The organism is Xanthomonas prunicola, from assembly GCF_002846205.1.
Classification (GTDB): domain Bacteria; phylum Pseudomonadota; class Gammaproteobacteria; order Xanthomonadales; family Xanthomonadaceae; genus Xanthomonas; species Xanthomonas prunicola.
On sequence record NZ_PHKV01000003.1, the window covers coordinates 1 to 229,810 of the forward strand.

The 229,810-nt window shown below is 64.2% G+C and carries 195 protein-coding genes, 3 tRNA genes, 4 other RNA genes and 3 pseudogenes (1 of these 205 cut by a window edge); 100 read left to right on the top strand and 105 right to left on the bottom strand.

Going from position 1 to position 229,810, the window contains the following annotated elements:
• Window positions 1-250 precede the first annotated feature (250 nt).
• The 3 genes from XpruCFBP8353_RS09980 to XpruCFBP8353_RS09995 form a co-directional block, all read right to left on the bottom strand.
• Entirely contained in the window at window positions 251-3,202 is a 2,952-nt protein-coding gene (locus XpruCFBP8353_RS09980; protein ID WP_101363115.1) for a peptidoglycan-binding protein, read from the bottom strand.
• Between the two features lie 740 nt (window positions 3,203-3,942).
• The gene (locus tag XpruCFBP8353_RS09990) at window positions 3,943-4,398 is read right to left on the bottom strand and encodes a hypothetical protein (RefSeq protein WP_033485467.1); all 456 of its coding nucleotides are present in this window, start codon (window positions 4,396-4,398) and stop codon (window positions 3,943-3,945) included.
• Between the two features lie 44 nt (window positions 4,399-4,442).
• Window positions 4,443-6,146: a type IV secretory system conjugative DNA transfer family protein gene (locus XpruCFBP8353_RS09995; RefSeq protein ID WP_101363116.1), complete on the bottom strand. Its 1,704-nt coding sequence runs from the start codon at window positions 6,144-6,146 to the stop codon at window positions 4,443-4,445.
• 149 nt (window positions 6,147-6,295) lie between these two features.
• Between XpruCFBP8353_RS09995 and XpruCFBP8353_RS10000 the strand changes: the two genes are divergently transcribed.
• Window positions 6,296-6,970 (top strand): DUF6988 family protein, encoded by a 675-nt coding sequence (locus tag XpruCFBP8353_RS10000; protein ID WP_133125644.1) that lies wholly within the window; start codon window positions 6,296-6,298, stop codon window positions 6,968-6,970.
• Between the two features lie 69 nt (window positions 6,971-7,039).
• On the opposite strand, the gene XpruCFBP8353_RS10005 is transcribed toward XpruCFBP8353_RS10000, so the two are convergent.
• Both XpruCFBP8353_RS10005 and XpruCFBP8353_RS10010 read right to left on the bottom strand, forming a co-directional pair.
• A tRNA-Ser gene (locus XpruCFBP8353_RS10005) sits at window positions 7,040-7,129 on the bottom strand.
• A 372-nt stretch (window positions 7,130-7,501) separates the two neighbouring features.
• On the bottom strand, window positions 7,502-8,518 hold the full coding sequence (locus tag XpruCFBP8353_RS10010; RefSeq protein ID WP_101363118.1) for a LysR family transcriptional regulator: 1,017 nt from the start codon (window positions 8,516-8,518) through the stop codon (window positions 7,502-7,504).
• A 100-nt stretch (window positions 8,519-8,618) separates the two neighbouring features.
• Here XpruCFBP8353_RS10010 and XpruCFBP8353_RS10015 point away from each other — a divergent pair, with 100 nt between their 5' ends.
• Window positions 8,619-9,203 carry an FMN-dependent NADH-azoreductase gene (locus tag XpruCFBP8353_RS10015; protein WP_101363119.1) on the top strand — a complete coding sequence of 195 codons (585 nt, stop codon included), beginning with the start codon at window positions 8,619-8,621 and terminating at the stop codon, window positions 9,201-9,203.
• Between the two features lie 327 nt (window positions 9,204-9,530).
• On the opposite strand, the gene serS is transcribed toward XpruCFBP8353_RS10015, so the two are convergent.
• Window positions 9,531-10,811 (bottom strand): serine--tRNA ligase, encoded by a 1,281-nt coding sequence (gene serS / locus XpruCFBP8353_RS10020; protein WP_101363120.1) that lies wholly within the window; start codon window positions 10,809-10,811, stop codon window positions 9,531-9,533.
• Window positions 10,812-10,922: 111 nt separating this feature from the next.
• On the opposite strand from serS, the gene XpruCFBP8353_RS10025 reads away from it, so the two are divergent.
• Window positions 10,923-11,585, top strand: a complete 663-nt coding sequence (locus XpruCFBP8353_RS10025; protein ID WP_162301012.1) for an energy transducer TonB — start codon at window positions 10,923-10,925, stop codon at window positions 11,583-11,585.
• A gap of 359 nt (window positions 11,586-11,944) precedes the next feature.
• A complete protein-coding gene (locus XpruCFBP8353_RS10030; RefSeq protein WP_101363640.1) occupies window positions 11,945-12,412 on the top strand; it encodes an energy transducer TonB in 468 nt (155 codons plus the stop codon).
• A gap of 328 nt (window positions 12,413-12,740) precedes the next feature.
• On the opposite strand, the gene aroA is transcribed toward XpruCFBP8353_RS10030, so the two are convergent.
• The 3 genes from aroA to serC form a co-directional block, all read right to left on the bottom strand.
• On the bottom strand, window positions 12,741-14,057 hold the full coding sequence (gene aroA, locus XpruCFBP8353_RS10035) for a 3-phosphoshikimate 1-carboxyvinyltransferase (protein WP_101363122.1): 1,317 nt from the start codon (window positions 14,055-14,057) through the stop codon (window positions 12,741-12,743).
• A gap of 121 nt (window positions 14,058-14,178) precedes the next feature.
• Window positions 14,179-15,387 carry a prephenate dehydratase gene (pheA, locus tag XpruCFBP8353_RS10040; RefSeq protein WP_101363123.1) on the bottom strand — a complete coding sequence of 403 codons (1,209 nt, stop codon included), beginning with the start codon at window positions 15,385-15,387 and terminating at the stop codon, window positions 14,179-14,181.
• An 82-nt stretch (window positions 15,388-15,469) separates the two neighbouring features.
• Window positions 15,470-16,555 (bottom strand): 3-phosphoserine/phosphohydroxythreonine transaminase, encoded by a 1,086-nt coding sequence (gene serC / locus XpruCFBP8353_RS10045; RefSeq protein ID WP_101363124.1) that lies wholly within the window; start codon window positions 16,553-16,555, stop codon window positions 15,470-15,472.
• 175 nt (window positions 16,556-16,730) lie between these two features.
• Between serC and msrP the strand changes: the two genes are divergently transcribed.
• The gene (gene msrP / locus XpruCFBP8353_RS10050) at window positions 16,731-17,699 is read left to right on the top strand and encodes a protein-methionine-sulfoxide reductase catalytic subunit MsrP (RefSeq protein ID WP_101363125.1); all 969 of its coding nucleotides are present in this window, start codon (window positions 16,731-16,733) and stop codon (window positions 17,697-17,699) included.
• A 276-nt stretch (window positions 17,700-17,975) separates the two neighbouring features.
• The gene (msrQ, locus tag XpruCFBP8353_RS10055) at window positions 17,976-18,632 is read left to right on the top strand and encodes a protein-methionine-sulfoxide reductase heme-binding subunit MsrQ (protein ID WP_101363126.1); all 657 of its coding nucleotides are present in this window, start codon (window positions 17,976-17,978) and stop codon (window positions 18,630-18,632) included.
• Here the strand turns inward: msrQ and XpruCFBP8353_RS10060 are convergent.
• A complete protein-coding gene (locus XpruCFBP8353_RS10060; RefSeq protein WP_101363127.1) occupies window positions 18,574-19,383 on the bottom strand; it encodes an FHA domain-containing protein in 810 nt (269 codons plus the stop codon). The genes msrQ and XpruCFBP8353_RS10060 overlap by 59 nt on opposite strands.
• Window positions 19,384-19,630: 247 nt before the next feature.
• On the opposite strand from XpruCFBP8353_RS10060, the gene XpruCFBP8353_RS10065 reads away from it, so the two are divergent.
• The 3 genes from XpruCFBP8353_RS10065 (at window position 19,631) to XpruCFBP8353_RS10075 (ending at window position 22,198) form a co-directional block, all read left to right on the top strand.
• Window positions 19,631-19,906, top strand: a complete 276-nt coding sequence (locus tag XpruCFBP8353_RS10065; protein ID WP_101363128.1) for a polyhydroxyalkanoic acid system family protein — start codon at window positions 19,631-19,633, stop codon at window positions 19,904-19,906.
• A 162-nt stretch (window positions 19,907-20,068) separates the two neighbouring features.
• Window positions 20,069-20,632 carry a phasin family protein gene (locus XpruCFBP8353_RS10070; RefSeq protein WP_101363129.1) on the top strand — a complete coding sequence of 188 codons (564 nt, stop codon included), beginning with the start codon at window positions 20,069-20,071 and terminating at the stop codon, window positions 20,630-20,632.
• Window positions 20,633-21,199: 567 nt separating this feature from the next.
• Entirely contained in the window at window positions 21,200-22,198 is a 999-nt protein-coding gene (locus tag XpruCFBP8353_RS10075; protein ID WP_101363130.1) for a restriction endonuclease, read from the top strand.
• A gap of 149 nt (window positions 22,199-22,347) precedes the next feature.
• On the opposite strand, the gene hutC is transcribed toward XpruCFBP8353_RS10075, so the two are convergent.
• Window positions 22,348-23,085 carry a histidine utilization repressor gene (gene hutC / locus XpruCFBP8353_RS10080; RefSeq protein ID WP_101363131.1) on the bottom strand — a complete coding sequence of 246 codons (738 nt, stop codon included), beginning with the start codon at window positions 23,083-23,085 and terminating at the stop codon, window positions 22,348-22,350.
• 326 nt (window positions 23,086-23,411) lie between these two features.
• A complete protein-coding gene (locus XpruCFBP8353_RS10090; RefSeq protein WP_101363132.1) occupies window positions 23,412-24,782 on the bottom strand; it encodes a formimidoylglutamate deiminase in 1,371 nt (456 codons plus the stop codon).
• A 60-nt stretch (window positions 24,783-24,842) separates the two neighbouring features.
• Between XpruCFBP8353_RS10090 and hutI the strand changes: the two genes are divergently transcribed.
• The 4 genes from hutI to hutU all read left to right on the top strand — a co-directional run bounded on the left by hutI (window position 24,843) and on the right by hutU (window position 30,327).
• Window positions 24,843-26,045, top strand: a complete 1,203-nt coding sequence (gene hutI / locus XpruCFBP8353_RS10095; protein ID WP_101363133.1) for an imidazolonepropionase — start codon at window positions 24,843-24,845, stop codon at window positions 26,043-26,045.
• Between the two features lie 17 nt (window positions 26,046-26,062).
• A complete protein-coding gene (hutH, locus tag XpruCFBP8353_RS10100) occupies window positions 26,063-27,604 on the top strand; it encodes a histidine ammonia-lyase (RefSeq protein ID WP_101363134.1) in 1,542 nt (513 codons plus the stop codon).
• 181 nt (window positions 27,605-27,785) lie between these two features.
• Complete coding sequence (hutG, locus tag XpruCFBP8353_RS10105; protein WP_101363135.1) at window positions 27,786-28,643, top strand: N-formylglutamate deformylase; 858 nt, start codon at window positions 27,786-27,788, stop codon at window positions 28,641-28,643.
• Between the two features lie 16 nt (window positions 28,644-28,659).
• Entirely contained in the window at window positions 28,660-30,327 is a 1,668-nt protein-coding gene (gene hutU, locus XpruCFBP8353_RS10110; protein ID WP_101363136.1) for a urocanate hydratase, read from the top strand.
• A gap of 106 nt (window positions 30,328-30,433) precedes the next feature.
• On the opposite strand, the gene XpruCFBP8353_RS10115 is transcribed toward hutU, so the two are convergent.
• Entirely contained in the window at window positions 30,434-31,765 is a 1,332-nt protein-coding gene (locus XpruCFBP8353_RS10115) for a hypothetical protein (protein WP_249027452.1), read from the bottom strand.
• On the opposite strand from XpruCFBP8353_RS10115, the gene XpruCFBP8353_RS10120 reads away from it, so the two are divergent.
• Window positions 31,764-32,492: a hypothetical protein gene (locus XpruCFBP8353_RS10120; protein WP_101363137.1), complete on the top strand. Its 729-nt coding sequence runs from the start codon at window positions 31,764-31,766 to the stop codon at window positions 32,490-32,492. The genes XpruCFBP8353_RS10115 and XpruCFBP8353_RS10120 overlap by 2 nt on opposite strands.
• Window positions 32,493-32,799: 307 nt before the next feature.
• Here XpruCFBP8353_RS10120 and XpruCFBP8353_RS10125 read toward each other — a convergent pair whose 3' ends face one another.
• The 3 genes from XpruCFBP8353_RS10125 to mtnA form a co-directional block, all read right to left on the bottom strand.
• The gene (locus tag XpruCFBP8353_RS10125) at window positions 32,800-35,268 is read right to left on the bottom strand and encodes a membrane-bound PQQ-dependent dehydrogenase, glucose/quinate/shikimate family (protein ID WP_101363138.1); all 2,469 of its coding nucleotides are present in this window, start codon (window positions 35,266-35,268) and stop codon (window positions 32,800-32,802) included.
• Window positions 35,269-35,491: 223 nt separating this feature from the next.
• Window positions 35,492-38,191, bottom strand: a complete 2,700-nt coding sequence (gene gyrA / locus XpruCFBP8353_RS10130) for a DNA gyrase subunit A (protein WP_101363139.1) — start codon at window positions 38,189-38,191, stop codon at window positions 35,492-35,494.
• A gap of 209 nt (window positions 38,192-38,400) precedes the next feature.
• Window positions 38,401-39,465 (bottom strand): S-methyl-5-thioribose-1-phosphate isomerase, encoded by a 1,065-nt coding sequence (gene mtnA / locus XpruCFBP8353_RS10135; protein WP_101363642.1) that lies wholly within the window; start codon window positions 39,463-39,465, stop codon window positions 38,401-38,403.
• 121 nt (window positions 39,466-39,586) lie between these two features.
• Between mtnA and XpruCFBP8353_RS10140 the strand changes: the two genes are divergently transcribed.
• Window positions 39,587-39,661: non-coding RNA, sX9 sRNA (locus XpruCFBP8353_RS10140), on the top strand.
• 4 nt (window positions 39,662-39,665) lie between these two features.
• Here XpruCFBP8353_RS10140 and XpruCFBP8353_RS10145 read toward each other — a convergent pair.
• The 3 genes from XpruCFBP8353_RS10145 to ligA all read right to left on the bottom strand — a co-directional run bounded on the left by XpruCFBP8353_RS10145 (window position 39,666) and on the right by ligA (window position 43,922).
• Complete coding sequence (locus XpruCFBP8353_RS10145; RefSeq protein WP_101363140.1) at window positions 39,666-40,352, bottom strand: DUF3011 domain-containing protein; 687 nt, start codon at window positions 40,350-40,352, stop codon at window positions 39,666-39,668.
• A gap of 109 nt (window positions 40,353-40,461) precedes the next feature.
• Window positions 40,462-41,424 (bottom strand): EF-P lysine aminoacylase EpmA, encoded by a 963-nt coding sequence (gene epmA / locus XpruCFBP8353_RS10150; RefSeq protein WP_101363141.1) that lies wholly within the window; start codon window positions 41,422-41,424, stop codon window positions 40,462-40,464.
• Entirely contained in the window at window positions 41,421-43,922 is a 2,502-nt protein-coding gene (gene ligA / locus XpruCFBP8353_RS10155) for an NAD-dependent DNA ligase LigA (protein WP_101363142.1), read from the bottom strand. Before ligA ends, epmA begins: the two co-directional genes overlap by 4 nt.
• A gap of 355 nt (window positions 43,923-44,277) precedes the next feature.
• Between ligA and XpruCFBP8353_RS10160 the strand changes: the two genes are divergently transcribed.
• Window positions 44,278-45,402 (top strand): pyridoxal phosphate-dependent aminotransferase, encoded by a 1,125-nt coding sequence (locus XpruCFBP8353_RS10160; protein WP_101363143.1) that lies wholly within the window; start codon window positions 44,278-44,280, stop codon window positions 45,400-45,402.
• A gap of 309 nt (window positions 45,403-45,711) precedes the next feature.
• Here XpruCFBP8353_RS10160 and XpruCFBP8353_RS10165 read toward each other — a convergent pair whose 3' ends face one another.
• The 7 genes from XpruCFBP8353_RS10165 to XpruCFBP8353_RS10195 all read right to left on the bottom strand — a co-directional run bounded on the left by XpruCFBP8353_RS10165 (window position 45,712) and on the right by XpruCFBP8353_RS10195 (window position 52,678).
• Window positions 45,712-46,095, bottom strand: coding sequence for a hypothetical protein (locus XpruCFBP8353_RS10165; RefSeq protein ID WP_101363144.1), 384 nt, complete (start codon window positions 46,093-46,095; stop codon window positions 45,712-45,714).
• 6 nt (window positions 46,096-46,101) lie between these two features.
• Window positions 46,102-46,833: a cell division protein ZipA gene (gene zipA / locus XpruCFBP8353_RS10170; RefSeq protein WP_101363145.1), complete on the bottom strand. Its 732-nt coding sequence runs from the start codon at window positions 46,831-46,833 to the stop codon at window positions 46,102-46,104.
• 56 nt (window positions 46,834-46,889) lie between these two features.
• Entirely contained in the window at window positions 46,890-50,393 is a 3,504-nt protein-coding gene (gene smc, locus XpruCFBP8353_RS10175) for a chromosome segregation protein SMC (RefSeq protein ID WP_101363146.1), read from the bottom strand.
• Between the two features lie 209 nt (window positions 50,394-50,602).
• On the bottom strand, window positions 50,603-51,052 hold the full coding sequence (gene rplI / locus XpruCFBP8353_RS10180) for a 50S ribosomal protein L9 (RefSeq protein WP_101363147.1): 450 nt from the start codon (window positions 51,050-51,052) through the stop codon (window positions 50,603-50,605).
• Between the two features lie 234 nt (window positions 51,053-51,286).
• Complete coding sequence (gene rpsR / locus XpruCFBP8353_RS10185) at window positions 51,287-51,517, bottom strand: 30S ribosomal protein S18 (protein WP_005991243.1); 231 nt, start codon at window positions 51,515-51,517, stop codon at window positions 51,287-51,289.
• Between the two features lie 11 nt (window positions 51,518-51,528).
• A complete protein-coding gene (rpsF, locus tag XpruCFBP8353_RS10190; protein WP_039411444.1) occupies window positions 51,529-51,960 on the bottom strand; it encodes a 30S ribosomal protein S6 in 432 nt (143 codons plus the stop codon).
• A gap of 379 nt (window positions 51,961-52,339) precedes the next feature.
• Window positions 52,340-52,678 (bottom strand): HesB/IscA family protein, encoded by a 339-nt coding sequence (locus tag XpruCFBP8353_RS10195; protein ID WP_101363148.1) that lies wholly within the window; start codon window positions 52,676-52,678, stop codon window positions 52,340-52,342.
• Window positions 52,679-52,894: 216 nt separating this feature from the next.
• On the opposite strand from XpruCFBP8353_RS10195, the gene asnS reads away from it, so the two are divergent.
• The 14 genes from asnS to XpruCFBP8353_RS10265 all read left to right on the top strand — a co-directional run bounded on the left by asnS (window position 52,895) and on the right by XpruCFBP8353_RS10265 (window position 66,623).
• Window positions 52,895-54,289 carry an asparagine--tRNA ligase gene (asnS, locus tag XpruCFBP8353_RS10200; protein WP_101363149.1) on the top strand — a complete coding sequence of 465 codons (1,395 nt, stop codon included), beginning with the start codon at window positions 52,895-52,897 and terminating at the stop codon, window positions 54,287-54,289.
• Window positions 54,290-54,547 (top strand): hypothetical protein, encoded by a 258-nt coding sequence (locus XpruCFBP8353_RS10205; RefSeq protein WP_101363150.1) that lies wholly within the window; start codon window positions 54,290-54,292, stop codon window positions 54,545-54,547.
• On the top strand, window positions 54,544-54,849 hold the full coding sequence (locus XpruCFBP8353_RS10210; RefSeq protein ID WP_101363151.1) for a hypothetical protein: 306 nt from the start codon (window positions 54,544-54,546) through the stop codon (window positions 54,847-54,849). The genes XpruCFBP8353_RS10205 and XpruCFBP8353_RS10210 overlap by 4 nt, the downstream gene beginning before the upstream one ends.
• The gene (locus tag XpruCFBP8353_RS10215) at window positions 54,846-55,172 is read left to right on the top strand and encodes a hypothetical protein (protein ID WP_101363152.1); all 327 of its coding nucleotides are present in this window, start codon (window positions 54,846-54,848) and stop codon (window positions 55,170-55,172) included. The genes XpruCFBP8353_RS10210 and XpruCFBP8353_RS10215 overlap by 4 nt, the downstream gene beginning before the upstream one ends.
• Before the next feature lies 1 nt (window position 55,173).
• The gene (locus XpruCFBP8353_RS10220; RefSeq protein ID WP_101363153.1) at window positions 55,174-55,812 is read left to right on the top strand and encodes an FMN-binding negative transcriptional regulator; all 639 of its coding nucleotides are present in this window, start codon (window positions 55,174-55,176) and stop codon (window positions 55,810-55,812) included.
• Window positions 55,813-55,901: 89 nt separating this feature from the next.
• Window positions 55,902-56,564: a carbonate dehydratase gene (gene can, locus XpruCFBP8353_RS10225; RefSeq protein WP_101363154.1), complete on the top strand. Its 663-nt coding sequence runs from the start codon at window positions 55,902-55,904 to the stop codon at window positions 56,562-56,564.
• Window positions 56,565-56,651: 87 nt separating this feature from the next.
• Complete coding sequence (locus XpruCFBP8353_RS10230) at window positions 56,652-57,182, top strand: 3-hydroxyanthranilate 3,4-dioxygenase (RefSeq protein WP_101363643.1); 531 nt, start codon at window positions 56,652-56,654, stop codon at window positions 57,180-57,182.
• 440 nt (window positions 57,183-57,622) lie between these two features.
• Complete coding sequence (locus tag XpruCFBP8353_RS10235) at window positions 57,623-59,752, top strand: FUSC family protein (RefSeq protein WP_101363644.1); 2,130 nt, start codon at window positions 57,623-57,625, stop codon at window positions 59,750-59,752.
• Between the two features lie 33 nt (window positions 59,753-59,785).
• A complete protein-coding gene (kynU, locus tag XpruCFBP8353_RS10240) occupies window positions 59,786-61,057 on the top strand; it encodes a kynureninase (protein ID WP_101363155.1) in 1,272 nt (423 codons plus the stop codon).
• A 171-nt stretch (window positions 61,058-61,228) separates the two neighbouring features.
• On the top strand, window positions 61,229-62,596 hold the full coding sequence (locus XpruCFBP8353_RS10245) for an FAD-dependent oxidoreductase (RefSeq protein ID WP_101363156.1): 1,368 nt from the start codon (window positions 61,229-61,231) through the stop codon (window positions 62,594-62,596).
• A gap of 304 nt (window positions 62,597-62,900) precedes the next feature.
• Window positions 62,901-64,346 carry an exodeoxyribonuclease I gene (gene sbcB / locus XpruCFBP8353_RS10250; RefSeq protein WP_101363157.1) on the top strand — a complete coding sequence of 482 codons (1,446 nt, stop codon included), beginning with the start codon at window positions 62,901-62,903 and terminating at the stop codon, window positions 64,344-64,346.
• On the top strand, window positions 64,343-65,029 hold the full coding sequence (locus XpruCFBP8353_RS10255) for a DUF2461 domain-containing protein (protein ID WP_101363158.1): 687 nt from the start codon (window positions 64,343-64,345) through the stop codon (window positions 65,027-65,029). Before sbcB ends, XpruCFBP8353_RS10255 begins: the two co-directional genes overlap by 4 nt.
• On the top strand, window positions 65,002-66,021 hold the full coding sequence (locus tag XpruCFBP8353_RS10260; protein WP_101363159.1) for an aldo/keto reductase: 1,020 nt from the start codon (window positions 65,002-65,004) through the stop codon (window positions 66,019-66,021). Before XpruCFBP8353_RS10255 ends, XpruCFBP8353_RS10260 begins: the two co-directional genes overlap by 28 nt.
• 41 nt (window positions 66,022-66,062) lie before the next feature.
• Window positions 66,063-66,623 (top strand): DUF2939 domain-containing protein, encoded by a 561-nt coding sequence (locus tag XpruCFBP8353_RS10265; protein ID WP_101363160.1) that lies wholly within the window; start codon window positions 66,063-66,065, stop codon window positions 66,621-66,623.
• 20 nt (window positions 66,624-66,643) lie between these two features.
• On the opposite strand, the gene XpruCFBP8353_RS10270 is transcribed toward XpruCFBP8353_RS10265, so the two are convergent.
• The 7 genes and pseudogenes from XpruCFBP8353_RS10270 to XpruCFBP8353_RS10300 all read right to left on the bottom strand — a co-directional run bounded on the left by XpruCFBP8353_RS10270 (window position 66,644) and on the right by XpruCFBP8353_RS10300 (window position 72,647).
• Window positions 66,644-67,600 carry a 5'-nucleotidase gene (locus XpruCFBP8353_RS10270; RefSeq protein WP_101363161.1) on the bottom strand — a complete coding sequence of 319 codons (957 nt, stop codon included), beginning with the start codon at window positions 67,598-67,600 and terminating at the stop codon, window positions 66,644-66,646.
• Window positions 67,601-67,771: 171 nt separating this feature from the next.
• The gene (locus XpruCFBP8353_RS10275; protein ID WP_101363162.1) at window positions 67,772-68,548 is read right to left on the bottom strand and encodes an NAD kinase; all 777 of its coding nucleotides are present in this window, start codon (window positions 68,546-68,548) and stop codon (window positions 67,772-67,774) included.
• A 208-nt stretch (window positions 68,549-68,756) separates the two neighbouring features.
• A complete protein-coding gene (gene rlmKL / locus XpruCFBP8353_RS10280) occupies window positions 68,757-70,892 on the bottom strand; it encodes a bifunctional 23S rRNA (guanine(2069)-N(7))-methyltransferase RlmK/23S rRNA (guanine(2445)-N(2))-methyltransferase RlmL (protein WP_101363163.1) in 2,136 nt (711 codons plus the stop codon).
• Window positions 70,889-71,073: pseudogene (locus XpruCFBP8353_RS10285) on the bottom strand (hypothetical protein). The gene rlmKL and the pseudogene XpruCFBP8353_RS10285 overlap by 4 nt, the downstream one beginning before the upstream one ends.
• Before the next feature lie 11 nt (window positions 71,074-71,084).
• A complete protein-coding gene (locus XpruCFBP8353_RS10290; RefSeq protein WP_101363164.1) occupies window positions 71,085-71,591 on the bottom strand; it encodes a GNAT family N-acetyltransferase in 507 nt (168 codons plus the stop codon).
• A 40-nt stretch (window positions 71,592-71,631) separates the two neighbouring features.
• Window positions 71,632-72,159: a YqiA/YcfP family alpha/beta fold hydrolase gene (locus tag XpruCFBP8353_RS10295; protein ID WP_101363165.1), complete on the bottom strand. Its 528-nt coding sequence runs from the start codon at window positions 72,157-72,159 to the stop codon at window positions 71,632-71,634.
• A complete protein-coding gene (locus XpruCFBP8353_RS10300) occupies window positions 72,156-72,647 on the bottom strand; it encodes an MOSC domain-containing protein (RefSeq protein ID WP_101363166.1) in 492 nt (163 codons plus the stop codon). The genes XpruCFBP8353_RS10295 and XpruCFBP8353_RS10300 overlap by 4 nt, the downstream gene beginning before the upstream one ends.
• A gap of 23 nt (window positions 72,648-72,670) precedes the next feature.
• Between XpruCFBP8353_RS10300 and XpruCFBP8353_RS10305 the strand changes: the two genes are divergently transcribed.
• On the top strand, window positions 72,671-73,246 hold the full coding sequence (locus XpruCFBP8353_RS10305) for an N-acetylmuramoyl-L-alanine amidase (protein WP_101363167.1): 576 nt from the start codon (window positions 72,671-72,673) through the stop codon (window positions 73,244-73,246).
• Window positions 73,247-73,325: 79 nt separating this feature from the next.
• Here XpruCFBP8353_RS10305 and XpruCFBP8353_RS10310 read toward each other — a convergent pair whose 3' ends face one another.
• The 4 genes from XpruCFBP8353_RS10310 to XpruCFBP8353_RS10325 all read right to left on the bottom strand — a co-directional run bounded on the left by XpruCFBP8353_RS10310 (window position 73,326) and on the right by XpruCFBP8353_RS10325 (window position 76,887).
• Window positions 73,326-74,279, bottom strand: a complete 954-nt coding sequence (locus XpruCFBP8353_RS10310; protein ID WP_101363168.1) for a DUF1684 domain-containing protein — start codon at window positions 74,277-74,279, stop codon at window positions 73,326-73,328.
• Between the two features lie 88 nt (window positions 74,280-74,367).
• Window positions 74,368-75,240: a sulfurtransferase gene (locus XpruCFBP8353_RS10315; protein ID WP_101363169.1), complete on the bottom strand. Its 873-nt coding sequence runs from the start codon at window positions 75,238-75,240 to the stop codon at window positions 74,368-74,370.
• Complete coding sequence (locus tag XpruCFBP8353_RS10320; RefSeq protein WP_162301013.1) at window positions 75,237-76,076, bottom strand: CoA pyrophosphatase; 840 nt, start codon at window positions 76,074-76,076, stop codon at window positions 75,237-75,239. Before XpruCFBP8353_RS10320 ends, XpruCFBP8353_RS10315 begins: the two co-directional genes overlap by 4 nt.
• A 112-nt stretch (window positions 76,077-76,188) precedes the next feature.
• Window positions 76,189-76,887, bottom strand: coding sequence for an FKBP-type peptidyl-prolyl cis-trans isomerase N-terminal domain-containing protein (locus XpruCFBP8353_RS10325; protein WP_101363170.1), 699 nt, complete (start codon window positions 76,885-76,887; stop codon window positions 76,189-76,191).
• A 163-nt stretch (window positions 76,888-77,050) separates the two neighbouring features.
• On the opposite strand from XpruCFBP8353_RS10325, the gene XpruCFBP8353_RS10330 reads away from it, so the two are divergent.
• From XpruCFBP8353_RS10330 to nth, 3 genes are read left to right on the top strand one after another with little or no spacing between them, the layout of a single operon-like run.
• Window positions 77,051-77,833, top strand: a complete 783-nt coding sequence (locus XpruCFBP8353_RS10330; RefSeq protein WP_101363171.1) for an enoyl-CoA hydratase-related protein — start codon at window positions 77,051-77,053, stop codon at window positions 77,831-77,833.
• An 8-nt stretch (window positions 77,834-77,841) separates the two neighbouring features.
• Window positions 77,842-78,222 carry a hypothetical protein gene (locus XpruCFBP8353_RS10335; protein WP_101363172.1) on the top strand — a complete coding sequence of 127 codons (381 nt, stop codon included), beginning with the start codon at window positions 77,842-77,844 and terminating at the stop codon, window positions 78,220-78,222.
• Window positions 78,219-78,917 (top strand): endonuclease III, encoded by a 699-nt coding sequence (nth, locus tag XpruCFBP8353_RS10340; protein WP_101363173.1) that lies wholly within the window; start codon window positions 78,219-78,221, stop codon window positions 78,915-78,917. The genes XpruCFBP8353_RS10335 and nth overlap by 4 nt, the downstream gene beginning before the upstream one ends.
• Window positions 78,918-79,131: 214 nt before the next feature.
• Here nth and XpruCFBP8353_RS10345 read toward each other — a convergent pair whose 3' ends face one another.
• The 3 genes from XpruCFBP8353_RS10345 to XpruCFBP8353_RS10355 all read right to left on the bottom strand — a co-directional run bounded on the left by XpruCFBP8353_RS10345 (window position 79,132) and on the right by XpruCFBP8353_RS10355 (window position 81,827).
• A complete protein-coding gene (locus XpruCFBP8353_RS10345; protein WP_101363174.1) occupies window positions 79,132-80,700 on the bottom strand; it encodes a SulP family inorganic anion transporter in 1,569 nt (522 codons plus the stop codon).
• Window positions 80,701-80,711: 11 nt separating this feature from the next.
• Entirely contained in the window at window positions 80,712-81,392 is a 681-nt protein-coding gene (locus tag XpruCFBP8353_RS10350; RefSeq protein ID WP_101363175.1) for a carbonic anhydrase, read from the bottom strand.
• 114 nt (window positions 81,393-81,506) lie between these two features.
• Entirely contained in the window at window positions 81,507-81,827 is a 321-nt protein-coding gene (locus XpruCFBP8353_RS10355) for a hypothetical protein (RefSeq protein WP_101363646.1), read from the bottom strand.
• Between the two features lie 337 nt (window positions 81,828-82,164).
• Here XpruCFBP8353_RS10355 and XpruCFBP8353_RS10360 point away from each other — a divergent pair, with 337 nt between their 5' ends.
• The 9 genes from XpruCFBP8353_RS10360 (at window position 82,165) to rnt (ending at window position 91,154) form a co-directional block, all read left to right on the top strand.
• Window positions 82,165-83,415 (top strand): OprO/OprP family phosphate-selective porin, encoded by a 1,251-nt coding sequence (locus tag XpruCFBP8353_RS10360; protein ID WP_101363176.1) that lies wholly within the window; start codon window positions 82,165-82,167, stop codon window positions 83,413-83,415.
• Window positions 83,416-83,603: 188 nt separating this feature from the next.
• A complete protein-coding gene (pstS, locus tag XpruCFBP8353_RS10365) occupies window positions 83,604-84,623 on the top strand; it encodes a phosphate ABC transporter substrate-binding protein PstS (RefSeq protein WP_162301014.1) in 1,020 nt (339 codons plus the stop codon).
• A gap of 338 nt (window positions 84,624-84,961) precedes the next feature.
• A complete protein-coding gene (gene pstS / locus XpruCFBP8353_RS10370) occupies window positions 84,962-86,053 on the top strand; it encodes a phosphate ABC transporter substrate-binding protein PstS (protein WP_101363178.1) in 1,092 nt (363 codons plus the stop codon).
• Between the two features lie 112 nt (window positions 86,054-86,165).
• Complete coding sequence (pstC, locus tag XpruCFBP8353_RS10375) at window positions 86,166-87,140, top strand: phosphate ABC transporter permease subunit PstC (protein WP_101363179.1); 975 nt, start codon at window positions 86,166-86,168, stop codon at window positions 87,138-87,140.
• The gene (gene pstA / locus XpruCFBP8353_RS10380) at window positions 87,140-88,009 is read left to right on the top strand and encodes a phosphate ABC transporter permease PstA (protein WP_101363180.1); all 870 of its coding nucleotides are present in this window, start codon (window positions 87,140-87,142) and stop codon (window positions 88,007-88,009) included. Before pstC ends, pstA begins: the two co-directional genes overlap by 1 nt.
• A 22-nt stretch (window positions 88,010-88,031) precedes the next feature.
• Window positions 88,032-88,862, top strand: coding sequence for a phosphate ABC transporter ATP-binding protein PstB (pstB, locus tag XpruCFBP8353_RS10385; protein ID WP_101363181.1), 831 nt, complete (start codon window positions 88,032-88,034; stop codon window positions 88,860-88,862).
• Window positions 88,863-88,988: 126 nt separating this feature from the next.
• On the top strand, window positions 88,989-89,699 hold the full coding sequence (gene phoU / locus XpruCFBP8353_RS10390; protein WP_101363182.1) for a phosphate signaling complex protein PhoU: 711 nt from the start codon (window positions 88,989-88,991) through the stop codon (window positions 89,697-89,699).
• A gap of 129 nt (window positions 89,700-89,828) precedes the next feature.
• Window positions 89,829-90,233 carry an RcnB family protein gene (locus tag XpruCFBP8353_RS10395; protein WP_101363183.1) on the top strand — a complete coding sequence of 135 codons (405 nt, stop codon included), beginning with the start codon at window positions 89,829-89,831 and terminating at the stop codon, window positions 90,231-90,233.
• Window positions 90,234-90,512: 279 nt separating this feature from the next.
• Entirely contained in the window at window positions 90,513-91,154 is a 642-nt protein-coding gene (gene rnt, locus XpruCFBP8353_RS10400; RefSeq protein WP_101363184.1) for a ribonuclease T, read from the top strand.
• A gap of 218 nt (window positions 91,155-91,372) precedes the next feature.
• Here rnt and XpruCFBP8353_RS10405 read toward each other — a convergent pair whose 3' ends face one another.
• The 4 genes from XpruCFBP8353_RS10405 to rnr all read right to left on the bottom strand — a co-directional run bounded on the left by XpruCFBP8353_RS10405 (window position 91,373) and on the right by rnr (window position 99,009).
• The gene (locus XpruCFBP8353_RS10405; protein WP_101363185.1) at window positions 91,373-94,408 is read right to left on the bottom strand and encodes a ligand-binding sensor domain-containing diguanylate cyclase; all 3,036 of its coding nucleotides are present in this window, start codon (window positions 94,406-94,408) and stop codon (window positions 91,373-91,375) included.
• A gap of 260 nt (window positions 94,409-94,668) precedes the next feature.
• The gene (gene rlmB, locus XpruCFBP8353_RS10410) at window positions 94,669-95,418 is read right to left on the bottom strand and encodes a 23S rRNA (guanosine(2251)-2'-O)-methyltransferase RlmB (protein ID WP_101363186.1); all 750 of its coding nucleotides are present in this window, start codon (window positions 95,416-95,418) and stop codon (window positions 94,669-94,671) included.
• 316 nt (window positions 95,419-95,734) lie between these two features.
• A complete protein-coding gene (locus XpruCFBP8353_RS10415) occupies window positions 95,735-96,208 on the bottom strand; it encodes a GFA family protein (RefSeq protein ID WP_101363187.1) in 474 nt (157 codons plus the stop codon).
• A 275-nt stretch (window positions 96,209-96,483) separates the two neighbouring features.
• Entirely contained in the window at window positions 96,484-99,009 is a 2,526-nt protein-coding gene (gene rnr / locus XpruCFBP8353_RS10420; protein ID WP_101363188.1) for a ribonuclease R, read from the bottom strand.
• A 121-nt stretch (window positions 99,010-99,130) separates the two neighbouring features.
• On the opposite strand from rnr, the gene XpruCFBP8353_RS10425 reads away from it, so the two are divergent.
• Window positions 99,131-99,217, top strand: a tRNA-Leu gene (locus XpruCFBP8353_RS10425).
• 363 nt (window positions 99,218-99,580) lie between these two features.
• On the opposite strand, the gene XpruCFBP8353_RS10430 is transcribed toward XpruCFBP8353_RS10425, so the two are convergent.
• Together XpruCFBP8353_RS10430 and XpruCFBP8353_RS10440 are read right to left on the bottom strand one after the other, a co-directional pair.
• Window positions 99,581-101,104, bottom strand: coding sequence for a platelet-activating factor acetylhydrolase IB subunit (locus XpruCFBP8353_RS10430; protein ID WP_207759621.1), 1,524 nt, complete (start codon window positions 101,102-101,104; stop codon window positions 99,581-99,583).
• Between the two features lie 147 nt (window positions 101,105-101,251).
• Entirely contained in the window at window positions 101,252-102,433 is a 1,182-nt protein-coding gene (locus XpruCFBP8353_RS10440; protein ID WP_162301016.1) for an acyl-CoA dehydrogenase family protein, read from the bottom strand.
• A gap of 88 nt (window positions 102,434-102,521) precedes the next feature.
• Between XpruCFBP8353_RS10440 and XpruCFBP8353_RS10445 the strand changes: the two genes are divergently transcribed.
• From XpruCFBP8353_RS10445 to metH, 4 genes are read left to right on the top strand one after another with little or no spacing between them, the layout of a single operon-like run.
• The gene (locus tag XpruCFBP8353_RS10445; RefSeq protein ID WP_162301017.1) at window positions 102,522-103,517 is read left to right on the top strand and encodes an ArsR/SmtB family transcription factor; all 996 of its coding nucleotides are present in this window, start codon (window positions 102,522-102,524) and stop codon (window positions 103,515-103,517) included.
• Entirely contained in the window at window positions 103,514-104,644 is a 1,131-nt protein-coding gene (locus tag XpruCFBP8353_RS10450) for a homocysteine S-methyltransferase family protein (protein ID WP_101363191.1), read from the top strand. Before XpruCFBP8353_RS10445 ends, XpruCFBP8353_RS10450 begins: the two co-directional genes overlap by 4 nt.
• Entirely contained in the window at window positions 104,641-104,814 is a 174-nt protein-coding gene (locus tag XpruCFBP8353_RS23825) for a hypothetical protein (protein ID WP_162301018.1), read from the top strand. The genes XpruCFBP8353_RS10450 and XpruCFBP8353_RS23825 overlap by 4 nt, the downstream gene beginning before the upstream one ends.
• A complete protein-coding gene (gene metH, locus XpruCFBP8353_RS10455; RefSeq protein WP_101363192.1) occupies window positions 104,811-107,564 on the top strand; it encodes a methionine synthase in 2,754 nt (917 codons plus the stop codon). Before XpruCFBP8353_RS23825 ends, metH begins: the two co-directional genes overlap by 4 nt.
• A gap of 404 nt (window positions 107,565-107,968) precedes the next feature.
• Here the strand turns inward: metH and XpruCFBP8353_RS10460 are convergent, their stop codons facing one another.
• From XpruCFBP8353_RS10460 to XpruCFBP8353_RS10505, 10 genes are all read right to left on the bottom strand, one after another.
• Window positions 107,969-109,174, bottom strand: a complete 1,206-nt coding sequence (locus XpruCFBP8353_RS10460) for an AGE family epimerase/isomerase (protein WP_101363193.1) — start codon at window positions 109,172-109,174, stop codon at window positions 107,969-107,971.
• Complete coding sequence (locus XpruCFBP8353_RS10465; RefSeq protein ID WP_162301019.1) at window positions 109,171-110,157, bottom strand: carbohydrate kinase family protein; 987 nt, start codon at window positions 110,155-110,157, stop codon at window positions 109,171-109,173. Before XpruCFBP8353_RS10465 ends, XpruCFBP8353_RS10460 begins: the two co-directional genes overlap by 4 nt.
• Entirely contained in the window at window positions 110,154-111,464 is a 1,311-nt protein-coding gene (gene fucP, locus XpruCFBP8353_RS10470; RefSeq protein WP_101363195.1) for an L-fucose:H+ symporter permease, read from the bottom strand. Before fucP ends, XpruCFBP8353_RS10465 begins: the two co-directional genes overlap by 4 nt.
• Window positions 111,465-111,477: 13 nt before the next feature.
• On the bottom strand, window positions 111,478-112,653 hold the full coding sequence (locus XpruCFBP8353_RS10475) for a LacI family DNA-binding transcriptional regulator (protein ID WP_101363196.1): 1,176 nt from the start codon (window positions 112,651-112,653) through the stop codon (window positions 111,478-111,480).
• A gap of 137 nt (window positions 112,654-112,790) precedes the next feature.
• Entirely contained in the window at window positions 112,791-113,636 is an 846-nt protein-coding gene (locus XpruCFBP8353_RS10480; protein ID WP_101363197.1) for a transporter, read from the bottom strand.
• A 324-nt stretch (window positions 113,637-113,960) separates the two neighbouring features.
• Window positions 113,961-114,695 (bottom strand): DUF2058 domain-containing protein, encoded by a 735-nt coding sequence (locus tag XpruCFBP8353_RS10485; protein WP_341475812.1) that lies wholly within the window; start codon window positions 114,693-114,695, stop codon window positions 113,961-113,963.
• Between the two features lie 18 nt (window positions 114,696-114,713).
• On the bottom strand, window positions 114,714-114,950 hold the full coding sequence (locus XpruCFBP8353_RS10490) for a SlyX family protein (RefSeq protein ID WP_024939344.1): 237 nt from the start codon (window positions 114,948-114,950) through the stop codon (window positions 114,714-114,716).
• Complete coding sequence (locus XpruCFBP8353_RS10495; protein WP_101363199.1) at window positions 114,943-116,292, bottom strand: UDP-glucose dehydrogenase family protein; 1,350 nt, start codon at window positions 116,290-116,292, stop codon at window positions 114,943-114,945. The genes XpruCFBP8353_RS10490 and XpruCFBP8353_RS10495 overlap by 8 nt, the downstream gene beginning before the upstream one ends.
• A gap of 24 nt (window positions 116,293-116,316) precedes the next feature.
• A complete protein-coding gene (locus XpruCFBP8353_RS10500; RefSeq protein WP_101363200.1) occupies window positions 116,317-117,288 on the bottom strand; it encodes an FKBP-type peptidyl-prolyl cis-trans isomerase in 972 nt (323 codons plus the stop codon).
• Between the two features lie 90 nt (window positions 117,289-117,378).
• A complete protein-coding gene (locus XpruCFBP8353_RS10505; RefSeq protein WP_101363201.1) occupies window positions 117,379-117,936 on the bottom strand; it encodes a glutathione peroxidase in 558 nt (185 codons plus the stop codon).
• 134 nt (window positions 117,937-118,070) lie between these two features.
• On the opposite strand from XpruCFBP8353_RS10505, the gene XpruCFBP8353_RS10510 reads away from it, so the two are divergent.
• The 8 genes from XpruCFBP8353_RS10510 (at window position 118,071) to XpruCFBP8353_RS10550 (ending at window position 122,739) form a co-directional block, all read left to right on the top strand.
• Entirely contained in the window at window positions 118,071-118,319 is a 249-nt protein-coding gene (locus XpruCFBP8353_RS10510) for a hypothetical protein (RefSeq protein ID WP_015472303.1), read from the top strand.
• A 2-nt stretch (window positions 118,320-118,321) separates the two neighbouring features.
• Window positions 118,322-118,684, top strand: coding sequence for a GntR family transcriptional regulator (locus XpruCFBP8353_RS10515; RefSeq protein WP_003483692.1), 363 nt, complete (start codon window positions 118,322-118,324; stop codon window positions 118,682-118,684).
• Window positions 118,681-119,556 carry an ABC transporter ATP-binding protein gene (locus tag XpruCFBP8353_RS10520; RefSeq protein ID WP_101363202.1) on the top strand — a complete coding sequence of 292 codons (876 nt, stop codon included), beginning with the start codon at window positions 118,681-118,683 and terminating at the stop codon, window positions 119,554-119,556. Before XpruCFBP8353_RS10515 ends, XpruCFBP8353_RS10520 begins: the two co-directional genes overlap by 4 nt.
• Window positions 119,553-120,539, top strand: a complete 987-nt coding sequence (locus XpruCFBP8353_RS10525) for an ABC transporter permease (RefSeq protein ID WP_101363203.1) — start codon at window positions 119,553-119,555, stop codon at window positions 120,537-120,539. Before XpruCFBP8353_RS10520 ends, XpruCFBP8353_RS10525 begins: the two co-directional genes overlap by 4 nt.
• Window positions 120,540-120,549: 10 nt before the next feature.
• Entirely contained in the window at window positions 120,550-121,368 is an 819-nt protein-coding gene (locus XpruCFBP8353_RS10530) for a DUF4097 family beta strand repeat-containing protein (protein WP_101363204.1), read from the top strand.
• A 31-nt stretch (window positions 121,369-121,399) separates the two neighbouring features.
• Entirely contained in the window at window positions 121,400-121,930 is a 531-nt protein-coding gene (locus XpruCFBP8353_RS10535; RefSeq protein ID WP_101363648.1) for a DUF2884 family protein, read from the top strand.
• A gap of 61 nt (window positions 121,931-121,991) precedes the next feature.
• Window positions 121,992-122,068: non-coding RNA, sX9 sRNA (locus tag XpruCFBP8353_RS10540), on the top strand.
• A 248-nt stretch (window positions 122,069-122,316) separates the two neighbouring features.
• Window positions 122,317-122,739 (top strand): hypothetical protein, encoded by a 423-nt coding sequence (locus tag XpruCFBP8353_RS10550; protein WP_162301020.1) that lies wholly within the window; start codon window positions 122,317-122,319, stop codon window positions 122,737-122,739.
• Window positions 122,740-122,872: 133 nt separating this feature from the next.
• On the opposite strand, the gene XpruCFBP8353_RS10555 is transcribed toward XpruCFBP8353_RS10550, so the two are convergent.
• A complete protein-coding gene (locus XpruCFBP8353_RS10555; RefSeq protein WP_101363207.1) occupies window positions 122,873-124,276 on the bottom strand; it encodes a class II fumarate hydratase in 1,404 nt (467 codons plus the stop codon).
• Between the two features lie 283 nt (window positions 124,277-124,559).
• Here XpruCFBP8353_RS10555 and XpruCFBP8353_RS10560 point away from each other — a divergent pair, with 283 nt between their 5' ends.
• Window positions 124,560-125,882, top strand: a complete 1,323-nt coding sequence (locus tag XpruCFBP8353_RS10560; protein WP_101363208.1) for a hemolysin family protein — start codon at window positions 124,560-124,562, stop codon at window positions 125,880-125,882.
• Between the two features lie 10 nt (window positions 125,883-125,892).
• On the opposite strand, the gene XpruCFBP8353_RS10565 is transcribed toward XpruCFBP8353_RS10560, so the two are convergent.
• Complete coding sequence (locus XpruCFBP8353_RS10565; protein WP_101363209.1) at window positions 125,893-126,843, bottom strand: CAP domain-containing protein; 951 nt, start codon at window positions 126,841-126,843, stop codon at window positions 125,893-125,895.
• A gap of 200 nt (window positions 126,844-127,043) precedes the next feature.
• On the opposite strand from XpruCFBP8353_RS10565, the gene purB reads away from it, so the two are divergent.
• From purB to XpruCFBP8353_RS10580, 3 genes are all read left to right on the top strand, one after another.
• Entirely contained in the window at window positions 127,044-128,411 is a 1,368-nt protein-coding gene (gene purB, locus XpruCFBP8353_RS10570; protein ID WP_101363210.1) for an adenylosuccinate lyase, read from the top strand.
• Between the two features lie 249 nt (window positions 128,412-128,660).
• The gene (locus XpruCFBP8353_RS10575; protein WP_101363211.1) at window positions 128,661-129,158 is read left to right on the top strand and encodes a DUF3060 domain-containing protein; all 498 of its coding nucleotides are present in this window, start codon (window positions 128,661-128,663) and stop codon (window positions 129,156-129,158) included.
• Between the two features lie 188 nt (window positions 129,159-129,346).
• Window positions 129,347-129,417: non-coding RNA, sX9 sRNA (locus XpruCFBP8353_RS10580), on the top strand.
• A 16-nt stretch (window positions 129,418-129,433) separates the two neighbouring features.
• Here the strand turns inward: XpruCFBP8353_RS10580 and XpruCFBP8353_RS10585 are convergent.
• Complete coding sequence (locus XpruCFBP8353_RS10585; RefSeq protein ID WP_243391109.1) at window positions 129,434-129,697, bottom strand: PDZ domain-containing protein; 264 nt, start codon at window positions 129,695-129,697, stop codon at window positions 129,434-129,436.
• Window positions 129,698-130,038: 341 nt separating this feature from the next.
• Here XpruCFBP8353_RS10585 and XpruCFBP8353_RS10590 point away from each other — a divergent pair, with 341 nt between their 5' ends.
• The 14 genes from XpruCFBP8353_RS10590 (at window position 130,039) to XpruCFBP8353_RS10655 (ending at window position 147,820) form a co-directional block, all read left to right on the top strand.
• Window positions 130,039-131,496 (top strand): ribosomal protein uL16 3-hydroxylase, encoded by a 1,458-nt coding sequence (locus XpruCFBP8353_RS10590; RefSeq protein ID WP_101363213.1) that lies wholly within the window; start codon window positions 130,039-130,041, stop codon window positions 131,494-131,496.
• Entirely contained in the window at window positions 131,493-132,425 is a 933-nt protein-coding gene (locus XpruCFBP8353_RS10595; protein ID WP_101363214.1) for a GNAT family N-acetyltransferase, read from the top strand. Before XpruCFBP8353_RS10590 ends, XpruCFBP8353_RS10595 begins: the two co-directional genes overlap by 4 nt.
• Before the next feature lie 180 nt (window positions 132,426-132,605).
• Entirely contained in the window at window positions 132,606-135,434 is a 2,829-nt protein-coding gene (locus XpruCFBP8353_RS10600; RefSeq protein WP_101363215.1) for a 2-oxoglutarate dehydrogenase E1 component, read from the top strand.
• Window positions 135,435-135,476: 42 nt separating this feature from the next.
• On the top strand, window positions 135,477-136,676 hold the full coding sequence (gene sucB / locus XpruCFBP8353_RS10605; protein WP_101363216.1) for a dihydrolipoyllysine-residue succinyltransferase: 1,200 nt from the start codon (window positions 135,477-135,479) through the stop codon (window positions 136,674-136,676).
• A 242-nt stretch (window positions 136,677-136,918) separates the two neighbouring features.
• Entirely contained in the window at window positions 136,919-138,355 is a 1,437-nt protein-coding gene (gene lpdA, locus XpruCFBP8353_RS10610) for a dihydrolipoyl dehydrogenase (RefSeq protein ID WP_101363217.1), read from the top strand.
• 79 nt (window positions 138,356-138,434) lie between these two features.
• On the top strand, window positions 138,435-138,608 hold the full coding sequence (locus XpruCFBP8353_RS23935; protein ID WP_165786165.1) for a hypothetical protein: 174 nt from the start codon (window positions 138,435-138,437) through the stop codon (window positions 138,606-138,608).
• A 55-nt stretch (window positions 138,609-138,663) separates the two neighbouring features.
• Window positions 138,664-139,257, top strand: coding sequence for an LOG family protein (locus XpruCFBP8353_RS10615; protein ID WP_101363218.1), 594 nt, complete (start codon window positions 138,664-138,666; stop codon window positions 139,255-139,257).
• Between the two features lie 257 nt (window positions 139,258-139,514).
• Entirely contained in the window at window positions 139,515-140,117 is a 603-nt protein-coding gene (locus XpruCFBP8353_RS10620) for an IMPACT family protein (RefSeq protein ID WP_162301040.1), read from the top strand.
• Window positions 140,114-141,883 (top strand): ABC transporter transmembrane domain-containing protein, encoded by a 1,770-nt coding sequence (locus XpruCFBP8353_RS10625; RefSeq protein WP_101363219.1) that lies wholly within the window; start codon window positions 140,114-140,116, stop codon window positions 141,881-141,883. Before XpruCFBP8353_RS10620 ends, XpruCFBP8353_RS10625 begins: the two co-directional genes overlap by 4 nt.
• A 238-nt stretch (window positions 141,884-142,121) precedes the next feature.
• Window positions 142,122-143,021: a hydrogen peroxide-inducible genes activator gene (locus XpruCFBP8353_RS10635; protein ID WP_101363220.1), complete on the top strand. Its 900-nt coding sequence runs from the start codon at window positions 142,122-142,124 to the stop codon at window positions 143,019-143,021.
• Between the two features lie 89 nt (window positions 143,022-143,110).
• Window positions 143,111-144,799 (top strand): ATP-binding cassette domain-containing protein, encoded by a 1,689-nt coding sequence (locus XpruCFBP8353_RS10640; RefSeq protein WP_101363221.1) that lies wholly within the window; start codon window positions 143,111-143,113, stop codon window positions 144,797-144,799.
• On the top strand, window positions 144,783-145,868 hold the full coding sequence (locus tag XpruCFBP8353_RS10645) for an HlyD family secretion protein (protein WP_101363222.1): 1,086 nt from the start codon (window positions 144,783-144,785) through the stop codon (window positions 145,866-145,868). Before XpruCFBP8353_RS10640 ends, XpruCFBP8353_RS10645 begins: the two co-directional genes overlap by 17 nt.
• Window positions 145,865-147,268 carry a TolC family protein gene (locus XpruCFBP8353_RS10650; RefSeq protein WP_101363223.1) on the top strand — a complete coding sequence of 468 codons (1,404 nt, stop codon included), beginning with the start codon at window positions 145,865-145,867 and terminating at the stop codon, window positions 147,266-147,268. The genes XpruCFBP8353_RS10645 and XpruCFBP8353_RS10650 overlap by 4 nt, the downstream gene beginning before the upstream one ends.
• A 357-nt stretch (window positions 147,269-147,625) precedes the next feature.
• Window positions 147,626-147,820 carry a hypothetical protein gene (locus XpruCFBP8353_RS10655; RefSeq protein WP_101363224.1) on the top strand — a complete coding sequence of 65 codons (195 nt, stop codon included), beginning with the start codon at window positions 147,626-147,628 and terminating at the stop codon, window positions 147,818-147,820.
• Between the two features lie 285 nt (window positions 147,821-148,105).
• Here the strand turns inward: XpruCFBP8353_RS10655 and XpruCFBP8353_RS10660 are convergent, their stop codons facing one another.
• The 6 genes from XpruCFBP8353_RS10660 to hrcA form a co-directional block, all read right to left on the bottom strand.
• Window positions 148,106-149,227 (bottom strand): prephenate dehydrogenase, encoded by a 1,122-nt coding sequence (locus tag XpruCFBP8353_RS10660; protein ID WP_101363225.1) that lies wholly within the window; start codon window positions 149,225-149,227, stop codon window positions 148,106-148,108.
• Window positions 149,224-150,132: a pyridoxal kinase gene (gene pdxY / locus XpruCFBP8353_RS10665; RefSeq protein WP_101363226.1), complete on the bottom strand. Its 909-nt coding sequence runs from the start codon at window positions 150,130-150,132 to the stop codon at window positions 149,224-149,226. The genes XpruCFBP8353_RS10660 and pdxY overlap by 4 nt, the downstream gene beginning before the upstream one ends.
• A gap of 456 nt (window positions 150,133-150,588) precedes the next feature.
• Window positions 150,589-151,719, bottom strand: a complete 1,131-nt coding sequence (dnaJ, locus tag XpruCFBP8353_RS10670; RefSeq protein WP_101363227.1) for a molecular chaperone DnaJ — start codon at window positions 151,717-151,719, stop codon at window positions 150,589-150,591.
• A gap of 159 nt (window positions 151,720-151,878) precedes the next feature.
• Window positions 151,879-153,804, bottom strand: coding sequence for a molecular chaperone DnaK (gene dnaK, locus XpruCFBP8353_RS10675; protein WP_101363228.1), 1,926 nt, complete (start codon window positions 153,802-153,804; stop codon window positions 151,879-151,881).
• A gap of 141 nt (window positions 153,805-153,945) precedes the next feature.
• Window positions 153,946-154,464 (bottom strand): nucleotide exchange factor GrpE, encoded by a 519-nt coding sequence (gene grpE / locus XpruCFBP8353_RS10680; protein ID WP_010366360.1) that lies wholly within the window; start codon window positions 154,462-154,464, stop codon window positions 153,946-153,948.
• A 99-nt stretch (window positions 154,465-154,563) separates the two neighbouring features.
• Window positions 154,564-155,595, bottom strand: coding sequence for a heat-inducible transcriptional repressor HrcA (gene hrcA, locus XpruCFBP8353_RS10685; protein ID WP_162301021.1), 1,032 nt, complete (start codon window positions 155,593-155,595; stop codon window positions 154,564-154,566).
• A 137-nt stretch (window positions 155,596-155,732) separates the two neighbouring features.
• On the opposite strand from hrcA, the gene recN reads away from it, so the two are divergent.
• Window positions 155,733-157,397, top strand: a complete 1,665-nt coding sequence (gene recN, locus XpruCFBP8353_RS10690) for a DNA repair protein RecN (protein WP_101363230.1) — start codon at window positions 155,733-155,735, stop codon at window positions 157,395-157,397.
• A 343-nt stretch (window positions 157,398-157,740) separates the two neighbouring features.
• Here recN and fur read toward each other — a convergent pair whose 3' ends face one another.
• Window positions 157,741-158,151 (bottom strand): ferric iron uptake transcriptional regulator, encoded by a 411-nt coding sequence (gene fur / locus XpruCFBP8353_RS10695; RefSeq protein ID WP_005988392.1) that lies wholly within the window; start codon window positions 158,149-158,151, stop codon window positions 157,741-157,743.
• Window positions 158,152-158,255: 104 nt separating this feature from the next.
• On the opposite strand from fur, the gene XpruCFBP8353_RS10700 reads away from it, so the two are divergent.
• A complete protein-coding gene (locus XpruCFBP8353_RS10700) occupies window positions 158,256-158,651 on the top strand; it encodes an outer membrane protein assembly factor BamE (protein WP_011258737.1) in 396 nt (131 codons plus the stop codon).
• A 283-nt stretch (window positions 158,652-158,934) separates the two neighbouring features.
• On the opposite strand, the gene XpruCFBP8353_RS10705 is transcribed toward XpruCFBP8353_RS10700, so the two are convergent.
• Both XpruCFBP8353_RS10705 and XpruCFBP8353_RS10710 read right to left on the bottom strand, forming a co-directional pair.
• Window positions 158,935-159,210 (bottom strand): RnfH family protein, encoded by a 276-nt coding sequence (locus tag XpruCFBP8353_RS10705; protein WP_101363231.1) that lies wholly within the window; start codon window positions 159,208-159,210, stop codon window positions 158,935-158,937.
• 13 nt (window positions 159,211-159,223) lie between these two features.
• On the bottom strand, window positions 159,224-159,655 hold the full coding sequence (locus XpruCFBP8353_RS10710) for a type II toxin-antitoxin system RatA family toxin (protein WP_101363232.1): 432 nt from the start codon (window positions 159,653-159,655) through the stop codon (window positions 159,224-159,226).
• A 60-nt stretch (window positions 159,656-159,715) separates the two neighbouring features.
• Here XpruCFBP8353_RS10710 and smpB point away from each other — a divergent pair, with 60 nt between their 5' ends.
• Window positions 159,716-160,219, top strand: a complete 504-nt coding sequence (smpB, locus tag XpruCFBP8353_RS10715) for an SsrA-binding protein SmpB (RefSeq protein WP_010366344.1) — start codon at window positions 159,716-159,718, stop codon at window positions 160,217-160,219.
• 135 nt (window positions 160,220-160,354) lie between these two features.
• Here smpB and XpruCFBP8353_RS10720 read toward each other — a convergent pair whose 3' ends face one another.
• Window positions 160,355-162,802, bottom strand: a complete 2,448-nt coding sequence (locus tag XpruCFBP8353_RS10720; protein WP_101363233.1) for a S8 family serine peptidase — start codon at window positions 162,800-162,802, stop codon at window positions 160,355-160,357.
• Window positions 162,803-162,937: 135 nt separating this feature from the next.
• On the opposite strand from XpruCFBP8353_RS10720, the gene ssrA reads away from it, so the two are divergent.
• Window positions 162,938-163,334, top strand: a transfer-messenger RNA (tmRNA) gene (gene ssrA / locus XpruCFBP8353_RS10725).
• 107 nt (window positions 163,335-163,441) lie between these two features.
• Window positions 163,442-164,229, top strand: a pseudogene (locus XpruCFBP8353_RS10730) (integrase); the annotation flags it as partial.
• 813 nt (window positions 164,230-165,042) lie between these two features.
• Here XpruCFBP8353_RS10730 and XpruCFBP8353_RS10735 read toward each other — a convergent pair.
• From XpruCFBP8353_RS10735 to XpruCFBP8353_RS10740, 3 genes and pseudogenes are all read right to left on the bottom strand, one after another.
• Window positions 165,043-165,947: pseudogene (locus XpruCFBP8353_RS10735) on the bottom strand (integrase); the annotation flags it as partial.
• Window positions 165,948-166,148: 201 nt separating this feature from the next.
• Window positions 166,149-166,313, bottom strand: a complete 165-nt coding sequence (locus XpruCFBP8353_RS23705; protein WP_157935121.1) for a hypothetical protein — start codon at window positions 166,311-166,313, stop codon at window positions 166,149-166,151.
• 77 nt (window positions 166,314-166,390) lie between these two features.
• On the bottom strand, window positions 166,391-166,639 hold the full coding sequence (locus XpruCFBP8353_RS10740; RefSeq protein ID WP_101363234.1) for a hypothetical protein: 249 nt from the start codon (window positions 166,637-166,639) through the stop codon (window positions 166,391-166,393).
• 153 nt (window positions 166,640-166,792) lie between these two features.
• On the opposite strand from XpruCFBP8353_RS10740, the gene XpruCFBP8353_RS10745 reads away from it, so the two are divergent.
• Window positions 166,793-168,493 (top strand): sensor domain-containing diguanylate cyclase, encoded by a 1,701-nt coding sequence (locus tag XpruCFBP8353_RS10745; protein ID WP_108723533.1) that lies wholly within the window; start codon window positions 166,793-166,795, stop codon window positions 168,491-168,493.
• A gap of 194 nt (window positions 168,494-168,687) precedes the next feature.
• Here XpruCFBP8353_RS10745 and XpruCFBP8353_RS10750 read toward each other — a convergent pair whose 3' ends face one another.
• Window positions 168,688-168,993, bottom strand: a complete 306-nt coding sequence (locus XpruCFBP8353_RS10750; RefSeq protein WP_101363235.1) for a hypothetical protein — start codon at window positions 168,991-168,993, stop codon at window positions 168,688-168,690.
• A gap of 94 nt (window positions 168,994-169,087) precedes the next feature.
• On the opposite strand from XpruCFBP8353_RS10750, the gene XpruCFBP8353_RS10755 reads away from it, so the two are divergent.
• Window positions 169,088-170,062, top strand: a complete 975-nt coding sequence (locus tag XpruCFBP8353_RS10755; protein WP_101363236.1) for a GGDEF domain-containing protein — start codon at window positions 169,088-169,090, stop codon at window positions 170,060-170,062.
• A 262-nt stretch (window positions 170,063-170,324) separates the two neighbouring features.
• On the opposite strand, the gene XpruCFBP8353_RS10760 is transcribed toward XpruCFBP8353_RS10755, so the two are convergent.
• The 6 genes from XpruCFBP8353_RS10760 to XpruCFBP8353_RS10785 all read right to left on the bottom strand — a co-directional run bounded on the left by XpruCFBP8353_RS10760 (window position 170,325) and on the right by XpruCFBP8353_RS10785 (window position 178,056).
• Window positions 170,325-171,749 carry an efflux transporter outer membrane subunit gene (locus XpruCFBP8353_RS10760; protein ID WP_101363237.1) on the bottom strand — a complete coding sequence of 475 codons (1,425 nt, stop codon included), beginning with the start codon at window positions 171,747-171,749 and terminating at the stop codon, window positions 170,325-170,327.
• Window positions 171,743-172,474, bottom strand: a complete 732-nt coding sequence (locus tag XpruCFBP8353_RS10765; protein WP_101363238.1) for an SDR family oxidoreductase — start codon at window positions 172,472-172,474, stop codon at window positions 171,743-171,745. Before XpruCFBP8353_RS10765 ends, XpruCFBP8353_RS10760 begins: the two co-directional genes overlap by 7 nt.
• Window positions 172,475-172,516: 42 nt before the next feature.
• The gene (locus tag XpruCFBP8353_RS10770) at window positions 172,517-175,693 is read right to left on the bottom strand and encodes an efflux RND transporter permease subunit (RefSeq protein WP_101363239.1); all 3,177 of its coding nucleotides are present in this window, start codon (window positions 175,691-175,693) and stop codon (window positions 172,517-172,519) included.
• A 178-nt stretch (window positions 175,694-175,871) separates the two neighbouring features.
• Entirely contained in the window at window positions 175,872-177,062 is a 1,191-nt protein-coding gene (locus XpruCFBP8353_RS10775) for an efflux RND transporter periplasmic adaptor subunit (protein ID WP_101363240.1), read from the bottom strand.
• Window positions 177,059-177,832, bottom strand: a complete 774-nt coding sequence (locus XpruCFBP8353_RS10780; RefSeq protein ID WP_162301022.1) for an SDR family NAD(P)-dependent oxidoreductase — start codon at window positions 177,830-177,832, stop codon at window positions 177,059-177,061. The genes XpruCFBP8353_RS10775 and XpruCFBP8353_RS10780 overlap by 4 nt, the downstream gene beginning before the upstream one ends.
• Entirely contained in the window at window positions 177,829-178,056 is a 228-nt protein-coding gene (locus tag XpruCFBP8353_RS10785; RefSeq protein ID WP_101363242.1) for a hypothetical protein, read from the bottom strand. Before XpruCFBP8353_RS10785 ends, XpruCFBP8353_RS10780 begins: the two co-directional genes overlap by 4 nt.
• A gap of 128 nt (window positions 178,057-178,184) precedes the next feature.
• On the opposite strand from XpruCFBP8353_RS10785, the gene XpruCFBP8353_RS10790 reads away from it, so the two are divergent.
• Window positions 178,185-179,219, top strand: coding sequence for a LysR family transcriptional regulator (locus XpruCFBP8353_RS10790; protein WP_101363243.1), 1,035 nt, complete (start codon window positions 178,185-178,187; stop codon window positions 179,217-179,219).
• An 813-nt stretch (window positions 179,220-180,032) separates the two neighbouring features.
• Here XpruCFBP8353_RS10790 and XpruCFBP8353_RS10800 read toward each other — a convergent pair.
• The 9 genes from XpruCFBP8353_RS10800 to XpruCFBP8353_RS10840 all read right to left on the bottom strand — a co-directional run bounded on the left by XpruCFBP8353_RS10800 (window position 180,033) and on the right by XpruCFBP8353_RS10840 (window position 192,545).
• On the bottom strand, window positions 180,033-180,758 hold the full coding sequence (locus XpruCFBP8353_RS10800; protein ID WP_101363245.1) for an OmpA family protein: 726 nt from the start codon (window positions 180,756-180,758) through the stop codon (window positions 180,033-180,035).
• 277 nt (window positions 180,759-181,035) lie between these two features.
• Window positions 181,036-182,454, bottom strand: a complete 1,419-nt coding sequence (locus XpruCFBP8353_RS10805) for a cryptochrome/photolyase family protein (RefSeq protein WP_101363246.1) — start codon at window positions 182,452-182,454, stop codon at window positions 181,036-181,038.
• Between the two features lie 102 nt (window positions 182,455-182,556).
• A complete protein-coding gene (locus tag XpruCFBP8353_RS10810; RefSeq protein WP_101363247.1) occupies window positions 182,557-183,987 on the bottom strand; it encodes a replicative DNA helicase in 1,431 nt (476 codons plus the stop codon).
• 221 nt (window positions 183,988-184,208) lie between these two features.
• Window positions 184,209-184,763, bottom strand: coding sequence for an NADPH-dependent FMN reductase (locus tag XpruCFBP8353_RS10815; protein WP_101363248.1), 555 nt, complete (start codon window positions 184,761-184,763; stop codon window positions 184,209-184,211).
• A gap of 170 nt (window positions 184,764-184,933) precedes the next feature.
• Window positions 184,934-186,874: an asparagine synthase (glutamine-hydrolyzing) gene (gene asnB / locus XpruCFBP8353_RS10820; RefSeq protein WP_101363249.1), complete on the bottom strand. Its 1,941-nt coding sequence runs from the start codon at window positions 186,872-186,874 to the stop codon at window positions 184,934-184,936.
• Window positions 186,875-187,043: 169 nt separating this feature from the next.
• Window positions 187,044-187,682 (bottom strand): glutathione S-transferase family protein, encoded by a 639-nt coding sequence (locus tag XpruCFBP8353_RS10825; RefSeq protein WP_101363250.1) that lies wholly within the window; start codon window positions 187,680-187,682, stop codon window positions 187,044-187,046.
• Between the two features lie 125 nt (window positions 187,683-187,807).
• Window positions 187,808-190,351 carry a DUF3857 domain-containing transglutaminase family protein gene (locus tag XpruCFBP8353_RS10830; protein ID WP_101363651.1) on the bottom strand — a complete coding sequence of 848 codons (2,544 nt, stop codon included), beginning with the start codon at window positions 190,349-190,351 and terminating at the stop codon, window positions 187,808-187,810.
• 80 nt (window positions 190,352-190,431) lie between these two features.
• Window positions 190,432-191,607 (bottom strand): acyl-CoA dehydrogenase family protein, encoded by a 1,176-nt coding sequence (locus tag XpruCFBP8353_RS10835; RefSeq protein ID WP_162301023.1) that lies wholly within the window; start codon window positions 191,605-191,607, stop codon window positions 190,432-190,434.
• Window positions 191,608-191,753: 146 nt separating this feature from the next.
• Complete coding sequence (locus XpruCFBP8353_RS10840; protein ID WP_101363252.1) at window positions 191,754-192,545, bottom strand: glycine zipper 2TM domain-containing protein; 792 nt, start codon at window positions 192,543-192,545, stop codon at window positions 191,754-191,756.
• 145 nt (window positions 192,546-192,690) lie between these two features.
• Here XpruCFBP8353_RS10840 and XpruCFBP8353_RS10845 point away from each other — a divergent pair, with 145 nt between their 5' ends.
• A complete protein-coding gene (locus tag XpruCFBP8353_RS10845) occupies window positions 192,691-192,906 on the top strand; it encodes a DUF6116 family protein (RefSeq protein ID WP_101363253.1) in 216 nt (71 codons plus the stop codon).
• Complete coding sequence (locus tag XpruCFBP8353_RS10850; RefSeq protein ID WP_101363254.1) at window positions 192,906-193,673, top strand: TatD family hydrolase; 768 nt, start codon at window positions 192,906-192,908, stop codon at window positions 193,671-193,673. Before XpruCFBP8353_RS10845 ends, XpruCFBP8353_RS10850 begins: the two co-directional genes overlap by 1 nt.
• A 61-nt stretch (window positions 193,674-193,734) precedes the next feature.
• On the opposite strand, the gene XpruCFBP8353_RS10855 is transcribed toward XpruCFBP8353_RS10850, so the two are convergent.
• A complete protein-coding gene (locus tag XpruCFBP8353_RS10855) occupies window positions 193,735-194,565 on the bottom strand; it encodes a tRNA threonylcarbamoyladenosine dehydratase (RefSeq protein ID WP_101363255.1) in 831 nt (276 codons plus the stop codon).
• A 74-nt stretch (window positions 194,566-194,639) separates the two neighbouring features.
• Here XpruCFBP8353_RS10855 and XpruCFBP8353_RS10860 point away from each other — a divergent pair, with 74 nt between their 5' ends.
• Window positions 194,640-195,068, top strand: coding sequence for a hypothetical protein (locus tag XpruCFBP8353_RS10860; RefSeq protein ID WP_101363256.1), 429 nt, complete (start codon window positions 194,640-194,642; stop codon window positions 195,066-195,068).
• Window positions 195,069-195,199: 131 nt separating this feature from the next.
• The gene (locus XpruCFBP8353_RS10865; RefSeq protein WP_101363257.1) at window positions 195,200-195,679 is read left to right on the top strand and encodes a glycine zipper 2TM domain-containing protein; all 480 of its coding nucleotides are present in this window, start codon (window positions 195,200-195,202) and stop codon (window positions 195,677-195,679) included.
• Between the two features lie 242 nt (window positions 195,680-195,921).
• Here the strand turns inward: XpruCFBP8353_RS10865 and XpruCFBP8353_RS10870 are convergent, their stop codons facing one another.
• Window positions 195,922-196,137: a cold-shock protein gene (locus XpruCFBP8353_RS10870; protein WP_003483561.1), complete on the bottom strand. Its 216-nt coding sequence runs from the start codon at window positions 196,135-196,137 to the stop codon at window positions 195,922-195,924.
• Window positions 196,138-196,362: 225 nt separating this feature from the next.
• Here XpruCFBP8353_RS10870 and XpruCFBP8353_RS10875 point away from each other — a divergent pair, with 225 nt between their 5' ends.
• Together XpruCFBP8353_RS10875 and XpruCFBP8353_RS10880 are read left to right on the top strand one after the other, a co-directional pair.
• Window positions 196,363-196,848, top strand: coding sequence for a DUF456 domain-containing protein (locus XpruCFBP8353_RS10875; RefSeq protein WP_101363258.1), 486 nt, complete (start codon window positions 196,363-196,365; stop codon window positions 196,846-196,848).
• Window positions 196,849-197,106: 258 nt separating this feature from the next.
• Window positions 197,107-198,240 (top strand): phospholipase A, encoded by a 1,134-nt coding sequence (locus XpruCFBP8353_RS10880; RefSeq protein ID WP_101363259.1) that lies wholly within the window; start codon window positions 197,107-197,109, stop codon window positions 198,238-198,240.
• A gap of 286 nt (window positions 198,241-198,526) precedes the next feature.
• On the opposite strand, the gene XpruCFBP8353_RS10885 is transcribed toward XpruCFBP8353_RS10880, so the two are convergent.
• A complete protein-coding gene (locus XpruCFBP8353_RS10885; protein ID WP_101363260.1) occupies window positions 198,527-199,162 on the bottom strand; it encodes a glutathione S-transferase family protein in 636 nt (211 codons plus the stop codon).
• 135 nt (window positions 199,163-199,297) lie between these two features.
• Window positions 199,298-200,815 carry a fumarate hydratase gene (locus XpruCFBP8353_RS10890; RefSeq protein ID WP_101363261.1) on the bottom strand — a complete coding sequence of 506 codons (1,518 nt, stop codon included), beginning with the start codon at window positions 200,813-200,815 and terminating at the stop codon, window positions 199,298-199,300.
• A 282-nt stretch (window positions 200,816-201,097) separates the two neighbouring features.
• On the opposite strand from XpruCFBP8353_RS10890, the gene XpruCFBP8353_RS10895 reads away from it, so the two are divergent.
• Both XpruCFBP8353_RS10895 and XpruCFBP8353_RS10900 read left to right on the top strand, forming a co-directional pair.
• Window positions 201,098-202,978, top strand: coding sequence for an ABC transporter ATP-binding protein (locus tag XpruCFBP8353_RS10895; protein ID WP_101363262.1), 1,881 nt, complete (start codon window positions 201,098-201,100; stop codon window positions 202,976-202,978).
• Window positions 202,979-203,196: 218 nt separating this feature from the next.
• Complete coding sequence (locus XpruCFBP8353_RS10900) at window positions 203,197-203,976, top strand: ferredoxin--NADP reductase (protein ID WP_046963441.1); 780 nt, start codon at window positions 203,197-203,199, stop codon at window positions 203,974-203,976.
• A 178-nt stretch (window positions 203,977-204,154) separates the two neighbouring features.
• On the opposite strand, the gene XpruCFBP8353_RS10905 is transcribed toward XpruCFBP8353_RS10900, so the two are convergent.
• Entirely contained in the window at window positions 204,155-204,640 is a 486-nt protein-coding gene (locus tag XpruCFBP8353_RS10905) for a glutathione peroxidase (protein ID WP_101363263.1), read from the bottom strand.
• A gap of 237 nt (window positions 204,641-204,877) precedes the next feature.
• Between XpruCFBP8353_RS10905 and XpruCFBP8353_RS10915 the strand changes: the two genes are divergently transcribed.
• The gene (locus XpruCFBP8353_RS10915) at window positions 204,878-207,052 is read left to right on the top strand and encodes a M3 family metallopeptidase (protein WP_207759624.1); all 2,175 of its coding nucleotides are present in this window, start codon (window positions 204,878-204,880) and stop codon (window positions 207,050-207,052) included.
• A 442-nt stretch (window positions 207,053-207,494) separates the two neighbouring features.
• Here XpruCFBP8353_RS10915 and XpruCFBP8353_RS10920 read toward each other — a convergent pair whose 3' ends face one another.
• Both XpruCFBP8353_RS10920 and XpruCFBP8353_RS10925 read right to left on the bottom strand, forming a co-directional pair.
• A complete protein-coding gene (locus XpruCFBP8353_RS10920) occupies window positions 207,495-208,208 on the bottom strand; it encodes a hypothetical protein (protein ID WP_101363266.1) in 714 nt (237 codons plus the stop codon).
• Between the two features lie 102 nt (window positions 208,209-208,310).
• A complete protein-coding gene (locus XpruCFBP8353_RS10925; RefSeq protein ID WP_243391096.1) occupies window positions 208,311-209,603 on the bottom strand; it encodes a S8 family serine peptidase in 1,293 nt (430 codons plus the stop codon).
• A gap of 118 nt (window positions 209,604-209,721) precedes the next feature.
• Between XpruCFBP8353_RS10925 and XpruCFBP8353_RS10930 the strand changes: the two genes are divergently transcribed.
• Window positions 209,722-210,222, top strand: a complete 501-nt coding sequence (locus tag XpruCFBP8353_RS10930; protein ID WP_101363267.1) for an RNA polymerase sigma factor — start codon at window positions 209,722-209,724, stop codon at window positions 210,220-210,222.
• The gene (locus XpruCFBP8353_RS10935) at window positions 210,219-210,968 is read left to right on the top strand and encodes an anti-sigma factor family protein (protein ID WP_108723534.1); all 750 of its coding nucleotides are present in this window, start codon (window positions 210,219-210,221) and stop codon (window positions 210,966-210,968) included. Before XpruCFBP8353_RS10930 ends, XpruCFBP8353_RS10935 begins: the two co-directional genes overlap by 4 nt.
• A 91-nt stretch (window positions 210,969-211,059) precedes the next feature.
• Here the strand turns inward: XpruCFBP8353_RS10935 and XpruCFBP8353_RS10940 are convergent, their stop codons facing one another.
• The 3 genes from XpruCFBP8353_RS10940 to XpruCFBP8353_RS10950 form a co-directional block, all read right to left on the bottom strand.
• A complete protein-coding gene (locus XpruCFBP8353_RS10940) occupies window positions 211,060-211,560 on the bottom strand; it encodes a MarR family winged helix-turn-helix transcriptional regulator (protein WP_101363268.1) in 501 nt (166 codons plus the stop codon).
• Window positions 211,561-211,627: 67 nt separating this feature from the next.
• Window positions 211,628-212,476, bottom strand: coding sequence for a DUF3298 and DUF4163 domain-containing protein (locus tag XpruCFBP8353_RS10945; RefSeq protein WP_101363269.1), 849 nt, complete (start codon window positions 212,474-212,476; stop codon window positions 211,628-211,630).
• Between the two features lie 50 nt (window positions 212,477-212,526).
• Complete coding sequence (locus XpruCFBP8353_RS10950) at window positions 212,527-212,841, bottom strand: GNAT family N-acetyltransferase (protein ID WP_101363654.1); 315 nt, start codon at window positions 212,839-212,841, stop codon at window positions 212,527-212,529.
• Window positions 212,842-213,024: 183 nt separating this feature from the next.
• On the opposite strand from XpruCFBP8353_RS10950, the gene XpruCFBP8353_RS10955 reads away from it, so the two are divergent.
• Window positions 213,025-213,213 carry a hypothetical protein gene (locus XpruCFBP8353_RS10955; RefSeq protein ID WP_101363270.1) on the top strand — a complete coding sequence of 63 codons (189 nt, stop codon included), beginning with the start codon at window positions 213,025-213,027 and terminating at the stop codon, window positions 213,211-213,213.
• 409 nt (window positions 213,214-213,622) lie between these two features.
• On the opposite strand, the gene XpruCFBP8353_RS10960 is transcribed toward XpruCFBP8353_RS10955, so the two are convergent.
• Both XpruCFBP8353_RS10960 and XpruCFBP8353_RS10965 read right to left on the bottom strand, forming a co-directional pair.
• Window positions 213,623-214,231 (bottom strand): rhomboid family intramembrane serine protease, encoded by a 609-nt coding sequence (locus tag XpruCFBP8353_RS10960; RefSeq protein WP_101363271.1) that lies wholly within the window; start codon window positions 214,229-214,231, stop codon window positions 213,623-213,625.
• Window positions 214,232-214,238: 7 nt separating this feature from the next.
• Window positions 214,239-215,804, bottom strand: a complete 1,566-nt coding sequence (locus XpruCFBP8353_RS10965; protein ID WP_101363272.1) for a POT-type proton-dependent oligopeptide transporter — start codon at window positions 215,802-215,804, stop codon at window positions 214,239-214,241.
• Window positions 215,805-216,155: 351 nt separating this feature from the next.
• Between XpruCFBP8353_RS10965 and XpruCFBP8353_RS10970 the strand changes: the two genes are divergently transcribed.
• The 4 genes from XpruCFBP8353_RS10970 to XpruCFBP8353_RS10985 all read left to right on the top strand — a co-directional run bounded on the left by XpruCFBP8353_RS10970 (window position 216,156) and on the right by XpruCFBP8353_RS10985 (window position 221,775).
• Window positions 216,156-217,925 carry a M14 family metallopeptidase gene (locus XpruCFBP8353_RS10970; protein ID WP_101363655.1) on the top strand — a complete coding sequence of 590 codons (1,770 nt, stop codon included), beginning with the start codon at window positions 216,156-216,158 and terminating at the stop codon, window positions 217,923-217,925.
• Window positions 217,926-218,048: 123 nt separating this feature from the next.
• Window positions 218,049-220,295: a beta-glucosidase family protein gene (locus XpruCFBP8353_RS10975; RefSeq protein ID WP_101363273.1), complete on the top strand. Its 2,247-nt coding sequence runs from the start codon at window positions 218,049-218,051 to the stop codon at window positions 220,293-220,295.
• A gap of 140 nt (window positions 220,296-220,435) precedes the next feature.
• Window positions 220,436-220,522, top strand: a tRNA-Leu gene (locus XpruCFBP8353_RS10980).
• Between the two features lie 356 nt (window positions 220,523-220,878).
• Window positions 220,879-221,775, top strand: a complete 897-nt coding sequence (locus XpruCFBP8353_RS10985; protein WP_162301024.1) for a DUF2884 family protein — start codon at window positions 220,879-220,881, stop codon at window positions 221,773-221,775.
• A gap of 35 nt (window positions 221,776-221,810) precedes the next feature.
• Here the strand turns inward: XpruCFBP8353_RS10985 and XpruCFBP8353_RS10990 are convergent, their stop codons facing one another.
• The 5 genes from XpruCFBP8353_RS10990 to XpruCFBP8353_RS11010 are packed head-to-tail and all read right to left on the bottom strand — an operon-like array spanning window position 221,811 to window position 228,154.
• Window positions 221,811-223,358, bottom strand: a complete 1,548-nt coding sequence (locus tag XpruCFBP8353_RS10990; protein ID WP_101363274.1) for a serine hydrolase domain-containing protein — start codon at window positions 223,356-223,358, stop codon at window positions 221,811-221,813.
• Window positions 223,359-223,408: 50 nt separating this feature from the next.
• Window positions 223,409-224,989: a DHA2 family efflux MFS transporter permease subunit gene (locus XpruCFBP8353_RS10995; protein WP_101363275.1), complete on the bottom strand. Its 1,581-nt coding sequence runs from the start codon at window positions 224,987-224,989 to the stop codon at window positions 223,409-223,411.
• 6 nt (window positions 224,990-224,995) lie between these two features.
• Window positions 224,996-226,189 (bottom strand): HlyD family secretion protein, encoded by a 1,194-nt coding sequence (locus XpruCFBP8353_RS11000; protein ID WP_101363276.1) that lies wholly within the window; start codon window positions 226,187-226,189, stop codon window positions 224,996-224,998.
• 10 nt (window positions 226,190-226,199) lie between these two features.
• A complete protein-coding gene (locus tag XpruCFBP8353_RS11005) occupies window positions 226,200-227,717 on the bottom strand; it encodes an AdeC/AdeK/OprM family multidrug efflux complex outer membrane factor (RefSeq protein WP_101363277.1) in 1,518 nt (505 codons plus the stop codon).
• Window positions 227,714-228,154: a MarR family winged helix-turn-helix transcriptional regulator gene (locus XpruCFBP8353_RS11010; protein ID WP_101363278.1), complete on the bottom strand. Its 441-nt coding sequence runs from the start codon at window positions 228,152-228,154 to the stop codon at window positions 227,714-227,716. Before XpruCFBP8353_RS11010 ends, XpruCFBP8353_RS11005 begins: the two co-directional genes overlap by 4 nt.
• 122 nt (window positions 228,155-228,276) lie before the next feature.
• Here XpruCFBP8353_RS11010 and XpruCFBP8353_RS11015 point away from each other — a divergent pair, with 122 nt between their 5' ends.
• Complete coding sequence (locus tag XpruCFBP8353_RS11015) at window positions 228,277-229,128, top strand: AraC family transcriptional regulator (RefSeq protein WP_101363279.1); 852 nt, start codon at window positions 228,277-228,279, stop codon at window positions 229,126-229,128.
• A gap of 60 nt (window positions 229,129-229,188) precedes the next feature.
• Window positions 229,189-229,810, top strand: partial view of a DNA topoisomerase IV subunit A gene (gene parC / locus XpruCFBP8353_RS11020; RefSeq protein ID WP_101363280.1) — the start only. 1,622 nt of this gene lie beyond the right edge of the window; the window shows 622 of its 2,244 coding nt (coding positions 1-622); the start codon lies at window positions 229,189-229,191; the stop codon falls past the right edge of the window.

The following is a 229,810-nucleotide window of genomic DNA, read 5'->3' on the forward strand; positions in this document are numbered from 1 at the left end:
TGACTCGCTATCCATAGCACCTACACTTCGGGATCTACTGCACAACTTGTGTGGGCTGAGGCTACCCACGCAGACATTAAAATTACATTTGCATTTTGTTGATCTGGCGTTGGCATCGGCGCCAAACCTAAGTTCGCAAGCTCCACGCTATTGCTTTTTCAGCAACCAAGGCTTGCGTCAAGCGAAGGTGCGTTGCGCAAAGCGCAGCCACACATTGCTCGGTCAAAGCATGAATCCTACGCTCAATGCGTCAGCCACCGCCCCCATCACCACCACTTCCCCCATCGCCGCCAGACATCACCTGCTGCTGAGAGTGGGCAGCAAGCGTCATGACGGGGCCTGTCGGGTTCTTGTCGATTTCTTCGCGTTCGCGCTGGAACTGCACCATCTCCTGCACCCGCTGCTGATCCAATGCCTCTGTCTTCTGCAAGGTCTCATTGATGCCGGGCGACGGCGTGTTGAGCGGGGTTTCCGAGTGAAAGCCGGGCGTTTTGCCAAAGACAAAGGCGACATCATCTTGGACGATCACTTTGCGGAGTTCAGCCGCACGTTCGATCCCTGACTCTTTGACGGCATGCAATACCTCAGCGGTCTTCTCATCGGAGGTGCCTTTCGGGAGCTGCGCCTGGATGGCGGAGAACAACGCATAATCCCGATGATCAGAGGAAAACGCCTGCTGAGCGGCATCTTGGAAGGGCCTTGCTTGCTCGACCCGATCCTCATTGTGTTCGTGTGCGTTAGAGCGGGCAGTTGTCCCACCCAAACCTGGCGATGACGCATAGGCAGCGGGTTGGCGCTCCGGCAAGACGATCTGTGCCGGCACTTCGCTCTGCGTTGGAATTGCCGGCGACGGCGCTCGCACCGCCTCTTGCTGCTCTGCCTGCAATGGAACAGCCGATGGCGCATCGTTCTGTGGCGTGCCTACTCGGGCTTGCTGCTCACTGCCCTGCTCCACCGGCCCATTTGCCAGTGTCGGCGCTGCGGGTTTCAAGGCATCTCGGCGCGCGCTTTGTGCCTGGGACAACGCCGCATCCAGGTCTTGGCCGGCAACGCCTGTTGCCGGCAACCCTTGGTCTTGCTGGAACTGCCTCACGGCATGTTCGGTCTCTGGACCATAGTGCCCGTCTTGCGGCACGGCCTGACCGTTTGGACCCCGGGCATCTATTTGCTGCAAGCGATACTGCAAGAACTCGACCTCCTGCCCTCGGTCGCCGAGGCGCAGCCCTTCCACCTCACTTGATGCCGGCGGCTGCGTCGGCACAGTGGCCTGAGTAGGCGCTTGATCGGCAGAGGTCGAAGCGGATGATGCGGGCCCGGCACTCGGCGCAGACGCGCTCGCCGCCGTTGGAACCCATGCCTCCGCCTTAGGCTGGACTGCGCCGGCTGTCGGGGGTGCGGCAACCTCAGGCGCTTGGGTCTCTTGTGGTTTGCGTTGTTGGACAGGTTCGGGCTTCGGCTCGGCAGGCTTGACGACCGGGCGCGCGTCTTCTGGCAGAGGCGCGTTGACGGGGACAGGCATCACGACCGGAGCAGGTGTGCCGGCCTCTGCTACAGCAGGCTGCTCAGCAGCGCGTGCAACGTCTCTATCCCTCTGCGCATCAATGGCTGCCTGAGGCGCTCGGGTTTCGTCCACATGCGGGGCGGTAACAGCTGTCGCCGCAAAGCTTGCGACCTGTTGCGCTTCTTGCGTGGACACACCTTGCCGATTGGCCTCCCGCAACGCTTGCTCGTAAGCAACGCGTTCTTGTGGCGATTGCGCATCAATGCGCAGGTCTGGTGCACCGGCCGAAGGGGGCTGCTCCTGCCGAAGTGACTGCACCTCGCCGAGTGCCTGATGGATGTCGGCGGTGCTGGTGGTTGCTGCGACGCGCACCAGACCATCAGCACCACGGCTCAGATGCTGGATGGGGCTGTCTACCGAATATTGGCCGGTCGCATCACGCTCCAATGCCAAAGAGCTGGTCGCTGCATCGATTCCGTTCGCCTCACGTGTCCGTTGCACCGCCAGCTGGATCGCGCCTGCAGTCTGGGCATTGGGCGCAACGCCATAGGCGGCATAGGTCGCTTCGGTATTGGCCTGGTCTTGCTGCTGTGGCGTTGGCGTTTGCCGCGCGGGCATCTGTGCCAATGCCTGCGCGTGCTGCTCCAATGCCGGTTGCAAGCGTTCGCGCGTTGCGTTGAGTTCCAACGGGACATTGCCTTCGGCAGCAACGCCGTCATGGCGCCACTGGCCTTGCGTATCGCGCTGATACTGCTTGCCGTCCGAGGCTTGCAACGAGTCCGGGTTCAAGGCTGTTTGCACGGCCGCTGGCACGGGGCCGAAGTCCCCCCAACCATTGCGCTGATACGCAGCTTGATAGGTTGCTGCAATTGCGGCCGGACCTCGGGCGATGTTGGCGTGAACCACCTGGGCTGCTTGCTGGTCCAACGCGGCATTACGCTCAGGGCTTGCTGGATCCACCGTCCAGATGGGCCGATCGTTCCGATCGACTTCGTCGGCGACCATCCGAGACCACTGGCCACTTGCCGGATCATGCCGCCAATCCCGTGCGTAAAGATGCGCAGCATCTGTCTCACTGGATGGCTGCACATAAGGATTACTGGGTTGCACCTTGCCAAGCGCCTGCTCGGTCGCTTCGCCACTGGCGTGATAGTTCAGCTCGCGCGCTTTTTCGGGCAGCGCGAACATGCCCTGCTTCTGTGGCGTATCCACGCCATCGTCTTGCAAGTCGGCTTTTTCTTGGCGAAGCCACTGGCTGCCGTTGAACTCCCAGCTCACGCCCTGCTTATCGGTCTGTGTGTAGATCTGGCGGTTGTCCCACAAGGTCGCGGCCTTGTCGGCAGCGGCACTGAACAGATAACCATCGGCAACTACCAACGCGACAGGGCCTGCACCGGTTGTGCCAACAACGGCAGCGGCAGCGGCGCCTCCCGCCCAGCCGCCCGCGCCTCGCGCAGCAAAGTGCAACGCTTCTGAGCGTGCAGCGGTGAGGTTGTCTTGTGCCAACAGCGTGCCAACACGCTCTCCGGCTTGCGACGCATCGTAGGCGGTAGCGGCAACACCCAAACCCGCAAGCCCTGCTGTCATCCCGGCGCGACGCAAGCCTGGGATTTCAGGTTCCGGCGTGGTTTGGATGTTGCGTCCCTGCCACTCATCCCAACGCGCCTGACCCGCCTGGGCATGCTCGGTTGGCGGTTTCATACGCTGACTGAGCGGAAGCGTGCTCTGGTCTAACGCCTTTGACGTTCCCTCAATTGCTGTTCCACGAAAATACTCTCTGTTATCGAGCCTCAGAACTTTGTTCTCGCGGAGCGCATCATCACTGGCCGGGATGCGCAGCATGCCTTCGTGTTCACGCGCACGGGCCACGATCAGCTCAAAGGCTGCTTGCTGACCGAGCCGATCTTTCACACCGACCAGCGCTTCACGCGGAAGCCCCTCAATCGAGGTGACGTTTGGATTGGCAAGAATGCGAGGCACTTCAATTTCGCCAAAGACGCGGCTTGGCTGAGCGTCGCCCACGATGGCATGAACTTCACCTACGGTTGCATCGGCAAACCGTCCGGAAGCATCTGCCCAAGGACCTTGCGTAGGGTGGTAGAGCCACTCCGTGGCAGGTCCCCGATGAGACCCCTCTATCAGCTCACGAGGCGAAATTTCGTAGATGTCGGCGAGCGCGGTATAGAACTCGCGGGAATTAAGAAACTTCGATGCCTGACTTTTATCGATAACCCGGATGTCTTCACCAGAATCGATCATCGATCCAATGACATCAGTCGACCAGATGTCTTTCGCTGCTGGGCCACTGTAGAGAACAGTGACCTTGCCGAAGGCATTCGCATCCACCTGTGCGGCGAGCGACCGCAGCGATTCTGGTGTTTGGTAATCGCCAGGGTTCTGACGAATTCTATCGATTGCGTCCTGGGCAGATATCGTGCCATTCACACCAAGCACCCCTCATCGATTTCAAAAACGATGTGGTAGTCCGTGTTTCTGGAGTGGACGCCAAAATCCTTGTAGGAGAGCAAGGCCTCTTTGAGGTCAGCTATGAATTGCTCCTTGTCAGCCTTGAGATGCTCAGGCAGTCCATCTCCACCATTGATCCACATCAGTCTCCAATGGGACCAACCGGGCTGACCTCGCGCGCCTCCACCGTCGACCAGATCCAGTCTCAGCGTCAGGAGCTCGCCACGCCAATAGAAAGAGAACTTTGTCTGGTTTCTGACCTCGATTTCGGTGCCGCCACCGTTTGCGACATTGCGCAAATACATGTCGCGATCACGATCAATTGTCCAGTCTCTTGCATTGGTGCCACCGACCACAAAGTCTTTGTCGATTGCTTCCAAGTCGTATTTCGCAACATCCGGCTCAGGAATATATTCATTTACAAATGGCATCTTCGTTTCCCGGCATGGCTTGAATTTGTGGTTGAGAGCTATTTCTATGAGCCCGAGACGGCGGCAGACAGCTTCTTCACCTCGGCTTTTGGTAGCAGCCGTTTGGTGAAATAGGCATCTTCGTAATACTTGATCTTCTCGCAGAGCACCGGGCTTGGGATGCCTTCATAGAGGAAGACTTCCTTGTCAAAGCCCATCGCTTTCAACTCTTGCGGCAGCATCAAGGCACGGCGCTGCTCGGTCTCCGAGTAGGACACGCTGCTTTGCTTGCCACTGGTGTGCGACTTGTTCTTCTTGCGCACCGAGGTGTAGCCGAGCATGTCCGAGTAGTCGTTGGCGTCTTGCTGCTCGCGTGGGGCGTAGACGATTTGCAAGGCATGGTTGGTGATGATCGTGCGCGAGACATCTTTGCCATAGGTCGCGTCCAGCTGCGCCATGCTCTGGATGATCGGCAGCAAGCGGATGTTGTAGCCGGCCATGTAGCTCACTGCGCTTGCAATGATGTCGACCCGGCCGATGGACGTGAACTCATCCATCAGCAGCAAGCACTGGTGCTTGAGCGCCGGGTTGTTCTGCGGCAGCTCTTTCGTGTTCAGGTTGATGAGCTGACTAAACAGCAAGTTGATCAACAAGCGGCTTTCGGCAAGCTTGTTCGGCTGGATGCCGATGTAGATGCTCATCTTCTTCTTGCGCACATCAGTCAGCAGAAAATCGTTGCCGCTGGTGGCCTCATCCAGGATCGGATTGATGAACTGGTTGAGCGGCTCCTTGAAGGTGCCCATGATCGAGGCGAAGGTCTCTTCGGCTTGCGAGAGCAAATTGTCGAAGGCCATCTTGGCATCGCGACCCAGGAAGTCGCGCTGCGAGAGCTTTTTGAGATAGCCCTTCAAGTCGCTTCCATCTCCTGACGACACGCGATAAAGCATCCCAAGGGTTGGGAACATCCAGGTCTCTTTCGGGTGCTTGCGCTTGATCTGATCATCGAGGCTATCGAACAGATAGAGCGTAAACGCCATGAAGGCGTTGCGGGCTTGGCTTACCCAGAACTTCTGGGCATCCGACCCATCCGGGTAGAGCATCGCCGCGACACTCATCAGATCTGACACGCGAAACGCCGGATCCGGTGAGATGTAGCTGAGTGGATTCCAACGGTGGGTGCGCCCGTCTTCGGCAAAGGGGTTGAACAAAAAGACCTCTTGGCCTTGGCTCTTGCGCCAACCCGAGGTCAGGTCAAAATTCTCCTGCTTGATGTCCAGGACCACCACTGAGCCTTGGTAGTCGAGCAGATTGGGAATGACGATGCCCACACCTTTACCCGAACGCGTGGGCGCGGCCAGGATCACAAACTGCTGACCAGGCAAGCGCACCAACTTGCCACCGTGTTTGCCAACCACAATGCCGGTTGGGGACGGTTTGAGCATGTCCTTTTTAGCGAGGTCACTGCCAGAGGCAAAGCGTGCGTCGCCGTGTAAGGCGGCGGCCTTTGGCCTGAACAACGGGATCAGCAGTGCAATCCAGGCCAGCAGCGGCACACCGAAGCCCAAGGCACCAGCCAGCTTGATCTTGGTGGCATAGGGAGCGAACTGTGGGAGGTCGAGCGCTTTGAAGTAAGACCAGTAGGTGCCGGCGTTAAGCGGCCCAGCCACCTTCAAGAGCATCAAGATCAACTGACCGGAGAGGTAGACCCCTGCAATGAGGGCGAGGAGCAAGAGCGAGATGGCGACACTGAGCTTGATCTTGCCGGTCATGAAGCGCTGCCTTCCATCTGTAATCCCTGGCTTGTTTGATAATGACCATCCGTTCGCAAGATTACAGGATCACCAGAGGTGAAACCTGTTTGACTTGTCGCACCCGACATGACGCACGACAATTGACTATCCCTATTTGGAAATCTGGCGTGTCGCAGCACGAACCCCGGTCTACCGGACCATCGCAGGAATTTTTAGAAGAGCTTTTGCGGTCACCTGCGGTGCTGGATCAGCTATCGTTTTCTTGCGAAATCATTCAATGGATGACCCACCGGATCCATGATCGACTGAGTATCGAAACAACCACCCAGACTGAGTGTGCGCTAGCCGCGATCGACCTGGTGCATGAGCACTATATTTCGATAAATCAGCTAATCAGAACCGGCCGAATTGGCAGCGCCTATGCGCTTTTGCGCTCTCAGTTCGAAGCATTGGTCAGGGCAATCTGGCTCCTACGTGGCTCAGACGAGCAGGCCTATCAAGCGTGGGCAAGAGGCGAAGGGTCAATCGAACCATCGAGTCTGCTCACAGCCATAAGGAAGAAAAGCCGGTCGGATAGCGATCAATTCTTGGCAGATACATGGAAAACTTCAAAAAAGACGCTGCACCAATTCACGCATGTGTCGTATCAACTTTTGGCAAGGCGAATGTCCGGAGTGGCGGAAGAGCATTTCCACCCTACAGAAATCGCAGACGCGTTACGTTTTGCCGCTGGCACATGCCTTCTCTCCTGCCTTGAACTCGCCTCCCTAGCTGAAGACGACGAGTTAGCAGCCGAATCCTCGTTGTTCCTGGCCAGGATCTATCCCACAGACAAAAGCTGATGCGCCGCAAATCCCCACGACGTCCATACAACTGAAAACTGCTTCAATTTCAATGAATTGATCGCTTGTTGGCGGAGAGAGTGGGATTCGAACCCACGGAAGGTTTGACCCTTCGCCGGTTTTCAAGACCGGTGCCTTAAACCGCTCGGCCATCTCTCCGATGCTGCTACGCCTGACCCCCGAAGGCATCGGCTGTCACGCTGGCGACCCGCGTTGCGCGGGTGACGCCTGACGGTGGCTGCACGGGCATCTTGTGCAGAGCCACCACTCCCAGGATTGCTCCCGGGCGCGCATTCTCGCATGCCCGGGCGCGTTTTGTTTAGTGGCACTACCGGCGTTGGCTGGCGCAGCGTGCCGCGCCATTGATGCTGCTCGGCCGCTACCCCGCGTGGTCGGCGAAGACGCCAAGCACACAGGCAACCTGCCGAACATCTGCAGCGAACTGGCTGCTCAGCAGCGAGCGGACTACTAACGTACATGCCGGCCAGCCTCGGCCGCCAACCCAGCCTTAGCCAGCTTCGTCACGACCGTTTAGCCGGCCTCGGCCACAACCAGGCGAGGCGCCGTGCCAGCCGCACGCTTGAGCTTCTCGGCCAGTTCGGCGCAGTTGCCGCCGCAATCCAGGCGCGAGCGCTCGATTTCCTGCGGCAGGTGTTCGGCCAGGAAGTCGATGAACACCCGCACGGCCGGCAGCAGGCCGCGACGCGAGGCGAACACGGCGTGGCAGATGCCTTGCGGCAGCGACCAGTGCGGCAGCACCACTTCCAGCTCGCCGCTGCGCACTGCTTCGGCACACACGGTTTCCGGCAGCATGGTGATGCCGAAGCCGTCGCGCGCCATCGATTGCAGCAGCGGGAAGTCGAAGCCGGCCAGGCGCGGCTGCAGGTCCACGCGGCGCATTTCGCCGTTCGGGCCGTGCAGTTCCCAGCGCTGATGCGCTTCGTCTTCGCTGGTGCTCATGGTGGTGTGGTTGGCCAGCTCGCTCGGGTCCTTGGGGCGCCCGGCGCGGTCAAGATATTTGGGGCTGGCGACCAGCAATTCCTGCACCTGGCCAAAGCTGCGCATCACCAGGCTACCGTCGTCGTCCAGGCGCGAACGCACGCGCAGGGCGATGTCGTAGCCCTCGTTGATCACATCGACGCGGCGATTGCTGATGTTGAGCTGCAGCCGCACCTTGGGATATCTGGCCAGGAATTCCGGCAATAACTTGGGCAGCTGGATCTGCGCCAGCGAGACGGGAACGCTCACACGTACAAGACCGCGCGGCTCGGCGCTGAGACGATCCACCACCTCGCGCGCGGCCTGCGCCTCGGCCAGCATGGTCTGGGCGTGCCGGTGCACGCTGGTGCCGACATCGGTGACCGCGAAGCGGCGCGTGGAGCGTTGCAGCAGCCGCACACCCAGGTCGGTTTCGAGCTGGCTGATGCGTCGGCTCAGGCGCGATTTGGGAATCCCCAGTGCACGCTCGGCAGCGGCAAAGCCGCCGTGGTCCACCACCATCGCGAAGTAGTACAGGTCATTCAGGTCGTGCATGGCACATGCATCCATGGATAGAACGATAAGTGATATTTAAGCACCTTTATCCCAACAGAGCAACGACCTAGGCTACACACCTCCGCGGCGCTGCCGCTTGCCACAGGTCACTGCCATGAAACTGCTCCACCTCGATTCCAGCGCACTCGGCGTCAACTCCATCAGCCGCGAGCTCAGCGCCGCCATCGTGGAGCAGCAGCACCGGCTTTACCCGGAGGCGGAAGTGACCTATCGCGACCTCGACCGCGACCCGATTCCGCACCTGACCTCGCAAACGCTGGCGCAGACCGATCCGGCAGAAGCTGCGGCCGCCGAAGCGGTGATGCAGCAGTTTTTGCAAGCCGATGTCATCGTGATTGGCGCGCCGATGTACAACTTCGCCATTCCGTCCACGCTCAAGGCATGGATCGACCGCATCGCAGTGGCCGGGCGTACCTTCCAATACACCGCCAATGGGCCGGAAGGCCTAGCCGGCGGCAAGCGCGTCATCATTGCCAGCGCGCGTGGTGGCATTTATGCCGAGCCGACCAATGACTTTCAGGAGCCGTATCTGCGCCAGGTGTTCGGCTTCCTGGGCATCCACGACGTCAGCTTTGTGCGCGCAGAAGGCGTGGCGTATTCGCCGCAGCATCGCGCCGATGCACTGGCATCGGCGCTGGCCGGTCTGCACACGGAAGAAGAGGCTGCTGTCAGCGCGTAAGCATGCGGCGTGATGCATTGCTGCATCGAAAGATCGGCATGGATGCGACATGCCATAAACGACAAACGGGACCATCGCTGGTCCCGTTTGTTTTGCGTCAACATCTAGTCGTGCGGTGGCTCGCGATCAAACCCACTCAAACGATGTGCGGCAGATGATGCCAGCTGCGCCTGGCCCGCCCCTCGTAAAGCGGCCACCAACACTTCGCGATTGCTTGTTCGATGGGCATGTCCCGTGCAGAGCAACCGAGCGTCCGAATGGCACAAGACGCACTGAACGCCGTCCGCACCCGCCCGGCGGCGAGCGCAGGCGTTGCGTTCGTCGCGCTCAGCCGATCCGCTCGATGCCCCCCATGTACGGACGCAGCACCTGCGGCACATCGATCGATCCATCGGCGTTCTGGTAGTTCTCCATCACTGCAATCATCGCGCGGCCCACGGCAGTGCCGGAGCCGTTGAGTGTGTGCAGCAACTCCGGCTTGCCGCTGACCGGGTTGCGCCAGCGCGCCTGCATACGCCGCGCCTGGAAATCGCCGCAATTGGAGCAGGACGAAATTTCGCGGTAGGTGTTCTGCGACGGCAGCCAGACCTCCAGATCGTAGGTCTTGATCGCGGAAAAACCCATGTCGCCGGTACACAGCAACACCTTGCGATACGGCAGGCCGAGTTGTTCCAGCACCACTTCGGCACAACGCGTCATGCGCTGATGTTCGGCATCGCTGTCTTCCGGCGCGCAAACGGTGACCAACTCCACTTTTTCGAATTGATGCTGGCGGATCATGCCGCGCGTATCGCGGCCGCCGCTGCCGGCTTCGGCGCGGAAACACATCGAATGTGCGGTCATGCGCAGCGGCAGACGTTCGGCATCGACGATCTCGTCGCGCACGATGTTGGTCAGCGGCACTTCGGAGGTGGGGATCAGGTAACGCCGCGATTCGCCCACTTCGGTCTGAAACAAATCGTCCTCGAATTTCGGTAGCTGACCGGTACCACGCATCGAGTCGGCATTGACCAGCAGCGGCACATTGGTTTCTTCGTAGCCATGCGCGCCCACATGCAGGTCCAGCATGAACTGCGCCAGCGCACGATGCAGACGCGCGACCGGGCCGCGCAGCACGGTAAAACGCGCGCCCGACAATTTGGCTGCCGTTTCGCCATCCAGCCAGCCGTGCGGGGCGCCAAGTTCCACATGGTCCTTGACCTGGAAATCGAACTGGCGCGGCGTGCCCCAACGCGATTGCTCGACGTTTTCGCCCTCATCCTTACCGAGCGGCACATCGTCGGCCGGCAGATTGGGCAGGCCCAGCGCGATGACCTCGAGCTTGGTGCGAATCGCCTCCAGGGCGTCTTCGGATGCCTTGAGCTCATCGCCGAACCCAGCCACTTCGGCCATCAGCGCGGCGACATCTTCGCCCTTGGCCTTGGCCTGCCCAATCGCCTTGGATTTGGAATTGCGCTGGCTCTGCAGTTCCTGCGTGCGCACCTGGATGCGCTTGCGCTCGCTCTCCAGCGACTCCAGTTCCGCGGTGTCCAGGGAGAAGCTGCGCGTGCTGCGCAGGCGCTCGGCAAGGTCGGCGGGGTGGTGGCGAAGCAGGGCCGGATCTAGCATCGGAATATGGGCGTCAGTGGGATAGCGCGAGATTATCGCCTGTTCCGCCACCTGCTGCGATCGATTCACTGCGGCTATGCCAGAATTACGCCGATTCTTCAGGTGAGCCCTATGCCCGTGCCCCGCCCTGCGTCCGATCGCCATCTCGTTCTGCGTCTGCCCCGCCACACGCTGAAAATTGCCGGCATCGCCTTCGCTGCCGGCCTGCTGTTGTTCCTGCTGGTCTGGGCGACCGGCCGCAAGGACGACTTCTACAAGGCCTCGCCAGCGCAGCCGACCGCAGGCGCGCAGCCCGACGACAGCATTGCGCCGCTGCCGGCACCGTTACCGGCCCAGGACGGTGCCAGCGACATGCAGCAGGCCAAACCGCCGGCCGAAACCCCGACCCTGGTGGATACCGCGCCACCGGCCCCGCCTGCGCCGACGCCGCTGCCGGAAGATGCAGCGCCTGGTGCTCCTGGAAGCGCGGCACCGTCGAAAGCGCCGGTCGCCGGCGGCGATCGTCCGGTACCGATCCAGGGCCAGATGCCGCCGCCCCGCTACCCGTCGGCCGCATTGCGTCGCGGCGATGCCGGCGATGTGGTGGTGCGGGTGGACGTGGATGCTGCAGGCAATCCCGGCGGCGTGACCCTGGTGCAGCGCAGCGGCTCGCGCGATCTGGACCGCGCGGCCATGGAAGCAGTGCGGCATTGGCGCTTTCATCCTGCGCAACGCAATGGACAGCCAGTGGCCGGCAGCACGGACATCCCATTCGAGTTCAAGCCTGCGCAGTAAGCGCGGCTAACCCCTGTCGCGCCTGCGCCCGCGCGACTGCGCGGGTGCCAGAGTCAGGTGGTACATGCCTCAGCTAACGCTGCGTCGCCACAAAGACCATGCGAATTTAACCGTGCCGCAATGTCAGCTTGACTAAGCTGAACATCCAGGAAGCTCCAGCGCTTCGTCCGCCCGCCGCCTTAGCTCTCCCTCAGGTACCGCCGACCAGACTGGCCCCGTCATCCCGCAGATGCGCCAGGAGGCCGGCCATGTCCTTCATTTCGAATCCGTCATCCGCCCATCCGTCGTCGCTGCCTCAACAGGGCAAGCGCACTGTGGAGCGGCAGCAGAATGAGCACAGCGACGGCGCGTCGCCTTGGATGTGGGCGACGCTGATTGCGCTGTTGATCGTGGTCCCGAGTTGGTGGTGGGCACGCCATAGCGACGAATCCTTCGCCAAGGACACCCAGCCACTGCCGGCGGCGAGCCGCCAGATCCTGCCGACCACCGATGCCCCGCGCGCGATGACGATGGTGGCGCACCAGCCTGCGCGTCCCGCGATCAGCAGCGTGGAGGCCAAGCCACTGCCGGGCAACGCTATGCCGAGCTACCCGGCCGCTGTGGCACATGCGGACATCCAGGGCAGCCGCACCGCACGTCTGCAGCTGGATGTGCAGGGCCGGGTGAGCGATGTGACCATCGTCGACCGCAGCGGCAGCGCTGATCCCCGCCTGGATGCGGCCGTGGTGGAGAGCCTGCGTCAATGGCGCTTCGAGCCGGCAACGCGCGACGGCCACGCCGTGGTGAGCAGCGTGCAAGTGCCGGTGGAGTTCACGGCGCAGCACTGAGGGTGCTTCAGCGCAGAAGTTTCTGAAATCAGCGCCAAGGCGCCCCCGCGGCGCTTGGCCTGAGGAGCGCTGAAACAGACCCTGTTTGACCGTGTAGCTGATTGGCACCGCTGTCTCAGGCAAGTCTTCTGCGGGCTTTCGTCCGACTCATGAAGCCGCTCCGGAGAAGACCGTCGCTGCTGGGTGATGCCGGAGGGCTGCACACTTGCCCCGGAGTGGAGGCTAAAGCATGTCGCGGTATCTGCGTCGCGGACGGCAGCAGCCGTTCGTGGCAGCCGCCCGGTTCGCCTGAAGCGCACGCCGCTGAATCGGCGAAAACGCGTTGCATCTATTCAGCCGTTTCCAGCCCAAAACCCGCGCCCTGCGCCAGGGTGTCGAAGCCCGGGAACGACGTCGCCACGTTCGCCACATCATTCACCTGCACGCTGCCGGTAGACAGCTGGCCGGCGATAGCGAACGCCATCGCAATGCGATGGTCGCCATGACTTTCGATCACGCCGCTGCCGATGCTGCCGCCGTGGATGGTGGCACCATCCGGCGTTTCGTCGACTCGCACGCCGAGCGTACGCAGGCCTGTGGCCATGGCCGCCAAACGATCGGATTCTTTGACCCGCAATTCGGCAGCGCCGGTCACCACGGTCTGTCCACTCGCCGCAGCCGCAGCCACGAACAAGGCCGGGAACTCGTCGATCATGTCGGGCACCAGCGCTTCGGGAATCTGCGCGCCGCGCAATGGCGCGTAACGCACACGTAGATCGGCGACCGGCTCACCGCCATGTTCGGCATGATTCTCTTCGCTGATATCTGCACCCATCAGGCGCAATGCGGCCAGCAGCCCGGTGCGACGGGGATTCAAGCCGACCGCGCGTAGCACCACTTCCGAGCCGGGGACACTACTGGCTGCAACGATGAAGAACGCTGCCGACGAAAAATCCGCAGGTACCGCGATATCGGTCGCGCGCAGACGCTGCCCGCCGCGCAAACGTGCTTTACCGGGCGAAAAGTCGATGTCCACGCCGAACGCCGACAGCATGCGCTCAGTGTAGTCGCGGGTGGGATGCGGCTCGGTCACCGACGTCTCACCTTGCGCATAGAGACCCGCCAGCAGCACCGCAGACTTGACCTGCGCACTGGCAACCGGCGACACGAAATCGATGCCATGCAGCGCTTGCCCACCGTGTACGCGCAATGGCGGAGTGCCGTCGTCCTGCGTGTCGATCCGCGCGCCCATCTGCGCCAGCGGGCCGGTCACGCGCCGCATTGGCCGCTTGGACAACGACTCGTCACCTACCAGCACACTGTCGAAGCGCTGCGCGGCCAGCAAGCCGGCCAACAGGCGCATGCCGGTGCCGGCATTACCGCAATCCAGCGCCTCGGCCGGTGCCTGCAGGCCATCCACACCCACACCGTGCACGATGCGCTGCGACGCCGACGGCGTCTCGATGCGGACGCCTAGCTTGGCGAAAATGGCGGCGGTAGAGCGTGTGTCTTCGCCTTCGAGAAAGCCATCGATCCGCGAAACACCATCAGCGAGCGCGGCGAACATCACCGCGCGATGCGAGACCGATTTATCGCCAGGAATGGCCAGACTGCCCTGCAATACGGTGCCGCGACGGGCGATCCAATGGTGCGTGCTGCTGCTCATGCGTGTGATCCGATGGCTGCGACATCGCCAACGCTGACGATGCGCTTTGAAGAAAGTTGCGGCGCTGCCACCACAAAGATAGCGGCGCGCCAGCGGTGACTGTCGTATCGAGCTTCGATGCTCAGGGAATGGCCACCGGATACGACCCCAGCACCTTGATCTGTGCCGAGTGCGCTTTCAGTTCGGCCAGCGCCTGCTTCATCGCCTCGTCTTCCACGTGGCCGGCCAGGTCGATGAAGAAACCGTATTCCCACTTGGCCTGATGCGAGGGACGCGACTCGATGCGGTTCATGCTGATGCCATGCCGCGCGAACGGGCTGAGCACGTCGAACAACGCGCCCGGCTTGTCGTGGATGAACACCAGCACCGAGGTGCGGTCGTGCCCGGAGGTGGGAAAGATCTGCCGGCCGATCACCAGGAAACGCGTGGTGTTGTCGTCGTCGTCTTCGATCGACTTCATGATGACTTTCTTCAGGCCATACACGTGCGCGGCGCTCTCGCCGCCGATCGCTGCAGCATCTTCGGCGTTGCGCGCGCGCCGCGCGCCCTCGGCATTGCTGGAGACGGCGATCTTCTCCACCTTGGGCAGGTGCGAACGCAGCCAACCGGCGGTCTGTGCGAAGGATTGCGAATGCGCATAGATACGCTCGATGTCCTCCAGCCGGCCGTTACGCGAGAGCAGGTACTGATGTACGCGCAGCTCGACTTCGCCGCAGATTTTGAGATTGGAGGTCAGGAACATATCCAGGGTGACCTGGATGGTGCCCTGCCCGGAATTTTCCACCGGCACCACACCGAAATCGGCGTTGCCGGCTTCCACTTCCTGGAATACTTCTTCGATGGTGGCCATCGGCAGTCCCACCGCCGAGCGGCCGAAATGCTTGAGCACCGCCTGCTGGCTGAAGGTGCCTTCCGGGCCGAGGTAGCCGATCTTCAGCGGCTCCTGCTGTGCAAGGCACGCCGACATGATTTCGCGGTAGACGTGCACCAGCACTTCGTCACTGAGTGGGCCTTCGTTGCGGTCCACTACCATGCGCAGCACTTGCGCCTCGCGCTCAGGGCGGTAGTAATCCACCGCCGCCGCGAGCTTGCCCTTGGCCTTGCCGACCTGATGCGCAAAGTTGGCGCGCTCGGCGATCAGCGCCTGGATATTGCGGTCGATCTCGTCGATCTTGGCACGCACATCGGCCAGCACCGGTGCGGCGGTCTTGATCGCAGATTTGTCAGCCGGCGTGTTTGCATCCTTAGTGACTGACGCGCCCGCGGATGTCTTCGCCGGCTTGTTTTTGCCGCCAGTGGCGGCCGTGGGCTTGTTGGACTTTGGAGCCATCGCTGGGCATTCCTAAAATGACGGCGCATGTCCGCTGGCAGCGCATGCGCCTACGCGGCAGACGCCGCAGGTAAATGAAGACTCAGCCGTGACGCTGCTGGAAGTCGCGCATAAAAGTAGCCAGCGCTTGCGCGCCCGCGACCGGCATCGCGTTGTACAGCGACGCACGGATGCCGCCGACTGCCTTGTGACCCTTCAACGCGAGCAACCCGGCCGCCTTGGATTCGCTGACGAACAACGTATCCAGTTGCTCGTCCGGGAGAAAGAACGGGATGTTCATGCGCGAACGCACTGCCGGATTGACCAGATTGCGGTAGAAGCCGCCAGAGCCGTCGATGGCCCCATACACCAGCGCGGCCTTTTCGGCATTGCGGCGCGCAAACTCCTGCACACCGCCCTGCTGCAGCATCCACTTCACAGTGAGCCCGAGCAGATACCAGTTCCACGTCGGCGGCGTGTTGAGCATCGAATCGCGCGCGACATGCGAGGCGTAATTGAAGATGTCCGCACGCGGCTGCCCGGCGCGCTCCAGCAGATCGCGCCGCACGATCACCACCGAAATGCCGACCGGGCCGAGGTTCTTCTGTGCGCCCGCATAGATCAGGCCGTAGCGCGAAATATCCAGCGGCTCGGAGGCGATCGACGAACTGAAGTCGGCGAACAGCGGCAGCGTGCCCACGTCCGGCGTGTCGCGAAATTCGACGCCATGGATGGTTTCGTTGGCGGTGATGTGTACGTAGGCCGAGTGCGGCGACAAGGTCCAGCTGGCCGCCGGCGGGATGTCGATGAAGCCATCGGCCTGCGCGTCGACCGCGATGCGCGCATCCACATACGTGGCCGCCTGCTTGATCGCCGTCTTGCCCCAATGCCCGGTGATCACATAGTCGGCCGCCTGGCCGGGCGCCGCGAAGTTGAGCGGCAGCAGCGCCTGGATGGTGGTGGCGCCACCGGCGGTGAACATCACTGCATAGTCGTCGGGAATCGACAACAAACTGCGCAGATCGGCTTCGGCAGCGGCCGCCACCGCCATGAACTCCGCGCTGCGGTGGCTGATTTCCACGATCGAGGCGCCAACGCCGTTCCACTCGACCATCTCCGCCTGCGCCTGCCGCAGGACCGATTCCGGCAATGTCGCAGGGCCGGCACTGAAATTGAACGCGCGTGTCATGGCACACCTTGTCGAGCTAGCCTTCTAGTATGCCGCAGCGCATCGGGCTTGGCAGCGGGCAAAAAAGTTGCAGCTGCATCCTTTTGACTGAGCCTGACGTAACGTAGGCATGCATCAAAGCGAACTTTTGTCCCGGTTCGTTACTCTCACGCTGCAGCCACTGCCGGAGCCTGCCATGTCGTTTCGCGATGCTTTCAAATTGCCGTCCAGCGAGATCACCGATGAGGCCGTCTATCGCGACCGTCGCCGGCTGCTGCAGTTCTTTGCGTTGACCCCGGCGCTGGGGGTGACTGGATGCGCCGAGGCCGATCCACCGCCTCCGCCCAAGACCGTGGTGACCCCGGCGCAGGCGCGCAGCGGCTTCCGTACCGCCGAGGAACTGACACGGCTGGAAGACGTCACCAGCTACAACAATTTTTACGAGTTCGGTACCGACAAGACCGATCCGTCCAAAGCGGCCAAGACATTGAAGCTGTCGCCGTGGACGGTGAAGGTCAGCGGCGAGTGCGAGAAGCCGGGCAGCCTGTCGCTGGACGAATTGCTCAAGGGCATCACGCCGGAGGAACGCATTTACCGGCTGCGCTGCGTGGAAGGCTGGTCGATGGTGATCCCGTGGACGGGCGTGCCATTGGGCGAAGTGCTCAAGCGCTTCGCGCCGACCTCCAAGGCCAAGTACGTGGCATTCACCACGCTGGCTGATCCGCAACAGATGCCGGGCGTGCGCTACCGCTCGATCAACTGGCCGTATCGGGAAGGCCTGCGTATCGACGAGGCGATGCACCCGCTGACCCTGCTGGCCACCGGCCTGTACGGTAAGCCGCTGCCACAGCAGAATGGCGCGCCGTTGCGGCTGGTGGTGCCGTGGAAATACGGCTTCAAGAGCATCAAGTCGATTGTGGAAATCCGCTTCGTCGAAAAGATGCCCGAGACCGCGTGGCACGATCTGCAACCTTCGGAATACGGCTTTTTCTCCAACGTCAATCCGGCGGTGGACCACCCGCGCTGGAGCCAAAAGACCGAGCGCCGCATTGCCGGTACCGCCAGCAAGCTCTTCGCCGAGCGCATCGCGACGAAACCCTTTAACGGGTATGCCGATCAGGTCGCTTCGTTGTATACAGGCATGGATCTGAAGAAGTGGTTCTAGAGTGATCGCTCAAGTCACCTGAGGCCGGCTCACTGTCCAAGCGCGATGAAGCACCGGTACTGCCTCATCGTGCGCCAGCGCGCTCCCACGATGCATCCCTCGTACGGTAGTCCGGCGTCTTGGGGCAGCGAGTGGCGGAGCACGACCGGGCAGGACAAGAGGTTGTCCGCAACGTATCGCCGCGCAATGCCGCACACTTATTCGCACTGTGGCTGACGCGCATGACACGCAGCTGCGGACCTTCTCCTCCGCAAACCGCTTCATGAATGAGATCGCATGGCCAAGACCTCCACGTCCGTGATCGCTGCCAAGGCACTGGTCCACATCGCCGCGCTGGTGCCGATCGCCCTGCTCGGCTGGCAATTCTGGCAGGTATGGCAGAGCGGTAGCGACGCATTGGGCGCCGACCCGGTCGCCGAAATCGAGCACCGCACCGGGCTGTGGGCGCTGCGCTTGCTGCTGATCACGTTGGCAATCACCCCATTGCGCCAACTCACCGGGCAAGCGGTATTGATCCGCTTCCGCCGCATGCTGGGCCTGTACGCGTTCTTCTACGCCACCGTGCACCTGGCGGCTTATCTCACATTGGACCTGCGCGGTTTCTGGACGCAGATTTTCGAAGAGATCCTTAAACGCCCCTACATCACGGTGGGATTTGCCGCGTGGCTGCTGCTGATGCCGCTGGCGATCACCTCGACCCAGGGCTGGATGCGTCGGCTCAAGCGCAATTGGGGCCGCCTGCACATGCTGATCTACCCGATCGGGCTGCTTGCAGTGCTGCATTTCTGGTGGCTCGTGAAGTCCGATATCCGCGAGCCGGCGCTGTATGCCGGCATTCTTGCGGTGTTGCTGGGCTGGCGTGTCTGGAAAAAACTCAGCGCGCGCCGAACCACAGCAAGGCGCTCAACGCTGCCGCCAACAACACCGCGCTGAGCAGCAACCAGGGCCAACGGGCCACCTTCACTGGCGCGCGCGGCGGCTCTGCAACGGCACGCGGCTGCGGCTGCGGTTCGGTGTCGGGCAGGTCCCAGGTGGTGCTGTGGTGGGTACGCGGCACTTCCACCACAAACCGGTGGCGCGCGTCGAAAACGACCTGATCGCCGGCCTGCAGCCAGCCATCGCGTACCTGTACGCCATTGATCCAGCTGCCTTCTTCCGACCCCAGATCGCGGATCAGGACGCGGTCGCCATGACGCTCCAACCGCGCGTGCTGTGCAGCGAACGCAGGGTCGTCGATGACGATGTCGGCGGCGGCGTCGCCGCCGACCAGACGCGAGCGATCCAGGGTGAAACTCCGCCCGTGATGACGACCGCCCACCCCACGCAGCAACAGGCAGACCTCGCTCAAGCCGGCCGTGTCTTCCTGACTATCGTTGGACGGCGCAGTTGAGGGCGCACTGCGTAGCAGCATCTCCACGCCATCGGCATAGATCGCATCGCCTGGGCGTAGCAGTGCCATGCGACGAACCGGACGCCCATTGACGTGGATGCCGCGGATGCCGTTGGCCACCTGCAACCACAGACCGCGCTGGTCCAGGCAGAACTGCGCCAACAGCAACGCTCCCTGCGCATCGCTGACCACCCGCACGCTGCCGGAGGCATGGCGGACGATCCGGTGGACGCCGGGCTTGAGGGGATGATCCGGCTGCTGCCGGTGGGTGAAATGAACTTGCAGGTCGCGCACCGGCCGCAGCCTAGCAGGTTTGCTCCCGCGTGCGGCCATCTGGCGTGATCGGAGCTTGCCGGGGTGCAGTCAGGCGCGCATCGGGAACGCGATGCAGCCTGGTTGAGCGTGCGCAGTGACGGCGCACGGCGCGCGTTGCAGGCCCGCCTTCCTGACATGGCCAGCAATGTCGCGCACGGGCACACTTGGAGCCGGGGCCGCGCATGCGCACAATGCGCCCTCACTTTTCGCGTGACCCATCGCACCCATGTCCAGCATCGATATCCGCCACGACCATTCCTTGACGCCGGCCCAGGCCCGCGCGGCCATCGACGAGGCGGCGCGCAAGCTGACCGATCGCTACGGCATCGCCTCGCATTGGGAAGGCGATACCTTGCGCATCGCACGTGCCGGCGTGGATGGGGCGATCGCGCTGCTGCCGCAGCAAGTACACGTCACCGCCGAGCTGGGCTTCTTGCTGTCGGCCATGCAGCCGATGGTGGAATCGGAAATCCGCCGCTTGCTGGCCGAGAAACTGGCCTGAACGCACGCGTGGCGCGGCGCTGCTTCAGCGCCAAGTCACCTGCCCTGGCGCTTGCGGGTAGATGCTGGCAACCCACCTGATCGGACAACGCTTCACCTGTCCGATGCAGGGTCGGTACTAGGGTGAAGGCAACGTCACTTTGGCAACCTACAGGAGCATCGCATGACGACCGGATACGATCAGAACGGTAACCGCGACAACGCGGCCCACGGCTTCCAGGCGCAAGCCGAACAGATCTCGCGCCGGCTCGGCGAATCGGCGCAGACCGTGTGGCTGGCAGGGCTGGGCGCGCTTGGCCGCGTGCAGAGCGAGGGCGGCAAGTTGTTCGACTCGCTGGTGCGCGAAGGCGCTGCCTACGAACGCACCGGGCAGCGCAAGGCGGCCGAAAGCGTTGACGAATTGCGCGAAGAAGTGGAAACCCAGTTCGAACAGGCGCGCGACACCGCCGTGCGCGGGTGGGACAAGCTGGGCAAGGCCTTCGACGAGCGCGTGAAGGGTGTGCTACGCACGCTCAACATCCCCGAGCAGGAAGAGCTGGAAAACCTGCGCCGCGAGGTCGAATCGCTCAAGGCCCAGGTGCGTGCCAACACGGCGGCCACCAAGCGTGCCAACCGCACCGCCAACCAGGCGGCGCAAGCCGCCAGCAGCGAGACGCCGGGTACCAGCGGTGCAGGTGCGGGGTCGACGACGTCGTCCGGCACCCCCGGTGCGTTCGACTCTGAATAAGCAACGGTAAAAGCAACCGCGCCATCGTAAGGTGGGGCGGTTGTTTCCCATCTGGTAAAGGCAGGACGGCTGACACGTGGAAGGTGTTTCGCGCCGGGCAAGGGCGCTGAGCGCGGGCCTGCTTTGAAAACTGGCCTACCCGCCGCGACGCCTTGTCACCAACCGGCAGCACTGGGCCAATGTGAACATTTTCCGGCCTTAGCCGATCCCTTGAACGATGCAGGCAGCGAGGCAGCAGTCGGTGCGTTGGCGCTGGATTGGCATCGAGCTGTAGCACGGTCGGTGTGCGACTGAGATCTACACAGGCTTTTGGAATCAGCGACTTAGCTCTCCAACGCCACTCCGATTCCCAATGTTGCAAAGCAACATGTTTTTTTTGGACAATCGGGAACGACCCGCCAGTCCTGCGTTACGAAGTCCGTTTGCTCCCCTCCCCTCACGGCTTCGGACTGGCGGGTCTTTCGCTATCTGGATCACGGCTAGCGATATCGCAGCCAGCGATCCATTGACGAATCTTTCGCGAAGGATTCTTCTAGACACACGATTCGTTATACGCGCCATCGCTTGATGCTTATGCCTTCCTGGATTTTGGCGCCCTTGGCTGCGCTGCTGCTTTGGCTGGCGGTGTGTGCTTATCTCTGGCTGGTGCGGCGACGCGCCAGTGAAATGCACGGAGGCGTACGTGCGTTGTCGACCATGCATTGGCGCGATTTTTCCGCCGTGGTGCTGCGCGTGCTGCAGGATCAACGCGGATGGCAGCCGACCCAGTTGCCGCAGGACGGCCTGCCCACTGCCGATTTCATGATGCAAACCGAGCATGGCACCCGCCTGGTGGCCTGCAAGCACGGGCGCGGTTATCGCATCGGCGTGGCGGCAGTGAACGAGCTGGGCGCGATGGCGCGGCTGGCTGGCGCTAACGGCGGCGTGATGGTCACCGAAGGCCGCATGGAGCGCGAAGGGATCGCCGCCGCAGAAAAACAAGCGATCGAAGTGCTGGACGGGACGCGCCTGTGGCCGCTGCTTAAACCGTATCTGCCTGGCGATGTGGAAGCCGGCGTGGTCGGTGCGGCGCGCCGCCGCGCGATCCAGCACAGCATGATCGCCGGTGCCGCGCTGGCAATGCTGGCAGTCATGGCAGTGCTGGCACTGCGCCCGCCAGCTGCGGCGCCCGCCGCACCGCGTGCTGCGGTGTCCTCGCCTGTTCCTGCACCAACACGCGCGGTGGCTTCAAGTACGCCCGCCGCGACCACGGCGCAGCCGACGCCACCACCTGCGTCATCGACGCGGGCAACGCCGGCAGCCGGCGCAGAACCGGATGCTGCCACCATGCAGAGCTATCAGCGCGAGGTGTCCAAAGCGTTGGCGCAGACGCCGGGCCTGGTACGCGGCATCTGGCTGACCCAGGCGACGCTGGTGGTGGATCGCACGGTGGAAGCCAGCGCGGCATGGCCGCTGATCTGCCGCGAGCTGGAACGCTACCCGTACCTGCGCACGGTGCGCGTGCAGCTCAACCCACGCCCGGGAGTCGCCGAGCCGGTGCGCTGGCGCCAGTGCACTACGATTTGATCGTGGTGCGTTGCTTGCTACGTTCGTGCTGTGGCGCGCAGGCTTGCGAGCAATCGCACCAAATGCAGCGAGCCCCACCTCGCCGATAACCGTTGGTAGCGGCATGCGCGCTACGACGGCGCGCCCATCGCCTGCCGAGACCACCCCTGTCAGCGCATTCCAGGCGCAAACCGCGCCACCAGATCGTACGAGCCGCCTAGAAACATCTGGCGCACGTAGGTCACCGGTTGGTCGCCGCGCCAGGTGTGGCGGTCGATGACCAGACAGGCCGCGCCATCGTCCGCCTGCAGCTGCTTGGCCTGCGCCGCGTCGGCGCTGATCGCACTGATGCGGTGCTCGGCGCGCGTCCATGGCACGTTGCGCAATAACCAGCTGCCCGGCGCCATCTCGGTGAATGGTTGCGCCAACGCCTCAGGCACCGTGGTGATATCGATCACGCGCTGTTCGAGCGCAAACGGGCGGTCGTCGGCCAGATGCACGCTGCGCAAAGCCAGCAGCTTGCCGGTGCTGCCCAATGCACGTTCCTGTGGCACGCGCTGGCAGACGTTGCGCAGTTGCCGCGACAACAACGCGAAGCGATAGGCATGCCCGCGTGTGGTCATTTCCACTTCGATGTCCGGGATCGAGAGCGCCACCTGTTCCAGATGCGGATGCTGCCGCGCCACGAACGAGCCGGTACGACGGCGGCGTTCGATCATGCCGGCATCGGCCAGCAAGCCGAGCACCTTGTTCACGGTCATGCGCGAGCAGCCGTATTGCGCCATCAACTCGTGCTCGGGCGGCACGCGATGCCCGGGCGGCCAGTCGCCGCTATGGATGCGTTGCTCCAGATCCTGGCGGATGCGCTGATGCAAGGTGCCAGGCGCAATGGTGGTAGTGGCGGTCAAAGCTCGGGTCTCCGGAAAGAGCGGCTATCCAATCGGCATGCCACATTGTCGGGCGGGTGCGCCAGGTGCACAGTGCGGCATGCACCCTGCACACGCTGCATTGATGAGGGCACTGCGTGCATCTGCCCGGCCAACGCAGCAGCGTTTTCAGCGGCTCCAGCAACAGCATTGTGTGCGCATCCGCTAATAGCGGCTAAGAACGTTAAGGCGCGGGTCTGCCAGGTGCGGCCGCTGCTCGGAATCGGCAGCGACAACGCGTACACCTCGATTCCTACGCGCAATTTGTATCAATCTGGCGGCTGCTCGCTACATTTGGCTAGCCGATGTCATCTGCCCAGCAGGCTGCGCAGCACCGCAGCAAACCGCGTGGCAATACGCGCGCGGTCGACATGCTGCCCGTCGCGCACCACCCAGCGCCCGCCACGCCAGACATTGCGTACCGCCGATCCACGCGCGGCGAACAGCCAACTGTCCAGCAAGGCGTCGTCGCTGCGCGCCAGCAGGGCCGGATGCGTCGTGTCCAATTCGATCAGATCGGCCGCAGCGCCGGCACGGATGCCGGTGTGCGCGACGCCCAACGCCTGCCCAGCACCAATGCCGGCCTGATCGTAGAGCCAGCGCCCGCTGGAGACTGGCCCTTGTGCCAATACATTGCGCGCCTGCAGCGTCAGGCGCTGCCCGTATTCGAGCAGGCGCAGTTCTTCGGCTGCATCGATCAGCACATTCGAATCCGAGCCCACGCCGAAGCGTCCGCCCGCAGCGGCAAATGCCTGCATCGGGAAGACGCCGTCACCCAGGTTCGCTTCGGTGATCGGGCACAGACCGACGACCGCGCCGCTGGCGACAATCGCCTGCAGTTCGCGTGCTTCCACGTGCGTGGCATGCACCAGGCACCAGCGTGCATCCACCGGCGCGTTGGCCAGCAGCCACTGCACCGGGCGTTGATGAGACCAGGCAAGACAGGCGTCCACCTCGCGCTGTTGTTCGGCGATATGGATGTGGATGGGTCCATCGGTGAGCGGCACCAACGCCGCCAATTGCTGCGGGGTCACTGCACGCAAACTGTGCGGCGCCAGCCCGAGCACCGCGTCCGGCAGCGCTTTCAGGCGGTGGCTGCAGTCGTCCAGCAGGCGCGCGAATCCGTCGATGTCGTGAATCAGGCGACGCTGCGCCGGGTTGGGAGCGGCGCCACCGAAATCCGAATGCGCGTAGAACACCGGCAGCAAGCTGAGCCCGATACCGGTGGTGTCGGCCGCGGCGGCAATGCGCCCGGACATTTCGCCAGCATGCGCATACGGCGCGCCGCTTACCGTGTGGTGCAGGTAGTGGAATTCGCCGACGCGGGTGAAGCCGCTTTCGAGCATTTCCACATACGCCTGTTCGGCGATCGCCTGCAGGCTGTCCGGGTCCAGCCGGTCGACGAAGCGGTACATCAGCTCGCGCCAGCTCCAGAAGCTGTCGCCGCTGCGCCCGCCGACCTCGGTCAACCCCGCCATGCCGCGCTGAAAGGCGTGGCTATGCACATTGCCCAGACCGGGCAGTAGCACCTCGCAGCGCGTGTCGCTGACGGCAGCAGGCACATCGACCTGCACCGAGGCAATGCGGCCCTGCGCTACCGCGATCTGCACCCCGCTGGCCCAGCCGTCGGGCAACAACGCCCGGGCGGCCCAGAACACCTGCATCTGTTGGTCTGCCACTGGACACCCTCGATTGCCGAATCTATTGTATATACATATCAGACACCACGAGCCTGCGCCATGCATTGCGACGTTCTCTGGCACAACGCGCAACTGATGACCCTGGATGCGGCCGATGGCGGCCTGGGCATCGTGGACGACGGCATCGTCGCCTGCCAGCAGGGCCGCATCGTCTACGCCGGCCCAGCCGCTCTAGCGCCAGCGCTGCAGCCCGACAGCAGGCACGACTGCCAGCGCCGCTGGATCAGCCCAGGCTTGATCGATTGCCATACCCACCTGGTGTACGCCGGCAACCGCGCCAATGAATTCGAACAACGCCTGCGCGGTGCCAGCTATGCCGAGATCGCCGCAGCTGGCGGGGGCATCGTGGCGACCGTGCGCGCCACCCGCGCAGCCGACGATGCGCAACTGCTGGCCGCCAGCTTGCCGCGCCTGGACGCGATGCTCGCCGAAGGCATCACCACGCTGGAAATCAAATCCGGCTACGGACTCACGCTGGACGATGAAATCAAGCAACTGCGCGTAGCGCGCCAACTCGGTGCGTTGCGCAAGGTTGACGTGGTGCCGACGTTCCTGGGCGCGCATGCCGTGCCGCCTGGCGGCGATGCCCAGCACTACATCGACCAGGTCTGCGCACAGATGATTCCGGCGATTGCCACCCAAGGGCTTGCCGAGGCCGTGGATGTGTTCTGCGAGCATCTGGCGTTCTCGCACGCGCAGGCCGAACAGGTCTTCATCGCGGCGCAAGCGCATGGCTTGCACATCAAGATCCACGCCGAACAACTGAGCAATCAGCACGGCGCGGAACTCGCCGCACGCTATGGTGCGCTGTCGGCCGATCACATCGAATACCTGGACCAGACAGGCATCGCGGCGATGGCCGGCGCCGGCACGGTGGCAGTGCTGCTGCCGGGCGCGTTCTATTTCACCCGCGACACCCAGGTGCCGCCGATTGCCGCGTTGCGCGCGGCCGGCGTGCCGCTGGCCCTGGCTACCGACTGCAACCCAGGCACCTGCCCGCTGACCAGCCCGCTGCTGGCGATGAACATGGCGGCGACCTTGTTCCGCATGACCGTGGACGAATGCATCGCCGGTTTCACCCGCGAAGCTGCGCGTGCGCTCGGGCGCAGCGAGCGCCTGGGCCGGTTGCGCGTCGGCATGGACTGCAACCTGGCGATCTGGGACATCGATGCGCCGGCCGATCTGGTCTACCGCATGGGCTTCAACCCTCTTCATGCCCGCGTCTGGCGCGGGCATCTTTAGCTGAATCCGGAGTCGTCATGCGTGTTTCTATTATCTTGCAGCCCGGCCAGGTCACGCTGGCGCAATGGCGTGCGCTGTATCGCGGTGCCGAAGTCGCATTGGACGACACGTGCGCTGCTGCCGTGCTGCGCAGCGCGCAAACGGTGGAGGCCATCGTTGCGCGCGGCGAGCCGGTGTATGGGGTCAACACCGGCTTCGGCAAGCTGGCCAGTGTGCGCATCGAGCGCGAGGACCTGCAGACCCTGCAGCGCAATATCGTGCTCTCGCACGCGGCCGGTGTCGGCGAGCCCACGCCGGTGCCGGTGGTGCGGCTGATGATGGCGCTCAAACTCACCAGCCTGGCCCAGGGCGCTTCCGGGGTGCAGCCGGACACGCTGGCGTTGCTGGAAGCGATGCTGCGCCAGGGCATCACCCCGGTGGTGCCGTGCCAGGGCTCGGTGGGGGCGTCCGGCGATCTGGCGCCGCTGTCGCATCTGGCCGCGGTGATGATCGGCGTCGGCGAAGCCTTCGTCGGCGCGCAACGTCTGTCTGCTGCCGACGCGCTCGCACAGGCGCAGCTGCAGCCACGCGTGCTGGGCGCGAAAGAAGGGTTGGCGTTGCTCAACGGCACCCAGTTTTCCACCGCCTGCGCCCTGGCCGGTCTGTTCGATATCGAAACCGTATGGCAGGCCGCGCTGGTCACCGGTGCGTTGTCGGTAGAAGCGGCCAAGGGCTCGGATACGCCCTTCGATGCGCGCATCCACGCACTGCGCGGGCAACCGGGACAGATCGCCACCGCGGCAGCGTTGCGCGCCTTGATGGCCGACTCGGCCATTCGTGAATCGCATCGACTCGGTGATGTGCGCGTGCAGGACCCGTACTGCCTGCGCTGCCAGCCGCAGGTGATGGGCGCGGCACTGGATGTGATGCGTCAGGCCGCACGTACATTGGAGATTGAAGCAAATGGCGTGTCCGACAACCCGCTGGTTTTCAGCGATACCGGCGAAGCCTTGTCTGGTGGCAACTTCCATGCCGAGCCAGTGGCCTTCGCTGCCGACATGCTGGCGATGGCGGTGTGCGAAACCGGCTCGATCAGCGAACGTCGCACCGCGATGCTGGTCGACCCGGCCCTGTCGGGCCTGCCGGCGTTTCTCACGCCGCGCCCGGGCTTGAACTCCGGCTTCATGATTCCGCAGGTCACCGCCGCCGCGCTGGTGTCTGAAAACAAGCAGCGCGCATACCCGGCCAGCGTCGATTCGATTCCGACCTCGGCCAATCAGGAAGATCACGTCTCGATGGCCGCGCACGGTGCGCGCCGTCTGCTGGCAATGGCCGAGAACGCCGCGCATGTCATCGGCATCGAACTGCTGGCGGCAGTACAAGGCTGCGATTTTCATGCGCCGCTGCGCTCCAGCACCGCGCTGGAAGCCGCACGTGCCCTACTGCGCGCCAAGGTGCCCACATTGCAGGACGATCGCTATTTCCATCCCGACATGTTGGCTGCCAGCGCATTGGTGCGCTCGGGCGCGCTCGCGCAGTCAGTGGCGATCGCCTTGCCGGGTGTGGAGCAGGACGCATGAGTTGGCAGCGCTTATGCAGCGGGTCTATCCCTGCATCCTCGCAGTCGCCACTGCAGTGGTTCGCGCTAGCTCCAAGCATGCGCATATGCGATGACGTGGCACGGCGCACGCGACGCTTCCGCAACGTACAGCCGCGCAACGTATGCCGCACGCTCGCAGCACTCGGGCATGGAGCGCAGGGATGAAGGCCCTGCCCGATTGGCTGGAACTCCACCGCGGCGACGCGCCGCTGATCATCAGTTTTCCGCATACCGGCACCGAGTTGCCGGAGGACGTGACTGACCAGTTTGTATCGCCGTGGCTGGCGCGCCGCGATACCGATTGGTGGGTACACCAGCTTTACGACTTCGCACAGTCGCTGGGCGCCACCACGCTGCGTACCGCGATCTCGCGCTCGGTCATCGACGTCAATCGCGACCCCAGTGGCGCATCGCTGTATCCGGGCCAGAACACCACCGGCCTGTGTCCGCTCACCACCTTCGACAAGCAGCCGTTGTATGCCGACGGCGCGGCGCCGGATCAGGCGCAGATCGCCTTGCGCCGCACGCGCTGGTTCGACCCGTACCACGCGGCGCTCGCCGACGAAATTGCACGCCTGCGCACGCAGCACGCAAACATCGTGGTCTACGACGCGCATTCGATCCGCTCGTTTATCCCGCACCTGTTCGATGGCGAGTTGCCGCAGTTCAATATCGGCAGCAACGACGACCGCAGCTGCGACCCGCGCTTGGTGGATGCGGTGGAGGACCTGTGCCGCAGCAGCGGTTCCAGCACGGTACGCAACGGGCGCTTCAAGGGTGGGTGGATCACTCGCCACTACGCGCAACCCGAGCGCGGCGTGCACACGCTGCAAATGGAACTGGCCTGCCGCGGCTACATGCGCGAACCGGACATCCTCACTCCCGAGAACTGGCCCATGCCATGGCAGCCGATGCATGCCGTCGCAATGCGGGCGGTGCTGCGCCACGTGCTACTGGCGTGCCTGCAGTTCGCCAACGCCCCCTCTTCCGACGCCGCGCCGCCTGCGGCCAACCGCTGATTGCAAGGATCCCGGCATGACCCGTCACGATGCAACCCGCGTCATCCGCGCCGCTACCGGCACCACGCTCACCGCCAAGAGCTGGCTCACCGAAGCGCCGCTACGCATGTTGATGAACAACCTTGACCCGGACGTGGCCGAGCGCCCGCAGGAATTGGTGGTGTACGGCGGTATTGGCCGCGCAGCGCGCGATTGGGAATCCTTCGATGCGATCATCGCTGCGCTCACGCGTCTGGACGACGACCAGACCTTGTTGGTGCAGTCCGGCAAACCAGTGGGCGTGTTCCGCACCCACGCCGATGCACCGCGCGTGCTGATAGCCAATTCCAATCTGGTGCCGCGCTGGGCCACCTGGGACCACTTCAACCAGCTCGATAAGAAGGGCTTGGCCATGTACGGCCAGATGACTGCCGGCAGCTGGATCTACATCGGCGCGCAAGGCATCGTCCAGGGCACTTACGAAACCTTTGTCGAGATGGGCCGCCAGCACTACGCCGGTACCCTGGCCGGCAAGTGGTTGTTCACCGGCGGGCTTGGCGGCATGGGCGGCGCGCAACCGCTGGCTGCGGTGATGGCGGGTGCTTCGTGCCTGGCGGTGGAGTGCCGCAAGAGCAGCATCGACATGCGCCTGCGTACCGGATACCTGGACACCTGGACCGATTCGCTGGATGAAGCACTGCACTTGATCGAAGAGTCGTGCACAGCGAAGAAGCCGCTGTCGGTGGGCCTGCTTGGCAATGTCGCCGACGTGCTGGACGAACTGCTGCTGCGCGGGATCAAGCCGGACCTGTTGACCGACCAGACCTCTGCGCACGACCCGGTCAACGGCTACTTGCCGCAGGGCTGGAGCGTCGAGGAATGGGACGCAAAGCGCGTGAGCGCGCCGAAAGAAGTGGAAGCCGCCGCACGCGATTCGATGGCCAACCACATCCGCGCCATGCTCACTTTCCACGCGCTGGGTGTGCCCACCGTGGACTACGGCAACAATCTGCGCCAGATGGCGCTGGAGGCCGGCATCGATAACGCATTCGATTTCCCCGGTTTCGTGCCCGCCTACATCCGCCCGCTGTTCTGCCGCGGCATCGGCCCGTTCCGCTGGGTTGCGCTCAGTGGCGACCCGGACGACATCGCCAAGACCGACGCCAAGGTCAAGGAACTCATTCCCGACGATGCGCACCTGCATCGCTGGCTCGACATGGCGGCAGAAAAGATCGCCTTCCAGGGCCTGCCCGCGCGCATCTGCTGGGTCGGCCTGGGCGACCGCCACCGCCTGGGTCTGGCCTTCAATGCAATGGTGCGTAGCGGCGAGCTCAAGGCGCCGGTCGTGATCGGCCGCGACCATCTGGACTCCGGCAGCGTGGCCTCGCCCAATCGCGAAACCGAAGCGATGGCCGACGGCTCGGACGCGGTCTCCGACTGGCCACTACTCAACGCACTGCTCAACACCGCCAGCGGCGCCACCTGGGTCTCGCTGCACCACGGCGGAGGCGTCGGCATGGGCTTCTCGCAACACGCCGGCATGGTCATCGTCTGCGATGGCAGCCAAGCCGCCGACAAGCGCCTGGAACGTGTGCTCTGGAACGACCCGGCCACCGGCGTGATGCGCCACGCCGATGCCGGCTACGCCATCGCCACCGAGTGCGCGAAGGAAAAAGGGCTGGATTTGCCGGGGATTCTGGGCTGAAACCTTTTCCGCCGACAGCATGCTGCTCGTCACAAGCGGTCGGCATGCCAACCACGCGCACCGGCAATCCCGCCCGGCGATGAGCGCGGTCGTCTGCTCATTGCTGTCAGTTGGATGTGATTTGCGCATCGGTCGACTCGCAGGCCGATGCCGCAGCCGCCAGCAATGCGCTGTCATCGAGCGCAGGCGCCGCGCTGTCTGCTGGATAGGCGGTTGCAATGGCCTTGGCTGCACGATCGGCATCTGCCTGGATGTACCACTGCGACGATGGCGGCAACAAACGTCCACGCACCACGTACTCGAATCGGTACTGTCCCCAGTAGATCGCTAACGGCTCCTCCAGCGCGTTGAGCGGGTTACGCAAAGTGGCCGCACCCGGACACAGCTGCAAGAAGTTGGCAGCGAGCATGCGTTTACGCTCGGATGGTTGCCCTGCAGATAAGTAATGACTCAACTCGTGCAACACGATCGGCGCCCAGTCCATTGATGACGCGCCGATGGACGCATCATGCTGGGAATACAGCAGCATCGTGCGTCCGCGTACTTTGGCCTGGGTGGTGTCCGATTCCGGCCACCACACGAATCTTGCCTCGAATACCCCGGACTCTGGCACCGCAAAAAAATCGCGCATCTGTGCTGCCAAGCGCGACACCGCAGGGGCGGAGAGTGCGTCCTTCAGCACTCGCGTTTGGCGCTCGAAACGCGGCGCAGTCTCGATCAAGCGGCGGGCGCGCGGAACGAACCGGGCAAAATACGCGCGCAATAAAACCTGGTCATTCGCCGACTGCCCTGCAATCGCGACAGCCGCCGACGCCTCGAATCCCGCCTCTCCCAGGAAATGCCGGGAGAATGGATCAGCATCGCGGGTGGCATCTGGCGCAAACAGGCGGTCGAGCATGTCCAGATCGGCGTCTTTTGCCAGTCCCGAGGTACGCCGGCGAAAGTCTGCATAGGCGGCAAGCGCGGCCCGGTCCGCCGGATCCAGACCTCCATGGGCTTCCATGTAGCTGCGGTAGACCGGCGCGGTGTATCCGGGCAACCAATCGGACAGGTTGTCCAACAGGTTGAAAAGATCTGTGGCTTCGCTGTATTCCACACGCACTGGTGTCGACGGCGTCGATGGCGATGTGGATGGCGCGGCATGCGCAGTGGCGCACAACGCTATCCAGATCAACCCGACGGCGCAAATGCGCTTTCGCGTGGTCAACCAGCGATAACTCCATCTGCGCATGCGGAACTCTGGGCCAGCGGGTGACCTCATTCGAGCATGCAGGCAGGCCACCCACAACGTGTCATTCGTCAGGGATGTGCGAGGCCTGGCAACTGCGGCCTGTAGGGCCGACAAAAACCCTCGCTGCTCGTCACAGTCCTCACGATCGCCCTCAAGTCCGACGATTACAGGCCGACAAGGTATGCAACGTTTCGAGGAATCTCCCATGGGCATCTTGATCTACCTGGTGCCTGCATTCGCACTCTGGGCGCTGATCGCCACCGGACTGGCATTCGTGCGCGGTCGACAGTTGCGTGCCGAATCCGGCGAGCTTGCCAGCACGCAGGACAGTCTCGGCCGCTATCAGGCGGCGCTGTCGCAACAGAAGGCGCGTGCGGCGGCCACCACGCTGGAACTGGAATCGTTACAGCGCAGCTATGCCGTGCTCAAGCAATCGCTGGAGCAGCAGGAGCAGAACGCCTCGGAGCAGCCGGCGACCACTGCCGGCCAGGTGATTCCGATGGTGCTGGTGCAGCGGTTGGATATCGCCAACGAGATCGGCACGCTGTTCGGGCATGTCGCGCGTGTGGCGCGCAGCCTGCGTCGCTACAGCGCCTACAGCCGCGGCCACACTGCAGCCGAGCCGGCTACAGCGCGCTACGACCTGCACTGGCTTGCCGATTGCCTGCACAGCTTCGATCAGCTGGGTCACGCACTGTTGCGCGGCAACGTCGCTGCACTGATCACGGCTTGCCAGGATCTGCTGTCGATGTACGAGCATTACTTGAAGGATGGCTCCGGCTACAACAGCCGCGATACCTTCCAGCGATTGAGTAACGATGTGCCGCTCTCGGAAGCCATCGATGCGATCCGCTCGATCATCGTCAAGGCGACGCTGGCGCAGGATGTGCAAGATGCGGTGCAGGACGATGAGGTGGCGACAAACGTTGGGTGAGTTGGGAATCGGGAATCGGGAAAGCTTGCGGCCTGATACATCGCCAACGCATGGCGTTGGGACTATGACATAACCTCGTAACACACCACCTAAGCGCTTGGCCCTGCGATTTGCTGCAGAGAAAAAGCGCACAGCTTGCAGTGCGCTTTTTCTGTCTCGTGCTTCGACATTCTTGAGCAGCTGACAAATCCTGCGAGCGGCGGCAACACATATGCGGACGGCGCGCCTGACACCCGAATGCACGCATCGGCACGCTGCGCGGCCGTATCGCAGGCTGATCAGCCGCCGACCGCCATCACTGCCAAGATCATGGCGTCTTCTGCGGTAGCGCGTAGGCGATCAACGCATCCCCGGCTGGGGTTTCCATGAAGTGATGCCCGCCGGCCATGATGACCAGATACTCACGGCCACGATACGCGTACACCATCGGGTTGGCTTGGCCGCCGGCCGGCAATTTGGCGTGCCACAGCTCCTTGCCGGTGGCCAGATCGATGGCGCGGATCAGGTCGTCGGTCGCTGCTGCGATGAAGATCAATCCGCCTGCCGTCACCACTGCGCCACCATTGTTGGGCGTGCCGATGTCGATCGGCAGACCGGAGCGCATGCCGAACGGACCATTACCGCGCGCACTGCCGAATGGGCGGTCCCACAAGGTCTTTCCGCTAGCCAGATCAATGGCGCGGATGCCGCCATACGGCGGTTCCTTGCACAGCAACTTGGTAAACGGCAACCGCCAGCCGGCGTTGACGTTGATCGCGTACGGCGTGCCCGCCTGCGGGTCGCCTGCACCTTCCGCACCGCCGGCATCGCCACGCACGTCATCGCGCGGCGCCCAGCCCAGCTTGTCGGCCTTGGCGCGCGGCACCAGCAGATTGTAGTTGGGCATGTCGTTGTAGTTGGCCACGATCACGCCACGCTGCGGGTCTACCGCCACGCTGCCCCAATCCGACCCGCCGTTGTAACCGGGGTATTCGATCGAATGGCGGTCCGCTTCCGGCGGCGTGTAGATGCCCTTGTAGCTGGCCTTGCGGAACTGGATACGGCAGACCAGTTGGTCGATCGGGGTCATGCCCCACATGTCGCGCTCGGTCAGATCCGGCTTGCGCAGCGTGTGATACAGCGAGAACGGCTGCGTCCTGGCACGCATTTGTGGCTCCACACCGCCGCCCGGTACTGCACGCTCTTGCACGCCCACCAGCGGCTTACCGGTGCGCCGATCCAGTACGTATAGCTCGCCCTGCTTGCTCGGCAATAGCACCGCCGGTACGTTGATGCCGTCCTTGGGGAAATCGATCAGGCTCGGCTGCGAGCCCAGATCGTAATCCCAGGCATCGATATGCGTGGTCTGGAAATTCCACACCGGCTTGCCGGTGGTGACATCCAGCGCCACCAACGAGGTCGCATAGCGATTCTCCTGCGGCGTACGCGAGCTGCTCCAATAATCGGCGGTGGAATTGCCCATCGGCAGATACACATAGCCCAGCTGCTCATCGGCCGCGGCGGTGGTCCACATATTGGGCGTGCCACGCGTCCAGCTCCGGCCTGGCGGCGGCGCGCCGTTCCATTCCGGATGGGTCATGTCCCAGGCCCAGCGCAACTTGCCGGTCACCGCGTCGAAACCTTCGATCACACCCGAGGGTTCGTAGCGCTTCTGCCCATCGAGCACTTGATGACCGGTGACGACCACTCCGCGCACGATCGCTGGCGGCGAATTGATCGACACATAGCCCGGCGGCGTGGCGCCCATACCGACAGTGATATCGACCTGACCATTGCTGCCGAAGTCCGGGCACGGCGTGCCGCTGCGTGCATCCAGCGCGATCAAGCGTCCGTCCAGCGTGCCTTCGATCACGCGCGTGCGGCACAGCGCGGCCGTCGCTCCAGCATCGGCGGTGTTGCCGCCCGCCGGCACTGCGTAATACGACACGCCACGGCATGCCGCCGTATACGGAATCGCCTCGTCCTTGACCTTGGGGTCGTAGCGCCAGCGTTGCTTGCCGCTGGCGGCATCCAGCGCAATCACCTGATTGCGCGCAGTGCACAGATACAGGCTGTCGCCCACCTTCAGCGGCGTGGTTTCTGCCCCCCAGCGCTTGCTCGGCAGATCGCCGGTGTGGAAGAGCCAGGCCTGCTGCAAGTGCGCGACGTTGTCGCGATTGATCTGCTGCAACGGCGAGTAGCGCTGACCGGCCTGGCTACGTCCGTACGCGGTCCAGTCGCCATCGGCAGGCGCGTTCGCCGGCTGCACGCCAGACGCTGCAACCGAGGAGGATGCATTGCGATTGACCATGCCACCGACCACACCGGCCGCATGCGCCAGCGGACTATCGGCTTCGGTGACGCCGTGCGGCATGAAGGCCAATGCGAACGCCACCACAAACACCACCGCCAGCGCACCGGCCAGGCTGCGCGATACCGTGCGCGACACCGGGCGATGCAGTTTCGGTAGCAACAGCGCGAGCACAAATGCCAGGCCGACAATCAGGCCCAGACGCGGCACCCAGCGCCAGTAATCGCTGCCTGATTCCCACCATGTCCACAGCAGCGAGACCACCACCACGCCGGCAAACCACCAGGCACCCGCATTGCGGCCGCGAGACAGCAACACACCGGCAAGCAGCATGGCCGCACCGGCCGGTGCGTAGTACCAGGAGCCGCCCAGCGCAGCCAGCCACACGCCACCGGCAAACAGCACCGCGCCCAGTAATGCAATCACGCCTCCCAAGGTCGCCAGTGCCCAATGGCTGCGACCGGAAGGACGATCCAGAATCGTCATCAGTTGTCCTCTTCGACTAAGCGGCGACGCAGCGCCGCCGCACCGTCAACAACCTTCGATCCGCCGCGGTGAAAGAGCCGCGATCTTTGCATTGAACACACGAAGACACTGCGTTGCAGATGTCAGCGGCCGTCATAAAACAGCGTGCAAAAAACGATGCGCAATAAAAAACGCCGGCTTTCACCGGCGTTTTTCGTCTACTGCGTTCGCTGATTTGCTGTGCTTACGCGTCCGTCGATGGTGCCTCGGCCACGCTTGCGCTTGCTTCGTCCACCACCTCTTCCACTTCATCCAGCGATGCATCCAGGCGTTCGACCGCCTGCAGCTTCTCGCCCTTGGACAGACGGATCAACGTCACGCCCTGGGTATTGCGGCCCACGCGCGAAATTTCCGAACCGCGCGTGCGCACCAGGGTGCCGCCATCGGAGATCAGCAACACTTCGTCGGTAGCGCCCAGCAGCACTGCACGCACCAACTTGCCGTTGCGCTCGGTGGTCTGGATGCCGATCACGCCCTGCGTGCCGCGCCCCTTGCGCGGATATTCGGCCAGCGGCGTGCGCTTGCCGTAGCCGTTTTCGGTGGCGGTAAGGATGTAAGCCACATTGCCATCGTCGGCGAGGTCGATCACTGCCGCTTCGGCGCCGTCGGCGCTGTCGACGATCTCTTCGGCAGTGTCTTCGTCGGACTCGATCTCGATTCCACCGGCCGGATCGGACACGATCAGGCTGACCACTTCCTCGCCCTTGGGCATGCGGATACCACGCACGCCGGTGGCGGTACGGCCCATCGAACGCACGGTGGACTCGCCGAAACGCACGGTCTTGCCGTTGGAGGCGAACAACAGCACGTCGCGATCGCCATCGGTCAGGGCCACGCCGACCAGCGCATCGCCTTCATCGAGATTGATGGCGATCTTGCCGCGCGCCAGACGGAAGGCGAATTCGCTCAACGGCGTCTTCTTGACCGTGCCGTTACGCGTTGCGAAGAACACATAACGGTTGTCGGCGTATTCGCGCACCGGCAACACCGCCTGCACCCGCTCGCCGGATTCCAGCGGAATCCAATTGATGATCGGGCGGCCGCGCGCATTGGAGCCGGCTTCCGGCAATTGATGCACAGGCAACCAGAACACTTTACCGCTGCTGGTGAAGGTCAGCAGCGTGTCGTGCGTGTTGACCAGCCACAGCTGGTCGATGAAATCCTCTTCCTTGGTCGCTGCGGCAGAACGACCACGGCCGCCACGCCGCTGGGCGCGATACGCGCTCACCGGCTGACGCTTGGCGTACCCGGCGTGCGATAGCGTCACCACCACGTCTTCCGGCGCGATCAGATCGAGAATATCCAGATCTTCTTCGCTGTGACGGATCTCGGTGCGGCGCTCGTCGCCGTACTCTTCGCGGATGTTGATCAACTCGTCGCGGATCACCTGCAGCAGCACGTCCGGGTTTTCCAGGATGCGGATCAGGCCCTGGATGACCTCGAGCAACTGCTTGTACTCGTCGGTCAGCTTTTCCTGTTCCAACCCGGTCAGGCGATGCAGGCGCATTTCCAGGATCTGCGCGGCCTGCACTTCGCTGAGCTGATAGAACCCATTGGCCAGGCCCACGCCCGGCGCCAGGTCCTCCGGCTTGGAGGCCTCGGCACCAGCCGCACCCAGCAGCGCACCGACCAGACCCGGTTCCCAGGTCTTGGCCAGCATGCGCTCGCGCGCTTCCTGCGGGTTGGCCGAGGTCTTGATCAACTCGATCATTTCATCGATGTTGGCCAACGCAACGGTCAGGCCTTCCAGCACATGCGCACGCGCACGCGCCTTGCGCAGTTCGTAGATGGTGCGGCGGGTGACCACCTCGCGCCGGTGGCGGATGAACGCCTCCAGCATCTGCTTGAGGTTCATCAACTGCGGGCGGCCGTCGATCAGCGCCACCATGTTGATGCCGAACACCGACTCCATCTGGGTCTGCTGATAGAGGTTGTTGAGCACAACCTCGGCCGACTCGCCGCGCTTGATTTCGATGTAGATGCGCATGCCGTCCTTGTCGGACTCATCGCGCAACTCGCTGATGCCTTCGAGTTTCTTTTCCTTGACCAGCTCGGCGATCTTTTCGATCAACCGCGCCTTGTTGACCTGGTAAGGGATCTCGGTGACGACGATCGCCTCGCGGCCGTTGTCGGCCACTTCCACATCGGCCTTGGCGCGGATGCGCACGCGGCCACGGCCGGTGCGATAGCCCGCGGCAATGCCGGCGGTGCCGTTGATGATGCCGGCGGTGGGGAAATCCGGGCCCGGGATGTATTCCATCAGGCCTTCGACGTCCAGCTCGGGCGTGTCGATCAGCGCGATGCAGGCGTTGATCGCCTCGGTCAGGTTGTGCGGCGGGATGTTGGTGGCCATGCCCACCGCGATACCGGCCGAACCGTTGACCAGCAGGCTCGGGAACCGCGTCGGCATGACCGTCGGCTCCAGTTCCTTCTCATCGTAATTGGGCTGGAAATCGACGGTTTCCTTGTCGATGTCGGCCATCAGTTCATGCGCCAGCCGCGACATGCGCGACTCGGTGTAACGCATCGCCGCGGCGGAGTCGCCGTCGACCGAACCGAAGTTACCCTGGCCGTCCACCATCATGTAGCGCAACGAGAACGGCTGCGCCATGCGCACCAACGTGTCGTACACCGACTGGTCGCCGTGCGGATGGTACTTGCCGATGACGTCGCCGACGATACGCGCCGACTTGAAGTAGGCCTTGTTGCTGTGGGCGCCCAGCTCATGCATCGCGAACAACACGCGGCGGTGCACAGGCTTGAGGCCATCACGGGCATCGGGGAGTGCGCGGCCCACGATCACGCTCATCGCGTAATCGAGATAGCTCTTGCGCATCTCGTCTTCCAGGTTGACCTGGATGATTTCCTTGGCGGTTTCTGCCATTCGGGTTCCGTATATGAGGTGGCGGGCCAGCCGGAAAGCCGCGTCGGGGGCGCCCTTGCATCAGGCTGCCTCCCCTACGCTCCCGCCGATCGATTCAAGCGCCACATTGTACCACGGCAGGCCACCCGATGCCTCCGGTTTACCAGCCAGAAACAAGCACTTGCAGGGAGTTTGAGCGGTGTTGGCAGCCTGCCGGCGGCGCGCGGGGCTCAGCTGCCGAAGGCCGCCTGCATCCGCGCCAGGTCCGGCTGCGCGATCACGCCGCGTTCGGTGACGATCGCATCGATCAGATCGCCGGGAGTCACGTCGAACACCGGGTTCCAGGCATGGATGCCGTCGGCCACCGTCCTGACCCCGCCGACGCCGAACAATTCGCCTGGATCGCGCTGCTCGATCTCGATCTGGTCACCGCTGGCGGTGGCCAGATCCACCGTGGACGACGGCGCCACCACCATGAATTTGACGCCGTGGTGGCGTGCGGCGATCGCCAGCTGGTAAGTGCCGATCTTGTTGGCGGTATCGCCATTGGCGCAGATGCGGTCGGCGCCGACAATCACCCATTGGACCAGTCCGGATTTCATCAAATGCGAGGCGGCCGAATCGGCAATCAGGGTGGCGTCGATGCCATCCTGCTGCAGCTCCCACACGGTCAGGCGTGCGCCCTGCAGCCACGGCCGCGTCTCGCCGGCGAACACCTTGGCGATGCGCTGCTGCGCCATGCCGGCGCGGATCACGCCGAGCGCGGTGCCGAAGCCGGCGGTGGCCAGCGAGCCGGTGTTGCAATGGGTCAGCACGCCGCTACCCGGCGCGATCAGCGCGGCGCCAAGCGCGCCCATATGGCGGTTGGCAGCCAGATCTTCATCGGCGATGGCCTGCGCCTCGCGCGCGATCACCGCGCGCCAGTCGGCGCCGGCCGCACCCAGCACCCGGCGCATGCGCATCAGTGCCCAGGCCAGGTTGACGGCAGTCGGACGCGCCGCATTGAGCCGTAGCAGAGCCGGCTCAAGCTTTTGCAGCGCAGCGTCACCATCGTCGGCGTCGATCGCGCGCGCGGCCAGCACCACGCCCCATCCGGCCGCGATGCCGATCGCCGGCGCACCACGCACGGCCAGCGAATGAATCGCTTCGGCCACCGCGTCGCTGGTGTCGCAACGCACATGCTCCACCACGAAGGGCAGCTTGCGTTGGTCGAGCAATTCCAGGGCATCACCGGTCCACAACAGTGGGCGGATGTGGTCGTAGCGGGCGTAATCGATATGGGCGCTGTCGTTCATGCGTCCATTGTAAGGCGCGCACACATTGCCTGCGCCGTTGCGTGGCCGCGCGACCTGAGTCGTGGGCAGCAAGACGCCTGCGCTCACCGCCAGGCGGGCGCGGCCGCTGCCCGGGATCGGCATGTCCCACGCGTACACCGCAGTTCCTTCGCGCCGTTCGCATCCACCTGAGCACTGCTCACGCCGTTTTTCAGCGGCCCTTAGTCGACGATGAACTCGGCGCGGCAGCCGTCGTTCACCCATACCCCTTCGCGACTCCAGCCCCAGGTCTGGCCTTCCACGCAGGGCGTTTTGGACATCTGCCGGCCCAGGCGCACTGCGCGTTCGACCGACACGCCACAGGTGCGGCGCGCGCTTTTCTTCGATTCGCAGGTGACCATGCGCGGCACCGCGACGAAGCCGGAACCATCTTCGGCGCCCACCTCGAATTCGCCATCGCATCCACGCGACACCCAGATCTCGTTGCGGCGAACGCCCCAGGTGCGCCCTTCCTTGCACGGCCACATCGAGCGTTGCCGCAGCAGCCGCACCGGCGCACCGCGCAGCACCACCGGGCACGCCACCGTGCCGCCATTGGAATCGCAACGCACCACGCGGCGCATCACCGTGACGGTCTGCACACGGGATGCTGCGAATTCTGCGCGACAGCCCTGTTCGACCCACACGCCATCGGGTTCGACATCCCATTCGCTGCCGCGGATGCAGCTGGTTTCGGAGAGCTGACGCACCAGTTGCACGCCTTGGGAGGCGTCCATCGCGCAGTGCACGCGCGCCAGGTCCTTGGACTCGCAGCGCACCACGCCGGCTGCGCGGTCGGAAGCACGCGCATCGGCGAGCATCAGCAGCGGCAAGCACCACAAACCGCATAAGCTGATCAGCCACTTCATGCCGACAATCCTCACCCCGAAACGATCTTCGTCGCGCCCCCGTGGACGTGAAGATGAGAGCACCATCGATGTGAAGAAAGCAATACGGCGCCGATGACAGCGCGATGACTCAGGCGCGCGCGAAGTCGAACGCCAGTACGTCGGCAATGTGCGCGGTGCCGCGCAAGGCCATCAATAAACGATCCACGCCCACCGCCACACCGGCGCAGTCGGGTAACTGCGACAACACCGCGAGCAGGCGTTCATCCAGCGGTAGCGGCGGCAATCCACGCGCCGCACGCACGGCGTTGTCGCGCACGAAACGCGCACGCTGTTCCTGCGCGTCGTTCAGCTCGTGATAGCCGTTAGCCACCTCAACGCTCCCCAGATACAGCTCGAAGCGCTCGGCCACCGGCGGGTCGTCGTGGCGCACACGCGCAAGTGCGCATTGGCTGGCCGGCCAATCGTGCACCACCGTCAACGTGTCACTGGCAAAGCCCGGCTGGATGCGATGGGTCATCAACAGGTCCAGCCAATCGTCGCGGGTCAGGCCAACCGGATCGATGGCCACGTCATGCAACGCGGCGCGTAGCGTTTCGATCGGATCGCGCAGCGGGTCGATGCCCAAGGTCTGCACGAACAGCGCGCGATAGGTCAGCACGTGCATTGCAGCATCGCGGCCGACCAGCGCAAGTGCGCGGCGCACCAGGGCGATGGTTTCCTGCGCGAGGCTGCGCTCGTTCCAGCCCACCCGATACCACTCGAGCATGCTGAACTCGGGATTGTGGCGGCCACCCGCCTCGCCATTGCGAAACACCCGCCCCAGTTCGTAGCAATCTCCCACGCCGGCAGCAAGCAGCCGTTTGAGCGGATATTCCGGCGAGGTGCGTAACCAGCGCAGCGGCGCGCCGGCATCGACATGGCCGGTGAAGCGCGTACTGAAACTTTCGATATTCGGCTCGGTGTTGCCGGCCTCCGAGAGCACCGGCGTTTCCACTTCCAGCACGCTGCGTTCGGCGAAGAAATCGCGGATCGCGGCATTGAGCCGCGCGCGCAACTGCAGCGCAGCCAGATCGACCTGCGCCACGCTCATGGCTGTTGGCCGTGTTCGCTCAGGAAGGCCAGCAAACGCGCTTCGTCCCAGATGTCCACGCCCAGCGATTGCGCCTTGTCGAGCTTGGAACCGGCTTCTTCGCCGGCCACCAGAAACGCCGTTTTCTTGGAGACGCTACCGGCGACCTTGGCACCCAGTGCTTCGAGGCGTTGCTTGGCCGCATCGCGCGTGAGCGCAGCCAAGGTCCCGGTGATGACCACGGTCTGACCATCGAGCGGGCCGGTCTGCAGTGCATCGGCCTCCGGCAGGCGCGCCAGCACCGTCTCCATCGCCTGTTGCGCAGCGCTTGCCAATGCGGTGTTTTCGGGGCGATCCAGCCATTGCAGCAATGCGGCCACCACGGGCGCGGGAACACCGGCCTGTTGCAAGGCATCGGCACCGGCGGTGCGCAACGCAGCGAACGAATCCACCGCAGCGGCAAGCTGCTGCGCGCGCACCGGCGTGACCTTGGGGATGTCCATATCTTCCAGCACGCTGGCAAAACTCAGTGCCTCGCGCAGCTTGGGCGATGGCGGATGCGTGTCGCCGATGCGCACGCCACGCTGCAGCAGATCGTCGATGGCCTGCTGATTCCCGGGCTGATCGAAGAAATGCCCAAGCGAACGCGCCACTTCTCCACCGATGTCAGGCACGCGCTTGAACAGCGGCCACGGCAGATGACGAATCAATTCCAGATCGCCGAACCAGGCCGACAACGCCTTGGCGGTGCTCTCGCCAACATGCTCGATGCCCAGCGCGAACAGGAACCGCTCCAGCGTGGTGTCGCGCGATGTTTCGATCGCCTCGATCAGGTTCTCGGCCCACTTGGTGGCGATCTTCTTGCGGTTCCAGTCGAAGCTCGGCAAGCCTGCGCGCAGCAGATCGGCTTGCCAAGTCTGCGGCACTTCGCGCTCGCCGGCCAGGTCCACGCCGATGCCGACCACGGTGGTTTCCAGCTGCGCATACGCACCGGTTGCCAGATGCTCGCGCGCCTCACGCAAGAACGCATGCGGGCTCTCGGCCATGCTGATCAGGCGCAATTGCAGCAGTTGATCGACAGTGAGCAGATACAGATCGGCCACGCCCTGCACCAGCCCGCTATCGACCAGCACTTCGATGAATTTTTCGCCCAGTCCGTCCACATCCATCGCGCGCCGCGAAACGAAATGCCGGAAGGCTTCCTTGCGCTGCGCCGGGCAGGTCAATTCGCCGGAGCAGCGCCAGACGGCCTGGCCTTCTTCGCGCACGATCTCCGAACCGCACACCGGGCATTGCGTGGGCATCTGCCACGCCTGGGTCCCGGGCGGGCGCTGGTCGACCACCACGGCGGCCACTTCGGGGATCACATCACCGGCGCGGCGCACGATCACCGTATCGCCCACGCGCACATCCAGCCGCGCGATCTGGTCGGCGTTATGCAGCGTGGCATTGGTGACGATCACCCCGGCCACATGCACCGGCTTCAAGCGCGCCACCGGCGTGGCCGCACCGGTGCGGCCGATCTGGATCTCGATGGCTTCGACCGTGGTGGACTGTTCCTGCGCCGGGAATTTGTGCGCGATCGCCCAACGCGGCGCACGCGAGACGAAGCCCATCTCGCGCTGCCCTGCCAGATCGTCGAGCTTGTAGACCACACCATCGATATCGAAGGGCAAGCCGTCGCGCGCTTCACCGATGCGCTGGTAATACGCCAACAGACCATCGCTGCCCTGCACCACCTCGACCAGCGCACTGACCGGGAAGCCCCACGCACGCAACTGCGCCAGGATGGCTGAATGGGTCTGCGGCAACGCGCCTTCGCTCACCTCGCCGACGCCGTACGCAAAGAAACTCAGCGGGCGCTGCGCGGTGATGCGCGCGTCCAGCTGCCGCAGCGAACCAGCCGCGCCATTGCGCGGGTTGGCCAGCACCTTGCCGCCCTGAGCGCGCATCTGCGCGTTGTAGGTTTCGAACGCGGCGCGTGGCATATAGACCTCACCGCGCACTTCCAACACCTGCGGCCAACCCTCGCCGCGCAGGCGCAGCGGAATCGCCTTGACGGTGCGCAGGTTGGCACTGACATCCTCGCCGGTGGCACCATCGCCGCGCGTGGCGCCCTGCACGAACTCGCCGTTTTCGTAGCGCAGGCTGATCGCCAGGCCATCGAGTTTGGGTTCGGCCGAGAACACCGGTTGTTTGCGCTCCAGCCGCTCACTGATGCGACGAACGAACTCGCTCACTTCCTCGTCGCTGAAGGCGTTGCCCAGCGACAACATCGGCAAGGCATGCCGCACTTCGGCAAACCGCGATGCGGCCAGATGGCCAACGCGCTGCGTTGGCGAATCGGCACTGGCCAGTGCCGGGTGCGCCGCTTCCAGCGCTTCCAGCTCGCGCATCAGGCGGTCGTAGTCGACGTCGGCCATCTGCGGCTCGTCGAGCACGTGATACCGGTAATTGGCGTCTTCGATTCGCCGGCGCAGGGCATCGATGCGCTGAGCGGGGTCCGGGCTGACAGTCATACGATCGCTGGGCTGGCTCTGGGCCGCCCATTCTAACGGGCCGTGCCGATACCAAGGGTCAGCGGCGCGTGCTTCGGTCGTGATGGTTGATCGCCGACTGACGTCGTTTGGATTTGCGCTAGCGCCCTGGTGTCGGAGTGAACCGGGCATTTCAGTACCGCCCGGATCCCGGCGAGATAGCGAACGCGGCAGGAAGCGAGCGGTCGTACACAACCACCAGCAGAACGACTGTCTTTGCCAACTCCCCCCTGCAAGCACGCCCGCGAACCAGCCTCATGAGAATTCCCCGATAGGCAGACAGGCACAAACCGGCTAGCGTGGCGCCCTCTTTGCCCGCCGCTTCTGGAGTTCACCCGTGTCGTTGCCCGTCTCGCGCCGTTCGTTTCTCAGCCTCGCCACCACCGGCGTGGCGGTTTCCGCACTGGGGGTGGCACCCGCGGCCGAGGCAGCCCGCAAGCGCGCTGCGGCACCGGCAACGCCTGGCGTCGCCGCCGCAGCCGGCACGGTGTACCTCAACCTCAATGAGCACCCGCTCGGGCCCGCCCCGGCAGCCATTGAAGCTGCCACGCGTTCGCTGCCCCGCTCGGGCCGCTACCTGCTCGAAATGGAGCAGGATCTGCGCAACCTGATGACCGGCGAGCTGCAGCTGCCCAACGATCATCTGGCGTTGTTTCCCGGGTCGCGAGACGCGCTGAACCGGGCCGCCAGCCTGTTGACCTCCGCACGCGCCGGGCTGGTGGTGGCCGACCCGAGCTTCGACCCATTGGTCGAAAGCGCCACTGCCCGCGGCGTGGCCGTGCGCAAGGTGCCGCTGCGTGCCGATGGCGCGCACGACGTCAAGGCGATGGCCAAGGCCGACCCGACCGCCGGCATGCTCTATCTGTGCAACCCCGGCAACGCCAGCGGCTCGATCACTGCGCGTGCCGACATCGAATGGCTGCTGGCCAACAAGCCGGCCAGCGCCGTGCTGGTGGTCGATGAGGCGTATATCCAGTACAGCAACGAGTCGTCAGTGGCCGATCTGGTGCGTCAGCGCCAGGACCTGATCGTGCTGCGTAGCTTCTCCAAGCTCTACGGCATGGCAGGCCTGCGTCTGGGCGTTGCCCTGGCCCCGCCCGGCTTGCAGACCAAACTTGCCGCATTCGGCAGCAACCCGTTGTCGGTTCCGGCGATGGCCGCTGGCATCGCCAGCCTGCGCGACCCGCTACTGGTGCAGACCCGCCGCGCCGACAACGCCCGCGTGCGCGAGGAGACCGTCGCCTGGCTCAAGGGCAAGGGTTACACCTGCCTGCCCTCGCAGGCCAACTGCTTCCTGCTGGACGTCAAACGCGATGCAAGCGTGTTCGCCGACTCGATGCAGAAGCAAGGCGTCATCGTCGGCCGCAGCTGGCCGATCTGGCCCAAGCGCGTGCGCGTCAGCGTGGGCACCGAAGCGGAAATGCTGCGCTTCCGCGAAGCGTTTGGGAAAGCCAAGCGCTAATTGGCGACGCATTCGATAAAGCCGAACGTGATCCCGTTTCCCCTCGGGACGTTGTCCCCCTTGTGGGGAAAATGTGCCCCGCAAGCGGCGAATGAGGGTGCCCCTTGGAGATCGGCCAACAGAGGTGATGACAAACGCCTCGCCACGCGCCGTCCGCGATGAAGCACCGACTGCTCCACTGCTTCGCCCTTACCCTTTACCCTTCCCCCCGCTCTGCGCCCCACCCCGCGCTCACAGCGCGGGGGCTCCAAGGCACGCGCGCCAGTGGCGCGCAATGCGTGTCTTCTGTCTCTGGAGGGAGAGGGGCCTCTAGTGATCCAACGCGTCGCTCTGCGGTGCGCGCAGCGTGCGGCGGATCCACAGATAACTGATCACGAAGGTCAGCGCCATCGAACCGGCGCTCCACAGCAGCAACTCGTGCAGTAGCGGCGGGCCCTGCAGGATGTGCATGTAATAGCGGCGATCCAACAGCGCGACGGCGTGCGGCATGAACACGCTGACGAAGGGCGTTGGCACTGGCGCGACCAGCAACGTGATCGCGGCAGCAAAGCCCACGACCAGCCACGGCGAATGCCGCGGGCGTTTACGCAGGCGCGTGGCGATCCTGGTGAAGATCCACAGCAACGGCATCGCCAAGATCGCCCACAAGACCAGCAACAACGCCACCGCCAACACGCCCTGCAAACTCAACATGTCAACTCACCAGCGCGGCGACTTGGTCAGCGGCGGTGCCTGATGCTGGCGGTCATACGCGCGCAGTTCGTCGCGGATATGCGCAACGCGCTGCCGGCCCAAGGCGTTGCGGCTGTCGTCCAGCACCACGCCATCCAGCAGTTCGGCCATGCGCTGCACGGTGGGCAGCATTTTTTCCCAGGCATCCAGCGCGGTCATCGGCGCCGGCAGGGTCAGGAAGAACGCGATGGCCGGCGTCTGCATCTCGCGGATGTTGGCCATGTCGAAACTGCCGGGCTTGAGGATGCTGGCCATGCTGAAGATCGGCCCGCGCTCCGGGTGCCCTTCCACCAAGCGGTGGAACACATTCATGTGCCCGAACACCAGCCCGGTCTTTTCGGCAGCGACCACCACATCTTCGCCGCGCAGCACCTGGCCCGCCTTGGCGGCCACAAACAACGACACGATCTTGTCGAAATCCTGGTTCGGGCGTTTGCCCACCTCGTTACCGCCGGCGGCGGCGTGCTCTTCCAGGTTGAGTTCGCTCTGCTCGACGCCTTCTCCGCGTTCCGCAGTTTCACCATCCACGCCGGGCTCGCTGGAAATCACCGGTTCGCGACGTTCGCGCGGCTGGCCCTCTTCCTTGTCGACCCGGCGCCCTTGCGGCGATTTCTTCGGGCGACCAAACAGGAAGATGGCCGCGACCAGCAACAGTCCAGCGATCAGGATCCCGATCCGGATCATGGCCATGTCGGACATTCAGCGTGCCTCCGCATAAGAGTGACAGGTGTCGATATTCCAGCAAGCATGGCACGTCATGCCGCACCCGCCAAACGCGCGGCTTCTTCCAGGTCCACGCTGACCAGGCGGCTGACGCCCGGCTCGCGCATGGTCACGCCGGACAACTGGCGTGCGGCTTCCATGGTGGCCTTGTTGTGGCTGACGAACAGGAACTGCACCTTCTCGCTCATCTCGCGCACCATGTTGGCCAGGCGGCCGACGTTCGCTTCGTCCAGCGGCGCGTCCACCTCGTCCAGCAGGCAGAACGGCGCAGGGTTGAGCTGGAAGATCGCAAACACCAGCGCCACCGCGGTCATCGCCTTTTCACCGCCGGACAGCAGCGAAATGCTCGACACGCGCTTGCCCGGCGGGCGCGCCATGATGGTCACGCCGGTGTCGAGCAGGTCTTCGCCGGTGAGCTCCAGATACGCATGCCCACCGCCGAACAGGCGCGGATACAGCGCCTGCACGCCGGAATTGACCCGGTCGAAGGTGTCCTTGAAACGGCCGCGGGTTTCGCGGTCGATCTTGCGGATGGCTTCTTCCAGCGTTTCCAGCGCGGTGTTGAGGTCCAGGTTCTGCGCGTCCAGATATTCGGAGCGCTGCGCAGCCTCGCCGTATTCCTGGATCGCGGCAAGGTTGACCGGTTCCAGCCGCCGCATACGCCCGTCGATCTGGCCGACGGTCGCTTCCCATTCGGCCACGTTGGCCGACTCTGGCAACCCGTTGACCACGTCCTCAAGCACAAAGCCTGCCTTGACGACTGCTGCCGCCAACTGCTCGGCGTTGAGCACCAGCGCCTGCTGATCGAGCTTGCGCTGCGAGATGCGCTCGCGCTGCGCCAATGCCTGTTCGTCGCGCTGCTGGCGGGTCTGCTCGTAGCTGCGTAGCTCGCCATCGATGCTGTCGAGCATGGTGCGCGCTTCGGCCAGCGCGCGCTCGGTGCGTACGCGCTCGCTCAACGCGGCCTGGTGCTCGTGTTCCAGCGTTTCCACCGGCGAATCGCCTTCGCTGAGCTGGGCAACCAGATCTTCCAGGCGCGTGTCGAGCTGGCCGCGCTGGCTGTCCATGCGCTCCAGGGTCTGGCTGAGCGAGGTGATCTGGGTGCGCTGCGATTCCAGCGTGAGCGCCAGCGCATGCATCGCGTCGCGCACGCCGCGTGCGGCATCGCGCGCTTGATCGCGTGCATCGGTGAGCTGACGGCGCTCGCTTTCCAGCGCTTCGCGCGTGCCCTGCAGATCGCCCATCAAGGTGACGGCGTCTTCAAGCTTGGCGCGCGCCTCACGTGCCTGTTCGCGGCTGGTGTCCAACGTTTCCAGCAGCTGTGACAGCTCGGTTTCGATGCGCTCGATGCGCGTGCGCGCCGCATCCACCTTGCCCTGCTGGCTCTGCAATTGCCCGGCCAGCTCGGAGACGCTGCGATGCGCCATGTACAGCTGGCGCTGTGCGTCCTCGCGCTGCTGCTCGGCCGCTAGCAGTTGTTCGCGGAAGCTGGCGAGCTGATGTTCAAGCTCGGCTTCGCGTTCCTGCAAGGTTTCGATCTGGGTGCGTAGCTCCTGAATCTCGCGCTCGCGCAGCAGCGCGCCCTGCTTGGCCGCGCCCGAGCGCGAGACGCGCACCCAGCCCTCGCCCAGGCGCTCGCCATGGCGGGTGATGACCGAATCGCCCTCGGGCAGGCTGCGCTGCAGCACGCGCGCCGCGTCCAGGTCCTCGGCGGCGTGCAAACGCGCCAGCAGGCGACGAATCGCGATCGGCCCCTGCACCTTGGCGGCCAACGAGGTCGGTGCGAAGGTGGCGGCATCGGTGGCACTGGACACCAGCGCGATGCGGCCTTCGCCCAACTCGCCCAGCGCGTCAACCAGTTGCTCGGGCGCATCCACCAGCACGCCTTCGATCAACTGCCCCAGCGCGCTTTCGACGGTGTTTTCCCAGCCGCTCTCCACGCTGATGCGCTCGCCCACGCGCGCTGCCGAATCCAGCCCGCGCGCCTTCAGCCACGCCACCGCCGCGCCCTGCTCCTGGCCGAGGGCGGCCTGCTGCAGCGTTTCCAGCGACGACAGCCGGCCACGCGCGGCCTGCGCCTGCTTGCGCACTTCGGCCAGCTCGCCCTGGCTGGCGCGCTGCTGTTCCTGCAGCCCGCCGAGCGCGTGCTTGCGCGCTTCGACCTGCTCGGTCAGCCCGTCCAGCGAGGTCTTCTGGGTTTCGTGGCGTAGCTCGATCTGTTCGAACGCCTCGGCCAACGCGTCCAGATCCAGACCGGCACGTTCGTTGACCAGCGCTTCGCGGCGGCGGTCGGCTTCCAGCGATTGGCGGTCCAGGTAATCGACACGGGTACGCTCCACCTCGCCGGCGCGCGAGGCTTCGCCGGTGTCGCGGTTATGGGTTTCCCAGCGTTGCTGCCAGTCGGCCAGCCGCGCTTCGGCTTCGCGCAGCGATTCCTGGCGGAACTCATGGTCCTCGCGCAACTGTTCCAGCTGCGGTTCGGCCGCATCCACGGCCTCGCGCAGCACCGCCAGTTTTGCCGAGTCGCCGCTGATGTGCTGGGTCAATTCCTGCAACTGGCTTTGCGCCTCGTCGCGCGCCTTGTGCAAGCGATGCGAGAGTTCGCGCTGATGCTGGATCTGCTGCTCGATGCGCGCCAGCGCGCTGCCCACCTGGTACACATCGGCTTGTGCCTTGGCCACCGCTTCGGCGGCTTCTTCGCGGCGCACGCGCCCGGTTTCGATCCGCGCCTCGGCATCGCGCTGGTCGGCGATCAGCTGCTGCAGGCGGGTTTCTTCCTGGTTCAATTTTTCGCGCAGGCCCTGCAATTGCCCGTCCAGGCCGCGGTATTCCAGCGCCTTCCACTCGGCATCCTTGATCCGGCGTTCTTCCTGCAAGGCCTGGTACTGCTCGGCCTGGCGCGCCTGGCGCTGCAGATGCGCCAGCTGCTTGGTGATTTCTTCGCGCAGGTCGCCCAGGCGGTCGAGGTTTTCGCGGGTATGCCGAATGCGGGTTTCGGTTTCCTTGCGGCGTTCCTTGTACTTGGAAATGCCGGCGGCCTCTTCCAGATACACGCGCAGGTCTTCCGGGCGCGCCTCGATGATCTGGCTGATCATGCCCTGCTCGATGATCGAGTAGCTGCGCGGGCCCAGGCCGGTCCCCAGGAACAGGTCGGTGATGTCGCGACGCCGGCACTTGGTGCCATTGAGGTAATAGGCGCTGTTGCCGTCTCGGCTGACCAGGCGCTTGACCGAGATCTCGTTGAACGAGGCGAACTCACCGGTGATGGTGTGATCGGAGTTGTCGAAGATCAGTTCCACCGTCGCCTGCGACACCGGCTTGCGCGCCGAGGAGCCGGAAAAGATCACGTCGGTCAGCGAGTCGCCGCGCAGCCGGCTGGCCGAGCTTTCGCCCATCACCCAGCGCACCGCATCGATGATGTTGGACTTGCCGCAGCCATTGGGACCGACGATGCCGGTCATGTTGGTGGGCAGGTGCAACGTGGTCGGGTCGACGAACGACTTGAAACCGGACAGCTTGATCGTGGACAGGCGCATGGGGGCTGGAGATTCCGGGCACCGCGCGGACGAAGCCGGCAGGCGCTTTTCCTGTGAAGCCGGCACCCAAGCCCTTGATCCATAAGATCTGCAGGCCGTGGAACCGGCAATGGGGCATGAGTATAACGGGCATGCCAGCACTGGCGGCGGCGCCCCAAAAACGAAGGGCGCCTAACAAGGCGCCCTTCGGATGACACATACGGCTTGGATCAGGCGTCGGATTCGACGATGACCTTGACGGTGGTTTCCACGTCTGCGTGCAGGTGCAGCACAACGTCGTACTCGCCGACATTGCGGAATGCGCCTTCGCCCAGGATCACTTCGCTCTTTTCCAGCGGCAGGCCGGCGGCGGTGAACGCCTCGGCGATGTCGCGCGGGCCAACCGAGCCGTACAGCTTGCCTTCGGTCGCCGCGTGCGCGCCGATGGTGACGCTGGCGCCTTCGAACTTGGTGGCGCGGCTCTGTGCGTCGGCCAGGATGCTGTTGGCCTTGGCTTCGTACTCGGCACGCTTGGTTTCGAACGCTTCGACGTTCGCAGCAGTGGCCGGCACGGCCTTGCCCTGCGGCACGAGGAAGTTACGGCCGTAGCCCGGCTTGACACTGACCTTGTCGCCCAGGTTGCCCAGGTTGGTCACTTTTTGCAGAAGAATCAGATCCATGGTGGTGCTCCGTTATTCGTTAGCGCGGGCGCTTTGGCCGACGCAACGTTTGCTGTCCGAAAAGACGGGATTCGGGAATCGGGATTTGGGAATCGCAACAGCACGATCAACACCGCATCTCGAATGACCGGCCTCTATATTTTTAGTAACCCGCACATGGATGTGCGGGCTCTTGTGAGGGACTCACATACAACCGTGCGGGCTCTTGTGAGGAACTCACATCAACGACTCGGATTAAACGTCGTGGTTGTCCGTGTACGGAATCAGCGCCAGGAAACGCGAGCGCTTGACAGCCGTCGCCAGCTGACGCTGGTACTTGGACTTGGTACCGGTCACGCGGCTCGGCACGATCTTGCCGTTCTCGGTGAGGTACTGACGCAGGGTGTTGAGATCCTTGTAATCGATCTCTTTGACGCCCTCGGCGGTGAACTTGCAGAACTTGCGACGACGGAAGAACTTGGACATGACAGCGCTCCTTAAGCGGCTTCGGCGTTGTCGCCGTCGGTATCGGTGGCAGCGGGGGCTTCGCCCTCTTCATCGTCACGACGACGACGCTCGCTACGCTCGGGCTTGTCGCCCTTCTCGTCCTTGCTCTTCATGATCAGCGACTGCTCGGTGTCCGGGCCATCGCGCTTGACGACCAGGTGACGCAGCACCGCATCGTTGAAGCGGAAGCTTTCCACCAGCTCGCTCAGCACGGCCTGGTCGACTTCGATGTTGAGCAGCACGTAGTGCGCCTTCACCAGGTTCTGGATCGGATAGGCCAGCTGACGACGGCCCCAGTCTTCCAGACGATGGATGGTGCCGTTACCGCCCTCGATCAGCGACTTGTAGCGCTCGATCATGGCCGGGACCTGCTCGCTCTGGTCCGGATGGACCAGGAACACGACTTCGTAATGACGACTCATGTTGTTTTACCTTTCGGATGTGGCCACGTGGGCCGGACAGCTCCCCGGGGGTCCGCGCAAACGGCCGGTGGAGCAAGGTTCCCACCCGGAATCGGGCAGGAAGCAGGAAAGTATGGCAGCTCAGGCCTTTAGCCGCAACCGGGCACTGCGGCAGAGGCTTTAAAGCCCCTCTCCCAATGGGAGCGCAACAGTCTTGATCGACTGATAACGCCAGCCGCCAGTTGGATTGAGGGAAGGTACGGGCCAAGCTTTCGCGTCGTTTCGTTCAACCTGCGCGGGGCTTGGCCCGCCCCCTCATCCGGCGCTGCGCGCCACCTTCTCCCGCCTGGCGGGAGAAGGACAAGAAGGAAGGGAGAAGCAACAGCGCGCGCCGGCGAGCTCAGCGATGCTCGGCTTCGGTCGTAAAGCTCTCCCCGCAGCCGCACTCGGCGGTGGCATTGGGATTGCTGAAGGTAAAGGTCTCGCTCAGCCCGTGCTTGCCGAAGTCGATGCAGGTCCCGTCTACCAGCGGCAGGCTGGTCGGATCGACGAAAATGCGTACCCCGCCCTGCTCGAACACAGCATCGTCGTCGCGCTTCTCGCGCGCCAGGTCGGTGACATGACCCCAGCCCGAACAACCGGTCTTGGTCACACCAAAGCGCAGACCCAGCGTCCCCGGGGTCTGCTGCACGAAACGCTGCACGCGATCCAGCGCGGCGGGGGTGAGGCTGATGGCCATGGGAGTGCTCCAGGAACGATGGTGAAACGATGGCGGCAAGTATAGCGAGGCTGCAAGAGCCAAGGACTGCACCCGCCGATACGAGGTGTTCCCCAGATGGGGCCATGCCGAGCCTTCGACAAGCGCGACCACCCAAGCGGTTCAGGCGCTCGCGCCAGCGCGCCCGCAGCCAGTAAACTCGCAGGCCATTCAAGGTCGCTACGGCGAGGAACAGTCATGACGGTGGTCAGCGTTGAACATGCGCTTGCGGGGAAGCTCCCCGAAGGCGGCGAAGTCACGGTACGGGGGTGGGTGCGCACACTGCGCGGATCTGCCGGACTGGCCTTCATCAACGTGACCGACGGTTCGTGCTTCGCTCCCATCCAGGTGGTGGCCAACGACACGCTGCCCAATTTCGACGAGATCAAGCGCCTGACCAGCGGCTGCTCGCTGATCGCCAGGGGCGTGCTGGTGAAGTCGCAGGGCAAGGGCCAGTCGTTCGAGATCCAGGCCAGCGGCGTGGACATTGTCGGTTGGGTCGAAGACCCGCTGACCTATCCGATCCAGCCCAAGCCGATGACGCCCGAGTTCCTGCGCGAAGTGGCGCACCTGCGTCCGCGCACCAACCTGTTCGGCGCGGTCACCCGCATCCGCAACTGCCTGGCGCAGGCGGTGCACCGCTTCTTCCACCAGAACGGCTTCAACTGGATCAGCACACCGATCATCACCACCTCCGATGCCGAAGGCGCCGGGCAGATGTTCCGCGTCTCCACGCTGGACATGGTCAACCTGCCGCGCGATGCCAAGGGCAACGTGGATTTCAGCCGCGATTTCTTCGGCAAGGAAACCTTCCTGACCGTGTCCGGCCAGCTCAACGTGGAGGCCTACTGCCTGGCGCTGAGCAAGGTCTACACCTTCGGCCCGACCTTCCGCGCCGAGAACAGCCACACCACGCGCCATCTGGCCGAGTTCTGGATGATCGAGCCGGAAATCGCCTTCGCCGACCTGGCCGAAGATGCACGCCTGGCCGAGCAATTCCTGAAGTACCTGTTCCGTGCCGTGCTGGACGAGCGCAGCGACGATTTGGCGTTCCTGGCCGAGCGCGTGGACAAGAACGCGATCAGCAAGCTGGAAGCCTTCATCAACGCCCCGTTCGAGCAGATCGACTACACCGAGGCGGTGAAGCTGCTGCAGAACTCGGGCAAGAAGTTCGACTTTCCGGTCGAATGGGGCCTGGACCTGCAGACCGAGCACGAACGCTGGCTCACCGAAGAGCACATCGGCCGCCCGGTGGTGGTGACCAACTATCCCGAGCACATCAAGGCGTTCTACATGCGCCTGAACGACGACGGCAAGACCGTCGCGGCGATGGACGTGCTGGCGCCGGGCATTGGCGAAATCATCGGCGGCAGCCAGCGCGAAGAGCGCCTGGATGTGCTCGACGCGCGCATGGCGCAGTTCGGCCTGGATAAGGAGCACTACAGCTGGTACCGCGACTTCCGTCGCTACGGCTCGGTGCCGCACGCCGGCTTCGGGCTGGGCTTCGAGCGGTTGGTGGTGTACGTGTGCGGGCTGAGCAACATCCGCGACGCCATCCCCTACCCGCGCGCGCCGGGCAGTGCGGAGTTCTGAGTGAGCTTGCCGGCCGCCATCCCCATACTTCAATCGCTGGCTTTCGGGCTGGCGGCGATCACGGGCGGGCTGACAGCGATACGTAGCGTGTTGCTGGCGCGGCTGGCGTCGCGTCAGCTCGACCCGCAGCGCTGGTGGCAGACCAACACCGCGCGCGCCGCTACCCGGTATGCCACGGCTCCGATGCGCTGGGCCATTGCAGCACTGATCATTGGCGCGGCACTCCCGAAACTTTTCCTGATGCTGGCCGCCGCATGATTCTGTTCTTCGCCCTGTGCTTCGTCGGCCTGGCCGTCGCAGGTCTGACCGCGCTGCTGATCTTCTGGCCGCTGACCCTGGTGCACCTGCGCGACCGTCATCCGGATGCGTTGGACAGTTTTGGCGATCCGGCCTTCATCAGTCCCGTGGCGTTGCGCTGGTTGCTGGCGCGGCACTACCGCAGCTACCGCGACAGTGCGCTGTCCGGTCTGGCCACACCCGCCTGGCTCTCGCTGCTCACCATCTTTTTCGGCCTGGGCATGGCGGCGCTGCTCGGCCTGCTTTCCAAGGTAATGCAATGACGACTTACGAAGACACCCTGCAGGGCGCGCACGACTCCTGGTGGCTGGCCACGATCGGCCGCACCCTGATCTGGGCGCGCCTGCGCGTCAATGAAGCCGGTACCGCCGAAGTGTTGGACAGCGATGGCAAGACGCTGCCCTACGACAGCGAAGACAGCGCGCGTGCGGCCTTGTTCGACGCCGAATTCGTGGCGCTGGACGGGCTGGATGAAGAAGACGCGCTCATCCGCGGCTTTTCGCTGCATGAAGTCTCACCGCCCCAAGGTGACGATGATGCCGACCTGCGTGCGCGCATGGTCGTGAACATGGGCGGCCGCGCCTGACATGTACGCCCCGCGTGCGTTCGCGCAGACCGATCTGGCCCTACTGGACTGGCTGTTCGCACGCGATGCATTTGTCACCCTGATCAGCCAGGGCGACGACGGCCAACCGGCAATCTCGCATCTGCCGGTGCTGTATCAACGCGATGGGCAGGACGTCGTGATCGAAGGCCATTGGGCACGCCCCAATCCGCAGGCGCGCGCTCCTGGCGATGCAGTGATCGTGCTGCACGGGCCGCATGCTTACGTGTCGCCCAGCTGGTATCTGGACAAGGAAGCGGCCGCACGCGTGCCCACCTGGAACTACGCTGTTGCGCATCTGCATGGCCGCTGCAGCCAGGTCAGCGATGAAGACGCGCTGGGCGGGTTGATCGCACGCATGAGCGCGCATTTCGAGCAGCGCGTGGGTAGCGATTGGCAGTTCGAAATGGAGCGCGACAGCCATCGCCGGCAATTGCGCGGCCTGGTCGGCTTCCGCTTCGTCCCAAGCCGCATCGAATTGACCTTCAAACTGAGTCAGAACCACCCGGACGGCAATATCGCCGCAGTGAGCGATGCACTGGCGCGGCAGGCATCGGCCGATGCCCGCGAGGTCGCCACGTTGATGCGCGATGCATTGCGCGCACGCGATGGCGCATCCTGAGCTCGGTGCGCCCATCGTTTTCTCCACATCACGGTTTTAGGGCCTCTGTGCCCTCTCCTCTCCCCCCTCGTCTCTGGAACACTGCGCGCATGAACGAACTCAACCATTTACTCGAAAACAACCGCGCCTGGTCCGAGCGTATCCGCCGCGAAGACCCCGAGTTCTTTTCCAAACTGTCGACCCAACAGACGCCGGAATATCTGTGGATCGGCTGCTCCGATTCGCGCGTGCCGGCCAACCAGATCATCGACATGGCGCCGGGCGAAGTGTTCGTCCATCGCAATATCGCCAACGTGGTGGTGCATACCGATCTCAATTGCCTGTCGGTGATCCAGTTCGCGGTGGACGTGCTCAAGGTCAAGCATGTGCTGGTGGTCGGCCATTACGGCTGCGGCGGCGTATTCGCCAGCCTGACCCAGAAGCGTATGGGTCTGGTCGACAACTGGATCCGCCACGTCACCGACGTGGCCGACAAGCACGAAGCCTGCCTGCACGGCGCGGGCGAGCTGTCGGTGCAGCACGCACGGCTGTGCGAGCTCAATGTGCTCGAACAGGTGGTCAACGTGTGCCGCACCACCATCGTGCACGATGCCTGGGAGCGCGGCCAGGAATTGAGCGTGCATGGCTGGGTCTACAGCCTGCGCGACGGCCGCGCGCACGACCTGGGCATGTCGATTGACCGCCACGAGCTGCTGCAGGAGCGCTACGATGCGGCGTTGGCGAAGATCCAGGCTGATCGCGCCGAACGCTGAGCAGCACGCAAATGCATGGCCAACCGCCGCATCCATGTGAGGCTGCCGGTTGGCTATGCTGGCCCCTTCTCCGCTGAGGAAACCTCGATGCTGATCCCGCCGATCAACCTGCATGCCTGGATCGAGGAACACCGCCACCTGCTCAAGCCGCCGGTGGGCAACAAGTGCATCCAGCAGGATGGTTTCATCATCATGATTGTCGGTGGGCCGAACGCGCGCACCGACTATCACTACGACGAAGGCCCGGAGTGGTTCTTCCAGCTCGAAGGTGAGATGGTGCTGAAGGTGCAGGACGATGGCGTGGCGCGCGACATCCCGATCCGTGCCGGCGAAATCTTTCTGCTGCCGCCCAAGGTGCCGCATTCGCCACAACGCGCCGCCGGCTCGATCGGCATCGTGATCGAGCGCGTGCGTTTGCCGCATGAGCAAGATGGCCTGCAGTGGTATTGCCCGCAGTGCAATCACAAGTTGTACGAGGCGATGTTTCCGCTGAAAAACATCGAAACCGACTTCCCGCCGGTGTTCGATCATTTCTACCGTTCGCTCGCGCTGCGTACCTGCTCGCAGTGCGGGCATCTGCATCCTGCACCCGAGCGCTATGCCACTGCCGAAGAATGAGTTGGCGTGGGCATGGCAGGCACGCGTAGCGCGATGCGATCGATCGCCGGTACCCACGTGAGTGCGCGCCCCATGCGGGTTGGCGCTGAGCGTGCTTTTCCACCGCACCGCGCAGCCGCTGGACCTCGACCAAGACTGAGTGGAATGGGCGTGCATCACGTGTTCGCCGCCGCCTTCCCGCATGCGTGCGCGTTGCATCACGGCTGGGGGTGTGCGGGTTCCAGCAACGCTCGCCGGCGCGCGGCTCATGCCCTGCGCGTCAGCGATGGTTTCCCGCTCACGCGGCCAACGCTCGAAAGAAACCGCAATCCAAACGCACGCTGCGCAGCCAAGCGCCCGATGCCCGAAACTGGCAAGAGCGTCCACCACGGAGTGGAACCTGCCACTTGCATGGAACCACCGCAGCGATCATCCCCGCCGACACCTTCGCCATCGGCACCATGCTGCGCGCACTGATCGACCTCAAACCGCGCGACGTGCCTTTGCGCGTGGCACTGCGCAACACCGCTGCCGTGGTCTTGCCACTGGCGATTGGCGTGGCGACCGGGCATGTCGCCGCCGGCCTGGCGGTGTGCAGCGGCGCGCTCAACACCATGTTCTCCGACCAGCCCGGGCCGTATCGCGCGCGCCTGCAGCGCATGCTGATGGCAGCGCTGGCGGCCGGCCTGGCCGCATTGCTCGGCATCTGGGTCGGCCATAACACGCCAGCACTTGTGCTGGCCGGTCTGTTGCTCGGCTTGGCCGGCGGCTTGCTGGTGGCGCTCGGCCCGGTGGCAGCGCGGGTCGGCCTGACCAGCATGATCCTGCTGGTGGTCAGCGCAGACATGGAACTGTCGGTACAACAGGCACCCGGTGTGGCGGCCCTGATCTTCGCCGGCGGCCTGCTGCAGGTATTGCTGGCGCTGGCGGCGTGGCCGTTGCAGCGCTATCGCCCGGAGCGTTTCGCATTGGCGGAGTTGATGCGCCAGCTGGCCGGCATCGCACGGCAGCGCCCGGAAGCCAGCGCGGCGCCGCCGGCAACGCAGGAAGTGCTCGACGCGATGGTGATGCTGCATGGCGAACATCGCTCGCGTGCGATTGCGGTACAGAGCTTTCGCATCATCGCCGAGCTGTGCGATCGCGTGCGGCTGGAGTTGCTCTCGCTGACCGATGCCGAGACGCGCCTGGCCGAGTCGCAGGCGCGCCCGGCAATCGAACGCGTGCTCGAACGCAGCGCCATCGTGCTGGAGCAACTTGCGCATGCGATGACCGTGGGCGAAGACCCGGTGGCCGCCACTGCGTCGATGGCCGGATTCGACGATCTGGTCGGCGCATTGGCGCAGTTTCAGCACGACAACGCCGACACCCGCGAACGCCGATTGGTCCGCGTCGCCGTTGCACGTACGCAAGGTTTGGGCGGCCAGCTGCGTGCAGTGGTACGTAATGCGCACTGGGCCAGCAGCCGTGGCGAAATCCAGGCACAGCTGGCCGAAGCACGCCTGCCGGCAGCGCTGCGCCCCGCCGCGACCTGGGCCACCTTGCGGGCGAATCTGGATCTATCGTCGGTGGCCTTCCGGCACGCCTTGCGTTGCGGCGTGTGCCTGGCATTGGCCATTGCCTTTCAGCGCTGGCAACAGATTCCGCACGGCTTCTGGATTCCGATGACCACCGCCATCGTGCTCAAGCCGGATTTTGGAGGCACCTTCAGCTTTGGCGCGTTACGCGTCGCCGGCACCTTCGTCGGACTGTTGCTGGCCACCCTGCTCGCGCACCTGGCCATGGACGGCGCCAGCATCCGCATGGTCTTGCTCGCGCTGTTTTGCCTCGGGTTTCGTTTACTGACGCAGGTGAATTACGGCATCGGCGTGGCATTTCTGACTGGCATGCTGGTGCTGCTGCTCTCGTTCGAAGGCGTGTCGCCGGGCGAAGCGGTCGGCGCGCGGTTGCAAGCCACCGTGGCCGGCAGCGCGCTGGCGCTGATTGCCTACGCGCTATGGCCCACGCGCGAACGGCGGCAGATTCGCGCCTCACTGGCGCAATTGCTCAGCGCGTACCGCGACCATTTGCGCCATCTATTGCTCGGCCAGATGGACGACTTGAGCGATACCCGCGCCGCTGCGCGCGTGGCACGCACCAATGCGCAGGCGTCGATCGAGCGTTTGCGCGGAGAACCCCGCAGCCGGCGCAATCTGCAGGAACTCAAACTGGCCGAATCGCTGCTGGCCAATGGCAATCGCCTGATCCGCGCCACCTTGTTGCTGGAAGCGGTGCTAAGCGATGGCCACCCGCTGCCCACGCTGGAGGCGTTGCCTGCCTTTGCGCAGCAGGCCGACGAGGCACTATCCGAGCTGATCGGCTGCCTGCGCAACGGCGGCGTCCCCACCGCGGCCACCTTGCGCAATACCGAGCGTCAGCTTTCCGATGCGCTGGCCGCCTTGCCGGACAGTTCACCAACCACGGCCGCGCTGGCCGACACCATCGACCGCGTCACCGACAGCATCGGCACGCTCACCCACTTGTTGCGTCCTGCCCGACCGGCCTCGGCCGAGACGCCAACCATGCATGACGGCGCGCACGGTGCCGGCGGGTAAACTGCCGCCCTGATCCGTGTTGCGAGCCCGACGATGACCGACCTGCTGCCCCGCGCCCATGCTGCTGCACTGGATGCCGCCGACCCGCTGCGCCACCTGCGCGATGCCTTCGTGTTCCCGCAGCACGGCGATCAGGATCAGACGTATTTCGTCGGCAATTCGCTCGGCCTGCAGCCACACGCGGCACGCGCGATGGTGGACCAGGTGCTGGATCAGTGGGGCGCGTTGGCGGTGGAAGGTCACTTCACCGGCCCCACCCAATGGCTGACCTATCATCAGCTGGTGCGCGATGCGCTGGCCCGCGTGGTCGGCGCGCAACCGGGCGAAGTGGTGGCGATGAACACCCTCAGCGTCAATCTGCATTTGATGATGGCGAGCTTTTATCGTCCCACGCCGGAACGCGGTGCAATTCTGATCGAAGCCGGCGCGTTTCCGTCCGACCGCCACGCGGTGGAATCGCAGTTGCGCCTGCACGGGCTGGATCCGGCCACCCATCTGATCGAAGTGGAAGCTGACGAACCCAACGGCACGTTATCGATGGCGGCCATCGCCGATGCCATCGCGCAGCATGGTCCGCGCCTGGCGTTGGTGCTGTGGCCGGGCATCCAGTACCGCACCGGGCAGGCCTTTGACCTGGCCGACATCGTGCGGCTCGCGCGGGCACAGGGCGCGGCGGTGGGCTTCGACCTGGCGCATGCGGTGGGCAACATCCCGCTGACCCTGCACGACGATGGCGTGGATTTTGCGGTGTGGTGTCACTACAAATATCTCAACGCCGGCCCCGGCGCGGTGGGTGGGTGCTTCGTGCATGCGCGGCATGCCAACAGCGATCTGCCGCGTATGGCCGGCTGGTGGGGACATGAGCAGCAGACCCGCTTCCGCATGGACCCGCAGTTCGTGCCCTCGCCCGGCGCCGAAGGCTGGCAGCTGAGCAACCCACCGGTGCTGGCGCTGGCACCGCTGCGCGCATCGCTGGCGCTGTTCGACCAGGCTGGCATGGCCGCGTTGCGCGCAAAGTCCGAACAACTCACCGGGCATTTGGAGCAGTTGATCCACGCACGTGTGCCGCAGGTGCTGCAGATCGTCACCCCGGCCGAACCGCCGCGACGCGGCTGCCAGCTGTCGTTGCGAGTGGCCGGCGGACGCGCGCAGGGGCGCGCGCTGTTCGAGCATCTGCATGCAGCCGGTGTGCTCGGCGACTGGCGCGAACCGGATGTGATCCGCATTGCTCCGGTGCCGCTGTACAACCGCTTCAGCGATCTGCACACCTTCGTGGAACAGGTGGAAGCCTGGGCGGCCGCCTGAGTGCGGCAGACTGACTGCATTGCCACCAAACCACATCTGCGGTACGCGCAATCGCCGCCTGCCCACGTACACTTCGAGCCCGCCCAGGGCTGATGCGAGGGCGGCTGTCACTGTCAGTCGCTGTCTTCCCCCTTTCGCCGGCACTGCGTCCGGCTGCTGCCGGACATTGCATTGAGCCCAGTTTCTCCGCGTTCCCTGACCTTGATCGGCGCCGGTCTGGCCGGTTGTCTGTTGGCCATCCTGCTGTCGCGTCGCGGCTGGCAGGTCACCGTCTACGAACGGCGTGGCGATCCACGCATCAAGGGCTACGAGTCTGGCCGCTCGATCAATCTGGCGCTGGCCGAACGCGGCCGACATGCGCTGCGCCAGGCCGGCGCCGAAGATGCGGTGATGGCCAAGGCGGTGATGATGCGTGGGCGCATGGTGCACCCGCTGGTCGGCGAACCGGAGCTGCAACGCTACGGGCGCGACGACAGCGAGGTGATCTGGTCGATCCACCGCGCTGCGTTGAATGTTGCGCTGCTCGATCTGGCCGAACAGGCCGGCGCACAGGTGCATTTCTACCGCCGCCTGCATACGGTGGACTTCGACGCCGGTTACGCACGCTTCATCGACGACCGCGATGACCAGCCACACGAAATCCACTTTCAAAGTGTGATCGGCAGCGACGGCGCCGGCTCGGCGCTGCGCGCGGCCATGCAGCGCAAATCGCCGCTGGGCGAACGCACCGAATTCTTGGATCACTCTTACAAGGAACTGGAAATTCCGCCAATGGCCGGCGGCGGGTTCCGTATCGAAGGCAACGCACTGCACATCTGGCCGCGCGGGCGCTACATGTGCATCGCGCTACCCAACGATGGCGGCACGTTCACCGTCACCCTGTTTTTGCCCAATGCCGGCGATCCGAGCTTTGCCAACACGCGTACCGGCGATGAAGCATTCGCCTTGTTCGCGCGCGATTTCCCGGATGCATTGCCGCTGATCCCGCAGCTAAAAGAACATTGGGAAGAGCATCCGCCCGGACTGCTCGGCACCCTGACCCTGGATCGCTGGCACCTGGATGGCCGCGCCTTGCTGATCGGCGATGCCGCGCACGCGATGGTGCCGTTCCACGGCCAAGGCATGAATTGCGCGTTCGAAGATTGCGTGGCGCTGGCAGATCAGCTGGATGCCCACGACGACCTCGCCAGCGCGTTCGCTGCCTTCGAAGCTGCACGCCGCGACGATGCGGCGGCCATCCAGCAGATGGCGCTGGAGAATTACCTGGAAATGCGCGACCGCGTCGACGACCCCGACTTCCTGCTGCAGCGCGAGCTCGAACAGCAGTTGCAGGCGCGTTGGCCCACCCGCTTCGTACCGCACTACACCATGGTGACGTTCCTGCGCACACGCTATTCGGTTGCACTGGCGCGCAGCGAGATCCAGCGCGAGATCCTGGTCGCGGCCACGCGCGGACACAGCGATCTGTCGCGTATCGATTGGGCTGCGTTGGAGACGATCGTGCATGCGCGCCTGGAGCCGCTAGAAGGCGCGCATTGACGTCTGAGGCGGGTGTGGCCGGACGGCGTCGCTGGCGGCAACGGTAAAGTGCCGCCTCGTCATTGGCGTCCTTGCGGATGTCTCACCGGCTCGGCATCGGCTGCCGTCAGACACCGCAACCGCTTATGCGTATGAGCTGTATCCAAACAGGTGAGCCACTGGCCAACTGCACGAGCGCTCCGCTGACGGACGCGGCCAGCCACCCGCACAGCCACGCCTCAGCGTGCCAGGGCCGCGATGAGGGATACTAGGCGGCACCGGCAGCGCATACGCCGTGCGCTGCGCATCTGGATGTCGCACCCGCATGCCTGACAGCTTTCTCTTCTACGACCTGGAAACCTTCGGCCAGGACCCGCGCCGCACCCGCATCGCACAGTTCGCCGCGGTGCGTACCGACGCGCAACTGCGCGTGATCGAAGAGCCAATCAGCTTCTTCGTGCAACCGGCCGACGATCTGCTGCCCTCGCCCTACGCCACCATGGTCACCGGCATCACGCCGCAACATGCGTTGCGCGAAGGCGTCACCGAGGCCGAGGCGTTCGCGCGCATCGCCGAACAGATGAGCCGCCCACAGACCTGTACGCTGGGCTACAACTCGATCCGCTTCGACGACGAGTTCGTCCGCTGCGGCCTGTTCCGCAATTTCTACGACCCGTACGAGCGCGAGTGGCGCGGCGGAAACTCGCGCTGGGATCTGCTGGATGTGCTGCGGATGGTGCATGCGCTGCGTCCGGACGGCATCGTCTGGCCGCAGCGCGAAGACGGCGCCACCTCGTTCAAACTGGAACACCTGGCCAACGCCAACGAGGTCCGCAAAGGCGATGCGCACGAAGCGCTGTCGGACGTGTACGCCACCATCGGCATGGCGCGCAAATTCCAGCAACATCAGCCAAAACTGTGGGACTACGCGCTGCGCTTGCGCGACAAGCGCTTTGCCGCCACGTTGCTGGACGTCATCGCCATGCAGCCGGTGCTGCATATCTCGCAGCGTTACCCCGCCTCGCGCCTGTGCGCCGCGGCGGTGCTGCCGCTGACGCGCCATCCGCGCATCGATAGCCGCGTGATCGTGTTCGATCTGGAAGGCGACCCGGACATCCTGTTGCGGCTAAGCCCCGACGAGATCGCCGACCGTCTGTATATCCGCGCTGCAGATCTGCCGGAAGGCGAGCAGCGTATTCCACTGAAAGAAGTACATCTGAACAAGTCGCCTGCGTTGGTGGCCTGGCAGCATCTGCGCGCTGCGGATTTTGAGCGTCTGGGTGTGGATCACGACGCGGTACTGGCCAAGGCGGCACGGTTGCGCGAATTGGGCCCTGCGCTTGCAGAAAAGGTGCGCCAGGTTTATGGCAGCGAGCGCGCACCTGCGGCAGCGACCAACGATGCCGACGCCTCGCTCTACGATGGCTTCCTTGCCGAAGGCGACAAGCGTCTGCTGGCACACGTCCGTGCCAGCGCACCGGCCGAACTGGGCGCACTGGAGGCGCGCTTTCGCGACCCGCGCCTGATCGAACTGCTGTTCCGCTACCGCGCGCGCAACTGGCCGCAGACACTGTCGTTCGAGGAACAGGAGCGCTGGAACGTCTATCGCCGCCAGCGCCTGCTCGAAGACCGTGGCCTGGGCGAGGTCACCTTGGAGCAGTACCACGCGCAGATCGCGGATTTACGGCTTGCTCACCCCGACGATGCTACCAAGCAAGCCCTACTCGACCAGCTCGCCGCCTGGGGCTTGGACCTCCAACGCACGCTATGACCACCTACTTTTCCGACGCCAGTTTCAAGTTCCTGCGCGCTTTGGCCCGCCACAACGACAAGACCTGGTTCAACGACCATCGGCATCAGTACGAGGCGCACGTGCGCCAGCCATTTCTGCAGCTGATTACCGATCTGCAACCGGCGCTGGCGCAGGTCAGCGAACACTATCGCGCCGATCCCAAGACCCAGGGCGGCTCGCTGTTTCGCATCTATCGCGATGCGCGGTTTTCCAACGACAAATCGCCGTATAAAAACTGGCAGGGCGCGCGTTTGTTTCACGAGCGCCGCCGGCAGATGCCGGCGCCGTCGTTCTATCTCCACCTGCAGCCAGGCGAAAGTTTTGTCGGCGCAGGTTTGTGGCATCCGGAACCAGACACGCAACGCAAGCTGCGCCAGTTCATTTTCGACAACCCCGGCAGTTGGAAAGCGGCCGCGCACAATCCGAAATTGCTGCGCAAATTCACCATGGACGACAGCGAAAAGCTGGTGCGTGCGCCGCGTGGATTCCCCAACGATTTCGAGTTCATCGACGATCTCAAGCACCGCAACTGGGCATACTTGCGTCACCTGGACGACAGCATCATGACCGGACCGCGACTGCGCCAGACCATCGAAGCGGACTTGGTGATTCTGGCGCCGTTCGTCGATTACCTGTGCGCGGCCTTGGATCTGGAATTTTGAGGACGCCGGATCTACCGCTGGGTCAGCAGCGTCGGACGCTGGGCCGCACCAAGCTATTGGTCTCGCCGATCGGTCTGGGGTGTTCCGGCTTTTGGGGCCACCGCCGCTTCGACGAAGGCGCCGCCGCACGGGTGCTCGAGTACGCGCTGGCGCAGGGCGTGAACCTGCTCGACACCGGTCACAACTACTCCGGCTTCCATGCGGAACCGCGTCTGGGACGGATACTGCGCCCCCTAGTGGCGCAATATCCGCGGGATTCGCTAGTCGTGTCCAGCAAGGGCGGTACCTTGACCGGCCAGGCCGGTATCAGTGGTGCCGAACAGCGTGACTTCTCTGCCGCAGCGATCACTGCCAGTTGCGAAGCATCGTTGCGCAATCTTGGCTTGGACTATCTCGACATCTACCAGCTGCATGGCGCCAGCGAGCACGACATCAACGACGACCTGCTGCTGGCTCTGCAGCGTCTGCGCGAGCGTGGCCTGATCCGCCACACCGGCATCAATACGCATTCGGCGTCGACCCTGCGCTGGATGATCGCCCACCCCGACGTCTTCGATGTGGTGCTGCTGGACTACAACGCGCTGCAGCAGGACCGCGAACCGCTGATCGACCAGTTGCAGAACGTGGGCATCGGTGTACTGGCCGGCACCGTGCTTGCGCAGGGGCACCTGTTGCCCGCGCGCGCGCGCCTGCCGCGTCTGTCCGACGCCTGGTATCTGGCACGCGCGTGGCTGAAGCCCAGCAGCCGCGCCTTGATGCACTGCGCACGCGACATGCGCCGCGCGGTGGCTTCGATCGACAGCCAGCGACCTGCGCAAACGGCGTTCGCTTATGTCCTGCAGCACCCGGGCGTGGCCAGCGGCATCCTGGGCACCACCCGCATCGGCAATCTGGATGAAGTGCTGCAGACCCGCGTCCAGGCGCTGGACACCGCCCAACGGCAACGTCTGGTCGCCGCCTTCGGCGATGGCCGTGGCTCACCCAGTCACTGATCTTCACCTGCGGCGGACGCGATTGCGGCAGTCTGGGCGCCATGAAAAAATCCATCGGCATCCTCCTTGCTGCGCTGCTGGCCGTCACTGCGTGGTGGTTCGGCGGGCCTTACATGACCATGCATGGCCTGTCCAAGGCCATCGAGCAACGCGACACCGCTGCACTGGAACGCTACGTCGACTTCCCGCGTGTGCGCAGCAGTCTGCGCGCCCAGCTCAACGATTATGTGGTGCGGCAAGCCGGACCAGACATCGCCGCCAGTCGGTGGGGCACGTTGCTGTACGGCCTGGGGAACCAACTCAGTGGTGCGGCGGTGGATACGTTGGTAACGCCGATCGGCATCGGTGCCCTGTTGCAGGGGCATGTGCTGTGGAAGCGCGGCCGCAATGAACTGCAGGGCGGCGATCCCTTCGGCCCCACCGAGCCAGCGCGACCGCTGAGAAACGCCAAACACCACTTCGAGGCGCTGGGCCGCTTCGTGATCGACGTCGAACGCGACCCCGGCGAACCACCACTGAAGGTGGTGCTGGAACCACAGGGGTTACGCTGGAAGGTGGTGGACCTGCAGTTGGGGATATCACCGGCGCCAGATGCCGATTGAGTGACGCTACCGCCCTCGCCTTAACCTTCGTTGGCCACGCCGTGCGGCACATGACCAGCGGCCACGTGCTGATGTTGACGCGCACTGTCGATGTTGTGCTGGGAATCGTCGAAGAAGATATCGGCACCAAACGCCTCAAGGAACGGGCCCTTGTGCCGCCCGCCGAGGAACAGCGCCTCGTCCAGACGCACGCCCCACTGGCGCAAGGTGCGGATCACCCGCTCGTGCGCCGGTGCCGAGCGCGCAGTGACCAGCGCGGTGCGGATCGGCGAGGCTTCGCCGGGCGGAAACGCCGCCTGCAAGGCGTGCAGTGCCGACAGAAAATTGCGGAACGGCCCCACCGACAACGGCTCGCGTGCGCGCTCGCGCTCGTGACGCCCGAAGGCTTCCACGCCCTGCTCGCGCGAGATGCGTTCACTCTCGTCGCCGAAGATCACCGCATCGCCGTCGAAGGCGATCCGCAGCTGCGTCGACAAACGGCTTTCGTCGTTGTCCACGATTGCCGCGGCGGCCTCGGCGCGTTCGCCGGGCGCCCGCGGCATGATGGTCGCCGCCGCAATGCCGTGGCTCAGTGCGCGCCGCACCGATTCCGGATTGGCCGATAAAAACAGATCGGTGCCGAATGGTTTGACGTACGGCCAGGTCGGCTGGCCCGAGGTGAACGTGGCACGCACGATGCCCAGGTTGTAATGCTGGATCGAATTGAAGATGCGCAGACCGGTGTCGGCGGAATTGCGCGACAGCAGAATCACTTCCACCCGCGGCGCGTCTTCGGGCACATCGTGATTGAGCGCCAGCAGCTTGCGCACGACCGGAAACGCAACGCCAGGCTGCAAGACGTCGTCCTCGTGCTCGCGCTGAAACGTCGAATACGCCTCCACCCCATCGGCCTCGAATAGCGCATGGCCTTCTTCAAGATCGAACAGGGCGCGCGAGGTCACCGCGACGGTCAATAATCTTGGGGAGTTGTCAGGCATTGGAGAGGCCGGGATTGGTGATCACGGATTCGGGCTTGGTTTGCAACAGCGATCGGGAATTCAACGATGGAACTGGACGATGTGTGACGCATCGTACCGGTCGGCGCACTCTCTCGCAGCCAGCATGGCACGCCTTTGCCGTTGCCAATCCCGAATTCCCAATACCCGCCCTCACACCGCAAACTGCTCGCTGAAGATGCGTTCTTCCAGGTTGTGTTCGGGGTCGAACAACAAGGTGACCTGGCGTTGCGCGGATTCGCGGATGGTCACTTCGACCACGTCGCGGATTTCGTGCGAATCGGCGGTGACGCTGACCGGGCGCTTGTACGGGTCCAACACGCGAAAGCGCACCTCGGTATCGGCTTTGAGGATGGCGCCGCGCCAGCGCCGCGGGCGATACGGTGCGATCGGCGTCAGCGCCAACGTGTGCGATCCCAGCGGCAGGATTGGCCCGTGCGCCGAATAGTTGTACGCCGTGCTGCCTGCCGGCGTGGCCACCATCACGCCATCGCCGATCAACTCGGCAATGCGGGTCTGGCCGTTGAGATCAATGCTTAGATGCGCCGCCTGCCGGGTTTGCCGCAGCAGCGAGACCTCGTTGTAGGCCAACGAGCCGGCACTGGCCCCGGATTCGGTCTGCACCTGCATTTCCAGCGGCCGCAGATACGCCGGCTCGGCGCGGTGCAGGCGCTCCAGCAGGTCGTCCTCGTCGTCGCGGTACTGGTTCATCAGGAAGCCGACCGAGCCCAGCTTCATGCCGAACACCGGCTTGTCGGAGGCGCCATGTCGATGCAGCGTCTGCAGCATGAATCCATCGCCGCCCAGCGCACAGACGATGTCTGCGCTGTCCAGCGCATGGTCGCCATAGCGCTGCACAAGGCGCGCGCGCGCGGCCACCGCCGGCTCGGCGGGGCTGGCAAGAAAGGCAATGCGGGGTGATGCGGTCATCGTTGACTCCAAAGCATGCGAATCAGCATACCGCAGCCCTGTGCTGGGCTTGTTGTGGCTATGCCCTGCCCTCCGGGGCATGCACGGCAGCGGTCGCGTCTTCGCGATCAAGTGCGCATGAGCCTGCGCACATGCCAGCTTCGCAACCGCGTTTGCTGACGTCAGTGCGGGCCCAGGCAGCACGCCATCGGACGCAACCGGCCTGAGCTCAGGCCGTCAGCCGCCAGGCGCGGTGGATGCGCGCATGCCGTTCGAAATCCGGGTCGATGGTACGCGGGCTGATCTCCTCGCACTGCGCGAACTCCGCCACCGCCTCTTCATCCAGCTTGAAGCGACGGAAGTTGTTGGAGAAATACAGCACGCCACCGGGCGCCAACCGTGCCACAGCCGCGCGCAAAAGACGCACGTGCTCGCGCTGGATATCGAAATCCTCGGCGCGTGCGGAGTTGGAGAAGGTCGGCGGGTCGCAGAAAATCACGTCGAAATGCGCGCGTTCGGCTTCCAGCCAGGCCAATGCATCGGCTTGCACTAGCTTGTGCTTGCTGCCGGCTAGCCCGTTCAATGCAAGATTATCGGCGCACCATTGCAGGTAGGTTGCCGACAGATCCACGCTGGTGGTGGACGCCGCTCCGGCTACGGCCGCTTCCACGCTGGCCACGCCGGTGTAGCAGAACAGGTTGAGGAAGCGGCGTCCCTTGGACTGCTGCGCCATGGTGCCGCGTAGCGGGCGATGGTCCAGAAACAGCCCGGTATCCAGGTAATCGAACAAGTTCACGCGCAGCAACGCGCCGTGTTCGCGCACGTGGACGATTTCGTTGCGCTGCTCGAAACGGCCGTACTTGCTGCCGCCCTTGCCGCGTTCGCGCGACTTCAGCGCGACGCGCTCGGCCGGCACCTCGAACACCTCGCGTGCGGCCGCGAGCAGTTCGTTGAGACGACGGCGCACATCGGCTTCCGGAATCGTCGCCGGCGCTGCGTATTCCTGCACATGCAGGAAGATGCGCCGGTCGCCGTCTGCTTGCTGATACACATCGACGGCGGCGGAATATTCCGGCAGGTCGGCGTCGTAGGCGCGGAAACATTCGATGCCTTCGCGTGCGCGCCACTTCTTGAATTTCTGCAGATTCTTGCGCAGGCGGTTGGCCACCATCTGCGCGCCTTCGCTGAGCGCAGTCGGTGCCGCCAGCGGGGCGCGCCGCGGCACTGCGATCGGGTCGCAGACGATCAACGCGCATTCGATCGCGCCGTTGAACAGCTGGTATTTCTTGCCTGCGCGCAGGCCGGTGGCATAGGCCAGCTCGGCATTGCCGCACAGCAGGCTGGCGCGCCACTGCGGCACAGCGCGCTGCAGGGTGTCGCCCAGGCGGCGATACAGCGCCGCGTCGGCGGCCAGGCGCTCGTCGTAGGGCGGATTGCACACCACCACGCCGGTGGCCTGCGGTGGCGTCTGCAACTCACCGACCTCGCGCACGCCGAACCAGATCGCCTCGGCCACGCCGGCCACGTGCGCATTTTCTTTCGCAGCACGGATGGCGTGCGGGTCCATGTCGCTGCCATGGATCACCTGCTTGAGCGCGGCGCGGCCGACGCTGTCACGCTCGCGCGCCTCGCTGACCAGCTGCTGCCAGCCATCGCGGTCGAAACCGCGCCAGCGGCTCGGCACGTCGCTGCCGTAGCGCTGCAGACCGGGCGCGACGTCGGCGGCCATCAGCGCGCCTTCAATCAGCAGCGTGCCGCTGCCGCACATCGGGTCCAGCAGGCCACCGCCATCGGCGTAGGCGCGCGGCCAGCCGCCGCGCATCAGCACCGCTGCGGCCAGGTTTTCCTTCAACGGCGCCTCGTTCTGCGCCATGCGCCAACCGCGCCGATGCAGCGGGCCGCCGCCCAAGTCGACCGAGATGGTGGCGCGGCCCTTGCGCAGCGACAGGTTCAAGCGCAGGTCCGGGCTTTCCACGTCCACCGACGGGCGCTCCAGTCCCTGCCGGCGCATGGTGTCGACCACGGCGTCCTTGATGCGCTGCGCCGCGTAGCGGGCATGGGTGATGGCGGTGCCGGACACATGTGCGTCCACCGACAGCGTATGCCCCACCGATAGATGCTCGTCCCATGGCAGTTCGACCACGCCGGCATACAGTGCGTCTTCGTCCGGGCAATCGAACTCGGTCAGCGGCCACAGCACGCGGCTGGCCAGGCGCGACCACAGCACGGCACGCTGCGCATCGCGCAGTTCGCCTTCGACGTTAACGCCGGAGATGGTGGCGGTGGCCTTGCTGGCACCGAGCGCAAGCAGCTCGTCGGCAAGCAGGTATTCCAGGCCCTTGGCACAGGATGCGAAGAATTTCACGTAGGCAGGTATCGATAAAGACGCTGGCCGCGGCGGCGAGCGTGGGAACAGGACAGCGGGCCGGCGCCCTGTGGGCAATACCGTGGCCGCCGTGGACGGGCCGCAGATGGTCGGCCATCGCGGCCGGCATTACCAGCCCGGCGGCCGGATCGCCGACACCCGCGCAGCAGGCCAGGCGCATGCAGCCCGCGCTCAGCCCAGCCCGAACGCCGGGTGATACGACACATCGGCCAGCGGCAGCAACCGATCACCGAACGCCAGCGCCTGCAGCTCCGATGCAGGCACGTCGGGCAACACCAAGCCGGGTTCGACCGCAAAACCCAAGCGCCGGAAAAACGCCGGCTCGCCCAGCGTCAGGCAGCCTGCGGCGCCGCGCTCGCGCAAGGTGGCGAGCGCCGCCTGCACCAGCCGCGTGCCCAGTCCTTGTCGCTGGTGGCCTGGCCCCACGGCCAGGGGGCCGAGCGCGAACCAGCCGGGCGAATCGTCCGACAGCGTCACCGGCGACACGGCCAGATGCCCCACCACATAGCCATCGTGGTCGGCCACCAGCGACAACGCCAGTGCGCCGTCCTGACGCAAACCGGCAATCACCTGGTGCTCGTCATGCCGGCTATGCTCGGCGCGCATGAAGGCCACCATCGTCAGCAGTTCGATGGCGGCGGCGTCGCCTTCGGTCGCTTCGCGGATCAACACATTCATGGGTGACACCGCGCGCAGCCATGGCTCGGGAGGGCCCGCATCACAGGCTCTGCAACAGTTCTGCGAACGCGCGTGCCGACGCGTCCACGTGCGAGGTCAGACGATGGTCGTCGTCGACCATCAGCAAGCGCGCATGCCGTGCTTGGGCCCAAGCGATCACGTCGGCGGCCGGAATCAGCTCGTCGCGCCAGGCATGCACGATCGAGATTGGCACCTGCGCGGCGTCCAGCGCCGGCATCGGGCCCATGTTGGTCGGCGGCACCATCAGAAACAGGCCGCGCGTGGGGACCTGCAACGACACCCGCCCGGCGATATACGACCCCAGGCTGGAGCCAACCAGCACCAGCGGGCCCTTGTCGGCGGCTGCACGTGCGATCTCCAGCAGGCGTTGCAGCCGGCCTTGCACATCGCCCAGCGTGCTCACCTCGCGGCGTGCATCCAGGTCGGTGTAATCCGGGCGTTCGTGGGTCCAGCCCCACTGCTCGGCCACCTTGGCCAGCGCAGTCACCTTCAAGGCGTCCGGGCCGCTTTCGAAGCCGTGCGAGAGGATGCAATGCCCGCGGCTCATAGCGCCTGCACCGTATCGCCGATGCGCAGCACGCCACCGCGCAGGATGCGTGCGCACAGCCCGCCGTGACCGCGCATGGCGTTGTAGCCGCCCGCGCCCAGGGCATCTTCCATCCGCGAGCACGGGTCGCACGGGTCGGTTCCTTCGAGTTCCACCTCGCCGATGCGAAACCGCCGCCCTTTCAGCGCGATCAACGGGATGCCGGACACCACCAAGTTGCGCCGCAGCGTGGCCGGCGCGACGGTCGCATGTCCTGCCAGCGCCGCGATCACCGGCAGATGCTCGGCCTGGATCAGGGTCACGCCGCGCTTGCCGCTGCCGCCCTTGTAGCGGTCCCCCACCAAGCCGATGCCGGTGGTGACCTGCGCCGCGTCCACCTCCAGCATTGCCACATCGCGCGCCGGACGCACGCCGATCCAGGTCACCTGACCGGTCTGCGGCAGCGTCGCCATCAATTTGCCCAGAGGGCTGTCGGAATTAAAAGCCATCGCCGAATGCTAGCATCCGCTCCATGTCCGATGCCGTCCTGCCGTCGCCGCCGATCACCTACGCGCCGCTGTCCTACGAATCGCGGTTGGCGAAACGCGCGCTCACCCAGATCGACATGGTGGTCATCCATTGCACCGAGTTGCCCGACATGGCGATGGCGCGCGAATACGGCGAGCGCGTGCTCTACGACAGCGGCACCGGCAACAGCGGGCATTACTACCTTGATCGCAACGGCAGCATCCAGCAATACGTCGCGCTGGAGCGCGTTGCGCACCATGTGCGTGGGCATAACCCGCATACGTTGGGGATCGAACTGGTCAACCGCGGCCGGTATCCGCACTGGCTGGATTCGCGTCATCAAGCAATGACCGAACCGTATCCCGAAGCGCAGATCGCCGCGTTGATCACCTTGTTGCAGTGGCTACAGCAGCAGTTGCCTGCGGTACGCCGCATCGCCGGCCATCAAGCGCTGGATATCACCCAGGAAGCGGCCAGCGACGATCCGGCGCGCAAGATCCAGCGCAAGCTCGACCCCGGCCCGTTGTTTCCGTGGCCGCGTATCGAAGCGGCGGTCAGCTGGTCGCACACGCCACGGTAGCAGGGGTTTTAGAAACCGCGCGATGCCTGCATGCGACATGTGTTTGGTGGTTTCGAAACTGCCCACCGCTGCTGCACGCTCAACGCTCCGTCGCACGGTAAGTCTTCTCGCCTGCGTTCACTGCCACGTCCAGTCGATTTTCGGGAGGCGCGATCGGGCAGACCACATGCGGCGTCAGTGCGCATGGCGGATTTTCGGCCAGATTGAAATCGAGCACGACGCGGCCATCGCGGGGCAGCGCGGCATGGAGGTAGCGCGCGCCGCCATAACTTTCCTTGCCACTGGTGCGGTCGGCAAACAGGAAGAACAGGCCCTGGCCATCCTCCTGCAGCAGCGGCTGCAACCGGTATTGGTGGCCATTTTGCGAGAACACCGCCTCTCCGGGCACCTCCACGGTCAGTGGCGTGCCGATCGACGTCAGTAAGGTGGTCGCGCGCGGCGTTGGATAGGGTTGCCAGTGCGCCTGGATGCGCCACTGCGGATCGGTCGGGAAATATTCCAGCCCCTCGAACTGTCTTAGCCCAGGCGCTGCCGGGTCGCGGAAGCGCCATCCGTACAAGGCGCCGGTCTGCACCAGATAGAACTGCCGGCCATCGACGTCCAGACGATCGCCGCGCTGCCCTGCCCGCTCCGGTTCCAGGCGGACCTCGTCGATACGTAGTCCATTGAGCGTCACCGACGCGGCGACATCTGCGCGGAAACGTACCTGCCCCGCTGCATCCAATGTCAGTTGCCCCAACTGCGCAGGCCCGGCAGGCAAGATGATATCGCTGTGCGGGTCGCTGCCCACACGGTACTGACCGGCGCGCACGCGCCCCGAACCGGTATAGCTCAGCCACCCGTCGGGCGCGCGCAGTTGCGTCAATCGCTCCGCGCGCGCGCGTTCCAGCGCGACCTGATACACATCTTGCTGCGCCACATTTCGATGACCGGCAGCAGGCGCATCGCTGACATCGGCGGTCGACCCCGCCGAACAGGCAGCCAGCGTCCACACCGCGACGCACAGCGCGCCAACCCGTAACTGCAACCGCATGGCTCACCCAGCACTGCGAGAAACTGCGCTCCGCGCAGCGAACCTGCGTCCCCACAGGCCACCGTTCCTGCCGCCATTGTGCCTTCAATCAGGCGCCGGTCGCGACCGGTCGCGACGCGTCCTGCAGCCAACCGCTCCAGGAACCGGCGTAGACGCGTGCTCCTGATAGCCCCGCCACTTCCAACGCCAGCAACAGATGGCATGCCGTCACGCCGGATCCGCACATCACCACCACCTGCTCGGGCCGATACGCACCTAACGACGCAGACAACTCGGCGCGCAATGCGGCGGCCGGCTTGAAGCGACCATCGCGCAGGCTCAACCCCAACGGTCGACTCACCGCACCTGGCACATGCCCGGCCACCGGGTCGATCGGCTCGACCTCTCCACGGAACCGCTCGCCTGCGCGCGCGTCCAGCAACCAGCCCGGCGCCTGTTGCAGTCGCTCCACGATCTGCTCGGCATCCACGACCGCGGCGGTATCGAAACTGCCGGGATACCCGGCGCCATCACCCAATGCAGGTGGCTCGGTGCTTTCCGCAAGACCGGCAGCACGCCAGGCAGCCAAGCCGCCGTCCAGCACTGCCACCCGGCGATGCCCCATCAATCGCAACATCCACCACGCGCGTGCGGCCGCCATGCTGCCATCGCCCGCGTCGTACACCACGACCTGGCTATGCGGATCGATGCCCCATTGGCCGAGACGTTTGGCGAATGCCTTACTGTGCGGCAGCGGGTGCCGCCCCAGTGCCGGTCGCGACAGATCTGCCAGATCGTGGTCGAGATCGGCGTAATACGCGCCCGGCAGATGCCCCTGTGCATAGGCCTTACGCGCTGCGTCCGGGTCTGGCGCGGTTGGTGGCGCGGCGCGCGCATCCAGCAGACGCAGCTGCGGATGCTGCAACGTGGCCGCCAGGGTCGCGGCATCGACCAGCGTGCTCCAGTTCGGATCGACACTCATGCAACCTGCTCCAGGCGACGACGAAGATTGAGAAGGATGGCCGCCGTGGCGCCCCAGATGCGCTGACCAGGCCAGTCGTATTCGAGCACGCGCCGCGGGCGCCCGCGGAATTCCAGTTCCACACTGCGCAGATTGTCCGGGTCCATCAGGTAGGCCAGCGGCACTTCGAAGACGTCCGCCACTTCGTCTGGCTGCGGTACCGCCACGAACGCCGGGTCGATCACCGCCACCACCGGTGTCACCCGGAATCCGCTGACGGTCAGAAACGGATCCAGATACCCCATGGCGTGCACCTGCTGTGCGCCCAGCGCGATTTCTTCGCAGCTCTCACGCAGCGCCGCAGCCGCGGCATCGGCATCGGACGGTTCCACGCGTCCGCCCGGGAAGCTGACCTGCCCGGCGTGATGGCGCAGGCTGTCGGTGCGTCGCGTCAGCAACACCATGGTGCCCTGCGCGCGCGGCACCAGTCCGCATAACACGGCCGCCTCGGCAGACGCGTCGCGGTCGGTCAGATCGATCAGTTCGGCATGGTTCCAGCCCGGCCCGGCCGGCGCAGTGTCCAGCGGATACAACGCTCGCCTCAGCTGCGCGTACTCCGGCAGCCTGGCCGTCAGCGCGCGTGCGGGCAGCACCGTATGCAGATAGTCCTGGCGTTCGGCGTCGCTCATGCTCATCCAGCGTGCAATTTCATCCAGGCTGCGCAGGCAGCCGACACAGCGCGACTGCGCATCTAGCGAACATACACCGATACACGGACTCGGCAGCCGACCGGCTGCGAAATCGGGATCGGGATCGGGATCTGCATCGATATCGGTTTCGACATCGCTGCCGCTCATTGCTGGGTCCTACGGCCGCTGCATCGTTCCATCGTCACCTTCAGGCAATCGGCCGACCAAAACGACAACGCCGGCCTGGTGGCCGGCGTTGTCATGGCAACATCGCGTGCAATTACTTGACGCTGACCAACTTGATCTCGAACTGCACAGCCACGTTCGGCGGGAACGGGGTACGCGGGTCGGCACCGTAGGCCTTTTCCGGCGGCAGGGTCACTTCCCACTTCGAGCCGGCCGGCATCTGCAGCAGCGTGTCGCGCATGGCCTGCATTTCGACTTCGCTGACCTTGATTGCCGGGATCTGCTGCGCCGGACGTGCCTTCTCGCGGTCGCCGAACGGGAACGGACCCGCTACTTCCAGCTGCACGGTGCTGGCCTGGGTCGGCTTGGCACCCTTGCCGGCTTCGATCACGCGGTACTGCACGCCGCTCGGCAGCGTCTGCACACCAGCGGTGCTCTTGTTCTTGGCCAGGAACGCATCGCTCTTGGTCTTGTTGGCTGCAGCGGCCTTTTCGTACTCGGCCTTGGCCTGCTGGGCACGACCCTGCTCGCGCTTCTGGAACGCTTCAACTGCCGGCTTGAGCTGGTCGGCAGTGATCGCCGGCTGCTTCTTGGCATAGGCGTCCTGCAGACCCTTTACCACCGAGTTGATGTCGAGCTGCTCGCCGCGGCCGGTGAGCTCGGCAAGGTTATTGCCGTAGTCATAGCCGAAGTAGTAGCTCAACTTGCCCTTCTCGGACGTCGTGTCCTGGGCCAGTGCATTGCCCGTCAGGGCCAGGGCCGCCACAGCGACCGCGATAGAACGCAACTTCATCAAACAATTCTCCAGGGTGGTGGCACAGGACGGGTCTGCCGCCTGAGATGACGCGCTAGGATAGCGGGCACGATACCGAACCGCTACTTATCACGAAAGCTAGGACCTGCAAGGCTTTCGGAAGTTCCGTATTTACTAATTTTTTACGTTCGCAAGGGTTCACATGTCCAATCACGTCATTCTGATCGCCGATCACGCCAGCATCCGGACGATTACGGTCAACCGGCCGGACAAACTGAATGCTTTGAACCAGCAGACCATGCAGGCCCTGGACCAGGCATTTCAGGACGCGGCCGCCGCAGACGATGTACGCGCCGTGATTCTCACCGGTGCCGGCCCCAAGGCCTTCGTGGCAGGCGCAGATATCGCCGAAATGACTGATCTATCGGCAATCCAGGGCCGCGAATTCTCGCTGCTGGGCCAGCAGCTGATGCGCCGGATCGAGCGCATGCCCAAGCCGGTGGTTGCAATGATCAATGGCTTTGCGCTCGGTGGCGGCCTGGAGCTGGCAATGGCCTGCCATCTGCGCATCGCCGCGGCCACCGCGCGCCTGGGGCAACCGGAAATCAACCTTGGCCTCATCCCCGGCTTCGGCGGCACACAGCGCCTGCTGCGCCTTACCGGCCGCGCCGCAGCGCTGGAACTGTGCCTGCTTGGCCTGCCGATCGACGCCGCGCGCGCACTACAGCTGGGACTGGTCAATCGCGTGGTCGAAGCGGAGGCCTTGCACGAGGAAACGCTCGCCCTGGCACAGCGCCTGGCAGCCGCTGCACCGCTGGCACTGCGCGGCATTCTGGATGCGGTGGTGTTCGGCGGGGAATGCGCCATGGAAGAAGGTCTGCAGCTGGAAACCGCGCAATTTGCGCTGTTATTCGCCACTGACGACATGCGCGAAGGCACACGTGCGTTTCTCGACAAGCGCCCTGCTCAATTCAAGAACCGCTGATCATCGCCATGACGCTCGACCCCACATCGGCATCGCGTCCGTTGCCACTGCAGCTGTTGGACTGTGTGCAGGCGGATGATCTGGATCGCGCTTTGGCGCTCGGCTTGATGGCGTATCTGCCCGACCCGCAGCACGACGTGCTGGACGCCAATTTCCCGCAGGTCTGCGCCACATTGCTGGGTGCACAGCAGCGGTTGCGCGATGCATGGGCCGCGCGCGAACGCTATCGCGCGCGCGCCGCGCGCCTGCAACGTCGCGCCGCCGAGCGCGACGCACGCAGGGCACCCGCCCCGGCACCCAGCCAACCGGCAACGCCTGCGTTGCCGCCGCTGGCCGCTGCCATCCTGGCGCGCGCCAAGGCAAAAGCCGCCGGCGGAGCGCCGCCATGAACGCACCGCAGGCACGTCGTGGCAGCAGCATGCGCAAGCCTGAGGTACAGGAGATGTTCGAGCGCCTGCGCGAACTTAATCCGCACCCGACCACCGAGCTGGAATACACCACCCCGTTCGAATTATTGATCGCCGTGCTGTTGTCGGCGCAGGCTACCGATGTCGGCGTCAACAAGGCCACCCGCAAGCTGTATCCCGTGGCTAACACGCCCCGTGACATTCTCGATCTCGGCGAAGAAGGCCTGAAGCGGTACATCGCCACCATCGGCTTGTTCAACGCCAAGGCCAAGAATGTCATCGCCACGTGTCGCATTCTGCTTGAGCGTTACGGCGGCGAAGTGCCGCACGACCGCGCCGCGCTCGAGGCGCTGCCCGGCGTCGGCCGCAAGACCGCAAATGTGGTGCTCAACACCGCGTTCGGCGAGCCTGCCATGGCAGTGGACACGCATATCTTTCGCGTCTCCAACCGCACCGGTCTTGCGCCAGGCAAGGACGTACGCGCAGTCGAAGACACGCTGGTCAAGGTCATTCCCGCCGAGTTTCTGCACGACGCGCATCACTGGCTGATACTGCACGGCCGCTATGTCTGCAAGGCACGCAAACCGGATTGCCCAGGCTGCGTGATCCACGATCTATGCCGCTATCGCGACAAGACCCAGCCGGCGCCGGAGCGGCAAACGAACACCCCAATTTGATGCAGCCGTGGAGTCAGAGCAACAGCGCAACAGCCAGCCCTGATCCACTCGCAGTAACCGCAAGGCCGCAAGCGTTCACGAGTCTCAGGTCCCAAGTCCGAATCCCCGATCCCAGCCCAAAAAAATCGCGACCGGATGATGCGTCTTTCGGCGCCATGCATCATCCGGTCACGACGGGGGTCACCCGGCGCGAACGCCGGGCGTTTACAACACCTTACGCAGCTTTCGCCTGCTCGACCCGCGGCTCGACCAGCACGCCGTCTACGGTGGGCTGCCCTTCGACACGTCGATCGAGTTCCTTCCAATCCACCACCAGCTCGCAGCCACGCGAGGCCGCATTGCGGTTCCAGTCGCGCAACAACTCGATGCAGGCGTGGTCGACGTGGTGCAGCTTGGCCACATCCAGATGCAGCGCAGTGTTGGGCGGCACGCTTTCCAGCGTCCGTGCCATGGCCGGCACCTTCAGGAAGGTGGCCGAGCCCTGCAGGGTCAAATGCATCTCGTCCTTCTTGTCGGCGTGCTCACGCACCTCGACCTTCAGACGCGAGGAGTGCAGTGCCAGACGGAACAACGACAGACCAAAGCCGATCAGCACACCGGTCAGCAGGTCGGTAGCGACGATCGCGAAGGTGGTCGCCAGATAGATCGCGGCCGTTCCGCGGCCGTAAGTCGCCAGCTCCTTGACCTGCCCGATCTTGATCATCTTCACGCCCGTGTAGACCAGGATACCGGCCAGACACGCCACCGGCGTCATCCGCAACAACCAAGGCAGCAGCATCGCGAATACCAGCAACCAGCTGCCGTGCAGGATGGTCGAGGTACGCGTGGCCGCACCGGCCTGCACATTGGCCGCACTGCGCACGATCACGCCGGTCATCGGCAATGCGCCCAGGAAGCCGCACAGCATATTGCCCACGCCCTGCGCCGCCAGCTCACGGTCGTACTGCGTGCGCGCCCCCTGATGCATACGGTCCACCGCCGCCGCCGACAGCAAGGTTTCTGCGCTGGCGATGAAGGCGAAGGTCACTGCCGACACCAGCAACGTGTGGTTGAACACGCCAAAGATCTCGGAAACGCTGGGGATGCTGATGGCAGATAACAAATTGGTCGGGACGTCGACCTTGTTGACGTTCAAGCCCTGCAACTGCACCGTCGCCGTCACCACCACCACCGCAATCAACGCACCCGGCAAAAAGCGCAGGCGCTGCGGGCGCAACTTGTCCCACGCCAGGATGATGCCGATGGTCGCCAGACCCACCAACAACGCAGTCCTGCCGGTGCCTTCGCTGATCGCCTGCCACAACACGGCAGGCAAGGCGGCGAAGTTTTCCAGACCACGCGCCTTGGGCGCGGCATCCATCAACACGTGTGCCTGCGACGCCACGATCAGAATGCCGATGCCCGACAACATGCCGGCCACCACGGCCGGCGATGTCATCCGGAACCACACACCTGCGCGGCACAGACCGGCAACCAGCTGAATGGCGCCGGCCACCAGAATCACCGGCCCAAGCGCAGCAGCGCCGTGCTCACGGACCAGTTCGAACACCAACACAGCCAGGCCGGCGGCCGGCCCGCTCACCTGCAAGGGAGAGCCCGCCAGAAAGCCAACAACCAAACCACCGATGATGCCGGTGATCAGACCTGCGGCCGGCGGCATGCCGGATGCGATCGCGATCCCCATACACAACGGGAGCGCGACAAGAAAGACCACTACAGACGCCAATAAATCACGCCCAAACAGTCCCTGACGGAAATATCCGCCGATACCTGATGTGTTCATGGCGGACTCCGTCAAGCGAGTTCAGCGCGCACGACTTGCTGCAGTCGCGGACGTGGAGTGGCTTCGGGAGTGCTTTCGGCCAGGAGCGGCCGGAAGCCACCCTTCTCGGCATCGAAGGCGCGGATCTCCCCGTGCGCGATATCGTAGATCCAGCCATGGATACGCAAGGTGCCTGCGGCCAGACGGGCTGCCACTACCGGCTGCGTACGCAGGTGATCCAACTGCGAAACCACGTTTTCTTCGGTCATGCAGCTCAGCGCGTCCTGGCTCTGCGGGTCATGCCCGTGATGCGCGGTGACATGACGTGCCGCGTCGGTGTGCTTGAGCCACGCTGCCACGGAGGGCACATCTTCCAGCGATTCCGGCTTGAGCACGGCCTTCATCGCACCGCAATCGGTATGGCCGCAGATCACGATATGACGCACGCCCAGCACCGCAATGGCGTATTCGATCGCCGCCACCACGCCGCTGACATGCTGCGAGTAAGGCGGCACCACGTTACCGATATTGCGATAGACGAACAGTTCGCCTGGCTGCGCGGAGAAGATCAGTTCCGGCATGACGCGCGAATCGGCGCAGGTAATGAACAGCGTGTGCGGGCTTTGGCCGCCTGCCAGTTCCTGAAAGCGCGCACTCTGGCGCGGATAGACTTCCTTACGGAAATGACGAAAACCTTCTAGCAAACTTTCCATGGGAGATTCCTCTGGGCAACGAATAGCCGTCCGCGGCGCAAGCCGCGAATTGCAAAAACAACAAATCAATTAGGAATCCGGCGCGGAACGCACCGGGTGCAACGACAGCGGGGATCAGCCAAGCAGCGCGTTTGGAGGGCGCAGCTGTGGGATCAGGTCGCGTTTTTGATTTGCCGGCGCGTGATGCGCATGCCAAGAAGGGGAATACCGCGCCAGCATCGGCCATGCTTGGGAGAGCAAGGGGATATCGTCTGCAGGCTGTGTATCGACTTGGCTTTGTGTCTCGCCGTCGTCCTGCGGATCTTCTGCTGCATCGCGTTCTTCGCCAGCATCCACCATTACCGCCAGGCCGTCGCCCACTAACGCGTCATGGACGCGCACGTGCGCGTTGGCTGCCGACCACACGCTAAGCGCGAGCAGGCAGACCAACAGCAGTTGGAGGAATCGAGGAAACATGGCCTCGAAACTAACAATTTAGGCACTGCGTGTGCAAGTGGTGCGTCGCACAAACTGACACACAGGTTCAGCATGGGATGCACGCATTCAAAGGCTGTCGCGAGATATGTCCACAGGTTCGCTGTTCAAGGCCTCGGAAAGGCAATGTCATAAATCGCCGCCGTTCAGAATACTGACACACGATGACATAGTTTAAACTTACGTAAATTCTTGTCTTTATTGGCAAAAATTGATTATTACGTTTCCGTCGTTTTGTCACATTAACGCAACTTTCACACCCTAGCCTGCGCCCACTTTCTCAGGTCGCAAGGCATCTATGAAACTCGCTCCCACCCTGCTTGGTTCCGCGCTGCTGCTGGCACTCGCCGCTCCTGCAGCACACGCCGAAATCGCCATCGATGTGATCGGCGGCTCGGAAGTCTCGCTGGAAGGCCTGGTCCAGGCCGACGGCAACTGGTTCCACAACGATGTCCAGGACCTCAATGGCGCGATCGGCGCCAATGGTGACAATTCCGAATTCAGCATCCGTCGCGCCGAGCTGGTGCTCAAGGGCAAGGGCCCGGGCAATGTCGAGTGGGTGCTGGGTTACGATCCGAGCGTTCTGAAGCAGGTGACCATCAAAGGCACCACCGTCAACAGCACCGGTCGTTTCCTGGATACCAACGTCAAGTACAAGTTCGGCGGCAACGCGAACAACTATCTGCAGATCGGTCAGTTCAAGCAGCCCAACAGCCTGGAAGAACTGTCCAGCACCAAGAACAACGACTTCGTTTCCAAGGCGTCGGTGACCAATACCTACGGCATCTCGCGCCGTCTGGGCGTGGCCTACGGCATGGGCGACAACAACTGGAGCGTGACCGCCAGTGCGTTCGGCCGCGAGCTGACCCGCAACCAGGCGCACGGCAGCGGCTATGGCGCGCGTGGCACCTGGGCGCCGATCAACGAGACCGGCAACGTGCTGCACTTCGGCCTCAGCTACCTGGCCTACGATACCGACGACGACACCTTGCGCCTGCGCGCTCGTCCCGACGCCGACCTGACCACCGTTCGCCTGATCGACAGCGGCGCCATCACCAATGTCGACAACGTCGGTGTTGCCGGTGCCGAGGCGATGTGGATCACCGGGCCGTTCAAACTGCAGAGCGAGTACTTCCAGGAGAACGCCAATCGCATCGGCGCCAACGCACACGACTATAAGAGTGATGGCTGGTACGTCAGCGGCGTCTGGAACCTCACCGGCGAAACCTGGGGCTACAAGGCCGGCGTGCCGACCACTCCGCTGCCCAACGAACCGGCATCGGGCATGTGGCAGCTGGCAGTGCGCTACGACACCCTGGACCTCAACGACGGCCACTTGGTCGCCAATGGCAACACACCGTTCGTCGATGGTGTGCTTGGCGGCAAGATGAACATCTGGACGGTCGGTGCCAACTGGTACTGGCGCTCCAACTTCAAGTTCGCCCTCGACTACGCCAAGGTCGACAGCACCCGCTACAACAGCGCGACACGCGGCCTGATCGACGACAACCCGTCGATCATCGAAGCACGCGCGCAGTTCTACTGGTAAGCCATCGCCACCGCGTTGCGCTCGGTCGAGCGTACGCGGTGGCAGCCAGCACTTCCTACCGGCCTGAACATCCGACGGCGCAACGCCGTCATCGCCTTGTCATTTCTTAGACACCGCACGGTCATGCCGTTGCCCTGCAATGGCACCACTGCGGGACGTTCTCATCCCTTCACTCCAGGAGCTGTTCCGTGATCCACTCCTTCAAGACCCGTCTGGCCGTCGGCGTACTCGCCGCCTCGCTGGCTCTGTGCGCCCAGGCTGCCGATGTCACAGGCGCTGGCGCGTCGTTCATTTACCCGGTGATGTCCAAGTGGTCGGCCGACTACAACGCTGCCACCAAGAAGCAGGTCAACTATCAATCGATCGGTTCGGGCGGCGGCATTGCCCAGATCAAGGCGGCCAGCGTGGACTTCGGTTCCTCCGATGCCCCGCTGAAGCCGGAGGAGCTGGCTGCTGCCGGCCTGGCGCAGTTCCCGTCGGTGATCGGCGGCGTGGTGCCGGTGGTCAACGTGCCGGGCGTCGCCGCTGGTGCGCTCAAGCTGGACGGCAAGACCCTGGGCGACATCTTTCTGGGCAAGGTCAGCACCTGGAACGACCCGGCGATCGCCGCGCTCAATCCGGGCGTGAAGCTGCCGGAAGGCAAGATCACCGTGGTGCATCGCTCCGACGGCTCGGGCACCAGCTTCAACTTCACCAACTACCTGTCCAAGGTCAATCCGGACTGGAAGAGCAAGGTGGGCGAAGGCACCGCGGTGCAGTGGCCGACCGGTATCGGCGGCAAGGGCAATGAAGGCGTGGCCGCTTACGTGAAGCAGATCAAGGGCGGCATCGGCTACGTCGAACTGTCGTACGCGCTGCAGAACAAGATGGCCTACACCGCGATGAAGAACGCCGCCGGCAAGTTCGTGCAGCCGTCCGACGAGACCTTTGCCGCCGCTGCCAACAGCGCCGACTGGGGCAACAGCAAGGACTTCTATCTGGTGATGACCAACGCGGCGGGCGACAACGCCTGGCCGATCACGGCGACCAATTTCATCCTGGTGCAGAAGAAGCCGAAGAACCCGGCCGGCCTGAAGAACACGCTGGAATTCTTCCGTTGGGTCTACACCAAGGGCGATGCGCAGGCCAAGCAGTTGGACTACGTGCCGCTGCCGGATACGTTGGTGACCCAGATCGAGGCGTACTGGGCCAAAACTCTGCCGCACTGAGTACAACCCAAACCTCGGTTTTGGCGGGCAGGCAGGGCACGCGATGCACCAACCGGCATGGGCCAGTGGTCCGCGCCGACTCCCCCGCCTCAGCTCAGACAGATGTGCCGTGTATTGCCGCCCTGGTGGCCGACACGAAAACGAGCAAAGGAACGACGCCGTCTCTCTCCCCGGCGTCGGCCCCGGGACGCGGATCCCGGAGGGCGCGACGCCCTCCGCGGTCCGCGTCTTTTTTTGTGACGGCTCGGCCAGAAGGCGCTGTCATGCGGGTGTAACAAAAACATCATTTCATAGCGTGGTCTGCCGGATACCCCGGCCAATCCAGCCTCGGAGCTTCCATGAAATTGCAGTCGGCCAGCCTGACCGCCCTGTCCCTCACCATCGCCCTTGCCCTGGCCGCGTGCTCGCCCGGCAAGGACGCACAGTCCGGCGACGCCGCAAAGGGCGCGCCGACCGCAGGCGCCACTGCCGGCGAGACCAAGGGTGCTGAAATCTCTGGCGCCGGCGCTTCCTTCATCTACCCGCTGGTGTCCAAGTGGTCGGCCGACTACAACGCCGCCACCGGCAACAAGGTGAACTACCAGTCGATCGGCTCCGGCGGCGGTATTGCGCAGATCAAGGCCGGCACCGTGGATTTCGGTTCGACCGACAAGCCGCTGGACAGCACCGAACTGCAGCAGGCAGGCCTGGGCCAGTTCCCGTCCGCCATCGGCGGCGTGGTGCCGGTCGTCAATCTGGAAGGCATCGCACCGGGCAAGCTGCGCCTGACAGGCGCACTGCTGGGCGACATCTTCCTGGGCAAGGTCACCATGTGGAACGACGCGGCCATTGTCGCGGCCAATCCGGGCGTCACCCTGCCGGCCACCAAGATCAACCTGGTGCATCGTTCCGACGGTTCGGGCACCACCTTCAACTTCTCCAACTATCTGTCCAAGGTCAGCCCGGAATGGAAGAGCAAGGTCGGCGAAGGCACCTCGGTGCAGTGGCCGGGCGGCGTGGGTGGCAAGGGCAATGAAGGCGTTGCCTCGTATGTGCAGCAGATCAAGGGCTCGATCGGCTATGTCGAGCTGGCTTACGCGCTGCAGAACAAGATGCCGTACACCTCGCTGCAGAACGCAGCCGGCCAGTGGATCGAGCCGAATGCGGAAAGCTTTGCCGCCGCCGCTGCCAGCGCCGACTGGGCCAACGCCCGTGACTTCAATCTGGTGATCACCAATGCACCGGGCGAGAAGGCATGGCCGATCACCGCCACCAATTTCATGCTGATGCACAAGCAGCCCAAGGACGCGGCGCGCAGCAAGGCGACGCTGGATTTCTTCAAGTGGGCGTTGGAAAACGGCCAGGCCCAGGCCAGCGAACTGCATTACGTGCCACTGCCGCCGGAGCTGGTGAAGCAGATCCAGGCCTATTGGGGCAGCGAGTTCAAGTAATGCCCTGCACCCGCCCATGCGGCGGGGTGCGCTGCGGCGAGGCGCCTGAGGGTGCCTCGCCGTTCCTGCTGTCTCACGCTCCCGCCGTTGCGCGGGTGACGAGTCCAATCGAATGAATGCCACCGCCATTCCCGAAGCGATGACCGCACCACGCGGTCGCGACCTGCGCGACGCACGCGCCGATCGCCTGTTCAAGCTTGCGCTGGCCGCCACGGTCGTTTTCGTCCTGTTGGCGCTCGGCAGCGCGGCGCTGTCGATGTTGTGGGGCGGACGCCATGCCTTGCAGATGCAGGGCCTGAGTTTCTTCTATTCCTCCGACTGGAATCCGGTCGAAAACAAATACGGTGCGCTGGCACCGATCTACGGCACTCTGGTCACCGCCGTGATTGCGATGCTGATCGCGGTGCCGGTGAGTTTCGGTATCGCATTCTTTCTCACCGAAGTGGCGCCGCGCTGGTTGCGTGGCCCGGTCGGCACCGCGATCGAGCTGCTAGCGGGCATCCCGTCGATCATCTACGGCATGTGGGGTCTGTTCGTGCTGGTGCCGGTGATGACCGAGCACGTGACGCCGTGGCTCAACGATCATCTCGGCACGTTGCCGCTGATTGGCCCGTTGTTTCAGGGCCCACCATTGGGTATCGGCCTGCTGACCGCGGGATTCGTGCTTGCGATCATGGTGATCCCTTTCATCTCGTCGGTGATGCGCGAAGTGTTCCTGACCGTGCCCACGCGCTTGAAAGAATCGGCGTACGCGCTGGGGTCGACCAAGTGGGAAGTGAGTTGGGACATCGTGCTGCCCTACACCCGCTCGGCGGTGATCGGCGGCATGTTTCTGGGGCTGGGTCGTGCGCTGGGCGAAACCATGGCGGTGGCGTTCGTGGTCGGTAACACGGTGCGCTTGTCGCCGTCGCTGCTGGAACCCGGCACCACCATCGCGGCGTTGATCGCCAACGATTTCGGTGAAGCCACCGAGACTTACCGCTCGGCGCTGCTGCTGCTGGGCTTTGTGCTGTTTATCGTGACGTTTATCGTGCTGGCCATCGCGCGCTTCATGCTGATGCAGCTCTCGCGCCGGGAGGGCAACTAATGTCCGCCGCTTCGGTGTCGCAATCGCTGTACAACCGCCGCCGGGTGACCAACGCCATTGCGTTGCTGCTGTCGTGCGTCACAGCCTTGTTCGGCCTGTTCTTCCTGGCCTGGATCCTGTGGACGCTGTTGTCCAAGGGCGTACCGGGCATCGACCTCAATCTGTTTACCAAGATGACACCGCCACCGATGCAGGAAGGCGGCTTGCTCAATGCCTTCTTCGGCAGCGCGGTGATGTGCGGGCTGGCGCTGGCCATCGGTACGCCGCTGGGCATCGCTGCGGGCACCTGGTTGGCCGAATACGGCAATGCGCGCAAGACCGGCGTGGTGGTGCGCTTCGTCAACGACATCCTGTTGTCGGCGCCATCGATCGTACTGGGCCTGTTCGTCTACACCTTGTACGTGATGCAGACCGGCGGTCGCTTCTCGGCATTCGCCGGTGCGCTGTCGCTGGCCTTCATCGTGCTACCGGTGGTGGTGCGTACGACCGACGAAATGCTGCGGCTGGTGCCGGCACAGATGCGCGAAGCGGCATTGTCGCTCGGCATCCCGCAGTGGAAAGTCACTGTGCAGGTGCTGTATCGCGCCGCCTCGGCCGGCATCCTCACCGGCATCCTGCTTGCGCTGGCACGCATCAGCGGCGAAACCGCACCGCTACTGTTCACCGCGTTCGGCAATCAGTACTGGAACAGCAACATCTTCCAGCCGATGGCCAGCGTGCCGGTGATCATGAATCAATTCGCCGGCAGCCCGTACGACACTTGGCAGACCCTCGCCTGGGCCGGCGCACTGGTGCTGACCGTGTTTGTGTTGCTGGTCAGCCTGGGCGCGCGTGCCCTGCTCTTGCGCAACAAGATCTCCAATGACTGACCTTTCCTTCCGGACACCCGACATGAACGATCTCCAAAACGCCAAGCCGATGCATCGCATCGCTGTTCCGGCCGCCACGGGGGCGCCGACGGCGCAGGCGCCGGTGAAGGTGGCCGCACGCAATCTGGATTTCTATTACGACAAGTACCACGCGCTCAAGAGCATCAATATCGAGATTCCGGAAAAGCGCGTCACCGCGTTGATCGGGCCCTCGGGCTGCGGCAAATCGACCTTGTTGCGCATCTTCAACCGCATCTACGCACTGTATCCGAAGATGGAAGCGCGCGGTGAGGTGTTGCTGGACAACGAAAACATCCTCTCGCCGAAGTACCCGATGAACCGCCTGCGCAGCAAGGTAGGCATGGTGTTCCAGAAGCCGGTGCCGTTTCCGATGACGATCTTCGAAAACGTCGCCTACGGCATCCGCCACCACGAAAAATTGTCCAAGGCCGACATGCAGAATCGCGTCGAACACGCGCTGCGTCAGGGCGCGCTATGGGACGAGGTCAAGGACAAGCTGGGGCAAAGCGCGCTGGGTCTGTCCGGTGGTCAGCAGCAGCGTCTGTGCATCGCACGCGCGGTGGCACTGCGTCCGGACGTGTTGTTGCTGGACGAACCGACGTCGGCACTGGACCCCATTTCCACCAGCCGTATCGAGCAGCTGGTGGAAGAGCTCAAGCGCGAATACACCATCGTGATCGTGACCCACAACATGCAGCAGGCCGCGCGCGTGTCCGACTACACCGCCTTCATGTATCTGGGCGACCTGATCGAACACGACCGTACCGAAACCATTTTTTCGCAGCCGTCCAAGCAGCAGACCGAGGACTACATCACCGGTCGTTTCGGTTGATGTAACGCGCCAACGCAATGCCGTATTGCAGCAGTTCCGTCGCACCCTTCCCTGCATGCCGCTCACCGCATGCACTGTCGCCAGGATGGCGGCGGACATCCACCACTGCCACGAATCGAGACCACGATGAACCAGCACCTCAACGACCATATCGTCAAAAGCTACGACGAGGAGCAGCACCGTCTTGTCGCCGAGATCGTGCGCATGGGCGACACGGCGGTGGCGCAGTTGGAAGCCGCGTTGGATGTGGTAGAGCGTCGCGACGACAATGCCGCACACCGCATTGTGGTCAACGATGAGGCGATCGACGCACTGGAGCATGCGATCAGTCATGACGTGATGCGACTGGCATTGCGCGGCCCGATGGCGCGCGATCTGCGCGAGATTCTCGCCGGCCTGCGTATTCCGGCCGATATCGAACGCATCGGCGATTACGCCGCCAACGTGGCCAAGCGCTCGATCGCGCTCAATTCCGCACCGCCGCTGCCGCAGACCGTTGGCCTGCGCGCGCTCGGCCAGATGGCGGCCAACGCGGTACGCGACGCCGTGCAGGCGTATCGCGACAAGGACGCCAATGCCGCCATCCGCGTCCGCGACGAAGACGCACGCCTGGATGCGCAATACACCGCACTGTTCCGCGAGCTGCTCACGTACATGATGGAAGACCCGCGCAACATCACCCCATGCACGCATCTGCTGTTCATGGCCAAGAATCTGGAACGCATCGGCGACCACGCCACCAACATCGCCGAGAATGTGTGGTTCTTGGTGCATGGCGAACAGCCGCTGCCGCCGCGCGTGAAGCGCGACGACACCAGCAGCACCGGCGTCATCTAAGCCGCGGCAGCGCGATGGCGCTGCCGTCCTCGCCGGCAACAACTGCCAGACCGCCTTCTCACCACGTATCAGCTTCGAATTCCTACGGTGGAAGTGCACAGGCCGTTCCTGTGACGCAGGAGTCCGCTGATGAAACGCTTCGTTGGATCTTTCATGGCTTTGTCGCTGCTGACTTCTGTCACGGCGTTCGCAGCGCCGCAGCAGCACGACGATCACGATCGTGATCGCAACGCGCAGCGTCACGACGACCATGGCCCTGACCTGCGTGATGATCATCGCGATGACAGGCATGACGACCGACGCGATGATCGCCACACCGCGCATCATGACGATCACCGCCACGACCGCCATGGCCCGCCGTATCGCCGTGGCGAGCGTCTGCCACCGGACCATCGTGGTAGCCGCATTGCCGACTATCACAAGCACCATCTCAAGCCACCGCCGCGCGGGCACGAATGGCGTCGCGTGGATAACACCTACGTGCTGATCGCAGTGGCCACCGGGCTGATCACCAGTGTCGTCGCCGGCCGCTGACGGCTCGCCCACTGTGTCGCTAGGCAGGCCCGGTCCGTGGTCACGCGGATCGGGCCTTTTTGATGGTCGCCCAGAGCGACCGAGGTGATGTGATCGGCGCTCCGATCATCAGATCTGCGCCGATGGCGCACCGTTACCGCATGGCGGCGATGCATGCCGACTCTGAACTGTCAGGCGCGCGCACGTGATGACGGCCCCCAGGCAATGCATGGCGCTTCCACCCCGGAACACCTGCAGCCTTGCGTCCATGGCAGAGCCCGGGGTGCGACCTGCTAGGCTATGCGAATGAACGAACCGGTCCATGCACAGCCTGCCCCCTCTTTTTTGCCGATGTCGCGCCGCTTTCGCGGCTATTTGCCCGTGGTGGTGGACGTCGAAACAGGCGGGTTCGATTGGAATAAGCATGCGCTGCTGGAAATCGCCTGCGTGCCGATCGAAATGGATGCCGACGGACGCTTCTTTCCCGGCGACACCGCCAGCGCGCACCTGGTGCCGGCGCCTGGGCTGGAGATCGACCCGAAATCGCTGGAGATCACCGGCATCGTGCTCGACCACCCGTTCCGCTTTGCGAAACAGGAAAAGGACGCGCTGGACCATGTGTTCGCGCCGGTGCGCGCGGCAGTGAAGAAATACGGCTGCCAGCGCGCGATCCTGGTTGGCCACAACGCGCATTTCGATCTGAACTTCCTCAACGCGGCCGTGGCGCGTGTGGGCCACAAACGCAATCCGTTTCATCCCTTCAGCGTGTTCGATACGGTGACACTGGCCGGCGTGGCTTACGGCCAGACCGTGCTGGCACGCGCGGCCCAGGCCGCAGGCCTGGACTGGAATGCCGCCGACGCGCATAGCGCGGTCTACGATACCGAACAGACCGCACGCCTGTTCTGCACGATCGCGAACGCCTGGCCGGGGCCGGTTTAGGCCCGGGATTAGGGATTAGGGATTGAAAAAAGCGTCGTGCCTTCTGGAGTGAGACGGCCAATCGTGCACGTTTACCACTCAGCAAGCGCGACTGTCTGATCCCGACGCGGCCCGCTACGTGCCTGCCGTTCCCTCATCCGCCCTGCGGGTAACTTCTCCTGCAGGAGAAGGACATGCCGGGACCGCTTTTGCGATTTCTGAATCCCCCATCTCCGCCTCTAACCCACACAAATCCGATCGCGTCCTGCGCTCTTGGCCTCGTACAAGGCGTGATCGGCGCGCTGCATCAGCGACGAGCCGGTGTCGTCGTCGCGCAGCGCTGCAACCCCGGCGCTGAAAGTCACCTGCAAGCCCGCCACGCTGCCCCAGTCGTGGCGGGCATGGAACAGGGCGCGGATGCGCAGACAGAGCGCCTGTGCCTCCTCCAGGGTGGTGTCTGCCAATAGCAGCGCGAATTCTTCACCGCCAAGGCGTGCCGGCAGATCCGAGGCGCGCGCGGCCGCAGTGAGTAGCACACCCACCTCGTGCAACACGGCATCGCCGCTGGCATGCGAGTAGTGGTCGTTGATGCGCTTGAAGTGATCGATATCCAGAATCGCCAGCACCAGCGGCCGCGCATTGCGGCGTGCACGGCTGATGTCGCGCGCCAGCGCTTCATCGAAGTGGCGACGGTTGGGCAGCCCGGTCAATGCATCTTCGTGCGCCTGGCGCTCGAAGACATCGGACTTGATGCGCAGGCGCGTCAGCAGCTCGCTCTTTTCCTGGTTGGCATGCAGCAAGCGCTGCGCCTGCAGTTGCAGGTCTTCGGTGCGCTTGCGGACCAGCTCGGCCAAACGCGCATTGTGGGTCTTGTAGCCATGCAGCAACACGCGATACAGCAAGGCGAGCAGCAGGAGCGCACCCAGCGCTGCGGCAATGCGCACATCCTGGCGTTGCCACCACAGCGGCAGGACCTCGAACGCCCACACCGCTTCGTGCGGGCTCCACGCACCGCCCGGATGGCGCGCAGCCACATGCAGGCGATAACGGCCGGGCGGCAAGCCGATGAATTCCACACTGCGCTGCCGGCCGCGTTCGGTCCAGGTATTGTCCAGGCCTTCCAAACGGGTGCGGTATTCGATCCGCTCCGGCAACAGGAAGCTCATGCCGACATAGGACACATTCAAACGATGTCCGCCAGCCAGCTGTTCGCGCTGGCGCCACACCAACGGGCGGCCATCCTGCTGCACGCTTTCGATCAATGCCGGCGGCGGGCGGCGTTCGCGAAAGCGCTGCAAACGTGCCGGGTCGACCATGCTCACGCCGCCCGCTGTCACCACCCACACCGTGCCGTCGGCACGCCGCAGCATACTGGGGCCGGAACTGCCGTTGGTCTGCGCATTGCCCATGCCGTCGATCTCGCCATAACGCTCGATGGCGAGCGTGCCGTGCCCATCGGCCACTGCATCGAGCGTCTTGAGCTCGGTACGCAGCATGCCGCGATTGCTGCTGATCCACGCATTGCCAAGCCGGTCTTCCACGACCTGGAACACCGTGTCGACCGGCATGCCCTGCTCCAGACCCACGCGTGCAAGAACGCCGTTGCGCTCGCGATACAGGCCGCGATCGGTCGCGATCCACATCGCGTCGCCGATGGCCTGAAAACCGAACACGCTGCGCGCGCCGCCCAGGCTTTCCAGATTCAACTGCTGCAGCTTGCCGTTGCGGAGTACCGCTGCGCCGTCGACCGAGCCCACCCACAATGCCCCATCGACGCTGGCCAGCGCCGTCACCACGCCGGTGGGCCCCCCTTCGATCGCCAATGGCGCGTACTTGCCGTCCACCAGGTGCACGACGCCACGCTGGGTCGCAAGCCAGACTGCATCGTGGCCGTCGATCACGATCGCGCGGATATGCCCGCTGGGAATACCGTCGGCCTCACCGTAATGCCGTAGCAAGCGTCCATCGCGCAATACGAAGACGCCATCGGCATAGGTGCCCACCCAGAGGTCGCCGTGGCCGTCCAGCGCCAGGCTAAGCACCGACAGGCGCCGGCCGGACGGTGTGACGACCGGCACCGGCACGATGCGCCCGTCCGGCAGCATCCGGTCCAGGCCGGCGGTTCCGGCGATCCACAGGCTGCCGTCGCGGTCTTCCAGCATTGCGCGGCTATAGTCGCCGCTCAATCCGTCGCGCTGACTGTAACTACTGAACAAGGTTTCGCGCAGCCGGAACAGACCGCCGTTGGCGCCGACCCAGATGCTGCCTTCGGCATCTTCGCGCAGGCTGACGATGCGCCCGGTCGGCAGGCTGCGCCCAGCCGGCAGATGCTCTACGCCATATGGTCCGATCCGCAGCAGCCCCTGATTTTCGCTGCCCAGCCACAGATCGCCGTGGCGATCCTGCAGCATCGCGGTGAAGTGGCCCTGCCCGGGCACCCGCTGCACCAGCTCGGCACGCGCGTCCTGCAAGCGGTACAGCTGGTCGCCCGCGACCACCCACACCGTGCCGTCGGTCGCGCGATACGGCCATGCCAACCCGGGCGGAAATCCGAATGCCGCGGGCGCGCGATGCATACGCCCATCCGGTTCGCGGTAGATCAGCCCGTCGAAGGTGCCGATCAACAAGCGCCCCTGCGCATCAAACAACATGCGCGGAAAGCTGCTCTGCAGCGGCACCCCATCGGCCGGCGGGAAATAGTCGAAGTGCCCATCCGGCCACAGGCACCCGAGCCCATGCCCTTCGAACAACAGCCACATACGGCCTTCAGCATCCATGGTCATCGCGTGGATCAACGCCTGCGGCCACTGCCCGCGCCGTTGCCACTGCCGCCACTGCCCATCGGCGCCGTGCCGGACCAGATTGCCACGCGCATCGCTCAGCCACAGTGCGCCATCGCGATCCACATACAACGCGCCGACCCCGTTATCGGGCAGCCCCGGGCGCGTGCTGCGATCGATCACGCTGAATTCCAGCCCGTTGTAGCGCACCAGGCCTTCCCAGGTAGCGAACCACAGATAGCCGTCGTGGGTCTGGGCAATGCCGCGCAAGGAGTTGTGCGTCAGCCCGTTACGCGAGCTCCAGCTGTCGATGGCGTAGTCGCGTAAGCGCGCGGTGCCAGGCGATGCGGCGAACGCTGCGAGCGAACACACCGCCAATAGCAGGCAGGCGCCGGTACCAAACCAGCGCCACGACCGTCTGTTTGCTCCTCGTGCTGACGCACGTGCGCCGCAACTGCTCTCGCCCGTTCGCCAGGCGCCCACCCCTTTGTTCATCACACACAACGCGCCGTTTGCTGGCGATATGGTAGGCAAAAACGCCATGGCGCGTTCGACGATGGCTGCGCATGTGTCGAAAGGCTTGCTGCAACGCCCTGCGCGTCAACCAACTGATGTCTTGCGCCCGGCAACTGCGCAGAAGTGCGCAGATGCCAGTCAGCAATGGACCGACGAGGAACCGGGGCCGACTGACCTCGCGCGGTGCGCGTGCCCTACAGAGGCTAGCACGCGTGCACTCAGCCCCGAGGCACGCGCGATTACGCGCCCAGGCGCTGGCGCACGACCTCGAACAGGGTCACACCGGTGGCAACCGACACATTGAGGCTTTCGATTTCGCCCGGCATCGGAATCTTGACCAAACCATCGCAGTGTTCGCGCGTCAGACGGCGCAGGCCATCGGCCTCACCGCCGAGCACCAGTCCGACATTGCCGCGCAGGTCCACGCTGTACAACGACGCTTCGGCCTCGCCGGCCAGGCCATATAGCCACACGCCCTGCTTTTGCAGATCGCGTAAGCAGCGCGCCAGATTGGTCACCGCCACGACCGGAATGCGGTCGGCCGCACCAGCGGAGGTCTTGCGCACGGTGGCATTCACCGTTGCCGACTTGTCCTTGGGAATCACCACCGCGGTGACGCCGGCGGCTGCCGCGCTGCGCAGGCAGGCACCGAGGTTGTGCGGGTCTTGCACGCCGTCCAGGATCAGCACCAGCGCGCGCCCTTCGGCGGCTTCGACCAGGCCTTCCAGCTCGTTCTCCGCCCATAGCCGTGCAGCGGCATAGCGCGCTGCCACGCCCTGATGGCGGACTTGCCCGCCTACGCCGTCCAGCGCCTGGGTGTTGACCCGGCGCACGTCGATGCCCTTGCGGCGCGCCTGTTCCTCGATCTCGGTGAGGCGCGGGTTCTTGCTGCCGGCCTCGATCAATACCTCGCGCACGTTATCGGCGTCGTTCTCGACGGACGAGGCGACAGCATTGACGCCGACGATCCACTGGTTCTGCTTGCTCATTGCGCGGGCATACGAAGAGATAAAGGGGAATGGTAGGGCCTGCGGCCTGTTACGTCACGGCCGGGGCATGCGAGCCTGGGTGACGCCAATCAAGCGATGCCGCCAGCGCATTGGCGCTGGGCACGAGGCGTTTGCGGGGTCCAGCTCGCGCGCTCCTGCTTTGAACGCATGCAGGTCGCGCAGATCAGCGTGCCGATCGATGGTTGTCGGTGATGCACTGGCGCGTCTGACTACGGCCAGTGACGGCAGCGAGCGAGGTGACGCCGTTGATGCTGGCGTGCCACGATCAGCGATACAACGCAACCAGGACCACGTCTCACGCCGGCCACTGCTCGGTGTCGTGATCCGGATGCTGCCGCGATACCACGCTGGCCAAAAAGGCTTCCGCAACGGCATCGTCTTCGGGTGGGCGCGTGGGCAACTGCGCCAAGGTATCGACGAAGGGCAGCTTGCGATCCAAGCCGTACTGAAGATGCGGCGGCAACTGCTCTGGCGTATCGAATGCACCTGCCGCAACCGCCACGCCATCGGGCGCTTCATAGGTCAACGGCGTGCCGCACTCGGCGCAAAAACCGCGCTGCACGACCGACGAGGATGCAAAACGCTTGGGCGCGCCACGGGTCCAGCGAAACTCGGTGCCACGCACAGACACCAGTGGTGCGTAATACGCACCGAACGCCTTCTGGCACATCCGGCAGTGACAGATCGACGCATGTACCAGCACACCACGCACATGAAAACGCACAGCCCCGCACTGGCAGCCACCACTGTATTGGCTTGAAGTGTCCATCGTCTGCTCCGCACATCAGTCTGTTATGGACGCCATTGCGGACACGCAACGCTCGCAACGGCCACACCTGCACCGAGATCAGCCAACGCAAGGTCTGCGCTCACCCAGGCGGGTGCAGTCAGTACTCGGAGTCGGCCGCAACCGCCCGCACGCTGCGGTTCCCCGGCACCGTCCACACCCACCTCACGACGACTCGCGACCTTGCGTCAAACGCTCTTGCTGACGACTACGCCGCATCGCGGGCCGCCATCTCGGCCGCCCGCAACGCCGTCACCTCAGTACGACTTTTTCTTGCGCTTGGTCGGCTTTTCGCGTGGCGGCAGCGGCGCTTCGGGCGCCGCGCCATCTTCGGCCAGGCGGAAGTCGATCTTGCGCTCTTCCATGCTGGCCTTGAGCACCAGCACGCGTACCGGGTCGCCCAGACGGAATTCGCGGCCACGGCGCTCGCCGCTGAGCGTCTTGCGGATCGGGTCGAACTGGTAATAGTCCTGCGGCAGCTGGGTGACATGCACCAGGCCGTTGACCTTGGACTGCGTCAATTCGACGAACAGACCGAACCCGGTCACGCCGCTGATCACGCCGTCGAATTGACCACCCACATGCTTTTCCATCCACGCGGCGCGGTAACGCTCGTCCACTTCGCGTTCGGCTTCGTCGGCACGCCTGCCGCGCTCGGAGCATTGCAGCGACAACGCCGCCATCTGGCGCGGGGTGTAGATGAATTTTTCCGGGCTGGCGCCGGTCAGGGCGTGCTTGATCGCGCGATGCACCAGCAGATCCGGGTAACGGCGAATCGGCGAGGTGAAGTGCGCGTACGCCTCCAATGCCAGACCGAAGTGACCGTTATTCTCGGGCGAATACACCGCCAGGCTCTGACTACGCAGCAGCACCGATTCCAGCAATGCCGCGTCCGGACGCGCGCGCACCTTCTTCAGCAGCTTGGTGTAGTCACCGGGGCGCACCTTGCTCCACGCCGGCAGGCTCAGCTGGAATTCCTTGAGGAACTCCAGCAGGTCTTCGTACTTGCTCTCCGGTGGGCGCTCATGCACGCGGTACGGTGCGGGCACATGCACGCTGAGCAGGTAACGCGCCGCCTCGACATTGGCGGCGATCATGCATTCTTCGATCAGCTTGTGCGCATCGTTGCGCACCAGCATGCCGGCCTGCGTGACTTCACCAGTGTTGTCGAGCACAAAGCGCACTTCGGAGGTTTCGAATTCGATCGCGCCGCGATGCGTGCGCGCCTTCGACAGCACGTGATACAGCTGATGCAGGCGCTGCACCTGCGGCAGCAACGGGCCGATGAACGCCTTGGTGTCGGCATCGTCTTCGCCCACCGCCTTCCAGACCTGGTTGTAGGTCAGGCGCGCATGCGAGTTCATCACCGCTTCGTAGAAACGCGAGCCGGTCACTTCGCCATCGCGTCCCACCTGCATGTCGCAGACGAAACACATACGGTCGACCTTGGGCATCAGCGAGCAGATGCCGTTGGACAGCGTTTCCGGCAACATCGGCACCACGAACCCCGGGAAATACACCGAGGTGGCACGCTTTTGCGCTTCGTCATCCAGCGGCGTACCGGGACGCACATAGTTGGACACGTCGGCGATCGCCACCACCAGACGGAAACCGTCGGCGTTGGGCTCGCAATACACCGCGTCGTCGAAATCCTTGGCGTCTTCGCCATCGATGGTGACCAGCGGCATCTGCCGCAGGTCCACACGCCCGCCGATCATCTGCGGCTCGACCACCAATGGCACGGCTGCCGCTTCGTCCAGCACTTCCTGCGGAAATTCGTGCGGCAGTTCGTGGCCGTGGATGGCCATTTCCACCACCAGCGACGGGGTCAGCTTGTCGCCCAGCACCGCGATGATCTTGCCGATCGCCGGGCGGCGCGCGTCCGGCGGCGCGATCAGTTCGCAGACCACCAATTGGCCTTCGCGTGCCTCGCCGATACCGTCCGGCGCGATCTGCACGTTGCGTTGCACGCGCTTGTCGTCCGGGTCGACATAGGCCACGCCGTGCTCGTAGAAGAACCGCCCAAGCATGCGCGACATGCGGCGTTCCAGCACGCGCGCGATCGCGCCTTCGCGGCGGCCGCGGCGGTCGATGCCGGTGACGTTGGCCAGCGCACGGTCGCCGTGCATGACCTTGCGCATCTCGAACGGCGGCAGGAACAGGTCGTCGCCACCTTCGTCTGGCTTGAGGAAGCCGAAGCCTTCCGGGTTGGCGATCACCACACCAGCGATCAAGCTGGTCTGCTGCACCGGCGCGTAGCCGCCGCGGCGGTTCTGCACCAGTTGCGCTTCGCGCACCATCGCGGCCAGGCGCTTGCCCAACGCATCGATACGATCGCTGAGGTTGAGCTGCTCGGCAATTTCTTCGGCGGTCTGCGGACCGTCGCAGGCTTCCAGCAACTGCAGGATGGCTTCCCGGCTGGCGATCGGCTCTGCGTAACGCAGGGCCTCGCGGTCGGCGTGCGGATCCTTGAATTCGGCAGCAGGAGGCGCGGCGGTCTGGAAGCGCTCCGGCGGCGGCGCAGGCGGGCCGCTCTTGCGCGGGTGCGGTGCGCGCGGGGCCTGCGGCGTCGGCAGGGCGGCCGGCGGTTGCGGCGCGGCGCTGGAGGCTTTGTCGGCAGCGCGCTTACTGGCGGACTTGGTCGATGCGCCGGCAGCGGCGCGGACCAGAAAGTCTGGCATCCAGCCTGGCAATTTCTGCTGTTCGGCGGTGCTGGACTCGCCTGCGCTGGTGGATTTGCGGCGACTCGGCCGATCGGAATCTGGGGTGTTTTTCTTTGTCATTGCTTACATGGTACCCCTTGGCGCACCGAGATGGGCAGCAAGGCCGGGGCAGCCGTCGCCGATTGCCATGCATAAAACGTTGACAAGCCTGGCGAGAGCCTGCAAAATTCGCTGCTCACCTGCCCAGGTGGCGGAATTGGTAGACGCACTAGCTTCAGGTGCTAGCGGGGGCAACTTCGTGGAGGTTCGAGTCCTCTTCTGGGCACCAGTTTAAAAAGACCTCCGAGCGATCGGGGGTCTTCTGGTTTCTGGGGTTCGAAAACTGCAGTGTCACCGCGACTGAGTGCCGCGCGTGGCCTGGCGCGGTAACCGGGAGCGGGGTTCGCTTTCCCCGCATTGAACACGACCGGCCTGATCGCACCACACCCTACCTCGTGCGTCGATGGCCTGGCTTGAGGTCGTCAGCCCACCGGAAGCCATCGCCACTCTCCACCCAGCAATGCGGCCCCTACACGTTTAGAACCAGGCGCGACTGTCAGCGCCAGACACGAGGCTGCAACGCATGGGTGGCCGCATCGCCCCGCCCGCCGTGCTCGTCGGTGATGCATGCGCTTGCGTGCTGCCCGCCGCTTTACGGCGCTGCGGTAATCCCCGCCTCGCGCAACGCCTGTGCCCAGATGCGGTAACCGGCTTCGCTGGGATGTGTGCCGTCCGGCATCAGGGCTTCGGGCAGTGTGCCGTCGGCTTGCAACAGCTTCGGGCCGATATCGACCAGGCGCACCACCGGATCCTTGGCGTAGCGCGCGGCCAGCAACCGGTTGGTTTCGGCGATGGGCGCACGCCGCGCATCGTCGGCATTGCGACCACGCGGCATGATCGCCATCAGGATCAGCTTGCTGTTGGGCAGGCGCCGGCGCACTTCACTGACCACCGCCTGCACGCCCAATGCGGCTTCGGCCGGAGTGCTGGCGCGCGATTGTGCGGTGCCACTGAGGTTGTTGGTGCCGATATGCACCACCACCCAGCGCGGATCCAGGCCGTCGAGTTCACCCTGGCGAATGCGCCACAGCACATTTTGCGTGCGGTCCCAGCCGAAGCCCAGATTCAATACCGGTCGCTTGCCATACAACCACTGCCACGACTCGGGCCCACTGACGCGCGTGGCCTGCGGCGGCCCGGACCAGAAATGCGTGATCGAGTCGCCGATCATCACCACCTCTGGCTTCACGCTGCGCGCGGCCACCAGCGCTGCGTGGTGGCGCGCATACCAGTCATAGGAATCCTGCTCCAGCCAGTCGACCGGCATCAGCGAGGTGGCTGCATCACGGCCAAGTTCGGCCACCGGCTTGACCGGCGGCTCGCCCAGCAGCCGCGCCAGTGTGGGCTCGATCGCTTCGGCCAGCATGCGCTGCCCTCGCGTGTCCGGATGCAACGCACCGGCTGCCGGACGGAACCGGGTGTCGTAGAACAGCTCGGTGCGCAGCTTGCCGTCGCGCTGGAAGATCGAGCTCACATCCAGATAGGTCACGCGCGGGTTGTCGCCGTATCGCACGGCCAGGCCCTGGTTGATCTGCGCATCGCGACGCGACTTTTCGCTGGAGATATCGCTAGGCAGCACACTCAACAACAGGATGTGCGTGCGCGGCAGCTTTTGTTCGATCGCTGAGACCACCGCATCGATGCCCAGTTGGGTCTGTTCGGCCGTTTGACCGAGATGGCCAGTGTTGTTGGTCCCGATCAGCACCAGTGCGACCTTCGGCTGCAGCCCATCGACTTCGCCATTGGCCAGCCGCCACAGCACGTTTTCGGTGCCATCGCCGCTGAAGCCCAGATTGAGTGCGCCGCGGCTGCCGTAGAAAGTCTGCCAAGTGGGCTGAAAGTCTTCGTCCGGCGCCTTGGCTTTGTCGTAGTTCTGGGTGATCGAATCGCCAATCAGCAGCAGCGTGGTGTCCGGGTGCTGCTTCACCTGCTCCAGCACCTGCGCATGCCGCTGCGCCCACCAGGCTTCCTGCAGGCAGTCGGTCGGCACGATCGACGGTGGCGGCGTTTGCGCGCTTGCCACAGTGCAACTCAGCAATAGCCCCCAGCAGCACAGCGTGCGTGCGAAGCCAGACAGAGAAACGCGAAACGACGTAGCGTGCGAAGACCGGGACATGCGCGCACCAGGCACGGAAGAAGCGCCGATTGTGGTCCGCGCGTGCGGCGCGCGACAAGCGCTGGCGCCGCTGTGCTCGGTGGTGATGGTGTCGCAATGAGCACTCCAGCGTCACCGCGTTGTGCGGGACGCTGGAGTGAGGACGAGTTAGCGCAAGCCGGTCTCGCCGCGCGCAATCACCAACCGCTGGATTTCCGAGGTGCCTTCGTAGATTTCAGTGATCTTGGCATCGCGGAAGTAACGCTCCAGCGGCATCTCTTTCGAATACCCCATGCCACCATGAATTTGCACGGCTTGATGGGTGATCCACATCGCCGCCTCGGACGCAGTGAGCTTGGCCACCGCCGCTTCAGTGCCGAACTTCTGCCCCTGCCCCTTCAACCATGCTGCACGCAGCGTCAGCAGCAGCGCTGCATCCAGCTTGCACTTCATGTCGGCGATCTTGGCCTGGGTCATCTGAAACGTGCCGATCGCCGCGCCGAACGCCTTGCGCTCCTTGACGTACGCCAGCGTGGCTTCGTACGCCGCACGCGCAATACCGACCGCCTGCGATGCGATACCGATGCGCCCGGCATCCAGCACGCTCATCGCGGTCTTGAAGCCCTCGCCTTCCACACCCAGCACCTCATCGGGCTGCGCAACGTAATCGGCAAACTCGATTTCGCACGTGGCCGAGGCGCGGATGCCCAGCTTGGGCTCGGTCTTGCCGCGGTGAAAACCAGCGCGATCGGTGTCGACCATGAAGGCGGTGATGCCCCGTGACCCCTTGTCCGGCTCGGTCACTGCGAATAACACGATGTATTTGGCGACCGGGCCGGACGTGATCCAGCTCTTCTTACCATTGATGACGAAGCTGCCATCGGCCTGCTTGACCGCGCGGCAGCGCATTGCCGACGCATCCGAGCCGGACTGCGGCTCGGTCAGCGCGAACGCACCGATGTGTGTGCCTTCGGCGATCGCGCGCACGTACAGCTGCTTCTGCGCTTCGCTACCGTTTTTCAAAATGCCGGTGCAGAACAGCGAGTTGTTGACCGACACGATGGTGGAGTGCGCGCCATCGGCGGCAGCGATTTCAATCATCGCCAGCGCATAGCTGATCGGGTCCATGCCGGCACCGCCGTATTCGACCGGCACCTCGATGCCCATCAGGCCGTTTTCGCCCAGCAAGCGGATATTTTCCAGCGGAAATTCGCCACTGCGGTCGAATTGCTCGGCGCTGGGCGCGATCTTTTCCTGCGCGATGCGGCGCGCCACATCCTGGATCATCAATTGTTCTTCGGTAAAGCTGAAATCCACGTCGCACCCCTCCAGGCCTGAGCTGAGCCCCATTGTAGCGCCAACCATTCGCATGCGTATGTAGTTGACCGCACCTGCCGCCCGGTCGAAAATATCTCCATATCGCGATATAGAGATATTCATGGATCTGGAAGACTGGTCGGCCCGCCTGAAGGTGTTTGCCGACGCCACCCGCGTCCGCCTGCTGACCTTGCTGGAGCAGGAAGAACTCACTGTGGCCGAGCTGTCGGCCATCACCCGGTTGGCGCAACCGCGCGTGTCCACGCATCTGGCCAAACTCAAGGAAGCCGGGCTCGTCCGCGACCGCCGCGCCGGGGTGTCGGCGTATTACCGCTTCGACGAAGTGTCGCTGGACCCGGCCCAGCGCGCGCTGTGGCTGGCGCTGAGTACCGGCAGCGACGACCCCCTGCTGCGCCAGGACGCCGAACGCGTCGCCGCCGTGCTGGCCAACCGTGCTGCCGACCAGAACTGGGCCGATTCGGTGGCTGGCGACATGGAACGCCATTACTCGCCGGGGCGCACCTGGGAGGCCTTGGCGCGCACCGCGCTGCCCCTGCTGGAAACCGGCGACGTGCTCGACATCGCCTCCGGCGACGGCGTGCTGGCCGAACTGGTGGCGCCGCACGCCACCCGCTACATCTGCATCGACACCAGCGCGCGCGTGGTCGCTGCCGCCAGCGAGCGCCTGCGCAAATTGCGCAATGTGGAAGTGCGCGAAGGCGACATGCATGCGCTGCCATTCCCCGATGCCAGCTTCGACCTGGTGGTGCTGATGCATGCGCTCACCTACGCGGCCAAACCGGCGCAAGCGGTGGCCGAATCGGCGCGCGTGTTGCGGCCCGGTGGCCGCCTGCTGCTGTGCAGCCTGGCCAAGCACGAACATCGCGCCGCAGTGCAGGCGTACGGCCACGTCAATCTCGGATTTGCTGCCAAGGAATTGCGCAAGTTTGCCGAGAAAGCCGGGCTGGACGTCTCCAGTCTGGAAACGGTGACGCGCGAAAAACGTCCGCCGCATTTCGAAGTGATCTCGTTGATTGCGATGAAGCCGGGAATGGGGAATCGCGAATCGAGAATCGTTGAAAGCAGCGCCACTGCCTCACGGAGCATCGCATCATGACCTCTACAGCACCCCACTCCCCCATCGCACATGTGCTGCCCTGGCTGCATCCCGAGCGCGCGGCCAAGCTCACTGCCGCACTCGCCGAGCGCATCCTCATCATCGACGGGGCGATGGGCACCATGATTCAGCGCCACGATCTGCAGGAGCCCGATTATCGTGGCACCCGCTTTGCCGACGGTTACGACAGCGCGCATGTGCATGGCCCCGGTTGCGACCACGCGCAGGCGCCAGAAGGCCACGACCTGAAAGGCAACAACGATCTGCTGTTGTTGACCCGCCCGGAGATCATTGCCAGCATCCATCGCGCCTATCTGGATGCAGGCGCCGACCTACTGGAAACCAATACCTTCAACGCCACCTCGGTGAGCCAGGCCGACTATCACCTGGAGCATCTGGTGTACGAGTTGAACAAGGCCGGCGCGCAGGTGGCACGTGCATGCTGCGATGCCGTCGAAGCGCTGACGCCGCACAAGCCACGCTTTGTGATTGGTGTGCTCGGCCCCACCAGCCGTACTGCCTCGATCAGCCCGGACGTCAACGACCCGGGCTACCGCAACACCAGTTTCGATGCACTGCGCGACACCTATCGTGAAGCCATCGAGGGATTGATCGATGGCGGCGCGGATACGCTGATGGTGGAAACCATCTTCGACACGCTCAACGCCAAGGCCGCGTTGTATGCGATTGAGGAGGTCTTCGAAGTGCGTGGCGGGCGTTTGCCGGTGATGGTCTCCGGCACCATCACCGACGCATCCGGCCGCACGTTGTCTGGACAGACTGCCGAAGCGTTTTATGCATCCGTCGCGCACGGGCGGCCGTTGTCGGTCGGCCTGAATTGCGCCCTCGGCGCCAAGGATCTGCGCCCACACGTGGAGACGCTTTCGCAGATCGCCGATGCCTACGTCAGCGCGCATCCGAATGCCGGCTTGCCGAACGCCTTTGGCGAATACGACGAGACGCCTGAGGAAATGGCCGAAACCTTGCGCGAATTTGCCAAGTCCGGCCTGCTCAATCTGGTGGGCGGTTGCTGCGGCACATCGCCGGATCACATCCGCGCAATTGCCGAAGCGGTAGCGGATCTGCCGCCGCGACAGTTGCCAGGTGCGCAAGAGCTGGCGGCGTGATGCAGTACGTGGGCCCTCATCCGGCGCTGCGCGCCACCTTCTCCCGCACGCGGGAGAAGGTGCCCGAAGGGCGGATGAGGGCCATCTCGATCCGCGCCCGGCCGACCGCCAACCGTCATCGCCTCGCCTGGACATTCGCCACGTCCGACGCCCACAAGAGCATCGCATGAGCACTCCCCGTTACACCCGCCTGTCTGGCCTGGAGCCGTTGGTCATTACGCCGGACCTGTTGTTCGTCAACGTCGGCGAGCGCACCAACGTCACCGGCAGCGCGCAGTTTCGCAAGCTGATCAAGGAGGAGCGCTACGAGGAAGCGGTAGAGGTCGCACGTCAGCAAGTGGACAGCGGCGCGCAGATCCTCGACGTCAACATGGACGAAGGCCTGATCGATTCGGAAAAAGCGATGACGCGCTTTCTCAACCTGATCATGTCTGAGCCGGATATCGCGCGCATTCCGGTGATGGTGGATTCATCCAAATGGAGCGTGATCGAAGCGGGATTGAAGTGCCTGCAAGGCAAGAGCGTGGTGAACTCCATCTCGCTCAAGGAAGGCGAAGCGGTGTTCGTCGAGCACGCGCGCAAGGTGTTGCGCTACGGTGCTGCCGCGGTGGTGATGGCCTTCGATGAAGCCGGCCAGGCCGACACCTGCGCACGCAAGGTCGAGATTTGCACGCGCGCCTACAAGGTGCTCACCGAGCAAGTGGGTTTCCCGCCGGAAGACATCATCTTCGACCCGAATATCTTTGCCGTGGCCACCGGCATCGAAGAACACGACAACTATGCGGTTGACTTCATCGAAGCCACCCGCATCATCAAGGACACGCTGCCGCATTGCCATGTGTCCGGCGGCGTTTCCAACGTGTCGTTTTCGTTCCGTGGCAACGAAACCGTGCGCCAGGCGATCCACTCGGTCTTCCTATTCCATGCAATCAAGGCCGGCATGGACATGGGCATCGTCAACGCCGGCGGCATGCCGATCTACGACGAGCTGGATCCGGAACTGCGCGAACGCGTGGAAGACGTCATCCTCAACCGACGCAATGACGGCACCGAGCGCCTGCTGGAAATCGCCGAGCGCTACAAGGGCACGAAAGGCGCGGCGAGAGTTGAAGACCTGGCATGGCGCGACAAGCCGGTCCGCGCACGCCTGGCGCATGCGCTGGTGCACGGCATCGACGCATTTGTGGAAACCGATACCGAAGAAGCGCGACAGCAATCCACGCGCCCACTGGACGTGATCGAAGGCCCGCTGATGGACGGTATGAACGTGGTGGGCGATTTGTTCGGTGCCGGCAAGATGTTTTTGCCGCAGGTGGTCAAATCCGCGCGCGTGATGAAAAAAGCGGTGGCATATCTGCTGCCCTTTATCGAAGCAGAAAAATTGCGCACCGGCGATGTCGGCAAGTCCAACGGCAAGATCATCATGGCCACCGTCAAGGGCGATGTGCATGACATCGGCAAGAACATTGTCGGCGTGGTCTTGGCATGCAACAACTTCGATGTCGTCGATCTGGGCGTCATGGTGTCGGCACAGGTCATCCTGGATCGTGCGCGCGCCGAGAATGCGGACTTGATCGGACTGTCCGGCCTGATTACGCCCTCGCTGGAAGAGATGTCGCACGTCGCGCGCGAGATGCAGCGGCAGGGTTTCGACATTCCGTTGTTGATCGGCGGCGCGACTACCTCGCGCGCGCACACGGCATTGAAGATCGACCCGCACTACACCGCGCCTACCGTATGGGTGAAGGACGCGTCGCGTGCGGTGGGCGTGGCGCAATCGCTGATCTCGCGCGACCTGCGCCAGGCCTTCGTTGCCGCCAACGATGCTGACTACGCGGAAATCCGCGCACGCCACCGCAATCGTGGCGATGCCAAGCGCCTGGTGTCACTGGAAAAAGCCCGTGCGCAGCGCTTCGATGGCGATTGGGACACCTACACGCCGCCTGCCCCGCGACAGCCGGGCATCCACGTCTTCGATGACTACCCGCTGCAAGAGCTCATCGAACTCATCGACTGGACACCGTTTTTCCAGGCCTGGGAACTTGCCGGCAAGTTCCCGGCGATTCTCAGCGACGAGATCGTCGGCACCCAGGCCAGCGAGCTCTATCGCGACGCACGCCGCATGCTCAAGCGCATCGTCGACGAAAAGTGGCTCACGGCCAAGGCCGTGTTCGGGCTATGGCCGGCAAATGCAGTAGGCGATGATGTTGTCGTGCTGACCGAGCCTGCGGAATCGGGAATCGGGAATCGGGAATCGCAAGGCGATGCATTGGCGCCCGACCATTGCCGATTCTCCATTCCTCATTCCCTGCACTTCCTACGCCAGCAAGTCGACAAACCCGTCGACCGCCCCGATTTTTGCCTGGCAGATTTCATCGCGCCCAAGAGCAGCGGCAAACAGGACTGGATCGGTGCATTCGCAGTCACCGCCGGCATCGGTATCGACCCGCATGTGGCCCGTTTCGAAGCCGCGCACGACGACTACAACTCCATCCTGCTCAAGGCATTGGCCGACCGTCTGGCCGAAGCATTGGCCGAGCGTCTGCATCAACGCGTGCGCACCGAATTCTGGGGCTACGTCGACGATGAAACCTTGGACAACGAAGCCTTGATCGCCGAGCGCTATCGCGGCATCCGTCCGGCGCCCGGTTACCCGGCTTGCCCCGAACACAGCGAAAAACGCACGCTGTTCGATCTGCTCAATGCCGAGCGCAACGCCGACATGTCGCTGACCGAAAGCTTCGCGATGTTACCCACCGCAGCGGTCTGCGGTTATTACTTCAGCCATCCCAAGAGCCAGTACTTCGTGGTCGGGCGACTGGGCAAGGAACAGGTGGCTGATTACGCAAAGCGCAAGGGCATTGCCTTGGCATTGGCGGAACGTTGGTTGGCATCCAACCTGGATTACGACCCGGAATAAGACCGACTGACCTGCGGCCGGACAGCACGCAGGCCATCACCGGACACACAATGCGCAAGCAAGCGCCAGTCGACACGGCTGGCGTGCATCGCTTCCAATAAAAAAGCCCGCGCACTCTCTGGCGCGGTGCCCTCGCCGAGCGCGGGACCGTTGGCGACATGGACGCCACCACCGAGCCCGCAGGGACGGGTTCACGGCGTGTCCCGCAAGCAGTGAGCATACCAAGCCTTCAACTGACCAGGCTTTTGACTTGCGTTCTTGACTGCCTCTAATCGACGCGACGACAGAACTTGCTACGCATAGTTTTCAACGAGGCGTGCATATAAGAACGCTAAAAACAGATCGCCGGGCATGGCCCGGCGATCCAGACTCAACGCTCAGCAAAACGCGTCGATCTCACCGCATCACGCCGCCGGCCGCAACACGTTCAAGACTTCGTAGCACGCGCCCATGGTGTGGTAATCGGTCTTACCCGCCGGGCTTTTCTCATCGCTGTACTTGCGGTTGTCTGCATCCAGGATGCGATACCACGCGCCGTACTGATGGTCGATCATGTGCGCCCACGAATAGGCCCACAGCTTGTCGTACCACTGCCAGTAGCGATCATCGCCGCTGCGTTGGGCCAGCAGTGCGGCGGCAGCCAACGACTCTGCCTGCACCCAGAAATACTTGTCGTCGTCGCAGACATTGCCGTCAGGATCGAAGCCGTAATACAGCCCGCCGCGCTGCGCGTCCCATGAACGCTCCACCGCCACATCGAACAGATGCTGCGCGGTGGGCAGCAACCAGTCGGCCGGCGCGTAGCGATCCAGCAGCATCAGCAACTTGGCCCACTCGGTCTGATGCCCAGGCTGAAAGCCCCATGGGCGGAACAGGTGCTTGGGATTGTCGCGGTTGTAGTTCCAATCGATATTCCACTGCAGGTCGTAATGCTCCCACACCAACCCATCGGCCTTGGCCGCCTGGCGACGGGTCATGTTCTCGGCCAGCACAAGCGCACGATCAAGATAACGCTGCTCGCCGCTGGCCTCGTACGCGGCGATCATCGCCTCGCACATATGCATGTTGGCGTTCTGGCCACGGTAGCTGGTGAAGTTGAACTGCGCGTCGGCTTCGTCGCGGTACAGCCCGAATTCCGCTTCCCAGAAGTGCTTTTCCAGCAGCTGCCAGGTTTCGTCCATCCACGCACGCGCCTGATCGACGCCGGCCTTCAGACCACACGAATATGCCAGCAGCACGAAGGCCACGCCGTAGCAGTGATTCATATCGTCTTCGACTACGCCATCGCGCAGCGTCCACGCATAGCCGCCGGTTTGCGGGTTGCGGTGCACGTTGCGCAGATAGTCCAGACCGTGGCGGACCGCATGCAGGTACGCCGCATCGCCAAATTCGCGGTACGCCATCGCGTAGTTGAAGACAAAGCGCGTACTGCTGACCAGGTGCCGATGCCCGGCATCATAGATCGAACCGTCATCGCGGAAGTACTGGAAGAACCCGCCCGCCGGATCGATCGCGCGCGGATGGTAGAACGCCATGGTGTCGGCGATGTGCTGGCGCAAGACGTCAGCCGAACGAAAATCGGGTGCAGGTGTTGCAGGCAAACGGCTCATGATTGTTCCTGGATCAAAGAATGGACCTCATCGACGCTCGGCATCGCCGCGAACGCGCCCTTGCGCGTCACCGCCAACGCGCCGACCGCGGCAGCAAACCGAATCACCTCGTTGATTGCCGCTGGATCTCCGCATAGCTGTTCCAGCGAAGATGCGCGCGCGGCAAGCTGATACAGCAAGCCACCGACAAATGCATCGCCGGCAGCGGTGCTATCGCGCACCTGCACACGAAACGCAGGCACCTGGCCGGAGTCGGTGCGTGTCTGCCAATGCACCGGACCGCCACCATCGGTGACCAGCAACCAACGGGCCTTGCCCTGCCACAGTTTTTGCGTGACCGCACTGGCATCGCTATCGAGCGTACCCGCAAGATAGTCGAGTTCTTCGCGCGAGAGCTTGACCACATCGGCCAGCGCCAGCGCCTCCCATAGCAGCGGCGCCGGGTCCACATCCTGCGGCCACAGCATCGGGCGCAGATTCAGATCCAGGCTGACGATGGCGCCATCGGCGCGCGCGCGGCGCATGCCGTCGAGCGTGCAGTGCGCAATCTCCGGCTCGGTCATGCTGTTGGAACACACATGCAACACCGCTGCCTGCGTAAACCCGTCGGCAGCGAAGTGCTCGGGACGGAACAACAGGTCTGCTGCCGGCGGGCGATAGAAACTGAAACTACGCTCACCCGCTTCGTCCAGTGCAACGAAGGCCAACGCAGTCTTGGCCTGATCGGTACGCACGATGCCATCGGTCACCACGCCGGACTGCTGCAAGCTCTGTAGCAGGAAGTCACCGAACATGTCGCGCCCAAGCATGCCGACGAAATGTGCGGCGCCTCCCAAGCGCGCCACCGCCACGGCGACATTGGCCGGCGCACCGCCGGCATATTGCGCGAAGGTCCGCGCCTGGTCTGGACTGGTCTGCGGCAACGCCAGCATGTCGATTAACGCTTCGCCGAAACACACCACCTGATGTCTGGTCGCACTCATACGCGTGCCTCCGCCAGTGCGCCGCGCAAACGCGAGCCCCAGATACCGTAGAACACGATATACAGGTAGCACAGCAGCGGCAGCACGAACGACTCATGCAGGCCGATGCTGTCGGCGAGCAGCCCTTGCAGATACGGCACGATGGCGCCGCCGACAATGGCCATGATCAACAGGCTCGAAGCGCGCCCGGTCAGCGGACCAAGCCGCTCGATGCCCAGGGTGAAGATGGTGGGGAACATGATCGAATTGAACAGGCCGATCGCCACCAGCGCGTACACCGCCAACATGCCGCCGCTGGCCATGGTCAGCCCCAGCAACACCGCATTGATCGCAGCGAACACCGACAACAACACGCGCGGGGACAATTTGGCCAGCAGCGCCGAGCCGATGAAGCGGCCGATCATCGCCAGCGTCCAGTAGGCCGACACATACTTGGTTGCCTCACGCTCGGTGAAACCGCCGATCTGCGGCAACGAGAAGTAATTGACCATCAGGCTGCCGATCGCCACTTCTGCGCCGACATAGAAAAAGATCGCCAGCACACCGAAGCGCACATGCGGATGACGCAAGGCATCGAGCAAGGAATGCTTGCTCTCGTCTTTCTGTGCGCTTGCGTCGGTCAGTGCCGGCAGACGGAACAGAAACACGAAGATTGCCAGCAGGAACAACACGATGCCCAGCCCGATGTACGGGCCTTGTACGGCCTGCGCTTCCTGCACGCGATAGGCGAGCTGCTCAGCTTCCGGCAAGGCTTTCAGCTGGTCACTGCTCATCACCGTGTTGGCCAGAATCAACCAGCCCCCCAACAGCGGCGCGATCGCAGTGCCAAGCGAATTCAGCGCCTGCGCCAGGGTCAAGCGGCTGGAAGCGCTGCGCTCCGGACCCAGCAAGGCGACGTAAGGATTCGCAGCAACCTGCAGGATGGTGATGCCGGTGGCCAGCACGAACAATGCGCCGAGGAATGCACCGTACACGCGCAATTCCGCCGCCGGCCAGAAGCCCAGCGCGCCCACCGCCGCCACCGCCAACCCAGCCACGATGCCCTGCTTGTAGCCCAACCGGTTCACCAGCCAACCGGCCGGCAGCGACATCAGGAAGTACGCACCGAAGAAGGTGAATTGCACCAGCATCGCCTGCGCGAAGTTGAGCTCGAACACTGCCTTCAAGTGCGGAATCAGGATGTCATTGAGGCAGGTGAGAAAGCCCCACATGAAGAAGATCGTGGTCACCACAGACAACGCGACGCCGTTGTTGACGGGCGCCTTGTTGCCGCTGGGCACGGAGGATTGCGTGGAAAGGGAAACCATAGGGATTGCCTGGTCAGCGGCCTGAGGCCTTGGTGGGGGAATGGGCGGATGGACTGCTTGAGGGAGGTGATGACAGGTGCGGTGCTGGCGCGCAGGCGCTGCTTGCGCGAATTTTCAGAGCGACTGCTGCGGTCAACTGCTGCGAGGCGAGCTCGGGGCTGCCGATCCGCTGCAATACCAGTTGCGCGGCCTGTCTGCCACGCGCACGCGGGTGTGCGGCCAACGTGGTCAATGCAGGCGTGAACAACGCTGCTTCAGCGATATCGTCGAAGCCGGTCACCGCAAAGTCGCGGCCCGGCACGATGCCGTGCTTGGCCAACGCCGCCATCAAACCCAGCGCAACGCTGTCGTTGTAACAGACTGCCGCAGTCGCAGCTTGCGCATCATTGCTCAGCAAGCGCACGCCACATAGTGCAGCGTCCTGGCGATTGGGCGCCGACTCGACGTACTGTCCTTTCAAATCAGCTTCCTGCATCGCGCGCGCGTAGCCTGCGCGACGCTGGCGGCAGGAACTGGATGCAGCATGCCCACCGAAAAACACGATACGCCGATGCCCTTGCGCGATCAGATGCGTGCAAGCCAGAAACGCGCCCTGCGCATTGTCCAACGCCAGCAAATCCCACTGCGCGCCTTCTACCTCGCGATTGAACAGCACCACGTTACGTTGGCGGCCGAGTACCTGGGTCAGCGCCTGCGCCTGGCTGCCTTCGGCCGGCGACAGGATGATGCCCGCCGGCGTGTGCTCCATCAGCGAGGTCAGCACGGCCTGCTGACGCTGCGTCGATTCGCCGGTGCTGCCGAGCAAGGTCACATAACCGGCAGCGCCCAACGCCTCGTCGACACCGGCAGCGAATTCGGCAAAAAACGGGTTGGACAAATCGTTGATGACCAGCGCGATGCTGGACGAGGTGCGCTGGCGCAAATTCGCCGCGGCACGGTTGTAGACGTAATTCTGCCGATCCAGCTCGGCCTCCACGCGTGCGCGCGTGCGCGCGTGCACCAACGGGCTGCCACGCAGTACCAGCGACACTGTCGCCCGCGATACCCCTATGGCGCCGGCAATATCGCGCAAGGTCACCGCACCCCGACGCACGCGTGGCGCGTCGATGTCCTCGGTCGCCTCGGATGTCGGCTTGGCGTGCGTCACGTGACGCGCCTTGCGGTGGCAGGAATGCACATGGATTGGCATCAAATTGGATCGATCCAATTAGGCCTCTTCTGCGCAACCAATGCATGCGGCACTGCAACATAGACATCCAGCCACCGCACAGAAATCAGCGTAAGACTCGGCCCAAGCGTTGACCACGGTTGCCGCACCTTCCTCGCTCATTCGAACGCAATCGACAGCCCGATTCCGCCCTGCCAATCCGGGCTTTCCGACGTCAGGCCACGCAACACCGACACGTCCAGCTGCATCGCATGCGGCAGCTGCCAGGCGCCGCCTGCACCAGCCACGCGCGAATGCTCGCTGCCGGTATCGAAACCCGCTTCCACGTAGCTGCTGAAATGATCGCCGGAGAAAAACGTGTAATTGGGCGCGAAGGTCCAGGTATCCCCATCATCGTCGCGGGCGTAATTGACGTACACCGCGATGGCGCGCTGCTGCGGCAGGTCCCAGGACGCGGTCACACCGAGTTCGCGCGCATAGCCGTCGCTGAATGCCGGACTGCCGGTCGGCACGCTGTAGGTGCCCAATGCAGCCCAATGAAAACGTTCCGAACGCGAGGGCAATGACACCTTTAATCCAACACGGCTGTCGCCACCGCCACGCACCCGCACGCCCCCGCCCCGCTGCCAGTTGTAGCTATCGCTCCCGAGCTGCAGTTCGACGTTCTGGAACAGCCCCAGGCGCAGCAGCGTATCGGCGGTGTATTGGGTGGTGCGTTGCCCATCGCTGCGATCGGTACTTGCATCCGGCAAGCCCTGTTCCCAGGCGAACGCACCTGGCTGCACTACCTCCGCAGAGAACGGAATACCCGGGCGGTCGAATGCTGGTGCATCGTCTGCCTGTGCGATGGCATGGCCGCTGGACAGGCACAGTGCGAGCACTACCACGGCCGAGACCGCTCGGCCTGTTGCCTGCACACGCGCACCACCAACTGCACGAGATTCGACAGATGCATCGGCATGGAATTTCAAGGATTTCGACGACATGGACATACGCAGCACCATTGGCAGACGGAGCGAGCAAGAAAAGGGCAACGCCACAGCACGATAAGCCTGCCTGCATCGACCAGCAACGGCGCGCATGGTGCCGCGCCAGCCGTGACCTGCTTGTATAGCGGCGCTCTGTGAGTTGTTTTCCGGGTTACCGGCTGTGGTGCGCGGTGATGGCATTCCAGGGGAACCCATACCCAAAGACACAGCACGCAGGCTGCGCCCGACACCGTGATGCGTGTGATGCTGCGGTCGCGCCTCTTCTGCCTTTCGGTAACACGCAACGAAAAATGGGCGCCCGCAGGCGCCCACTCACACCACACTCAAGGTAGCGCAGCCTTACCAGACCAAGTCGTCGGGCACCTGATATTTGGGGTCCGCGTACGGGTCGTCGCCCGCCGGTGCGTTCGGGTCCACTTTCAAGGCGACCGATGCCGCGAACACCGCTTCGGCTTCGGCGAGCACCTCGGCAGTCACCAGCAGATAACGCCCGTTGAGTTGCAGCACGCCCAGCTCGCCGGCGTTGAGCGCCTTGAGTTGATCGGCGGTGACGTAAATGCGCTTGATCTTGCCGCCATACGGAAAGTGCCGGGCGATATCCGCAGCGGCATCATTCAACCCTTTGTCTTTCACCAACTCTTCGAGCTTGGCCTTGGCTTGGCGACGCAGGCGTGCTTCTTCCTGCTTCAACCGCTCGGCCTCGATGCGCTCGTCTTTCTCGCGCTGCGCACGGATCGCATACGCCTTGGCCAGATCGATGTCTTCGCGCGTGCGTGCCGGTCTGGGGCCACGACGGTCTGCAGCAGGATGCTGCGAACGCGGCGCGGCGCCGGGCTTGCCGTCATGACGACGCTCGGGCCTGCCATTGGGGTTGCGATCGCCCTTGCCGTCGGTCGCCGCAGCGACATGCGGCCGCTGCGGCCCCCTGCCCTGGCCAGGCCTATTGCCGCCGGGTGCTGGCTTGCCACCGTTGCCATGCGCACGCGCTGCAGGCCGTGCGTCGGGTTTGCGTTCGGGCTTGGGCGCGGACTTGAAGCCCAACCCAAGCAATTGGTCACGTAAGGTATCGCTCATGGCGGTGGCAATCTGCAATCAATAGTGCGGAGGCGGCGGCTCATCCGCTGCATCGGCAAACAACGTGGAGCGCACCTTGCCCAGATCCTCGAGCAGGTGGCGGATCAGTTCGGCATTGCGGGCGCCCGTCAAACGGGCGTCCGCAAGTGCTTCACTCAGTTCGTTGAGCGCCTGCTCCTGAAAGGAGAGGCGCGTTTCCAGTTCAACCAACCGCGCGTCCAGTTCCTGGTCGCGCGGCGAGAGTTGCTCATGCATGCAACGAACGGCCTCGTCCGATGGCGTAATACGCAAGACCTGCGGCTTCGATTTCCTGCGGGTCGTACAGGTTGCGACCGTCGAACACGACGTCGTCCTTCAAGGCCTGCTTGATCTTGCCGAAGTCCGGGCTGCGGAATTGCTTCCACTCGGTGACCACGACTAATGCATCCGCGCCTTCCAGTGCGGAGAACGCGTCGTCGCAGAAGGTCAGATCATCACGCTCGCCGAAGATGCGCTTGGCTTCATGCGTGGCTTCCGGGTCGTAGGCCCGCACGGTGGCACCGGCTTCCCACAACTGCTCCATCAGGCGACGGCTGGACGCGGCGCGCATGTCGTCGGTGTTGGGCTTGAACGCCAAGCCCCAGACCGCAAACGTCTTGCCGGCCACGCTACCGGTGCCTTCGGTGCCGTAATGACGCTGCACCAGTTCGAACAGATGGCCCTTCTGCGCGTTGTTGACGCTTTCCACTGCGTTGAGCAGGGTCGGCTGCATGCCGTACTGCTCGGCCGTCTTGGCCAGTGCCTGCACGTCCTTCGGGAAGCACGAGCCACCGTAACCGGCGCCCGGGTAGATGAAGTGCCAGCCAATCCGCGGGTCCGAGCCGATGCCGTTACGCACATGCTCGACGTCCGCACCGACACGCTCGGCAATGTTGGCGATCTCGTTCATGAAACTGATCTTGGTCGCCAGCATCGCGTTCGCCGCGTACTTGGTCAGCTCGGCCGAACGCACGTCCATTTCCACGATGCGATCGCGGTTGCGATTGAACGGTGCATACAGACGACGCATCCGCGCAATGGCCGCCGGCTTCTTGGCACCGATCACGATGCGATCGGGACGCATGCAGTCGGCCACCGCATCGCCTTCCTTGAGGAACTCAGGGTTGGAAACCACGTCGAACTCATGGTCTACGCCGCGCGCGTCCAGTTCTTCCTGGATTGCCACACGCACCTTGTCGGCGGTGCCGACCGGCACGGTGGACTTGTTCACCACAACCGCGGGCCCATCGATATGGCGGCCGACCGTACGCGCGACTGCCAGGACATACTGCAGGTCGGCGCTGCCGTCTTCATCCGGCGGCGTGCCCACGGCGATAAAGGTGATTTCGCCGTGCGCAATTGCCTCGGCAGCATCGGTGGTGAAGCGCAACCGGCCGGAGGCGTGGTTGGCTTTCACCATCGGCTCCAGGCCGGGTTCATAGATGGGAATCACCCCACGATTGAGACCATCAACTTTCGCCTGATCGATGTCTACACAGATAACGTGATGACCGACTTCGGCCAGACAGGTTCCGGTGACGAGACCAACATAACCGGTACCAAAGATCGCAACTCGCATGGGTGGGGGTACTCCTGTGGGGGATCAGGGAAGGATACCCATCAGCTCGACATCGAACGTCAACGTTGCGTCAGGTCCGATCGGCCCCCCCTGCGTGCCGTTCGGGCCATAGGCCAAGTTGGATGGAATCCAGAAACGATATTTCGAACCGACCGGCATCAACGCGACGCCCTCGGTCCAACCGGGAATCACTTGATCCAGGCCAAACTCGGCCGGCTGGCCGCGCTGGTAGGAACTATCGAAGACCTGCCCGTTAAGCAGCTTGCCTTCGTAGTTCACACGCACCTTGTTGGTCCGCATCGGGCGCTCGCCGCTGCCCTGGCGCAACACCATGTACTGCAGGCCGGACGCGGTGGTGATCACGCCCTTCTCGGTCTTGTTCTTGGTAAGGAAGGCATTGCCTTCTTCGCGATTCTTGGCTCCGACAGCGCCCTGCTTGGCAGAGGCGAACGCCTGCATGGTGGCCATCGCTTCCTGCTGGGTCAGACGCGTGGTGCCTTTGGCAAACACGGTACGTACCGCTTCCATCAGGACCGACAGGTCGATCTCGTCCTTGATGCCAGCCAGCGACGGACCCACCGCGCGATCGCCGAGCATCAGGCCGACATTTTCCTTGGACGGTGCAGCCGGCGCGGCACCCGGCGCCATGCCTGGCACCTGCTGACCGTTACGGGCAGCAAGCGCGGTACGCAGTGCGGTATCGGTGGCCTGGGTCTGCTCATCCGACAACAGCGGCTTGCCGCCCTTGAATGCATTTTCGATGGCGCGTTGCATCGCGTTCACATCGATGTCCTGAGCGATCGGCTCGAACGAACGTGCCACGTCCATACCGATGGCGTAACTGACGTTGTCGCGCGTGCTCTTCTCAGACGAGGCATTCAAAGCTGGCTTCTCCTTGGTGGCCGCTGCGGCCGGTTGCTGCGACATCGCCGGCATCGATGCCGACAGTGCCACCATCAGTAACGACGCCGCCGCGCCGCGCTTTCCCATCTTCATTCGATGCACTTCCCAAAAGTGAAAAGACACGCCACCGATGGCGCTGAATGCGCATTGTCGCATGCGCGCGCGGCGATGCGCGCGCTGCACTCAGCGCGACGGTGCCTTGAGCTCGCGTTCGATTGCTGCCAGCACGCTCGGATCGTCCGGCTTGATCTTGCTGGGGAACTGCGCAACCACGCGACCATCGCGACTAATCAGGTACTTGTGGAAGTTCCAGCCCGGCGCCACGCCAGTGGCCTGGGTCAGGCGCTGATACAGCGGCGTCGCCTCGGCACCCAGCACATGCACCTTCTCAAACATCGGGAACTTGACGCCATAGGTCAGCGTGCAGAATTCCTGGATCTGTTTCTCAGATCCGGGTTCCTGGCCCTGGAAATCGTTCGACGGGAAGCCCAGCACGCTGAAGCCGCGGCTGGCAAAGCGCTGGTTGAGCGCTTCCAGACCTTCGTACTGCGGGGTGTAGCCGCACTTGCTGGCGGTATTGACCACCAGCACGACCTTGCCGCCGTAGGTACGGTTCAGGTTGATCGGGGCCTTGCCGGCCAGCGGCCGGTAGTCCACATCCAGCACCGGGGTGCCGGCGGCGAACGCCGATGTTGCAAAAAAGCCAGTAAATACAAGAGCCAGTAGACGATTGAGCAACATGAGCAATGCCCTTCGATAGTTGAGGCGGCGCACCGGTGAGGGGTGCCATCAGTTGGGGATGACAAACAGTTGACTGCCCGCGTGTCGGTGTTATAGTTGAATACAACACCAGTCATCCAACGCAGGGGGAAAGTATGAACAGCACACGCTTCACGCGACCAGTTCCGCTGTTGCTGTTCGGCAGCACCCTGTTTGCCATTGGTTGCCTGGGAGCCGCTTCCAGTCAGGTGACGGAGTCCGGCGCCGATTATGGCGTGTCGGAGGCGGTTACGGAAAACGCGACGACTCCCCCCGAAGCGCGTTCACGGCCTGGCCGGCATGTGCGCGCTTCGCTGTCGATGCCCTATTTCTCCTTCGCGCAGGCTCTGCGCCCACGGAGCTGATCATGAATGACATTCAGTGGAGCGACGGCGCTCCCATCTACCGCCAACTCAAGGAACGGGTGATTGCCATGATGCTCGATGGAATCCTCAAGCCTGGCGATGCCCTGCCCTCGGTGCGCCAAGTGGCGGCCGACTACCAACTCAACCCCATCACCGTCTCGCGCGCCTATCAGGAATTGGCCGACGAGAACCTGGTGGAGAAACGCCGCGGCCTGGGCATGTTCATGACCCCGGAAGCCGCACAGAAACTGCGTGGCAGCGAACGCGAGCGTTTCTTGAATGAAGAATGGCCCGCTGTGCTGGAAAGGATCCAGCGCCTGGGACTGTCCATCGACGATCTGTTGCCACAGGGAAAAACACCATGACCGCCGTCTCCTCCAACCATGTGGTCGACGCACGTGGCCTGCGCAAGGCCTACAAGCATCGGCTCGCGCTGGACAACACCAGCTTCACCATCGACGCCGGCCGCATCATCGGCCTGATCGGCCCCAACGGCGCCGGCAAGACCACCGCGCTCAAGGCGGTGCTGGGGCTGACCGATTTCGACGGCGAGTTGCGGGTGTTGGGGATGGATCCGCGTACCCAGCGCAACGCATTGATGAACGAGGTCTGCTTCATCGCCGACGTGGCAGTGCTGCCGCGCTGGCTGCGGGTGGGCGAAGCGATCGATTTCGTTGCCGGCGTGCATCCGCGCTTCGATCGCGCCAAGTGCGAACGCTTCCTGGCCAACACCCAGCTCAACCGCAAATCACGGGTGCGCGAGTTGTCCAAGGGCATGATCGTGCAGCTGCATCTGGCGCTGGTGATGGCGATCGACGCCCGCATCCTGGTGCTGGACGAACCGACCCTGGGACTGGACATCCTCTACCGCAAGCAGTTTTACCAGCGTCTGCTGGAGGATTACTTCGATGAGCAGAAGACCATCATCGTCACCACGCACCAGGTCGAGGAGATCGAACACATCCTCACCGATGTGATGTTCATCCGCGACGGCCGCATCGTGCTCACCGCCGATATGGAAAGCGTCTCGGAGCGCTACACCGAAGTGCTGGTCGGTGCCGACCATCTGGATGTAGCGCGCGCCTTGAAGCCGATCGACGAGCGCAGCCTGCCGTTTGGCAAGACGGTGATGTTGTTCGATGGCGCGCCGAAAGACCAGCTCGCCCGTTTCGGCGAAACCCGCAATCCCGGCCTAGCCGACCTGTTCGTTGCGGTCATGAAGGGGACCTACGCATGAATGCAGTGACCAACCAAGCATCACCCGCACGCACCTTCGCCTGGCTGCTCAAACGCGAGTACTGGGAGCACCGTGGCGGCTTCGTGTGGGCACAGGTCATCACCGGTGGCATTGCAGTGTTCTTCGCGCTGCTGGGCGCGGTGATCGGTGCGATCAGTGCGCGCCGCAACATGGTCGGCGACAGCATCACCATGGACGATCTGGCCGAATACACGCGCACGCTGGGCCAGGTTGGTGACGGCCTGTTGCTGGGCGGCATCGGGATCGCCTCGGTGGTGCTCGCGTTCGTGGTGTTTTTCTACGCACTCGGCAGCCTGTACGACGACCGCCGCGACCGCAGCGTGCTGTTCTGGAAATCCTTGCCGGTGTCCGACGTGCAGACGGTGTTGTCCAAGGCCGCCTGGGCATTGCTGCTGGCGCCGCTGATCTCCATCGTGATCGGTGCGGCGGTCGGCATGGCGCTGTGGTTGATCGCCATCGTCGGCGCATCGATTGCAGGCGTGCCCAGCCCCTGGGCGATGGCGACCCATTCGCATCCGTTCTCGCTGCTCTGGCTGTTGCTGAAAACCGTGCCGATGAGCCTGTTGTGGGCGCTGCCGACCGTGGGCTGGCTGATGTTCTGCTCGGCCTGGGCCAACAGCAAGCCGTTCCTGTGGGCAGTGCTGTTTCCGCTGCTGGCCTGCGTGATGCTGAGCATTCTCTCGGCGATGCCGGGCGTGTCGCTGCCGATCGGCTGGATCTGGTACATCGTCGGCTACCGCGGCCTGCTCAGCGCCCTGCCCGGCACCTGGTCGCCGCTTGCGGTCAACGGAAATCTGGACAGCAGCGCGCTGCAAAACCCTAGCGACCTGGTGCAATGGGCGCTGCAGCACACCGACAGCACGCTCGTGTATGGCAGCCCGGATATCTGGATCGGCGCAGCCATTGGTATCGCCTTGATCGCCGCTTCCATCTACCTGCGCCGTCGGCGCGCCGAAGCCTGAGAGACATCGCATGCGCCTGATTCTGAGCTTGGCCATCCTGTTTGCATTGCCCGGCGCCGCAGCGGCAGAGGAGCAGTGCAAATTCTCCGAACCACGCAGCCTGGACTTGCAGCTGACCGGCGTGAAGTCGGTGCTGTTCGAGGTCGCCTCCAACGACCTGCATCTGGACGCATTACCCAGTGGCAGCGGAAAGCTGAGCGGGCGCGCCTGCGCTGCCAGGGCTGAATTGCTCAAGAGCCTGACCGTGACCCAGAAGCGCGTCGGCGATAAGTTGGTGGTGACCTTGAACGATGACCGACGGTTTTCTTTCGGCAACAGCTATTCCTACCTGGATCTGCGCGGCAGCGTGCCCAACACGCTGCTGGTGCAATTCGACCTGGGTTCCGGCGAGGCGCAGATCAACGGCGCCGCTGCAGTGAGCGCCGACGTGGGTTCCGGCGACATGACGATTCGTCACACCAAGGGCCGCGTGACCGCCAAGGTCGGCTCCGGCGATGTCGAGCTTGAAAATCTGGGCGCACTGCGCGTGCTGGCAGTGGGCTCGGGCGATCTCAAGGCGCGTGAGGTATCCGGCGCGGCAGAGGTGGCGAAAGTGGAGTCCGGCGAGATCAAGCTGCAGGGCGTGGCAGGCAACGTCAAGCTCGGCACGATCGGCTCGGGCGATGTCGAGATCCGCGATGTGCAAGGCAATGTCAACGTGGAGTCGGTCGCTTCCGGCACGTTGAATGTCCGCAAAGTGCGTGGCGATCTGAGCGTAGCGCGCAAAGGCAGCGGCGATATCGATGTCAGCGATGTCACCGGCAGTACGCGGGTGCCGGCAGACAAATGACGACTTCTTTCAGGATGCGGGGGAATTGCTGATGAAATTGCTTGTTTCAGCGGTAGTGATGAGCATGTTGCTGGTGGGCTGCGGTAAGTCCGAGCCCACCGTCAACGTCTCCGGCCAGGCCAACAGCGCCGGCGTCACCTTCAACGGCAAGAGCTTGACGCTCAAACGCGATAGCCTGCCCGCCGCCACCATCAGTGCGGATGGCGCGCTCAGCATCGACGGCAAGCCGGTGGACTTGAACCAGGCGCAGCGCAAGGCCATGCGCGATTACTACGCACAGGTGCAGGGTGTGGCCAAGAAGGGCGTCGATATCGGCACCCAGGGCGCGGCGTTTGGCGCACATGCGGCGGGCGAAGCGATCAAGGGTGTGCTCAGCGGCAACTCCGATCAGATCGGCGACAAGATCCAGGCCGAGGCAGACACCTTCAAGAACAAGGCCATGCAGATCTGCGAGCACCTAGCCAGCTTGCGCACCGCGCAGGATGCAGCGGTGCAGCTGGTGCCCGCATTTGCGCCGTATTCGACCCTGACGCAACACGACATCGACGATTGCCGTAAGTAGAGCACCGAGCAAAACGACTGCGCTCACCGCCAGGCGGGCGCGGCCGGTGCTTGGACTCCTTCTAGACCACTCGTACATTGCGGTTCACAGCGCGCCGTCCACGCCCACCCGACCACTGCTCGCTCCGGTTTCATAGCCGCTCCAAACACGGCGGTTTGATGGCTGCGTGTGGCCTGGCCTGCGCAGCTGCTGTTCGATCGTCGGCACTGGATCGTGGATCGTCGGGAACGCGCAGTGACAGGAGACTGCATGCACCGCGATTGCATGCACGGCGACCAAACGGGTCCACGCCCTGCGACATTTTGGCAGGCACTGGGCCGGCACTTAGCCGATCCGCAGACCGGAGCGGGATTACACTAGTGCACTTCCCTCAATCCATCGACCCAATGAACAAGTTCGTGATGCTCTGCATGGCGCTTGTGCTGTGCACGCTCGCCGCCTGTGGCGACCAATCGTCCCGCCGCGCCGAACGCGGCAAGCCGCGCGTTGCCATCACCACACAATCGGTGATGATCCGCCGCCCGCCAGCCGCAAACGCTGAAATCACGCCGGACGGCACGCTCAAGATCGACGACATCGCGCTGCCGCAGAAAGAGCCGACGCGCGCCAGATTGCAGTTGCTGTTCGGCCACCTGCAGATGTTGCGTCAGCAGGCAGTCAACGAGGCCGGCCCGGATCCGGATTACAAGTCGATCAAGCTGACCGCCACGCCGGAGATCCAGAAACTCAGTAGCGAGTTGCTGGATGAAATTCCGCCGCTGCAGCCATATCGCGAGAGTTTCAATAACGTGCAGGCCGAACGGCATTGACGCCTAGAACGTTTCAGCCAAGCGGCTAGAAGCAGCCCGAGACCTGCAGGAACGCGCTGGCGCGCGATGAGGAGTTATCGATAACACCGCATCGCGCACCCGCACTCCTACGCACAGCCGTGATCAGCCGTGATCAGCCGCCGCTGCCGCCGCCGGCCTGGATGCCGCCACGCGTCAACGCGGCCGGGTCGAGCAATCGCCGCAGTTCCACTTCGCTGAGGCCGCTATCTTCCTTGGCCACATCGAGCACCGGGCGCTGCTCCTTGTAGGCACGTTTGGCGATCGCCGCGGCTTTTTCGTAACCGATGATCGGATTCAGCGCAGTCACCAGAATGGGATTGCGGTCCAGCGCCTCGCGGACGCGCTCCTGGCGTACCTTCAGCCCGGCAATGGCCGTGTCGGCCAGCAAACGCGAGACGTTGCCCAACAGGGTGATCGAATCCAGCAAGTTGTAAGCGATCAGCGGCAGCGTCACGTTCAACTGGAAGTTGCCGGTCTGGCCGGCCACGGTGATCGCGGTGTGGTGGCCGATGACCTGCGCGCACGCCATCACGGTGGCTTCGGGAATCACTGGATTGACCTTGCCCGGCATGATCGAGCTGCCCGGCTGCAACGCCGGCAATTCGATCTCGCCCAGGCCCGCCAATGGGCCGGCATTCATCCAGCGCAAATCGTTTGCGATCTTGATCAGCGCCACCGCCAGCGCGTTGAGCTGACCAGACAATTCCACCGCATCGTCCTGCGCGGCAAGCCCTTCGAACTTGTTTTCTGCGCTCTCGAACTTGGCCCCGCTCAGGTTGGACAAGGCCTTGGCCACCTTGCCGCCAAAGCGCGGGTCGGCATTGATGCCGGTGCCGATGGCGGTGCCACCCAGCGGCAACCGCCGCAAGCGCTTCAGCGCATCGTCGATCCGGTCCTGCGCCGAACTCAGTTGCGCCGACCATGCGCCAAACTCCTGTCCGAAAGTCAGCGGCATCGCATCCATCAGATGCGTGCGGCCGGTCTTGACGATCTTGTCGAGCGATTTGGCGCGCTTGTCGATGGTCTTGCGCAGATGCTTGAGCGACGGTTGCAGATGTTCCTGCACGGCGAGCAGTGCTGACACGCGAATGGCGGTCGGCACCACGTCGTTGGAGCTCTGGCCGAGATTGACGTGATCGTTGGGATGCACCGCGTCCTTGCCGGCGCGCGTGGCCACTGTGGCGATCACCTCGTTGGCATTCATGTTGGACGAGGTGCCCGACCCTGTCTGGTACACATCGATGGGAAACTGCGCATCGAAGCTGCCCTCGGCCACTTGCAACGCAGCGGCCTGCACGGTCTTGCCGATCGATTTCGGCAGCAATCCAAGTTCGGCGTTGACGCCAGCCGCTGCCGCCTTGATCAAGCCCAGCGCGCGAATGAAACCGCGCGGCATCGGCTGCCCGGACACCGGGAAATTCTGCACCGCACGCTGGGTCTGCGCGCCCCACAACGCATCGGCAGGCACCTGCAGTTCACCCATGCTGTCGTGTTCGGTCCTGAAACGTTCGCTCATCTGCACTCTCCGCACATTGTTGATTTGTGGTGATGGATGGCTGGCGGCGGGCGTACCCACGCTGGCGAGGCTGTCTACGATACTCGCTTGCCGCGTTGCGACGATGTCGTCGCACGCTGTCGGCTAAGCTGCCTGCTGATCACTACGAGATACCAAACCGCCATGGGCGATGAGCCTGACTGTAGACATGCAAACTCCACGTATGTTGCCGGGATACTCCGCACCGCCACTGCACATGCACTAGCACGCAGATGTACCGCTCTTGCAGCGCATGGGGGCGGACATGTTGGGTAACGTCCTGCTGCTATTCGTCGCGCTGTTGCTGGTGCTGTTGAATGGATTTTTTGTTGCCGCCGAGTTCGCGCTAGTCAAGCTGCGGCACACGCAGGCGGTGGGCCTGGCGCAAACCAATGGTTGGCGCGGGCGATTGCTGCTCGGCGTGCATGCGCATCTGGATGCGTATCTGTCGGCCTGCCAGCTCGGCATCACCCTGGCTTCGCTCGGATTGGGCTGGGTCGGCGAGCCTGCCTTTGCGCATCTGCTGCAGCCGTTGTTCGATACGCTGGGCCTGTCGCCGGAAGCTGCACAAGTCACTGCGCTGGCGATCGCCTTCAGCCTGATTTCCTTCCTGCACATCGTGTTGGGCGAACTGGCGCCCAAGACGATGGCGATCCGCCGTCCGGAACGCATGTCGTTGTGGACCGCCGCGCCGCTGTACGTCTTCTACTGGCTGATGTACCCGGCCATCTGGGTGCTCAACACCAGCGCCAACCGGTTCCTGCGCCTGCTCGGCTGGGGGGAGGTCGAACACCACTCGCACCGCTATTCGCGCGAAGAGTTGATGTTGATCGTCGGCCGCCAGGACCCGAACGCGGCTGCGCCCGACCAAGGGCTGGCCTTGATGAGCCACGCGCTGGAATTGCCGGACCTGGTTGCCGGCGATCTGATGCGTCCGCGCGAGCATCTGCGCAGCCTGCGCGAAGGCATGAACCTGGAAGCGGTGCTGGCGGAGTTCAGTGAGTCGCGTTACAGCCGTTACCCCTGGTTCGATGCCGATGGCGAACAGGTGCTGGGCATCCTGCACACCAAGGACTTATTGGTAGCGATGGCACGCGGCCAGGACCTGGAAGATCTGCGCCCGCTGCTGCGCCCACCTACCGTGCTGACCCTGGAAACGCCGATTCCCAGCGCGCTCGAGCAATTCCGCACCGGCACCACCCACCTGGCGCTGTGCGTGGAAGAAGAAGGCCGCATCCTGGGCTTTTTCACCTTGGAAGACCTGCTGGAAGTGGTGGTCGGCGAGATCGAAGACGAGCATCGCCACGTGGTGCGTGATGCCCCGATCCGTGGCCAGGACGGCTCGCTATTGGTCGCCGGCAGCACTTCGATCTTCCGGCTGGAACGCCTGCTCGGCCAGGATCTGAGCGCACCGGACCACGTCAATTCGGTCGGCGGGCTGATCCTGTATCAGCTGCAGCGCCTGCCCGAAGAGGGCGAAACGCTGGAACTGGATGGCCACCTGCTGACCGTGCGGCGCATGGCCGGCCACCGCATCCAGGCAGTCACGGTGCGTCCGGTGGGCGAAGCTGGCACCGCCGCCAGCTGACGCCTTCGATTCATTCGGCGGACACGCGAGGCGATTCGCCGATGCGAAACCAATAGCGGTAATCGCGCGACTGCCCGCCGAACCGCACCCCGCGGATGGTCACATCGTAGATCACACCCGGCTGCAAGCGCGGCACCCGGAACTGCAGGCTATTGGGCACCCCGAAACCCTCGTGGTCGTCGCTCAGGTTGCGCACCTGCAACTGGCGTCCGCCGCGCGCGCTGATCTGCACCTGCGCATCGGCGTAGTCGACATCGCGATTGGCGAACTTGCGGTTGCGGTCCGGCAATGCGGTGAACGACAGCAGCGCCTCGTCGACGTAGTAGCGGCGCGGATACTCACCGATCGGCCAGGCGATGAAATCGGCGCGCGCCCGCGCGGCGACGCCGACCGCCGGAACGAAGCGCAGCGCGGCACCGCTGCTGAACGCGGCGCCGTCGCGACCAGCGACCATGCCGAAGGCGACGCGTTGCAGGAACGGGTCCAGCAGCCAGCGCCGGTGCCCCAGTCCACCGGCGCTGACATTGTTGGCGTCGGTCAGCCACTCGATCACGATCTGTTCGGCGCTGGAGAAACGCAGCAGCGGCGAGCTGACCCCGCCATAGATCAGGCTACGGCGCGCGCCCTTGGCCGCGGTGTCGGAGTAGCAGCGCCAGTCCGGCGCCAGCGTATGGCTGAGGCGGCCGTTGGCGGCAATGACCAAGGCCGCCTGGGTGGCTTCGGGCTCGGCCGCCGGGTCGTAGTCGACCGCGTCGAGACCGTGCAGCCGACGGATGTCGTTGATCAGCGCCAGCACGCGTTGTCGTTGCGCCGGTTGCAGCTCGCCGGCACGGCAACCGGCGATCGCGGGCGGAGTCCGATACAGCGCCGCCGCCTGCGCGGCGAAGTCGGCATCCTGCGCAGCGGCGGGCAGCGCGGCGGGCAGGATCGCGAGAGCGAGGCGAGCGAAGATCTGGCGCATGGCAAGCCGGAAACAGCGCAGGGCGCTCTACCATAAAGTGCAGGTTGCGCTGTGTCGGGCTCATCTGGTGCGCAGGTAACCCGCCATTCAGCCGAATCTGGCATGGGCTTGGCGCCCCACTTTGCAGCGCACTGGGCCTGACCGCTGCGCTGGCGGCGTAGAATGCTCGCCCCACCGTCACCGCTGCCTCTCTCTTGCCCATGTCGGATTCCGCCCTGCTCGCCCTGTCCCCGCTCGACGGCCGCTACGCCTCCAAAGTGGATGCGCTGCGCCCGATCTTCTCCGAATACGGCCTGATCAAGGCGCGGGTCAAGGTTGAAATCGAATGGCTGCTGGCACTGGCCGCCGAGCCGGGCATTGCCGAACTGGCGCCGTTCTCGGCGACTGCCACGCAGCGCCTGCGCGCGCTGGCCGACGATTTCAGCGTTGCCCATGCCGCACGAGTCAAGGAAATCGAACGCACCACCAACCATGACGTCAAGGCGGTGGAGTACTTCATCAAGGAGCAGCTCAAGGACGACGCCGAGCTGGCTCCGGCGCTGGAATTCGTGCACTTTGCGTGCACCAGCGAAGACATCAACAACCTGAGCTACGGGCTGATGCTGGAGCAGGCACGCCGCGAGGTGCTGATACCCAGTCTGGACGGCGTCACCGCTGCGCTGCGCACGCTCGCCCACGCCCAGGCCGCCCAGCCGATGCTCTCGCGCACCCACGGCCAGACCGCCTCGCCCACCACGCTGGGCAAGGAAATCGCCAACGTGGTCGCCCGCCTGGAGCGCCAGCGCAAGCAGATCGCGGCGGTGGAACTGACCGGCAAGATCAACGGCGCGGTCGGCAACTACAACGCGCACCTGGTGTCGTATCCGCAGCTGGACTGGGCCGCATTCGCGCAGCGTTTCGTGGAGAGCCTGGGCCTGGTGTTCAACCCGTACACCACCCAGATCGAGCCGCACGACAACGTTGCCGAAATCGGCGATGCCAGCCGCCGCGCCAACACCATCCTGATCGACCTGGCACGCGACATCTGGGGCTATATCTCGCTGGGCTATTTCAAGCAGAAGTTGAAAGAAGGCGAAGTCGGCTCGTCGACGATGCCGCATAAGGTCAACCCGATCGATTTCGAAAATGCCGAAGGCAATTTCGGCATCGCCAACGCGCTGTTCGAGCATTTTTCCGCCAAGCTGCCGATCAGCCGCTGGCAGCGCGACCTCACCGATTCCACCGTGCTGCGGGCACTGGGCACCGCGTTCGGCCACACCCAGGTTGCGCTGGATTCGCTGGCCAAGGGCCTGGGCAAACTGACCGTCAACCCCGAGCGTCTAGATGCCGATCTGGATGCGGCCTGGGAAGTGCTGGCCGAAGCCGTGCAGACGGTGATGCGCCGCCACGGCCTGCCGAACCCGTACGAACAACTCAAGGCCCTGACCCGAGGTCAAGGCATCACCGCCGCCTCGATGCAGGCCTTCGTGGAAAGCCTGCCATTGCCGGAAGACGACAAGCAGCGGCTGCGCGCGCTCACCCCGGGCGCCTACACCGGCCTGGCCGAGCAGCTGGCGCGCGCGATCTGAGCTGGCCCGCCCGCAAGCCCCCTGTCAGCTTGCGGAGCGGATCAGGTCATCGACGATCATCAGCGCCGGGCCATCGGGGTCACCGTCTGCCGATGAAGCACCGTCGGGATCAGTGACACCTGCGCCGCGACACATGTCGCGTCGCACGCGTCACGTCTCGAGACCGGCCTGAACCGCGGGCGCAGGCCTACACATGGGTAACCGAGCCGGACTGCTATCGTGTCGGCCTTGCTCTTCGGGAGATCGGCGATGCGTGTCACTCACCCACTGTCCCTGTTGACGCTGGCAAGCGTCTTTGCACTGAGCGGATGCGGCGGCGACGGCCCTGCCGCGCAGGCGTTGTCGGCGGTCTCGTCCACGCTGACCGATCCGGCCAGCGGCGCTGACTGCGCCGGCAAGGATGTCCGGCTGACCCGCAATGACAGCGAATGGATCCTGCACGGCGAGTGCGGCACGGTCACCATCACTGCCTCACGTGGCGCAATGAATCTGGATACCGCGCGCAGCATTCGGGTGGAAGGAAACAACTTCACGGTGCTCAACAAGCAACTTGGCCAGCTCAGCGTGACCGGTCACGACAACACGCTCAATCTCACCAATGTCGATAACGTGGACATTCAGGGCAACAAGAATCTTGTGCTCGCGCGCGAAGTGAAACAGGTGCGGTTTTCCGGCAACGACAACACCGTCAACCCATCCAGCAAACCCACACTGGACGACCGTGGCAGCGGCAACAAGGTGATGTGATCTGTGCGGTTGTGATGCGCACGGCGTTAGCGTGCGCGCTCCAGATCAGCCAGATGCACGTCGCTGCACGGCCGCACCGCATGCAACGCCACCAGGCGATGCTTTTACAAACGGTGCGGATTTAGCGCGGCGAACAAACCGGCTGCGTCCCTGCCAGGCTGGCGCAGCCGGGGCTCGGAATCCTCGCAAACCGCCCGTACCTTGCGGTTCTGAGCGCCGCCCGCACCCACCTGACCACTGCTCGCTGCGTTTTTAAGCCGCTCTTGGCACGTCAATCAGGGCCGCCGCGCGGCCACTAGCGTCACCTCGCGCGGCTTGGCTGCACCGCGCACGATCACCAAACGCAGGGTCTCCCCGACCTTGCGGTTGACGGCCTGCTTGAACACATCGGCCTTGCCTCCAGCCACCGTGATGCCTTGTGCGGCCACGATCGCATCGCCCACCTGCAGCCCGGCGGTGGCTGCGGGCGAGGCCGGCTTCACCGAATCGATCGTGACCGAGGTCAGCGTGGGATTGAACGAAAATCCCTCGCTTTCCACCGCGAAACCCAGGCCGCCGCCCCCCCTTGTCATCGGCGGCCTGCGCGGCGCCGTGTACTCCCAACGTCGCAGTCAACACCAGCAGCAGCGTCAGACGATGCATGCAAGCAGTTTTCCAAAGCATAGGGAGCAGCCCACCAAGGCTGCGATGCCGCAGTGTTTCGGTGCAGGCGCTACCACGCATGTGCCATCGGACACACTGACCCGTGCTGCGGCGGCGGACGAGCGCGCGTGCGGCGTGCCCGGCACAGGTGCACATCCGGCTCAGGCAGTCGACAATAGGCCATCCAGCGCCAATGCCGCGCACCGCACTCTCTTCTACACCTTGTAAGGACCCCGCAATGGCCGTACGTAAAGCGACCCCACTTGCCATCGAAGTCCAGGCCCGTCCGGGACAGCCGCTGGGCATGCCGGTCGAGCGTTTCCTGCGCAATTACTGGCACAAGCACCCGCTGTTGATCCGTAACGCATTCGCGGACTTCGCCTCGCCACTGCAGCCGGAAGACCTGGCCGGACTGGCCTGCGAAGACGGCGTGCTGGCGCGCCTGATCCGCCACGACCGCACCACCGACAGCTGGGACGTGCGCACCGGCCCATTCCAGGAAACCGATTTCCCCGGCCTGCCCGACCATGATTGGACTTTGCTGGTGCAGGACGTGGACAAATGGGATGCCGACGTGCGCGCCCTGCTGGAGCAGTTCCGCTTCCTGCCGCGCTGGCGCATCGACGACATCATGATCAGCTTCGCCGCTGCCGGCGGCTCGGTGGGCGCGCATGTCGACCATTACGACGTCTTCCTGCTGCAGGGCCAGGGCCACCGCCGCTGGCAGATCGACGCGCGCACCGCGCAGGGCCGCAAGGCCACCCCACTGGCGTTCCGCGACGATGTCGAGCTGAAGCTGCTGCGCGCGTTCAAACCGACCCACGATTGGGTGCTGGGCCCGGGCGACATGCTGTATCTGCCGCCGTTGATCCCGCACCACGGCGTGGCCGAAGACGCCTGCCTGACCTTCTCCATCGGCACCCGCGCACCGTCCTCGGCCGAGCTGATCGGCGATTACCTGGACACCTTGATTGCCGACGCTGACGAGGCCGTGCGCTATCACGACGCAGACCTCACGGTGCCGGCCGATCCGTACGAGATCGACGTCACCGCAATGAACCGCGTGGTCGCAGCGCTCAACGCGTTGCGCATGAACGATCCCGATCGCTTGGGCGACTGGTTCGGTCGTTTCATGACCACCTACCGCGCTTCCGGCGACGTGGTGCCGGCGCCAGAACCCATCCCGCGCGAAGCGGTCGAGCAGGCGCTGCAAGAAGGCGTGCTGCTGCATCGCCACCCCTGGTCGCGTCTGGCCTGGCGGCGTGCCAAGCGCGGCGCCACGCTGTTCTGCAGCGGACTGGAGTTCGCGCTGTCGGCCAAGGATGCGTCCCGTCTGGCCGCGGCCGAAGAGATCGACGGCACGCTGTACGCGCAGTTGTCGCCGCGTGGCCGTGAGGTCGTGCTAGAGCTGCTGGCACAGGGCCATTACCAGCGCGCCCACGAAGACGCCGACGGGGATATCGCCGACGACGAACACGTGCATGTCCTGCGCGCGTCTTCCGACCACGACGACGCAGACGCCGAAGACGACGCACCGGAAGCGGATGACGCCATCGATGCGGATGCCGATGTCGAGCACGTCGCTGACGACGCCGGCAACCCGGCAGAGACGCTGGATGCCGTGCAGGACGCTGTTGCCGAGATCGAAGACGACGCCGATTCCGACCACAGCGACGACACCATCAAACCCGCATGACCCAGCACGCCAGGCCGCAGATCGTCGCTCTGAACCCGGCTTCCGATGCCGGGGCCCTGCGCGCACTGCGGCTGGCCTGCAGCACAGACACCGCTGACGACACCAACGGTACCGCGTGGGATGCGTTGGACCCGCTCAGCCTGCATCTGGCAGCGCGCACCGAGGATGGTCAGTTGATCGCCTCGGTGCGACTCACTGCCGACCGCCGGCTGGACCGGCTCGGCGTTCTACCCGACTGGCGCCGCCGCGGATTTGCGGACCAACTGCTCGCTGCCGCCGTCGACACGGCCCGACAGCACGGCTGGCCCAGCCTGCACGCCAGCCCCAGCCCAAACGCGGAGGCGGTCTTCGCGCGCCAGGGCTTTCTGCCCGACACCACCCCACGCTCCTCACCCGGGCGCCTGGGCCAGACACACGCGGCGCCCGGCTTCGTCGTGCATCGTCGCCTCGATGGCCCGATGGCCGTCGAGACCCTCACCGCAGCCCTGGCCGCCACCACTGGTCTGCTCTACGCTGCGCGCCGCCAGGTGCTGATCTACACCCGCGCCCTGGACCCGCCGTTGTTCGACAACCCCGCCGTGCTCGATGCGCTGCGCCGTTTCGCCACCGCCCGCCACGACAAGCGCGTGCATGTCTTGGTGCAGGACCCCGCCAGCGCGAACGCGGGCAGCAGTGCAATGCTGCGGCTGGCACAGCGCCTGCCCAGCGTGTTCTGGTTCCGCGCGGTCAGCGACCCAGTCGATGCAAGTTTTGCATCGGTCTATGTTGTCGGCGACGACGCCTACTACTTTCGTCCAACAGGTCATCGCTACGATGATGGCGAAACCTGGTTGTCTGGCGCAGCGCGTAGCCGCCAGTTGGAGCGCGAATTCGCGCAGATATGGGAGCGCAGCGCACGTTGGAACGAGCCGCGCGCGCTCGGCATCTGACGCCGCAGCGCCCCTCGCACGTAGGCGTGCGCGCAATTGGTCTACCCTGCCGGTCAGCTCGCAGACGCCCCCTCACTAGCGCAAGGGGGTATAATTTTTGGAGATTTGAGACCGACCGATAGGGCATCTCGCCCTGCCGCTTCCGCACAATCATCCCCACAGCAGACCCGACTTACCATCGTGGATAATCTCCTAAAGCAGTTCGCGCAGTCATCGCAGCTCGCCGGCGGCAACGCCGCCTACATCGAGGATCTGTACGAGCAGTACCTCGTCGCCCCGGACAGTGTCGATCCGAAGTGGAAGAGCTACTTCGATGGTTTCGAAGGTCGCAGTGCCGGTGATGTCCCGCACTCGGCCGCCATCGCCCACATCCTCAGTGCTTCCAAGCAAGCTGCCAACGCCGGGACCGGTGCTGGCGCCAGTGACGAGCGCGAGCGCAATGTCGGCCGTCTGATCACTGCCTACCGTGCGCGCGGCCACCTCGGCGCGCAGCTCGACCCGCTGGGTCTGACCCCGCCGGTCAACCCGCCCGACCTGGACCTGCCGTTCCACAGCCTGTCGCAGGCCGACATGGACAGCGAGTTCAGCACCGGCGGTGTCGGCGGCCAGCCGCGCATGAAGCTCAAGGATCTGCTGGCCCGCCTGAAGGCGACCTACGCCAGCAGCATCGGCGCAGAGTTCATGCACATCCAGGAATTCGACCAGCGCCAGTGGATCTACAAGCGCCTGGAAGATGCCGGCGGCAAGATCGCAGGCGATGCGGCCAGCCGCAAGCGCACCCTGGAGCGGCTCACCGCCGCCGAAGGCCTGGAGCGCTACCTGCACACCAAGTACGTCGGCCAGAAGCGCTTTTCGCTGGAAGGCGGCGATGCGCTGATTCCGATGATGGACGCGATCATTCGCCAGTCCGGCAACGATCAGGTCAAGGACATCGTGATCGGTATGGCCCACCGCGGCCGCCTCAACGTGCTGGTCAATACGCTGGGCAAGAACCCGCGCAAACTGTTCGACGAATTCGAAGGCAAGTTCGAGCACGCCCATGACGACCGCGCGCATACCGGCGACGTCAAGTACCACATGGGTTTCTCGGCCGACATCGCCGTCGGCACCGACAAGCAGGTGCATCTGGCGCTGGCGTTCAACCCCTCGCACCTGGAAATCGTCGACCCGGTCGTGGTGGGCAGCGTGCGCTCGCGTCAGGAACGCTTCGGCGATGCCGAACGCAAGACCGTGCTGCCGATCCTGATCCACGGCGACGCCGCATTCGCCGGCCAGGGCGTGGTGATGGAGCTGTTCCAGATGTCGCAGGCGCGCGGTTTCGCGGTCGGCGGCACCGTGCACATCGTCATCAACAACCAGATCGGCTTCACCACCAGCACCCGCGACGACGCCCGCTCCACGCTGTACTGCACCGATGTGGCCAAGATGATCGGCGCGCCGGTCTTCCACGTGAACGGCGACGACCCGGACGCGGTGATCTTCGTGTCCAAGCTGGCCTACGAATTCCGCCAGCAGTTCAAGAAGGACGTGGTCATCGACCTGGTCTGCTACCGCCGTTGGGGCCATAACGAAGCCGACGAACCGGCAGCGACCCAGCCGGTGATGTACCAGACCATCCGCAAGCACAAGACCACCCGCGAGCTGTATGCCGCCAAGCTGGAAAGCGACGGCGTGCTGAGCGCCGACGAGGCCAAGGCGCTGGTGGACAGCTACCGCAACAAGCTGGATTCGGGCGAATACACCACCGAACTGGCCAAGCGCAAGCCGGACGAATTTGCCATCGATTGGTCCAAGTATCTGATCGGAACCGCTGCCGATCCGGTGGACACGCGCGTCAAGCGCGAGCAGCTGGACCGTCTGGCCAAGCTGATCACCACGATCCCCGAAGGCGTCGAACTGCACGCTCGCGTGGCGAAGATCTACGAAGATCGCGTCAAGATGGCCGCCGGCGATCAGTTGGGCGACTGGGGCTTCGCCGAGAACCTGGCGTACGCCACGCTGCTGGCCGAAGGCCACAAGCTGCGCCTGGTCGGCCAGGACGCCGGCCGCGGCACGTTCTTCCACCGTCACGCGATCCTGCATGACCAGAAGACCGACAATTACTACCTGCCGTTGCGCCAGCTGGTGCAGAACCCCGAAGACGCCACCGTGATCGATTCGCTGCTCAGCGAAGAAGCGGTGATGGGCTTCGAATACGGCTACTCCACCACCGACCCGAACGCGCTGTGCATTTGGGAAGCGCAGTTCGGCGACTTCGCCAATGGCGCGCAGGTGGTGATCGATCAGTTCATCGCCGCCGGCGAAGCCAAGTGGGGCCGCATCGCGGGCCTGTCGCTGTTCCTCCCGCATGGTTACGAAGGGCAAGGCCCGGAGCACAGCTCCGCGCGCCTGGAGCGCTTCCTGCAGCTGTGCGCGCTGGAGAACATGCTGGTGTGCGTACCGACCACGCCGGCGCAGTGCTTCCACATGATCCGCCGGCAGATGCGCATGACCACCCGCAAGCCGCTGGTGGTGATGACGCCCAAGTCGCTGCTGCGCCACAAGCTGGCGGTATCGAGCCTGGAAGAATTGGCCGAAGGCGAGTTCCAGCATCTGATCCCGGACGCCAAGGCCGACGCGGCCAAGGTCAAGCGCGTCGTGCTGTGCTCGGGCAAGGTCTACTACGACTTGCTCGAAGACCAGAGCAAGCGTGGCCAGGACGACGTCGCCATCCTGCGCATCGAACAGCTGTATCCGTTCCCGCGTGCGCAGCTGGCCGCCGAATTGAAGGCCTATGCCAACGCCACCGATGTGGTGTGGTGCCAGGAAGAACCGCAGAACCAGGGTGCGTGGTATCAGATCCGCCACCACCTCAACTTCTGCCTGGCCAGCGGTCAGAGCCTGCATTACGCCGGCCGCGCCCGTTCGCCCTCGCCTGCCGCCGGCCACATGGCCGACCACATCATCGAACAGCAGAAGCTGGTCGCCGATGCACTCCTCAATCCGTTCAACGACCAAGTCGCTGAATAACTCCTCTTCCCCAAAGAACGAAAACCCTAGGACGCTCCCCGAATGGCCACCGAAGTCAAAGTTCCGGTACTGCCCGAATCCGTTTCCGACGCCACCATCGCCAGCTGGCACAAGAAGGCCGGTGAAGCGGTCAAGCGCGACGAGAATCTGGTCGACCTGGAAACCGACAAGGTCGTGTTGGAAGTTCCTTCGCCGGTCGACGGCGTACTGAAGGAAATCAAGTTCGAAGCCGGCAGCACGGTCACCAGCAACCAGATCCTGGCGATCATCGAAGAAGGCGCTGTGGCTGCGGCTGCACCGGCTGAAGAGAAGAAGGCCGCCGCACCGGCTGCTGCTGCAGCTCCGGCGCCGGCTGCCGCCGCTGCACCGGCGCCTGCGTCCAAGTCCGCTGCCGATTCGCTGCCGCCGGGTGCGCGTTTCTCCGCGATCACCCAGGGCGTGGATCCGTCGCAGGTCGAAGGCACCGGCCGTCGTGGCGCGGTGACCAAGGAAGACATCGTCAACTTCGCCAAGGCCGGCGGCGTGGGCAAGGCCTCTGGCGCCCGCCCGGAAGAGCGCGTGCCGATGACCCGCGTGCGCAAGACCATTGCCAAGCGCCTGATGGAGTCCAAGAACTCCACCGCGATGCTGACCACCTTCAACGAGGTCAACCTCGCCAAGGTGTCGGCCGCACGCAAGGAGCTGCAGGACGAGTTCCAGAAGGCGCACGGCATCAAGCTCGGTTTCATGAGCTTCTTCGTCAAGGCCGCCGCCAACGCGCTGCAGCGCTTCCCGCTGGTCAATGCCTCGATCGACGGCGACGACATCATCTATCACGGCTACAGCGATATCTCGATCGCCGTGTCCACCGACAAGGGCCTGGTCACGCCGGTGCTGCGTAATGTCGAGCGCCAGTCGTTCGCCGACGTCGAACAGGGCATCGCCGACTACGCCGCCAAGGCCCGCGCCGGCAAGCTGGGTCTGGACGATCTGCAGGGCGGCACCTTCACCATCACCAACGGCGGCACCTTCGGCTCGCTGCTGTCCACTCCGATCATCAACCCGCCGCAGAGCGCCATCCTGGGCATGCACGCGATCAAGGAGCGTCCGATCGCCGAGAACGGCCAGGTCGTGATCGCCCCGATGATGTATCTGGCGCTGTCCTACGACCACCGCATCATCGACGGCAAGGACTCGGTGCAGTTCCTGGTCGACATCAAGAATCAGCTGGAAAACCCGGGCCGGATGTTGTTCGGTCTGTAAGCCTTGCAGCCCCTCTCCCGTCGGGAGAGGGGTTGGGGGCGGCAGGCAAGCGTGTCCGGCTCAACAGTGATAAACGAGCCGCCGCGAGCCACGAAGCCGAACGATCGGCTGTTCACTTACTCCATTTCGCAGTGGCTCGCTTTACATCGGGAATACCGGACAGGCGACCACAGCGCACCCTCATCCGGCGCTATGCGCCACCTTCTCCCAACGGGAGAAGGGAAAGGCAAAGGACTTTAGAAATGGCTGAAAACTACGACGTCGTCGTCATCGGTGCCGGTCCGGCCGGTTATCACGCCGCCATCCGCGCGGCCCAGCTGGGCATGAAGGTCGCCTGCATCGACGCGGCCCTGGGCAAGGACGGCAAGCCGGCACTGGGCGGTACCTGCCTGCGCGTGGGCTGCATCCCGTCCAAGGCGCTGCTGGATTCCTCGCGCCAGTTCTGGAACATGGGTCACCTGTTCGGCGACCACGGCATCAGCTTCAACGACGCCAAGATGGATGTGCCCACCATGATCGGCCGCAAGGACAAGATCGTGAAGCAGTTCACCGGCGGCATCGCGATGCTGTTCAAGGCCAACAAGATCACTCCGTACTACGGCTTCGGCCAGCTGCTGCCGGGCAACATCGTCAAGGTCGCACAGCACGAAGGCGGCGAGATCGAGCTCAAGGGCACCAACGTGATCCTGGCGGCCGGTTCGGAATCGATCGAGCTGCCGTTCGCCAAGTTCGACGGCGACACCATCGTCGACAACGTCGGCGGCCTGGACTTCACCGCCGTGCCCAAGCGCCTGGCCGTCATCGGCGCGGGCGTGATCGGCCTGGAACTGGGCAGCGTGTGGAAGCGTCTGGGCGCCGAGGTCACCATCCTCGAAGCGTTGCCGGACTTCCTGGCGCTGGCCGATGCCGAAGTGGCCAAGACCGCGCTGAAGGAATTCAAGAAGCAGGGCCTGGATATCAAGCTGGGCGCCAAGGTCAGCAAGACCGAGATCACCGGCAGCGGCGATGCCAAGCAGGTGGTGCTCAGCTACACCGACAGCGCCGGCGGGCAGACCCTGACCGTGGACAAGCTGCTGGTGGCCGTGGGCCGCAAGGCCGCCACCAAGAACCTGCTGGCTGACGGCACCGGCGTCAAGGTGACCGACCGCGGCCAGATCGAGGTCGATGGCCATTGCCATACCGGCGTCGACGGCGTGTGGGCCATCGGCGACTGCGTGCGCGGCCCGATGCTCGCGCACAAGGGCTTCGAGGAAGGCATCGCGGTGGCCGAGCTGATTGCTGGCCTGCCGGGCCACGTCAATTTCGACACCATTCCGTGGGTCATCTACACCGAGCCGGAAATTGCCTGGGTCGGCAAGACCGAGCAGCAGCTCAAGGCCGAGGGCGTGGCATACAAGGCCGGCAGCTTCCCGTTCGCGGCGATCGGCCGTGCGGTGGCCATGGGCGAGCCGGCCGGCTTCGTCAAGGTGATCGCCGATGCCGAAACCGACCGTGTGCTGGGTATGCATCTGGTTGGCGTGGGCGTCTCCGAGTTGGTGCACGAAGGTGTGCTGACCATGGAATTCAATGGTTCCGCCGACGACCTGGCACGTATCTGCCATGCCCACCCGACCCTGTCCGAGGCGATCCACGACGCGGCCATGGCGGTGAGCAAGCGAGCGATCCACAAGGCGAACTGAGCCACCTCGGTGGTCAGCCGCTGTGGAAGGCTTCGTCTCGCGACGAAGCCTTCTTCGTTTCCCAGTCAAGGAACCCGCCATGGCAGTTCCACCACGCACCTCGCTTAGCGGCATCCTGTTCGTCGCCGCCGGCCTGATGTTCTTTGTCGCGGCCGTGATCGGCCGGCAGCTGGCAGTTGCCGGATGCGGCGTGATGTTTGTCGCGCTCGGCACCTTGTGGCTGCTGCGCACCAAAACCAACACCAATACATAAGAACGGACACCGACTGAAGGACCGACGTGTCGGTCGTATCGATGGAAAACGTGCAATGAAATCAATTTGCGTCTATTGCGGCTCCAACGCCGGCAACAAACCCGCCTATGCCGAACGCGCCACCGCATTGGGCACGCGCATCGCCGCGCAAGGCCTGCGACTGGTCTACGGCGGTGGCAATGTCGGCCTGATGGGCACGGTGGCCAACGCCGTACTCGCTGCAGGCGGCCAGGTCACTGGCGTGATCCCCAAGCAACTGGCGGACTGGGAAGTGGCCCACCGCGGCCTGACCGACCTGGAAATCGTCGGCTCGATGCATGAGCGCAAGATGCGCATGTTCGAGCTGTCCGATGCCTTCGTCGCCCTGCCCGGCGGCTTCGGCACCATGGAAGAGATCTTCGAAATGCTGACCTGGCGCCAACTCGGCATCGGCAACAAGCCGTGCGCGTTTCTGGACATCGAAGGTTTCTACGCACCGCTGATCGGCATGATCGATCGCATGGTCGAAGAGCGTTTCCTGCATCCGGACCAGCGCACCGACCTGTGGTACGGCGCCGATATCGAGCAGATGCTCGAATGGATGCAGCACTACACCCCGGCGCAGGCGTCGAAGTGGATCGACGAGAAGCGCCGCTCCACCCTGGTGTAACCGAAGGCAGCCAAGACAAACGTCGTCTCACTGTGATTAGGCTGCATTGAAACGGCGCGACTGCCTGGCTGCCCGGCACACGATGCCAGCGGCAGCCGCGGTGCCGGCAAGCGTGATGCCGCGGTGGGCGCGTCACCCAGCCTCGCTACCCCACTGCGCAGGTGCTGCTGCACGACGGCGCACACATGGCGTTGTTTTGCCAGCTTGCAACGGCAGTCACGATGGCCGCAGCAACCTGCAACACCGCCTCGCATAGAATGATGGCGATGCTCGATACCCTCGCCGCTGACGCGCACCACAGCCTGGACATCAAGCACAGTCGCTTTCTGGCCCACGCTGCCACACTGGACACTCCGGCGCATGCGCTGGAGATCGTGCAGCGCGTGGCAGTGCCCGACGCGACGCACAACTGCTGGGCCTATCGGTTCGGGCAGGACTATCGCTCCAGCGACGACGGCGAGCCGAGTGGCACCGCCGGCCGGCCGATCCTGGCCGCCATCGACGGGCAGGGCTTAGACCGGGTGGTGGTCGTGGTCACGCGCTGGTATGGCGGCATCAAACTCGGTGCTGGCGGGCTGGTGCGTGCCTATGGCGGCGCGGCGGCCGAGTGCTTGCGGCTGGCGACACGGCAACCGTTGATCGCGTTGTCGTTAGTGCAGGTGCAGTGCCGGTTCGACGACCTGGGCCTGGTGCACGCAGCGCTGGCGGCCTTCCATGCCGACAAACTGGATGAACATTTCGACGCCAACGGTGCTGCGTTGCGCGTGCAACTGCCTGCGGATCAGCTCGCCGGCTTGAAAACCCGCCTGTGCGACGCCACCCGCAATCGTGTCCATCTCTCAACTCCGGAAGCCGCATGACCCAGCCAGCCGCTGCACGTCCCAACCCGTTGCGGAAGCTGGGCAGCCTGCGCACCTTGTGGCCGTTCATCCAACGCCAGCGCGGCCTGTTCGTTGCCTGGATGGTCGCGCTGGCGATTTCCGCTGCCTCCACACTGAGCCTGCCGGCAGCGGTCAAGCGCATGATCGATCAAGGCTTTTCCGGCGACTCGCAGATCAACCAGGCGTTCTTGCTGCTGTTCGCAGTTTCGGTGGTGCTGGCGGTGGCGACCGCTGCCCGCTTCTATTTCGTCGCCCTCCTGGGCGAAAAAGTCGTCGCCGACCTGCGTGGCCGGCTGTATGCACACCTGATCGGCCTGGATGCCGGATTTCATGACCGCAGCCGCAGCGGCGAACTGGTGTCGCGCTTGTCGGCCGACAGCGAATTGCTGCGTGGGCTGATCGGCAGCACCATGTCGGTGGCCTTGCGGAGCGTGGCCACGGTGATTGGCAGCGTGGTGATGCTGTTCGTCACCAGCCCGCGTCTGGCCGGCTTCACCTTGATCGGCATCCCGCTGGCGGTGCTGCCGATCGTGCTGGGTGCGCGCCGCCTGCAAAAGATTTCGCGCGCAAGCCAGGACCGCGTGGCTGATGCCAACACGCTGGCGGCCGAAACCCTGGGTGCAGTGCGCACCGTGCAGGCGCATGCGCGCGAGCGTTACGAAAGCCAGCGTTTCAGTACCGCACTGTTGACCGCCATCGACACCGCGAAGGTGCGCATCCGCACCCAGGCCACCGTGACCGCAGTGGCGATCATGCTGATCTTCGGTGCGATCGTCGCGGTGTTGTGGTTGGGCGCGCACGATGTGGTGTCCGGCCGCATGACGCCCGGCACGCTGGGCCAATTCGTGTTGTATGCACTGATCGGTGGCGGTTCGGTCGGTGCGCTGGCCGAGGTCTGGAACGAGTTGCAGCGTGCCGCCGGCGGCATGGGCCGGGTGGGTGAATTGCTCGACGAACAACCGGCCATCGTGGCGCCGGCCACACCGCAGGCCTTGCCGCAGCCGCTGCGCGGCGCGATCCATTTCGACCAGGTGGTGTTCCATTACCCGCAGCGTCCGGACGCGCCGGCGCTGGATGGCTTCGATCTGCATGTCAGTCCCGGCGAAACCGTGGCGTTGGTCGGTCCGTCCGGGGCGGGCAAGAGCACGGTGCTGTCGATGCTGCTGCGCTTCCACGACCCGGTCAGCGGCAAGGTGCGCATCGACGACATCGACCTGCGCGACACTGACCCGGTACTGCTGCGCGAACGCATCGCCCTAGTACCGCAGCAACCCACCCTATTTGCCGCCAGCGCCGCCGACAACATCCGCTACGGGCGCCTGCAAGCCAGCGATGCCGAGGTGGAAGCGGCCGCCGCCGCCGCCGAAGCCGATGTCTTCATCCGCGCCCTGCCCCAGGGCTACGCCAGCGAACTGGGCGAGCGCGGCACGCGTCTGTCCGGCGGCCAGCAGCAACGCGTGGCAATTGCGCGTGCGCTGCTCAAGGACGCGCCGATCCTGCTGCTGGACGAAGCCACCAGCGCGCTCGATGCCCAGAGCGAGCGGGCCGTGCAACAGGCGCTGGATCGGCTGATGGAAGGCCGCACCACGCTGGTCATCGCGCACCGCCTGGCCACCGTGCTCAAGGCCGACCGCATCGTGGTGATGGATGCCGGCCGCATCGTCGCGCAGGGCACCCATGCCCAATTGATCGCCGAAGGCGGCCTGTACGCGGAATTGGCGCGGCTGCAGTTCATCGATCAATGAGGATTGCCTGACGCTGCGCCGCCAGCGATGGCACTTGAAGCAGCCAACAAAACGACTGCGCTCACCGCCACGCGGGCGCGGCCAGTGTTCGGCATCGGCATGCGTCACTCGTACCCTGCAGTTCCTGAGCGCCATCCACAGCCACTGGACGACTGTCGCTCGTCTTGTGAGCCACGCCCCCCCGTCTTGACTCACCGGCCACGCCGGCCGTGCGCTTCCACGCAATCCGATACGACCCATGCCCCGCCCTAAAACCACGCTTCGCCAGCTGAGCTATTTCGTCGCGCTGGCCGACACCGGCAGCTTCACCCGCGCGGCCGAGCAAATGGGCGTCTCGCAACCATCGTTGTCGCAGCAGATCCGCGCATTGGAAGCCATCATCGGCGCGCCGCTATTCGAGCGCGGAGCGCAGGCGATTCTGACCCCTTTGGGTCGCGATCTGCTCGACCGCGCACGCAGCATCTTGCTTGATGTCACCGATCTGGAAGAGGTCCGCGCCACCGCCGCCGACACCTTGGTCGGCACCATCCGGCTCGGGGTGTCGCCCACGCTGGGCGCCTATCTGATGCCAAGCCTGGTGGCACGTTTGCATCGCGAACATCCGGCCCTGCGCGTGCATGTGCGCGAGGGGCTGCCGACCGCACTTGCCGCCGATCTGAGCAGCGGCGTACACGATCTGGTCCTGGCGCAACTGCCGGTGCCGGGCCGCGGCCTGCATAGCGAGCGGCTGTTCCGCGAACTGCTGCATGTCACCATGGCCGCCGACCATCCGCTGCGCACCAAGGCCTGCATCACCCCGGCCGATCTGCGCGGCGCCAACTTGTTGACCTTGATGCCGGAATACCGATTGGCAGAACAGGTGGCCGCAATCGCCATGGATGTCGGTGCAAATGTCTTGCGCGATTACGAAGGCACCAGCCTGGATGCGATCCGCCAGATGGCCGGCATGGGCATGGGCCTTGCACTGCTCCCGGATCTGTACGTCCGCCAGGAAATCCGCGAAGGCGACGATGTGGTGGTTCGGCCAGTCAAAGGCGGACGCTACTATAGGGAGATTGGTCTGCTCTGGCGACAGGGCGCCGGTCGTGCGCCGGCCTTCGGTTTGATCGCCAATCTGCTACGTGCGGTGGCCGCATAGGAAAATCCTATGCGGTGAATAAGCGCTTTGGCCTTGTTTGAAGGCTGACAACTCGTCAATGCTTCACTGAACTCATCAACGGACATCGAATGGCGGCCAAGCGGATCGGATGGCGGGAAGCGGCAAGCTGGCTGGCGGAAGTCGTCGGCCCGGATATGCCGTATGTGCGCCTGGCCCTGGTGTATGGCATTGCGATCAGCCTGCTGTCGCTGGCCACGCCGATCTCGGTGCAATTGTTGATCAACAGCGTGGCAAACACTGCGCTGGCTACCCCGCTATGGACCTTGTCCGGCCTGTTGCTGGGCTTGTTGTTGCTGGTAGCGGCATTGAGCGCGATGCGGGTGTGGGTGATGGCGCTGTTCGAACGCCGCCTGTTCGCACGGGTGGTAGCCGAGATCACCGTACGCGCGGTGCATGCGCAGAACCCGTTCTTCGCCGACCAGAACCGTGGCGATGTGTTCAACCGCTACTTCGACCTGGTGATCGTCCAGAAAGCGGTTCCCAGCCTGGCGGTTGGCGCCTTCACCATCGTGCTGCAGTCGGCGGTTGGCCTGATCGTCACCAGCTTCTATCACCCCTTCTTCCTCGGTTTCAACGCGCTGCTGTTGCTGACCATCTTCTCGATCTGGATGATCTGGTCGCGTGGCTCGATCCGCACGGCGGTCGACCTGAGTCACGCCAAGCACAACGCCGCGCACTGGCTGGAAAGCGTCGGCGGCTCCAACGGCTTCTATAAATCCAGTCGTCATCTCAACTTCGCGATGGATCGCTCGGAAGCGGTGACCGCCGAATACGTCAACCGGCATCGGCGCCATTTCCGCTACACCTTCACCCAGACGCTGGCGTTCCTGCTCACCTATGCGGTGGCCAGCGCCGCGCTGCTGGCGCTGGGCGGCAGCCTGATCCTGCGCGGCGAGTTGTCGATCGGCCAGCTGGTGGCTGCCGAACTGATCCTGAGTGCGGTGTTTTACGGCATTGCGCAGCTGGGCAGCTATCTTGACGTGTTCTATGACCTGGTCGCCAGCGCGGAGGAATTGTCGCTGCTGTATGCCATTCCCCAGGAACGCCCGGTCGCCGTCGCCGGCGAGGCACCACGCAACAGCGCAGTACGCCTGGATGGCGTGGTGATCGAGGGCGCGCGTTTCGATTTCGCGTTGGAGGCTGGCGAGCAGTTGGTCACGCTGGCCGACGGCGGCGCCGAACGTCTGCTCGCCATGGTGCTCAAGCGCCACGTGGTTCCCGATCGCGGGCTGGTCATGGTGGGCGGCGCCGACTTGGCCACCTTCGATATGTACCTGCTGCGTTCGGAAGTCACCGTGCTCGACCGGCCGACCATCGTGGAAGTCACCATCCGCGAATATCTGGCGATGGCCTCGGCCGATGTGAGCTCCGAAGCGATGCTGGAAGCGATCGATACGGTGGGCTTGCGTGCGCGCATCGCCGCGTTGCCGCAAGGCCTGGATACCCGGCTTGCCGCGTCCGGCTTCCCGCTGTGGATTGGCGAGGTGATGGCGCTGAAGCTGGCCAACGCGCTGCTGGTACGCCCGCGCGTGCTGATGTTGTCGCAGTTGTACGACCTGCTTCCGGCAGAACGTCTGACCCGGATCCTGCGGCGCTTGAAGGACGCAGGAACCACGGTGCTGCTGTGCACCGGCCGGCCGGAGGACATCGCCTTGGACGGCTGGTTCCGCCTGGAACCGGAGCGTCAGCAACGCTACGCCACGCGCGCCGAACTGGTTGCGTCCACGCAGGAGGCTCAGCATGCAGCACGCCCCTGATCGGATGGCGCATTTCCCGACCCTGGCGGCGATGCGGCCGCCCAGCATCGCCAAGGCGTTGGCGTGGATGCTGTTGATCGGCGTTGCCATTGCTGGCGCGATCCTGGCGTTTGCCCCCTGGATGCAGACCGCCAGCGGCAAGGGCCAGGTGGTCTCGCTGGATCCGGGCGACCGTCAGCAACAGGTCACCGCCTTCGTGCCGGGCCGCGTCGAGCGCTGGTATGTGCACGATGGCCAGCACGTCTCCAAAGGCGATCCGATCGCGCGCGTCGGCGACCTGGATCCGGACCTGCTGACCCGCCTTGCCAGCGAACGTGCACAGGCGCAGGCAGAAATCGCCGCCATCCAGCAGTCGCGCGCAGTCGCCAGTATCGATGTGGCGCGCAGCAAGCAGTTGCTGGCCGAAGGCCTGGCCGGCCGCCGCGACTACGAACTGACCCAGATCAAGGTGGCCGAAGCCGATGCCAAACTGGCCGAATCGCGCGCCAAGCTGACCCGCATCGACATCCAGTTGAACCGCCAGTCCGCACAGTTGGTGCGCGCCCCGCGCGACGGCCGCGTGCAGCAGCTCAACGCCGCCAGCGGCAGCGCCATGGTCTCGCCTGGCACCGTGCTGGCGGTGATTGCACCGGAACGGGTGGAGCGCGCGGTCGAGCTCTACATCGACGGCCGCGATGTGCCGCTGATCCGTCCCGGCCGCCCGGTGCGGCTGGAGTTCGAAGGCTGGCCGGCGATCCAGTTCAGCGGCTGGCCGTCGGTGGCGCACGGCATGTTCGACGGCCGCGTGCGCGCCATCGACCCCAATGCCGCGCCCGATGGCCTGTTCCGCATCCTGGTGGAACCGATGCCGGGCAAGCCGGCGTGGCCAGCGCAGGAATTTGCCCGCCAGGGTGGCAAGGTGCGCGGCTGGGTGCAGGGTGAAACGGTCAAGGTTGGCTACGAACTGTGGCGCCAGCTCAACAATTTCCCGCTGGAATTCGGCCGGCGCCCGGCTGCGACCACGCAGGAAGACAGCAAGGCCAAACCGGCCGCACCCAAGGCCGAAGACGAAGCGACGGGTAAGAAATGATCGGCCGTCTTGTTGTCCTGCTGATCGCACTCTGCCCCGGTGCGGCATTCGCCCAGGCCGGTGCGCTGACGCTGGATGAAGTGCTGCAGTCGTCGGCCCGCTCTGCGCCGCAGATCATCGAATCGCTGGCCAAGGTGCGCCAGGCCGAGGGCAAGGGCATCTCCGCCGATGGCGCCTTCGATACCGTGTTCGACATCGAAGGCCGCTCGCGCGAGGCCGGCTATTACGACGGCAGCACGATCGAAACCGGCGCCAAGCGGCCGTTCGAGGAAAACGGTGGCTATTACTACGGCGGCTACCGCTCCTCGCGCGGTTCCTTTCCGGTCTACGAAGACAAGTCCTATACCGACCGCGGCGGCGAAGTGAAGGTCGGCGCGCTGTATGCGCTGCTGCGCGATCGTGTGATCGACGAACGCCGCACCAAACGCAGCATTGCCAGCACCGACATCGATGTAGCCAAGTACGAGGCGGAAATGGTGGCCATCGGCGTGCAACGGCGCGCGGTGGATGCCTACCAGAACTGGGTTGCCGCTGGGCTGAAGTTGCGCGCCTACAACGAACTGCTGCAACTGGCCGAACAACGCCGCAACGCGATTTCGCGGCAGGTCACGCTCGGTGCACGGCCGACCATTCTGCTCACCGAAAACGACCAGAACCTGGTGCGTCGGCGCGCGTTGGTGGTGCGCTCGGAACAGGATTTTGCCAATGCCGCCAACGCGTTGTCGCTGTATCTGCGCGATGACGCCGGCATGCCGCTGATCGTGTCGGCCGAGCGCCTGCCGGCCGACACCTCCGCACTGGAAGGACTGGCCGGCGCAAGCAAGATCACTGCACCGGTGGAGCGCCCGGATTACCGTGCCGTGCTCACCCGCATCGACCAGGCCACCGCACGCTTGATGCTGGCCCAGAACGATCTGAAACCGCGCCTGGATGTCAGCGTGGAAGTCAGCAAGGACCTCGGCCCACCGGGCGTCGGCGGCCCGAATCGTTCGTTGACCGATGCCGTCATCGGCTTCCGTTTCAGCGTTCCACTGGAAAATCGCGCCGCCAAAGGCCGCGTGGCCGAGGCACGCGCAGAAATCGAAGCCCTGGATCAGCGCAGCCGTTTTCTGCGCGACCAGATTTCGATTGAAGTCGAATCGATCGTCATCGCGCTCAATGCCGCCGAACGGCTTGCCAAGATCGCCGATGAGGAACGCGGCCTGGCAGATCGCTTGGCCGCAGCCGAGCGGCGGCGCTTCGAGCTGGGGTCGGGCGACTTCTTCCTGGTCAACCAGCGCGAGGAAACCGCCAACGACGCACGCGTGCGCCTGATCGATGCGCAGGCACGGATTGCCTCCGCGCGTGCTGAACTGGCCGCAGCCACGGCCGACCGGGATGCATTGCAACTGAGTCGCTAGACGCGTCGCCGGGTGTAGCGCTGGCGCCGATGCATTGGGCGATTTCAGCGCGTCTGAGCGATGCAATCGGCCGACAGGTGTGCGAAGTCACTGCGCTTCAATGCGCTTAAAACCTTGTCGACATGCGACGACCGCTGCAGTCTGTCCCATGGCAGTTGCGCGGAGGCATTGCCCCTTGTCAGGCAGCGAATGCTCGCCACTGCCGGGCTGACGAGCTCAACTTGCAGGCTTTCGGACTCACCGCGTAACGACGTCTGGATAACAAGTCCGTGCGCATGCTCGCCCTACCGGCCCGGCGCCGGGCGTGCGGGTCCCGAGCGATCTGCACTGCAACCTTAGGAACTTTCGGAGGTGCTTATGTCGTTCCGGCAATTTCCCGCAATTGGTGCAGATGGCGAGTCTTACGTCATCATCGAATTCCGCGACGAGCAACAACCACGTGCAAATCCGCAATCGGCGCCGCGTTACGAGCTTCCCGACGGCCGACATCTGCAACGTCAGGGGCAGCGCTTCGTCACCGACGGCGGTGAGCTGCGCCTTTCCGCGCTCTAGGGAACGGCTACCAATACCTCTCGCGTCGTTATCTTGCAGCCGTGGGAGGCGCACAGGAACCGCAATGAGCGAAGAGTACGTGCCGATTCAGGGCACCGCGACCATCTAAAGACGGCGCCATCGTCCAGCTAGCTGCTCCGGACGGCATTGGTCATTTTTTGACCACCTACCGCACAGCCCTTGCGGCGCAAGGGCTGTGCGCAGTTATCCACATGCTTGTGCAAGTTTCATCCACACCCTATGTGGATGAAATCGATAGCAGCACGAGTCGTCCTCGTATCGCGATCAGCCATCGGATCGCTCCAGCACACGGCCAATCCCACTGCGATCGATCTCGCTGCCTGCTGTTGCCAATGCCGCACGATCGCTTCCCGCCTCAAAGCCGATACGGAAATGCAGCTCGCCCACTGGCGTGCGCGATGAATGGATCGACGAGAGGTTCACGCCGTGGCGCTCGAAGACATGTAGCAACGCACGCAGCGAACCGGGCTGGTCCTCAGGCAGATATACGCTCAGTGTCAGCGGCTCGGTCAGGTCGGCCAGCAAATAGCCCACGCGCTCGTAGGTGTAATTGCCTGCCGCAAGCGCATCCTGTTGCAGGGCCTGCGCGTTGTCGTGCAGGAATTGCTGCCGAAATTGCGCACGCGCCGCATCGTCGCCTTGCGCGACCAGTGCGCGCAGCTGCTGCAATTGCGACAGCAGCCGATCGAGCATCTCGCCGACATATGGGTTACCGAACTGGATGTCTTCGTAGATCGACGGGTTGAGCGAGAGAATGCGCGCGATCACCGCGGTATCCAGCTCGAACGATGCCGAGCGATACGGCATCAGCGCGCGCAACTCGCCCAGCAGCGGTGCGTAGTCGCGCAAGGTGCCGGCCTGTGCCAGATGGGTGGCGTGCACCATCGCCTGCACCAACGCCATCACGCGGTCGTGGTGCTCGGGAGTGGCGTACACGCATTCGGCCTGAAGCGCCTCGCACAAGCGCTGTACCCAGCCCGACCAGTACTGCAACCGCGCCTGGCAGACCACCATCACGCGCCCTTTCAAGGTTGGCGACTTGGGTGGTGCGGTCATCGGATGCAGGCCGACCACCTCCGCTTGCGAGGTCAACATCGCAGCGACCGGCGCCTGCTTGATTGAGGTGACATCCAGCCATAGCTGCGAGGCAGCGCGCGCGCCGGCCAGTTCCACATACTGCTCGATCACTGCGGCGGTATGGCGAATTGGCGCGGCGAAAATCAGCACGTCCGCACGCTGCGCCAGCGTGGCTTCGTCCATGATGCCGCTGTCGGCCGGATCGAACCCGATCACCTCCAGCTGCATGCGCGTGCGCAGGAACTGCGCCAGCCAGCGCCCGTACGCGCCGGCGATGCCGACGATGCCGACCACCGGCTGCGCGATCATGCCAATCGCTCTACAGCAAATCGCGGCGTCGCGGCCAGTGCGGCCGGCGCAGCGGCCAGCACGTCGAACTCTTCGAAGCCAGCCGCCAGTGTCGCTTCCAAGGCGCTGTGCACGCCGCTGAGTGCGTGCCCCACCGCCTGCTCGAATGGCACATCGCGCAATAGCAACCCGACCAGCAGCGCCATCAAGACATCTCCTGTACCGGCAACATCGACCGGCAGGTGCGGGCTGGCCCAGCGATACACCGCCGCGTCGCTGACCGCCAAGGTCACCAGCTCACCTGCGGCACCGGCCACGCTGTGTGCAAGGACCCACTGCGGCCCACGGGCCAGCAGCGCGCGCGCAGCAACGATGGCATCGTCCTGCTGCAGGCTCGGCAGTCCGGTCAGCCGACCCAGCTCGAACGCATTGGGCGTCACCAGCCAGGCATACGGCAGCAAGCGCTCGCCGAACACGCGTTCCAGACCGGGTTCTACATAAGGACCGGTATGCGTGTCGCCGATCACCGGATCCAGGCAATAGCGCAGCTGCGGTGCCTGCGGCAGGGTCTGCTCCAGCCAATCGGCGAAGGCTTCGCCATTGGCCAGGCTGCCGAAATAGCCGGAGACCAGCATGCGCGCCCGCTGCGGCAACCCGCGCTCGGTAGCGCCCAACAACAGATCGGCCAGCCAGTCGGCCGGCAGGATGCGCCCGCGCAAGGTCGCGTAGAACGGCGCATTGCTCAGCAGCGTGGTCGGCACCTCCGCCACACGCAGGCCCAGCGCGCGCAGCGGCGGCACCGCAGCGCTGTTTCCGGCATGCCCATAGACCAACTGCGATTGCACCGAGATCACATCGATCGGCGAAGGACCATCCGGACGCTGGCGGCGACCGTGGACGAGGTGGCTGTCGGGTGCATCGCTCATGAAGGCGGCCGTGCTGGGAAGAGATGCCGACGATTATCCGCGCAACCTTGCACGTGTGCCGTGGATGCACGCTGTGATCGGCAGCTGGCGTTTTGAAAACAGTACGCGGGCGATCTCACCACATCCAAGCCAGATGCCGACGCCAGCCAGCGCAGCGGTGCGCGCAATACCGCAGGCATGCGCAATGAAACCGCTACAAGTCAGCCCAATCATGCTGCACCCGGCTGACTCGGTTCGAATCACTCACGGCTTCGCTTCGCTAGCGCTACAGGCGAAAGTGTTCTGCGCTAGAACGCGCGGCGGATGCGTCAAACCGGCACGTGTCACGCAAGCAATCCGGTTCCTGCGCAGCGCCCGAGGACACCGTCCGCATTGCGCGACCTTTTCAACCTGCCAAAAATAACCCGACGTGCAGCAAGCCGCGCGCCGGGCCATCGTGGCATGACGCCGCTCGCGTCAGGACGTCATCCGATCCCAAAAACCCTTGACCCCATCGATGAACGTGGCCGACTTGGGCGAATGCTTGCGTGCATCCTCGCCGGTGAACGTCGCTTCGAACTGCTGCAGCAGCTCGCGTTGATCGGCGGTGAGATTGACCGGAGTCTCTACCACTACGCGGCAATACAGATCGCCCTCGCTACGGCTACGCACCGAACGCACGCCCTTGCCGCGCAGGCGGAACAACTTACCGGTCTGCGTCTCGGCCGGAATGCGGATTTCCGCTTCGCCGCCGAGGGTCGCAACGCGCACGGTGTCGCCGAGCGCGGCCTGCGAAATGCGGATCGGCACTTCGCAATGCAGGTCGTCGCCGTCGCGCTGGAAGATCGCATGCTCGCGCACGCGCACTTCCACATACAGATCGCCCGGCGGCGTGCCGGCCGGGCCGGCCTCGCCTTCGCCTGCAAGACGAATCCGGTCGCCGGTATCCACACCGGCCGGCACCTTGATCGACAGTACCTTGTCTTCTTCCACGCGACCGGCGCCGTGGCAGACCTTGCACGGATTCTGGATCAGCGTGCCGCGCCCATCGCAATGCGGGCAGCTCTGCTGCATGGCAAAGATGCCGCGCTGGATGCGCACCTGGCCGCGTCCGTGGCAGGTGCCGCACACTTCCACCTTGCCGTCTTCGGAACCGCTGCCGTGGCAGGGCTCGCATTCGACCAGGGTCGGGATCTCGATGCGGCGCTCGATCCCGGCGACGGCTTCTTCCAGATCCAGTTCCAGTACGTAACCGACGTCGGCACCACGTCGCGCAGCGCGCGGACCGGCGGCGCCACCGCCAAAAATATTGCCGAAGATATCGCCAAAGATATCTCCCATGTCCGGGCCACCCGGCCCACCGCCACCACCGCCCATGCCGTGCTCGAACGCCGCATGGCCGTGCGCGTCATAGGCACGCCGCTTATTGCCATCGGACAGCACTTCGTAGGCTTCCTTGCATTCCTTGAACGCCGCTTCGGCAGCAGCATCGCCAGGATTACGGTCCGGATGGTGCTTCATCGCACAGCGCCGGTACGCCTTCTTCAGCTCCTCGTCGCTGGCGCCACGGGCAACGCCCAGCACTTCGTAGTAATCGCGTTTGCTCATAAGCCGGTATCGGGGATTCGTGATTTGGAATTCGTTGAAACGCAAAAGCGGACAGCGTGTGCTGGTCCGCCCTGGCGACGCGACGCGTAAAGGATATCGGGATGGGGATCGGCACCTTTAGCGGCTACCAATCCCCACGCCCGACTCCCAAATCACGGCTTACTTCTTGTCGTCCTTGACTTCGGTGAACTCAGCGTCCACCACGTCATCGGCGGCCTTGGACGCCTGTGCATTGCCGCTGGCGGCATCGGCGCTGCCGCCCTGCTCTGCTGCCGCAGCGGCTGCATACAGCGACTGACCGGCTTCTTCCAGGGTCTTGCTGCGCGCTTCGATCTGCGCCTTGTCGTCGCTCTTCATGGCGGTTTCCAGATCCGACAGTGCCGCTTCCACCTTGCCGATCACATCGCCACCGACCTTGCTGCCATGCTCGGTGATCGCGGTGCGGGTGGCGTGGATCAGGCCATCGGCCTGATTGCGGGCCTGCACCAGCTCCTGGAACTTCTTGTCTTCCTCGCGGTTGGCTTCCGCGTCGGCGACCATGCGCTGGATCTCTTCGTCCGACAGACCGGAACCTGCCTTGATCTCGACCTTCTGTTCCTTGTTGGTCTTCTTGTCCTTGGCCGACACGTGCAGGATGCCGTTGGCGTCGATGTCGAACGAGACTTCCACCTGCGGCATGCCGCGCGGCGCCGGCTCGATGCCGGACAGGTCGAACTTGGCCAGCGACTTGTTGAAGCGGGCCTGCTCGCGCTCACCCTGCAACACGTGCACGGTCACGGCCGACTGGTTGTCTTCGGCGGTGGAGAAGGTCTGTGAGGCCTTGGTCGGGATGGTGGTGTTCTTTTCGATGATCTTGGTGAACACGCCGCCCATGGTTTCGATACCCAGCGACAGCGGGGTCACGTCCAGCAGCAGCACGTCCTTGACGTCGCCGGCCAGCACGCCGCCCTGGATCGCAGCACCCACGGCCACGGCTTCGTCCGGATTGACGTCCTTGCGCGGTTCCTTGCCGAAGAAATCGGCAACCGCCTGCTGCACCTTCGGCATGCGGGTCTGCCCACCGACCAGGATCACTTCGTTGATGTCGCTGGCGCGCAGGCCGGCATCGTTCAACGCGGTGCGGCACGGTTCGATCGACTTCTTGACCAGGTCCTCCACCAGCGCTTCGAGCTTGGCACGGGTCAACTTGATGTTGAGGTGCTTCGGGCCCGACGCATCGGCGGTGACGTACGGCAGGTTCACTTCGGTCTGCTGGCTGGACGACAACTCGATCTTGGCGCGCTCTGCGGCGTCCTTCAGGCGCTGCAGCGCCAACGGATCCTTGCGCAGATCGATGCCCTGATCCTTGTTGAATTCGTCGACCAGGTATTCGATGACGCGGTTGTCGAAGTCTTCGCCGCCCAGGAAGGTGTCGCCGTTGGTGGCCAGCACTTCGAATTGCTTTTCGCCATCGACTTCAGCGATTTCGATGATCGATACGTCGAAGGTGCCGCCGCCCAGGTCGTACACGGCAATCTTGCGGTCGCCGCCGTTCTTGTCCAGGCCATAGGCCAGGGCGGCCGCGGTCGGCTCGTTGATGATGCGCTTGACGTCCAGACCGGCAATGCGGCCGGCGTCCTTGGTCGCCTGGCGCTGGCTGTCGTTGAAGTACGCCGGCACCGTGATCACCGCTTCGGTGACCTTCTCGCCGAGGTAGTCTTCAGCGGTCTTCTTCATCTTCTCCAGCACGCGCGCAGAGATTTCCTGCGGCGCCATGCGCTTGCCATCGCTGGTCTGCACCCAGGCATCGCCGTTGTCGTGGGCAAGAATGCCGTACGGCATGTGCGAGATGTCCTTCTGCACTTCGGCGTCGGTGAACTTGCGGCCGATCAGGCGCTTCACCGCGTAGAAGGTGTTCTTCGGGTTGGTCACCGCCTGGCGCTTGGCCGAGGCACCGACCAGCACTTCGCCGTCCTTGGTGTAGGCGACGATCGAAGGCGTGGTGCGGTCGCCTTCGGAGTTTTCGATGACGCGGGCCTTGCCGCCGTCCATGATCGACACGCACGAATTCGTGGTGCCGAGGTCAATACCAATGATCTTGCCCATGGATACGCTCCTGATGATTCTGTAGCTGTGTCCGGCGACGCCGGGTCTGGCTGAGATGTGGGGGTGGTGCGCAGGTGTTCAAGCCACCGGCGCACATCTGTGTTTCATGCCTGCGCCTGGCAGTTCAGCCGGCGCTGCGGTTCAGTCGTGCTTGGCCACGACCACCAGGGCCGGGCGCAGCAGGCGCTCGTTGAGCAGGTAGCCCTTCTGGAACACCTGCACCACGTGGCCCGGCGCGATGCCCTCGGCCTCGCCCTGGCTGATCGCCTGGTGCTGGTCGGGGTTGAACGGCTGGCCGACCGGGTCGAGCAGGGTCAGGCCGTTGTCGGCCGCGACCTTGAGCAATTGCTTGTAGGTCATGTCCAGGCCATCGCGCAGCGGGCTGGGTTCGGTGCCGGCCGCGGTCAGGCCGGCGTCCAGGCTGTCGAACACCGGCAGCAGCTCGCCCAGCAGCTTCTCGTTGGCGAACTTGCGTGCGTTCTCAACGTCGCGGGCGATGCGCTTGCGCTGGTTTTCCAGATCGGCCCGCTCGCGCAGGGCATCGGCCTTGACCAGCGCGATCTCGCTGCGTAGCGACTCGATCTCGGCCTTGAGCGGATCGGTCTCGGGTGGGTTCTGGGACAGGTCTTCGGAGTCGAATTCGGGGTGGTCTTGGTTCATGTGCAGTTCCCGGGCAAGCGGAACGCCCGCCCCAACGTCACCCCGTATGTGGGCGCGCGCGCGCGTTTCAAGCAAAACGATCGTATCGATCGCTGCCGCTTATCGCGTGCCGGGCGGTTCCATGGCCGCGCCCAGCACCTGGGCGGCGGTCTGCACCAGCGGAATCACCCGGTCGTAGGCCATGCGTTTGGGCCCGATCACGCCCAGCACGCCCAGCACCTGGCCATTGGCGGCATACGGCGCGGTGACCAGGGAGACATCGTCCAGCGACAGCATGCCGGTCTCTTCGCCGATGAAGATGCGCACGCCCGGCGCCTGGATGGTGCGTTCGAGCAGCTGCAGGATCTCGCGCTTGCTGGCGAAGGCCTCGAACAGCTCGCGCAGCCGGTCCAGGTCCGACAGGTCCTGCACGCCCATCAGCCGGGTCTGCCCGGCCATCACCATGTCGTCGGCGTCGGCCGGCACCAGCGCCTCGCTGGCCAGATCCACGCTGTGCGCCAGCAGCTGCTCCATCTCGTTCTTGGCCATGCGCAGCTCGCGCAGCAGCGAGGCGCGGATGTCCGACAGCGCGCGCCCGGCAAATTGCGCATTGAGGTAATTGGCCACCCGCTCCAGTTCGGCCGGCTCGTAGGCGCGGCGCGGCTCGATCACCCGGTTCTGCACTTCGTTGTCGGCAAACACCAGGATCGCCAACACCCGGCGCGCGTCCAGCGCCACGAAGTCGATATGCCGGAACGCGAACTGCTCGCGCCGCGGCGCGCTGACCACGCCGACGAAATGGCTCATCGCCGACAGCATCTGCGAGGCGCTGCCCAGCAGCGACTGGGTGCCGTTGCCGCTGGCAAGCTCCGCGCGCAGGCGGCGCACTTCTTCCTCGCCGGGCGGCTGCATCTGCACCAGGCTGTCGACAAACACCCGGTAACCGTGCGCGGTGGGCACCCGCCCGGCCGAGGTATGCGGGGAGCTGAGCAGCCCCACATCCTCCAGATCGGCCAGGATGTTGCGGATGGTAGCTGGACTGACGTCCAGCCCGGCATGCTGGGCCAGGGTTTTCGAGCCCACCGGCTCGCCATCGCGGATGTAGCGCGCGATCAGCGTGCGCAGCAGCTGACGGGCGCGGGGGTCGAGCATTGGGGACTGGGACGCGCGCATGGGATCATCCGGTGAGACTGGGCATAGATAATGTCTGGCCCCGGGGATGGCAAGCATCCGATTCCCTGTCTGCCCCTCCCACCCTAAGCTTCCCCAAAGCATTCACACTCGACCTCATGCTCAGACACCTCTCGATCAAGGATTTCGCCGTCGTCCGCGCCACCGAACTGGAATTCGGGCCGGGCATGACCGTGGTATCGGGCGAAACCGGTGCCGGCAAGTCGCTGATGGTGGACGCGCTGGGCTTTCTGTCCGGTCTGCGCGCCGACAGCGGCGTGGTCCGCCACGGCGCCGACCGCGCCGAACTGTCTGCCGAATTCCAGTTGCCAGCCGAGCACCCGGGCCTGGCCTGGCTGGCCGAGAACGAACTCGATGACCAGGCCCAATGCCAGCTGCGCCGGATCATCCGCGCCGACGGCGGCTCGCGCGCCTGGATCAACGGCCGCCCGGTCACTTCCTCGCAGTTGGCAGAACTGGCCTCGAAACTGGTCGAAATCCACGGCCAGCACGAGCATCAGGCGCTGATGGCCCGCCACAGCCAGCTCGCCCTGCTCGATGCCTATGCGCGTAACAGCGCCCAGCGCGAACAGGTGCGCCAGGCCAGCCAGCGCTGGCAGGCACTGCTGGACGAGCGCGATGCGCTATCGGCGCAAGGCGATGTCTCCGACCGGATCGGCTTTCTGGAGCATCAGCTTGCCGAACTGGAACGCGAGGACCTGGATCCGGCCGCAATCGCCGCGCTGGACGTCAATCACCGCCGCCAGGCCCATGCCACCGCGCTGATCGGCGCCTGCGACAGCGTCGCCCAGCAGCTCAATGGCGACGACGGCGCCAGCGCGCTGGGCCTGTTGCAGGACAGCCGCCACGATATCGCCCGCGTCGCCGAGCACGAGCCCCGGTTGGGCGAAGTCGACGCACTGCTGGACAGCGCCGTCATCCAGATCGAAGAAGCGCTCGCCTTGCTCGACCGCGTGCGCGACGACCTGGAGGCCGACCCGGCCCAGTTCGAGGCCATGGAACGCCGCCTGGGCCGCCTATACGATCTGGCGCGCAAACACCGCGTCACCCCGGACGAACTGGCCGCGCACCGCGACCGCATGAGCCAGGAAGTGGAGAACCTGCGCGGCGCCGACGAGCGCCTGCAGCAGCTGGACAAGCACATCGAGTCAGCCACCGGCGTCTGGCGCAGCGCAGCCGGGGTGCTCAGCGACAGTCGCAAGACCGCCGCCGAGGCCTTGTCCACCGCCACCACCACGCTGATCGGCGAGCTGGGCATGGGCGGCGGGCAATTCCTGATCCAGTTGCAGCCGCAGGACACGTTGCGCCCTGACCCCAACGGCGCCGAGCGGGTGGAGTTCCTGGTTGCCGCCAACGCTGGGCAGCCGCCCCGCCCCTTGCGCAAGGTCGCCTCCGGCGGTGAGCTGTCGCGGATTTCGCTGGCCATCGAAGTGGCGGCGCTCGGCCTGGACAGCGTGCCGACCATGGTGTTCGACGAAGTGGATTCGGGCATCGGCGGCGCGGTGGCCGACATCGTCGGGCAGAAGCTGCGCGCCCTGGGCGAAGAACGCCAGGTGCTGTGCGTCACCCACTTGCCGCAGGTCGCCGCCAAGGGCCACGCGCATTACCGGGTCAGCAAGGCCCCGGTGGACGGCATGACCCAGAGTGCGGTCGAACTGCTCGGCCCGCAGGCCCGTCAGGAAGAACTGGCGCGCATGCTGGGCGGCGTGGAAGTGAGCAAGGAAGCGCGCGCGGCAGCTCGCAAGCTGTTGCAGAGCGCCTGATCGGAGACGAGCGGCCCGCACGCTGTCGTCAAGCACCGCGTCGGTGCATGCTTGCTGCAACTAATCAGCACCCTTGGAGCCGCCTGCGCAGGCCTCATGCATTGAGGCGGCCATTCGAGGCCCCGTTCGCTTGTCCCGCTCGCGAGGCTCCCGACTGACGAGCCTCCCTGCCCTCGTCACCGAAGCTCTCCGCACCCGCTGACGTGGCTCCATCGCCCCCGCCCGCAGGGTAGGGGGCGAGAGCGAATGGAGACACGGGCCATGCAGCCAATCCACCACCACGCCCCACAAATGCACAAGGCGGCCGAAGCCGCCTTGTCTTGGCACCTGCAAACCACGGAACTCAGCGCGGACGCTTCTTGCGCACGTACAGGACCAGCGAATGCTCTTCCAGTTCGTAGCCGTGCTTGGCAGCGATCTGGCGCTGCAGCGCCTCGATTTCCTCGCTCTCGAACTCGATGACATGACCGGTATCCACATCGACCATATGGTCGTGGTGACCGCCGCGATCCAGCTCGTACACAGCCTGCCCGCCTTCGAAATTGTGCTTGAGCACCAGGCCGGCGGCCTCGAACTGGGTCAGCACCCGATACACCGTGGCCAACCCGATCTCGTCGCCGTGGTCTAGCAGTTGCCGATAGATGTCTTCTGCGCTGAGGTGGTGCTGGTTGCTCTTCTGTTCGAGCAGCTCCAGGATCCGCATCCGCGGATGGGTCACCTTGAGCCCGACTTTGCGCAGGTCGTGGGTTTCCATATGTTCTCCGTTCATTGGCGATTTAGCGCCAGCTGCCATCAAACGGGTCGCGGCGACCGGCGGAAGTGTATCATCGGCGTGATTTCCTCAGCACTTAATCCCCGATGCGTAATCTCCTGCTGGTCGCCGCCGTTGCTCTTTCCACCGCTGGCTGCGGCATCATCTACAAGCAGCCGATCTACCAGGGCAATCTGATCAAACAGACCGCCGTGGAGCAACTGCAGGTAGGCCAGAGCAAGCAGCAGGTCAGCGCGTTGCTGGGCACCCCTTCGATTCCAGACCCGTTCCACGCCCAGCGCTGGGACTACACCTCCACGCAGCGTGTGGACCGTCTGGCGCACACCGAGGTCAAGAACTTCACCGTGTTTTTCGAGAACGAGCAAGTCGTGCGCTGGGAAGGCGACTATTTCCCGTCGCAGGACGAGCAGTTGGCCAAATCCGCGCCCAAGCAGTTCGGCCGCAACCTGGCACGCGACAAGAAGAAGCAGCGCGGCCGTTGATGCGGTTGCTCGGCGGTCTGTCGATCGCCTGAGTGTCGGCATGACCAAACAAGAACGCATCCCTTCGAACGGATGCGTTTTTCGTTGTCACTGCTGCCGAACAGCGGTTTGATCCCGCGCCCCAGCGCTGACCCCAAGATCATCCATCGCGCCTTTTTGTCAGGCGTCTCGCCTCGACATGCGCTTGTTCGAACTCGGCCGACGCGCGTGATTCGTCAAGACAGCGCCCTAGAAGAGCTCGCTTTGTCGCGACGCTTACATGCGGCACAGCGCGCGCAAACCGCTAGGTGTCGGGACCAGCTTTTTTGCTTGGTCCTGCACGGCGACGCCGCGCCTCCTTCGGGTCCAGCAGCAGCGGCCTGAGCAATTCGACCCGGTCGCCTTCGCGCAATACCTGCTGCGGGCGTGCGATCAGCCCATGTACCGCATGCGCTGCAGGCGCGTGCTCCGACGCCAAACCGGAGAGTGCGACTGCGTCTGCCACCGTTGCGCCGTCGGGCACGTCCAGCTGCACCGCGCTGTAGCGATCCGGCCAAGCCAGCACGACCTCGATGCGCATACTGCAGCGCTGCCTAGACGTCGCCGCGGTCGGCGACGCGCACGAAATCGTTGACCATGCGGTCGGCCAGGCCCTGGAACCCCAGCGCCAGCGCAGGTCCCAGCAAGCGCGAGCTGGTCTCCACTTCCATCGTCAGACTGACCTTGCAGGCATTCTCGCTCAGCGCCTGGAACTCCCACAGGCCTTCCAGGCGCTTGAACGGGCCGTCGCGCAGATGCATGACGATGCGCTCGGGGCGCTCAAGGATGTTCTCGGTGGTGAACCAGGTGCGGAACGACCCCAGCCCCAGATCCAGGCGCGCCACGATATGCGCGTGGTCCTGTTCGAGCACATGGGCGGCGTCGCACCAGCCGAAGCGGCGCGGATAGGCTTCGACATCATTGACCAGATCGAACATGCGGGTGGCGCTGTGTTCGACCAGGGCGCTGCGACGGATGGTAGGCATTCGCTAACTTGTGAAAGACGGAAGATCGTTTGACGACACCGAATCGGCGACAATGGGCGGATGAGCAAGAAACCAACCAAGGATAAAGCAAACGGCGCGAAGGCCACGAAAACCATCGCGTTGAACAAGCGTGCGCGCCACGAATACCACCTGGAAGAACGCTACGAAGCCGGTCTGGCGCTGCAGGGCTGGGAGATCAAGGCAATCCGCGCCGGCCGCGCCAACATTGTCGACGGCTACGCGTATGTCCGCTCCGGCGAGATCTACTTGATTGGCGCGCAGATCACCCCGCTGATCCAGGCCTCCACCCATACCGTGCCGGTAGAACGCCGCGACCGCAAACTGCTGCTGCACCGGGCCGAGATCGACAAGGTCCTCACCCGCGTGGAGCGCGAGGGCTACACCCTGGTGCCCACCGCGCTGTACTGGAGCAGCAACAAGGTGAAGCTGGAAATCGCCCTGGCCAAGGGCAAGCAGAATCACGACAAGCGTGACGCCGCCAAGGACCGCGATTGGCAGCGCGACAAGCAGCGCGTGATGCGGCGGCATAACCGAGATGCGTGAGTAGCCGGGATTGGGGATTTGGCATTGGGGATTGGTAACGGCAAAACCGGTCGCAGCAGGCGCTTGCATGGTTCCTTGCCCTGGCGAGCGACGCTGCGCGTACAGCCCATGCGTTTGCGAATCCCGAATCCCAAATCACGTCGCCCCAAGCATGCGCATCAAATTCGGCACTCCCCTGCCCTGCACATAGTGATCGCGCTGCAGATCGGTGCAGGTGTCAAGCATCAGCTGCTTGACCCGGTCAGGGAAACCGATGAACTCGCGGCGCGCCGATAAAAACCCGGCCAACACGCCGGAGACATGCGGTGCGGCCATGCTGGTGCCGCTCATTTCCACCATCAAACTGGCCGGATCGTTGGGGTCGAAGTCGTAGTAGGCCGACAGGATCTTCTCCCCTGGCGCGACCACATCCGGCTTGCTGCGACCGTCGGCGGTGGGCCCGCGCGACGAAAAATACGACACGCCATAGTTGTGCGGGCTGCTCTTGTGTACTGAGCCAACCACGATGGCGTCTTCCAGATTTCCCGGGTCGCTGATCGACAGATCCATGTTGGCTGCATACGCATCGCCATCGTTGCGCATCAACCAGGCCAGGCCTTCGTTGCCGGCAGCGATCACCACCAGCACACCTTGCCGCCACAGCCGCCGCAATTCGTTGCACAGCGGCGTAAACCCGCAGCCGTAGCTCTCTGGATCGAAACAGCCACCCAAGCTCAGATTCACGCCATGGATGACCAGTTCTCCCGCACGTTCGTTGATTGCAGCGATCTGCTGTATTGCTTTGATCATCCACGAATCGCGGCCATTTCCAGCATCGTCGAGCACCTTGAAGCCATACAGCTGGGCGTCTGGCGCCATGCCGGCAAACTCCAGCGTGCGGCCGGACGTACCACTTGCATCGGGAATCGAAGCCCGACACTGGCCGGCAATGATTCCGGCGATATGCGTGCCGTGCCCATGCCGATCGAGCCGGGTAAACGCCGTGCCGTCGGCACGGGTCAGCCGTTTGGGCGCACCGCGCCGCGTGCAGTCCCATTGCGCCACCACGTTGTCGCGCTCGCCCTTGACGAAAAAATGCGGATGACTGGCTGCGATGCCGGTATCCAGCACCGCCCAACCGATGTGCTGACCGCGCGCGCGATATGCAGTCCGCGCCGCATCGGCGTGCAGCACATTGCCGGATTCATGGATCAACGCGCGTTTGCCGGCGTCTCGCCACACCCGTCGAAAGCCCAACGTGCGATAACGATCCTGCAGCGATTCGATCTCGAATCGAGTCAACCGCGCGGACACGAAACGCTGCAGACTGTCTTCCAGTTCGATCGCCTCATCCAACGCATCGCCGCTCAGGCCGGTGGTGCGGGCAGCAGCTTCGCGTACGTGCTGCAACAGCAATGCGCGCACACCGTCGGGATCGTTGCCCAACACGCGGCGATCCAGTTCGATCAGCACGTCGTGTCGGTGCTCCGGGCCGTGCGCTTCGAGCTGCTCGCTGAGATCCTTGATCAGCACCGCATTGGACACCGGCTGATCGAAGCCCACACCCACGGCTTGGCGCACCGCAGCGCGCACCTGCGGAATCGACAAATACCCGGAGCCGGAATGCGGGTTGTGCTGCCAGTCCGGATTCAAACGCGCAGCGGCCAAATTTTCGAAACGCCCCCTCGCGTTGGCGATATCGTCGGTAAGATCCGGATCCAGCGCGATCGGGTCGCGCGTTTCAGCCACATTGATCCAACGCTGCACACACTCGGGAAACGGCAGTTTGCGCGTACCGGTCCAGCGCTTGAACATGCTACGCACCTGCGGCAACCCGAGTGGCGAGCCCAGGGTGACGAACAGGCTGACCTCGCAGTCGGCGGCCTGTAGCTGACGCAGCACATCGAACGCGATCATCGAGCCCTGGCTATGCGCCACCACTACGAATGGCCCGCCCCCTGCGCGCAGCCGCTGCGCCAGGCTTTCGCGCATCAGCGCCGCACGCTCCGGCACGAAGAACAGGTCGTGCACGTCCTGCAGCAACGCAGCGGAAATCAGCCGCAGCAGCACCCGGTTGATTGCATCGATGGCGCCCATGGCGTGCACGCTGCCGGGTGCGGACGCTCCCTCCAGTTCGTCCAGCAAGTGATGCAGATCCACACGCTCCTGTTCGCTCTGCGCCAGCGCATCTGCCAACAGGTGCAAGTCGTGTTCGCCCGGCACCAAGCCGAGCGTACTCAGGGCGCGCTGCACGCTCTGATTGAGTGCCGGCCCCACATCACGCGCATCGCAATTGCCTGGCTCGGCCACCGGGTACCGCTCGCGATTGACCCAATACGCCAGGCGCGTGCGCTCGCCCATCGGCCGCCCGAACAAGGCCTTGTCCCACTGACAGCGCAACACCTCGGCCGGCGGCTTGTTGCCGATGCCATGGATGTAGATCACGGTACGCGCCTTGCCCTGCACGCGGCTCACCCTGGGCTCCTGCACCTCGACCTGCTGCGCGCGCCTTGCGCGCGGCCGTGCCGGTTTTTCCGTGCTTGCAGCCGCCTTGCGCGGTACTGCACGCGCAGGCGTCGAACGTGGGGGCTTGCCTGTCGCCATCGCTTCGCTCCTTCGTTTACAGACTGTTCGGTCCGATACAGGACTGAAGCCACTGTAAGCGCTGCGCATCTCACCACTTGTGACAGGGCGCGCCGATCCCTACACTGGCGACGTCAGCGTTTTACTGCTTTCCCCGGGGGTGCACTGGTTTCGACGGGGGTCGCGAAGTCGCTTGGCGCATGCCGAGGGGGCAGCTTTCCTCGTTAATCCAGCAGCAAACTTTTAGTTGCCAACGATGACAACTACGGTTCGGACTTCGCTATCGCCGCTTAATTGGCTTTAGTTGTAGTTCTACAGCCGCCTAAGGCGAACCCCCGAACCTACTTGTGCCCGTGCTCGTAGGTGTAGGGTCATTATCACGGAACCATCGGTAGTGGCTGCCTGTCAGCTACCGGTTAGATAAAGCAGGCTGGTTTCCAGGTGCGCTTTGCCAACCGTGCTGCCTGGGAATGAGATCTAACGGAGGGCTAAGCATGTAGTGCTGGGGATGGAGTGCTTCCGGACGGCGGTTCGATTCCGCCCACCTCCACCATCTGATCGCGGAAGAAAGCAGTAAGTGCTTGATTTCGCGAAGGTTAGGCCCGGGGTTTGATGTTCAGTTTGAGCCTGCGTTAGGGATCAAACGAGGTATCAAACCCCGTGCCGAAGCCGTATTTTCTGCGCCGCCCTGCTGGGCTCTATGTGCGCTTCTTCGTCCCGACCGACCTGCAAGCCCTCATTGGCTCGCGCTACCTTGTCCGTCCCGTTCGCTTGCCCCTGGATGATGCTGCCCGTCTGGCCGTGGCACGAACTGCTGTAGCACTCTCGGACGCATTCGATCGGATGCGGCGGGAGCAAGCAGCATGAAGGACGATTTGCTGAGCCAGGCTCTGGCCGCATTGCAAGGGAGCCAAGCCCGCCCCTACACCATCAAGGTCGGCGGGATGGAACTGTCTGCTGACGCAGCCGAAGATCATGCCCGGTTGCTCGAAGCGCTGAAAAATCTGCCGTTGCCCTCTTCCACCGAAGTGACGAAGAGGGCCGGGCCGTTGTTATCTGAACGCGCAGCCATCCATGTTCCTGAGATGAAACGGGTCGGTCGAAGTGCGACCAACATCTTCGACACCGAATACAGCCTGGGCTGGTTCGTTGCATTGGTTGGCGACAAGCCTGTGGAAGACTACAAAGCCGATGACGTGCGGAGCTTCCTAGAAGCCATCGAGCAGGACCCCAGCAACGCGAGTAAAAAAGCAGAGTTTGCAGGACTGGCTCCTGCTGACATATTGGAAAAAGCCAAAAAAGGCAGTTACGCCAAGCTTTGGATGCGCACGAAGGAAAGGCATCGAGATCGTTTGGCTGCGTTTTTTAATGCGTTGGCCAGTGAAGATCTGATCAGCAAAGCACCACACAAGGCCATTATCAATCGGTCGAAGGCAAGCACCTCCCAAGGACGCAGCGATCTGGACTAGTCCAAATTTTACTTGGCGCCGCATCTCATTAGGTAATATTCATAGCTAATTACGACTATTTATGCCTAATTTTTAGCTTGAGCAGGCATAATGGCACACCAAGCAAGAGGAGCTCTGTGTGCCGATATACATGGTTAGTTTCGAGTGTAAGAACAATGCCAAAGATTACACAAGCTTATTTTTCACAATTAAATCAATTGGGCACCCTTGGTCCAACCACATAGGGTCGACTTGGCTTATCGGCCATCTGGGAAACGCAAGCACCATACGCGACGTGTTAAGGCGGCACCTTGACCAGGAGGATCCCCTTCTCGTGGCTAAGATGGCAAAGAAAGACGCTGCGTGGTCCGGCTTTTCAACGATGAGTTCTGAATGGCTGTTGCGACACCTCAGCTAGACGATTTTCCGCCGGCTTATGAGATCGCTGCGTTAGGCATAGGCGACAAGCGGATATCTAGAGCCTTTGCGGCAAAGCGGCTTATCCCGCAAATCTTAAATTATATATACCCAAAATTGCATAGCACTATCAAGGAGGATCACTGTTGAGCATTATGGCAACTCGGCACGTGGGCGATTACCTGCTTACAGCCCACGTCACCCCGTCTGGCGGTAATTTTCTACCCGAGCTCCTGATTTCGAGGCCCGGCGGTATCACACTTCACCGCTACCCAGTCCCCAGTGTCGCCTTCCCGGATCGGGACGAAGCGTACGCCTACGCCAGGCACTGGATGATCACGTGCTATGTGTCGAGCACAGGCTCAATAAGCGCAGCCTAACAGCTGCTTGGCATCAGTCCTGACCTTCCACACCCAGGTAGCGGCTAAATGCCTTCGTGATCCAGTTCCCCTGCCCGTTCATGGTGTCTGCTTTGGCCTGGGGAAATAATCGCTTGTGACCATTAGCCTTTCAGTCCTCCACCCAGTCCCAAAATCCTAGCGCCAACAGATCCGGATGCAGCGGCACTGTCCGCAAGCTCACTTCGGTCTTGCCCTTCTGGTGCTCACCCTCGTCCGAAATCCGGATGCATGGCATGTCGTCCTCATTGAACACATCGGCCACCAGCAGCTGCCCCACCTCGGAGGCGCGCGCCCCGGTGTAGAGCCCGATGAGCGCCGCCCAGCGCGCATTCGGCGGGAACCGTGAGACATTGACCGGCGAGAAGACCGCATGAATTTGCTCACGATCAACAGCCTTAAACCCAAGCTTCCGTCGAGCCCGCCGTTCCCTTACCAATAGCTGACATGCCCCTTGGCCGGGTTATCGCCTTGAGGGTAGTGAGCGGAGACCATGGCCCAATCGAAAAATCCTCCCTTCCCGCCCATGTTGCTCTGCTTGTTCGTCAGCATTGGTGTGGACGCACCCTCCTTCCGCATCTGCTGATACCAGCGAGCTAAGTCTGACCGCGTGATGGTATGGATCTTCGTCTTCTCACCCAGGTAGTCCACCAATACTTGGATGGCCGACTTCTTGATGACATAGCTCTTGGGCAAGGTGCGTCCCTTCAAGGTCGCCAACCATGCATGCCGCGCCTTCCCAAGCGTCATTGGCTCAAGGGTCGAGCCGAGCGTGGCGGCATACGCTGCCACTGCCGGTGGCGGCGCCGGCAGTGGGACTAGTCGTTCGCCTTCCGAGCCGAGGCCTTCGTGGAGTTGTCGAAACAGCCTCACGCCTTTGGTGCTGTCGATTTGCCAACGCTTGAGGCATCAAAGCAGGCTCAGCTGGAAGACGGGAAGTGCTCTAGGGTCAATGGCTTGCGTAAGGGCGTCTTCAGGCTCCGCCCACCTCCGCCAAACAACGGTCCTAAGACGACCGACTAAGGCCGGGAATTCTCGATGCAGAGGGTTCCCGGCCTTTTTCATAGGCGTTGCGAAAGACCGATGCCGGCTAAGCGCGCTGCGTCAGTTAGTGACGTTCACTGCGTATTCGTGTTTCGCCGCTACGGACACCGGCACCGGCAAGGGCGTCGGCAGGGACGCATCGCCGCGGAGTTGATCGAATAATGCGAGCAACTCGCTGGCTTCGTGGTGCAGCAAGACCAGGGCGCTTTTGTTGGGCTCTTCCATGCACGTGCTCCAGAGACGCTCGACGGCGTCCTGATCACGTCACAGCAAACTGCGTGCCAGCATTCCAGACACGTTGCTCAAGCGTGTTCGCGCTGCTCTTGCGCTTTGGCGTGCATGGCTTCGAGTGTGACCATACCGGCAATCCGGGCGGCGGCCATGGCACTGCGGTGGTCCGGAAAGCTGGGCGAGAGCGCAGCGCCTGCCAGGTTCCCAGCTCCGCCGACGCCGATCTGTGCGATATCCCAGCCGGCAACCCAGCCTTGGGCGGATGTGTCGCCTTTGGCGGCGTAACAGGTCAGTTGGTAGTTGCCTAGAAAAATGACCAACGGCTGCTCTTCTGAATGGGGACACACGAGGATACCGCCACGTCGCTGCGACCGGGTCAGCTGTGCCGTCTGCCAGCTGACCCGCCAAGCAGAGTGGAGCGTAGGCACGCGGCTTGCATCGACCTCAACCAGACAATCGTGCCGGGGAACGCGGTGGTAAACAAACGAACGAAACGCCGCGCTGCCGGGGCGCTGCTGGTAGGCGGACTGATCTTTGTGCTGATCGGCGTGGGTGGTTATCTCACGACGCGGCAGACGCTGTCGGCCGCCAGCTGGGTGACGCATACACAGGAGGTCATTGCCAGCATCGATGAGATTCAGGCGGGCATCCTGTCGGCGGAATCGTCGGTGCGCGGCTATGTGCTGACCGACAACGAGGCCTTTTTAGGCATCTATGCCGATGCGATCGGACGCTTGCCCGAACGTATCGTGCGGCTGGATGCCTTGGTGCAGGACAACCCGGTACAGCGGCGCAATGTCGCGACACTCGGCCGGCTGGTGGATGGGCGCATTGTGCAGATCGACGATCTGTTGCACAGCTATCGCAAGCAGGGCCTGGACGGCGCACGGACGTCGATCGCACGTGGCGTGTTCCAGACCTCTTCGTCGCTACGCCGCCAGGTTCAGACCATGACGGAGCTTGAGCGCCAGCAGTTGGTGCGGCGGAACGACGCCACCACGCGCAGTGCGCAATGGGTGCTGTGGGTGACGGTGATCGGTATTGTCAGCGGACTGCTGGTGATGCTGCTGGCCTACCGATTGCTGTCGCGCGAGCTGGAACGGCGCACGCGTGCCGAAGACGAGGCCAGCCATACCAGCGAGCGCCTGACCGAATCGTTTGCGGCACTTGAACGCACCTCTGCTGGTCTGGAGGCGCTGTCGCGGTACTCAGGGTTGCTGCAGAACTGCCGCGATGCCGAAGAAGCGCTGGAAATCACCGCACGCACGATCGCGCCGCTGATGCCTGGCGCAGCGGGCGCGGTGTATCTGCTGCGTGCCTCGCGCGATCGCGCCGAACAAGTGGTCGCCTGGGGCACGATGGCCGACGACGCCGGTGCCAGCATCGCACCGGACAACTGCTGGGCGCTGCGTCGCGACCGCACCCATGTGGTGATGGACGCCAGCCAGGGCATGCTGTGTCAGCATGCCGGCGTCAATCTCCCGCCGCATGCGGGCACGGCCTGCATTCCGCTATCGGCGCAAGGCACGCAATTGGGAATGCTGGCGTTGCGCAGCGAAGACCCAAGCGATCTCGCATCGCTGACCGTCGCCGAGGCGGCAGCGGAGCAACTGTCGTTGGCGCTGCACAACCTGCGCTTGCGCGAAACGCTGCGCCAGCAATCGATCCGCGACCCGCTGACAGGTCTGTACAACCGCCGCTATCTGGAAGAAGCCCTCAATCACGAACTGGCGCGCTGTACGCGTCGGGTGCTGCCGCTGTCGGTGCTGATGCTGGATGTGGATCACTTCAAGCAATTCAACGACCTGCATGGGCATAGCGGTGGCGACCGCGTGCTGGCGGCCATCGGCGAGTTGCTGCTGTCGCAAACCCGCGGTGAGGACATCTGCTGCCGGTACGGCGGCGAAGAATTGACGATCATCCTGCCCGAGGTGGATCTGCCCACCGCCTGCATGATGGCCGAGAAACTGCGCGCCGGCATCGAGGCCTTGCAGGTGATGGGCGATGGCGTCTCACTGCCGAAGGTCACCGCATCGTTCGGCGCGGCCAGCTTCCCCGACCACGCCGGCACCGTGGCGCAGTTGCTGCGGCGGGCGGACGAGGCGTTGTATCGCGCCAAACAGGGTGGCCGCAATCAAGTCGTGAGTGCGCACGTGCTCGCAACCGCGGCGTGAGCGCCGGCGGCAAAGCCTGCTTCGCCAAGCTCCTGCAGAGGCATGGTCACGCGGTCGATTCTGGTATCCGAATTCAGCGCTTGCGCCTTGCGGCTGTGGACGCGAGCGACTGCACGACACCGCTTGCGTCATTCACCCGCGCGCATTGCAGTGACGGGCGCGCACGCAGATGCACTCGCACGCAGGACAAGGCATCAACCGCAGGCGTGGCCAGCGTCATCGGTGGGAATCAGGCCAGCGCCGGCCAGCATGCCATCGATGCGGGTGCGTACATAGGCCGCATCGTCCTGCGTCGCGCTGCGCAGGATCGCTTCCGCACGCGCCTGGAAATCCAGATAGTCGAAGTCCGCATCTTCATCTGCCGACAACTTCGGCAACGCTTCCTGCAACGCGTCCAGGCGCATCTCGAGTTCTTCGCGGGCGGGCATGGCAGACTCCGACGACAAAGACGATACGGTTGCCGCAAGAACGTCAAGGATGTGCGAAGCCTTGCGCTGCAACGCTTCATTTTCCTACCCGGCGCGCAGATGCAGACACGCTCAACTTTGAAGACACCCCGCCGATAATGTTGCCGACTCCTACAGAACCTTCCCTGTGATCCTCCACCTGCGGCGGGATTTCCGCCTTGGCATCGTCAAGATGCTTGGGCCAATCACTGCGCTGTTGCTTTGCCTCTATGCGGTGTACCTGGCCATGACCGGTCAGGTGGTTGCTTGCCTGGTCACCATGTCGCTGGGCTTGCTCGCGGTCTGGCGCGGCTGGCAGATGCGTAGCGCCGAACAAACCGGCGCCGGCGGCGTGTGGCTGGCGTCGATCAATGTCGGCGGGTGCCTGGTTGCATGCTGGACCGGTGGCGATGGCGCCCTGCCCTGGCTGTTCCCGGTCCTGGCGACCAATTATTTCTTGTGCGGGCCGCGACGCGCGGTGTTGTTGAGCCTGCCACTGCTGGCCGCGTTGCTGTTCTTGCCCGGCTTGATCACCAGCCCCGGCCAGGGCGTTTCGACGATTGTGGTGACGCTGGTGACGCTGGCGGTGGGCTACGTGTTTTCGCTGCGGATGCAGGACGACCGCGTGCATCTGGAAGAGCTGGCCTCGCTGGATGCGCTGACCGGCTTGCCCAATCGCCGCATGCTTGAACGCGCACTCACCCATCAGATCGATCAACGCCAACCGCATGATCGGCTCAACAGCCTGATTATCCTGGATCTGGATCATTTCAAAGAGGTCAACGATCTGTACGGGCATGCCGCAGGCGATGCGGCGCTCTCGGATCTGGCCACCATCCTGCGCTTCGAAGTACGCGAACCGCATCAGGTATTCCGCTTTGGCGGCGAAGAATTCGTGGTGCTGTTGCGGGCCGGTTCGCTTGCGGAACTGGAAGCGGCCACCGAACGCTTGCGCAAGGTGATACGCAACGGCCTGCGTGGACCGGGCGGGCGCATCACCGTCTCGCTGGGTGCGGCACGGCACGACGGCGAAACGCATTGGCAGGACTGGTTTTCGCGTGCCGATGCAGCACTGTATCTGGCCAAGAACGGCGGACGCGACAGCGCGCGGGTTGCAGGGTAAGCGCCACCAGCCAGCGTGCATGCCCCTGGCATGCAGACGCACATGGCAGATGGATTGAAGGCACCCGGGGCGAATGCAATTCGTGCTGCCGACCGTGTCAGTAGCAACCCGAAGCCCGGCGTGAGCGAACGCACGGCGACGGATGCGCGGCCGATCTTGCCAACGGTCTTGCGTAAACGCGTTGGACCATAGCCAGCGGCCTATCGCTTATCGCCACAGCCCAGCCTGCGGGGCGACCCATTGGCCGCCCCGCCTGCAGCGTTCAACGATTGACCACGGCCACCGGTGCCGCAGGCGCTTGGTCCTGCTTCCAGCCACCGAGCGCCTTGTACACGCCGACCACGCCGACATTCACTGCCGCCTCGGCCTGCGCCAATGCATCGTCGGCGGCCAGCTGGGTGCGTTGCGCATCCAGCAGGGTGAGGAAGTCTTCCGAACCCTCGCGGTAGCGGATTTGCGCCAGTTGCTCGGCACGCCGCGCGGCATTGGCCTGCTCCACCACGATGGCCAAACGTGCCTGCTGGCGACCATAACCGATCAACGCGTTCTCGGTGTCTTCCAGCGCCAGCAAGACGGCTTGCTGATACTGCGCCAACGCACCTTCAGCCTGCGCCTTGCTGGCACGCAAGCGCGCACGTACGGTGCCGAAGTCGAAGGCCGCCCAGCTGATCGACGGGGTCACCGACCAGGCCTTGGCGTTGCCCTCGGTCAACCTGGCCGCATCGCCGGACAGGAAGCCGACAAACCCGCTCACGCTGATGCGCGGAAACAGATCGGCAGTGGCCACACCCACTTGCGCGGTGGCCGCCGCCAACCGACGCTCGGCGCTGCGCACATCGGGGCGCTGCCGCAGCAAGCCGGCGGTATCGCCCAGCGGCAGCGGGCGCGCGAACGCCGGCATGGTGCGCGCAACCAAGGTGGCATCCAGGGCATCCGGCTGCTGGCCGAGCAAGACGGCCAGGCGATGACGGTATTGCGCTTCTGCGGTCTCCAGCAGCGGAATATCCGCTTCGATCGCCTTCAACCGCGCCAAGCTGCTCTGCACATCCAGCTCGCTGCCGGCACCTAGGTCCCACCGCGTCTGCGTGAGCTTCTGGGTGTCGTGCAGATTGGTGAGCGTGCGCTTGGAGACCTCCAACTGCTTCTGGGTGCCGCGCAATTGGAAGTAATTGCGCGCCACTTCGGCAGCAACGGTGACCTGCACATCCTGCAGGTCGGCCTGCTCGGCATCCAGATCGGCACGCGCCGCCTCCGATGCGCGCCGCTGGCGGCCGAACAGATCCAGCTCCCAGGCCGCATCCAGACCGAGCGTGGTTTGCTCGGTGAGAAAGCGCTGATTACCGGCGACCACCTGCTGCTGTTCGCGACGATCAAAACTGCTTTGCGCGGTGATGTGCGGCGCCTGATCTAGTCGGCGTTCGACGAACACCGCGCGTGCCTGCTTGACGCGCGCCACGGCGATGCGCAGGTCGTGGTTGGCGAACAAGGCGTCGCGCACCAGTTGCTCCAGCACCGGGTCGTCGAACTGCGACCACCAGTTGCCTACCGGCGACTGCGTGCTGTACGCCGGATCCTGCGCGCCTTGCAGCGTCACTGCGGCAGGTGGTTCGGGGCGGTAATCCGGCCCGACCGCGCAACCGCTGAGCACCAGCGCGGCCAGGGTGAGGCCCAGGACGTTCCTTACCATGGCAACACTTCTCCCAAATGCGTGAAGCTGCCGGTGGCGCCGTGCGCGTCGAGCAGCGCCATCTGCACGCTGCTGTAGGCGCCCTGCTCCACCTCGATTTCGCCGCCACCACCGTTCATGTCGGTTTTGACATAGCCCGGGTGCACGGTGTTGACCTTGATGGCGGTGTCGCGCAACTCGTAGGCCAGATGCACCGTCCAGCTGTTCAACGCGCTCTTGGAAGCGTCGTAAGCGGGAATCTTGAAGTCGTAGATCGGCGAGCCGGGCTGGCTGTGCAAGGTCAGCGAGCCGAGGATGCTCGACACGTTGACGATGCGCCCGGCCAGCGAGCGACGCAGCAGCGGCAGGAAGGCTTTGGTCACCTCGACCACGGCGAACAGGTTGGTGTCGAACGTGCGCTTCCACACCTCCAGGCTCTGCTGCGACGGAGCGCGCTGCATGTCCTCGATCATGATGCCGGCGTTGTTGATCAGGATGTCCAGATGGCCATGACGCTGCTCGACCGTGCCCACCGCGGCGGCAATGCTGATGTCGTCGTTGACGTCGAGCTGGATGGCCTCCACCGGCAGGCCTTCGGCCTGCAATTTCAGTGCGGCGGCGACTGCGTCGTCGCGCTTGCGGCCGGCCAGCAGCGTCTGCACGCCGGCGGTGGCCAATTGCCGAACGGTCTCCAGGCCGATACCACGGGTGGCGCCGGTGACTAATGCGATCTTGGTGTTGCTCATGTGTAAGTCCTTCGAATGTATGTAGGGGGATGCAACGCGCGCTTAGGCGTTGACGTGCGCATGGTCGTGCGCAACGGCAGGCGGCGTCGCGGGCCCGCGACGGGTCACCCACTTGCGCAGGGCCACGTAAAACACGGGAGTCAGGAACAAGCCGAACAAGGTCACACCGAGCATGCCGGCGAACACCGTGATGCCGGTGACCGAGCGCACTTCGGCACCGGCGCCATGGCCGAACACCAGCGGCACCGTGCCGGCGATGAAGGCAATGGAGGTCATCACGATCGGACGCAGGCGCAGGCGGCAGGCTTCCAGTGCCGCTTCAACAATGCCCTTACCGTGCATTTCCAGTTCGCGGGCGAACTCCACGATCAGGATCGCGTTCTTGCACGCCAGGCCCATCAACACCACCAGGCCCACCTGCACGAACACGTTGTTGTCGCCACCGGTGAGCCACACACCGAACAGCGCAGACAACAAGGTCATGGGCACGATCAGGATCACTGCCAGCGGCAGGGTCCAGCTTTCGTACAACGCGGCCAGCACCAGGAACGCCAGCAGCACCGCCATCGGGAACACGATCAATGCGGAGTTGCCTTGCGTGGACTGCTGATAGCTCAGGTCGGTCCATTCGATGTTCATGCCGTTGGGCAGCACCTGCGGCGCCATGCTGGACAGCTTCTGCATTGCTTCGGTGGACGACAGCACGCGCGGGTCCGCTTCGCCGATGAGGTCGGCGGCCGGGTAGCCGTTGTAGCGGATCACCGGATCCGGGCCATAGGTCTGACCCAGTGTGACCATGCTGCCGATCGGCACCATGTCGCCGTTGGCATTGCGCGTGCGCAGGTTGGCGATGTCTTCGACGCTGTCGCGGAACTGTCCATCGGCCTGGGCGATCACCTGATAGGTGCGACCGAAGCGATTGAAGTCGTTGATGTAGGCCGAGCCCAGATAGGTTTGCAGCGTGTCGAACAGGTTGGTCAGCGGCACGCCTTGCGCCTTGGCCTTGTCGCGGTCGACCTTGGCATCGAGCTGCGGCACGTTGGCCTGGTAGGTGCCGATCGGGAACTGCATGCCCGGCGTTTGCGAGATCGCACCGGACATCGCATTCACTGCAGTCTGCAACTGGCCATACCCCAGACCGGCGCGGTCCTGGATGTACAGCGAGTAGCCCGAGCCCTGGCCCAAGCCCAGAATCGGCGGCGGCATGAAGGCGAACGCAAAACCCTGCTGGATCTGGCTGATGCGCGCATTGATTTCCGCATTGATCTGCGCGGCAGTACGACTGCGCTGACTGAATGGCTTGAGCGTCAGGAACACCGTGCCGGTATTGGGCGTGTTGGTGAACTGCAGCGGGTTCAGACCGGGGAATGCGATTGCGTGATCCACGCCTTCGGTCTGCAGCGCGATCTGGGTGATCTGACGGATCACCTCATTGGTGCGCTCCAGGGACGATCCTTCCGGCAGTTTGGTACCGGCGATCAGGTACAGCTTGTCCTGGGTCGGAATGAAGCCACCCGGCACCACATTGAACATGAAACCGGTACCGACCAGCAGCAGCAGATACACCACAAACACTGCACCACGCTTGCCCAGCGCACGCGACACCGCACCCTGATACTTGTGCGAGCTGGTGTTGAAGAAACGGTTGAACGGGCGGAACAACCAGCCGAACAAGCGGTCGATCAACCGCGACGGGCCATCCTTCGGTGCGTCGTGCGACTTGAGCAGCATCGCCGCCAGCGCCGGCGACAAGGTCAGCGAGTTGATCGCCGAAATCACCGTGGAAATGGCGATGGTCACCGCGAACTGCTTGTAGAACTGGCCGGTCACGCCCGACAGGAACGCCATCGGCACGAACACCGCGCACAGCACCAGCGCGATGGCGATGATGGGGCCAGACACTTCGCGCATCGCCTGATGTGCCGCCGCCAGCGGACTCAGACCTTCTTCGATATTACGTTCGACGTTTTCCACCACCACGATCGCATCGTCGACCACGATGCCGATCGCCAGCACCAAGCCGAACAGGCTCAGCGTATTGATCGAAAAGCCCAGCAGATACAACGCGGCGAATGTCCCAACCACCGACACCGGCACCGCCAGCAATGGAATGATCGAGGCGCGCCAGGTCTGCAGGAACAGGATCACCACCAGCACCACCAGCAGCACCGCTTCCAGCAGCGTGTGCACCACCGCGCTGATCGAGTCACGTACGAACACGGTCGGGTCATAGGCGGCCGACCACGCCATGTCCTGCGGGAACTGCTTTTGCAGCTCGGCCATCTTGGCGCGCACGGCGTCGGACAATTCGATCGCATTGGCACCGGGCGACTGGAACACGCCCATGCCCACGGCGTTCTGGTTGTCCAGCTGCGAGCGCAAGGTGTAGTTGCCGGCGCCCAGTTCCAGACGCGCCACATCGCTCAAGCGCACGATCTCGCCGCTATTGCCGCTGCGGATCACGATATTGCCGAACTCTTCCTCGGTCGTGAGGCGGCCCTGCGCATTGATCGAGAGCAGGAAATCGCTCTTGTTCGGCATCGGCTCGGCGCCGAGCTGGCCGGCGGAGACCTGCACGTTCTGCTCGCGGATGGCGGCGACCACATCGCTGGCGGTGAGCCCGCGTGCGGCCACCTTGTCCGGGTTCAACCAGATGCGCATGGCGTAGTCGCCGGCACCGAAGATCTGGATCTGGCCCACGCCCGGCAGGCGCGACAGCTCGTCCTTGACCTTCAAGGTGGCGTAGTTGCTCAGGTACAGCGAGTTGTACTTGCCCTTGGGCGAAGTCAGATGCACGACCATGGTCAGCGTCGGCGATTGCTTCTGCGTGGTCACGCCCTGTCGGCGCACGTCTTCGGGCAGACGCGCCTGCGCCTGGCTGACGCGGTTCTGCACCTGCACCTGTGCCTGGTCCGGATCGGTGCCGGGCTTGAAGGTCACGGTGACCACCAGCACGCCGTCCGAGCCGGCCACCGACTTCATGTACATCATGTTTTCCACGCCGTTGATGGCTTCTTCAAGCGGCGTGGCGACGGTTTCGGCGATGACCTTGGGGTTGGCGCCCGGATACACCGCGCGCACCTGCACGCTCGGCGGCACCACTTCGGGGTATTCGCTGATCGGCAACAGCGGCATGGCAATCAAGCCAGCCGCGAAGATGATGATCGACAGCACCGCGGCAAAGATCGGCCGGTCGATGAAAAAACGGGAAAAGTCCATGGGAATGGTCCTGAAAGAGGTTGCCGCCGGGTGGCGGCGCGGCACAGCGGCCCCGGACCGGCCTGGTGACGAGGCCGGCGGTCATGGGTTGCGATGCAGCGATGAATCAGTGCAGCCGTGGCAGGTGATGCGTAGTCGCCGGGCAGGCGCGACTGCGCGCAACGTGCGTTGGCGATACCTAATTGGAAGCGGTGCGCTTGTCTGACGCCGGTGCCATGGCCACGGTCTTGGCATCGACCGGCATGCCCGGCATGAAGATCTTCTGCACGCCATCGATCACCACGCGGTCGCCGGCGGCCAGGCCACTGCGCACGATGCGCAGACCATCGGCACTGCGGCCGAGCTCCACATCGCGGCGCTGCGCCTTGCCGTCCTTGTCCACCACATAGACGTACTTGCGGTCCTGGTCGGTCAGCACGGCCTTTTCATCGACCAGCATGGCCTTGAACTGGCCGCTGCCTAACAACTGCACGTGCGCATACAACCCCGGCGTGAACTGCCGCTGCGCGTTATCCAGTACCGCGCGGACGCGGATGGTGCCGGTGCTACGGGTCACCTGGTTGTCCAGGAAATCCACGCGCCCGGTATGCGGGAAGCCCTGCTCGCCAACCAGCCCGATCCGCACCGGCAACTCGCCGCCACGTGCGTCCGGGCGCTCGCCGTTGCGGGCCATTTGCGAGTAGCGCAGGAAGGTGCCTTCGTCTGCATCGAAATAGACGAACACCTTGTCCAGCGACACCAGGGTGGTCAGCACACTGGCGCTGTCGCCGGCCGTGACCAGGTTGCCGGCGGTGACCATCGCACGCCCGGCGCGGCCGTCGATGGGAGCGCGCACGCGGGTCCAATCCAGGTTGAGCTTGGCGGTGTCCACTGCGGCCTGGGCGGCCTGCAGGTCGGCGTCGGCCTGATCGGCGGCAGCGCGGCGCTGCTCCCAGGTTTCGGTCGATATCGCCTGTTGCTCGGACAGTTTGCGCGCGCGTACTGCCTCGCTACGCGCCAGCGTGGCCTGTGTGCGGGCACGGACCAGCGAGGCATTGGCACGCGCGAACTCGGCGCGGTAGCTACGCTCGTCGATGGTGAAGAGCACATCGCCCTTCTTCACTTCGGCGCCTTCGGTGTAGTTGACCTTGTCGATATAGCCGGACACGCGTGGACGCAATTCGACGCTTTCCACCGGCTCGATGCGGCCGCTGAATTCGTCCCACTGGCTGATCTCCTTCATCAACACGGGCGCGACGCTGACGCTGGGCGGCGGGGGTGCGCCGGTCTCGGCGGCCTTGCTGCCGCAGCCGGCGAGCACCACTGCGAGCACGGCGCCCGCCAACGCGGTACGCAAGGGAAAACGGAACGGGGTGGCGTTCGTGGTCATGGGGAAATCTCTCGGGTGGGGATGGGGAATTGCAGACCGGCCAGCCGGCTCGCCGACGGTGCGGCCGGCGGGCGACGACTGACGGTCACGATGGCTTGTCCGGGCTGGCCAGGCCCGGCAATGAGGGAAACAGCGGCGCGACCGACATCGATGGCGCGGATCCATTCCGGACACGCGTCCTTGGCGCGGCCGGGGGTACACACCGGCTGCTCGACCGACAGCAGATGCACCCGGACGCCCAACGGCTTGGCTTCCTCGTGCAACACCTGCGCGAGCATGCGGGTGGCTGAGGCCGCAACCGAGCGGTCGCCATGCGCCGACCAGGCACGCAGCGCACACGGGCTACCGAGCAACAGGTAGCGGCCACCGCCATCGGCCTCGGCCAGCAGCGGCAGCAGATGGCGGGCGGCAGCCAGATGCGGCAGCACGTCGCGCTCCAGGCGGCGACGCAGGGCGGCCACCGGCCGATCCAGCAGACGTCCGGCCTTGGGCGGGCTACCCAGGCTGGCGATCACCGCGCCCAGCGGTCGGCGCCGCTGTGCCAGCTCGGTGGCCAGGCGCTGCGCGGACGCATCGTCGGCAACCGATCCCTGGACGATGTCCAGCAACGGCGAGTCGCCATGCTGCGCGCGCAGGGCATCGAGCTTGACGGCGTCGCGTCCAATCACCACGGTCGGCATGCCGGCGTCGAGCAGCGCGGCAACGATGCCGGCGCCCACATTGCCCGCGCCACCAATGACGGCCGTCTCGGACTGGACCATCCCAATCATGGGACTTTCACTCCCGAGATCGGGACAATTCCGCGCTGCACCCAGTGTGCCGGCAGTCCAGTCCGCTGCGCTGGAGCGCCGCCAGCCTGCCGACGTGGCGAGCTGGAGAATTGGCGCGAAACGCTGCTGTGAGACCGATTTCCGACGGAAACCACCGGATCAAAGGCACTTTCGATGGCATTGCGGGACCTGGAGGACAAGCCGAAAACATCGCACAACCACATGGCCGTGCTCCTGCGTAGAAGGGATGCCGCATAAGCTAGGCCTCAAAGCAGCACTTGATTAGTCCGGATTTAGGGGAATAATCGTCCCGCAAGCGGTCTAATCCCTCCTGACCCCGGAAGGCAGTCCCATGACACACGATCTCAACGACACCTTGATCTTCGTCAAGGTGGTCGAACAAGGCAGCTTCATCGCTGCCGCCAACGCGCTTGGGTTGCCCAAGACCACCGTCAGCCGCAAGGTGCAAGAACTGGAAACCCGGCTGGGCGCGCGCCTGTTGCACCGAACGACGCGCCGCATCGGCCTGACCGAAGCAGGCTCGGTGTACCACGAGCATTGCCAGCGCATCGCCCGCGAACTGGAAGAAGCCGAAAGCGCGGTGGGGCAATTGCAATCCGGTCCGCGCGGCTGGTTGCGTTTCACCGTGCCGTATTCGCTGGGCATTACCTGGATCGCGCCATTGCTGGGCGAATTCCATGCGCAATATCCGGAAATCCAGTTGGACATGCATCTGGGCAACGAGAAGTTGGATCTCATCGGCGGCGAAGCCGATCTGGCTTTGCGCGTCGGTGCGCTGCCCGATTCCAATCTGGTCGCACGCAAGCTCGGCAGCCTGCGCACGCAGGTGTTCGCCAGTCCGTCGTATATCGAACGCTATGGCGAGCCGCTGCATCCGGACGAATTGCAATTCCATCGCACGCTGGCGTTGCGCAAGAACCGCAATGTGCACAACAACCGCTTTTTCTGGTCGCTCAGCGACGGCAGCGATGTGCGCGATTTCCCGGTCAATCCACTGATGGTGGCCAATGACCCGGCCGCGCTCAACGGCGCAGTGCTGTGCGGCGAAGGCTTGTTGCTGACCGGCGACGTGATGGCCAAACCCTTCGTGCAATCGGGGCTGGTGCGCCGCGTACTGGCTGGTTGGACGGGGCCGGAAGTGGACTTCAACGCGGTATTCGCCGGCGGCCGCCTGGTATCGCCGAAAGTGCGCGCGTTCGTGGACTTCTTGGTGACGCGCATGAACTTCGACGCGGACTACATGATGGCGCAGTGTCCGGCCCGTCTGGCCGCACAGAAAGCCGACAACGATGCGAAAGTCGAAGTGGGCGCAGAAGCGGAACTGCGCGCCGAAGGCAAGCGCATTCTGGAAGACGTCACGGCGTAGTACCGAATCGAATGCACCGACGGTGTCAGCCGTCTGGCGCAGGCCGTCCGTTCAGCGATGCAGCTCTGTGAGTGCATCTCTGTCACCACATGGCGTGCAGCCGACGACAGCTCGGTACTTTGCAGACGATCTCACTGTGCTGACTGGTGAGTTGGAAAAGATTGAGGCGTCATCCGTAGTGTCATTGGCTGCGATCACCTGATGCGCGCAAAAGCCGAATTGGCCTGGCGTACGGTGCCCTCGCCGCTCGCGGGACACGCCGTAAACGCATCTATCGGGGCTCGTTGGCGGCATCCATGCCGCCAACGGTCCCGCAATCGGCGTGGACACCACACCAGCACGTTGGTCGTTGCTTCGAGAAAAACTGCTCGTGCTACGAAGCGATGGTGAAGCTTCTTGATTGGGCACAGCGAACTGGCCGCAACTCGCCACTAGCCAGCGACCGTCGCTTCATCAACGCACCGACCATCGTGACTGGTCCTTGCCCGCTCACCGTCGCGGGACCCTTGGCGGCATGGAGGCCGCCAAGGAGCCTATAAGGACGGACTTGTGGCGTGTCCTGCGATGGTGGGCGGGCAAGGGCCCTGCAGCAACACTCAGATGCGCAGTTCTGCAGACGCACCAGCCGATGACGCGAGAAGGGCCGAAACCTCACAACCGTGCACACCAGCCGCTCTAAACCGAAGCGATTGGCTTAGCTGCTCTTGATCACACACCATGCGGAAAAAAACAGGCCGCTTTCGCGGCCTGTTTTCAGTACATCAGCACATCCCGGGTGAGTCATCCGACTCGCCACGATTCACTGCATCACACTCAACGCATGCCGGTAGTGCTGGCCGCGCCTTCGGCACGCAACGGAATCAGACGGATTTCGACACGACGGTTCTTCGCGCGGCCGGCATCGGTGGTGTTGTCGGCAATCGGATAACGCTTGCCCGCGCCCATGGTTTCCATGCGCTCGCGCTGCACACCCTGCGCGGTCAGGTACTGCGCCACTGCCCCGGCGCGTTCTTCGGACAAGCGCTGATTAACTGCATCGCTGCCGACGCTATCGGTGTGCCCAACCACTTCCACCATGGTCTGGTTGTACTCGCGCAGCGTGGAGGCCACGCCGTTCAGCGCGGTATAGAACTCCGGCTTCAATGCAGACTTGCCGAAGTCGAAGGTGATGCCGTCCGGCAGGTTCAGGCTGATGTTGTCGCCCTGACGCTGTACTTCGATACCGGTGTTGGCGGTGCGCTCGCGCAACGCGCGCTCCTGGCGATCCTGGTACTGGCCGATTGCCGCGCCGCTCAGCGCACCGATACCGGCGCCGACCATGGCGTGCTGACGACGCTCGGTGGCGCTGTCGCCGGTGAGCAGGCCTGCAGCCACACCAATCGCGGTACCGATCAGCGCATTGCGGCCGGTCCGATTCTGCTGTTGCGTCTGGTCGCCATACTGATCGCGCTGTACGTACGAGCCGCCGGTGGCGCAAGCGGACAGCGCAATCGCGCTGGCCAGGGCAACGGAAAGACTCTTGGTGGCTGCTGGGGACATGGTGTTCTCCTATGGCCGGACCATCCGGCACTCAATCGTGTGCGCGAGGATAAACAGCCCCACGCGACTGCCGCATGATGAAAAGCGCCGCACCACCCGCGCAGCGGGCATGCCATTCAGGAAAACGTTTTCGGCGTGGACACGCCACAAGTGCGCCATCGCATTCGCCCGCGCATGCGCATGCGCGGCAATACACGCGCACGCTGCCCCGTACCAACTCTTCAGGCAACGCGGCGTGCGCTGTAGAAACAGGCACACACGCATCAATCAGCTGCGACTACGCGCGCGATTTTGCATAGGCTGCCAGCGCCGCGTCGCGTCCCTCGGCTAGGCCAATGATCGGTGTGCGCGGGTACTCTGGTGCGAAGCGTGCGAGCGACAACGGATGCAACCAGGGCGCGAAGCGTTCTTTCACCGCAAGCTTGCCCAGCTCGGGCACCCAACGCGTGATGTAAGTTGCTTGCGGATCGAATTTTTCCGCCTGCGTCACCGGGTTGAACACGCGGAAATAGGGCGCTGCATCGGCGCCGGTGCCGGCCACCCACTGCCAGCCCAGCGTGTTGTTGGCCAGGTCCGCATCCACCAAGGTGTCCCAGAACCAGCGCGCGCCTTCGATCCAGTGGATGCGCAGATGCTTGCACAAAAAACTGGCGACAATCATGCGCACACGGTTGTGCATCCAACCGGTGTGCCAGAGCTGACGCATGCCGGCGTCGACGATCGGAATGCCGGTACGACCACGTTGCCAGGCCTGCAACGCAACCGGATCGACCTTCGCCCAGTCGAATCCTTCGAAGCGCGGATTGAGATTCTGGTTGGTGGTGTCCGGAAAGTGATGCAGCAGGTGATACGCAAAATCGCGCCAGCCCAGCTGGCGGATATAGCCATCGATTTCCGCGCCATTGCGCGCATTGCGATGCGCTTCAAGGGTGCTGGCAATGCGCCAGGGCGCGATCTCGCCGAAGTGCAGATGCGGCGAAAGTTGCGAGGTGCCAACACGATCGGGACGGTCGCGGTTTTCGCGATACCCCGATAGTGCCCCATCGATGAAGATCTCCAGCATTTCGTGCGCGCCGGCTTCACCGGGCTGCCAGTGCTCCCAGAAGCCCTGGTCCCAGCTCAAGTTCGGCACCAACTGCAGCGTGTCGAGTGCAGCTGTCTTCAACGTCGCAGGCAGCGGCGGCAGGCTGCGCGGCGCAGGCACTGCGGCGGGCAACTGCAGCTGCGTCAGCGCATTGCGCCAGAACGGCGTAAACACCTTGTACGGGCCACCCTGCTGCGTGGACAGCTGCCACGGCTCGAACAGCAACGCGGAGTTGCAGCTCTGTGCCTGGATCCCGCGCTCGCGCAATTCACGTTTGATCTGCGCATCGCGCGGCTGCGTGGCCGGCTCGTATTTGCGGTTCCAGTACACCGCCACCGCGCCAGTTTGCGCGATCACCTCATCCAGCACCTGCGCACTGTCGCCAGTCCGAATGACCAGGCGACTGCCACGCGCTTGCAGTGCATCATCCAGCGCTGCAAGCGAGCGATGCCGCCAGGTGCGCGATGCGGCGCCGGGCCTCCATTGGCCTTCTTCGTGCGGTGCGTCGATGTACAACGCAATCGGGTGATGCCCGGCATCGAGTGCGGCACGCAAGGCCGGGTTGTCCTCCAGACGCAGATCGCGACGGAACCAGACGATGGCGTATGACATACGAACTCGGCAGCGAACGATGAGGCTGGGCAGCATATGCCAGCGGGCGCAACGATGGCGCGATGCCGGGCGACGGATGGCCGCCCAGCGGGTCCACTGCGCTTACTCGAAACTGCCCACCGAGTCGTGCGCCAGATTGTCGAACCGGGTGTACTCACCGAAGAACTTGAGCTTGCACGCCCCGGTCGGACCACCGCGGTGCTTGCCGATGATGATCTCGGCCAGGCCCTTGTCCGGCGAATTTTCCTTGTTGTAGTAATCGTCGCGGTAGATGAAGACGATCATGTCCGCGTCCTGCTCGATCGCGCCGGATTCGCGCAGGTCGGCCATCACCGGGCGCTTGTCGGTGCGGGTTTCCAGCGAGCGGTTGAGCTGCGACAACGCGATCACCGGCACGTTGAGTTCCTTGGCCAGGCCCTTGAGGCCACGCGAGATTTCCGAGATTTCGGTCGCGCGGTTTTCGCTGTTGCCCGGCACCGACATCAGCTGCAGGTAGTCGATGACGATCAGGCCCAGGTCGTGTTCGCGCTTGAGCCGGCGGCATTTGGAACGCAACACTTCCGGCGAGACACCCGGGGTGTCGTCGATGAAGATCTTGGTTTCCTTGAGCATCTTGATCGCGCCGGTCACGCGCGCCCAATCCTCGTCTTCCAGTGCACCGGTACGCAGGCGCTGCGCATTGATGCGGCCATTGGAAGAGATCAGACGCATCGCCAGCTGCGAGGCCGACATTTCCATCGAGAACACCGCCACGCCCTTCTTGGACTTGATCGCGGCGTATTCGGCGATGTTCAGCGCAAAGGTGGTCTTGCCCATCGCCGGACGCGCGGCCAGGATGATCAGATCGGTCGGCTGCAGGCCGGCGGTCATCGCATCGAAATCGGTGTAGCCAGTCGGTAATCCGGTGATATTGCCGCCATTTTCGAAGCGATTACGCAGTTCTTCGAAGGCGTCCTTCAAGGCACCCGGCATCGCGACGAAGTCGGTCCGCCCGCGCGCGCCGGCTTCGGCGATCTTGAACACCGCCTTTTCCGCAGCCGACAGCAGCTCCACGCTCTCGCGGCCCTCCGGCTGAAAGCCGTCGTTGACGATGGTGGTGCCTACTTCGATCAACTGCCGCAGCACCGCCTTGTCGCGCACGATCTCCGCATACGCGGCGATGTTGGCCGCCGACGGCGTGGTGCTGGCCAGCTCGATCAGGTAGGCGCCATCGCCCACCTGCTCCAGCTTGCCCTGCGATTCGAACCACTCGCCCAGGGTCACTGCATCAAACGGGCGGTCTTTCTCGTTCAACTCGCGAATCGCGCGGTAGATCAACCGATGGTCACGTCGGTAGAAGTCGTTTTCGGTGAGCTGGTCGTTGACGCGGTCGAACGCGTCCGGCGCCAGCATCAAGCCCCCCAGCACGGCCTGCTCGGCCTCGACCGAATGCGGCGGCAACCGCAACTGGTCAATCCGCGGCTCGGGACGATCGTAATCGTCGTCATCGCGATCGCGATTGCGCTTGGAACGGAAACCAGGACGAGCGGACATGGACAAACACACCTGACGCGGGGAGACGAGGGCAGGAAGCATAGTCACCGACGGCGCCGACGACCATGCACAACTCTGTGGATAACTGATGTATAGCCGGTGTATCAGCGTTCTACGCGCCGGTCGTCGCAGATGCCGAGACCCTTGTGCCGCCTGGATTTCTACCCCTCCACCAGGCCCAGCAGGACGCCGCCCGCGAGTGCGGCGCCGCTGTGGTCAACTCAGCGCTTGAGCTGCCCGATCAGGCCCAGGAACTGGTCGATGAAGCCCTGCAGGAACTTGCGGCTGTCGGCGTTGGCGATCTGGTCGCCGGGCCCGAACAGGCCGTCCTTGTACTGCAGGAACACCTCTGGCTGACCAAGCACGTGCATGTTCAGATACGCCAGCACGTTGCGCAGATGCTGCTGCGCAGTAGCAGTGCCGATGGCGCCGACCGAGATGCCGACCACCGCCGCCGGCTTGCCGGAAAATGCGCTATCGCCATAGGGGCGCGAGCCGGTGTCGATGGCGTTCTTGAGCACGCCGGGAATCGAGCGGTTGTATTCGGGGGTCACGAATAGCACCGCATCAGCAGCGCGGATCTGCTGCTTCAGACGCGTGCCTTCGGCCGGGTAATCGCCATCGCGGTCCTGGTTGTACAGCGGGATATCGCCGATTTCCAGGTACTCGAACACGGCCTTGTCGCCGGCCAGATGCTCCAGCGCACGCGCCAGCTGACGGTTGTACGACTCTGCGCGCAGGCTGCCGACCAGCACGGCAATGGTGAGCTTGCTCATGGGAATCTCCGTGAAAAACAAGGACCCACCCTACCCAGCCCGATGCTCAGAGCTGGTGAAACCTCGCCGGCATCGGCGGCCCAAGCGCCAGTGGATGCACGCGGCGGCGTCTGCGCGCACAAGCGGCTAGAACCCACTGCCACCCTGTGTCCACACCGCAACGCCACGCGTCAGCGCGTTATGGCGGCCCGCTGTGCGCGCCAGTGCGCCTGCCAGGCCTGGAACATCAGCACCGTCCACAGGTGCGTATGCCATTTGCGCTCGCCACGGTTGAAGTCGCGCCACAAGCCAGCCACGGTGTCGGCAGCGAACACGCCCTCGCGCTGCAGCGCGCCGTGTGCCAGCAGATCGTCCGCCCAGCCGTGCAGATCGCCGCGCAGCCATGCACTGACCGGCGCACCGAAGCCGCGCTTGCCGCGGTACACCATCGCGTCCGGCAGGTAGCGGCATAGCACGCGCTTGAGCAGATATTTGCTGACCCCATCGCGGTACTTCAGCGACAGCGGCAACGACCAGGCGAATTCGGCCACGCGCCAGTCCAGCAGCGGCGCGCGCGCTTCCAGCCCCACCGCCATGGTGGTGCGGTCCACCTTGCACAGCAGATCGTCGGGCAGGTACGCAGCGAAGTCGGCCAGCATCATCGCGTCCGCCGGGGTGCCGGACCCATGCAGCGGGTCAGCCAAGCTGTAGAAACTGTCGGGTTCGGTCGCCCCCAGCACCACCGCAGCCGGGTCGCGCCAGCGCGAAATGCGGTTGCGGTAAATATCCCCGATGCCGCGCGCGCCGGCCTCGGCCACCAGCGCAGCCAACCCACCGGTGCGCGAGGATTCGCCATTGCTGCGCGCTGCCACCGCCATCAGGCGACGCAGCGGGCCAGGTACCAGGCCATGCATGCGCCAGTTACGCAGCGCACGTTGATAGCGGCCATAGCCGAAGAACAATTCGTCGCCGCCGTCACCGGACAGCGCCACCGTCACCCCGCCACGCGCCAGCCGTGCCACCAACGCAGTCGGTACTTGCGAGGCATCGGCGAAGGGCTCGTCGAACATGTCCGGCAAGCTCGGCACCACCGCCAGCGCATCAGCGCCGCTGACATAGAGTTCGGTGTGGTCGGTGTGCAGATGCGTGGCGACTTCGCGCGCCAGCGGCGCTTCGTCGTGATGCGAACCTTCGAAGCCAATGCTGAAGGTGTGCACCGGCTGCGCACTCTGCGCCTGCATCATCGCGGTGACGATGGACGAATCGGTACCGCCGGAGAGGAATACGCCTACCGGCACGTCGGCCACCATGCGCAAGGCCACCGCATCGCGCAACACGCTATCCAACTGCTCTTCGGCCTGCGCGTCGCTGCCGGTGAACGGCGCGGCGAGCGCGCGTTGCATCGCCTCGCGAGCGTTCCAGAACGGTTGTTGCACCTGATCGGGACGATGGGCGGCAGCGCCAGCCGCCACAGCCTGCGCATCCATGCGCAGCACACGGCCAGGCATCAACTTGAAGGTCTGCTCGTGGATGCAGGCCGGCGCCGGGATGTAGCCCAGCCGCAGCAGCAGCGTGAGCGCATTGCGGTCGACGCCGTTGTCGAAATCCGGGTGCTGCCACAAGGCCTTGAGTTCGGAACCGAACACCAAGGTGTCGCCGGCCCACCCGTAGTAGAGCGGCTTCTTGCCGACGCGGTCGCGCGCCAGGAACAGGCAGTTGTCGCGCTCATCCCACAACGCAATGGCGAACATGCCGTTGCAACGGGTCAGCGTGTCCTCCAGGCCCCACTCCACGACGGCCGCCAGCAACACTTCGGTATCGGAGTGGCCGCGGAAGCGATGCCCGAGCGCGGACAGTGCCGCGCGCAGCTGCGCAAAGTTATAGATCTCGCCGTTGTACGCCAGCATGTAGCGGCCATCAGCCGAGCGCATCGGCTGATGGCCGAGCGGCGACAGATCAAGAATGCTCAAGCGCTGATGCGCCAGCGCCACACCCGCCTGCGCATCGCACCAGGTGCCAGCATCGTCCGGGCCACGATGGCGCAAAGCGGCGCCCATCGGCCGCACCAGCGCATCGAGCTGTTCGCCATGCAGACGCGGCGAAGCCAGCAACAGTCCTGCCAATCCGCACATCGTCAGTGCTCCTGCCTGCCGGCAATGGCGACTAGCCGGGCGTCGCCGACACGCGTCACGCGCAGCGCGCGCAAGCGCATTGCCAATGCCGATGAAAGAAAGGACAGCCCAGAGTTCGCCAAGTGCGCAGCAGTGCTGCCGACAGCACCGTGCAGGTCGCGCGCACGGCTCATGCCATCACCGACGCAGCTGCCGGCATCGGCACGAAGCGCGGCAGCGCCTGCACGCGTTGCAACCATGCCGTGATCGCCGGCCAGCGCTCCAGATCGAAACCGCCGTCTTCGGCGCAATGGGTGTACGCGAACAGCGCAATATCGGCGATGCCGTAATCGCTGCCGGTGAACCAGGCGTGCTCCTGCAGGTCCTGTTCCATCACTGCCAGCGCCTGCTCTCCGCGCCTGCGCAGCTGCGGCAACTCGGCGCGGCGTGCGGCATCGCGCGGCGTCCACAGGCTGATGAACCGCGCCACCGCCACATACGGCTCATGGCTGTACTGCTCGAAGAACATCCAGCTCAGCGCCTGCGCGCGCTGCCACGCGTCGGTGGGTAGATACGGGGTGCCTTCGGCCAGCCAGAACAGGATGGCGTTGGATTCGGTCAACACCCGACCGTCGTCGCGTTCGACCATCGGCACCTTGCCGTTGGGATTCTTGGCCAGGTACTCGGGCGTGCGGGTCTGCCCGGCCACGCTATCCACTTCCACCCAGTGGTAGCGGCTGCCCAGCTGTTCCAGCAGCAGGCGCACCTTGTAGCAATTACCGGAACTGGACATGCCATGGACAGTCAGCGGGGGACGCACGGTCGACATCTAGCTGGCTCCGCGGCAGCAACGAGGGGCTGGCAGTGTCACAGCCCGGCGTGCCTTTGCAAAGCCCTGCATGCAGCAGTGGCACGCCGATGCCACGCTTGCGTGCGCTGCCGCGCAGAGCGCGTTCAGGCCAATGCCGCCACCGCCACCGGCACACTCAACACGGCGATCAGGATGCCCAGTGCCGAAACCGTCAGCGCCCAGGCACCGAATGCGCGCGTACGCGCACAGCCGCTAGCGGCAGCCACCGCCTGCACTGCGCAGACCGACCACCACAGCGCGCCCAGCATCAGCAGCAAGACGCACGTCGCCAGCTGCGCCATGCCGGCCGGATCGGTCGCGCCGGTGCGCAGCAACGCCACTTGGCCCTTGAGCGCGACCACCGACGCCAGCAGGCACACCAGCCACGGCAAGGCGCAGCCCGCCATCGCCGGCAACACGTGCGTGAGCTGCGTGCCGCTGCCCATCCAGCGCAAGATCTGCTTGAGCAGCACGCATCCCAGCAGGGCGATTGCCACGACCACGATGATGCCACCGGCCTTGGCCCACCATGGCAGCGCGTGCAGCCACACCCATGCCGACAGCAGCGTGGTCGCCGCGAACGCGGCCCAGGCGCTCCACCGCAGCCCAGCGTGCTGCGGCATCCGTATCACCGTGGCATAGGGATCGAACATGATTCCGCCCAGCCCACCACCGCGCCACCAGAGCAGGCACGCCACCAGTAGCACCACCAAGGCGATCAAACCGGCCAGCGGGTAGCTGAGCGCGCGCCAGTCGGGCGGCTGCGCGCGTCGTTGCGGCTTGAGATCGTGATTGAAGTACAGCAGGTCGCGCGCGCGCTCCATGTCGGCCGCAGCACGCGCCACGCCGTTGGCCGGAATACGGTCGGTGAAGCGCTGCCACTCGCCCACGATGACCATCTTTCCGTCGCGCATCGCGATGCTGCGCGAAAAGCGGAACCACGGGTTGGCGATCACTTGCGTGTCCGCTTCTACCTGCGTCGCCGGGTCGCTGTGCACACGCACGGTCTGCCGCGCCAGCCGCGGGCCGCCCAGCGCCAGCGGGCTCTTACGCGCTTGCTTGGGTAGCGCATCCATCCACTCGCCGAGCTGGAACAATGGGAAGCCCAGTTCATCGCCCTCTTTCGCCGGCCACTCCAACCGGTAGGCCTCATGCGTGCGCACATTCAGCGGGTCGGAATCATCGATGCTCGGCACGCTGACCTGCGTCAGCGCGGTGTAATACTGCTGCATGAAGTCCAGATAGCGCTCGCCCACCGTCTGCGCACCATCGTCGTCGAAGCTGCTGGCGACACGCTCGCCGCGGCCCTGGCGATAGATGGTGTCCACCGTGAAGCTCGCCCAGCGCTGCGGCTTGCGCAGCGAAACGGTGACTTCTTCGTTCACTTCGATTTGCGGCAACGCGGGCATCGGCGCTGGCACCTCAACCAACGTGCCCTGCCCTGCAATCACCGGCAGGCCGCGCACGAACGGCAGCGGCCGGCGTTGCGCCAACGGACCGTCTTCGCGGTCGCGCGTGGCATCTACCCACACCTCGCCCTGCGGCAGATGCGCGCGCACCACCACGTGATCGAATGCGTACGGACTGGGTAGCCGCTTCTCCAGCCCGTGGCCCTTGTCGCTGTTGACCAGCACCGGCTCTGCGCGGATGCCGGCCAATTGCAGCAGTGCGATCAGCAGCGTCGCCTTGTCCTTGCAGTCGCCGTAGCGGTTACGCAGCGTCACTTCGGGCGCGTGCGGGGCGTGCGAGTTTTCGCCCATGTCCAGGCCGACGTAGCGGATCTCGCCCTGCACAAATGCCACGGCACGCAGCAGCGCATCCTGCGGGTCGTCGCTGCGCAGCTTCAGGCTCTGCACCATCCTGGCGGCCACCTGCGCGTCCTTGAACGAGCCCGGATAGAGCTGTGCCGCCCAGGTAGCCACCGTACCCCAGCTACCGGCAGTGGACACTTCAATCAACCCATAGGGGTCGACATCCTCCGGCGTGTCTTTTTCCTCCTGCACCGCCGCGACGTTGCTCGCGCCGATGTTCAACAGCGTCACCCCATCGGCCGTGCGCACATTGCGGCCAAAATCCGGCGCGCTGATACGCCACTGCAGCGACATGGTGGCGGGATAGCGCACACGCACCCGGCGCTCGCCCAGCGGCACGCCGTAGCGCGCTTCGAACACGTCGTAATAGCCTTTGCCGAACACCGGATTGCTGCCGCTGATGGTCACGCCATAGTCGACACGGTCACCCACGCGTAGATCCGGCAAGGTGATCGACAGCGTCAGCGCGCCATCGATCAACCCACTCTCCAGGCCGCTTTCGCGCCGCAATCTGGCGTAATGCGCCTGGGTGCGCATGTCGATGCGCTTGCCGGCGCGCCAGACATCCAGGCTGTTGAGTTCCAGCTGCTGGTATTGCGGCTGATAGTCGATGGAAATCTGCCCGGCTTCCTCCAGGCTTTTGGCGCGCTGCACGGTGTAACTGAGCCGGCGGTAGACTTGCGGCACGCTGCCGGTCAGATCGACCTGGTCGGACACCAGCTCATAGCGCAGCCCAGTGGCGCCAGGCACGCTGTCGGGCACGGCATCGGCCACCACCCACGCCGGCGTCGGCGCCATGCGTGGCGCCTCGTTGGCCTGCGCTGGCGCGATTGCCATGCCGGCGAGCGAACACACGGTCCAGAAAACGCCGCGCAGGCGTCGCATCCCATCCTTGCTGATCAATCACTCACTCCTCGTCAAAACGCATTGAGTCCTGTCAGCGCACGTCCCACCACCAGCTGATGCACGGTTTCGGTGCCCTCGTAGGTGATCACCGACTCCAGGTTCAGCGCATGCCGGATCGCCACATGCTCTGTGGTGATGCCGGCCGCACCGAGCAGGTCGCGGCATTCGCGCGCCACATCCAGCGCCATACGGCAATTATTCCATTTTGCCAGCGAGATCTGTTCCGTCCGCAGCCTACCGGCTTCCTTCAAGCGGCCTAGCTGCAAGGCGAGTAGCTGGGCGGTGGAAATCCGCCGTGCCATGTCGGCCAATTTGATCTGCGCGCTCTGCGTGGCCGCCAGCGGCCGGCCGAACAGGATGCGCTCACCTGCGTAGGCCAGCGCCTCGCGCAGGCACGCCACTGCCGCGCCGATCGCGCCCCAGGCGATGCCGTAGCGCGCCTGGTTGAGGCAACTCAGTGGCGCCTTCAAACCGGCCGCCTCCGGCAGCCGCATTTGCTCCGGCACGAACACGTTGTCCAGGAATAGGCCCGAGGTAACCGACGCACGCAGGCTCATCTTGTGGCTGATGTCGTGCGCGCTGAAGCCGGCGCTGTCGGTCTCGACCAAAAAGCCGCGTATGCCATCGTCGGTGTGCGCCCAGATGATCGCCAGCCCGGCAATGCTGCCGTTTGTGATCCACATCTTGGCGCCGTTCAAGCGCCAGCCGTCGCCCTCGCGCACCGCGCGCGTCGTCATCGCGGCAGGATCCGACCCGCCCTGCGCCTCGCTCAGGCCGAAGCAACCGATCACCCGGCCGGCGGCCATCTGCGGTAGCCAGCGTTGCCGCTGTTGGTCGCTGCCATAGGCGTGGATGGGATACATGCACAACGAAGACTGCACGCTGACGAAGCTGCGCAGCCCGCTGTCGCCACGCTCCAGCTCCTGGCAGATCAGTCCGTAAGACACCGCGCCCAGACCCGCACCGCCATCGTGTACCGGCAGACTGGCGCCCAGCAACCCTAATTCCGCCAGTTCCGGAATCCACTCGCGCGGGAAGCGCCCGGCATCGAAGGCGTCGCCGATCGCCGGCACCACCCGCGTGTCGGTAAAACGCGCTACCGCCTCCTGCACCGCCCGCTCTTCGTCGGTGAGCAGCGCGCGTACGTCGAACAGGTCATCAGGGCGCACCGGCATGTTGGCTTCCATCGCAAGCGAAAGCAGTGATTATCTGCCAGTTGCCGGCCGAACATCGCGGTGCCGGTCGGCCCGGGGGATGGCACAAACGAAAAGAGCCGGCAATGCCGACTCTTTTCTCATCACTGCGCTACCTGCGCGTCGCTTCTGCTTACCCGTTACTGCCGGGTGCTCAAACCATCCTGACGCACGTTGGAGTCGCCCGCCGTCGATGCCATCTGCGTCACCAGCTGACCATCGACAACCGGCAGACGGTCGCTCGCCGGCTTGTCGTTCATGCGCACGGTCTTTTCGAAACCGTCGTAGCGGTAGGTGACGTCATAGGCCACCACGTTGTCGGCATCGCCCAGCGAAATACGCTCGCCCGGCTTGCTGTCCATGCGCATGGTGCCGGTGGTGCCATCGGCATTGCGGTAGGTCACGTCGTAACCGACCACACGCGAGGACTGCGAGTTGGCATTTTCGGTATGGCACTGACGCTCGGTGCGGTCGACCACGCGGCCGCCGACGTGGTTGCGGTCGATGCGATTACCGATGAAGCCACCGCCCACCGCGCCTGCGGCGGTCGCCAGCTTGCGCCCGTTGCCGCCGCCGACCTGGTTGCCGATCAGGCCACCGATGACCGCACCGGCCACGGTGCCGCCGACATTGCCATCACGCTCGGGCAGACGTTCCTGCACCACCACATCGCGACACACTTCGCGCGGCGAGGTGCTTGTGGTGGTTTCGCGGATGGCGTTGCTATTAATCACCTGCGCGTACTGCGGCTCACGCTGGGTGATCGGAGCCACCTTGACCACGTCGGCATATTCCAGGCCACGGGGCGCCGGCTGGCCATTGGCCACGAAGTCGCCGGACGACGGACGGTTATTCATGAAAGCGGCAGTGGCCACTCCTCCGACCAGCAAGGCACCAGCAGCGACCAGTATAGTTGTCGTATTGCTCTTCATAACCAGCTCCCTGCGGACGTACCGCGTTGTTGACGGCCGTGATTCCAGCATGGGAAGCCTGAACGAAAACGCCCTCACTCATGAACGCGACGGTTAAGTTCAGCTAGCGGTTACTTCATGCATCTCTAACAGCCGGAGCACTCGCATGCGAAATCCCCTCACCGCACGCGCCCTGAATTGGGCCAGCACGCTGCGTTATCCCACCTTGTTCAAGCTAGCCGCCGCGCTGTTTCTGGTGGACTTGGTCATCCCAGACCCGATCCCGTTCCTGGACGAATTGCTGTTCGGCCTGACCACACTGCTGCTGGCCAACTGGAAAACCCGCAAGTCACCATTGCCGGCACCGGTGCGCCGCGACTGATGCAACTGATCGACAGCCACTGCCATCTGGACGCAGGCGAATTCGACCACGACCGCGCTGCGGTGATTGCGCGCGCGCAGGCCGCGGGGGTCATGCAGCAAGTACTGCCGGCGATCACCGCTGCCAGCTGGCCGGGTCTGCGCGCGGTCTGCACGCAAGCGCCCGGCCTCTACCCTGCCTATGGCCTGCACCCGCTGTTTCTGGATCAACACCGCCCAGCGCATCTGGAGTTGCTGGCCGATTGGATCGAACGCGAGCGGCCGTGCGCGATCGGCGAGTGCGGTCTGGATTTTTTCGTCGACGGGCTGGATGCACAGGCCCAGCGCGACTACTTCGACGGCCAGCTGCAGCTGGCCAAGCGCTTCGACCTGCCGCTGATCGTGCATGCGCGCCGCGCCACCGAGGAAGTCATTGCCCGCATCAAGGCGGTGGGTGGCCTGCGCGGTGTGGTGCACAGCTTTGCCGGCAGCCCCGAACAGGCGCAGCAGTTGTGGAAACTGGATTTCATGATCGGCCTGGGCGGCCCGGTGACCTACCCCCGCGCCAATCGCCTGCGCGGGCTGGTGGCCGGCATGCCGCTGCAATACCTGCTGTTGGAAACCGATGCGCCGGATCAACCCGACGCCAGCATCCGCGGCCAACGCAACGAACCGGCGCGCCTGCGCACGGTGCTGGATTGCATCGCCGAACTGCGCGGCGAAGAGTCTGCGCACATCGCTGCGCAGACCGCCGCTAACGCGCGCAGCTTGTTCGGTCTACCACACTGAGCGCAGCATGGGCGTCACCGCGGCCGCGTCGTCAACGCGACCGCGCAAGGCGCACGCGACGTTACGCGGCTGCAACCGCCTCGGCCGCCGTCGCCGCCGCGGGGACCTTGGGCTTGAGCAACATTTCCAATGCCTTGCCCACCGCCACGAATGCGAAGGTGCCGGTGATATGCGTGGCCGCGCCCAACCCGGCCCCGCAATCCAGCTTGAGCGTGGCATCGGCATCGAGCTGCGGACGGATGCCGCAGACGCTGCCATCGGCCTGTGGATATTTGACGTTCTCCAGCGAATACACCGCCGGCACACCGAAGTAGCGCTGCGGATTCTTCGGGAAATTGAATTCGATGCGCAGCTTCTTGCGGATCAGCGCCAACATGGCATCGTGCTCGGTGCGCGAAACGTCGCGCACGCGCACCAGGGTGGGATCGGTGCGGCCGCCGGCCGCGCCCACGGTCACCAGCGGCAGCTTGCGCCGCCGGCACCACGCAATGGTTTCCACCTTGACCCGGAAACTGTCGCAGGCATCGATGACCAGATCGAAGTCCTCGCCCAACAGCGTTTCGATATTGCCAGAGGTCAGAAACGCCTCCACCGCATCGGCTTCGATGTCCGGATTGATCGCCACGCAGCGCTCGGCCATCGCACGCGCCTTGTTGCGCCCGTACTGGCCGGCCAGCGCCGGCAACTGCCGGTTGGTGTTGGAAACGCACAGATCATCGGCATCGATCAGGCGGATATGCCCCACCCCGGTGCGTGCCAGTGCCTCGACCACCCACGAGCCCACGCCCCCCATCCCGACGACCGCCACGCGGCACGCCGACAAGCGCTCGACCGTGCCGACTCCATACAGCCGGTCGATACCGGCAAAGCGTTCACGCCATTGTGCTTTCATCAGCCTATTTTACGCGCCTCGGCCAAGGCGCGCCCACGCCGCCACGACGAACGTTGCATCCCAGGAGCCACCGCATGCATGCCCCGCCTCCTAACCAATCCCGCGCGGCCCGTTACGCCTTCATGCTGGTGCTGGGCGGGCTGATCGGCCTAGTCGCCACTGTCATGGTGGCTAACGCGCTGCAGGCGCGGCGCGACCCGGTGCCCGACAGCCTGATGCAGGTCATGGCCTACCAGTTACGCGCGCTGCGACCCGACACAGGTGCTGCCTGTACGCCGTCGCAGCAACTGCGCCGACTGCAATCGCTGCGCCTGCTGGCCGACGAGGTCGAGCCAGCATTTCCTGAGATTGGCGAAGACCGTCGCTTCGGCGAGCACGCACGGGCACTGCGCGCCGCGCTGGATCAGGCGCAGGGTCTGCCGCTGGCCGATTGCAACGCGATAGGCCAAGTACACACCCGCATTTCCGAGGCCTGCGAGGCCTGCCACCGCGACTTTCGCTGAGGTTTCATGAAGACGGCGCTCGGGTTTCGTTAAGCCTGCAGTGAACCAGTTGGCAGACCGTTCACCTGGACCATCACAGGATGACGTCGCCGCGGCCCTGGCCGCCTTTTCGAACCACCCGGAGAGATCTCATGAAGACCCGACTGCTCGTCATTGGCCTGGCTGCAACCGCGACCCTGGTTGGCTGCGCCACCTCTCAGCCGCAGTACGGCAGCTATCGCGGCGACCGCGGTTACGACCAGGGCTACTCGCAGACGCAGCGTTGCGTGGATTGCGGCATCGTGACCCGGATCGACGAAGTCGCCCCGACCCGCTCTGCACCCACCGGCACCGGCGCGGTCCTCGGCGGCATTGTGGGCGCTGTGGCCGGCCGCCAGATTTCCAAGGATACCGGCGGTAGCACGGGTAACAAGAACGTCTCGGCGGTTGCCGGCGCTGCTGCCGGTGCGCTGGCGGGTAACGCGATCCAGAACAACGTCACCAGCTCCAGCTTCGACGTGCAGGTGCGCATGGACGACGGCCGCGTGATCGTGGTGAACCAGCGCGACCTGGCCGGCGTGCGCGAAAACGCATATGTCCGCGTGGTCAACGGCAAGGTCGTGCTGCGCTGATCCATGCGTGTCTGCGGCGGCGGTATCGCCGCCGCATCGCCAACTCGCGATGCGGCGCACCCAAAGCAAATGTCTCAACGTGCTTCGGGCTGGCGACGCGCCAGGTGTGGCAACAAACGCCCGGACCGGACCCGCACTTCACCCTACCAACTGAGTGCGGCGAGACAACGAGACCGAGACAACAGAAAGGCCCGACCACGGGCCTTTCTGCTGTCTGCATGATGCGCCTTACGCAAGGGGCCTCAGACCACCTGCACTGCGTCAGCCTGCAGGCCCTTCTGGCCTTGCACGACCGTGAAGCTGACCTTCTGACCTTCCTTGAGGCTCTTGAAGCCCTGGATCTGGATCGCGCGGAAATGGACGAAGACGTCTTCGCCATTTTCGCGGCTGATGAATCCAAAGCCCTTGGCATCGTTGAACCACTTCACGACACCATTCTCGCGTTCGATGTTGGACATCTCGACTGACTCCCTACGACACTGTGATGGACTGGTGGTGGCTGTGATTGCAAGGAGGAAGCGAGGTACAAGGATGTAGCGGATCGGACGATCTACCGCATCAGGCCACGATTCACGGTGACCTTTGCAAACAGCAGCGGCTGCAACTTAACCCGCACAAAACCAATTTTCAAGCACCTCTCGCACCTTTCTGTCAAGCCTGAAATAGGACATTCCTAAGCCATCATGGACACCACCGTCGTTTACTACGTCCTGGCTGCAGCGCTGGTGCTGATCGGCCTGGCTGGCGTGATCCTTCCTGCCCTGCCAGGCCTGCCATTGGTGTTCGCCGGCCTGTTGGTTGCGGCCTGGACCGATAATTTCACCCATGTCGGCTGGGTCACGCTGGTCGTGTTGGGACTGATCACTGCGCTGTCGTTCCTCATCGACTTCTTGGCCACGCTCTACGGGGCGCAGCGCGTGGGGGCCAGCAAAATGGCGTTGTGGGGTTCGGTGATCGGCGGCATTGCCGGCATTTTCTTCATGCCGATCGGTCTGTTTGTCGGCCCGTTTGCTGGCGCATGGATCGGCGAGTACTACCAGACGCGCAAGACCGGCCAGGCCACCAAGGTCGGCATCGGCACCTGGGTGGGCATCATGCTTGGCACCGCCACCAAGCTGGCGCTGGGTCTGTGCATGCTCGGCGTGTTCGCCATCGGCTGGTTTTTGTAGGGCTTTCCAAGCGCCTGACGGTGGCGCACGCGGCTTGCCTCGAGCATCGGCGTAGTAACCGAGCAGGTTCTTCGCCTGACCCGCATGACAAGCGTGCCAGACGCACACCTGCAGTCCCCGGGCAACGTGCAAAGACGCCCTGGCGAAACGGCCCGATCGAATGTTATGCCGCCGTGTACACACTGCGCATGCAGACGCGACCGTTAAGCTACGCGCCTGACGCGCCTGCCTGGCGCCCTTACCTCGGCCAGACCGCTCATGTCCAAGCACCGCACCCGCCCTTTGATGTTGATCGCCCTGGCCACTGCGCCATTGGCGCATGCGCAGGAAATCGCACCGCAGCCGGCCTCGCCGCAAGCCTGTACCTCGGTCACGTCCGATGCCGCGCGTCTTGCCTGTTACGACAAGGCGCTGGGCTACACCCCGCAGCTGACTGCGGAGGCGGATGCCGCAGCGCAATTGGCCAAGCAGAAGGAAGCCAAGTCCGACGACACGCGTGCGATCAGCCGGGGCGGCGATTTCTTCCGCGCCGACGGCCAGGACCAACCGAAAGAAGAAGCGGTGGCCAATGCCGGCCGCGGCTCGTTGCTGGATCGACGCTGGGAACTGGCCAAGGACTCCAAGCTGGGGACCTTCCAGCTGCGTGGCTACAAGCCGGTGTATCTGTTGCCGGCGTTCTGGACCAGCGACACCAACCGCACCCCGCAGTCGCCGAATCCGGCTAACTCGGTCAACACGCCGCAGCAACTGGACAGCACCGAGCTGAAGTTCCAGCTCAGCTTCAAGACCAAGGTCGTGGAAGATCTGTTCGGCGACAACGGCGATATCTGGATGGGCTACACCCAGAGCTCGCGCTGGCAGGCCTACAACGCCGATGCGTCGCGCCCGTTCCGCGAGACCAATTACGAGCCCGAAGCGATGCTGGTCTTTCGCAACAACTACAGCATCTTCGGCTGGAAGGGCCGCATGAGCGGCATCAGCCTCAATCACATGTCCAATGGGCGTGCCGACCCGCTGTCGCGCTCCTGGAACAGGGTGATCCTGAACTTCGGACTGGATCGTGAAAACTGGGCCCTGACACTGCGCCCGTGGTTCCGCATCAAGGAAGACCGCGCCGACGACAATAATCCCGATATCGAGGATTACATGGGCCGGGGCGACGCAACGCTGGTTTACAACAAGGACGGCCACGAATTCGCGCTGATCGCACGCCATTCGCTGCGCGGCGGCGACCGCTCGCATGGCTCGGTGCAGCTGGATTACGGCTTCCCGATCACCAACCTGTTGCGCGGCCATGTGCAAGTGTTCGATGGCTACGGCGAAAGCATGATCGACTACAACCACAAGGCGACTTACATCGGCCTGGGCGTGTCGTTGCTGGAGTGGTTTTAAGCGCGATGGAATCCGACAGGCGCGGATATCGGCTGATTTCCAGCATGCACCAGTGGTCGCCGGCAGCATGCGCTGGAGTTAATCCATAAAATCGCATGCGTTAATCCAATAGAAAAGCCGGCATGTGCGCATGCCGGCTTTCTTGTCTGGCACCACATGCCGACAGACACTTGGCCCGCCCTGCCACAGCAACATCGTGTAGCAGAGGCCTTCTTGCGAACGGATCACACCTCGAAGAAATGCACCTTGCCGTCCTGCACAGCATCTCGCAGTACGCGAGGTGGACTCAGGTCCAGTCCGTCAGGCCTTCCCGGCGATAGGTTTCCTGAAAAGCCGGGCGCGCCTTCATCAGGGATGCGTGCGCTTGCAGCGCCGGCCAGGTATCGGTCGGGCGTGGCATGTTGCGCGACCAGCGCATCAGCATGGTCAACATGAAATCGGCTGCCGACACGGTGTGTCCGAGCAGATAGGGGCCATGGATCTGCAGATGCGCATCGACCTGGGCCCAGGCCGCTTCGAGTTTGCAGCGGGCTTGAACCTGCGCAGCCTCGGCATGCTCGGCACCAGCCGGTTCGCTCGGGTAGAACCAGGCGCGGTATGCCGGCTGCAATGTGTTGGCGCAGAAGAACATCCATTTGTAGTACGCCGCGCGTTCGGGTGTTCCGAGCGCGGGGGCCAGCGTTGCCTGTGGATGCAGGTCGGCCAGCTGAAGCACGATTGCCGCGGCCTCGGTGAGCACTTGCCCGTCCAGTACCAGCGTGGGCACCACGCCGGCGGGATTGATCGCCAAGTACTGGGGCGATTTGTGCTCGCCGCGTTCGAAATCCAGCGGGTGCAACGCGTGCGGCACATCCAGTTCGATCAGCAGCCAATGCACCACAAATGCTGCGGTGCTGGGGGTGTGGTAAAGCGTCGTCGCCATGCAGATTCCTGAGTGTGAGCGCCTACGCAAGCTACTACACAGCCGCCTGGTGGAGGCGGCTGATGCGCTGAGTCGACTGCAATGCGGCTACTGCACGCCGCCTGACGACTGCTCGCGATGTGGTGCCAACCACTCTTATTCCACCACCACCGGGATCTTGCCGATGCGCGACTGCCACAGCCGGGGGCCGGTCTTGTGCACCGACTCGCCGGTGGAATCCACCGCGACCGTCACCGGCATGTCCTTGACCTCGAATTCGTAGATCGCCTCCATGCCCAGGTCTTCGAATGCCAGCACGCGTGCGGCCTTGATCGCCTTGGACACCAGATACGCCGAACCGCCGACCGCCATCAGGTACACGGCCTTGTTGTCGCGGATCGCATCGATGGCCGCATCGCCGCGCTCGGACTTGCCGACCATGCCGAGCAGGCCGGTCTGTTCCAGCATCTGGCGGGTGAACTTGTCCATGCGCGTGGCGGTGGTCGGGCCGGCCGGGCCGACCACTTCGTCGCGCACCGGGTCGACCGGGCCGACGTAATAGATGAAGCGGTTGGTGAAGTCGACCGGCAAGGTTTCGCCCTTGTTGAGCATGTCGATCATGCGCTTGTGCGCAGCGTCGCGGCCGGTCAGCAGCTTGCCGTTGAGCAGCACCACCTCGCCCGGCTTGAAGCTGGCCACTTCCTCGCGGGTGATGGTGTCCAGGTTGACCCGGCGCGCGTTGGTCGGGTTGTAGGTGAGCTTGGGCCAGTCTTCCAGCGACGGCGGCTCCAGCATCACCGGGCCGCTGCCGTCCAGGGTGAAATGCGCATGGCGGGTGGCGGCGCAATTGGGGATCAACGCCACTGGCAGGTTGGCGGCGTGGGTCGGGTAATCCTTGACCTTGATGTCCAGCACCGTGGTCAGGCCGCCCAGGCCTTGCGCGCCGATGCCGAGCGCGTTGACCTTTTCATAGAGTTCCAGCCGCAGTTCTTCGGCGCGATTGGAGGCGCCGCGCGCCTGCAGGTCGACGATGTCGATCGGCTCCATCAGCGCCTCCTTGGCCAGCAGCATCGCCTTCTCGGCGGTGCCGCCGATGCCGATGCCGAGCATGCCCGGCGGGCACCAGCCGGCGCCCATGGTCGGCACGGTCTTGAGCACCCAGTCGACGATGGAATCGGACGGGTTGAGCATGGCGAACTTGCTCTTGGCCTCCGAGCCGCCGCCCTTGGCCGCGACGATCACCTCAACGTGGCCGCCCGGCACGATTTTGGTGTTGACCACTGCCGGCGTGTTGTCTTTGGTATTGGTGCGCTTGCCGGCCGGGTCGGCCAGCACGCTGGCGCGCAGCTTGTTGTCGGGGTGGTTGTAGGCGCGGCGTACGCCTTCGTTGACCATGTCTTCCACGCCCATGGTGGCGTCGTCCCAGCGCACGTTCATGCCGATTTCCAGGAACACGGTGACGATGCCGGTGTCCTGGCAGATCGGGCGGTGGCCTTCGGCGCACATGCGCGAATTGATCAGGATCTGCGCGATGGCGTCCTTGGCGGCCGGCGATTCTTCGCGCTCATAGGCGGCGGACAGATTCTTGATGTAGTCGACCGGGTGGTAGTAGCTGATGTACTGCAGCGCATCGGCGACGGACTGGATGAGGTCTTCCTGCTTGATCGAGGTCACGGCTGGCTCTACGGCTGGCGGGGGTGCAATCGGGCTATTTTAGAGCAAACAGCAAGCGCATCCTGGCGGTGCGTCTCTCTGTGCGATTCACCGGGGCGCGATGTCGCCCTTCGTCGACGCACTGCTGCACTGGTGTTGCGGGGCGTGGCAAGCGAAGAATCCGCTCACCGGTGCCGGTGCAGCGGCGGGCGGTACGCCTGGCGCACCAATGGGAAGGCACGCATCCGACCCTGCCCCTTGCTCAACACCCTGCGCCCACGCCGCGGGCGGCACACTACTGAGATGTCAACTTCCCGTTCCGGCGCCACTGCGCCTGCCGCTCCCCGTACCGGCCCCACCCTGCGTGAGCGCCTGGATGCGCTGCGTAATCTGCCCCCGTTCCTGCGCCAGATCTGGCAGACCAGCCGCTGGCTGAGCGCCAGCAGCATCGGCTTGCGCGTGCTGCGTGCGCTGATGCCGGTGGCCTCGCTCTACATCGGCAAATTGATCATCGACGAGGCGATTCACCTGGTCGGCCAACCGCCGGCGTTCGAGTCGCTTACCCAGGCCTTGGGGAGCGGCCGCCTGAACCGCCTGCTGGAATTGCTGGCGCTGGAACTGGCGCTGGCGATCGGTTCGGACCTGCTCGGCCGGCTGGTCGGCTACGCCGATGCCTTGTTGTCGGAGCTGTTCAACAACGCCGCCAGCGTGCGCCTGATGGAACATGCCGCGCAGCTGGATCTGGAGGATTTCGAAGACCCCGACCGGCAGGACAAGCTGGATCGTGCGCGGCGCCAGACCATGAACCGCATGAACCTGATGAGCCAGCTGTTCGGGCAAGTGCAGGACGCCATCACCGTGGTCAGCCTGGCGGTGGGCCTGGTGGTGTATGCGCCGTGGTTGATCGTGCTGCTGGCGGTCGCGCTGATTCCGGCCTTCATCGGCGAGGCGCACTTCAATGCATTGGGGTATTCGCTCAACTTCCAGTGGACACCGGAGCGCCGCCAGCTCGATTACCTGCGCCAGGTCGGCGCCAGCGTGGAGACCGCAAAAGAAGTCAAGATCCTCAACCTGCATCGCTTCCTGATCGCGCGCTACCGTCGGCTGGCCGACAAGTTCTTCCAGGCCAACCGCGCGCTGGCACGCAAGCGTGCGATGTGGGGCGCGCTACTGGCCGCGCTGGGCACATTGGGCTACTACATGGCCTACGGCTATATCGCCTGGCGCACGGTACGTGGCGATTTCAGCATCGGCGATCTGACCTTTCTGGCCGGTAGCTTCCTGCGCCTGCGTCAGTTGCTGGAAGGCTTGCTGATCGGTTTTTCCCAGGTCGCAGGCCAGGCGCTGTACCTGGACGACCTGTATTCGTTCTTCAGCATCGTGCCGGAAATCCGCTCGCGCCCAAACGCATTGCCGGTGCCGCGCCCGATCCGCCAGGGCTTCGTCTTCGAGGATGTGGGCTTCCGTTATCCGGACGCCGAGCAGTGGACGGTGCGGCACCTGGATTTCGAACTGCGCGCCGGCGAAGTGCTGGCCCTGGTCGGCGAAAACGGCGCCGGCAAGACCACCCTGGTCAAGCTGCTGGCGCGGCTGTACGACCCGGACGAAGGCCGCATCCTGCTCGATGGGCAGGACCTGCGCGACTACGACCTGGACGATCTGCGCGCCAATCTGGGGGTGATTTTTCAGGACTTCGTGCGCTACCACCTGAGCGTGGGCGAAAACATCGGCGTCGGCCAGGTCGATGCGATGAACGATACGCCGCGCATCCAGGCCGCAGCGCAGCGCGCGATGGCCAGCGAGCTCATCGACAGCCTGCCCGACGGCTACAACCAGCTGATCGGGCGGCGTTTCAAGAACAGCGTGGATCTGTCCGGCGGGCAATGGCAGAAGATCGCCATCGCCCGCGCCTACATGCGCGATGCGCAGCTGATGATCCTGGACGAGCCCACCGCCGCGCTGGATGCGCGCAGCGAATTCGAGGTGTTCCAGCGCTTCAAGGAACTGTCGGACAACCGCACCGCGGTGCTGATCTCGCACCGCTTTTCCAGCGTGCGCATGGCCGACCGCATCCTGGTGCTGGCCGCCGGCCGCATCGAGGCCAATGGCACCCACGAAGAACTCATGGCGCAGGGCGGGCGCTATGCGGAGCTGTTCGAGTTGCAGGCGGCGGGGTATCGGTGAGGCCGGGAATCGGGAATCGTTAAAAAGCGGCGTTCCCGCCCTCTGATCGGGGCTGAGCGTCTTGCCTCGGAGGCATCCGGGGTCCTTATGCAGCTGCCCCGATTCCCCATTCCCCATTCCCCATTCCCCATTCCCCATTCCCGGCCAAATGAGATCCTCTCTCATTTGGCCGGCTTGAGGTAGAATTGGCCGGTACTCTTCCCACGACACTTACCGGTATGTCTTCCGCTTTTGGCGCCGAAACGGTGCTTGAGGTCCGTCACTGGACCGATGCCTACTTCAGCTTCACCACGACCCGCGATGCCGGTTTCCGTTTCGAAAACGGGCAGTTCGTGATGATCGGTCTGGAAACCGAAACGCGCCCGCTGCTGCGTGCGTACTCGATCGCCAGCGCAAATTGGGAAGAACATCTGGAGTTCTTCAGCATCAAGGTGCCGGACGGCCCGCTGACCTCGCGGCTGCAGCACATCAAACCGGGCGACAAGGTCCTGGTCGGCAAGAAGCCCACCGGCACGCTGCTGATCAGCGACCTGCACCCGGGCCGCAACCTGTATCTGTTGGGTACCGGTACCGGCCTGGCGCCGTGGCTGTCGATCATCAAGGACCCGGAAACCTACGAGCGCTTCGACAAGGTGATCCTCACCCAGGGCGTGCGCTTCGTGCAGGATCTTGCCTACCGCGATTACTTCGAACGCGAGTTGCCGCAGCACGAATTCCTCGGCGATCTGCTGCGCGAAAAATTGCTGTACTACCCGGCGGTCACGCGCGAAGCCTTCGCGAATCAAGGCCGTTTGACCGAGCTGATGGCCGATGGCCGCATGCAGCAGACACTCGGATTGCCGACGTTGGATCCGGCCAACGACCGCTTCATGATCTGCGGCAGCCCGCAAATGCTGGCCGACCTGCGCAGCCTGCTGGACGCGCGCGGCTTCCAGACCTCGCCACGCATCGGCACGCCGGGGCATTACGTGTTCGAGCGCGCCTTCGTCGAGAAGTGATGCGGCACACGGCAGTGCTGTTATTGCATCCTCGGAGGAGCCACCTGGGCGCGACCGAGCAGTCCCGGTAACGCCTCATCCTCGGCATAACGCCTCATCTCCTCGGTAAAACCGCGTCGCGCCCGGGTGCGCTCCTACGGTCTGGGCTGGTTGAAAAGTTGGGCATGCGCGCGCGGCATCACGCGGCCAGCGCGCGTTCGATGTCCGCGACCAGGGCCTCCGGCCTGGTGGTCGGTGCGTAGCGCTCCAGCACGGCGCCGTCGCGGCCGATCAGGAACTTGGTGAAGTTCCATTTGATCGCTTCGGACCCAAGCAGGCCGCGCTGTTCGTGCTTGAGCCATTGCCACAGCGGATGCGCACCGCTGCCGTTGACCTCGACCTTGGACGACAGCGGAAAATCCACCGCGTAGTCGAGCGAGCAGAATTGGCGGATCTGCACCGCATCGCCCGGCTCCTGATGGCCGAACTGATCGCACGGAAATCCGATCACCACCAGCCCGCGCTCGCGGTAGCGCTGCCATAAGGCCTGCAAGCCGGCGTACTGCGGCGTAAAGCCGCATTTGGATGCCACATTCACCACCAGCAGCACCTTGCCGGCATAGTCGCGCATGGTCTGCGTGCGGCCGTTGAGGTCGGTGAATTCAAAGGTGGAGAGATCGCTCATGCCGGGCTCGGTCGTTCGGAGGAGTGCCAGCGTAGCGCAGCTGTTGGAGTGCGGTACTGCCGTCGTCCAGTGTGCTCAGCAGCCCGTCCACATTGCCGCCGCCGATTCGGTCGCGCTCGCCTCCATCGACCACGTTCGCCCATTGGCGCATGTTGACCTTGCAGCCATGCCTTTTGTCACACGCCTGTCCCGGCAGGCTGGGTTAGCCTCGGCGGCTCGCACTTTGGAGCTACCTTCTTGACCACCCGTCTCGCTTTTGCCCTGGCCGCTTCCCTGGGACTTGCCATGCCGTCCTACAGCATCGCCGCACCCGCGACCACGCAGGCTGCCACCCAAGCCAACCCCTTCTTTGCCGACAGCACGCTGCCGCTGCATTACCCGCAGTTCGACAAAATCACCGACAGCGACTTTGCACCGGCCTTCGACGCCGGCATGGCCGAGCAGTTGAAGGAAGTGGACAAGATCGCCAACCAGAACGCCAAGCCGAGCTTCGACAACACCCTCATCGCGCTGGAAAAGAGCGGCGCCACGCTCGACCGCGCCACCACCGTGTTCTTCAATCTGGTCGGTGCCGACACCAACGACGCACGCAAGAAGCTGCAGGCCGACTACTCGGCCAAGTTTGCCGCGCATCGCGATGCGATCTCGCTCAACGGCAAGCTGTTCGCGCGCATCCAGACCTTGTACGACCAGCGCGCCAAGCTGGGCCTGGACGCACAAAGCCTGCGCCTGGTCGAGAAGTACTACAGCGACTTCGTACGCGACGGCGCCAAGCTCTCCGATGCCGACAAGACCACGCTCAAGGCGATGAATGCCGAACTCGCCAACCTGGGCACCACCTTCAGCCAGAACGTGCTGGCCGAGGTCAACGCCGCTGCAGTGGTGGTGGATGACGTCAAGCAGCTCGATGGTCTGTCCGAAGAGCAGATTGCCGCTGCCGCCGAAGCCGCCAAGGCGCGCAAGCTCGACGGCAAGTACGTGATCGCGCTGCTCAACACCACCGGCCAGCCGCCGCTGACGCAGCTGAAGAACCGCGAACTGCGCAAGAAGATCTACGACGCCTCGGTGTCGCGCGGCAGCCACGGCGGTCAGTACGACAACACCGCGCTGGTGTCGCGCATCATGAAGCTGCGCGCCGACAAGGCCAAGCTGCTCGGCTTCCCCACGTATGCCGCGTATTCGCTGGAAAACCAGACCGCCAAGACCCCCGAAGCGGTCAACGCCATGCTCGGCAAGTTGGCGCCGGCTGCGGTGGCCAACGCCAAGCGCGAGGCCGCCGATCTGCAGGCGATGATCGACAAGGAACAAAAAGCTGCACGCAAGCCGACCTTCAAACTCGAAGCCTGGGATTGGGCCTACTACAGCGAGAAGGTGCGCCAGGCCAAATACGACTTCGACGAATCCCAGCTCAAGCCGTACTTCGAGCTGAAGAACGTGCTGGAAAACGGCGTGTTCTATGCGGCCAATCAGGAATACGGCCTGACCTTCAAGCAGCGCACCGACCTGCCGACTTACCGCGACGACATCACCGTCTATGACGTGTTCGACGCCGACGGCAAGCAGCTGGCGATCTTCATTGCCGACATGTATGCGCGCGAATCCAAGCGCGGTGGCGCCTGGATGAACTCCTACGTATCGCAGTCGGATCTGACCGGTTTCAAGCCGGTGGTGGCCAATCACCTCAACATTCCAAAGCCACCGGCCGGCCAGCCGACGTTGCTGACCTGGGACGAAGTCACCACCATGTTCCATGAGTTCGGCCATGCGCTGCACGGCATGTTCTCCGACGTCAAATACCCGTATTTCTCCGGCACCAGCGTGCCGCGCGACTTCGTCGAGTTCCCCTCGCAGGTCAACGAGATGTGGGCCGACGAGCCGTCCATCCTGAAGAACTACGCCAAGCATTATCAGAACGGCTCGCCGATGCCGCAGGCACTGCTGGACAAGGTGATTGCCGCGTCCAAGTTCAATCAGGGCTTTGCCACTACCGAGTATCTGGGTGCGGCAATGCTGGATCAGAACTGGCATCAGGTCAGCGCCAACCAAGTACCGGACGCCGCTGGCGTGATGGCATTCGAAGCCAAGGCGCTGCAGCAGGACGGCATCGCCTATGCACCGGTGCCGCCGCGCTACAAGACGCCGTATTTCAGCCACATCATGGGCGGTTACGCAGCGGGCTATTACGCCTACATCTGGTCGGAAGTGCTGGACGCCAATACCCAGCAGTGGTTCAAGCAGCACGGTGGTCTGAGCCGCACCAATGGCGATCGTTTCCGCAAGACTCTGCTCTCGCGCGGCGGTAGCGTGGATGCGATGGAGCTGTTCCAGAACTTTGCCGGGCATGCGCCGCAGATCGAGCCGCTGCTCGAAAAGCGAGGCCTGACCGAGACAGCGGAAACACCAAAGCGCTGAGTCCAAAGCGGCTGGCGATGATGCATCGTTCGCTGGCCTGCTATCAACGCTTGCCCCCTCTCCCGCCTGTGGGAGAGGGGGAAACGGGTGTTTGCGTGTGAATCCCACCGATCGCATGCAGCGCACTGGCCCAGCATTCCCAGATCGGCGCTTGATCGCAAATTTCGCCGATGCGATCTTCTGCTGGGCACGGAAGGCACCCCGAAGGGCGGATAAAAGCGACTCCCGCAGTGATGTGGTTATGCGCCTTGTCGGCTTGTCGGGCACGTGCACAGTACCGCCATCGGCACAGGTGCGATTGACACGCCCAGTGCGCTCAACTCAATGGCACTTCGCTCATTGACGCTCCCCACAAACAACAGCGGCGCCCGGTGAACCGGGCGCCGCTGAACTGCCTCTGCAGCAACGACCACGCATCTGTCTTTCACGGACTCAGGTCAGGTTACTGCCCCTGACTCGAAGCGCTGGTGTCGACGCCAGCACCGACCGAACCGCTGGCATTGCCCTGTCCATTCCCGGCTTGCACAGCACCAGACCCGGATGCGCTGGCCCCGCCCGACACCCGCGCCGACGACGGGCTCATGTTGGCGTTAGCAGTGTGCGAGGCGCTTCCGCCGGCTGCACCACTCCCGCTCAGCGCCGGAGTGCCTAGCGTGCCGGCATGACTGGAGGCAGCGGCTCCTTGAACCGTCTGCATGCCAGCCGAGCCAGTCGCGCGGGCAGCCGTCTGCGCGCTGCCGACAGCACTGTTCGCGCCGCTATGTGCCATCTGCGCGGTGTTACGCGCTGTCGCTACGCTACTGGCGGCCGTTGTCTCGGTCATGGTCTTTGCCCCCATGGCGGCATCGCCGGCGGCATCCTTCGTCGCCGAGGCGGCGGCGGCACCGCGCGCGGCGGTCCGCTGCGCTGCGCCACGCACATGCCGCGACTGCGCATCGATCGCACGCTGCCCGTGGTCGAGCGTAGACCCTGCGTCCAGAGTGCCAGCGCCGCCCACGTTACCGCCAAGCGTCGCACCGCCCACCCCACCGACGGTGCCGCCCACCGTCCCGGTGAGTCCGCCGGCACCGCCGAGTGCCTGTGCGCCCGCCAGCCCGGGGCCCAGCGCCAACACCGCAGCCATCACCGCACTGGAGATCAAGGTCGTGTTCTTCATCGCTATCTCCTTCGCTGCCGCAGCCAATCTGCGGCCTCACCCAGCCATACGAACCGAACGCAAGCGCTCATCCCGACCTGGCCTTACGCAGACAGGAAGCATTCACCGCTCCGGGGCTCGCTGCAGGGGGAGCTCTTCGCCCAGCACACCGTAGCCATACACCGGGTCGACGCCGCTCGCCCCAAGGTCGTGCGCGCTGCGTTGCAACTGTGCACGCAGCGCAGCAGCGGCCTGAGGATCGGGCTGCGCGAGGGATTGCGCCGCGATCCGCGCCACCAGCGGCGCAGCGAACGAGGTTCCGCGCTGCCGTTTCCACTGCCCTTGCGGCGCGGCGGCAAGGATGTCGCCGATCGCGGCAAACACCACCTGGGTACCGCGCCCGGCCTCCGGCAGGACACGCAGCCGCGTGTCGACCGCAGTCACGCCGATCACACCGGGATAGGAGGCCGGATAAAGCGGCGGCGCCGCCGGTCCATCGTTGCCGACGGCCGCCACCAGCAAATGACCGCGAGCCACCAACGCGGCCACCGCACGTTCCAGCAGCCGGTTAGGTGCCCCGACCAGGCTGATATTGATCACCGCAACGCCTTGCTGCGCCATCCAGGCCAACGCAGCGACCAGTTCGACCGCTGCACCGTCGCTGGATGTACCGCAATACAGATCGGCCGCGAATAAAGTGCGCGCGATGGGACCATGCGTGACCGCGCGTCCGGCCAACAGCGATGCCACCGCAGTGCCGTGGACCTGAGGGCGCGCGCGTCCATCGCACCCCCAGCGCTGGACCTGCACACCGACCAGCGCAGGATGCCCCGCGTCGACACCGCTATCGATCAGCCCCACCCGAAACCCCGCCGCCGTATCGGTCTGAGCCGAACCGGCAGGCGCCTGGACAGCGGGCGCCTCGCCGGCCTGGGACTCGCTATAGAGATGGTTGTAGACATACTCGCCCTGGGGGTCGAGCTGGCGCAGCCGCTGCATCGCCTGTTGCGTTGCCAGACCCGACGGCGCACGCAACACCACCACGCGCAACCCGAGCGCATCGAAGCCGCGTTGCTCTGCGACGACGAAACCGGCTGTCTGCGCTGTCTGCAAGGCCGCTGGACCCGGCGCCAACGCCACGATCTGACCACGCATCACGATCGCGCCATCGGCATCGCGATCCAGATCGCGCGGCCGCGCACGTACAAGCGCATCCAGGCGCAGCCTGCGCAACCGCCGCAGATCGCCCTGCGCTTGCTGCAACGCGCGATCCGGCGCAGCCGACAGCGGCGGTACGGCTTGCGTCACGTCGTTCGCCAGCCCCCCGACAGAGGGCAACGCAAGTTGCGCCGACACCGGCTGGCCGACAGCCAGTAGTGCAAGCCAGCACCAGCGCGTGCCCCGGATTTTCGCCATCGCCCACCCCACCATGGTCGCTTGTTGCATGCCATGCCACACTAATCGCGCCTCGCAGACGCACCGTGAACGCTTACAGCGTGCACGGAAGAAAACCACCTTGCCAGACGTATAGCTGATGAATGAGCTTGACCCTGTGGCGCCCGTCAGCGACGGCATCTGTGCACTGCTACCGCGACTCAGGCGTTTCGCGCGCGCGATTGCCGGCCATCCTGCCGATGCCGACGATCTGCTGCAGGTGGCGATCGAACGGGCTTTGCGTCATTGCGCGCAGTGGCGGCCGGAAACGCCGCTGCAATATTGGCTGTTTGGCATCATCCGTCATGCCTGGCTCGATGAAGTTCGCGCGCAGCGGCGCAGACGCCAGCTGTTCGTCAGCGCCGCAGAAGGAGAACAGGTAGGCGACAGCCCGATGGAGCGCCAGCAGGAGTGGATGGCGGTACAGACGGCGATGGCGCAGTTGCCCGACGAGCAACGGTGGCCGATCGCCTTGGTGTTGATCGAGGGATTGTCGTATCGGGACGCCGCTGCGGTCCTGGAAATCCCGATCGGCACCCTGACCAGTCGCCTGGCACGCGGCCGCGAAGCGCTACAGGCGTTATTGGAGGAAACCCCGTGAAGGACATCGACCAATCCAGTCTGCAGGCGTACGCAGACGGCGCGTTGACACCGGATCAGGCCGAACGCGTCGAAGCCGCGCTCGCGACCGATCCGCAGCGGGCTGCGGAGGTGCGTCAGTTGCAGCAGGTGAAAGCGCGACTGCGTAACGGCTATGCATCGGTGCTCGAGGAACCCATCCCGGCGCACTTGCTGGATGCGGTGCGACAGCGCCCACCGACCTCGCCGCAGAGCTCTGTCATCACGGCCACCGTCCCTACTAAAGCGCCGGTGCCTGCAATGCGGCGGCACGCAGCGCGGCGTTGGGCTGTGCCCGGTTCGATCGCGGCCGCGCTGCTGATCGGCCTCTGGCTGTGGCAACGTCAGCCGCCGCAGCCTGCGCCGTCTGCCGTGTTGGCCGAGCAAGGACACGACGCCAGCGGTGCACTTGCGCTGGCACTGGACCGCCAGCTTTCAGGCGAGCAGCAGGACGAGGTTCGCATGGGCCTGAGTTTTCGCGCGCGCGATGGCCACTATTGCCGCAGCTTTTCACTGAAATCCAGCCACGCTGGATTGGCTTGCCGTCAGGGCGAGCGCTGGCGCATCGAAGTGGTTGCGCCGATGCAGCCGCAAGGCAACGACAGCGAGTTGCGCATGGCCTCCAGCACACTGCCGACCGCCTTATTGGATGCCATCGACGCGCGCATCGACGGCCAGGCCCTCGACGCCGAAGGCGAGCGCAATGCGCGCGCGCGCCAGTGGCGTTAAGCCGCGCGCCCAATGCGGCCTGGCGCAAGCGCATCGTGCACCTGCAGTCAACCGCGAACCGCACGACAGTGGTCGCCCGGTCCGGAAGGACTCATTCGGAAATCGCGTCCACGCTCTCCAGCAGCTTCTTCAACAGCTTTTCCAAACGCAGCTGTTCGGCTTCACTCATGCTCGCGGTTTCTGCATTCACCAGCGTGCAGACATCGGGCAAGAGGCTTTCGATCAAGGCCAACCCGGCAGGCAGCAGCGTCAGTACGATCTTGCGCCGATCGTCTGAGCTGCTGGCACGCATAATCAGCCCCTTCTCGCATAGCTGATCGGTCAGCCGGGTGATGTTGGCCGGTTTTTCGCTGGCGGCTTCGGCCACCTCGGTCGGCGTGATCGCTTGCTCCGACGTGCCGTAGAGCATCATCAGAATCTCGTATTCGGGCGGACTGATGCCATATGGCCTGAGCAGTGCACAGGCCTGCGTGTGCAGTCGCTTGTAGAGATGCTTGATCAGTCTCACCAGCACTGCCGGCTCCCGCGGGAACGCTGGATAACGCACGCAGGTATGGTCCACGCGCCTTGCGGTTGGATCGAAACTACTCATATCACCCGTTTGGAATACATTACTGAATGGCCGCGCCATTCAATCACATCAAGCGCTGCGCAACACCTCAGCGAGCGAAGAGATGTACATATTCCGGTGCGACCCAAGGCAATAGCGTGGAGGCAGCGACCTCTGCCGTTTGCGTGCCATCCGAGTACGGGCCCACCTGATACGGCGGAAACACAAACCGCACGGCAGTGATCTGCCCGCTCGCATTCAACACCGGCACGAATTGTGCAAAATTATCCACTTGCGCTGCAGTACCTTCGGCAATCATGCGATCGGCCGACGCCACCTGTTCGGCCTGCTCTTCTACCGGCACGCGATCCGCTTGGACGCGCTGGGTCGCTGCAGCATGCAATTGCGCCGCGACCCCGCTGCCGATTTTTTCCCAGCCTGCCGGGTCCGGAATCAGTGCCTGCGCGGTCAACTGCTTGCGCTCCTTGACCAACCATACCAAACGCGCCACCAGCGGCTCGCCATGCGCACCGCCGGTGTAACGGCTGCCGTCGGCAGAAATCACGATCAGGTCGGGGGTCTGCAACATCGTCTCGAACGCCAGCGACAGCTCATACGGCACGGCCGGCTTGTCGTTGCCCAGGCCGGACACGGCTTGCATCAGTTCGGCACGCGCGTCCTGCGCATAGCCGCGAATGAGCGCAGTGAGTTCCGGATACGCATCCAGCCCGTGCGGATAGCTGATGCCCACCATATAGGCGGGCGCATGTTCGATCACATCTTCCAGCGGGCCGCCGCTCTCTACGACGGTCGGCGCTGCAGGCGGCGCTGTCGCGGCCGCTGCTTCAGCTGCAGGCTCGTTCGGCTCTGCGGCTGTCGGTGCACGTTGCGTACACCCTGCCAACGCGACCAACACCAACAAGCCCTGCACTGCCTTGACTCCAAGCAACCGCCCCATTACCGCCCGCTCCCCTGATAAATAGCGTTACGAAAAGACTCGACTGCTGGTCAGGCCAGCAGATCCTGAAATTGCGGATGTCGCCGCACGTAGGCATCGGCATAGCTGCAGGCCGGCACCACTTTCAAACCGCTTTGGCGTGCATAGTCCAGAGCAGCCTCGACCAACACTGCAGCGATACCGCGTCCGCCGATCGCGTCTGGCACCTGCGTGTGGGTGATGGTCATGATCTCACCCTGGCAGCGATACGCCAGCTCGGCGCGATGTCCATCGGTATCTATGTCGAAACGCTGACGGGCAAGATCGTGTTCTGCGTGCACTGTCGACACCTCTCTCATTGTCTGCGCCAAGCAGGAAGTGGTCATCAGTGTGACCAGCGCGACGCCGCGCCTGCGTGAAAGTGAATCGATGCTGTGATCGGCGGCGCAGCTTGCAGAAAGCGCGCTCAAGTTCACTCGGGAAGCGCCGATAGCTGACCCGAAGGCAATCGCTGCGACCGGTCTGCGGAAGCCGCCGACGTCTTCGCCTATCTAAGAGGGAGCCACCGCATGAACCACGATTCGGCAGGACACAGCGCTGACAGCGATAGCTCGTTGCTGGAAAACTTGTTCCAGTTCGCCCTCAAAGGCGATACCCACACTCCGGATTTCACGCAGCTCAACGATACCGTGTACGAGCGCCTGCAGCAGGCCTACGGCGTGGCATCCAGCACTGACCAGGAACGCAACGCGGCCTGAGCTGGCATCGCTGCGCCGTGGCGGTCTCGTCCGTGGCGCCGTCGTCGATCGCATTGAGCATGCCGTCGCCGGCTGCGTACCGATAGCGTTGTCTGGAACTGGAGCAACAGCAAAGGGGCCGGCTAGTTCAGGCATCGCTGCAGCCGGCCCGTGACTGCGCGCCCCTGTTGGACGCTGCCCTCATCTACCAGGCCCACGCCACCGTGGCGCATCGGCCACGGCTCGGCCTGATGGAGCCGCTGCTAATCCGCTTCCCGCAACGGCCCATTCCGTTCGACCCTGCTGCCGTCGAGCGCCACACTGCGCCTGCTGCAACCACCGTTCGCGCTATGCGACGACTCGCAAACACCCGCTATCAACAGGCGATTGCAAGCCGCCTTGTGCCAGCACAATCGCCGCCAGCCCGCGCTCAGCCGAAGCGTGGATGGGACAGCTGTTCCAGGAACACCTGCCACACGCGCGGCTCCATGATCAGCATGAACATCACACCGAACGCGGCGCCGGCCAGATGCGCGCTGTGGTTGATGCGATCGCCGCCGCGGCGGTCCATCCACAGGCTGTAGCCGACGTAGAACACCGCATAGATGATCGCCGGCGCCGGAATGAACAGCACCAGGATGATCGTCCATGGCTGCAGCAGGATGAAGGCGAACAACACCGCTGAGACCGCGCCGGACGCACCCAGGCTGAGGTAATTGGGATTCTTCTGATTCTTCAGGTAGCTGGGCAGGATCGAGACCACCAGTGCAGCCAGATAGAACAACGGATAGGTCAGCACGCTGCCGGTAAGCTCGGCCATCACCTGCTCGATCACCCGGCCGAAGAAGAACAGCGTGACCATATTGAAGACCAGGTGCCCCAGGTCGGCATGGATGAAGCCGTAGGTCACCAGGCGGTCGTACTGCTTGTGCTTGTCCACCGCCGGCGGCCACAGGATCAGCCGGTCGCTCAATTTGCGGTTGTTGAACGCCATCCACGAGACGATGCCGGTGATGGCGATCAGGATCAGGGTAATCATGCAGACCTCAGGCAGTACGGTAATTGTCGACCATGCGATAACGGCGTGCGTACAGGCCGAAGGCCAGGGCCGCCAGGAATGCAAACGCCGCGAAGAAGAACATCAAAAATGCCGCTTCGCTAAACCCAGTATCGGCGATATGCGCGGTCACCGTCGCGTTGCGCACTGCCACGTTCGACAGCAGCACCCACAGATTGCCCACGGTGGTGGTGAGATACCAGAAACTCATCACCACGCCCTTCATCGACGGCGGCGCCTGGCTGTAGGCGAACTCGATGCCGGTGGCCGACACCAGCACCTCACCGAAGGTCAGCAGCGCATAGGGCAGGATCTGCCAGGCGATGTGCATCGGCTCGCCACCATCCATGCTGATCTGGATGGCGCCGACCGCGATCCAGGCCAGGCCACTGAAGGCGATGCCGCAGGTCATGCGGCGCAGCGCGGTGGGCTCCCAGCCGCCACGCCGCAGCAGCGGGTACAGCACCAGGTTGTTGAAGGGAATCAGCAGCATCACCAACAGCGGATTGAGCGCCTGCATCTGCGAGGCGGTGAACCAGGCCGGCATCGTCATCTCGCGCCCCTGCAGGACCCAGGTCGACGCCTTCTGGTCGAATAACGAAAAGAACGGCGTCACCAGCGCAAAGATCACCAGCACCCGCAGCAATGCGCGCACGCCTTCGACCGCTGCATCCGGATGCGTGCCGCGCGCGCGTTCCAGCTGCCACCAAGTGCCGCCACCGATGCCGGCCAGCAACAGCACCAGTGCCATGCACAGGCACACCACGATGCCCAACTGTTCGATAAGCGCGAAACCGGCCAGCGCCAGCAACACCGACACGACCGCCAGCACCAACCCGGGGCGACCCCGCCCCGGCGCATGCGCCAGTAATGCAGTGCGCACCACCGCAGCGAAACCATGCGGGTCCTTCGGCGGCAGCGGCACCAGCACATAGCGCTTGCGCCCGAGCCAGAACACCAGCGTGGCCACGAACATCAAAATGCCGGGGATGCCGAATGCCCAGGCCGGGCCAAGATTCTTCAACGCCAGCGGAATCAGCAACGAGGCGAACAACGAGCCGAAATTGATGATCCAGTAAAAGGCGTCGAACACCACCTTGGCCAGATGCTTGTTGGACTGGTCGAACTGGTCGCCCATGAACGAGGCCACCAGCGGTTTGATGCCGCCTGCGCCGAGGGCAATCAAGCCCAGGCCCAGGAAGAACCCGTCACGGCTGTCTTCGAACAGCGCAAGACAGGCGTGCCCGGCGCAATAGATCAGGCTGAACCACAGAATGGTGTTGTATTTGCCGAAAAAGCGGTCGGCCAGCCAGCCGCCCAGCAGCGGGAAGAAGAACACCCCGATCATGAAACTGTGCAGGATGTGCTTGGCTTCGGCCTCGCGGCCCGGCCCGCCAACTTCCTGCAGCAGCAGCGAGGTAATCAGGAACTGCACCAGGATGTTGCGCATGCCGTAGAAGCTGAAACGCTCGCAGGCCTCGTTGCCGATGATGAACGAAATCTGGCGCGGCAGCCGCGCGCCGGCAGAAGCGCCTGGCGAGATGGAGGTGGTCAAAGGCAGTCCGGTCGTGCTGAAAACAGCCCCTATCGTACCGGCGGGCACCCGCATGCCGCCATTGCGCGGCCCGAACTGTCACGCGCGGGCGCGGCTGACAGACCGTGTTCCCAGGTGGGCCATGTTGAGCAAGTGTGCGGACAACGGCGCTGGCGCCAACGGTGCGCGGCCTCCGCGTCGTTTTTCGCCCGCCTCGGACGCCGATCACATGGTCGACAGAACTCCATTGCCGCGTTCGGTTACGCTCTCCGCGCTGCATGGATCACGGCGGGACCATGACGCAGTGCAGATTGGCCTCGCACGCTGGCTCGGCTACATTGCAAACGTTTTCCTGGAACAATGGACCGCTGGATGCCCCGCTTCACCCGCCTGGCCCTGAGCCTGTTGCTGCTGACTTCCACCCCCGCCGCCCTGGCTGCCACGCCGCTGACAACGCAGGCAGAGCGCAGCGGTTTCGTGCAGACCGGACGCTACGACGAAGTCATTGCGCTATGCGATGCGTTTGCGCAGCGCTACCCACAGGCGGTGCGCTGCATCCAGTTCGGCACCACGCCGGAGGGCCGCCCGATGAAGGCCTTGGTCGCCTCCACCAGTGGCGCGCTCGACACGCAATCGGCCGCGCGGCGCGAACTGCCGGTGGTGCTGATCCAGGGTGGTATCCATGCCGGCGAGATCGATGGCAAGGACGCGGGCTTTTTGGCGCTGCGCGAGTTGCTCGACGGCAAGGCCGGCAAAGGCGTGCTGGACAAGGTTGTGTGGGTGTTCGTGCCGGTGTTCAACGTCGACGGGCATGAGCGCTTCGGCGCCTGGAACCGCCCCAATCAGCGCGGCCCCGAGCAGATGGGCTGGCGCACCACCGCGCAGAACCTCAATCTCAACCGCGATTACGTCAAGGCCGATGCGCCGGAAATGCAGGCCATGCTGCAGCTAGTACAGCAGTGGGACCCGCTCATGTACGTGGACCTGCACGTCACCGATGGCGCCAAATTCGAACACGACGTATCGGTGCAGGTGGAACCCGTGCATGCCGGCGATGCGACCTTGCAGCGCGATGGCACACGCTGGCGCGACGCGGTGCTTGCCGACCTGAAAAAACAGGGCTCGCTGCCGCTGCCGTATTACCCGTCCTTCGTGCACGAAGACGATCCCAGTTCCGGCTTTGCCGACGACGTCTCGCCTCCGCGCTTCTCGCACGGTTATTTCCTGCTACGCAACCGCTTCGGGATGTTGGTGGAAACGCATTCGTGGAAGGATTACCCCACGCGCGTGCGTGTCACCCGCAATGCCATCGTCTCGGTGCTGCAGCAGGCCGCGCGCAATGGCGCGCAGTGGCGCGCCAATGCAGTGGCTGCCGATCAACGCGCCACGCATCTGGCTGGCACGTCCGAGCCGTTGAGCTTCGCTGCCGGCCCGCAGGCGCGCACGGTCGCGTTTCGTGGCTACGCGTATACGCGCACGCCTTCGCCGATTTCCGGCGCGCTGATGACGCACTACGACGAGAGCAAACCGCAAATCTGGCAGGTGCCGCTGCGCGACCAGATCAAGCCCGATGTGGTGGTAGATGCGCCACGCGGCGGCTATCTGGTACCCGCTGCACAAGCCGCCTTGGTGGGCGAAAAACTGCGCCTGCATGGCATCGCGTTTCAGACGATCGGCAGTGCAGCGGAGCGCCCGGTGCAGACCTTCCGCGCCGATACCGTCAAGTTCGCGGCACGCTCCAACGAAAGCCATCAGACCGTCGAACTCAGCGGGCAATGGCGCGATGAAACCCGCACCGTACCGGCCGGCTCGTTGTTCGTGCCGATCGCGCAACCCAAGGCGCGTTTGGTGATGGCAATACTGGAACCGCAGGCACCGGATTCGCTGCTGCAGTGGGGCTTTTTCAACACCGCGTTCGAGCGCAAGGAATACATGGAAGCCTACGTCGCCGAAGAGGTGGCGCGCGGCATGCTTGCGCACGATGCCGCATTGAAGGCGCAATTCGAACAGCGCATCGCCAGCGACCCGGACTTTGCCAAAAACCCGCAGGCACGTCTGGAATTCTTCGCCAAGCGCCACGCATCGTGGGATGAGCGCTACCAGCTCTACCCAGTGCTCCGCACCGCGCAGATCGACTTCTAACCGCCGCGTCGATTCCGGCAAGCGACCGCGCGGCACCGCCGCGTCGCGCCGATTCGGGCACTCCGGTGCCCCCTGATTTGTTATGACCCAGCACTACAAGGACACCCCGTGCCACAGCTTGATATGAAAACGTTTACAACGCCCGTTAATCGCCCTCGCCCCCTTGTATTGGCAGTTCTCATGGGCATGGGCATTGCGCTGGGCGCACCGTTGGCAAGCGCCCAATCCGCACCGGCATCGCAGCCGTGGATGGACACCGGGTTGACCGCCGACCAGCGTGCGGACCGGCTACTGGCGCAGATGACCGACGACGAAAAATTCCAGATGCTGCGCAGCTATTTCGGCCTGGGCACCGACAAGGTTCCCAAGCCTGAAGGTGCGCTCGGTTCGGCCGGCTATGTGCCCGGTATTCCGCGCCTGGGCATCCCCGCGCAGCAGTTGGCCGATGCCGGCGTGGGCGTGACCAATCCCGGCGGCATCCGCAAGGGCGATTACGCCACCGCGATGCCGTCCGGCCCGTCGACCGCGTCGAGCTGGAATCCGCAGCTGGCCTATGCCGGTGGCAAGACCATGGGTCGCGAATCCTGGCAGCAGGGCTTCAACGTGTTGCTCGCCGGCAGCGTCAACCTGCAGCGCGATCCGCGTAACGGGCGCAATTTCGAATACGCGGGTGAAGATCCGTTGCTGGCCGGCACCATGGTCGGCGAATCGATTCGTGGCGTGCAAAGCGAACATGTGCTGTCGACGATGAAGCACTTCGCACTCAACGACATGGAGACGCGGCGCAACTTCCATAGCGCGCAGATCGGCGAGCAGGCGATGCACGAATCGGATCTGCTGGCGTTCGAGATCGCACTGAAGATCGGCGACCCGGCCTCGGTGATGTGCTCCTACAACAAGATCAACGGCGTCTACGGCTGCGAGCACGATTACCTGCTCAACCAGGTGCTCAAGCAGGAATGGAAATACCCCGGTTACGTGATGTCCGACTGGGGCGGCGTGCACAGCGGCTCCAAGGCGGCGTTGGCCGGGCTGGATCAACAATCGGCAGGCGAAGTGTTCGATGCGGCGGTGTTCTTCGATGCGCCGTTGCGCATGGCGGTGTCGGCCGGCGTGGTGCCGCGCGCGCGCTTTGACGACATGGTCAAGCGCGTGCTGCGCAGCCTGTTCGCGCATGGCGCGTTCGATCATCCGACCCAGCGCCAGCCCATCGATGGCAATGCCGGTCTGTTGGCTGCGCAGCGCGTGGCCGAAGAAGGCAGCGTATTGCTGCGCAACGAGCAGGCCATGTTGCCGCTGTCCAGGGACGTGCGCCGCATCGCGGTGATCGGTGGCTACGCCGACAAGGGCGTGATGTCCGGCGGTGGTTCCTCGCGTGTGGACTACACCATCAACGGTGGCAACGCCGTACCCGGCCTCACCCCGACCACCTGGCCCGGCCCGGTGATCATCCATCCGTCCTCGCCGCTGCAGGCGCTGCGCGCCGCGTTGCCGAACGTGCAGATCGATTATGTCGACGGCAAGGACCGCGCTGCCGCGGCACGCGCGGCCAAGGCCGCCGAGGTGGCGATCGTGTTCGCTACCCGATGGGCGGCAGAATCGGTGGACCTGCCGGACATGCGCTTGCCCGACAACCAGGACGCCTTGATCGAGGCGGTGGCCAAGGCCAACCCCAAGACCACCGTGGTGCTGGAAACCAACGGGCCGGTGCGCATGCCGTGGGCCGAGCGCGTGCCGGCGGTGTTGCAGGCGTGGTACCCGGGCATCGGTGGCGGTGAGGCGATTGCCAACCTGCTGACCGGCGCAGTGAATCCTTCCGGCCACCTGCCGGTGACCTGGCCGGTGGACGAATCGCAGCTGCCGCGCCCGTCGATTCCGGGCCTGGGCTTCAAGCCGGCCAAGCCTGGCGAAGACAGCATCGACTACGCCATCGAAGGCGCCAACGTCGGCTACAAATGGTTTGCCGCGCGCAAGCTGACGCCACGCTACCCGTTCGGCCATGGCCTGACGTACACGCAGTTCCGCATGGGCGGGCTGCGTGTGGAGGCGAACTGCAGCCAACTCACCGCCAGTTTCGAGGTGGAAAATATCGGTCAGCGCGAAGGGGCTGCCGTGCCGCAGCTCTACGTCACCCTGCCCGATGGCCACGCCACCCCGCTGCGCCTGATCGGCTGGCAGAAGCTCACGCTCAAGCCAGGCGAAAAGCGCAGCGTGCAAGTGATTGCCGAGCCCAAGACCCTGGCAGATTTCGACGCCAAGGCACGTCGCTGGACGATCGCGACGGGCACTTATCGCGTGCAACTGGCGCGCTCGGCGAACGAACCGGTGCAGAGCGCGGAAGTCACCTTGCAGGCCGCACAGTTGCCGTAAGCGTATTGGGCGCATGCACCGATGCGTACATACGCCAGCTCGGGCTGGTTGGGTTGCCATGCGGCGCAAGTCGCCACGAAAAAATGTGCCGGATGCGTTGACAGCCTCGCGCGCACCTTGCACAATTCTCCCCCTGAGTCGCCCAGGTGGCGGAATTGGTAGACGCACTAGCTTCAGGTGCTAGCGGGGGCAACTTCGTGGAGGTTCGAGTCCTCTCCTGGGCACCACGACTCACGGTAGATCGTAAAAAACCTCGCTTCGGCGGGGTTTTTTCGTTTGGGCGGTTGCCTGATATATCCCGCTCGCCGTCGCAAGCGCTGTCTGGGAGCACATCCAGCAAGCACGTCACCCTCGTTTGACGACGACACCCCCAAAGCCGGCGGGCGCCAAGCTGCTCCGCGTCTGAGCACGATGATCCGCAAGCAACGCGCGCGCGCAGCAGTGCTGGTTGCGGCTTGCAGATAGCGCGGGGCCTCAGCGCGATCCAGACCCGCCCTGCCGTGCGACGCAGTGACTTTCGACACGCGTCACCGGCCGTCACCACAGGCGAGGATGACGCGTCGCCCATCACGGCACTTCGCCCATGCTTCGCCCATTGCAACGTGCCCTGTTGCTGATTGCCGCACTCAGCGCGCAGGCGTCGGCGCAGGATGCCGAAAGCCGCCCATCGCAGACGCATCGCGCGCAGGTGTCTTCGCGGCAATGCGGGCTTGGCACATCCTTCAATGTGCTTGCCGACAGCGGCGGTATCTGGCTGTACCGCGACAATGGCATACCGCGCGAAGTGTTCTTCCACGCAGGCGAACTGAGCATCGATCATCAGGTGCAACCGATCGGTGCTGCAGACCGCGAACGACTGCGGAAGATGGAAGAAGAAACCCGCTTGCTGATGCCGCAGGTTTCTGGGTTAGCGCACGAGATGATTGACCTGAGCTACGACGCGCTGGGCGGTGTGGTCCAGGTATTGACCGGCAGCTGGCTCAACGCCCGCAAGATCGAACGCCTGCGCCGGCGTGCCAGCGATTATGTCGACGGCACGCTGGGCAAAGGGCGCTGGGAGCAACAGGCCTTCGATGGCAACTTCGAGCGTTATGTCGAACAAGAAGCCGACAGCTTCAAGGGCAGTATCGCGCGCCACATGATGTGGCAGATTGCCACTGGCCGCGCGGACGGGATCGATGCCCGTGCGCAAGCGATGGATAGCCAACTGGATGCCAGGCTAGACACGCGCGCCAGGACGATTGAAGCCAGGGCCGCCGCGCTCTGCGGCCATGTGCAGACACTGCGCCGCCTGCAGGACGCGCTGGACGTGCGCTACCAGGGACAAGCGCTGCAGTTGCTTGACGTTGACCCTGAAGGCAATCGCGCTAGCAATCTTGCAGCGGCACGCAAACAGAAAACGCTAACCGAACGGGATACTGCAGACGATAAAGCTCTCCAGTTATCGCACGCGGCGCAACCGGCAGCCGACAATCGATAACGCGCCGGCAATTGCTGTCACGCATCGCCAGCGCTTCAGTCTAAGTCGTTGGAACTCCTCTTGATCGTTTGCCTGATACGCGTAGCGCGCGCAGCGTCTCCCGCTGCGTCATAGGCCTCCGCCAGGCTATCCAATGCATTGCGTGATGCAGGAAACATCTGCGCGTTGAGCATGAACACATGAATCGCTGCGTCGGCGCCCAGGTTGGACAAGATGGTATAGCCGGCCGTATTGATCGCGCGCTCGAGCGCATCCGTTGAGAAGCCGAAATCTGTCCGGAGCGTCTCTGCAAGACTGCCGGGATCTTTCTCGTCGGGCGCACGCAGCGCAAAGGCGATCAACGTTTCAGAGAGCGATTTACTGGGAAACCGCTGCGGCGAAACCCTGGCAAGAACGCTATCCACCAGTACCCTGCTCCACACATTTCGCGCACTGCCATTGGTCAGATAAACGATGCTGTAGCTGTCGCCATCCAACGTCCGATCAAACACGATCCGCACCCTGACCCGCGCACCGCCGTCGTGTCCAACAGACGGGTACGCATCATCCTGCCCGACCTCCCAGCCGCTGGCGAACCAACCTTGCTGTCCGTTCGCCAACACGTGCGGTTGCCAGAGCCGCTGCAGCGTTGCCTTGCCCACCAATTTTCCGGTGCGCATGGCTTCCAGAAATGTGCTCAGGTCGTCGATGCTTGTGTACAGATCGCCATGACCCAGCGCGTAATCGGGCAATGCAACCTGCGGCTCTTGCTGCAGTTTTCCATCCTTGCCGACATAGGCGGTGGCCAATCCATGGGCGGGCAACCTTGAGCGCCCCAGAAATGTGTGCGACAGCTGCAGCGTTTCGATGATTCGCTCTGACGCAACCTGCGCGTAGGGCTTGCGGTAATGCGCCTGCAAGAGCTGCGCAAGAACGACGTAGTTGGTGTTGACGTAGCGCGTTTCGCTGCCAGGCACAGAACGCAGAGGTCTCGCCGCCAACACGTCGAACAGCGCTTGCGCAGTCGCTGGCAATGAAGCCTCGGCTTCATCCGTGTCACTCATCTGCGCCGGTTCGAAATACTCGGGTAGGCCGGAGGTATGGTTGAGCAGTTGCGCAACGGTGATGCGCGCCCAGGGCTGCGGCAACTCGGGCAAATAGCGCCTGGCCGGCTGATCCGGATCGATCTGTCCCGCCTCGATCAGTTGCATGATCAGCGTACTGACGAACAGCTTGCTCACCGAAAACGCCGGGAAGATCTGCTCGGGCGTCACCGCCTGCTTCGTGTCCAGATCGGCAAGCCCATCGACGCCGCGAAACAGCGGCTTGCCGTTGTGCACGACAGACACTGCCTGACCGAGGATGCCATAGCGCTGACGATTGACCTGCAGTTGCTGGGTCAACGCATCCTCAAGCGACGCAGGCGCGGCGATCGCCGGAAAACAGCACACTTGCGTGACAAGCATCGTCGCAGCCACAAGCCCGCACAGCAGGCGTGCGGGCAGCGGCCGCAATCGGCGAGATTGCACGCGATGCAGCGATGGCGACCTGCCATCGAGCAGGTCCCATTGCCTGCGCACCATCCCTGCCGACCACATGACCATCGCCCGCTCCTGCGTTGACGGCGCGAGTCTAGCAGCCTCTTACCAGGGGCTCAGTGCCCCCCGGCCGCCGCGGCACTGCCGGCACCGGCGCCGAACGGCGGCTTGGCCAGCCACAGGAAGAAGATGATCGCCAGGAAGGTCCAACCAAGCAGATAGAAGATGTCGTTGAAGCCCATCTGCGAGGCCTGATGGTTGATCATGTTATTGAGCGATGCAGCGCCGCGTTGCAGGTCGCCCTGCCCCATCGCAGCCACTTGTTCCTGCATGCCGGGCGTATACACCGAAATGTGCTCGGTGATATGCGCGTGGTGCACCTGGGTGCGATGTGCCCACAGATAGGTGGTTAACGATGCAGCGAAGCTGCCGCCCAATGTGCGCAGGAACGTGGCGAGGCCGGAACCTGCAGCAATTTCGCGCCCGTCCAGATCCGACAGCAGGATCTGCAGCACCGGCATGAAGAACAACGCCACGCCCACGCCCATCACCAGCTGGATGGTCGCCACATGGCTGAAATCCACCTGCAGGTTGAAGTTGGAGCGGAAGAAGCTGGTGAACGACATGAAGATAAAGGCGATGGTGGCCAGCATGCGCAGGTCGAAGCGCAGCGCATACTTGCCCACGAACGGCGTCATCAGTACCGGCAGGACGCCGATCGGTGCGGTGGCCAGGCCGGCCCAGATCGCGGTGTAACCCATGTCGCGCTGCAGCCATTGCGGGATCAGCAGGCTCACGCTGAAGAACGCGGCATACGCCACCACCATCGCCAATGTGCCGGCGCGGAAATTGCGATGCCGGAACAGCTTGAGATCGACGATGGGATCCTTGTCGGTCAGCTCCCAGATCACGAACACCACCAGCGCCACCGCAGCGATGCAGGCCAGCACCACGATCTTGTCGGAAGAGAACCAGTCTTCGTCATTGCCCAGGTCCAACACCAACTGCAGCGCCCCCACGCCGACCACGAGCAGGATCAGGCCGATGTAATCCATACGCGGCTTTTCGAGCTGTTCGGGACGATGCCGCAACTGCGAACCCACAATGCTGCTGGCGATGATGCCCAGCGGCACGTTGATCAAGAAGATCCATTCCCAGCTGTAGTTGTCGGTGATCCAGCCACCCAGAATCGGCCCGGCGATCGGCGCCACCACGGTAATCATCGCCAGCAATGCGAGCGCCTGCCCGCGCTTTTCGCGCGGATAGATCGACACCAGCAGACTCTGGGTGATGGGGTACATCGGCCCGGCAACAAACCCTTGCAGCGCACGCGCCACCACCAGCATGCCCATGCTCTGGGCAAGGCCGCAAAGGAGCGAGGCAATGGTGAATGCAAGCGTGGACCACACGAACAACTTGGTTTCGCCGAAGCGCCGACTCAACCAACCGGTCAACGGCAACGCGATCGCGGTGCTGACAGCGAACGAGGTGATCACCCAGGTCGCCTGCTGCGAACTGGCGCCGAGATTACCGGCGATAGTGGGCAGCGAGACGTTGGCGATGGTGGTATCCAGCACCTGCATGAACGAGGCCATGGCCAGGCCCACGGTGCACAACGCCACACTGGCCGGGCGAAAGCCGGCGGCGGGCGCTGGTGCCGCCGGACCGCCGGGCGCGGTGGGAGCTTGCGAAGACATGGTGGCTTAGCCCGCCTTGCTGGCAGCCTGCGACGGCAGGTTGTCCTGGATGATGCGTTGGATATCGGCGTCAGCGGCCTTGAGCTGCTGCGCATACACGTCGGTGGAGAACACCGCGCCATTGGCCAGTTTGGTCGGCAATACGCTGCCCTGCTGATCGTGCAGATTGACTTCGACCTTCATCGACAAGCCAATCCGCAGCGGGTTGCTGGCCAATTGCTTGGAATCCACCGCGATTCGCACCGGCACACGCTGCACGATCTTGATCCAGTTACCGCTGGCGTTCTGCGCCGGCAACAGCGAAAACGCGCTGCCGGTGCCCAGGCCCAAGCTCTGGATACGGCCGGTGTAGCTCACGCCGCCGCCGTACAAATCAGAATGCAGTTCCACTTCCTGGCCCAGACGCATGTGCTTGAGCTGGGTTTCCTTGAAGTTGGCTTCCACCCACACCTGTTCCAGCGGCACCACCGCCATCAGCACGCTGCCCGGCTGCACACGCTGGCCAACCTGCGCCGAGCGACGTGCGACGTAACCCGACACCGGTGCTACCACGCCGGTGCGCGCATGATTCAAATACGCCTGACGCAGCTGCGCGGCAGCGGTCTGCACGTCCGGCTGATTGGCCACCGCGCTATCGTCCACCAACGCACGATTACGCTCGAAGCTCTCGCGCGAGCCACTCACGGCCGCTTCGGCTGCGGCCAGTTCGTCGCGGGCATGCGCTAGTTCTTCGTTGGAGATCGCGCCGGTGGCAGCCAGATCCTTACGCCGTGCGAAGTCCGAGCGCGCACTGCGCAGCGTGACTTCGCGTGCCGACAATTCAGCCTGCGCGCCTTCGACGCTGCGATACAGACCGCGCACCTGACGCACGGTCTTGGCGAGATTGGCTTCGGCCTGCTGCACCGCGACCTCGGTGTCGGCCGGGTCCAGTTGCACCAGCAACTGGCCGCGCTCCACGCGCATGCCGTCTTCGGCGCCGATGCTCACCACAGTACCGCCCACCATCGGAGTGATCTGCACCTGGTTGCCCTGCACATACGCGTCGTCGGTGTCTTCGTGCCAACGGCCGACCAGGAAGTACCACACCACCAGGCCGATGATCGCCAGGATCACCACAATGGCCACGATGCGCAGCGCAGTACGGCGCTTGCTGGGCGCGGCGGGTGCGGGCTGAGGAGAAGTTGAAGTCGTCTGGCTCATCGTCGATGTCTCAGGAATTCGGTTGTGCGGAAGTGGGCGCGGTGGGTGCGGTATCGCGTGCGGGCTCCGGCGTGAATCCGCCACCCAGCGCACGCTGCAACCTCACCGAGGCCAGAAGTTGTTGCGACTGCAACCCGGCCATGCGTTGGCGTGCGACGAGCAACTGCTCCTGCACGCTGAGCACTTCCAGATAGCTGCCGATGCCGGCGCGGTAGCGCTGCTGGGCCAGATCGAAGGCAGCCGTTGCGGTCTGCACGGCATCGGTCTGCGCCTGCGCACGTTGCTCCAGCGAACGCACTGCAGTGACCTGGTCGGCCACTTCGCGCAGCGCAGAGATCACTTTCTGGTTGTAGTCGGCCACGGCCAGGTCGTACTGCGCATCGCTGCCGGCCAGATTGGCGCGCAGCTTGCCGCCATCGAAGATCGGCAGGCTCAACGCTGGCGCGACCAGACCGAACACCGAGCCGCTTTCCAGCAACTTGCCGACATCCGGGTTGATCACACCGCCCAGCGCCGTGAGGTTGAGGCTGGGATAGAAGCGGGTCTTGGCGACTGCGATGTCCTTGTCGGCCGCCTCCACGCGCCAGCGCGCGGCGACCACGTCGGGGCGACGGCCCAGCAGATCCGCCGGCAGCATGCTCGGCAACTGGGTGACCATGCCCGCGCCCACTACCGGGCGGGCGATGTCCAGGCCGCGATCCGGTCCCTGTCCGACCAACGCCGCCAGCGCGGTGCGGGCTTCGTCGATCTGCTGCTGCGCGGACTGCAACTGCTGCTGCGCAGCGGGCACGCGCGCTTGGGTCTGACGCACCTGCAACTCGCTGTCGATGCCGGCGCTGCGGCGTTGTCGGGTCAGCTCCAGCAGCTTCTGCGCGCGGCCCAATTCCTCATTGGCCAGGTCGTGCAGACTCCACGCGTAAGCAAGCTGCGCATAGCCTTCGGCAATCGCCGCCGACAGGTTCAATCGCGCCGCTTGCGCATCCACTTCGGCTGCATGCGCCTGATCGACCGCGGCTTCCCACGCACTGCGCTTGCCGCCCCACAGGTCGATGCCGTAACGGAAATCCAGCGTCACCTGCGCACTGCTGCCGTACTTGCCACCGAGCTCTTCGCCGGCCATGGATTCGGGCAGCTGCAGTCCGGTGTAGCCACCCGACACCGAGAGGCTCGGGCCGCGCTCAGCCTGCGCACTGCCGATGCGTGCCTGCGCCTGATGCAAGCGCGCATCGGCCGCAGCGAGGCTGGGGCTGTGCTGCAGGCCTTCGGCGATCAGCGCATCCAGTTGCGCATCGCCCAGCGCGCGCCACCAATCGCTGGCTGGCCACGCGGCCGGGCTCAGCGTGGTTTGCTGCGCCAGGGTGCGTTCGGCGTGCAGTGTGCTGGGGTCCAGCACAGCGCCTTGCGGAGTCAGACCACGGCTGCTGGCACAGGCGGCCAGTGCCAGCGCCAGGGCAGTGATAACGAACGGCCGCGCCAGGCGCATCGAGCGCGGGCGCAGCCTCTGGGTCGGGGAACTAGCAGCGTTCATGAGTTGAGTGCATCGCGGACACGGATAAGAAGTGAGGTAAGAAGTTCGCGCTCGGGCGCAGACAGATCGCGCAGGCCGTGCTCGATGGCGCGTTCGCCGCGCAAGCGCAGCCGCTCCCATAACGCCACGCCCTGTTCGGTCATGACGATCTGCAGCGCGCGTCGATCCTGCGCGTGCGGCTCGCGCCGCACCGCGCCCAGTGCTTCAAGCTTGTCGAGCAGGCGGGTCACCGCGCTCGGGGTCTGGTCCAGCGCCAGCGCCAATTCGTTGGCTGTGCACGGCGAGCGCACCGCCAGGACCTTCAGGCCCACGTAGTGGCTGAAGCCGAAATCGGGCAGTTCGCCCTTCATCTCGGCATCGAGTTGGCGCATCAGCGCATCACGCACCTGGCGCAGCAGCAAGCCAAACGACGGCGCGGCGGTAGACGGAACATTCATGCCGCACATTTTGTTCCGAAAAATATATTTGTCAACGCAATTATCTCACCAGGGATTAAACCGCCTGCAAGGATCGCCACCTTACGCGCCGTGCCCAGTGGCTCGGTAATACAATTCGGCCAATGAGTATCGAAAACTCGCCAACCCAGGTCGACGCATTGCCACCAGGCGTGCGCGCCAGCTTCGAAAAGGCCGATGGCCCGGTGCTGATCGCGTTCCTGGCAGAGTTGCGCGAGGTGTGGGCGCCGGAAACCGCCTGGCACGCGCACGTCCGCGGCCAGCTGATGTATGTGGAACACGGCGTGCTCACCGTGCATACCGAACAAGGCACCTTGTCGCTGCCGCCGGGCTGCGCTGGCTGGTTGCCGCCCGGACGGCAGCACACTGTCGAGCTGGCCGGGCCATTGCGCGGCTGGGGCGTGGTGGTGCGGCCCGATGCCTGCGGCGCCCTGCCTGCGCAAGGCGGGGTGATCCGACTGACCGGGCTGGCCCGCGAGGCCGTCATGCGGGCCGCCAGCTGGCCGCTGGATCAGCCGCTGGATACCGCCCAGCAACGCCTGGCCGCGGTGCTGCTGGACGAGTTGCGGCAGGTGCAGATCGACCACCTGCACCTGCCGATGCCGGCCGACCGCCGGCTATTAAGGATCGCCCGCCAGCTGCTCGACACCCCCGCCGATCCGCGTTCGCTGGAGCAATGGGCCGACTGGGGTGGACTGTCGCCGCGCAGCTTGAGCCGGCATTTCCGCGACGAGACCGGCCTGAGCTTTGCGCAATGGCGACAGCACGCCCGGCTGGCGGAAGGCTTGCGGCGGCTGAGCCAGGGCAGCGCAGTGGCGCAGGTGGCCGACCAGCTGGGCTACAGCAGCCCCAGCGCCTTCGTCAGCGTTTTCCACCGCCATTTCGGCGCCCCGCCCGCCCGTTATTTAGCCAGCCCCCACGCGCGTGGCTTGGCATCCCCCGCCGCATCCGGATAATCGGCGCTCTTCGAGTCCGCGCCCCGGTGCAGACTCCTCTCACGCAGGACCTGGCTTTACATGACCGATCTGACCCGCCCCACCTTCCATGGCTTCGAACAGCTGCCGCTACGCGAGTACGCCGAACGCGCCTATCTCGACTATTCGATGTACGTGGTGCTCGACCGCGCCCTGCCGTTCCTGGGCGACGGCCTGAAGCCGGTGCAGCGGCGCATCATCTTTGCCATGAGCGAGCTGGGCCTGAATGCCGCCGCCAAGCCGAAGAAATCCGCGCGCACCGTGGGCGATGTGATCGGTAAGTACCATCCGCACGGCGACAGCGCCTGCTATGAGGCGCTGGTGCTGATGGCGCAGCCGTTCTCGTACCGCTACCCGCTGATCGAAGGCCAGGGCAACTTCGGCTCCACCGACGACCCCAAGTCGTTCGCGGCGATGCGCTATACCGAATCCAAGCTGACCCCGATCGCCGAGGTGCTGCTGGGCGAAATCGCTCAGGGCACTACCGACTGGGCGCCCAATTTCGACGGCACCCTGGAAGAGCCCACCTGGCTGCCGGCACGCCTGCCGCACCTGCTGCTCAACGGCACCACCGGCATTGCCGTTGGCATGGCCACCGACGTGCCGCCGCACAACCTCAACGAGATCGTCAGCGCGCTGCTGCGGCTGCTCGACAACCCCGATG

Coding starts and splice junctions, on each gene's coding strand:
- pstC (WP_101363179.1), top strand. CDS start 86,166: ATGAATGCCACCGCCATTCCCGAAGCGATGACCGCACCACGCGGTCGC.
- XpruCFBP8353_RS10865 (WP_101363257.1), top strand. CDS start 195,200: ATGAAGACCCGACTGCTCGTCATTGGCCTGGCTGCAACCGCGACCCTG.
- XpruCFBP8353_RS10950 (WP_101363654.1), bottom strand. CDS start 212,841: ATGACCACTTCCTGCTTGGCGCAGACAATGAGAGAGGTGTCGACAGTG.
- asnB (WP_101363249.1), bottom strand. CDS start 186,874: ATGTGCGGATTGGCAGGACTGTTGCTGGCTTCGCCGCGTCTGCATGGC.
- XpruCFBP8353_RS10905 (WP_101363263.1), bottom strand. CDS start 204,640: ATGAGCGATCTCTCCACCTTTGAATTCACCGACCTCAACGGCCGCACG.
- XpruCFBP8353_RS10120 (WP_101363137.1), top strand. CDS start 31,764: ATGGGCATCTTGATCTACCTGGTGCCTGCATTCGCACTCTGGGCGCTG.
- XpruCFBP8353_RS10825 (WP_101363250.1), bottom strand. CDS start 187,682: ATGTCGACCGTGCGTCCCCCGCTGACTGTCCATGGCATGTCCAGTTCC.
- XpruCFBP8353_RS10460 (WP_101363193.1), bottom strand. CDS start 109,174: ATGAGCCGTTTGCCTGCAACACCTGCACCCGATTTTCGTTCGGCTGAC.
- XpruCFBP8353_RS10480 (WP_101363197.1), bottom strand. CDS start 113,636: ATGGTGCTGCGTATGTCCATGTCGTCGAAATCCTTGAAATTCCATGCC.
- can (WP_101363154.1), top strand. CDS start 55,902: ATGAACGAACTCAACCATTTACTCGAAAACAACCGCGCCTGGTCCGAG.
- XpruCFBP8353_RS10650 (WP_101363223.1), top strand. CDS start 145,865: ATGATCGGCCGTCTTGTTGTCCTGCTGATCGCACTCTGCCCCGGTGCG.
- aroA (WP_101363122.1), bottom strand. CDS start 14,057: ATGAGCAGCAGCACGCACCATTGGATCGCCCGTCGCGGCACCGTATTG.
- XpruCFBP8353_RS10265 (WP_101363160.1), top strand. CDS start 66,063: ATGAAAAAATCCATCGGCATCCTCCTTGCTGCGCTGCTGGCCGTCACT.
- XpruCFBP8353_RS10510 (WP_015472303.1), top strand. CDS start 118,071: ATGAACAGCACACGCTTCACGCGACCAGTTCCGCTGTTGCTGTTCGGC.
- sbcB (WP_101363157.1), top strand. CDS start 62,901: ATGCCTGACAGCTTTCTCTTCTACGACCTGGAAACCTTCGGCCAGGAC.
- XpruCFBP8353_RS10770 (WP_101363239.1), bottom strand. CDS start 175,693: ATGGACTTTTCCCGTTTTTTCATCGACCGGCCGATCTTTGCCGCGGTG.
- XpruCFBP8353_RS10530 (WP_101363204.1), top strand. CDS start 120,550: ATGCGCCTGATTCTGAGCTTGGCCATCCTGTTTGCATTGCCCGGCGCC.
- rplI (WP_101363147.1), bottom strand. CDS start 51,052: ATGGATCTGATTCTTCTGCAAAAAGTGACCAACCTGGGCAACCTGGGC.
- dnaJ (WP_101363227.1), bottom strand. CDS start 151,719: ATGAGCAAACGCGATTACTACGAAGTGCTGGGCGTTGCCCGTGGCGCC.
- XpruCFBP8353_RS10655 (WP_101363224.1), top strand. CDS start 147,626: ATGTCGTTCCGGCAATTTCCCGCAATTGGTGCAGATGGCGAGTCTTAC.
- XpruCFBP8353_RS10145 (WP_101363140.1), bottom strand. CDS start 40,352: ATGAAGTGGCTGATCAGCTTATGCGGTTTGTGGTGCTTGCCGCTGCTG.
- XpruCFBP8353_RS09980 (WP_101363115.1), bottom strand. CDS start 3,202: ATGAAACCGCCAACCGAGCATGCCCAGGCGGGTCAGGCGCGTTGGGAT.
- XpruCFBP8353_RS10235 (WP_101363644.1), top strand. CDS start 57,623: ATGCTGCGCGCACTGATCGACCTCAAACCGCGCGACGTGCCTTTGCGC.
- XpruCFBP8353_RS10885 (WP_101363260.1), bottom strand. CDS start 199,162: ATGGCGACGACGCTTTACCACACCCCCAGCACCGCAGCATTTGTGGTG.
- XpruCFBP8353_RS10985 (WP_162301024.1), top strand. CDS start 220,879: ATGCTTCGCCCATTGCAACGTGCCCTGTTGCTGATTGCCGCACTCAGC.
- XpruCFBP8353_RS10590 (WP_101363213.1), top strand. CDS start 130,039: ATGGCCGTACGTAAAGCGACCCCACTTGCCATCGAAGTCCAGGCCCGT.
- pstB (WP_101363181.1), top strand. CDS start 88,032: ATGAACGATCTCCAAAACGCCAAGCCGATGCATCGCATCGCTGTTCCG.
- hutG (WP_101363135.1), top strand. CDS start 27,786: ATGAAGGCCCTGCCCGATTGGCTGGAACTCCACCGCGGCGACGCGCCG.
- XpruCFBP8353_RS10780 (WP_162301022.1), bottom strand. CDS start 177,832: ATGATTGGGATGGTCCAGTCCGAGACGGCCGTCATTGGTGGCGCGGGC.
- XpruCFBP8353_RS10210 (WP_101363151.1), top strand. CDS start 54,544: ATGATTCTGTTCTTCGCCCTGTGCTTCGTCGGCCTGGCCGTCGCAGGT.
- XpruCFBP8353_RS10700 (WP_011258737.1), top strand. CDS start 158,256: ATGCGTAATCTCCTGCTGGTCGCCGCCGTTGCTCTTTCCACCGCTGGC.
- XpruCFBP8353_RS10450 (WP_101363191.1), top strand. CDS start 103,514: ATGACCTCTACAGCACCCCACTCCCCCATCGCACATGTGCTGCCCTGG.
- mtnA (WP_101363642.1), bottom strand. CDS start 39,465: ATGAACGACAGCGCCCATATCGATTACGCCCGCTACGACCACATCCGC.
- XpruCFBP8353_RS10765 (WP_101363238.1), bottom strand. CDS start 172,474: ATGAGCAACACCAAGATCGCATTAGTCACCGGCGCCACCCGTGGTATC.
- XpruCFBP8353_RS10870 (WP_003483561.1), bottom strand. CDS start 196,137: ATGTCCAACATCGAACGCGAGAATGGTGTCGTGAAGTGGTTCAACGAT.
- XpruCFBP8353_RS10790 (WP_101363243.1), top strand. CDS start 178,185: ATGACACACGATCTCAACGACACCTTGATCTTCGTCAAGGTGGTCGAA.
- XpruCFBP8353_RS10835 (WP_162301023.1), bottom strand. CDS start 191,607: ATGGAAGCCAACATGCCGGTGCGCCCTGATGACCTGTTCGACGTACGC.
- XpruCFBP8353_RS10625 (WP_101363219.1), top strand. CDS start 140,114: ATGACCCAGCCAGCCGCTGCACGTCCCAACCCGTTGCGGAAGCTGGGC.
- XpruCFBP8353_RS10565 (WP_101363209.1), bottom strand. CDS start 126,843: ATGCGCCAGATCTTCGCTCGCCTCGCTCTCGCGATCCTGCCCGCCGCG.
- XpruCFBP8353_RS10990 (WP_101363274.1), bottom strand. CDS start 223,358: ATGGTCATGTGGTCGGCAGGGATGGTGCGCAGGCAATGGGACCTGCTC.
- kynU (WP_101363155.1), top strand. CDS start 59,786: ATGACCGACCTGCTGCCCCGCGCCCATGCTGCTGCACTGGATGCCGCC.
- XpruCFBP8353_RS10945 (WP_101363269.1), bottom strand. CDS start 212,476: ATGGGGCGGTTGCTTGGAGTCAAGGCAGTGCAGGGCTTGTTGGTGTTG.
- XpruCFBP8353_RS10230 (WP_101363643.1), top strand. CDS start 56,652: ATGCTGATCCCGCCGATCAACCTGCATGCCTGGATCGAGGAACACCGC.
- hutH (WP_101363134.1), top strand. CDS start 26,063: ATGCGTGTTTCTATTATCTTGCAGCCCGGCCAGGTCACGCTGGCGCAA.
- XpruCFBP8353_RS09995 (WP_101363116.1), bottom strand. CDS start 6,146: ATGACCGGCAAGATCAAGCTCAGTGTCGCCATCTCGCTCTTGCTCCTC.
- smc (WP_101363146.1), bottom strand. CDS start 50,393: ATGCGCCTGTCCACGATCAAGCTGTCCGGTTTCAAGTCGTTCGTCGAC.
- XpruCFBP8353_RS10415 (WP_101363187.1), bottom strand. CDS start 96,208: ATGGACACTTCAAGCCAATACAGTGGTGGCTGCCAGTGCGGGGCTGTG.
- hrcA (WP_162301021.1), bottom strand. CDS start 155,595: ATGCTCGACCCCCGCGCCCGTCAGCTGCTGCGCACGCTGATCGCGCGC.
- XpruCFBP8353_RS10300 (WP_101363166.1), bottom strand. CDS start 72,647: ATGGCTTTTAATTCCGACAGCCCTCTGGGCAAATTGATGGCGACGCTG.
- XpruCFBP8353_RS10785 (WP_101363242.1), bottom strand. CDS start 178,056: ATGTGGTTGTGCGATGTTTTCGGCTTGTCCTCCAGGTCCCGCAATGCC.
- XpruCFBP8353_RS10430 (WP_207759621.1), bottom strand. CDS start 101,104: ATGTCCCGGTCTTCGCACGCTACGTCGTTTCGCGTTTCTCTGTCTGGC.
- XpruCFBP8353_RS10220 (WP_101363153.1), top strand. CDS start 55,174: ATGTACGCCCCGCGTGCGTTCGCGCAGACCGATCTGGCCCTACTGGAC.
- XpruCFBP8353_RS10345 (WP_101363174.1), bottom strand. CDS start 80,700: ATGAACACATCAGGTATCGGCGGATATTTCCGTCAGGGACTGTTTGGG.
- asnS (WP_101363149.1), top strand. CDS start 52,895: ATGACGGTGGTCAGCGTTGAACATGCGCTTGCGGGGAAGCTCCCCGAA.
- ligA (WP_101363142.1), bottom strand. CDS start 43,922: ATGACTGTCAGCCCGGACCCCGCTCAGCGCATCGATGCCCTGCGCCGG.
- XpruCFBP8353_RS10880 (WP_101363259.1), top strand. CDS start 197,107: ATGTCCAAGCACCGCACCCGCCCTTTGATGTTGATCGCCCTGGCCACT.
- fur (WP_005988392.1), bottom strand. CDS start 158,151: ATGGAAACCCACGACCTGCGCAAAGTCGGGCTCAAGGTGACCCATCCG.
- XpruCFBP8353_RS10305 (WP_101363167.1), top strand. CDS start 72,671: ATGTCCGATGCCGTCCTGCCGTCGCCGCCGATCACCTACGCGCCGCTG.
- XpruCFBP8353_RS10900 (WP_046963441.1), top strand. CDS start 203,197: ATGTCTTCCGCTTTTGGCGCCGAAACGGTGCTTGAGGTCCGTCACTGG.
- rnt (WP_101363184.1), top strand. CDS start 90,513: ATGCGAATGAACGAACCGGTCCATGCACAGCCTGCCCCCTCTTTTTTG.
- XpruCFBP8353_RS10800 (WP_101363245.1), bottom strand. CDS start 180,758: ATGTCCCCAGCAGCCACCAAGAGTCTTTCCGTTGCCCTGGCCAGCGCG.
- XpruCFBP8353_RS10615 (WP_101363218.1), top strand. CDS start 138,664: ATGAAATCAATTTGCGTCTATTGCGGCTCCAACGCCGGCAACAAACCC.
- XpruCFBP8353_RS10535 (WP_101363648.1), top strand. CDS start 121,400: ATGAAATTGCTTGTTTCAGCGGTAGTGATGAGCATGTTGCTGGTGGGC.
- XpruCFBP8353_RS10165 (WP_101363144.1), bottom strand. CDS start 46,095: ATGTTGAGTTTGCAGGGCGTGTTGGCGGTGGCGTTGTTGCTGGTCTTG.
- XpruCFBP8353_RS10010 (WP_101363118.1), bottom strand. CDS start 8,518: ATGGATGCATGTGCCATGCACGACCTGAATGACCTGTACTACTTCGCG.
- XpruCFBP8353_RS10015 (WP_101363119.1), top strand. CDS start 8,619: ATGAAACTGCTCCACCTCGATTCCAGCGCACTCGGCGTCAACTCCATC.
- XpruCFBP8353_RS10465 (WP_162301019.1), bottom strand. CDS start 110,157: ATGAGTGCGACCAGACATCAGGTGGTGTGTTTCGGCGAAGCGTTAATC.
- pstA (WP_101363180.1), top strand. CDS start 87,140: ATGTCCGCCGCTTCGGTGTCGCAATCGCTGTACAACCGCCGCCGGGTG.
- XpruCFBP8353_RS10705 (WP_101363231.1), bottom strand. CDS start 159,210: ATGCGCATCGAGGTCGTGCTGGCTTGGCCGGATCGCTACAGCGCGGTG.
- rlmB (WP_101363186.1), bottom strand. CDS start 95,418: ATGAGCAAGCAGAACCAGTGGATCGTCGGCGTCAATGCTGTCGCCTCG.
- XpruCFBP8353_RS10275 (WP_101363162.1), bottom strand. CDS start 68,548: ATGACCGCATCACCCCGCATTGCCTTTCTTGCCAGCCCCGCCGAGCCG.
- XpruCFBP8353_RS09990 (WP_033485467.1), bottom strand. CDS start 4,398: ATGCCATTTGTAAATGAATATATTCCTGAGCCGGATGTTGCGAAATAC.
- XpruCFBP8353_RS10635 (WP_101363220.1), top strand. CDS start 142,122: ATGCCCCGCCCTAAAACCACGCTTCGCCAGCTGAGCTATTTCGTCGCG.
- XpruCFBP8353_RS10970 (WP_101363655.1), top strand. CDS start 216,156: ATGCCCCGCTTCACCCGCCTGGCCCTGAGCCTGTTGCTGCTGACTTCC.
- XpruCFBP8353_RS10405 (WP_101363185.1), bottom strand. CDS start 94,408: ATGAACAAAGGGGTGGGCGCCTGGCGAACGGGCGAGAGCAGTTGCGGC.
- rpsF (WP_039411444.1), bottom strand. CDS start 51,960: ATGAGTCGTCATTACGAAGTCGTGTTCCTGGTCCATCCGGACCAGAGC.
- XpruCFBP8353_RS10065 (WP_101363128.1), top strand. CDS start 19,631: ATGTCCAGCATCGATATCCGCCACGACCATTCCTTGACGCCGGCCCAG.
- XpruCFBP8353_RS11015 (WP_101363279.1), top strand. CDS start 228,277: ATGAGTATCGAAAACTCGCCAACCCAGGTCGACGCATTGCCACCAGGC.
- rpsR (WP_005991243.1), bottom strand. CDS start 51,517: ATGTCCAAGTTCTTCCGTCGTCGCAAGTTCTGCAAGTTCACCGCCGAG.
- XpruCFBP8353_RS10815 (WP_101363248.1), bottom strand. CDS start 184,763: ATGAGCAAGCTCACCATTGCCGTGCTGGTCGGCAGCCTGCGCGCAGAG.
- XpruCFBP8353_RS10645 (WP_101363222.1), top strand. CDS start 144,783: ATGCAGCACGCCCCTGATCGGATGGCGCATTTCCCGACCCTGGCGGCG.
- XpruCFBP8353_RS10845 (WP_101363253.1), top strand. CDS start 192,691: ATGCGAAATCCCCTCACCGCACGCGCCCTGAATTGGGCCAGCACGCTG.
- hutI (WP_101363133.1), top strand. CDS start 24,843: ATGCATTGCGACGTTCTCTGGCACAACGCGCAACTGATGACCCTGGAT.
- XpruCFBP8353_RS23935 (WP_165786165.1), top strand. CDS start 138,435: ATGGCAGTTCCACCACGCACCTCGCTTAGCGGCATCCTGTTCGTCGCC.
- XpruCFBP8353_RS23705 (WP_157935121.1), bottom strand. CDS start 166,313: ATGGAAGAGCCCAACAAAAGCGCCCTGGTCTTGCTGCACCACGAAGCC.
- XpruCFBP8353_RS10030 (WP_101363640.1), top strand. CDS start 11,945: ATGTGGGCGACGCTGATTGCGCTGTTGATCGTGGTCCCGAGTTGGTGG.
- XpruCFBP8353_RS10830 (WP_101363651.1), bottom strand. CDS start 190,351: ATGGCAATCGCGCCAGCGCAGGCCAACGAGGCGCCACGCATGGCGCCG.
- serS (WP_101363120.1), bottom strand. CDS start 10,811: ATGCTAGATCCGGCCCTGCTTCGCCACCACCCCGCCGACCTTGCCGAG.
- XpruCFBP8353_RS10350 (WP_101363175.1), bottom strand. CDS start 81,392: ATGGAAAGTTTGCTAGAAGGTTTTCGTCATTTCCGTAAGGAAGTCTAT.
- XpruCFBP8353_RS10960 (WP_101363271.1), bottom strand. CDS start 214,231: ATGATTACCCTGATCCTGATCGCCATCACCGGCATCGTCTCGTGGATG.
- XpruCFBP8353_RS10955 (WP_101363270.1), top strand. CDS start 213,025: ATGAACCACGATTCGGCAGGACACAGCGCTGACAGCGATAGCTCGTTG.
- XpruCFBP8353_RS10070 (WP_101363129.1), top strand. CDS start 20,069: ATGACGACCGGATACGATCAGAACGGTAACCGCGACAACGCGGCCCAC.
- XpruCFBP8353_RS10495 (WP_101363199.1), bottom strand. CDS start 116,292: ATGCGAGTTGCGATCTTTGGTACCGGTTATGTTGGTCTCGTCACCGGA.
- XpruCFBP8353_RS10660 (WP_101363225.1), bottom strand. CDS start 149,227: ATGATCGCGCAGCCGGTGGTCGGCATCGTCGGCATCGCCGGCGCGTAC.
- XpruCFBP8353_RS10115 (WP_249027452.1), bottom strand. CDS start 31,765: ATGGGAGATTCCTCGAAACGTTGCATACCTTGTCGGCCTGTAATCGTC.
- XpruCFBP8353_RS10315 (WP_101363169.1), bottom strand. CDS start 75,240: ATGAGTGTCGATCCGAACTGGAGCACGCTGGTCGATGCCGCGACCCTG.
- XpruCFBP8353_RS10485 (WP_341475812.1), bottom strand. CDS start 114,695: ATGAGCGATACCTTACGTGACCAATTGCTTGGGTTGGGCTTCAAGTCC.
- XpruCFBP8353_RS10840 (WP_101363252.1), bottom strand. CDS start 192,545: ATGAAGAGCAATACGACAACTATACTGGTCGCTGCTGGTGCCTTGCTG.
- phoU (WP_101363182.1), top strand. CDS start 88,989: ATGAACCAGCACCTCAACGACCATATCGTCAAAAGCTACGACGAGGAG.
- rnr (WP_101363188.1), bottom strand. CDS start 99,009: ATGACAAAGAAAAACACCCCAGATTCCGATCGGCCGAGTCGCCGCAAA.
- zipA (WP_101363145.1), bottom strand. CDS start 46,833: ATGTCCGACATGGCCATGATCCGGATCGGGATCCTGATCGCTGGACTG.
- XpruCFBP8353_RS10325 (WP_101363170.1), bottom strand. CDS start 76,887: ATGAAGTTGCGTTCTATCGCGGTCGCTGTGGCGGCCCTGGCCCTGACG.
- XpruCFBP8353_RS10395 (WP_101363183.1), top strand. CDS start 89,829: ATGAAACGCTTCGTTGGATCTTTCATGGCTTTGTCGCTGCTGACTTCT.
- XpruCFBP8353_RS10710 (WP_101363232.1), bottom strand. CDS start 159,655: ATGCCTACCATCCGTCGCAGCGCCCTGGTCGAACACAGCGCCACCCGC.
- XpruCFBP8353_RS10720 (WP_101363233.1), bottom strand. CDS start 162,802: ATGGCGACAGGCAAGCCCCCACGTTCGACGCCTGCGCGTGCAGTACCG.
- XpruCFBP8353_RS10290 (WP_101363164.1), bottom strand. CDS start 71,591: ATGAATGTGTTGATCCGCGAAGCGACCGAAGGCGACGCCGCCGCCATC.
- XpruCFBP8353_RS10490 (WP_024939344.1), bottom strand. CDS start 114,950: ATGCATGAGCAACTCTCGCCGCGCGACCAGGAACTGGACGCGCGGTTG.
- nth (WP_101363173.1), top strand. CDS start 78,219: ATGAACGCACCGCAGGCACGTCGTGGCAGCAGCATGCGCAAGCCTGAG.
- XpruCFBP8353_RS11005 (WP_101363277.1), bottom strand. CDS start 227,717: ATGAACGCTGCTAGTTCCCCGACCCAGAGGCTGCGCCCGCGCTCGATG.
- XpruCFBP8353_RS10520 (WP_101363202.1), top strand. CDS start 118,681: ATGACCGCCGTCTCCTCCAACCATGTGGTCGACGCACGTGGCCTGCGC.
- epmA (WP_101363141.1), bottom strand. CDS start 41,424: ATGAGCGTGGCGCAGGTCGATCTGGCTGCGCTGCAGTTGCGCGCGCGG.
- XpruCFBP8353_RS10310 (WP_101363168.1), bottom strand. CDS start 74,279: ATGCGGTTGCAGTTACGGGTTGGCGCGCTGTGCGTCGCGGTGTGGACG.
- XpruCFBP8353_RS10515 (WP_003483692.1), top strand. CDS start 118,322: ATGAATGACATTCAGTGGAGCGACGGCGCTCCCATCTACCGCCAACTC.
- sucB (WP_101363216.1), top strand. CDS start 135,477: ATGGCCACCGAAGTCAAAGTTCCGGTACTGCCCGAATCCGTTTCCGAC.
- XpruCFBP8353_RS10995 (WP_101363275.1), bottom strand. CDS start 224,989: ATGTCTTCGCAAGCTCCCACCGCGCCCGGCGGTCCGGCGGCACCAGCG.
- XpruCFBP8353_RS10620 (WP_162301040.1), top strand. CDS start 139,515: ATGATGGCGATGCTCGATACCCTCGCCGCTGACGCGCACCACAGCCTG.
- XpruCFBP8353_RS10760 (WP_101363237.1), bottom strand. CDS start 171,749: ATGGTAAGGAACGTCCTGGGCCTCACCCTGGCCGCGCTGGTGCTCAGC.
- smpB (WP_010366344.1), top strand. CDS start 159,716: ATGAGCAAGAAACCAACCAAGGATAAAGCAAACGGCGCGAAGGCCACG.
- serC (WP_101363124.1), bottom strand. CDS start 16,555: ATGACACGCGCGTTCAATTTCAGTGCCGGCCCTGCGACATTGCCGGAA.
- XpruCFBP8353_RS10475 (WP_101363196.1), bottom strand. CDS start 112,653: ATGCCAATCCATGTGCATTCCTGCCACCGCAAGGCGCGTCACGTGACG.
- XpruCFBP8353_RS10360 (WP_101363176.1), top strand. CDS start 82,165: ATGAAACTCGCTCCCACCCTGCTTGGTTCCGCGCTGCTGCTGGCACTC.
- XpruCFBP8353_RS10075 (WP_101363130.1), top strand. CDS start 21,200: ATGCTTATGCCTTCCTGGATTTTGGCGCCCTTGGCTGCGCTGCTGCTT.
- XpruCFBP8353_RS11000 (WP_101363276.1), bottom strand. CDS start 226,189: ATGAGCCAGACGACTTCAACTTCTCCTCAGCCCGCACCCGCCGCGCCC.
- XpruCFBP8353_RS10875 (WP_101363258.1), top strand. CDS start 196,363: ATGGACACCACCGTCGTTTACTACGTCCTGGCTGCAGCGCTGGTGCTG.
- hutU (WP_101363136.1), top strand. CDS start 28,660: ATGACCCGTCACGATGCAACCCGCGTCATCCGCGCCGCTACCGGCACC.
- XpruCFBP8353_RS10335 (WP_101363172.1), top strand. CDS start 77,842: ATGACGCTCGACCCCACATCGGCATCGCGTCCGTTGCCACTGCAGCTG.
- metH (WP_101363192.1), top strand. CDS start 104,811: ATGAGCACTCCCCGTTACACCCGCCTGTCTGGCCTGGAGCCGTTGGTC.
- XpruCFBP8353_RS10525 (WP_101363203.1), top strand. CDS start 119,553: ATGAATGCAGTGACCAACCAAGCATCACCCGCACGCACCTTCGCCTGG.
- purB (WP_101363210.1), top strand. CDS start 127,044: ATGTCGGATTCCGCCCTGCTCGCCCTGTCCCCGCTCGACGGCCGCTAC.
- XpruCFBP8353_RS10025 (WP_162301012.1), top strand. CDS start 10,923: ATGCCCGTGCCCCGCCCTGCGTCCGATCGCCATCTCGTTCTGCGTCTG.
- grpE (WP_010366360.1), bottom strand. CDS start 154,464: ATGAACCAAGACCACCCCGAATTCGACTCCGAAGACCTGTCCCAGAAC.
- dnaK (WP_101363228.1), bottom strand. CDS start 153,804: ATGGGCAAGATCATTGGTATTGACCTCGGCACCACGAATTCGTGCGTG.
- fucP (WP_101363195.1), bottom strand. CDS start 111,464: ATGGTTTCCCTTTCCACGCAATCCTCCGTGCCCAGCGGCAACAAGGCG.
- msrP (WP_101363125.1), top strand. CDS start 16,731: ATGTCGTTTCGCGATGCTTTCAAATTGCCGTCCAGCGAGATCACCGAT.
- XpruCFBP8353_RS10440 (WP_162301016.1), bottom strand. CDS start 102,433: ATGGGGCTCAGCTCAGGCCTGGAGGGGTGCGACGTGGATTTCAGCTTT.
- XpruCFBP8353_RS10555 (WP_101363207.1), bottom strand. CDS start 124,276: ATGAGCGAACGTTTCAGGACCGAACACGACAGCATGGGTGAACTGCAG.
- XpruCFBP8353_RS10505 (WP_101363201.1), bottom strand. CDS start 117,936: ATGTTGCTCAATCGTCTACTGGCTCTTGTATTTACTGGCTTTTTTGCA.
- XpruCFBP8353_RS10925 (WP_243391096.1), bottom strand. CDS start 209,603: ATGGCGAAAATCCGGGGCACGCGCTGGTGCTGGCTTGCACTACTGGCT.
- XpruCFBP8353_RS10930 (WP_101363267.1), top strand. CDS start 209,722: ATGAATGAGCTTGACCCTGTGGCGCCCGTCAGCGACGGCATCTGTGCA.
- pstS (WP_101363178.1), top strand. CDS start 84,962: ATGAAATTGCAGTCGGCCAGCCTGACCGCCCTGTCCCTCACCATCGCC.
- pheA (WP_101363123.1), bottom strand. CDS start 15,387: ATGGCTCCAAAGTCCAACAAGCCCACGGCCGCCACTGGCGGCAAAAAC.
- XpruCFBP8353_RS10215 (WP_101363152.1), top strand. CDS start 54,846: ATGACGACTTACGAAGACACCCTGCAGGGCGCGCACGACTCCTGGTGG.
- XpruCFBP8353_RS10920 (WP_101363266.1), bottom strand. CDS start 208,208: ATGAAGAACACGACCTTGATCTCCAGTGCGGTGATGGCTGCGGTGTTG.
- XpruCFBP8353_RS11010 (WP_101363278.1), bottom strand. CDS start 228,154: ATGAATGTTCCGTCTACCGCCGCGCCGTCGTTTGGCTTGCTGCTGCGC.
- XpruCFBP8353_RS10940 (WP_101363268.1), bottom strand. CDS start 211,560: ATGAGTAGTTTCGATCCAACCGCAAGGCGCGTGGACCATACCTGCGTG.
- XpruCFBP8353_RS10895 (WP_101363262.1), top strand. CDS start 201,098: ATGTCAACTTCCCGTTCCGGCGCCACTGCGCCTGCCGCTCCCCGTACC.
- XpruCFBP8353_RS10975 (WP_101363273.1), top strand. CDS start 218,049: ATGAAAACGTTTACAACGCCCGTTAATCGCCCTCGCCCCCTTGTATTG.
- XpruCFBP8353_RS10855 (WP_101363255.1), bottom strand. CDS start 194,565: ATGAAAGCACAATGGCGTGAACGCTTTGCCGGTATCGACCGGCTGTAT.
- XpruCFBP8353_RS10500 (WP_101363200.1), bottom strand. CDS start 117,288: ATGAAGATGGGAAAGCGCGGCGCGGCGGCGTCGTTACTGATGGTGGCA.
- XpruCFBP8353_RS10255 (WP_101363158.1), top strand. CDS start 64,343: ATGACCACCTACTTTTCCGACGCCAGTTTCAAGTTCCTGCGCGCTTTG.
- XpruCFBP8353_RS10295 (WP_101363165.1), bottom strand. CDS start 72,159: ATGAGCCGCGGGCATTGCATCCTCTCGCACGGCTTCGAAAGCGGCCCG.
- XpruCFBP8353_RS10850 (WP_101363254.1), top strand. CDS start 192,906: ATGCAACTGATCGACAGCCACTGCCATCTGGACGCAGGCGAATTCGAC.
- XpruCFBP8353_RS10805 (WP_101363246.1), bottom strand. CDS start 182,454: ATGTCATACGCCATCGTCTGGTTCCGTCGCGATCTGCGTCTGGAGGAC.
- XpruCFBP8353_RS10270 (WP_101363161.1), bottom strand. CDS start 67,600: ATGCCTGACAACTCCCCAAGATTATTGACCGTCGCGGTGACCTCGCGC.
- lpdA (WP_101363217.1), top strand. CDS start 136,919: ATGGCTGAAAACTACGACGTCGTCGTCATCGGTGCCGGTCCGGCCGGT.
- recN (WP_101363230.1), top strand. CDS start 155,733: ATGCTCAGACACCTCTCGATCAAGGATTTCGCCGTCGTCCGCGCCACC.
- XpruCFBP8353_RS10560 (WP_101363208.1), top strand. CDS start 124,560: ATGTTGGGTAACGTCCTGCTGCTATTCGTCGCGCTGTTGCTGGTGCTG.
- msrQ (WP_101363126.1), top strand. CDS start 17,976: ATGGCCAAGACCTCCACGTCCGTGATCGCTGCCAAGGCACTGGTCCAC.
- XpruCFBP8353_RS10330 (WP_101363171.1), top strand. CDS start 77,051: ATGTCCAATCACGTCATTCTGATCGCCGATCACGCCAGCATCCGGACG.
- XpruCFBP8353_RS10640 (WP_101363221.1), top strand. CDS start 143,111: ATGGCGGCCAAGCGGATCGGATGGCGGGAAGCGGCAAGCTGGCTGGCG.
- XpruCFBP8353_RS10810 (WP_101363247.1), bottom strand. CDS start 183,987: ATGTCCGCTCGTCCTGGTTTCCGTTCCAAGCGCAATCGCGATCGCGAT.
- XpruCFBP8353_RS10575 (WP_101363211.1), top strand. CDS start 128,661: ATGCGTGTCACTCACCCACTGTCCCTGTTGACGCTGGCAAGCGTCTTT.
- XpruCFBP8353_RS10320 (WP_162301013.1), bottom strand. CDS start 76,076: ATGAGCGGCAGCGATGTCGAAACCGATATCGATGCAGATCCCGATCCC.
- gyrA (WP_101363139.1), bottom strand. CDS start 38,191: ATGGCAGAAACCGCCAAGGAAATCATCCAGGTCAACCTGGAAGACGAG.
- XpruCFBP8353_RS10775 (WP_101363240.1), bottom strand. CDS start 177,062: ATGACCACGAACGCCACCCCGTTCCGTTTTCCCTTGCGTACCGCGTTG.
- XpruCFBP8353_RS10860 (WP_101363256.1), top strand. CDS start 194,640: ATGCATGCCCCGCCTCCTAACCAATCCCGCGCGGCCCGTTACGCCTTC.
- XpruCFBP8353_RS10445 (WP_162301017.1), top strand. CDS start 102,522: ATGGATCTGGAAGACTGGTCGGCCCGCCTGAAGGTGTTTGCCGACGCC.
- pdxY (WP_101363226.1), bottom strand. CDS start 150,132: ATGAGCGATGCACCCGACAGCCACCTCGTCCACGGTCGCCGCCAGCGT.
- XpruCFBP8353_RS10195 (WP_101363148.1), bottom strand. CDS start 52,678: ATGGCCATCAGCCTCACCCCCGCCGCGCTGGATCGCGTGCAGCGTTTC.
- XpruCFBP8353_RS10595 (WP_101363214.1), top strand. CDS start 131,493: ATGACCCAGCACGCCAGGCCGCAGATCGTCGCTCTGAACCCGGCTTCC.
- XpruCFBP8353_RS10550 (WP_162301020.1), top strand. CDS start 122,317: ATGAACAAGTTCGTGATGCTCTGCATGGCGCTTGTGCTGTGCACGCTC.
- XpruCFBP8353_RS10125 (WP_101363138.1), bottom strand. CDS start 35,268: ATGACGATTCTGGATCGTCCTTCCGGTCGCAGCCATTGGGCACTGGCG.